This window comes from Mannheimia massilioguelmaensis (assembly GCF_000940515.1).
Lineage (GTDB): Bacteria > Pseudomonadota > Gammaproteobacteria > Enterobacterales > Pasteurellaceae > Basfia > Basfia bettyae.
In genome coordinates this window covers 230,686-458,359 of record NZ_CDQL01000008.1, presented here as the reverse complement: position 1 = coordinate 458,359, position 227,674 = coordinate 230,686, and the positions used below count along the sequence as shown (strand labels likewise).

General features: G+C 34.7%; 201 protein-coding genes, 2 other RNA genes, 2 pseudogenes, 1 CRISPR repeat array and 2 riboswitches. Of the genes and pseudogenes, 114 read left to right on the top strand and 91 right to left on the bottom strand.

The window, feature by feature from the left end:
* Positions 1-576 precede the first annotated feature (576 nt).
* Positions 577-1,536, top strand: a complete 960-nt coding sequence (locus tag BN1226_RS10425) for an AEC family transporter (RefSeq protein WP_044471147.1) — start codon at positions 577-579, stop codon at positions 1,534-1,536.
* A gap of 102 nt (positions 1,537-1,638) precedes the next feature.
* Here BN1226_RS10425 and BN1226_RS10420 read toward each other — a convergent pair whose 3' ends face one another.
* A complete protein-coding gene (locus BN1226_RS10420) occupies positions 1,639-2,001 on the bottom strand; it encodes a helix-turn-helix domain-containing protein (protein ID WP_044471146.1) in 363 nt (120 codons plus the stop codon).
* Between the two features lie 150 nt (positions 2,002-2,151).
* On the opposite strand from BN1226_RS10420, the gene BN1226_RS10810 reads away from it, so the two are divergent.
* A complete protein-coding gene (locus BN1226_RS10810; protein ID WP_162183153.1) occupies positions 2,152-2,325 on the top strand; it encodes a hypothetical protein in 174 nt (57 codons plus the stop codon).
* Entirely contained in the window at positions 2,282-3,004 is a 723-nt protein-coding gene (locus tag BN1226_RS10415) for a surface lipoprotein assembly modifier (RefSeq protein ID WP_239384698.1), read from the top strand. Before BN1226_RS10810 ends, BN1226_RS10415 begins: the two co-directional genes overlap by 44 nt.
* Here BN1226_RS10415 and BN1226_RS10410 read toward each other — a convergent pair.
* Positions 3,001-3,828 carry a D-hexose-6-phosphate mutarotase gene (locus tag BN1226_RS10410; RefSeq protein WP_044471145.1) on the bottom strand — a complete coding sequence of 276 codons (828 nt, stop codon included), beginning with the start codon at positions 3,826-3,828 and terminating at the stop codon, positions 3,001-3,003. The genes BN1226_RS10415 and BN1226_RS10410 overlap by 4 nt on opposite strands.
* 75 nt (positions 3,829-3,903) lie before the next feature.
* Between BN1226_RS10410 and BN1226_RS10405 the strand changes: the two genes are divergently transcribed.
* The 5 genes from BN1226_RS10405 (at position 3,904) to rnd (ending at position 10,086) form a co-directional block, all read left to right on the top strand.
* Entirely contained in the window at positions 3,904-5,832 is a 1,929-nt protein-coding gene (locus BN1226_RS10405; RefSeq protein WP_044471144.1) for a DNA repair helicase YoaA, read from the top strand.
* Between the two features lie 14 nt (positions 5,833-5,846).
* Positions 5,847-6,569 (top strand): tRNA (adenosine(37)-N6)-threonylcarbamoyltransferase complex dimerization subunit type 1 TsaB, encoded by a 723-nt coding sequence (gene tsaB / locus BN1226_RS10400; protein ID WP_044471143.1) that lies wholly within the window; start codon positions 5,847-5,849, stop codon positions 6,567-6,569.
* A gap of 44 nt (positions 6,570-6,613) precedes the next feature.
* A complete protein-coding gene (locus BN1226_RS10395; RefSeq protein WP_005758969.1) occupies positions 6,614-7,162 on the top strand; it encodes a Slp family lipoprotein in 549 nt (182 codons plus the stop codon).
* Between the two features lie 29 nt (positions 7,163-7,191).
* Complete coding sequence (gene fadD, locus BN1226_RS10390) at positions 7,192-8,880, top strand: long-chain-fatty-acid--CoA ligase FadD (RefSeq protein ID WP_044471142.1); 1,689 nt, start codon at positions 7,192-7,194, stop codon at positions 8,878-8,880.
* Positions 8,881-8,943: 63 nt separating this feature from the next.
* Positions 8,944-10,086 carry a ribonuclease D gene (gene rnd / locus BN1226_RS10385; protein WP_044471141.1) on the top strand — a complete coding sequence of 381 codons (1,143 nt, stop codon included), beginning with the start codon at positions 8,944-8,946 and terminating at the stop codon, positions 10,084-10,086.
* Between the two features lie 161 nt (positions 10,087-10,247).
* Here rnd and argS read toward each other — a convergent pair whose 3' ends face one another.
* Positions 10,248-11,978, bottom strand: a complete 1,731-nt coding sequence (gene argS, locus BN1226_RS10380; RefSeq protein ID WP_044471140.1) for an arginine--tRNA ligase — start codon at positions 11,976-11,978, stop codon at positions 10,248-10,250.
* A gap of 96 nt (positions 11,979-12,074) precedes the next feature.
* On the opposite strand from argS, the gene BN1226_RS10375 reads away from it, so the two are divergent.
* The 10 genes from BN1226_RS10375 (at position 12,075) to cra (ending at position 23,396) form a co-directional block, all read left to right on the top strand.
* Positions 12,075-12,662, top strand: a complete 588-nt coding sequence (locus tag BN1226_RS10375) for a VOC family protein (protein WP_005758817.1) — start codon at positions 12,075-12,077, stop codon at positions 12,660-12,662.
* Positions 12,663-12,667: 5 nt separating this feature from the next.
* Positions 12,668-12,997, top strand: a complete 330-nt coding sequence (locus BN1226_RS10370; protein ID WP_044471139.1) for a hypothetical protein — start codon at positions 12,668-12,670, stop codon at positions 12,995-12,997.
* A 21-nt stretch (positions 12,998-13,018) separates the two neighbouring features.
* A complete protein-coding gene (locus BN1226_RS10365; RefSeq protein WP_044471138.1) occupies positions 13,019-13,480 on the top strand; it encodes an outer membrane lipoprotein in 462 nt (153 codons plus the stop codon).
* 76 nt (positions 13,481-13,556) lie between these two features.
* A complete protein-coding gene (locus tag BN1226_RS10360) occupies positions 13,557-15,176 on the top strand; it encodes a peptide ABC transporter substrate-binding protein (RefSeq protein ID WP_044471137.1) in 1,620 nt (539 codons plus the stop codon).
* A 22-nt stretch (positions 15,177-15,198) separates the two neighbouring features.
* Positions 15,199-16,368, top strand: a complete 1,170-nt coding sequence (locus BN1226_RS10355; RefSeq protein WP_044471136.1) for a multidrug effflux MFS transporter — start codon at positions 15,199-15,201, stop codon at positions 16,366-16,368.
* A 145-nt stretch (positions 16,369-16,513) separates the two neighbouring features.
* Entirely contained in the window at positions 16,514-17,836 is a 1,323-nt protein-coding gene (gene hemA / locus BN1226_RS10350; RefSeq protein ID WP_044471135.1) for a glutamyl-tRNA reductase, read from the top strand.
* Between the two features lie 131 nt (positions 17,837-17,967).
* A riboswitch (Lysine riboswitch) is annotated at positions 17,968-18,144 on the top strand.
* Positions 18,145-18,240: 96 nt separating this feature from the next.
* Complete coding sequence (locus BN1226_RS10345) at positions 18,241-19,779, top strand: Na+/H+ antiporter NhaC family protein (RefSeq protein WP_044471134.1); 1,539 nt, start codon at positions 18,241-18,243, stop codon at positions 19,777-19,779.
* Between the two features lie 248 nt (positions 19,780-20,027).
* On the top strand, positions 20,028-21,746 hold the full coding sequence (locus BN1226_RS10340; protein WP_044471133.1) for an acetolactate synthase 3 large subunit: 1,719 nt from the start codon (positions 20,028-20,030) through the stop codon (positions 21,744-21,746).
* A 1-nt stretch (position 21,747) separates the two neighbouring features.
* Complete coding sequence (gene ilvN / locus BN1226_RS10335; RefSeq protein WP_005758939.1) at positions 21,748-22,239, top strand: acetolactate synthase small subunit; 492 nt, start codon at positions 21,748-21,750, stop codon at positions 22,237-22,239.
* 173 nt (positions 22,240-22,412) lie between these two features.
* A complete protein-coding gene (gene cra, locus BN1226_RS10330; RefSeq protein ID WP_044471132.1) occupies positions 22,413-23,396 on the top strand; it encodes a catabolite repressor/activator in 984 nt (327 codons plus the stop codon).
* 51 nt (positions 23,397-23,447) lie between these two features.
* Here cra and BN1226_RS10325 read toward each other — a convergent pair whose 3' ends face one another.
* Positions 23,448-24,467 carry a branched-chain amino acid aminotransferase gene (locus tag BN1226_RS10325; protein ID WP_044471131.1) on the bottom strand — a complete coding sequence of 340 codons (1,020 nt, stop codon included), beginning with the start codon at positions 24,465-24,467 and terminating at the stop codon, positions 23,448-23,450.
* A 495-nt stretch (positions 24,468-24,962) separates the two neighbouring features.
* Between BN1226_RS10325 and BN1226_RS10320 the strand changes: the two genes are divergently transcribed.
* A complete protein-coding gene (locus BN1226_RS10320; protein WP_044471130.1) occupies positions 24,963-25,850 on the top strand; it encodes a transcriptional regulator GcvA in 888 nt (295 codons plus the stop codon).
* Positions 25,851-25,864: 14 nt separating this feature from the next.
* Positions 25,865-26,959, top strand: coding sequence for a 23S rRNA (cytidine(2498)-2'-O)-methyltransferase RlmM (gene rlmM, locus BN1226_RS10315; RefSeq protein WP_044471129.1), 1,095 nt, complete (start codon positions 25,865-25,867; stop codon positions 26,957-26,959).
* Positions 26,960-27,040: 81 nt separating this feature from the next.
* Here the strand turns inward: rlmM and tesB are convergent, their stop codons facing one another.
* A complete protein-coding gene (tesB, locus tag BN1226_RS10310) occupies positions 27,041-27,901 on the bottom strand; it encodes an acyl-CoA thioesterase II (protein WP_044471128.1) in 861 nt (286 codons plus the stop codon).
* Between the two features lie 135 nt (positions 27,902-28,036).
* Here tesB and ffs point away from each other — a divergent pair.
* Positions 28,037-28,133: signal recognition particle sRNA small type (gene ffs / locus BN1226_RS10655), an RNA gene on the top strand.
* A 26-nt stretch (positions 28,134-28,159) separates the two neighbouring features.
* Here ffs and cydC read toward each other — a convergent pair.
* From cydC to BN1226_RS10290, 4 genes are all read right to left on the bottom strand, one after another.
* Complete coding sequence (gene cydC, locus BN1226_RS10305; RefSeq protein WP_044471127.1) at positions 28,160-29,890, bottom strand: heme ABC transporter ATP-binding protein/permease CydC; 1,731 nt, start codon at positions 29,888-29,890, stop codon at positions 28,160-28,162.
* A gap of 64 nt (positions 29,891-29,954) precedes the next feature.
* On the bottom strand, positions 29,955-31,718 hold the full coding sequence (cydD, locus tag BN1226_RS10300) for a heme ABC transporter permease/ATP-binding protein CydD (RefSeq protein ID WP_044471126.1): 1,764 nt from the start codon (positions 31,716-31,718) through the stop codon (positions 29,955-29,957).
* A gap of 81 nt (positions 31,719-31,799) precedes the next feature.
* Positions 31,800-32,756, bottom strand: a complete 957-nt coding sequence (gene trxB, locus BN1226_RS10295) for a thioredoxin-disulfide reductase (protein ID WP_044471125.1) — start codon at positions 32,754-32,756, stop codon at positions 31,800-31,802.
* A gap of 72 nt (positions 32,757-32,828) precedes the next feature.
* Positions 32,829-33,689 (bottom strand): co-chaperone YbbN, encoded by an 861-nt coding sequence (locus BN1226_RS10290; RefSeq protein ID WP_044471124.1) that lies wholly within the window; start codon positions 33,687-33,689, stop codon positions 32,829-32,831.
* A gap of 259 nt (positions 33,690-33,948) precedes the next feature.
* Here BN1226_RS10290 and BN1226_RS10285 point away from each other — a divergent pair, with 259 nt between their 5' ends.
* Entirely contained in the window at positions 33,949-35,100 is a 1,152-nt protein-coding gene (locus BN1226_RS10285; protein ID WP_044471123.1) for an MFS transporter, read from the top strand.
* Between the two features lie 86 nt (positions 35,101-35,186).
* Here the strand turns inward: BN1226_RS10285 and BN1226_RS10280 are convergent, their stop codons facing one another.
* From BN1226_RS10280 to idnD, 3 genes are read right to left on the bottom strand one after another with little or no spacing between them, the layout of a single operon-like run.
* Positions 35,187-36,536, bottom strand: a complete 1,350-nt coding sequence (locus BN1226_RS10280) for a GntP family permease (RefSeq protein ID WP_005759173.1) — start codon at positions 36,534-36,536, stop codon at positions 35,187-35,189.
* A 26-nt stretch (positions 36,537-36,562) separates the two neighbouring features.
* A complete protein-coding gene (gene idnO / locus BN1226_RS10275) occupies positions 36,563-37,327 on the bottom strand; it encodes a gluconate 5-dehydrogenase (RefSeq protein ID WP_044471122.1) in 765 nt (254 codons plus the stop codon).
* Between the two features lie 10 nt (positions 37,328-37,337).
* Complete coding sequence (idnD, locus tag BN1226_RS10270; protein WP_044471121.1) at positions 37,338-38,381, bottom strand: L-idonate 5-dehydrogenase; 1,044 nt, start codon at positions 38,379-38,381, stop codon at positions 37,338-37,340.
* A gap of 223 nt (positions 38,382-38,604) precedes the next feature.
* Between idnD and BN1226_RS10265 the strand changes: the two genes are divergently transcribed.
* Positions 38,605-39,120, top strand: coding sequence for a gluconokinase (locus tag BN1226_RS10265; protein WP_044471120.1), 516 nt, complete (start codon positions 38,605-38,607; stop codon positions 39,118-39,120).
* 65 nt (positions 39,121-39,185) lie between these two features.
* Here BN1226_RS10265 and BN1226_RS10260 read toward each other — a convergent pair whose 3' ends face one another.
* A complete protein-coding gene (locus BN1226_RS10260) occupies positions 39,186-40,184 on the bottom strand; it encodes a substrate-binding domain-containing protein (RefSeq protein WP_044471119.1) in 999 nt (332 codons plus the stop codon).
* 162 nt (positions 40,185-40,346) lie between these two features.
* Here BN1226_RS10260 and selD point away from each other — a divergent pair, with 162 nt between their 5' ends.
* From selD to BN1226_RS10215, 9 genes are all read left to right on the top strand, one after another.
* The gene (gene selD / locus BN1226_RS10255) at positions 40,347-41,444 is read left to right on the top strand and encodes a selenide, water dikinase SelD (RefSeq protein ID WP_082041930.1); all 1,098 of its coding nucleotides are present in this window, start codon (positions 40,347-40,349) and stop codon (positions 41,442-41,444) included.
* Between the two features lie 210 nt (positions 41,445-41,654).
* Entirely contained in the window at positions 41,655-42,125 is a 471-nt protein-coding gene (gene ribH / locus BN1226_RS10250) for a 6,7-dimethyl-8-ribityllumazine synthase (RefSeq protein WP_005759080.1), read from the top strand.
* Between the two features lie 11 nt (positions 42,126-42,136).
* Entirely contained in the window at positions 42,137-42,568 is a 432-nt protein-coding gene (nusB, locus tag BN1226_RS10245) for a transcription antitermination factor NusB (protein WP_005758926.1), read from the top strand.
* A 24-nt stretch (positions 42,569-42,592) separates the two neighbouring features.
* A complete protein-coding gene (gene thiL, locus BN1226_RS10240; protein WP_044471117.1) occupies positions 42,593-43,588 on the top strand; it encodes a thiamine-phosphate kinase in 996 nt (331 codons plus the stop codon).
* A 9-nt stretch (positions 43,589-43,597) separates the two neighbouring features.
* Positions 43,598-44,095, top strand: a complete 498-nt coding sequence (locus BN1226_RS10235) for a phosphatidylglycerophosphatase A family protein (protein ID WP_044471116.1) — start codon at positions 43,598-43,600, stop codon at positions 44,093-44,095.
* Positions 44,096-44,103: 8 nt separating this feature from the next.
* Positions 44,104-44,733, top strand: coding sequence for a homoserine/threonine efflux transporter (locus tag BN1226_RS10230; RefSeq protein ID WP_044471115.1), 630 nt, complete (start codon positions 44,104-44,106; stop codon positions 44,731-44,733).
* Between the two features lie 30 nt (positions 44,734-44,763).
* Positions 44,764-45,576 (top strand): 4-hydroxy-tetrahydrodipicolinate reductase, encoded by an 813-nt coding sequence (gene dapB, locus BN1226_RS10225; RefSeq protein WP_044471114.1) that lies wholly within the window; start codon positions 44,764-44,766, stop codon positions 45,574-45,576.
* 305 nt (positions 45,577-45,881) lie between these two features.
* Positions 45,882-47,339, top strand: coding sequence for a DASS family sodium-coupled anion symporter (locus BN1226_RS10220; RefSeq protein ID WP_044471113.1), 1,458 nt, complete (start codon positions 45,882-45,884; stop codon positions 47,337-47,339).
* Between the two features lie 158 nt (positions 47,340-47,497).
* Positions 47,498-48,370, top strand: coding sequence for a MurR/RpiR family transcriptional regulator (locus tag BN1226_RS10215; protein ID WP_044471112.1), 873 nt, complete (start codon positions 47,498-47,500; stop codon positions 48,368-48,370).
* Positions 48,371-48,432: 62 nt separating this feature from the next.
* Here the strand turns inward: BN1226_RS10215 and BN1226_RS10210 are convergent, their stop codons facing one another.
* The 11 genes and pseudogenes from BN1226_RS10210 to BN1226_RS10160 all read right to left on the bottom strand — a co-directional run bounded on the left by BN1226_RS10210 (position 48,433) and on the right by BN1226_RS10160 (position 62,382).
* A complete protein-coding gene (locus BN1226_RS10210) occupies positions 48,433-49,857 on the bottom strand; it encodes an aspartate ammonia-lyase (protein ID WP_044471111.1) in 1,425 nt (474 codons plus the stop codon).
* 51 nt (positions 49,858-49,908) lie between these two features.
* A complete protein-coding gene (locus BN1226_RS10205) occupies positions 49,909-51,231 on the bottom strand; it encodes an anaerobic C4-dicarboxylate transporter family protein (protein WP_044471110.1) in 1,323 nt (440 codons plus the stop codon).
* Positions 51,232-51,451: 220 nt separating this feature from the next.
* Positions 51,452-51,709 (bottom strand): class I ribonucleotide reductase maintenance protein YfaE, encoded by a 258-nt coding sequence (gene yfaE / locus BN1226_RS10200; protein ID WP_044471109.1) that lies wholly within the window; start codon positions 51,707-51,709, stop codon positions 51,452-51,454.
* A gap of 85 nt (positions 51,710-51,794) precedes the next feature.
* A complete protein-coding gene (gene nrdB, locus BN1226_RS10195) occupies positions 51,795-52,925 on the bottom strand; it encodes a class Ia ribonucleoside-diphosphate reductase subunit beta (protein WP_044471108.1) in 1,131 nt (376 codons plus the stop codon).
* 287 nt (positions 52,926-53,212) lie between these two features.
* Positions 53,213-54,106: direct repeats of the CRISPR family, unit length 32 nt; unit sequence GTTTCAATCCACGCTCCCGTGTGGGAGCGGAG.
* Positions 54,107-54,287: 181 nt separating this feature from the next.
* Positions 54,288-54,581, bottom strand: a complete 294-nt coding sequence (cas2, locus tag BN1226_RS10190; RefSeq protein ID WP_044471107.1) for a CRISPR-associated endonuclease Cas2 — start codon at positions 54,579-54,581, stop codon at positions 54,288-54,290.
* Positions 54,582-54,646: 65 nt separating this feature from the next.
* Complete coding sequence (gene cas1c, locus BN1226_RS10185; RefSeq protein WP_044471106.1) at positions 54,647-55,666, bottom strand: type I-C CRISPR-associated endonuclease Cas1c; 1,020 nt, start codon at positions 55,664-55,666, stop codon at positions 54,647-54,649.
* The gene (gene cas4 / locus BN1226_RS10180) at positions 55,659-56,273 is read right to left on the bottom strand and encodes a CRISPR-associated protein Cas4 (RefSeq protein WP_044471105.1); all 615 of its coding nucleotides are present in this window, start codon (positions 56,271-56,273) and stop codon (positions 55,659-55,661) included. Before cas4 ends, cas1c begins: the two co-directional genes overlap by 8 nt.
* A gap of 1 nt (position 56,274) precedes the next feature.
* On the bottom strand, positions 56,275-57,111 hold the full coding sequence (cas7c, locus tag BN1226_RS10175) for a type I-C CRISPR-associated protein Cas7/Csd2 (protein ID WP_044471104.1): 837 nt from the start codon (positions 57,109-57,111) through the stop codon (positions 56,275-56,277).
* Positions 57,112-57,137: 26 nt separating this feature from the next.
* On the bottom strand, positions 57,138-59,198 hold the full coding sequence (cas8c, locus tag BN1226_RS10170; protein WP_044471103.1) for a type I-C CRISPR-associated protein Cas8c/Csd1: 2,061 nt from the start codon (positions 59,196-59,198) through the stop codon (positions 57,138-57,140).
* A pseudogene (cas5c, locus tag BN1226_RS10165) lies at positions 59,195-59,929 on the bottom strand (type I-C CRISPR-associated protein Cas5c). Before cas5c ends, cas8c begins: the two are co-directional and overlap by 4 nt.
* An 11-nt stretch (positions 59,930-59,940) precedes the next feature.
* Positions 59,941-62,382, bottom strand: a complete 2,442-nt coding sequence (locus tag BN1226_RS10160) for a CRISPR-associated helicase/endonuclease Cas3 (protein WP_044471102.1) — start codon at positions 62,380-62,382, stop codon at positions 59,941-59,943.
* 281 nt (positions 62,383-62,663) lie between these two features.
* Between BN1226_RS10160 and ssrA the strand changes: the two genes are divergently transcribed.
* Positions 62,664-63,030: a transfer-messenger RNA gene (ssrA, locus tag BN1226_RS10650) on the top strand.
* Positions 63,031-63,072: 42 nt separating this feature from the next.
* Here ssrA and BN1226_RS10155 read toward each other — a convergent pair.
* Positions 63,073-63,978 carry a LysO family transporter gene (locus tag BN1226_RS10155; RefSeq protein WP_044471101.1) on the bottom strand — a complete coding sequence of 302 codons (906 nt, stop codon included), beginning with the start codon at positions 63,976-63,978 and terminating at the stop codon, positions 63,073-63,075.
* 90 nt (positions 63,979-64,068) lie between these two features.
* Between BN1226_RS10155 and BN1226_RS10150 the strand changes: the two genes are divergently transcribed.
* From BN1226_RS10150 to BN1226_RS10135, 4 genes are all read left to right on the top strand, one after another.
* On the top strand, positions 64,069-65,640 hold the full coding sequence (locus BN1226_RS10150) for a DUF2813 domain-containing protein (RefSeq protein ID WP_044471100.1): 1,572 nt from the start codon (positions 64,069-64,071) through the stop codon (positions 65,638-65,640).
* Positions 65,641-65,716: 76 nt separating this feature from the next.
* Positions 65,717-66,784: a DNA polymerase IV gene (dinB, locus tag BN1226_RS10145; protein ID WP_044471099.1), complete on the top strand. Its 1,068-nt coding sequence runs from the start codon at positions 65,717-65,719 to the stop codon at positions 66,782-66,784.
* 120 nt (positions 66,785-66,904) lie between these two features.
* Complete coding sequence (gene htpX, locus BN1226_RS10140; protein ID WP_044471098.1) at positions 66,905-67,768, top strand: protease HtpX; 864 nt, start codon at positions 66,905-66,907, stop codon at positions 67,766-67,768.
* 189 nt (positions 67,769-67,957) lie between these two features.
* The gene (locus BN1226_RS10135; protein WP_005759180.1) at positions 67,958-68,518 is read left to right on the top strand and encodes an elongation factor P hydroxylase; all 561 of its coding nucleotides are present in this window, start codon (positions 67,958-67,960) and stop codon (positions 68,516-68,518) included.
* Positions 68,519-68,593: 75 nt separating this feature from the next.
* Here the strand turns inward: BN1226_RS10135 and trpA are convergent, their stop codons facing one another.
* From trpA to trpE, 7 genes are all read right to left on the bottom strand, one after another.
* Positions 68,594-69,400: a tryptophan synthase subunit alpha gene (trpA, locus tag BN1226_RS10130; protein WP_044471097.1), complete on the bottom strand. Its 807-nt coding sequence runs from the start codon at positions 69,398-69,400 to the stop codon at positions 68,594-68,596.
* Positions 69,400-70,596, bottom strand: a complete 1,197-nt coding sequence (gene trpB, locus BN1226_RS10125) for a tryptophan synthase subunit beta (protein ID WP_044471096.1) — start codon at positions 70,594-70,596, stop codon at positions 69,400-69,402. The genes trpA and trpB overlap by 1 nt, the downstream gene beginning before the upstream one ends.
* 148 nt (positions 70,597-70,744) lie before the next feature.
* Positions 70,745-72,169 (bottom strand): bifunctional indole-3-glycerol-phosphate synthase TrpC/phosphoribosylanthranilate isomerase TrpF, encoded by a 1,425-nt coding sequence (trpCF, locus tag BN1226_RS10120; protein ID WP_044471095.1) that lies wholly within the window; start codon positions 72,167-72,169, stop codon positions 70,745-70,747.
* 100 nt (positions 72,170-72,269) lie between these two features.
* Positions 72,270-73,271, bottom strand: a complete 1,002-nt coding sequence (trpD, locus tag BN1226_RS10115; protein ID WP_044471094.1) for an anthranilate phosphoribosyltransferase — start codon at positions 73,269-73,271, stop codon at positions 72,270-72,272.
* A 61-nt stretch (positions 73,272-73,332) separates the two neighbouring features.
* The gene (locus BN1226_RS10110; protein WP_044471093.1) at positions 73,333-73,719 is read right to left on the bottom strand and encodes a tautomerase family protein; all 387 of its coding nucleotides are present in this window, start codon (positions 73,717-73,719) and stop codon (positions 73,333-73,335) included.
* Positions 73,716-74,309, bottom strand: a complete 594-nt coding sequence (locus tag BN1226_RS10105) for an aminodeoxychorismate/anthranilate synthase component II (RefSeq protein ID WP_044471092.1) — start codon at positions 74,307-74,309, stop codon at positions 73,716-73,718. Before BN1226_RS10105 ends, BN1226_RS10110 begins: the two co-directional genes overlap by 4 nt.
* A gap of 11 nt (positions 74,310-74,320) precedes the next feature.
* On the bottom strand, positions 74,321-75,865 hold the full coding sequence (trpE, locus tag BN1226_RS10100) for an anthranilate synthase component I (protein ID WP_044471091.1): 1,545 nt from the start codon (positions 75,863-75,865) through the stop codon (positions 74,321-74,323).
* A 199-nt stretch (positions 75,866-76,064) separates the two neighbouring features.
* Between trpE and sohB the strand changes: the two genes are divergently transcribed.
* Together sohB and BN1226_RS10090 are read left to right on the top strand one after the other, a co-directional pair.
* Positions 76,065-77,123 carry a protease SohB gene (gene sohB, locus BN1226_RS10095; RefSeq protein ID WP_044471090.1) on the top strand — a complete coding sequence of 353 codons (1,059 nt, stop codon included), beginning with the start codon at positions 76,065-76,067 and terminating at the stop codon, positions 77,121-77,123.
* A gap of 224 nt (positions 77,124-77,347) precedes the next feature.
* Positions 77,348-78,169 (top strand): OmpA family protein, encoded by an 822-nt coding sequence (locus BN1226_RS10090; protein ID WP_044471089.1) that lies wholly within the window; start codon positions 77,348-77,350, stop codon positions 78,167-78,169.
* Positions 78,170-78,276: 107 nt separating this feature from the next.
* Here the strand turns inward: BN1226_RS10090 and hxpB are convergent, their stop codons facing one another.
* Together hxpB and BN1226_RS10080 are read right to left on the bottom strand one after the other, a co-directional pair.
* Positions 78,277-78,939, bottom strand: coding sequence for a hexitol phosphatase HxpB (gene hxpB, locus BN1226_RS10085; RefSeq protein WP_044471088.1), 663 nt, complete (start codon positions 78,937-78,939; stop codon positions 78,277-78,279).
* Positions 78,939-79,811: a fructosamine kinase family protein gene (locus BN1226_RS10080; RefSeq protein ID WP_044471087.1), complete on the bottom strand. Its 873-nt coding sequence runs from the start codon at positions 79,809-79,811 to the stop codon at positions 78,939-78,941. The genes hxpB and BN1226_RS10080 overlap by 1 nt, the downstream gene beginning before the upstream one ends.
* Positions 79,812-80,157: 346 nt before the next feature.
* On the opposite strand from BN1226_RS10080, the gene thrS reads away from it, so the two are divergent.
* On the top strand, positions 80,158-82,089 hold the full coding sequence (thrS, locus tag BN1226_RS10075; RefSeq protein ID WP_044471086.1) for a threonine--tRNA ligase: 1,932 nt from the start codon (positions 80,158-80,160) through the stop codon (positions 82,087-82,089).
* A gap of 178 nt (positions 82,090-82,267) precedes the next feature.
* Here the strand turns inward: thrS and BN1226_RS10070 are convergent, their stop codons facing one another.
* From BN1226_RS10070 to BN1226_RS10055, 4 genes are all read right to left on the bottom strand, one after another.
* Complete coding sequence (locus tag BN1226_RS10070) at positions 82,268-82,504, bottom strand: GlsB/YeaQ/YmgE family stress response membrane protein (RefSeq protein WP_005759252.1); 237 nt, start codon at positions 82,502-82,504, stop codon at positions 82,268-82,270.
* Positions 82,505-82,736: 232 nt separating this feature from the next.
* On the bottom strand, positions 82,737-83,768 hold the full coding sequence (locus BN1226_RS10065) for an ABC transporter substrate-binding protein (protein ID WP_052506699.1): 1,032 nt from the start codon (positions 83,766-83,768) through the stop codon (positions 82,737-82,739).
* Between the two features lie 12 nt (positions 83,769-83,780).
* Positions 83,781-84,569 carry an ABC transporter ATP-binding protein gene (locus BN1226_RS10060; protein ID WP_044471085.1) on the bottom strand — a complete coding sequence of 263 codons (789 nt, stop codon included), beginning with the start codon at positions 84,567-84,569 and terminating at the stop codon, positions 83,781-83,783.
* A 9-nt stretch (positions 84,570-84,578) separates the two neighbouring features.
* On the bottom strand, positions 84,579-85,565 hold the full coding sequence (locus BN1226_RS10055; RefSeq protein WP_044471084.1) for a FecCD family ABC transporter permease: 987 nt from the start codon (positions 85,563-85,565) through the stop codon (positions 84,579-84,581).
* Positions 85,566-85,942: 377 nt separating this feature from the next.
* On the opposite strand from BN1226_RS10055, the gene infC reads away from it, so the two are divergent.
* The 3 genes from infC to rplT all read left to right on the top strand — a co-directional run bounded on the left by infC (position 85,943) and on the right by rplT (position 87,393).
* On the top strand, positions 85,943-86,491 hold the full coding sequence (gene infC / locus BN1226_RS10050; RefSeq protein ID WP_430017817.1) for a translation initiation factor IF-3: 549 nt from the start codon (positions 85,943-85,945) through the stop codon (positions 86,489-86,491).
* A gap of 297 nt (positions 86,492-86,788) precedes the next feature.
* Positions 86,789-86,986, top strand: coding sequence for a 50S ribosomal protein L35 (rpmI, locus tag BN1226_RS10045; protein WP_005759171.1), 198 nt, complete (start codon positions 86,789-86,791; stop codon positions 86,984-86,986).
* 53 nt (positions 86,987-87,039) lie between these two features.
* Positions 87,040-87,393 carry a 50S ribosomal protein L20 gene (rplT, locus tag BN1226_RS10040; RefSeq protein WP_005596075.1) on the top strand — a complete coding sequence of 118 codons (354 nt, stop codon included), beginning with the start codon at positions 87,040-87,042 and terminating at the stop codon, positions 87,391-87,393.
* Between the two features lie 211 nt (positions 87,394-87,604).
* Here the strand turns inward: rplT and dxs are convergent, their stop codons facing one another.
* The 4 genes from dxs to BN1226_RS10020 form a co-directional block, all read right to left on the bottom strand.
* Positions 87,605-89,458 (bottom strand): 1-deoxy-D-xylulose-5-phosphate synthase, encoded by a 1,854-nt coding sequence (gene dxs, locus BN1226_RS10035; RefSeq protein WP_044471083.1) that lies wholly within the window; start codon positions 89,456-89,458, stop codon positions 87,605-87,607.
* 20 nt (positions 89,459-89,478) lie between these two features.
* Complete coding sequence (gene ispA, locus BN1226_RS10030) at positions 89,479-90,369, bottom strand: (2E,6E)-farnesyl diphosphate synthase (protein ID WP_044471082.1); 891 nt, start codon at positions 90,367-90,369, stop codon at positions 89,479-89,481.
* Between the two features lie 11 nt (positions 90,370-90,380).
* The gene (gene xseB, locus BN1226_RS10025) at positions 90,381-90,629 is read right to left on the bottom strand and encodes an exodeoxyribonuclease VII small subunit (protein WP_044471081.1); all 249 of its coding nucleotides are present in this window, start codon (positions 90,627-90,629) and stop codon (positions 90,381-90,383) included.
* Between the two features lie 118 nt (positions 90,630-90,747).
* The gene (locus BN1226_RS10020) at positions 90,748-91,554 is read right to left on the bottom strand and encodes a hypothetical protein (protein WP_044471080.1); all 807 of its coding nucleotides are present in this window, start codon (positions 91,552-91,554) and stop codon (positions 90,748-90,750) included.
* Between the two features lie 208 nt (positions 91,555-91,762).
* On the opposite strand from BN1226_RS10020, the gene thiI reads away from it, so the two are divergent.
* Positions 91,763-93,217, top strand: a complete 1,455-nt coding sequence (gene thiI, locus BN1226_RS10015) for a tRNA uracil 4-sulfurtransferase ThiI (protein WP_044471079.1) — start codon at positions 91,763-91,765, stop codon at positions 93,215-93,217.
* Between the two features lie 216 nt (positions 93,218-93,433).
* Positions 93,434-94,816 (top strand): Na+/H+ antiporter NhaC, encoded by a 1,383-nt coding sequence (gene nhaC / locus BN1226_RS10010; protein ID WP_044471078.1) that lies wholly within the window; start codon positions 93,434-93,436, stop codon positions 94,814-94,816.
* A 98-nt stretch (positions 94,817-94,914) separates the two neighbouring features.
* On the opposite strand, the gene BN1226_RS10005 is transcribed toward nhaC, so the two are convergent.
* Positions 94,915-95,571, bottom strand: coding sequence for an aspartate/glutamate racemase family protein (locus BN1226_RS10005; protein ID WP_044471077.1), 657 nt, complete (start codon positions 95,569-95,571; stop codon positions 94,915-94,917).
* A gap of 16 nt (positions 95,572-95,587) precedes the next feature.
* Entirely contained in the window at positions 95,588-96,514 is a 927-nt protein-coding gene (locus BN1226_RS10000) for a gluconeogenesis factor YvcK family protein (RefSeq protein WP_044471076.1), read from the bottom strand.
* 278 nt (positions 96,515-96,792) lie between these two features.
* Positions 96,793-96,938: riboswitch (molybdenum cofactor riboswitch) on the top strand.
* On the opposite strand from BN1226_RS10000, the gene moaA reads away from it, so the two are divergent.
* The 4 genes from moaA to moaE all read left to right on the top strand — a co-directional run bounded on the left by moaA (position 96,927) and on the right by moaE (position 99,182).
* Positions 96,927-97,940 carry a GTP 3',8-cyclase MoaA gene (gene moaA / locus BN1226_RS09995; protein WP_044471075.1) on the top strand — a complete coding sequence of 338 codons (1,014 nt, stop codon included), beginning with the start codon at positions 96,927-96,929 and terminating at the stop codon, positions 97,938-97,940. (Overlaps the previous riboswitch by 12 nt.)
* Positions 97,941-97,991: 51 nt before the next feature.
* The gene (gene moaC, locus BN1226_RS09990; RefSeq protein WP_044471074.1) at positions 97,992-98,489 is read left to right on the top strand and encodes a cyclic pyranopterin monophosphate synthase MoaC; all 498 of its coding nucleotides are present in this window, start codon (positions 97,992-97,994) and stop codon (positions 98,487-98,489) included.
* Positions 98,483-98,728 carry a molybdopterin synthase sulfur carrier subunit gene (moaD, locus tag BN1226_RS09985; RefSeq protein ID WP_044471073.1) on the top strand — a complete coding sequence of 82 codons (246 nt, stop codon included), beginning with the start codon at positions 98,483-98,485 and terminating at the stop codon, positions 98,726-98,728. Before moaC ends, moaD begins: the two co-directional genes overlap by 7 nt.
* 1 nt (position 98,729) lies before the next feature.
* On the top strand, positions 98,730-99,182 hold the full coding sequence (gene moaE, locus BN1226_RS09980) for a molybdopterin synthase catalytic subunit MoaE (RefSeq protein WP_044471072.1): 453 nt from the start codon (positions 98,730-98,732) through the stop codon (positions 99,180-99,182).
* A gap of 78 nt (positions 99,183-99,260) precedes the next feature.
* On the opposite strand, the gene BN1226_RS09975 is transcribed toward moaE, so the two are convergent.
* The 3 genes from BN1226_RS09975 to purE all read right to left on the bottom strand — a co-directional run bounded on the left by BN1226_RS09975 (position 99,261) and on the right by purE (position 102,219).
* Positions 99,261-100,451 carry an amino acid aminotransferase gene (locus BN1226_RS09975; protein WP_044471159.1) on the bottom strand — a complete coding sequence of 397 codons (1,191 nt, stop codon included), beginning with the start codon at positions 100,449-100,451 and terminating at the stop codon, positions 99,261-99,263.
* Positions 100,452-100,606: 155 nt separating this feature from the next.
* The gene (gene purK, locus BN1226_RS09970) at positions 100,607-101,695 is read right to left on the bottom strand and encodes a 5-(carboxyamino)imidazole ribonucleotide synthase (RefSeq protein WP_044471071.1); all 1,089 of its coding nucleotides are present in this window, start codon (positions 101,693-101,695) and stop codon (positions 100,607-100,609) included.
* Positions 101,696-101,721: 26 nt separating this feature from the next.
* The gene (gene purE, locus BN1226_RS09965) at positions 101,722-102,219 is read right to left on the bottom strand and encodes a 5-(carboxyamino)imidazole ribonucleotide mutase (RefSeq protein WP_044471070.1); all 498 of its coding nucleotides are present in this window, start codon (positions 102,217-102,219) and stop codon (positions 101,722-101,724) included.
* 208 nt (positions 102,220-102,427) lie between these two features.
* Between purE and pepN the strand changes: the two genes are divergently transcribed.
* The 8 genes from pepN (at position 102,428) to BN1226_RS09925 (ending at position 112,505) form a co-directional block, all read left to right on the top strand.
* A complete protein-coding gene (pepN, locus tag BN1226_RS09960) occupies positions 102,428-105,037 on the top strand; it encodes an aminopeptidase N (RefSeq protein WP_044471069.1) in 2,610 nt (869 codons plus the stop codon).
* Positions 105,038-105,107: 70 nt separating this feature from the next.
* Positions 105,108-106,130 carry a quinone-dependent dihydroorotate dehydrogenase gene (pyrD, locus tag BN1226_RS09955; RefSeq protein ID WP_044471068.1) on the top strand — a complete coding sequence of 341 codons (1,023 nt, stop codon included), beginning with the start codon at positions 105,108-105,110 and terminating at the stop codon, positions 106,128-106,130.
* Between the two features lie 53 nt (positions 106,131-106,183).
* Complete coding sequence (gene rnm, locus BN1226_RS09950) at positions 106,184-107,020, top strand: RNase RNM (RefSeq protein WP_044471067.1); 837 nt, start codon at positions 106,184-106,186, stop codon at positions 107,018-107,020.
* Positions 107,021-107,170: 150 nt separating this feature from the next.
* Positions 107,171-107,794 (top strand): L-threonylcarbamoyladenylate synthase, encoded by a 624-nt coding sequence (locus BN1226_RS09945; protein ID WP_044471066.1) that lies wholly within the window; start codon positions 107,171-107,173, stop codon positions 107,792-107,794.
* Positions 107,795-108,142: 348 nt separating this feature from the next.
* Complete coding sequence (gene rluB, locus BN1226_RS09940; RefSeq protein WP_040596181.1) at positions 108,143-109,066, top strand: 23S rRNA pseudouridine(2605) synthase RluB; 924 nt, start codon at positions 108,143-108,145, stop codon at positions 109,064-109,066.
* Between the two features lie 142 nt (positions 109,067-109,208).
* Positions 109,209-110,180 (top strand): HTH-type transcriptional regulator CysB, encoded by a 972-nt coding sequence (cysB, locus tag BN1226_RS09935; RefSeq protein WP_044471065.1) that lies wholly within the window; start codon positions 109,209-109,211, stop codon positions 110,178-110,180.
* A gap of 84 nt (positions 110,181-110,264) precedes the next feature.
* Entirely contained in the window at positions 110,265-110,681 is a 417-nt protein-coding gene (locus tag BN1226_RS09930) for a hypothetical protein (RefSeq protein WP_044471064.1), read from the top strand.
* Between the two features lie 231 nt (positions 110,682-110,912).
* Complete coding sequence (locus BN1226_RS09925; RefSeq protein WP_044471063.1) at positions 110,913-112,505, top strand: glycerol-3-phosphate dehydrogenase/oxidase; 1,593 nt, start codon at positions 110,913-110,915, stop codon at positions 112,503-112,505.
* Positions 112,506-112,635: 130 nt separating this feature from the next.
* On the opposite strand, the gene asnS is transcribed toward BN1226_RS09925, so the two are convergent.
* Entirely contained in the window at positions 112,636-114,039 is a 1,404-nt protein-coding gene (gene asnS, locus BN1226_RS09920) for an asparagine--tRNA ligase (protein WP_044471062.1), read from the bottom strand.
* 224 nt (positions 114,040-114,263) lie between these two features.
* On the opposite strand from asnS, the gene folE reads away from it, so the two are divergent.
* From folE to folC, 5 genes are all read left to right on the top strand, one after another.
* Positions 114,264-114,920 carry a GTP cyclohydrolase I FolE gene (folE, locus tag BN1226_RS09915; protein ID WP_044471061.1) on the top strand — a complete coding sequence of 219 codons (657 nt, stop codon included), beginning with the start codon at positions 114,264-114,266 and terminating at the stop codon, positions 114,918-114,920.
* 42 nt (positions 114,921-114,962) lie between these two features.
* Positions 114,963-115,415, top strand: coding sequence for an AAA family ATPase (locus tag BN1226_RS09910; RefSeq protein ID WP_044471060.1), 453 nt, complete (start codon positions 114,963-114,965; stop codon positions 115,413-115,415).
* Between the two features lie 52 nt (positions 115,416-115,467).
* The gene (truA, locus tag BN1226_RS09905) at positions 115,468-116,262 is read left to right on the top strand and encodes a tRNA pseudouridine(38-40) synthase TruA (protein WP_044471059.1); all 795 of its coding nucleotides are present in this window, start codon (positions 115,468-115,470) and stop codon (positions 116,260-116,262) included.
* 135 nt (positions 116,263-116,397) lie between these two features.
* The gene (accD, locus tag BN1226_RS09900; RefSeq protein WP_044471058.1) at positions 116,398-117,285 is read left to right on the top strand and encodes an acetyl-CoA carboxylase, carboxyltransferase subunit beta; all 888 of its coding nucleotides are present in this window, start codon (positions 116,398-116,400) and stop codon (positions 117,283-117,285) included.
* Between the two features lie 37 nt (positions 117,286-117,322).
* Complete coding sequence (gene folC / locus BN1226_RS09895) at positions 117,323-118,648, top strand: bifunctional tetrahydrofolate synthase/dihydrofolate synthase (protein WP_044471057.1); 1,326 nt, start codon at positions 117,323-117,325, stop codon at positions 118,646-118,648.
* Between the two features lie 58 nt (positions 118,649-118,706).
* Here folC and BN1226_RS09890 read toward each other — a convergent pair whose 3' ends face one another.
* Positions 118,707-119,351, bottom strand: a complete 645-nt coding sequence (locus tag BN1226_RS09890; RefSeq protein ID WP_005759023.1) for a histidine phosphatase family protein — start codon at positions 119,349-119,351, stop codon at positions 118,707-118,709.
* A gap of 38 nt (positions 119,352-119,389) precedes the next feature.
* Positions 119,390-120,850 carry a cardiolipin synthase gene (gene cls / locus BN1226_RS09885; RefSeq protein ID WP_044471157.1) on the bottom strand — a complete coding sequence of 487 codons (1,461 nt, stop codon included), beginning with the start codon at positions 120,848-120,850 and terminating at the stop codon, positions 119,390-119,392.
* Between the two features lie 30 nt (positions 120,851-120,880).
* On the opposite strand from cls, the gene BN1226_RS09880 reads away from it, so the two are divergent.
* Complete coding sequence (locus tag BN1226_RS09880; protein WP_044471056.1) at positions 120,881-121,549, top strand: TIGR01621 family pseudouridine synthase; 669 nt, start codon at positions 120,881-120,883, stop codon at positions 121,547-121,549.
* Between the two features lie 22 nt (positions 121,550-121,571).
* On the opposite strand, the gene BN1226_RS09875 is transcribed toward BN1226_RS09880, so the two are convergent.
* Entirely contained in the window at positions 121,572-121,874 is a 303-nt protein-coding gene (locus BN1226_RS09875; RefSeq protein WP_044471055.1) for a HigA family addiction module antitoxin, read from the bottom strand.
* Positions 121,858-122,160, bottom strand: a complete 303-nt coding sequence (locus BN1226_RS09870) for a type II toxin-antitoxin system RelE/ParE family toxin (protein ID WP_044471054.1) — start codon at positions 122,158-122,160, stop codon at positions 121,858-121,860. The genes BN1226_RS09875 and BN1226_RS09870 overlap by 17 nt, the downstream gene beginning before the upstream one ends.
* Before the next feature lie 270 nt (positions 122,161-122,430).
* On the opposite strand from BN1226_RS09870, the gene BN1226_RS09865 reads away from it, so the two are divergent.
* The 5 genes from BN1226_RS09865 to BN1226_RS09845 all read left to right on the top strand — a co-directional run bounded on the left by BN1226_RS09865 (position 122,431) and on the right by BN1226_RS09845 (position 127,301).
* Complete coding sequence (locus tag BN1226_RS09865; protein WP_044471053.1) at positions 122,431-122,772, top strand: YegP family protein; 342 nt, start codon at positions 122,431-122,433, stop codon at positions 122,770-122,772.
* Between the two features lie 225 nt (positions 122,773-122,997).
* Positions 122,998-123,987, top strand: a complete 990-nt coding sequence (gene pheS / locus BN1226_RS09860) for a phenylalanine--tRNA ligase subunit alpha (protein WP_044471052.1) — start codon at positions 122,998-123,000, stop codon at positions 123,985-123,987.
* 71 nt (positions 123,988-124,058) lie between these two features.
* Positions 124,059-126,446: a phenylalanine--tRNA ligase subunit beta gene (pheT, locus tag BN1226_RS09855; protein ID WP_044471051.1), complete on the top strand. Its 2,388-nt coding sequence runs from the start codon at positions 124,059-124,061 to the stop codon at positions 126,444-126,446.
* A 4-nt stretch (positions 126,447-126,450) separates the two neighbouring features.
* Positions 126,451-126,747: an integration host factor subunit alpha gene (locus BN1226_RS09850; protein WP_005759135.1), complete on the top strand. Its 297-nt coding sequence runs from the start codon at positions 126,451-126,453 to the stop codon at positions 126,745-126,747.
* A 74-nt stretch (positions 126,748-126,821) separates the two neighbouring features.
* Complete coding sequence (locus BN1226_RS09845; RefSeq protein WP_005758978.1) at positions 126,822-127,301, top strand: C40 family peptidase; 480 nt, start codon at positions 126,822-126,824, stop codon at positions 127,299-127,301.
* Between the two features lie 39 nt (positions 127,302-127,340).
* Here the strand turns inward: BN1226_RS09845 and ttcA are convergent, their stop codons facing one another.
* Positions 127,341-128,276: a tRNA 2-thiocytidine(32) synthetase TtcA gene (ttcA, locus tag BN1226_RS09840; RefSeq protein ID WP_044471050.1), complete on the bottom strand. Its 936-nt coding sequence runs from the start codon at positions 128,274-128,276 to the stop codon at positions 127,341-127,343.
* A 195-nt stretch (positions 128,277-128,471) separates the two neighbouring features.
* On the opposite strand from ttcA, the gene mukF reads away from it, so the two are divergent.
* The 9 genes from mukF to uspE all read left to right on the top strand — a co-directional run bounded on the left by mukF (position 128,472) and on the right by uspE (position 141,857).
* Positions 128,472-129,809: a chromosome partition protein MukF gene (gene mukF / locus BN1226_RS09835; RefSeq protein ID WP_005758814.1), complete on the top strand. Its 1,338-nt coding sequence runs from the start codon at positions 128,472-128,474 to the stop codon at positions 129,807-129,809.
* 103 nt (positions 129,810-129,912) lie between these two features.
* Positions 129,913-130,641, top strand: a complete 729-nt coding sequence (mukE, locus tag BN1226_RS09830; protein ID WP_044471049.1) for a chromosome partition protein MukE — start codon at positions 129,913-129,915, stop codon at positions 130,639-130,641.
* Positions 130,641-135,137 carry a chromosome partition protein MukB gene (gene mukB / locus BN1226_RS09825; protein ID WP_044471048.1) on the top strand — a complete coding sequence of 1,499 codons (4,497 nt, stop codon included), beginning with the start codon at positions 130,641-130,643 and terminating at the stop codon, positions 135,135-135,137. The genes mukE and mukB overlap by 1 nt, the downstream gene beginning before the upstream one ends.
* A gap of 91 nt (positions 135,138-135,228) precedes the next feature.
* The gene (locus BN1226_RS09820; protein ID WP_044471047.1) at positions 135,229-136,095 is read left to right on the top strand and encodes an EamA family transporter; all 867 of its coding nucleotides are present in this window, start codon (positions 135,229-135,231) and stop codon (positions 136,093-136,095) included.
* Positions 136,096-136,197: 102 nt separating this feature from the next.
* On the top strand, positions 136,198-137,622 hold the full coding sequence (sbcB, locus tag BN1226_RS09815; protein WP_044471046.1) for an exodeoxyribonuclease I: 1,425 nt from the start codon (positions 136,198-136,200) through the stop codon (positions 137,620-137,622).
* A gap of 963 nt (positions 137,623-138,585) precedes the next feature.
* Positions 138,586-139,080, top strand: a complete 495-nt coding sequence (ftnA, locus tag BN1226_RS09810; protein ID WP_044471045.1) for a non-heme ferritin — start codon at positions 138,586-138,588, stop codon at positions 139,078-139,080.
* Positions 139,081-139,098: 18 nt separating this feature from the next.
* Positions 139,099-139,599 (top strand): non-heme ferritin, encoded by a 501-nt coding sequence (ftnA, locus tag BN1226_RS09805; RefSeq protein ID WP_005759084.1) that lies wholly within the window; start codon positions 139,099-139,101, stop codon positions 139,597-139,599.
* Positions 139,600-139,989: 390 nt separating this feature from the next.
* Positions 139,990-140,766 carry an FNR family transcription factor gene (locus BN1226_RS09800; RefSeq protein ID WP_044471044.1) on the top strand — a complete coding sequence of 259 codons (777 nt, stop codon included), beginning with the start codon at positions 139,990-139,992 and terminating at the stop codon, positions 140,764-140,766.
* Positions 140,767-140,924: 158 nt separating this feature from the next.
* Entirely contained in the window at positions 140,925-141,857 is a 933-nt protein-coding gene (uspE, locus tag BN1226_RS09795; RefSeq protein ID WP_044471043.1) for a universal stress protein UspE, read from the top strand.
* 33 nt (positions 141,858-141,890) lie between these two features.
* Here the strand turns inward: uspE and BN1226_RS10645 are convergent, their stop codons facing one another.
* Genes BN1226_RS10645 through BN1226_RS09785 form a run of 3 tightly spaced genes read right to left on the bottom strand, consistent with a single transcriptional unit; the run spans position 141,891 to position 143,135 of the window.
* Positions 141,891-142,061, bottom strand: coding sequence for a YoaH family protein (locus tag BN1226_RS10645; protein ID WP_082041929.1), 171 nt, complete (start codon positions 142,059-142,061; stop codon positions 141,891-141,893).
* Between the two features lie 40 nt (positions 142,062-142,101).
* Positions 142,102-142,812, bottom strand: coding sequence for a tRNA pseudouridine(65) synthase TruC (gene truC / locus BN1226_RS09790; RefSeq protein ID WP_204204336.1), 711 nt, complete (start codon positions 142,810-142,812; stop codon positions 142,102-142,104).
* A gap of 2 nt (positions 142,813-142,814) precedes the next feature.
* Positions 142,815-143,135, bottom strand: coding sequence for a YqcC family protein (locus tag BN1226_RS09785; protein WP_044471041.1), 321 nt, complete (start codon positions 143,133-143,135; stop codon positions 142,815-142,817).
* A 76-nt stretch (positions 143,136-143,211) separates the two neighbouring features.
* Here BN1226_RS09785 and BN1226_RS09780 point away from each other — a divergent pair, with 76 nt between their 5' ends.
* The 5 genes from BN1226_RS09780 to purR all read left to right on the top strand — a co-directional run bounded on the left by BN1226_RS09780 (position 143,212) and on the right by purR (position 148,405).
* A complete protein-coding gene (locus BN1226_RS09780; RefSeq protein WP_044471040.1) occupies positions 143,212-143,994 on the top strand; it encodes a Zn-ribbon-containing protein in 783 nt (260 codons plus the stop codon).
* A gap of 16 nt (positions 143,995-144,010) precedes the next feature.
* Entirely contained in the window at positions 144,011-144,850 is an 840-nt protein-coding gene (queF, locus tag BN1226_RS09775) for an NADPH-dependent 7-cyano-7-deazaguanine reductase QueF (protein WP_044471039.1), read from the top strand.
* Positions 144,851-144,863: 13 nt separating this feature from the next.
* A complete protein-coding gene (ppnN, locus tag BN1226_RS09770) occupies positions 144,864-146,228 on the top strand; it encodes a nucleotide 5'-monophosphate nucleosidase PpnN (protein WP_044471038.1) in 1,365 nt (454 codons plus the stop codon).
* Between the two features lie 150 nt (positions 146,229-146,378).
* Positions 146,379-147,080 (top strand): carbonate dehydratase, encoded by a 702-nt coding sequence (gene can, locus BN1226_RS09765; protein WP_044471037.1) that lies wholly within the window; start codon positions 146,379-146,381, stop codon positions 147,078-147,080.
* A gap of 320 nt (positions 147,081-147,400) precedes the next feature.
* Positions 147,401-148,405, top strand: coding sequence for an HTH-type transcriptional repressor PurR (gene purR / locus BN1226_RS09760; RefSeq protein ID WP_044471036.1), 1,005 nt, complete (start codon positions 147,401-147,403; stop codon positions 148,403-148,405).
* 49 nt (positions 148,406-148,454) lie between these two features.
* On the opposite strand, the gene BN1226_RS09755 is transcribed toward purR, so the two are convergent.
* From BN1226_RS09755 to sppA, 4 genes are all read right to left on the bottom strand, one after another.
* The gene (locus tag BN1226_RS09755; RefSeq protein WP_044471035.1) at positions 148,455-149,426 is read right to left on the bottom strand and encodes an oxidoreductase; all 972 of its coding nucleotides are present in this window, start codon (positions 149,424-149,426) and stop codon (positions 148,455-148,457) included.
* Between the two features lie 135 nt (positions 149,427-149,561).
* A complete protein-coding gene (gene tyrA, locus BN1226_RS09750; RefSeq protein ID WP_044471034.1) occupies positions 149,562-150,689 on the bottom strand; it encodes a bifunctional chorismate mutase/prephenate dehydrogenase in 1,128 nt (375 codons plus the stop codon).
* Positions 150,690-150,766: 77 nt separating this feature from the next.
* Positions 150,767-151,816 carry a 3-deoxy-7-phosphoheptulonate synthase gene (locus BN1226_RS09745; RefSeq protein WP_044471033.1) on the bottom strand — a complete coding sequence of 350 codons (1,050 nt, stop codon included), beginning with the start codon at positions 151,814-151,816 and terminating at the stop codon, positions 150,767-150,769.
* 220 nt (positions 151,817-152,036) lie between these two features.
* Complete coding sequence (gene sppA / locus BN1226_RS09740) at positions 152,037-153,917, bottom strand: signal peptide peptidase SppA (RefSeq protein ID WP_044471156.1); 1,881 nt, start codon at positions 153,915-153,917, stop codon at positions 152,037-152,039.
* Positions 153,918-154,115: 198 nt separating this feature from the next.
* Here sppA and BN1226_RS09735 point away from each other — a divergent pair, with 198 nt between their 5' ends.
* Positions 154,116-154,670 carry a nitroreductase family protein gene (locus BN1226_RS09735; protein WP_044471032.1) on the top strand — a complete coding sequence of 185 codons (555 nt, stop codon included), beginning with the start codon at positions 154,116-154,118 and terminating at the stop codon, positions 154,668-154,670.
* Between the two features lie 109 nt (positions 154,671-154,779).
* On the opposite strand, the gene rplY is transcribed toward BN1226_RS09735, so the two are convergent.
* Positions 154,780-155,067 carry a 50S ribosomal protein L25 gene (rplY, locus tag BN1226_RS09730; protein ID WP_005759123.1) on the bottom strand — a complete coding sequence of 96 codons (288 nt, stop codon included), beginning with the start codon at positions 155,065-155,067 and terminating at the stop codon, positions 154,780-154,782.
* 244 nt (positions 155,068-155,311) lie between these two features.
* On the opposite strand from rplY, the gene BN1226_RS09725 reads away from it, so the two are divergent.
* On the top strand, positions 155,312-155,935 hold the full coding sequence (locus tag BN1226_RS09725) for a DedA family protein (protein WP_044471031.1): 624 nt from the start codon (positions 155,312-155,314) through the stop codon (positions 155,933-155,935).
* A 29-nt stretch (positions 155,936-155,964) separates the two neighbouring features.
* On the opposite strand, the gene BN1226_RS09720 is transcribed toward BN1226_RS09725, so the two are convergent.
* The 3 genes from BN1226_RS09720 to glnS form a co-directional block, all read right to left on the bottom strand.
* Positions 155,965-156,405 (bottom strand): YcgN family cysteine cluster protein, encoded by a 441-nt coding sequence (locus BN1226_RS09720; RefSeq protein ID WP_005758889.1) that lies wholly within the window; start codon positions 156,403-156,405, stop codon positions 155,965-155,967.
* A 161-nt stretch (positions 156,406-156,566) separates the two neighbouring features.
* A complete protein-coding gene (locus BN1226_RS10855; RefSeq protein ID WP_005758857.1) occupies positions 156,567-156,713 on the bottom strand; it encodes a hypothetical protein in 147 nt (48 codons plus the stop codon).
* A complete protein-coding gene (glnS, locus tag BN1226_RS09715; protein ID WP_044471030.1) occupies positions 156,713-158,377 on the bottom strand; it encodes a glutamine--tRNA ligase in 1,665 nt (554 codons plus the stop codon). Before glnS ends, BN1226_RS10855 begins: the two co-directional genes overlap by 1 nt.
* A 356-nt stretch (positions 158,378-158,733) precedes the next feature.
* Between glnS and BN1226_RS09710 the strand changes: the two genes are divergently transcribed.
* The 3 genes from BN1226_RS09710 (at position 158,734) to tdeA (ending at position 163,407) form a co-directional block, all read left to right on the top strand.
* A complete protein-coding gene (locus tag BN1226_RS09710; RefSeq protein ID WP_044471029.1) occupies positions 158,734-159,918 on the top strand; it encodes an efflux RND transporter periplasmic adaptor subunit in 1,185 nt (394 codons plus the stop codon).
* 18 nt (positions 159,919-159,936) lie between these two features.
* Positions 159,937-161,868, top strand: a complete 1,932-nt coding sequence (locus BN1226_RS09705; RefSeq protein WP_044471028.1) for a MacB family efflux pump subunit — start codon at positions 159,937-159,939, stop codon at positions 161,866-161,868.
* Between the two features lie 147 nt (positions 161,869-162,015).
* A complete protein-coding gene (tdeA, locus tag BN1226_RS09700) occupies positions 162,016-163,407 on the top strand; it encodes a toxin/drug exporter TdeA (RefSeq protein ID WP_044471027.1) in 1,392 nt (463 codons plus the stop codon).
* 140 nt (positions 163,408-163,547) lie between these two features.
* Here the strand turns inward: tdeA and cspD are convergent, their stop codons facing one another.
* Together cspD and topA are read right to left on the bottom strand one after the other, a co-directional pair.
* Positions 163,548-163,757, bottom strand: a complete 210-nt coding sequence (gene cspD / locus BN1226_RS09695; protein ID WP_044471026.1) for a cold shock domain-containing protein CspD — start codon at positions 163,755-163,757, stop codon at positions 163,548-163,550.
* 236 nt (positions 163,758-163,993) lie between these two features.
* Complete coding sequence (gene topA / locus BN1226_RS09690) at positions 163,994-166,600, bottom strand: type I DNA topoisomerase (protein ID WP_044471025.1); 2,607 nt, start codon at positions 166,598-166,600, stop codon at positions 163,994-163,996.
* A 209-nt stretch (positions 166,601-166,809) separates the two neighbouring features.
* On the opposite strand from topA, the gene BN1226_RS09685 reads away from it, so the two are divergent.
* Positions 166,810-167,703, top strand: a complete 894-nt coding sequence (locus tag BN1226_RS09685; protein ID WP_044471024.1) for a LysR family transcriptional regulator — start codon at positions 166,810-166,812, stop codon at positions 167,701-167,703.
* Between the two features lie 28 nt (positions 167,704-167,731).
* Here BN1226_RS09685 and recD read toward each other — a convergent pair whose 3' ends face one another.
* The 6 genes from recD to BN1226_RS09655 form a co-directional block, all read right to left on the bottom strand.
* On the bottom strand, positions 167,732-169,618 hold the full coding sequence (gene recD / locus BN1226_RS09680; RefSeq protein ID WP_044471023.1) for an exodeoxyribonuclease V subunit alpha: 1,887 nt from the start codon (positions 169,616-169,618) through the stop codon (positions 167,732-167,734).
* A 9-nt stretch (positions 169,619-169,627) separates the two neighbouring features.
* The gene (gene recB / locus BN1226_RS09675) at positions 169,628-173,272 is read right to left on the bottom strand and encodes an exodeoxyribonuclease V subunit beta (protein WP_044471022.1); all 3,645 of its coding nucleotides are present in this window, start codon (positions 173,270-173,272) and stop codon (positions 169,628-169,630) included.
* 170 nt (positions 173,273-173,442) lie between these two features.
* Positions 173,443-174,597, bottom strand: coding sequence for a hypothetical protein (locus tag BN1226_RS09670; protein WP_044471021.1), 1,155 nt, complete (start codon positions 174,595-174,597; stop codon positions 173,443-173,445).
* Positions 174,594-175,718 (bottom strand): nucleoid-associated protein, encoded by a 1,125-nt coding sequence (locus tag BN1226_RS09665; protein WP_044471020.1) that lies wholly within the window; start codon positions 175,716-175,718, stop codon positions 174,594-174,596. Before BN1226_RS09665 ends, BN1226_RS09670 begins: the two co-directional genes overlap by 4 nt.
* Before the next feature lie 582 nt (positions 175,719-176,300).
* Entirely contained in the window at positions 176,301-176,657 is a 357-nt protein-coding gene (locus BN1226_RS09660; protein ID WP_044471019.1) for a DsrE/DsrF/TusD sulfur relay family protein, read from the bottom strand.
* A gap of 15 nt (positions 176,658-176,672) precedes the next feature.
* Positions 176,673-177,983 carry an NCS2 family permease gene (locus BN1226_RS09655; RefSeq protein WP_044471018.1) on the bottom strand — a complete coding sequence of 437 codons (1,311 nt, stop codon included), beginning with the start codon at positions 177,981-177,983 and terminating at the stop codon, positions 176,673-176,675.
* Positions 177,984-178,286: 303 nt separating this feature from the next.
* On the opposite strand from BN1226_RS09655, the gene BN1226_RS09650 reads away from it, so the two are divergent.
* Positions 178,287-178,610, top strand: a complete 324-nt coding sequence (locus tag BN1226_RS09650; protein ID WP_044471017.1) for an HI1450 family dsDNA-mimic protein — start codon at positions 178,287-178,289, stop codon at positions 178,608-178,610.
* 43 nt (positions 178,611-178,653) lie between these two features.
* On the opposite strand, the gene bioD is transcribed toward BN1226_RS09650, so the two are convergent.
* Positions 178,654-179,382 carry a dethiobiotin synthase gene (gene bioD, locus BN1226_RS09645; RefSeq protein ID WP_044471016.1) on the bottom strand — a complete coding sequence of 243 codons (729 nt, stop codon included), beginning with the start codon at positions 179,380-179,382 and terminating at the stop codon, positions 178,654-178,656.
* Positions 179,383-179,526: 144 nt separating this feature from the next.
* On the opposite strand from bioD, the gene moeA reads away from it, so the two are divergent.
* The 4 genes from moeA to yedF all read left to right on the top strand — a co-directional run bounded on the left by moeA (position 179,527) and on the right by yedF (position 183,215).
* Entirely contained in the window at positions 179,527-180,756 is a 1,230-nt protein-coding gene (gene moeA / locus BN1226_RS09640; RefSeq protein WP_044471015.1) for a molybdopterin molybdotransferase MoeA, read from the top strand.
* A 5-nt stretch (positions 180,757-180,761) separates the two neighbouring features.
* Positions 180,762-181,487: a molybdopterin-synthase adenylyltransferase MoeB gene (moeB, locus tag BN1226_RS09635; protein ID WP_044471014.1), complete on the top strand. Its 726-nt coding sequence runs from the start codon at positions 180,762-180,764 to the stop codon at positions 181,485-181,487.
* A gap of 207 nt (positions 181,488-181,694) precedes the next feature.
* Entirely contained in the window at positions 181,695-182,909 is a 1,215-nt protein-coding gene (yedE, locus tag BN1226_RS09630; protein ID WP_044471013.1) for a selenium metabolism membrane protein YedE/FdhT, read from the top strand.
* 36 nt (positions 182,910-182,945) lie between these two features.
* A complete protein-coding gene (gene yedF / locus BN1226_RS09625; RefSeq protein WP_044471012.1) occupies positions 182,946-183,215 on the top strand; it encodes a sulfurtransferase-like selenium metabolism protein YedF in 270 nt (89 codons plus the stop codon).
* Between the two features lie 119 nt (positions 183,216-183,334).
* Here the strand turns inward: yedF and purF are convergent, their stop codons facing one another.
* The 3 genes from purF to yfbV all read right to left on the bottom strand — a co-directional run bounded on the left by purF (position 183,335) and on the right by yfbV (position 185,983).
* Positions 183,335-184,852 (bottom strand): amidophosphoribosyltransferase, encoded by a 1,518-nt coding sequence (gene purF, locus BN1226_RS09620; protein WP_044471011.1) that lies wholly within the window; start codon positions 184,850-184,852, stop codon positions 183,335-183,337.
* Between the two features lie 13 nt (positions 184,853-184,865).
* Positions 184,866-185,357 (bottom strand): CvpA family protein, encoded by a 492-nt coding sequence (locus BN1226_RS09615; RefSeq protein ID WP_044471010.1) that lies wholly within the window; start codon positions 185,355-185,357, stop codon positions 184,866-184,868.
* Between the two features lie 185 nt (positions 185,358-185,542).
* A complete protein-coding gene (yfbV, locus tag BN1226_RS09610; RefSeq protein WP_044471009.1) occupies positions 185,543-185,983 on the bottom strand; it encodes a terminus macrodomain insulation protein YfbV in 441 nt (146 codons plus the stop codon).
* Between the two features lie 223 nt (positions 185,984-186,206).
* On the opposite strand from yfbV, the gene BN1226_RS09605 reads away from it, so the two are divergent.
* The 10 genes from BN1226_RS09605 to BN1226_RS09560 all read left to right on the top strand — a co-directional run bounded on the left by BN1226_RS09605 (position 186,207) and on the right by BN1226_RS09560 (position 198,130).
* Complete coding sequence (locus tag BN1226_RS09605) at positions 186,207-187,427, top strand: acetate kinase (RefSeq protein ID WP_005758809.1); 1,221 nt, start codon at positions 186,207-186,209, stop codon at positions 187,425-187,427.
* Between the two features lie 67 nt (positions 187,428-187,494).
* Positions 187,495-189,633, top strand: a complete 2,139-nt coding sequence (gene pta / locus BN1226_RS09600; protein WP_044471008.1) for a phosphate acetyltransferase — start codon at positions 187,495-187,497, stop codon at positions 189,631-189,633.
* Positions 189,634-190,044: 411 nt separating this feature from the next.
* Positions 190,045-191,946: an FTR1 family iron permease gene (locus BN1226_RS09595; RefSeq protein ID WP_044471007.1), complete on the top strand. Its 1,902-nt coding sequence runs from the start codon at positions 190,045-190,047 to the stop codon at positions 191,944-191,946.
* Between the two features lie 163 nt (positions 191,947-192,109).
* Complete coding sequence (locus BN1226_RS09590; protein ID WP_040596188.1) at positions 192,110-192,634, top strand: iron transporter; 525 nt, start codon at positions 192,110-192,112, stop codon at positions 192,632-192,634.
* Positions 192,635-192,822: 188 nt separating this feature from the next.
* Positions 192,823-194,214, top strand: a complete 1,392-nt coding sequence (locus tag BN1226_RS09585) for a Fe-S-containing protein (RefSeq protein WP_044471006.1) — start codon at positions 192,823-192,825, stop codon at positions 194,212-194,214.
* Positions 194,214-195,521, top strand: coding sequence for an ABC transporter permease (locus BN1226_RS09580; protein ID WP_044471005.1), 1,308 nt, complete (start codon positions 194,214-194,216; stop codon positions 195,519-195,521). The genes BN1226_RS09585 and BN1226_RS09580 overlap by 1 nt, the downstream gene beginning before the upstream one ends.
* Complete coding sequence (locus tag BN1226_RS09575; RefSeq protein ID WP_005758873.1) at positions 195,508-196,665, top strand: ABC transporter permease; 1,158 nt, start codon at positions 195,508-195,510, stop codon at positions 196,663-196,665. The genes BN1226_RS09580 and BN1226_RS09575 overlap by 14 nt, the downstream gene beginning before the upstream one ends.
* A gap of 1 nt (position 196,666) precedes the next feature.
* Positions 196,667-197,338, top strand: a complete 672-nt coding sequence (locus tag BN1226_RS09570) for an ABC transporter ATP-binding protein (protein WP_005758951.1) — start codon at positions 196,667-196,669, stop codon at positions 197,336-197,338.
* Complete coding sequence (locus BN1226_RS09565; protein ID WP_044471004.1) at positions 197,328-197,816, top strand: TlpA family protein disulfide reductase; 489 nt, start codon at positions 197,328-197,330, stop codon at positions 197,814-197,816. Before BN1226_RS09570 ends, BN1226_RS09565 begins: the two co-directional genes overlap by 11 nt.
* A 5-nt stretch (positions 197,817-197,821) precedes the next feature.
* Complete coding sequence (locus tag BN1226_RS09560; RefSeq protein ID WP_005759158.1) at positions 197,822-198,130, top strand: c-type cytochrome; 309 nt, start codon at positions 197,822-197,824, stop codon at positions 198,128-198,130.
* Between the two features lie 107 nt (positions 198,131-198,237).
* Here the strand turns inward: BN1226_RS09560 and BN1226_RS09555 are convergent, their stop codons facing one another.
* From BN1226_RS09555 to BN1226_RS09530, 6 genes are read right to left on the bottom strand one after another with little or no spacing between them, the layout of a single operon-like run.
* Positions 198,238-199,347 carry a lytic murein transglycosylase gene (locus BN1226_RS09555; protein ID WP_044471003.1) on the bottom strand — a complete coding sequence of 370 codons (1,110 nt, stop codon included), beginning with the start codon at positions 199,345-199,347 and terminating at the stop codon, positions 198,238-198,240.
* 21 nt (positions 199,348-199,368) lie between these two features.
* Complete coding sequence (locus BN1226_RS09550) at positions 199,369-200,178, bottom strand: glycosyltransferase family 2 protein (RefSeq protein WP_044471002.1); 810 nt, start codon at positions 200,176-200,178, stop codon at positions 199,369-199,371.
* A 2-nt stretch (positions 200,179-200,180) separates the two neighbouring features.
* Entirely contained in the window at positions 200,181-201,065 is an 885-nt protein-coding gene (locus tag BN1226_RS09545) for a glycosyltransferase family 2 protein (protein ID WP_044471001.1), read from the bottom strand.
* Positions 201,065-202,252 carry a hypothetical protein gene (locus BN1226_RS09540; RefSeq protein WP_044471000.1) on the bottom strand — a complete coding sequence of 396 codons (1,188 nt, stop codon included), beginning with the start codon at positions 202,250-202,252 and terminating at the stop codon, positions 201,065-201,067. The genes BN1226_RS09545 and BN1226_RS09540 overlap by 1 nt, the downstream gene beginning before the upstream one ends.
* Positions 202,252-203,025, bottom strand: coding sequence for a glycosyltransferase family 25 protein (locus BN1226_RS09535; protein ID WP_044470999.1), 774 nt, complete (start codon positions 203,023-203,025; stop codon positions 202,252-202,254). The genes BN1226_RS09540 and BN1226_RS09535 overlap by 1 nt, the downstream gene beginning before the upstream one ends.
* 1 nt (position 203,026) lies before the next feature.
* Positions 203,027-204,241, bottom strand: coding sequence for a lipopolysaccharide biosynthesis protein (locus BN1226_RS09530; protein WP_156149918.1), 1,215 nt, complete (start codon positions 204,239-204,241; stop codon positions 203,027-203,029).
* Positions 204,242-204,531: 290 nt separating this feature from the next.
* Between BN1226_RS09530 and BN1226_RS09525 the strand changes: the two genes are divergently transcribed.
* Together BN1226_RS09525 and BN1226_RS09520 are read left to right on the top strand one after the other, a co-directional pair.
* The gene (locus BN1226_RS09525) at positions 204,532-205,281 is read left to right on the top strand and encodes a YdcF family protein (protein ID WP_044470997.1); all 750 of its coding nucleotides are present in this window, start codon (positions 204,532-204,534) and stop codon (positions 205,279-205,281) included.
* A gap of 224 nt (positions 205,282-205,505) precedes the next feature.
* Positions 205,506-206,309 (top strand): class I SAM-dependent methyltransferase, encoded by an 804-nt coding sequence (locus BN1226_RS09520; protein ID WP_044470996.1) that lies wholly within the window; start codon positions 205,506-205,508, stop codon positions 206,307-206,309.
* Between the two features lie 127 nt (positions 206,310-206,436).
* Here the strand turns inward: BN1226_RS09520 and BN1226_RS10640 are convergent.
* Positions 206,437-206,856 (bottom strand): annotated as a pseudogene (locus BN1226_RS10640) (transposase family protein); the annotation flags it as partial.
* A gap of 558 nt (positions 206,857-207,414) precedes the next feature.
* Here BN1226_RS10640 and BN1226_RS09515 point away from each other — a divergent pair.
* The 3 genes from BN1226_RS09515 (at position 207,415) to BN1226_RS09505 (ending at position 214,167) form a co-directional block, all read left to right on the top strand.
* Positions 207,415-209,532, top strand: coding sequence for a TonB-dependent hemoglobin/transferrin/lactoferrin family receptor (locus tag BN1226_RS09515; protein ID WP_044470995.1), 2,118 nt, complete (start codon positions 207,415-207,417; stop codon positions 209,530-209,532).
* Between the two features lie 111 nt (positions 209,533-209,643).
* Positions 209,644-211,332 carry a ShlB/FhaC/HecB family hemolysin secretion/activation protein gene (locus BN1226_RS09510; RefSeq protein WP_044470994.1) on the top strand — a complete coding sequence of 563 codons (1,689 nt, stop codon included), beginning with the start codon at positions 209,644-209,646 and terminating at the stop codon, positions 211,330-211,332.
* 12 nt (positions 211,333-211,344) lie between these two features.
* Positions 211,345-214,167, top strand: a complete 2,823-nt coding sequence (locus tag BN1226_RS09505; RefSeq protein WP_044470993.1) for a filamentous hemagglutinin N-terminal domain-containing protein — start codon at positions 211,345-211,347, stop codon at positions 214,165-214,167.
* 421 nt (positions 214,168-214,588) lie between these two features.
* On the opposite strand, the gene BN1226_RS09500 is transcribed toward BN1226_RS09505, so the two are convergent.
* From BN1226_RS09500 to msrB, 3 genes are read right to left on the bottom strand one after another with little or no spacing between them, the layout of a single operon-like run.
* Positions 214,589-215,065 carry a redoxin family protein gene (locus tag BN1226_RS09500; RefSeq protein WP_044470992.1) on the bottom strand — a complete coding sequence of 159 codons (477 nt, stop codon included), beginning with the start codon at positions 215,063-215,065 and terminating at the stop codon, positions 214,589-214,591.
* 17 nt (positions 215,066-215,082) lie between these two features.
* Positions 215,083-215,733, bottom strand: a complete 651-nt coding sequence (locus tag BN1226_RS09495; protein ID WP_044470991.1) for a cytochrome c biogenesis protein CcdA — start codon at positions 215,731-215,733, stop codon at positions 215,083-215,085.
* 1 nt (position 215,734) lies between these two features.
* The gene (gene msrB, locus BN1226_RS09490) at positions 215,735-216,712 is read right to left on the bottom strand and encodes a peptide-methionine (R)-S-oxide reductase MsrB (RefSeq protein ID WP_420835363.1); all 978 of its coding nucleotides are present in this window, start codon (positions 216,710-216,712) and stop codon (positions 215,735-215,737) included.
* Between the two features lie 249 nt (positions 216,713-216,961).
* On the opposite strand from msrB, the gene BN1226_RS09485 reads away from it, so the two are divergent.
* Both BN1226_RS09485 and BN1226_RS09480 read left to right on the top strand, forming a co-directional pair.
* Positions 216,962-217,531 (top strand): sigma-70 family RNA polymerase sigma factor, encoded by a 570-nt coding sequence (locus BN1226_RS09485; protein WP_044470990.1) that lies wholly within the window; start codon positions 216,962-216,964, stop codon positions 217,529-217,531.
* Positions 217,531-217,719, top strand: a complete 189-nt coding sequence (locus BN1226_RS09480; protein ID WP_005759036.1) for a zf-HC2 domain-containing protein — start codon at positions 217,531-217,533, stop codon at positions 217,717-217,719. The genes BN1226_RS09485 and BN1226_RS09480 overlap by 1 nt, the downstream gene beginning before the upstream one ends.
* A 128-nt stretch (positions 217,720-217,847) precedes the next feature.
* Here the strand turns inward: BN1226_RS09480 and BN1226_RS09475 are convergent, their stop codons facing one another.
* The gene (locus BN1226_RS09475; RefSeq protein ID WP_044470989.1) at positions 217,848-219,317 is read right to left on the bottom strand and encodes a YdgA family protein; all 1,470 of its coding nucleotides are present in this window, start codon (positions 219,315-219,317) and stop codon (positions 217,848-217,850) included.
* 300 nt (positions 219,318-219,617) lie between these two features.
* On the opposite strand from BN1226_RS09475, the gene dnaK reads away from it, so the two are divergent.
* On the top strand, positions 219,618-221,528 hold the full coding sequence (gene dnaK, locus BN1226_RS09470) for a molecular chaperone DnaK (RefSeq protein WP_044470988.1): 1,911 nt from the start codon (positions 219,618-219,620) through the stop codon (positions 221,526-221,528).
* Between the two features lie 58 nt (positions 221,529-221,586).
* Entirely contained in the window at positions 221,587-222,711 is a 1,125-nt protein-coding gene (gene dnaJ, locus BN1226_RS09465) for a molecular chaperone DnaJ (protein ID WP_005758777.1), read from the top strand.
* Positions 222,712-222,831: 120 nt separating this feature from the next.
* Here dnaJ and BN1226_RS09460 read toward each other — a convergent pair whose 3' ends face one another.
* The 4 genes from BN1226_RS09460 to rplM all read right to left on the bottom strand — a co-directional run bounded on the left by BN1226_RS09460 (position 222,832) and on the right by rplM (position 225,023).
* Positions 222,832-223,308 (bottom strand): ClpXP protease specificity-enhancing factor, encoded by a 477-nt coding sequence (locus BN1226_RS09460; protein ID WP_044470987.1) that lies wholly within the window; start codon positions 223,306-223,308, stop codon positions 222,832-222,834.
* Position 223,309: 1 nt separating this feature from the next.
* Complete coding sequence (gene sspA, locus BN1226_RS09455) at positions 223,310-223,948, bottom strand: stringent starvation protein SspA (RefSeq protein WP_044470986.1); 639 nt, start codon at positions 223,946-223,948, stop codon at positions 223,310-223,312.
* A gap of 235 nt (positions 223,949-224,183) precedes the next feature.
* On the bottom strand, positions 224,184-224,579 hold the full coding sequence (rpsI, locus tag BN1226_RS09450; protein ID WP_005758956.1) for a 30S ribosomal protein S9: 396 nt from the start codon (positions 224,577-224,579) through the stop codon (positions 224,184-224,186).
* 15 nt (positions 224,580-224,594) lie between these two features.
* A complete protein-coding gene (gene rplM, locus BN1226_RS09445; protein WP_005759216.1) occupies positions 224,595-225,023 on the bottom strand; it encodes a 50S ribosomal protein L13 in 429 nt (142 codons plus the stop codon).
* A 267-nt stretch (positions 225,024-225,290) separates the two neighbouring features.
* Between rplM and BN1226_RS09440 the strand changes: the two genes are divergently transcribed.
* The gene (locus BN1226_RS09440; protein WP_044470985.1) at positions 225,291-225,707 is read left to right on the top strand and encodes a Z-ring associated ZapG family protein; all 417 of its coding nucleotides are present in this window, start codon (positions 225,291-225,293) and stop codon (positions 225,705-225,707) included.
* A 236-nt stretch (positions 225,708-225,943) separates the two neighbouring features.
* On the top strand, positions 225,944-227,419 hold the full coding sequence (locus BN1226_RS09435; protein WP_044470984.1) for a Do family serine endopeptidase: 1,476 nt from the start codon (positions 225,944-225,946) through the stop codon (positions 227,417-227,419).
* Positions 227,420-227,674 lie beyond the last annotated feature (255 nt).

Here is a 227,674-nt window from a genome sequence, read left to right as displayed (position 1 = left end):
GGGGATCCCCATGTGAGAGTAGGTCACCGCCAGGTCATAATTAGGCAAATAGCCGAAGGAAACCGTTAATCGAGGGATTAACGGTTTTTTTGTTTTTTGGGCTGGTGAGCACAAATCAAGGTTGAAGTGAAAGTGAAAAGCAAGTAAAAAGAAAAAAATAAGAGAGTAAAAAGCAAAAATCAAGAAAAGTAAGAAAGCAAAAAAAGAAAGTAAGTAACCATAAAACCAAGTGAGTAAAAAAGAAAAATAAGAAAGTAAGAAATAAAAAAATAGTAAAATTAAGAGAATAAAAGCAATAAAAATAAGCAAGTAAAATAACAACTAAAAAATAAAAGCCATAAAGCCAAAATAAAAAGAAGATAAAAATAGAGCCAAGCTAGCGTAACAAAGTTGCAAGATGATAGAGACCTGTAAATAGGTAAAGTGCGGTAAGAATTTAAAAATTTTTTCTATATTCTTATATAATCCTTTTAAGATATCTATCTTAATAAATTCTATAATTTATTGATTTAGTTTTATGCTATTTAAGTTTAAAGCAGTATAATTAAACTAGTCTATATTTATTTAATTAATAATATGAAAACTGATTTTTTATCATCACTTTTATTTTCTATTAGTGTTACTTTGCCAACAATATTATTGCTTGCTTTAGGCATTTATTTACGTAATAAGAAAATGATTGATGATAAATTTTGTGAGCAAGCAACTAAAGTTGTTTTTAATGTAACTCTTCCAGTTTTGCTTTTTTTTAGCGTGTATGGAAAAAACATAGATTATCATTCACAACTTAAAATCTTATCTGTTGGTATTATTGGTACCACATTACTTTTCATTTTAGCTGAAATATTTGCGGCTAAATTTATTATAGAAAAACGAGAACGAGGCATTTTTGTTCAAGCAATTTATCGTGGTAATAATGGGATTTTAGGTTTAGCATTTTGTATAGCGGCATTTGGTGAAAGTGCTACTGCACCAGCATCAATTTATTCTGCTGCGGTTATCTTTTTGTATAATATTTTAGCAGTTATCACGCTGACTCGTTCTCTTGCAACAGGAAAAGTAAGTATTCCTTTAATTTTAAAAGGAATTATTAAGAATCCTCTGATTATTGGAATTGTACTAGCCCTTATTGCTAATAGTATGTCTTTAGAGCTACCTAAACCATTATTATCAACAGGGCACTATCTTGCTAATGTTACCTTGCCATTAGCTTTAATCTGTGCAGGAGCAACAATTAATTTTTCAGTATTCTCAAATAAAACCTCACAAGTTGTATTATTAGGAAGTTTCGGTCGTCTATTTATCACTCCTATATTTATGGTTATTGTTGCAAAATGCTTTGGATTAGATGGCATGTTATTAGGTGTAGTTGCATTAATGAATACAACGCCTGTTGCTTCAGCAATGTATGCTATGGTGAGAGGTATGGGAGGTAACGCTACTATTGCAGCGAATATTATTGGTATTACTACTGTTGGTTCTATGATAACGACATCGTTAATTATTTTAGTATTATCACAAATTGGCTGGATTTAAAAACTGCGGTCATTTTTTGGCAATTTTATTCAAGTTGAGCATAAAGCAAATAATCAAATATAGTATAAAGTGATGATGGGTATATCTCTTTAAAAAGTCAATTTAATCTTGATAGTGTTGGTTATTTGTGAGCGTTTCTAATAAATTCATTATTGCTTCTTTTTGTAGTTGTGGAAGCACGTTCCATTTTTGATCTAATTCACTTATTTTTACTTCACTTAAAATCATATCATTTGACATACAATCTTGGAAAAACCAACTAATCGGTGTTTTTAAGAAGATTGCAATATCAACTAAATGAGCAACATTAATTTTGCTTACACCTCGCTCATATCTTGATAGTTGTTGCTGTGATAAATTGATGTATTCTGCTAGTTTTTCAGCTGAATATCCTAATTTTTTACGTTTTTCTTGTATGCGTTTCCCTATCAATTTATCTACTTCAGTTGCTAGTAATTGTGCCATTTCATACCTTTACATTATTTTACTTATTTATAGATATTTTGTTTATTTTTTCACTTGATAAAAGAGTAATAAATGAGTAATATCGATATCAAATACTCATTAATTGAGTGTTTGTTGTTTTTATTACTTATTTGAATTAGGGAATTAACTATGAAAAAACTATTTCTTTGCTCAATTGTGAGTTTATCCATCCTGTTGACTGCTTGTAGTGGTGGTGGTAGCGGTAGTGCACAAACTCCAGATGCTAGCAAAATAGATTTAACTAACAGTCCAAAAGGTGATGTGGCAGTTAATACGACAGCCGGAACCTTATATTCAAAATGAAACTTATGGTAAGAATTACTGGGATAATCATAACTTTGATGACCTTTCAACTCGAATATTATTAGGGTATGCTTATAAAAAAATGAATAATACTTTTCGTATTCAGCCTTTTTATGATAAGCGTTGGTATGGAAATCATTCTTTTCATTGGTCTAATGGTATTCAATTCACTTATGATTTTTATTTTTCTAAACAATGGAAAAATCAGACAATAATGTCTTTCGAAAATCGATCGTTTTTTAATGAAGATTTGCAATCAGGTTATATCAAAACATTGTCTGATACTATAATTTGGTATACCAATCCTCAACAGCTTTTTTATTTAGGTGGTGCTATTTCACAGGAAAAAACAAACGATAGACAGTATGGCTCAACGAGTAAAAATATTCGTTTAGGGTGGCTCCAAGAATATCAATGGGGCATTTCTAGCCAACTCAGTTTTTCATTTACTTATCGAAAATTTCACGATGAAGCTATATTAGCGGGGATTTTACCTCTTAATAAAACTAGACGAGACTTTATTTATATTCTGAATACTAAAATTTGGAAAAGAGATTGGTATTTTTGGGGCGTTACCCCAAAACTGAATTTGGTTTGGAAGAAACAGAAAAGTAATTTAGACACTTTATATTCTTATAAAGATAAGCAAATAACAATTCTGTTTGAAAAAACCTTTTAGTTATTTTCTTTATTAATAACACTAATTTTTACCGAAACTTCTTCTCCTAAGGCTAAACGTTTATCAATTCTTGCTGTTTCTACACATACCATAGTTTTATAACTTTCCTTGTTCATTCCGCTTGTTGCTTTATGCCAAGGGTTCCATACTACGATATTACTCGCATTTATATGTTCTACGTTGATTTGGCGTTGTAAGGCTTTATCTTGGATTATTGTGGTAGTGAATTTAGCTGAATAGATGCAATCAGTTAATTGATTAATTATTCTCGGAGAAGGAACAGTTTCTTGTTGTTTGTTTAAGGAATTAAAAACGTTGGTCGGTAAGCCATGTAGTTCAACTTGTTCAATATTAGCGATATTAAAATAACTATGTAAGGCAATTTGAGCATTTTCTTCAGCATAGTTAGTAAATTTAATTTCACATTCATTTGTAAATGTCATTGAGGTTTTTGCAATAATTAAATTTTCTTTAGAAAATAATGAAAATTCTAACCGCACTTTTTGTTCTGAAATATAGTAATCGCTAAGTTGCCATAAACTTATTCTAGCATAACCATGAGATGGCAGACCATCAGCATTACCAAACCAAGGATAACAAAGTGGAATACCACCACGAATTGCTAAACCTAATTTAAAGGGTTCAATTTTACTTATCCATAACACACTTTTTGTCGTATGTTGTGGTTTCCAATAAAATAAGTGTGCACCTTGTAGAGCAATTTCAGCTTGTCCCACGTTATGTTCTAACTTAATCACAGGAATTTCATTATATTGATATAAATTCAAGCCTGGTGCGATTCTTTTGATGAATTTAGTTTCCATAAAATTTCCTTTTTGTTCATTGGGTTTGATACAATATATCGCAAAATTTACTCGGATTAATAATTGAATTTTAGAATGACTAATATAGATCAAATTGAACAAGTTTTCTCAACAAATGGAAAGTTAAGCCAAAATATTAAGGGCTTTCGTCCACGAGCTGAACAACTTGAAATGGCGATTTCAGTAGAAAAAGCGATTACAAATAAAACTACATTAGTTGTTGAAGCTGGTACAGGAACAGGTAAAACCTTTGCTTATTTGACGCCTGCATTGTTAGCTAAAAAGAAAACTATAGTTTCAACGGGGTCTAAAAATTTACAAGATCAATTATTTAATCGAGATCTCCCTACGATTAAAAAAGCCTTAAATTATTCAGGCAAGATCGCCTTATTAAAAGGGCGGGCAAATTATCTTTGTTTAGAACGTTTAGATCAAGTGATTGCACAAGGTGTTCTTGGCGATAAATCAGTACTAGCAGACTTATCAAAAGTACGTAAGTGGAATAATGCAACTCAAACAGGAGATCTCACAGAATGTATTGAGCTTTCTGAAGATAGTCCTATTTTGCCACAGTTAACCAGTACTACCGAAAGTTGTTTGGGATCAGATTGTCCTAATTATAATGATTGTTATGTGGTTGCAGCACGAAAAAGAGCGTTAGCGGCAGATTTAGTGGTAGTAAATCATCATTTATTTTGTGCGGATATGGCAGTCAAAGAATGTGGTTTTGGTGAATTGATTCCAAATGCAGAAGTTATTATTTTTGATGAAGCTCATCAGTTACCAGACATTGCGAGTCAATATTTCGGACAATCTATTACTTCTCGTCAACTATTTGACTTATGTAAAGATATTAATATTGTGTATCGCACTGAAGTTAAAGATATGCAACAATTAGGTACAGGAGCAGATCATCTATTAAAAATGGTACAGGATTTTCGTTTATTATTAGGTGAAGGAAATAATCGAGGTAACTGGCGTGAATGGTTAGCTAGAGCAGATGTAAAAAAAGGATTCAAAGTATTACAAGAAAAGCTTGAGTTTATGTCTGAAGTGGTAAAATTGGCTTTAGGTCGTTCACAAACTTTAGATAGTATTTTTGAACGTATAGAAACAATTAAAAAGCAATTAGTGCGTTTAACGGATACTTCAATTACTGGATATTGTTATTGGTTTGAAACTTTTAATCGCCAGTTTGGTTTACACATCACACCATTAACTGTATCAGATAAATTTAGCGAACAAATGAATAATCACGGAAGTGCTTGGATTTTTACCTCCGCAACGCTTGAAGTTGGTGGTACATTTGATCATTTTTGTCAGCGTTTAGGTATTCAGAGTGCCGATGAGAAGATTTTGCAAAGTCCATTTAATTACTCAGAACAGGCGTTATTGTGTGTACCACGTTATTTACCAAGTAGCAACCAGACTCATACAATGAATAAGCTGGCTGAGATGTTGTTGCCTGTGATTGAGGCAAATAAAGGTCGTTGTTTTATGCTTTGTACCTCAAATTTTATGATGCGGGGATTTGCAGAATATTTCCGTGAACATAGTGAATTATCTATTTTATTACAAGGCGAAACATCTAAGTCTAAACTACTTGAACAATTTGTGCATGAACCTCATAGTGTATTAGTTGCTACTTCGAGTTTTTGGGAAGGCATTGATGTGCGAGGCGATGCTTTATCTCTTGTAATTATTGATAAGTTGCCTTTTACTTCTCCTGATGAACCATTACTAAAGGCTCGTGTAGAAGATTGTCAGTTACAGGGTGGAAACCCATTTAATGATATTCAAATTCCAGAGGCTGTCATTGCTTTAAAACAAGGGGTTGGACGTCTGATTCGTGATGTAACGGATAGTGGAGTCGTGATTATTTGTGACAGTCGTTTAGTGACTCGTTCTTATGGTGAAACCTTTTTAAAGAGTTTACCTGATGCAAAACGTACAAGAGATTTGAATAAAGTGGTAGAATTTCTAAAACAAATTCAAAACAATTAAGAAAAGAGAATTTAATGAGTTTAACATTATTAGCCTTAGACACTTCAACTGAAGCTTGTTCTGTGGCGTTATTATATAATGGGGAAAAGACCCATCTAGATGAGGTCGCACAGCGTTCTCATACAAAACGTATTTTACCTATGATTGATGAAATTTTAAGTCAATCTGGCGTGAGTTTACATCAAGTGGATGCATTAGTATTTGGGCGAGGACCAGGTAGTTTTACAGGAGTGCGTGTAGGTACAGGCATAACTCAAGGCTTAGCCTTAGGGGCAGATTTACCAGTGATTCCCGTTTCTAATCTAGCGGTAATGGCACAAGCAGCTTATGAACTTTATCAAATTGAACAAGTGAATGCTGCCATTGATGCTCGTATGAATGAAGTGTATTTTGCACAGTTTAAAGCTGAAAAAGTGCGGTCAGATTTTGGAGAATTTTTGCAATGGCGAGAATTAATTTCTGAACAAGTTTGTGCACCTGAACGAGTGTTGGAACAATTATCTCAGGTTCAAAATTTAGGTGAATGGCTAAATGTAGGAACGGGTTGGGCGGCTTATGAAGTATTAGCTCAAAGCCAGTTCGGAAAAATGTCAGATATTCAATTACCTTCAGCATTATATATGTTATCACTTGCTTTACCTGCTTGGTATAATAAGCAATATGTGAATGCCGTAGAGGTTGAACCTGTCTATTTACGCAATGAAGTGACATGGAAAAAACTTCCAGGTCGAGAATAATCTTTAACTAATAGTTCATTTACATATGAATAAGTGAGGATAAAATGAAGAAATTACTCATTTTGCCAATGATTGTTTTATTATCAGCTTGTGTTTCAGCCCCTCCAGGACTGGAACGTGATGAATTTACTATTCAAAGCCTTAAAAAAATTGAGGCAGATGATTATGCCTGCAAATGTAAGAAGGTACGCTTAGCTGGACAAGTTATTAATGCAGAGGCATTAAAAGGTAAAACAAAAGTTGAAGTGCTATCTCTTCCTGTATCAACTTATTCTGCAAAACCCGTAATTGATAGTATTTCCGATGGAAGATTTATTGCCTATATAAATGGTTTTATTGATCCTAAAGCATTAAAAGATCAATATATTACCGTATTAGGCGTGCTTAATACTAAACATATTGGTAAAATTGATGAAGTTGATTATCACTATCCTGTTGTAGAGGTATCTGCATATAAACAATGGCGTTTAGCTGAAGAATATTATTATGACTATGATGACTCTTGGGATGATTATTTTGATCATCGTTGGAGATGGGGACCATTTTGGCAGCATCGTTATCCAGAATTAAGAGTTCGTTACAATTTGTATTAAAAACCTATCAAAATTATTAAGGGAATAGAATGGAAAAGGGTTGGTTTAAAAACTATCCAGAAGGAAGTTTACAGGAAATTGATACGTCAGAGTATCGTAGTATTTTGGATATGTTTGATAAGGCAGTACGTGAGCATCCTGATCGTCCAGCTTATATTAACATGGGGAAAGTGCTCACTTTCCGTAAATTAGAAGAGCGTAGTAGAGCATTTGCAGCTTATTTGCAAAATGAATTGAAATTGAAAATGGGTGATCGTGTTGCATTAATGATGCCAAATTTATTGCAATATCCTATTTCATTATTTGGTGTATTAAGAGCAGGATTGGTCGTGGTTAATGTCAATCCACTTTATACCCCTAGAGAGCTTGAACATCAATTACAAGATAGTGGCGCAAAAGCGATTGTTGTGGTGTCTAATTTTGCTTCAACGGTTGAAAAAGTGGTGTTTAATACTGATGTAAAACATGTTATTTTGACTCGAATGGGAGATCAACTTGCATTTGGTAAACGTACTTTAGTGAATTTTGTCGTGAAGTATGTTAAGAAACTAGTGCCTAAATATAAGCTACCTCATGCCGTTACTTTTCGTGAAGTGTTAAGTATTGGCAAACAACGCCAGTTTGTTCGTCCTGATTTAGGTCGTCATAATTTAGCCTTTTTGCAATATACCGGCGGAACTACTGGCGTTGCCAAAGGTGCAATGTTATCTCATGGCAATATTATAACTAATATTTTCCAAGCTAAATGGATTGCAGAGCCTTTCGTCGGAGATTCAAGTCGTCAGCGTAACGGATTAATTCCTTTGCCGCTTTATCATGTTTTCTCACTTACTATGAACTGTTTGTTGTTTATAGAATTAGGGATAACTGGATTATTAATTACTAATCCACGTGATATTGACGGATTAGTAAAAGAATTAAAGAAATATCCAGTTGCAGCTATAACAGGTGTAAATACTTTATTTAATGCTTTATTGAATAATGAGAATTTTAAAGAAGTAGATTTTTCACAATTAAAGCTTGCAGTAGGTGGTGGAATGGCTATTCAGCAATCTGTCGCTCAACGTTGGCATGATTTAACTGGTGTGAATTTGATTGAAGGTTATGGTATGACTGAATGCTCGCCTTTAATTGCGGCCTCTACAATTTTAAGCAATAAACATGATGGTTCTATTGGTGTACCTGTGCCAAATACTGATATTCGTATTATGAAAGATGATGGTTCAGAATGTGCTTTAGGTGAGCCTGGTGAACTTTGGGTAAAAGGCGATCAAGTGATGCAAGGTTACTGGCAACGTCTTGAAGCAACAGGTGAAGTGTTAAAAGATGGTTGGATGGCAACTGGTGACATTGTCATAATGGATGAAAATTATATTATGCGTATTGTAGATCGCAAAAAAGATATGATTTTGGTTTCAGGTTTTAATGTTTATCCAAATGAAATTGAAGATGCGATCATGCTAAATCCTAAAGTATTAGAAGTGGTGGCTATTGGTGTTCCTCATGAAGTTTCAGGTGAAACGGTAAAAGTATTCGTGGTGAAAAAGGATGATAGCTTAACACGTGATGAGTTGCGAACCCATTGTCGCCAATATTTAACAGGTTATAAAGTCCCTAAAGAAGTTGAATTTAGAGAAGAATTGCCTAAGAGTAATGTTGGAAAAATTCTTCGTCGTGTACTTCGAGATGAAGAGCTTGCTAAACGCAAGAATAGCTAACTTATCATATTTTATAAATGGCACGCTGAACAACGTGCCTTTATTTTCAAACTATTGAAGAAAATGCCTGAGATAATAAAAGAAATTAAAAGCCTACCGCAGTTTTCCTTAGTAACCACTGATGATGCTTTAGCGGAAGTTTGTATGAAAGCAGCATCAAAATCTGCTATTGCTTTAGATACTGAATTTGTCCGTGTTCGTAGCTATTATCCTAAATTAGGATTAATTCAATTATATGATGGCGAACAGGTAAGTTTAATTGATCCAACAAATATTCAAGATTTTACAGCTTTTCAGTCCTTATTAGCCAATCAAAATGTCTTGAAAGTGCTGCATGCATGTTATGAAGATCTAGAAGTCTTTCAGCATTACTATCAACAATTACCTATGCCGATGATGGATACTCAAATAATGGCTAATTTTTTAGGATTTCAAAATTCTATGGGGCTTGCGGCATTGATTAAACATTATTTTGATTTAGAAATTGATAAAGGAGCATCTCGTACGGATTGGTTAGCTCGTCCATTAACGGATAAGCAATTGACTTATGCAGCGGCAGATGTTTGGTATCTATTACCCTTATATGAAAAAATGTTATCGGTTTTAGCGTCTACAGAGTGGCAAAGTGCGGTTCATTTTGAGTGCAATTTATTGATTGAAAAACATACTAAATCAAAGCCATCAGAGAAAGCTTATTTAAATATTCCTTCTGCATGGCAATTAAATCCACAAGAGTTAATGCGTCTAAAACTTCTTGCCAAATGGAGACAAGAAGAAGCCATAAAAAGGGATTTAGCTTTGAATTTTGTTGTGAAAGCTGAACATCTTTGGCTTGTCGCTAAATATAATCCAAAGCATACTTCTGAATTATTAGACTTAGGCTTGGCGCCTAATGAAGTTCGTATTCATGGCAAGAAAATGTTACAAATACTTGAACAAATGAAACGGATTGATGAATCAGAGTATCCTTCTGAAATTATTAAATTATCAGATGATCCTCGATATAAACAAACATTAAAGGCTTTACAGAAAAAACTGAAAGAGATTACGCCTATGGGAATAACTCCAGAGCTGATTGCAAGTAAACGGAGTTTGGAGAGTCTGATGAAATGGGCTTGGTTAAGAAATCAAGATCCTAATAATCTTCCTGATCTTATGCGTAATTGGCGTGCTGAATTTGGAGATGCTTTGTTAAAATTGCTGTAGTGATAAGCTAAACTGCATAAATTAAATGAAAGTGCGGTATTTTTTTATAAAATTTTTATCATAAGGTTATTAAGATATAAAAAATTTGCACTTTAGCTAGTGGTTATTATGCCAATAGTTGAAGTGCAAATTATTATTTATTTAGAATAAACTTAATCAAGTTACATTTTTTCTACTGTTTTGATACCTAATAAATCTAAGCCTTGTTTTAAGGTTCTCTCTGTTAATTGAGCTAATTTCAAACGGCTTAATTTTAGAGTCTCTTCTGCATTAAGAATTGGGCAATGTTCATAAAAACTGGAGAATGTGCCAGCTAATTCATATAAGTAAGTACATAATACGTGAGGTGTACCTTCTTTAGCGACAATTTGTACGGCTTCTTCAAATTGTAATAACTTGATAGCTAAGGCTCGTTCTTTATCATCAGTCATTTGAATTTTGGCTTTACTAAGTGCAACGGCATCCACATCAGTTTTGCTAAAAATTGAGCGGATACGGGTATAGGCATATTGCATATATGGTGCCGTATTTCCTTCAAAACTGAGCATATTATCCCAATCGAAAACATAGTCAGTTGTGCGGTTTTTAGAAAGGTCAGCATATTTTACAGAACCAATAGCTACAGCTTCAATGACTTCCGCCTTTTCTTGTTCAGAAAGTGCGGTATTTTTTTCATTAATTAATAGGGTTGCACGTTCTACAGCTTCATCTAATAAATCTGCTAATTTCACTGTACCACCTGAACGAGTTTTAAATGGCTTACCATCTTTACCTAGCATCATACCGAAGTTTTGATGTTCAAGACTGAAAGAGTCTGGCACATAACCTGCTTTACGAGTAATCAACCAAGCTTGTTGCATATGTTGACTTTGACGAGTATCTGAAAATACTAATGCACGATCTGCGTGTAATGTATGGTAGCGATATTTCGCAGCAGCAATATCAGTTGTGGTATAAAGAAAACCGCCATCTTTTTTCTGCACGATGACGCCCATAGGATCCCCATCTTTATTTTTGAATTCATCTAAATAAACAACGAGAGCTCCGTCATCTTCAACCGCTAAGCCTTGTTTTTTTAGATCTTCAACAATACCTGGCAACATTGGGTTATATAAGCTTTCACCCATAACGTCTTTTTCGGTTAAAGTGACATTGAGACGATCATAGTTACGCTGATTTTGTTGCATCGTCATATCAACTAATTTTTTCCACATCGTGCGACAATATGTGTCACCACTTTGTAGTTTTACCACATAACTACGTGCTTTAACGGCAAATGCTTCATCTGAATCATAATGTTCTTTAGCTGCACGATAGAATGCTTCTAAATCGCTCAATTCCATGGCATCTGCATGCTCATTTTCCATTTTTTCTAAATAGGCAATAAGCATTCCAAATTGCGTTCCCCAGTCTCCTACATGGTTAGCACGAATAACTTTATTTCCCATGAATTCTAATGCACGAGCAACTGCATCACCAATGATTGTTGAACGTAAGTGACCCACATGCATTTCTTTTGCTACATTGGGGGAAGAATAGTCAATTACGACAGTTTGAGGATGAGCTACTTTGATACCAAAGTTTGGTACAGCTAGAGCAATATCTACATTTTTAGCCACCCAATCTTTATTTAAAAATATATTAATGAAACCAGGCCCAGCAATTTCAGTTTTTTCTGCTATTTCACTCAAATCAACGTTATTTAATACATTTTGAGCAAATTCACGAGGGTTTTGACCTAGCTTTTTAGCGGCTCCCATAATGCCATTAGCTTGATAATCACCAAATTGGGGTTTGCTTGACTGACGTACTAAGGGCTCGACATTTTGTTCAGCGCCAGCTGAAATCATAGCTTGTTTAATTTTATCCGATAAAATTGATTGAATATTCACTGTGAGATATACCTATATTATCATCTTATTGATTTCAAAAAATAATTCGTTATGATACCTTGCTTTGGGCAGTTATTAAAGATAAAGCGAGAAAAAATGCAAAATTTGAGTCAACAACATGAATTATTTAAAGCTCCGCCAGCTATTTATCATGATTTTCTGGCGTTTGAAGAAAAAATTAGTCAATTAGCTCAAACTATGAAAATTAATTTAGCTGATTTTCAAATAGACCATATGTCAATTAGAGTAAATACTGATGATATGGCAAAAAGTTGGCTGACAAGTTTATTAAAGTGCGGTAAAATTTTGAGCGATAATACTGTAAATGGTCGAGTTATCTATTTAATTCAATTAGATAATCCAATACTATTTATGGGGCAATTTATTGATGTTGTTGAATTGCCATTCCCTAAAAATAAATGTTATCCAATCGAATCTTGGGAACATATTGAAATCGTAATGCCTTTTTTGTTTAAAGAATCAACAGTTGAATGGGTAGAACGAATCCAAAACCAATTTTTATGGAACCAATCAAATAAATTATCCGTCAAAGTGGATGAACCTAAAGTTGATGGTGAACAGTTACCTAATCCATCAATTGCAGTGAGTTTTGCTAATAACTTGCAAAACCACACTTGTATTAAAGTTCATCCATTTCATATTAGAGATATTATTAAGGTTTAGTGAATATGAAAAAAGTTACTTTAGTATTAAGTGGTCTGTTAAGTTTAAGTTTGACAGCTTGTTCGACGAATCAGCAGACAGATAATTCTTCTTATAATGGTGAAATCGTTTTTAGCCAATTTGAAGGGCAAAATCTAAAATTAACCGTTCGTAATAATAATTGCAAACAACAAGAAGGTTCCGCTGAGAATATCGTTGTTTCCCAAGCTTATGACTCAGATCTACCTGTTGGAGCCTGTGTCAAAGTATCTAAAGATGAAAATGGTAATACTGTTGTTGATAATATTTCAAGATCTCCATCAAGATCTTGGTTATCAAGAACAGCGATACATTAATATTTTTAAGGATTACTAATAATGAAAAAAATTACATTAGTATTAGCGTTAGCACTAAGTTTAGGGTTAACAGGCTGTGCCAACACAGATGTTTATAGTGGTGATGTTTACACTGGTGCTCAATCCAAAGAAGCTCGTTCAATTAGCTATGGAACAATTGTCTCTGCTCGACCAGTACGAATCCAAGCTGATAACCAAGGTGTCATTGGTACCGTTGGTGGTGGTGCATTAGGTGGTATCGCTGGTTCAGCAATTGGTGGTGGTCGCGGACAAGCAATAGCAACTGTAGTAGGTGCTGTGGCTGGTGCGGTTGTTGGTAGTAAAGTGGAAGAAAAAGCAAGCCAAGTGGATGCATTAGAACTTGTAATTAAGAAAGATAATGGCAAAGAAATTGTCGTTGTTCAAAAAGCCCATGCATCATTAAAGCCAGGTGCTCGAGTTCGTATCGTTGGTGGTTCTACACTTAATGTTTCTGCAATCTAATTGTTGACTTGAGTATTTTAAGGCTTTTGGTATTAGATCAAAAGCCTTTATTATTTTCATTATCATAAGTAATAATATGGCATTTTCAGTACTCTCATCCTATGTGACATTTCCTATTAAAAGTGCGGTAATTCTTTCTTGTTTTCTAAGCATGACAGCTTGTGATCAAGTAAATTCATTTTGGACTAAAACGGCTATTGAGTTATCACCAAGTTCGCCGAATATTAGTAATTCGGCGGTAAATTTGTCAAAACAGATCCGAGCCCAGATTGAACAAGAAAAGGTTTTATTAGTTCGTGGTGTATATTCTGATCTTGTTTCTAAAGTGACAGATATCCATTCTGCTGATCAAGCTGATTTTCTTCGTGATATTTTAGAAGGATTAGTAATTTTTGATACTGCAGGAAATATTCAACCTGCAGTGGCAGAAAGTTGGACGACTAAAGATAGCAAGATTTGGACATTCACTTTACGTAAAGAGGCTAAATGGTCAAATGGTGAAGATGTAACTGCTCAAGATTTTGTTGCCTCTTGGCAGCAATTAGCATTATCAAAAAATCCACTTAAACAGTATTTAGCATTTATGCATATTAAAAATGCACAAGCTTTTTTTGAAGGAAAAATAGCGGTTGAACAATTAGGAATAAAAGCACTAGATGATAAACATCTACAAATAACTTTGGATAAAAGCCTTCCTTATTTTCCTAAAATGCTAGCACATATTTCATTATTACCTATATATTCAAAAGCTCAAGATAATGGTAATCATTTTTTTAGTAATGCCGCATACCAATTTGCTAAGCAAGAAAATGATATAATTAGTTTGATAAAAAATGATAAATATTGGAATGCTTCAACAGTTAAATTTGAATCAGTTAATTATAAAAAGATAACAGCTCAATCGGATCTAAATGGAATTGATTTAATCGTTGATAGCAAATTAAATGATATTCATGTTAAATATTTTCCTAAACTTTGCACGTATTTTTATGAGTTCAATTTGAAAGATCCTGTATTAAAAAATAAGGCAATTAGGGATGCTTTAAGTTCAATGGTTTCAGCGCATACAATAGTTCAAAATGAAAATTTAAATGTAAAGAATATTAGTCATTTTGTGCCAGAAAGTATGGACTTTGAACAAGATAGTGGATGGAATCCAACTGTCGTTGAACAAATTTTACAACAAGCTCAGTTTTCAGAAAGTAATCCATTGCATTTAAGAATCACCTATGAGCAGGATGGACTTCATAGCAATATTGCTACACGCATGATTAGAGCATGGTCACAATCAGATTTGATTACTGTTCAGGCAGAACCTGTCAGTTGGCAAGAATTACAAAATAAGCGAGCAGCAGGGGATTTCCAACTTATTCGTTCAGGCTGGTGTGCTGACTATAATGATCCTTCTGCCTTTTTAAATTTATTACAATCAAAAAATCCTGATAATAAAACAGGATTTAATAATCAAAATGTAGATAATTTACTTGAAAGATTGAATCAACATAATATGTCAGAAACTGACAGAAATGGCCTTTATCAACAAATTTTATCTATTGCCCAACAAGAGAAAGTTTTTTTACCTATTTTTCAATATATGCTCCCAGTATATTTAGCTCCTTCTTTACAAGGATATGATATAAATAATGTGACTGAAGTTATTTATTCAAAAGATCTTTCTCGTAAGAGTTTTAAATAGAGGTATTATTTTCGGGTTTTTTATGAGTAAGAAAACAAATTCTAAAATTTTTTTAGTGTTATTATTAGGAACATTGTCTGCATTTGGACCATTTATTACCGATCTTTATTTGCCTGCATTGCCTCAAATTGGCACATTTTTTAATACAACAGCTTCCATGACTCAGCTGAGTTTAACTACTAGTGTAGTAGGGCTATCTGTCGGACAATTATTTATTGGACCAATTAGTGATAAATTTGGTCGTAAGTTACCATTAATTATTTCATTAGTGGTATATATCATAAGCACAATAATGATTATTTTTGCAAAAGACATCAATCAGTTAATTTTTTTACGAGCTATTCAAGGTTTGGCATCATCAGGTAGCGTCGTGATTTCTCGAGCTATTGCGACAGATTTATATCGTGGTCGAGAAATGACTCGTTTTTTTGGTTTGCTGATGGCTGTAAATGGTATAGCACCAGTGGTTTCTCCTGTGATTGGTAGTTTATTATTAGAGATCACGGATTGGCGAGGTATTTTTATCGTATTAGCCTTAATTGGTATTCTATTATTGATGGTCTGCTTAGGTTTAAAAGAGAGTCTTTGCACGTATAATCGCTTGCAGGGTTCAATTTTAACTAGCTTCAGACCATTTATTCATATTATCAAAAATAAAGTTTTTATGACTTTTGTTGGAATGCAATCATTTTTAGTTGCCTCTTTCTTCGGCTATTTAGCTTCTTCAGCCTTTATTTTTCAAGATTTTTATAAGATAACAGCACTGAACTATAGTTTAATTTTTGCATTAAATGGTATAGCAATTGTCATTGGCGTGAATATTGCAGCTAAAATGGCTACTCGTAAAGCATTAAGTATTGGTATTTGGGGATTTTTAGCAGCAACTGTTTTTATTTCTTGTATTTTAATAAGTAAAGAGAATGTTCTATTATTAGAAATTGGCTTTTTTATTATGATGTTATGTTTTGGGCTAGTTGTACCTGGTTCTTCTTCGCTGGCTATGGATACTGAACGACAATATGCAGGCAGCGCCTCCGCAATACTAGGATTTTGTCCATTCTTTTTAGGTGGTATTGTTTCACCCTTAGTTGGATTAGGAAATTTATTTTATTCAACTTCATTTATTTTAGTATTTTTTTCTATATTAGGTGTGATCGCTTATAGAAAAGTTTTTTATTTAATAGATAACTAAATAGGTGTATTCGATATAAAAAAGGTGAGTTACATTTGCCCCTTTGTAGGTAATTGATTAAAATAACGGAGTTTTATAATTTTTTATGTGGGCATTAATTGGGGTGATTTTATTTTGCACCAGTAAATGTTGAAGTGATTTTCAAATGACAATTTTAGTTCTTGGTATTAACCATAAAACAGCGAGCGTTGCATTGCGTGAAAAAGTCGCTTTTTCTCCTGAAAAGCGAGTATTAGCTTTGCAACAAATTCAGCAATCTGAGTTAGCCCAAAGTGAAGTGATTTTATCTACCTGTAATAGAACAGAAATTTATTTGCATAATAAAAATATTTCTCCTGAAGCTGATTTAGAAAATAAAAAATGGCTTGAACAATGTGTTGATTGGTTTGCTGGTATTCATCAGCTTGATAAGAATGATATTAGAGATAGCTTATATATCAAGCAAAACCAAGCTGCTGTAAATCATCTAATGCGAGTATCTTCTGGTTTAGACTCATTAATTCTTGGCGAACCTCAAATTCTGGGTCAAGTAAAACAAGCTTATCAATATACAGAAGAATATTTTCAACAACAACATTTGCCCATCTCAAGTGAATTATCTCGTTTATTTCAAAAAAACTTTTCTGTTGCAAAACGTGTTCGAACAGAAACCAATATTGGCAATAGTGCGGTATCAGTAGCTTATGCAGCTTGTAGCTTAGCTCGGCAGATCTTTGAAGGGTTGAGAGATCTAAATATTTTGCTCGTGGGAGCGGGAGAAACTATAGAACTCGTCGCACGTCATTTATTACGTCATGGTGTAAAAAAATTAATTATTTCGAACCGCACTTTAGCTCGTGCAGAGCTATTAATTGAAAAATTAGAATCGAGTAATCCAATTCAAGTCTTATCTTTAGAACAATTGCAAGAAGGTTTAGATCAAGCAGATATTGTCATTAGCTCAACAGGAAGTCCTACCGTGTTAATTACTCAGGAAATGGTAAAACTGGCACAAAAAGTTCGTTGTGATAAGCCTATGCTTATTGTCGATATTGCCGTTCCTAGAGATGTTGCAGAGAGCGTGAATGAATTAGATAGTGTTTATCATTATACAGTAGATGATTTACATAATATTATTCAGCAAAATATGTCTGAGCGTGAGAAAGCTTCTAAAGAAGCAGAAAATATTATTGATCAGGAAGCTAATGATTTTTTTGAATGGATGAAAGTTCATCAATTTTCTAATTTAATCCGTACGTATCGTGAAACTGCCGAACAAACAAGACAAGAGCTATTAGAGAAAGCAATACAAGCGCTTCAACAACATGAAGATCCTGAAAAAGTATTGCAAGAGTTAAGTTATAAATTAATGAATAAATTAATTCACTCACCTACACAAGCGATGCAAACCATGATGAAATTAGGAAGTATTCAGGGATTACGTAGTTTTTCTAGTGCATTAGGTGTAGAGAAGACCGATATAAAATGAGAATTTATTTGTTTTTAGCGTTTTTGAAAGCTTTTATATTGTTCCCCTTATTTTTTGTCATCATTTATTCTATTTACTCAAGTATATTTTACTTGGCAATTTATTAAATTTATTGTACTCTTTAATCTCCCTATACGGGTAGAGGTGCGGATATTATTAGTATTTTTCCTGAGTGGATAACGTTGAAGGAAAATGAAAGGAATATTTGCCGAAATCAGTTAGGCGTCATCTTAACTGGTTGGGAGCGTTTTCGAAAGGAACGTTACTGCCATAGTATTTTTGATTAACTATGGAGCGCTACTAGTTTAGTGAGAGGATCGTTTCTTTGGTTTTTTCCTGCCTTATTAATCTCTCGATTACTTAATCTCAGTAGCTGTTCCTAATTTTTATATTTAGGTAAACCAATGCAACTTGCAGATTTTTCGACTTCTATTTGGTCTATATTGCCTCCTCTTCTGGCACTTGGCTTAGCAATTATTACTCGTAAAGTTTTACTTTCATTAAGTGTCGGAATTATTGTCGGTGCATTAATGCTATCTTCGGGTAATATTTTTGAAGGACTCAATTATTTATTTGATCGTGTTTCCTCATTAATGTTTAGTTTTAATGAAAATAATCAATTTGTATTAAATGATAATAATGTGAATATTATTATTTTCCTCTTATTGTTAGGAATATTAACTTCACTTCTTAGTGTATCTGGCAGCAATCAGGCATTCGCTGAATGGGCTCAAAAGCATATAAAAGGCAGACGTGGTGCTAAAATTATGGCAGCATGTTTAGTCTTTGTAACATTTATTGATGATTATTTTCATAGTTTGGCGGTAGGTGCCATTGCTCGTCCAGTCACTGATAGATTTAAAGTTTCTCGTCCCAAACTAGCCTATATCCTAGACTCCACAGCTGCGCCGATGTGTGTATTGATGCCTGTTTCTAGTTGGGGCGCATATATTATTACCCTAGTCGCGGGAGTATTAGCTGAACATTCAATTAGTGGTTATACGCCTATTGGCGCATTTATGTCCATGAGCGCGATGAATTTTTATGCTATTTTCTCCATTATTTTTGTTTTTATTGTGGCATATTTTTCTTTTGATATTGGACCAATGGCTCGTCATGAAAAATTAGCATTAGAACAGCATGATTTAAATGAAATTGAGCAAAATGTGGTGAAAGGTCAGGTACGTAATTTGATTTTACCTATAGTCGTATTAATCATTGCGACAATTGGTATGATGATGTATACAGGAAATCAGGTCTTATCAGCAGACGGAAAGCCATTTTCGGTGTTAGGCGCATTTGAAAATACTACTGTAGGTATTTCGCTCGTGACAGGTGGAATAAGTGCGGTATTAATTTCAACAATTTTAATTTTATTGGCTGGTAAACTAAATTTTTCAGATTATATCAAAGCATGGATGGCGGGTATGAAATCAATGTTAGGTGCTATTTTGATTTTATTTTTCGCTTGGACAATTAATAAAGTTGTTGGCGATATGCAAACAGGAACCTATTTATCTGGGCTAATTTCAGGTAATTTATCTCCGGCTTTATTACCTACTTTATTATTTATACTTGCTACAGTTATGGCATTTTCCACTGGCACAAGTTGGGGAACCTTTGGAATTATGTTACCAATTGCAGCAGCTATTGCTGTTAATGCTGCACCAGAACTCTTATTGCCTTGTCTATCAGCTGTAATGGCTGGCGCCGTATGTGGTGATCATTGCTCACCAGTGTCGGATACTACGATATTATCTTCTACTGGTGCTCAATGTAACCATATGGACCATGTAACAACACAGTTGCCTTATGCAATAATCTTAGCCGCTGCAACAATTTGCGGTTATTTGATGATAGGCTTTACAGAATCTCCATTATTAGGGTTTATTACTACGGCTGCTGTATTATTTGCTTTAATTTTTATCGTAAAAAAACGTTAAAACTGGTTATTAAAAATAAAATTTTTATTTTAGCTATTTTATAAAGTGCAACATTATGTTGCACTTTTTTATTATATGTATTTTATTTTATCCCGATAATTTGATTTTTTTAGTTTTTTATCCTGTTAAAAAATGTTTTCTGCAAAGAAAAATAATAGACAACTTCATCGCTATGAGTAAAACTGTAGTCATTAGATAGTATTTTTTGATAACAATAACAATGATTTTCTGAATGTTGGGAGGTGGCAATGAAAAAATTATCTGGTGCAGAAATGGTTGTACAATCCTTGAGAGATCAAGGCGTGAAGTATGTATTTGGTTATCCAGGTGGCTCTGTTTTGGATATTTATGATGCAATTCATACCTTAGGTGGTATTGAACATGTGTTAGTTCGCCATGAGCAAGCAGCTGTGCATATGGCTGATGGTTATGCTCGCTCTACAGGAGAAGTTGGTTGTGTGTTAGTAACCTCAGGCCCAGGTGCGACGAATGCAGTCACTGGAATCTTAACGGCTTATACCGATTCAGTCCCTTTAGTGATTATTACAGGACAAGTACGTAGCAATCTTATTGGAACAGATGCATTTCAAGAATGCGATACAATTGGTTTAACACGTCCTGTAGTTAAACATAGCTTTATGGTGAAACATACAGAAGACATTCCCTCAATTATTAAAAAAGCATTTTATATTGCCTCAACAGGACGTCCAGGTCCTGTTGTAGTGGATATACCAAAAGATATTATGAATCCTATGAATAAATATCTATATGAATATCCCAAAGAGGTTAGCCTACGTTCTTATAACCCTAATATTCAAGGTCATAAAGGTCAAATTAATAGAGCATTGAAGGCCTTGTTGGTGGCTAAGAAACCAATATTATTTATTGGCGGTGGTGTTATTATTGGTAACAGTAGTGAAAAAGTAACACAATTTGCTAAACAATTAAATTTACCTGTTACTTCATCATTGATGGGATTAGGTGGTTTCCCGGGGACGGATAGACAGTTTCTTGGCATGTTAGGTATGCATGGGACTTATCAGGCAAATTGTGCAATGCATCATGCTGATCTCATTTTAGGTATTGGGGTTCGTTTTGATGATCGAACAACAAATAATGTAGAAAAATATTGCCCAACAGCAAAAATAATTCATATTGATATTGATCCAGCATCAATTTCTAAAAATATTACCGCAGATATTCCTATCGTTGGCAGCGTGGATAATGTATTAACTGAATTTTTATCCTTATTACAAGATACCGATTTACTTAAATCACAATCAGATTTAAGTGATTGGTGGAAGGAAATTGATGCATGGAAAGCAAAAAATTGTTTGGAATTTGACCGCACTTCTCAACATATTAAACCACAAGCAGTCATTGAAATGATCTATCGTTTAACTAAAGGTGATGCTTATATTGCATCAGATGTTGGTCAGCACCAAATGTTTGTTGCATTGCATCACCCATTTGATAAACCTCGACATTGGATTAATTCTGGAGGAGCAGGAACTATGGGATTTGGTTTACCTGCTGCAATTGGTACTAAATTTGCGCACCCAGAAAGTACAGTGGTTTGTGTGACTGGTGATGGTAGTATTCAGATGAATATACAAGAACTATCAACGGCTAAACAATATACAACACCAATTGTCATCGTGAGTTTAAATAACCGTTTCTTAGGTATGGTTAAACAATGGCAAGATTTAATTTATTCAGGTCGACATTCTCAAGTTTATATGAACTCATTACCAGATTTTGCAAAACTTGCGGAGGCTTATGGTCATGTAGGTATTCAAATTAATGCGGTGGATGAATTAGAAGAAAAATTAACTCAAGCCTTTGCTATAAAGGATAAATTAGTCTTTGTCGATGTACTAGTAGATGCCACAGAAAATGTATACCCGATGCAAATCAGTGGCGGTGCAATGGATGAAATGCTCTTAGGTAAACCAGTGGAGAATTAATATGCGTAGAATTTTATCAGTTTTGTTAGAAAATGAATCAGGTGCGTTATCTCGTGTGGTTGCGTTATTTTCACAACGTGCATTTAATATTGAGAGTTTAACAGTTGCACCAACAGATGATCCAACCTTGTCTCGCATGACTATTGAAGCTTTTGGAGAGGCTCAAGTACTAGAACAAATAGAGAAACAATTGCATAAATTGGTGGATGTTTTTAAAGTCGTAAGTTTAAGTGATTGTGAACATGTAGAGCGAGAAGTGATGTTATTGAAGGTACGTGCTACAGGTGCATCAAGAGATGAAATTAAGCGATTAACAGATATATTTCGAGGACAAATATTAGATGTGACAACAAAATCTTATAGTATTCAATTAACAGGAACAAAAGAAAAATTAAATGCATTTATCAGTGCAATTAAAGAGGAAACATCCATAATTGAAATAGTTCGCTCTGGTTTAATCAGTTTATCTCGAGGTGAGAAAAACTGCTTATAGATTTTTTTCATAGTTTGCTGTTAAATTAGCTATAATTTCAGCAAACTAGTTAAATATTACAAATTAATCTCACTATTTTGAGAGGTAGATCATATATTTAGAAAGTTAGGCTAAAAAATTTTTTTAACTAAGGCTATAATCGTTTCAGCTATTCCACATTTTAAGGATAAAATATGAAATTAGATGAATTAGCCAAACTTGCTGGTGTATCTCGAACAACTGCCAGCTATGTTGTTAATGGCAAAGCTAAACAATATCGTGTAAGCGATAAAACGATTGAAAAAGTTCAAGCCTTAATAAAAGAATATGATTTTAAACCAAATGCTATGGCGGCTGGGTTACGGGCAGGGAAGAGTAATACCATCGGTTTAATTATTCCTGATTTTGAAAACTCCAGCTATGCAAAAATAGCTAATCAGCTTGAACAGCTATGTCGTGAAAATGGATATCAACTTTTAATCACGTGTTCTAATGACAGTGTAAATAATGAGTTAGAATGTGCTAAGCATCTATTTCAACGTCAAGTCGATGCGTTGTTTGTTTCTACAGTATTGCCAGCAGATAATCATTATTATCAGCAACACAATTTACCTATTATTGGTTTTGATCGTCATATTAGCTCAGATGGTATTGAAAATGTTCTTACCGATGATATTTATGATGCTTATGAACTGGCGACTCAATTAGTGAATCAGCAAAATTATAATTCTATCCTTTTTCTAGGTGCATTACCCGAACTCGCTATGAGTAAAGCAAGAGAAGAGGGCTTTAAAAAAGCCTTATCAGGGAAAAATATTAATGTAAATTATCTCTATGCCAATAAATTTAGAAAAGAAAATGCTGAACAGTTAGTGACAGAATGGATTAAACAAAATGGCGTTCCTGATGCTATTTTTTCAACTTCTTTAACTTTGTTACGGGGGTTATTAATTTCCTTTATAAAAGAATTTAAAGGAGTGCCAAAAGAACTTGTGATTGCGACTTTCGGTACTCATGAAATGCTTGAGTTACTTGAAAATAAAGTTATTTGTAGTATTCAAGATCATACTAAAATAGTTGAGTCTTTATTGGGTATTGCGTTACACAAAATGCGAATTAAAAAGTTAAATCAACCTCGTACAGTCATTCAAAGACAGCTGACTTATCATAATTGTTAATTAAAATGCCGAGTTATTTTACTCGGCATTTTTTCAGTAAGATTGAGAGGATTATTTTACTTTAACAATCCATCCCTCAGGTGCTTCTATATCACCAAATTGAATACCTACTAGCTCATCATATAGACGTTTAGTTACAGGGCCAATTTCTGTTTCTGAATAAAATATATGAAAGTGATCGTTTAATTGTACACCACTAATAGGAGTAATGACCGCAGCAGTACCACAAGCACCAGCTTCAGCAAATTTATCTAATTCAGCCACATAAACATCGCCTTCTTCTACTTCCATATTTAAACGCTCTTTTGCTAGATAAAGAAGAGAGTATTTAGTAATACTTGGTAAGATTGATGGAGAAATAGGTGTAATAAATTTATTATCTTTAGTAATACCAAAGAAGTTAGCTGAACCAACTTCTTCAATTTTGGTATGAGTCGCTGGATCTAAATAGATACAGTCTGCAAATCCATTTTCCTTAGCATATTTACCAGGATATAAACTTGCCGCATAGTTTCCACCTACTTTAGCTGCACCAGTACCATGTGGTGCTGCTCGATCAAAGTGAGTTGAAATTAAAAATTTACTTGGTGCAAGTCCGCCTTTGAAATAAGCTCCAACAGGGCAAACAAAAATAGAGAAAATATATTCAGTAGCGGGGTGTACACCAATATTATCACCTACCCCAATTAAGAACGGGCGTAAATATAAAGTGGCACCAGAGCCATAAGGACCTACCCATTCTTCATTCGCTTTGACTACTTGTTTACAGGCATCAATAAACATTTCTACTGGAACCCGAGGCATTAATAAACGATCGCAACTTTGTTGCATACGAAGCGCATTTTGATCTGGTCTGAATAATTGAATAGAATCGTCTTTGGTGCGGTAGGCTTTTAAACCTTCAAAGCATTGTTGACCATAATGTAGGGCTGGCGAACCTTCACTAATATGCAGAACATTATCCTTTGTTAATTCACCTTTCTGCCACTCACCATTTTTCCAATGAGCAATATAGCGATAGTCTGTTTTTATATATCCAAAACCTAAGTTTTTCCAATCAAGATCTTTCATTTTTTATCCTTATGCTGTGTATTACATATTTTATCGAATGTACACCATTATAGTTTGAAATAAAACAATTATTTAGGAAATATTATAAATTATCTGTGGTTACGAAAAGAGTTATGGTAATATATACATATTATTTTTCATTCTGGAACATAAAGCTAAAGATTGTGTCTTAGATAGGGATGAAAGAAAAAAACACCGCTCCAAAGAGCGGTGCATTACGAACCCAAATTTAGGTTTAAAATATACAGGAAGTTAAAATAAGTAACTAAAATTAAGTTACTTGAGTTCGGTTTCCCGAACAATATGCAAACACAACATAATACTTAATAAGAATAAATTCTTACAAAAAGGAATTCCTAATCATTAAGTACGGGCGCATTATAGGGAGGTCTGATGAGATGAACAAACGACTTTTTTTTATTTGAAACATTAAAAAAACTAATCCGAACAGTTTTAATTTAGTATAAACCAAAAATGATTAATTGGAAAGATAAAATGTTTAAACGATTGCCCCCCTTGAATTCACTAAAGGCATTCGAGAGTGCAGCTAGATTTTTAAGTTTTACAAAAGCTGCAGATGAACTTTTTGTGACTCAAGCAGCAGTAAGCCACCAGATTAAATTATTAGAAGATTTTTTAGGCATTAAGTTATTTATTCGAAAAAATAGAGCATTAGAATTAACTGAACAAGGAAAAAATTACTTTTTAGATATTTCTCCCATTTTGCAAAAATTAGCAGATGTAACAGGAAAACTCATGACTGAGGAAAATCAGCATTTAACAATTAGTGTACCGCAAAGTTTTGGTATTCATTGGCTTGTTCCTCGGTTATCTGATTTTAATCAACGCTATCCTGGTTTAGAAGTCAGAATTAAAAGTACTGAACAAGATGAAGGTTTATTGACCAATGATACTGATGTTGCGATTTATTATGGACATGGGAATTGGGATAATTTACAAGCAGAACGTCTTTCTACGGATAATTTGCTTATTTTAGCTTCGCCTCGATTACTAGCGGAGAAGCCAGTAAATAAAAAAGAGGATTTATTAAATCACACCTTGATTCATGTGTATACTCGAGATAACTGGCAAATGATGGCGATAGCTTTAGGCGTAGATAATTTAAATATTCAGCATGGCCCGTTATTTAGTCATACTTTTATGGCATTACAAGCTGCTGTGCATGGGCAAGGTATCGTATTAGCTAATAGTATTCTGGCCCAACAAGAGATGGATAAAGGTAATTTGCAAGTAGTGTTACCAATGGAATTACATGATCCTAAGTCTTTTTATGTGGTCAGTGATGCAAATCGTATTAAAGATCCGAATATCATTGCCTTCCGTGAATGGATTATGCAAGAAATGCAAATTAGCAAAAATTAACAAAAGAGAAAAACTTGAATAAATTAGTATTATATTGCCGTATTGGCTTTGAAAAAGAAGTCGCAGCTGAAATAACAGATAAAGCTGCAGATAAAGGGATTTTTGGTTTTGCACGAGTTATTGATAACAGTGGTTATGTTATTTTCGAATGTTATCAAGAAGGAGAAGCCGATCAGCTAGCTCGAGAGATACCATTTAATCAATTAATTTTTGCACGTCAAATGATAGTTATCTCGGATTTATTGAGAAATTTAGATCCAGCAGATCGTATTACTCCAATTGTACAAGAATATGAGAAAGTTGCAGAACAGGTGAATTTTCGTCAGACAACCGAGCTTTTTGTTGAAACGGCAGATACTAATGAAGCGAAAGAGCTCTCTACATTTTGTCGTAAATTTACCGTGCCATTACGCCAAGCCTTACGTAAAAAAGGTTGGCTAGGTTTTAAAGAAATTAAAAAAAGTGGGTTAACTTTTCATGTTTTCTTTATTGAGCCTAATTGTTGTTATGTAGGTTATTCATACAATAACAATCATTCTCCAAATTTTATGGGAATTTTACGCTTAAAATTCCCATCTCAAGCACCAAGTCGTTCAACCTTAAAATTACATGAAGCGATTCTCACTTTTTTATCTAGAGAAGAAGAACAAGCTAGAATGAATGAGAATATGTATGGCGTAGATTTAGGTGCTTGCCCAGGAGGTTGGACTTATCAGTTAGTAAAACGAGGTTTATTTGTCTATGCGGTTGATCATGGAAAAATGGCAGCAAGTTTACATGATACAGGGCGAATCGATCACTGTCCTGAAGATGGATTTAAATTTCAGCCACCGAAACGTAGCAAAATTGATTGGTTGGTTTGCGATATGGTAGAACAACCTATTCGAGTTGCTGCTTTGATTGCTAAATGGTTAGTCAATGAATGGTGTCGTGAAACTATTTTTAATCTTAAATTACCGATGAAAAAACGTTATTTAGAAGTACAAAACTGTTTGCAATTAATTACAGATGCGCTAGATAAAGTAGAGCTCAAATATAAAATTCAAGCTAAACATCTTTATCATGATCGTGAAGAAATTACAGTTCATATTTCCGTCAGAAAAGCATAAATAGAACGCCATCATAAGATGGCGTTCTAATTTAAAAAGTGCGGTTGAATTATGAAAAATTTTTATTTATTGACCGCACTTTTATTCGGAGTAACGAATTAATCCTTCTTGTTGAGTGGTTGCAATAAGGCGACCGGATTTATCAAAAATTTGACCTCGGGCTAAACCACGAGCGGCATAAGCATTATTGCTTTCAATGGCGTAAAGCAACCAATCATTTAAATCAAATGAGCGATGGAACCAAATACTGTGGTCAATAGTGGCAACTTTCATACCTTGTTGTAAAAAACCTTTCGCATGAGGGTGGAGTGCAGTCAAAATACAATGAAAATCAGAGAAGTAGGCTAACAAACATTTTTGAATATTTTGATTGTGTGCTACTTTTCCATTTGCTTTCACCCATGCATATTGTTCTGGGGGTAATTCCTTTCCATGAAAAGGGTTATTAATATATTTTGCTCGAATATCAAAAGGACGCTCAGCAGTAAATTTATCACGCACCGCCTCAGGGATATATTTTGCAGCAGCTTGTAAAGCCTCTGATTCAGAAATAAAGTCTTCAGGTGCACCAACATTGGGCATTTTTGTTTGATGCTCGAAACCTTGCTCTTCTATTTGGAATGAGGCGGTTACATGGCAAATAGGGTGACCATGCTGAATTGCTTTTACTCGTAATGCAGTAAAGTTACGGCCTTCACGTAAGGTTTCTACATCATAAATAATTGGGTGTTGGCTATCTCCAGGTGCAAGGAAATATGCATGACAAGAATGAAGTAAGCGATTTTGTGATGCAACTTGCATTGCCGCAGAGAGCGCTTGAGCTACCACTTGTCCACCAAATACTTGGCGGAAACCTAAATCTTGGCTATGACCTCTGAAGAGAGCATCATCAATTTGTTCTAATTTTAGTAATTCAATTAGGTTATTTAAAACTTCTGACATAATTTTCCCTTGGTAATTTATGATGTGCATAATTTTTCGCCTGACAAGTATAAACCTTAGAGAAAGATTTGCAATCCTAGGGGAGTTATAGCATAATGAGCGCCACTAACCACTCGGTTAGCTCAATGGAGACTCTTTCGGTTCCTCGCAATGATGTCTGGTTTACCCGGTCAGGTTCGGAAGAAAGCAGCCAAGGTCAGAATTTTCGTGTGCCGAGATCAAGCTGGGAGGGTTTCCGCCCAACTTTCTCTTTTCTTATTAAATTCTCTCTACTAATCCTTTAAAGAAACCTTGTTGTTTATTGATTAAATCTTTATATGAACCTTGTTCTACCAAATTACTATCATCGATCACACAAATTTGATCAAATTGTTCGAGAGCCGTTAAACGGTGGGTGACCATCACTAAGGTTTTATTTTCACAGTGTTTTAGAATCATTGCTAAAATTTTACGCTCAGTTTCTCGATCTAAGCCTTCAGTTGGTTCATCTAATAATAAAATAGGCGCATCATTTAAGAGTACTCGTGCTAAACCCAAACGGCGTTGTTCACCGCCAGATAATGGGCGTCCACCATCACCAAGCCATAAATTTAAATCTTGTTCTTGATCCAATAATTTATCTAAGCCTACTTGACATAATACTTCACGCATTTTTTCATCAGTTATTTGGGTTTTATTGGCAATTTGTAAGTTATTACGTAAGGTATCACTAAAGGTATGAACTCGTTGTGTCAAGAAACAAATTTGCTCACGTAGACAACTTTCTGTATAAACGGAAAGCTGTTGTCCAGCTAATAAAATTTCGCCTTGAGTTGGGGTATAGTTTCTTACTAAAAGTTGTAATAAGGTAGATTTACCACTACCAGTTTTACCGAGAATTGCGAGTTTTTGACCTTTTGAAATAGTCAGATTGATTTCCTTGAGTGCAATAGTTTCACGTTCAGGATAAGTGAAAGAGAGATCTGTTATTTCAATTAAGTGTTCTGTGGGAAAAAGTGCGGTTTGATTTCCAGAAAATTTTACTAATGCAGGTTGTTCAATAATTTCAGTAACACGCTCCGCAGAGGCAATAACTTGACCAATATGCAAGAAAGCTGCACCTAATGGCATTAGAATTTCAAAGGAAGCGAGAGCTGCAAAAGCAAGTAAAGCTAACAGCGCGGCTTTATATATTCCTGCACCTAAATCGGCATAAGCGGCAAAATATAGGGTGAAGGATAAAATTAAGCCATTGGCGAATAGCAGAATAGCACTGGATAATCCAGAAAGATTAGCTTCTTGCTGTTGGTAAGATTGCCATTCAGCTTCAGTTTTGCTCAAACCTTGTTTTACTTTATCTTCAGCATTGAATAACAATAATTCTGCTTGTGCTTGAATAAATTCTACAAATTGAGAACGATAGGTTGCACGAGAACGGGTAAGTTGCTGACCAAATTTTGTTCCTAATTTATAAAAGACTGTGGGAATGATCAATAGCAAAATAAATAAGCTAATCCCGATAAATAAAGCAATGGGTAGATTAATAAAACTTAAGCCAATTGTCATACCTGTGATGACAATAATTGCACTAATAAATGGAGCAATAAGGCGAAGATAAAGGTTATCTAAGGTATCAACATCCGCCACTAGACGATTCAATAAATCAGAATTACGGTAGCGATTTAATACCGCTGGGCTTAAGGGAATAATCTTACTAAACACTTGTATGCGCAATTTAGATAAGATTCTAAAGGTGGCATCATGAGTTACGACTTTTTCGAAATAACGTGCGACTGTCCGTCCAATGGCTAATCCACGAACGCTCGAAGACGGGTAGAAAAAGTTAAATAATGTGCCTGCACCAGCAATAGCCGTAGCAGCAAGAAACCAGCCAGATAAAGTAAGTAATCCAATACTAGCTGAAAGCCCAACAATCATTAGGATTATACCTAAGATTAATGGGAATTTAGCATGTTTAAATAAACCTAAAAAGGGAAGCAGTGAACGCATTTTTATCCTTTAAAATTTTCTAAAATTTGACCGCACTTTGATAAATGCTAGAGTTAAAACTGTTCTATGAAATATCTTGATTTCGTTGAGCTAATAGTTCAGCAAAATAGCCTTGTTGTTCCAATTGTTCAAACTGCCCTTGTTGAACAATTTCACCTTTTTGCATAACCAAAATTTGATCACACTGTTTTAAATCTTCAATACGGTGCGTGATCATTAATGTAGTTTGACCTTGGCTAATTTGATTAAGTGCTTGTAATACCTGATTTTCAGATTGAGCATCTAAGCTTGCTGTAGGTTCATCTAATAACAATAATGATCCTTTGCGTAATAAAGCTCGAGCAATAGCTAAACGTTGTGCTTGACCTACAGAAATCCCAAAGCCACCATCTTTAATTTCACTGGCTAAACCTAATTTATCGGTAAATTCTTTCGCTTTTGCTTGTGATAAGGCTTGCTCTATTTCTTGCTCATTTGCTTGAATATTACCGAGTAATAAATTTTCAAGAATACTGCCTTGTAGTAATAATGGGTTTTGCCCTACCCAGGCAATATGTTGTCTCCACTCAGTTAGGCTGAGTTCATTTAATTCTATACCATTAATTTTTAAACTGCCTTGATAAGGTAGAAAGCCTAAGATCGCATTCATTAATGAGGTTTTTCCCGCACCGCTTTGTCCTACTAATGCGGTATGGCTTAATGGTGCTAAACGGAAATTTAATGGTTTTGTTAAGGCTTGTTTTTGCGGAGAAAGTACTACTAAATTTTCAGCTTCAATTTCTACTGCCGTTTGCATAGGCAATGTTCGAGTTTGTGTAGATTGAGTATTTAAATTATCTTGTTCTAAAAATTCAACAATGGCATCAGCCGCACCTATCGCAGCAGCACGATCATGATAATATGTACCGAGATCACGCAATGGTTGATAAAATTCTGGTGCAAGAATTAAGCAAAAAAATCCTGCAAATAATGTTAAACCTGTACCATAAGAACCAAAATTAATTTGACCTAAATAGCTAAAACCAAAATATACCGCCATAATCGCAATAGAAATAGATGTGAAAAATTCTAGAACTGCAGAAGATAAAAAGGCAAGTTTAAGTACATCCATTGTTGTTTTTCGATAAGATTCTGTGGCCATTTCAATATGGTTTGTTTGCTCATTTGCACGATCAAATAAACGTAAAGTTTCTAAACCACGCAGGCGATCCAAAAATTGTGCACTTAAGCGGGCGAGTGTAGACATGTTTTTCTGACTGCTATCAGCGGCTGCGATTCCCACAATAATCATAAATACAGGGACTAATGGGGCAGTTGCCATTAAGATTATCCCTGCTGCCCAGTTAATTGGGAAAACAGCAATCAAAATGATCATTGGGGCAATGACTGATAACATTTGTTGAGGAAAATAACGAGCGTAGAAGTTATGTAAATTTTCTACCTGTTCTAACATAATGCTAGCCCAAGCACCAGCAGGTTTATTATTGATCGTTGCAGGCCCTACTTGGTGAATTTTATTCAGAATTTTCTGACGGATAATATTTCGCAATTGTTGACCGCACTTAAAGCCAATTCGTTCACGAACCCATAAAATTAATGCACGTAAAGCAAAACCAATAATTAAACTGATAAAGAGAGGCATTAATTCTCGAGGTGAACTATTTAGCATAATTAAATGATCTAATAGTGTAGCTAATAGCCAAGTTTGTCCGACTAAAATAACCGAAGATATGCTAGCTAAGAGAATATTTAGGCTAAGTAATTTTTTTACAGGTTTTTGCTGAGCACCTAGCCATTTAAAAAGGTAGCGTTGACGCGACTTTTCCATAAGTTTTTGAGTATATAAGTAAATAGTAAAAGTGCGGTAAATTTTACCGCACTTTTTTGTTTTTAAGAAAGATTAAATTAATTAAGATTCCAATGCATCTAAATAGCGTTCTGCATCTAGGGCTGCCATGCATCCTGTACCAGCAGAGGTAATGGCCTGACGATAGTTGTGATCCATGACATCACCTGCGGCAAATATACCTTCAATAGAGGTTGCTGTGGCGTTACCATCTAGACCAGATTTTACAACCACATAACCATTATTTAATGCTAGTTGATTTTGAAAGATTTCGGTATTTGGTGCATGACCAATGGCAATAAAGACACCTTCTAAATAAAAGTCTTCAGTATTACCTGTTTGCACATCTTTTAAACGAACACCAGTTACTCCCATGTTATCACCTAAAACTTCTTCTAAAGTGCGGTGAGTGTGAAGTATAATTTTTCCTTCTTCAACTTTTTTATTTAAACGATCTACTAAGATCTTTTCAGCTCGAAAACTATCTCTACGATGAATTAAATGAACTTCGCTTGCGATATTAGCTAGATAGAGTGCTTCTTCAACTGCGGTATTGCCACCGCCGACAACAGCCACAGGCTTGTTACGATAAAAGAAACCATCACAAGTCGCACAAGCAGAAACACCACGACCTTTATATGCGGCTTCTGATTCCAAACCAAGATAACAGGCTGATGCTCCAGTCGCAATAATTAAAGCATCACAACTGAAAGTATTTACATCTCCATATAATTTGAATGGTCGAGTAGAGAAATCTACACGATTAATATGATCAAAAACAATTTCAGTATCAAATTTTTCTGCGTGTTGTAACATCCGTTGCATCAGCTGCGGGCCTGTAGTATCACCAAAGTCTCCAGGCCAGTTTTCAATTTCAGTCGTTGTAGTTAATTGACCACCTTGTTCTAAACCTGTGACTAACACTGGTTTTAAATTAGCACGTGCAGCATAAATTGCAGCAGTATATCCCGCTGGGCCTGATCCTAAAATAAGTAATTTGCTATGTTTAATCTCTGACATAAATTTCTTTTCCTGATGACTATTATTATCGACAAGTTTATGCATTATAGAGGCTTATTGCGCTAAGATCTATTAGTACAATAGCGAATAGAGTAATCGGCGATACTTATTAGTAATAGGATCATTATTACCAATAGCGGATAAAATGGATAAGAATTGCTGTTTGACTTCACCATTTTCCGCATTTAGATTTTGTTTGAGAATATCAAATAATAAGCCTAGTGCCTCTTCATTACGATTGGCTTGATGCAATTGTATTGCTAATTTTAGAGCAATTTCGGCATTTGGATTTTTAGCGAAGTCAGCTTGTAATTGTTGAATTTCTGGTGTGTCAGAGGCTTTAATAAGCAATTCAATTTGAGCTTGTAAACCTTGCCAACGGCTATCACGATCTTGTAATGGAATTTTATTTAAGATTTCTGTGGCGGGTTCAGTTTTCTTCATTGCAATATAGGTTTCTGCATAGAGTAGCGCAATGTCACTATTTTTATGATCTGAGAGTTCCCAAGCATCTTTCAATAAAGGTAATGCATGCTCATAATCTTCCATTTGCAAGAAATCTAAAGCTTGATTGAATTTAATTTCCTCTTCTTTTGGTAAGATCAATGATAAACGTTGTTTAAGCTCTTCTTCTGAAATGACATTCTGAAATGCATCAATGGCTTGTGCTTCTTTAAATAAATAGACAGTTGGAAGATTGCGAATTTGGAATTGCATCACAATAGCTTGTTGAGTTTCACAATTAACTTTTGCTAGGGTAAATTGACCTTGATATTGCTCTGCATAACGCTCTAATAATGTAGTAAATTCAACAGATGGTTGATGACTAGGGGCATAGAATGCCAGTACTAAAGGATGTTCTTGAGAAAGTTGCAAGGTTTCAGTGAGATTTTGTTCAGTAATATCAATGATATATTTTTTTAATTCTGCCATATATTCTCTCGTTTTATTTGAAAATAATGGCTTGATTGTAACATAGAAATGAGAGAATTAAAGAAAATTAATCTATGGAAAATATTCATTAGAATAAAATATTTTTTAGAAAATGTTTTATATAAATGAAAACTTATTTATGTTTGTTCAATATAGGAATATAGTATCTGAATTAAATATTATTTGATGCCTTGAATAAATTTTTTTAATTTAACCCGCACTTTAATAGTACCATTATGCTTCATTAGAAGGAGGAACCATGCAGAATAAATTTGCTATTTATTTAGCTGCGATAGGACATTTAGTCACGGATATGGCACAAGGTGCTTTGCCAGCGTTGCTTCCTCTGTTTATTAAAACTTATGGTCTAACTTATCAAGAGGCGGGAGGGCTTATTTTTGCTAATACCGCATTAGCTTCTCTTGCTCAGCCTTTTTTCGGTTATTTAGCTGATAAACGCTCAATGCCTTGGTTAATTCCATCAGGAATGTTACTTTCTGGTCTCTGTATTGCGGGCATGGGATTTGTACATTCTTACTGGAGCCTATTTGGATTAGCCATGATTGCGGGTATAGGTTCTGCTTTATTTCACCCTGAAGGTGCTCGTTTGATTAACCGCATGTCAGGTGATAAAAAAGGCAAAGCGATGGGTATTTTTGCTGTTGGCGGAAATGGTGGTTTTGCCGTAGGCCCAATACTTGCTGGCGCTGCCTATATTTGGGGAGCAGAAGCTTTAGCTATATTTGCCTTTATTAATGGTATTATTGCACTGATTATTTATCTTCAATTACCGAAAATATCAGGCAAACAAACGATTGTTGCTAAAAAACAATTCGATCTTTCTCAACAACAAAATGATTGGAAGAGTTTTGCTAAGCTATCGGTGATTATCTTTGTTAGAGCGACTAATTTCACCGTATTAAATGCCTTTATTCCAATCTATTGGATTGCTATTTTGGCTCAGAAAGAGACTGATGCTAACTTTGCTTTGACGTTGTTTTCATCAATGGGTGTGATGATTACTTTTATCGGAGGATTATTAGCCGATCGTTGGGGTTATATAAAAGTAATTCGTTATGCTTATTTATGTCTTGTTCCTAGCTTATTGATATTTACACGTAGTGAGAATTTATGGCTTTCTTTTATATTATTAATTCCTCTAGGTTTTGGTGTTTTTAGTCAATATAGTCCAATTGTCGTATTGGGACAAAGCTATTTAGCCAGAAGTGTTGGTTTCGCGGCTGGGGTTACTCTTGGTTTAGGCATTACTATGGGCGGGATATTTTCACCCATTGTGGGCTGGTTAGCAGATCATTATGGGATTCAAATGGCATTACAAACACTTTGTGTACTGAGTGTTTGTGCTTTAGTTTTCTCCTTTCTTTTAAAAAATCCAAGTTTGAAAAAATAATATTATTGAGAAATATAACTAAGCGTTTTCGAATTATAAAAAAAGTGCGGTAAATTTACCGCACTTTTTATGTAGATGATTCAGAATTAAAGAATTAGGCTACCGATAAAGGCAATGATGAAACCAATAATACCAATAAGTGTTTCTTGAACCGTCCAAGTTTTTAAGGTGGTTTTAGTGTCCATTTCTAAGAAACGGCTGACTAACCAGAACCCTGAGTCGTTTACGTGAGAGAATGCAGTTGAACCTGCGGCAATTGCAATCACGATAAAACATAAGTCAAATTGAGTTAATGTAGGATCTGCTGATACTAATGGTGAAATCAACGCTGCAGTTGTTGTTAATGCTACAGTTGCAGAACCTTGGGCAATACGTAATGCCGTTGAGATAATGAACGCTGCAACGATAACAGGCATGCCTGTGTCTGAAAGCATTGATGCTAATACATCACCAATACCACTTGCTCGCAATACTCCCCCGAACATACCACCTGCACCAGTAACTAAAACAATTGCACAAATAGGGCCTAATGAGCTGTCACAAATTTTTTCAATTTGTTCATAGCTTCGTTGATCTTTTAATAAGAGTATCGCAACGATTAGTGTAATCAATAATGCAATAGGCGTTTTACCGAGTAAACGTAGTGATTCAACCCACATTTGTGAACCATCAATAACTTTTGAGATAGCAAGTGTATTCAACACGGTATCTAACATGATGAGTAGTAATGGCAATAATAGAATAGTGATGACTTTCTTGAAGCTAGGTGGATTTAATACTGCTGTATCATTTATAGGCATTGCATTTAAGAAAGCTTTAGGTAAATCTAAATGATATTTTTTACTTAAACGTAAACCAAATAAATAGGTAGCAAAATACCAAGTTGGAATTGCACAGCATAAGCCGACGATAGTTAATAAACCTATGTTGGCCCCGAGAAGATCGCCTGCTGCAACAGGGCCAGGATGAGGAACTGAAAATGCATGCATAACTGCAAATGCACCAGCAGCAGGGAAGGCATAACGAATCACTGAACCACCAAATTGTTTTGCTACACTAAATATGATTGGTAACATCACAACTAAGCCCGCATCAAAGAAGATTGGAAACCCAAACATTAATGATGCTATACCTAAAGCAAAAGGCGCTTTTTGTTCTCCAAATTTATTAATCAATGTATCTGCGAGGACTTTTGCACCGCCTGTTATTTCAAGCAACCGACCAATCATGGCACCTAAACCAACCAGTAATGCAACACTCGCTAATGTACCACCAAAACCATTAAGTAGAGTTGGTAAAATTTTTTCAATCGGCATGCCTGTAGCAAATGCAGTTAATAGGCTGACAATAATTAAAGCAACAAATGCATGAACTTTAAACTTCATAATTAATATGAGAAGCAATGCAATAGAGGCTAACATAATAAAAATTAACATAATATTCCTTATAAAATAGTTCTATTTTAAACTGCGGCTAACATACCACCGTCAACAAATAATAAATGACCATTAACAAAATTTGAGGCAGATGATGATAAAAATACAGCTGCACCAATTAATTCTCGAGGATCACCCCAACGACCAGCAGGTGTACGTTTACATAACCAAGAACTAAATTCTTGATTTTCAACTAATGGCTTAGTTAATTCTGTTGCAAAATAACCAGGAGCAATGCCATTGACTTGGATATTGTAACGAGCTAACTCAACACACATTCCTCGAGTTAACATTTTCACAGCACCTTTAGATGCTGCATAAGGTGTGATGGTGTCACGACCTAATTCACTCTGCATGGAACCAATATTGATGATTTTACCGCTTTTGCGTTTCACCATATAACGAGCCACTGATTGAGAAATAATAAATACTGATTTTTGATTGACATTGATTACATCGTCGTAATCTTTTTCTGGAAACTCACAGAAAGGGTGACGGCGCTGAATACCTGCATTGTTAACAAGCACATCAATAGGACCAATTTCTTTTTCGATATAGTCGATAGTTTCTTGCGCAGCTTTTGAATTAGTCACATCAAATGCTACTGCATGAGCTTTGAACCCTTTTGTTGTAAATTCAGAGGCGACTTTTTTGGCATTTTCAAGTTTTGTGCCATGAATAATCACTTCTGCACCATGTTCAGCTAAACCTGTGGCTAATAAATTACCAATACCTCGAGTAGAACCGGTGATTAAAATACGCTTGTTTTTTAAAGAAAATAATTCACTCATTTTATTCTCCTTATGCAAATGAAAGCTGAACCTTGGAAACATGGGTTTTATCACCCGCTTTAATTAATGCTTGTTCTAGATTATGGTATGGAACAACTGCGGATAAGAGTGGTAACGGATTGATTTTACCTGAACTCAACCATTCAACTGAGGTATTAAATTCTTCAATGAAACGGAATGAGCCGACTAAATTAATTTCTTTGGCAATTAATGTCATAATAGGAAAGTCTGGAACATTACCTCCCATGCCAATTTGTACGATATGACCTCTTGCACGAGTTACGCTTAAGCAACGTTCAAGAGAAGAAGGGTGACCTGAAGCTTCAAAGGATACATCGAATGCACCTTTATGTGCGCTATATTCAGAGAAGTCATCGGTTGCTGCATTTAAGGCTTTGGTGGCTCCCATTTGCAGAGCAATATCTAAACAGCGTTGACTTAAGTCTGCAACCACAATTTCTCTTGCACCCAATACTTTTGCCGCGGCGACAGTTAAGCAACCGATTGGCCCTACACCTGAAATAAAAACACGTTTATCGATTAAATCGCCAGGTTGTTTTGCAGCATGAATTGCGACCGCTAAAGGTTCTGCAAATGTCATCACATCGTCAGATGCTTCTTGTGAATAGGTAATACATTGTGCATTATCAACAACTTTAAATTGAGTGTAACCTCCATCTATATGTGGGTTATACATTGCACTACCAAAGAAACGCATCGTTTCACATTGATTAGATTCATTAGATAAACAGTATTTACAATGGCCACAAGGTTTACTTGGATTAATTGCTACTTTCTGACCCACATATAATTTCGGATCATTCGTTTTAACCACTTCGGCAATCATTTCATGGCCTAATACCATTGGATGCTTAACTTCAAAATTACCTACTTTACCATGTTGATAATAATGTAAGTCTGAACCGCAGATTCCTCCCCGTATCATTTTCACCAAGGTATGCGTTTGATCTGATTCATCATAATTTACCGTTTGTTCAATAATATCGACATCTTTAGGGCCTTTAACTACACAGGAATGTGTTTTAATTTCCATAAGATTTTCCTTTTTGTGTACCTTTGATTGTTATCGGTAACATATCTTAATTTGGCAAAATCGTAAACAAAACTCTATTTAAATTGTGATCAACTTCAAATAAATGATAATTATTTATAAATAATGTTAAAAAATAATAGTGTTAAATAAAAAAATATTGTTATCGGTAACTATTTGAATGTATGCTATTATTTAATAATAGATATGAGGGTAGGAGTTATATATGTCTCAAGGTAAAAGTTTTATTTTGATGGGGGTTTCCAGTACAGGGAAAACCTCGATCGGTACAGAGGTCGCCCATCGCCTAGGAATTAAATTAATTGATGGTGATGATCTTCATCCTAGAGCGAATATTATCAAAATGGGGCAAGGCTTTCCTTTAAATGATGAGGATCGAGCCCCTTGGCTAGAACGAATTAGCGATGCAGCCTTTAGTTTAGAGCAAAAAAGTGAAGTTGGTATTATTATTTGTTCAGCATTGAAGAAAAAATACCGAGATCAAATTCGTGAAGGTAATCAACATATGAAGTTTATTTTTCTTCATGGTAGCTTCGACTTAATTCTTGAACGCATGCGTCAACGTAAAGGTCATTATATGAAAGAAGAAATGTTGAAGAGTCAATTTGCAACATTAGAAGTGCCCGGTCCAGATGAAACGGATGTGATTCCAATTGATATCAATGGCAGTTTTGAAGAGGTGGTTGAACGCTGTTCTATTGCCTTGAAACCTTATTTATAATGATATAATTATTTTATTAAAAGTGCGGTAAAATTTTTGAAAATTTCCACCGCACTTTTTATTGTTTAAATGCTCTCGCCTAAATGAATTTGATAACCTAAATTAATCATTGTGCTTTGTGCTGGAATATCTTGTAAACGATGAATTAATTCTCGGGCAGCAACTCGCCCAATTTCTAAACGAGGAGTGATCACTGTCGCTAATTGAGGGGTAATTGATTGTCCAACATTGTGTCCATGAAAACCCGCAATAGCAATTTGTGTTGGCACCTTAATACCTAACCGCTGACATTCAAAGATCGCACCAATGGCAATGTCATCATTCGTACAGAAAATGCCATCTAACTCAGGCTGCTCTTGTAATGCTTGATGTAATAATTTACCTCCTAATGTAAAGGAAGAATGTTCTTTCGTATTAATGACAATGCTTGAAAGATTATGTTTTTTTAATGCCATTTCATAACCTTGCTGACGTAATTTAGTCCGTTTATCTTGACGTACAGAAAAGTAAGCAATATGTCGATGATTGCGCTTAATCATGGTTTCAACCATAGCTTGTGCTGCTGCAATATTGTCATAACCAATTACTTGGTGGCTTCCTATTTCCGTAGTATCCATAATTTGAATAACGGGAATATTCGCGACTTGTAGCATTTTATTAGTACGTTCTGAATGATGACTTTCAGAAAGAATTAATCCATCAATATTATAGGATAATAAACTTTCAATACGTTGTTCTTCTTTTTTTTCACTATAACCATAATGAGCAAGCATAGTTTGATAACCTGCTTTATCCGTGATTTCTTCAATGCCTTTAATGACATCAGCAAAAACATGGTTGGTGAGTGAGGGAACTAATACCCCAATAGAATGGCTTTTGGCATTTGACAGAATATCTGGTGCTCGGTTAGGAAAATAACCAAATTCTTCAATAGCCAGTGCAATTTTTTTTCCTGTGGCCTCTGCAACAGATGATGGATTACGCAAATAACGACTGACAGTCATTTTGGTAATACCTAAATGGCTTGCAATATCTTGCAGGGTAGGACGCTTATTTTTAATCATAATCCACATTATCATTTAAATTATTATGTTTCTTATTCTACTGTATGATGGCGCTGGAAAAAACTAATCTAAATCATAAATAATTAAAATAAGCTAAGATTTTGCCTAAATCATAAAAAGAGTATAATAAATTTATGATATTTCATGAACAAGGAGCTTAGCATGCAAAATGATGCGAATACTGTTCCGTCAGACCTAGATAAAAAAATTGAACAATCCAATATTCGACTGACGCAGTATAGCCATGGTGCAGGTTGAGGCTGTAAGATCTCGCCTAAGGTGTTAGGGAAAATTTTACACAGTCAATTAGAACCATTTGTTGATCCGCATTTGTTAGTGGGTAACGAAACTGCTGATGATGCGGCAGTATATGATCTTGGAAATGGTACCAGTATTATTAGCACCACGGATTTTTTCATGCCAATCGTGGACGATGCTTTTGATTTCGGACGTATTGCGGCTACTAATGCTATTAGTGATATTTTTGCGATGGGAGGAAAGCCTATTATGGCAATTGCTATTTTGGGTTTTCCAATTAATGTATTACCTGCAGAAATTGCTCAAAAAATTGTAGATGGTGGGCGTTATGCTTGTCGTCAAGCCGGTATTGCTCTTGCTGGTGGGCATTCTATTGATGCACCAGAACCTATTTTTGGTTTAGCAGTAACAGGGATTGTGGCAACAGAGAAAATAAAACGTAATGCTTCAGCTGAAGCAGGTTGTAAGCTATATCTCACTAAACCACTTGGTATTGGCATTTTAGCTACGGCAGAAAAACGTGGTCAGTTAAAGCCTGAACACGTAGGCTTAGCTACACAAGCTATGTGTAGTATGAATTTAGTCGGTAGCCAATTTTCAGAATTAGAATCTGTTACTGCCATGACAGATGTGACAGGGTTTGGACTATTAGGACATTTACTAGAAGTTTGTGAATCAGCTAATTTAGTTGCAAATGTTCACTTTAATAAAATCAAGACATTAGCTGGTACAAGTTATTATATTGAACAAGGTTGTCTTGCAGGTGGAGTGAATCGTAATTATGAAAGTTATGGTCACAAGATTAGTCAAATGACAGATTTACAAAAAGTGGTCATGTGTGATCCGCAAACTTCAGGAGGTTTATTGATTGCCGTTCGCCCTGAAGGTGAACAGGAAGTGCTTGAAATTGCAAAAAAAGCGGGAGTTGAGCTCAGTGAAGTGGGCGAATTAAGTGCTAGAGAAAATGAGCAAGATCCTGTGATTATTCATATTCAAGATTAATCCCAGATTATAATCTAAAGTGCGGTTAAAATTTTTGAAATTCTAACCGCACTTTTTTATGGTTCAGTGACAGAACAATACTTATTAGGCAAAGTTCAGATAAAATCCCAACACCTCTAAAACATTATCGGAATAATACTGAAAAATTAGATTTTTTATGATAGAATTTCGAACCAAATTTATTCCATTCAATTTTAATTAGGATATATCATGAAAGTATTAGAAGGTGGCTTAGCAGCGCCAAAAGCACGTGTTGCTGTAGTTGTAGCTCGTTTTAACAGTTTTATTAATGACAGCTTAGTTGAAGGTGCTGTAGATGCATTAAAACGTATTGGTCAAGTAAAAGATGAAAATATTACGTTAGTACGTGTACCTGGTGCATATGAATTGCCTTTAACTGTACGTCGTTTAGCTGATAGCAAACAATATGATGCAATTGTTGCATTAGGTACTGTAATTCGTGGTGGTACAGCACACTTTGAATATGTTGCTGGTGGCGCAAGCAATGGTATTGCACATGTTTCTGTTGAAGCGAATATTCCAGTTGCATTTGGTGTATTGACTACTGAAAATATTGAGCAAGCCATTGACCGAGCTGGTACAAAATCTGGTAATAAAGGTGCAGAAGCAGCCTTAGTTGCCTTAGAAATGGTTAACTTATTAGATCAAATCAAAGCATAATTGGTACGCTCATGACTGAACAAAATAAAAAACGTCCATCACCCCGTCGTCGAGCAAGAGAATGTGCGGTACAAGCATTATATTCTTGGTATATTTCTCAAAATCCAGTAGAAACTGTAGAACTATCATTTGTGACAGATCAAGATATGAAAGGTGTTGATATGCCTTATTTCCGTAAATTGTTTCGCCAAACCGTAGAAAATATACCAAGCGTAGATAGCACTATGGCACCTTGTTTAGATCGTTGCTCAGATGAATTAGATCCCATTGAGAAATCTATTTTACGCTTAGCTGTTTATGAACTTAAATATGAATTAGATGTGCCTTACAAAGTCGTTATCAATGAAGCGATTGAATTAGCGAAAACATTTGGTGCAGAAGAAAGCCACAAATATATCAATGGTGTTCTTGATAAAGTAGCACCCGCATTAAATCGAAAATAACTAAATAATCTGAGTGAGGATTTTATGGCTGAAGGTGAATTTGACTTAATCAATCACTATTTTGCTACGTCTAAACAACCATCTCGCTCAGATGTTATTCTTTCCATCGGTGATGATTGTGCTATCACACAATTGAAACCTAATCAGCGTTTAGCCATCACCACTGATACGATGGTTGAAAACTCGCATTTCTATCCAGACATTCCACCTCGAGCTTTAGGTTATAAAGCGATAGCAACAAATCTCAGTGATCTTGCTGCAATGGGGGCAATGCCTGCTTGGGTGTCATTAGCCTTAACTTTACCCAAAATAGATACATATTGGCTTTCAGAATTTAGTCAAGGGATGTTTGATATATTAAATCAATATAATGTGACATTAATTGGTGGAGATACCACAAAAGGACCCATCCCAACCATTACTATTACTGCGCAAGGTATTCTAGGCGATTATGCACTGCGCCGTGATCAGGCTAAAGTGGGAGATTGGATCTATGTGACAGGGCAGTTAGGTGATGCACTGGCAGGCTTTTATATCAGTAGAGATCGGCAACAAGGGCGAAAAAGTGCGGTTGAAAATCAAGAAAATTTTTTCATTCAACGTAATCTTTACCCCGTTCCTCGCATTGAATTTGGTCAAATGCTAGCACAGCATTATTTAGCCAATGCAGCAATGGATATTTCTGATGGATTAATGGGAGATTTGATGCATATTCTTGAGCGTAGCCATAAAAGTGCGGTATTGAATTTAGAAAATTTACCCATTTCTCCACAATTGGAAGCTTATTATGGACGAGAAGAAGCTGAACGTATGGCATTGCAAGGTGGAGAAGATTATGAGCTATGTTTTACCGTTTCAGATGAACAACAAGCCAAACTCGAACAATATTTAACCCCATTAAATGTCCCTTATACTTGTATTGGACGTATTATTCAGCAAAATTCACTGCAACCAATTCAACTACAACGATATAACCAAAAGGTTGAATTGGATATTCAGAGTTTTGATCATTTTAAATAGGATAACTTAATGAAATCTTTTAATTCATCAAGTGAAGCATTATCACGAGTAACATTACGTAATCCTATTCATTTTTTTGCCTTAGGATTAGGGAGTGGGTTGCTTCGTCCCGCACCTGGTACATGGGGAAGTTTTGTCGCAGTCATTATTGGTGCATTCTTGCTTTCACTCATAGGCAATACTGCTTTTCTGATTTTTACTATAACTAGTTTCTTTATCGGTATTTATTTTTGTCAAAAAACATCTGATGATATGGGCGTGCATGATCATGGCGCTATTGTTTGGGATGAGTTTGTAGCCGTTTGGTTAGTGCTATTAACTGTGCCTGCAATCAATTGGCAATGGTGCTTAATAGCTTTTGTCATTTTTCGTTTATTTGATATTTTAAAACCTTTCCCTATTCGCTATTTTGACAATAAATTAGAAAGTGGTTTTGGCATTATGATTGATGATGTATTAGCTGCAATTTATTCGATAATGGTGATTTGGTTCATTCATCAGTATTAAGTGTAAATATGTTAAATTTAATTATTGTGCATTTTTTCGGACTCATTACCCCCGGCCCTGATTTCTTTTATGTAAGCCGTATGGCAGCCAGTAATTCTCGACGTAATGTCATCTGTGGAATTATTGGTATTACCTTGGGTGTAGCATTTTGGGCAGCTGCCGCAATGTTAGGCTTAGCCATTGTCTTTACCACGATGCCTGTGTTGCATGGCATTGTTATGTTACTTGGCGGTAGCTATCTTGCTTATTTAGGCATGTTGATGGTGAAAAGCCGTACTAATGTGACCTTTGATTCGCTTTCTATTGCAGAACTAAATCAATCGACAACGATTAAAAAAGAGATATTAAAAGGTTTATTTGTTAATCTTTCGAATGCTAAGGCGATTATTTATTTTGCCAGTGTGATGTCATTAATTTTAGTCAATATTACAGAAACTTGGCAGATGTTTTTAGCTTTTGGCATTATCGTGGTAGAAACTTTTGTTTATTTTTATTTAATTTCCTTATTTTTCTCACGACCATTTGCAAAAAATTTTTATAGTAAATATAGTCGTTACATTGATAATACCGCAGGCGTAATCTTTTTGTTATTCGGCATTATTCTTGCCTATACTGGCATTGTGGAAATGCTGAATTAATTTATTTCATAAAAAAGAAAAGGACAAAACATGACATTAAAAATTGCAATCGTTGGTGCGGGCGGACGTATGGGGCGCCAACTCATTCAAGCCGTACAAAATGCACAAGGCGTAGAACTTGGTGCCGCATTTGGACGCAAAGGTTCATCTCTAGTAGGTTCAGATGCAGGTGAATTAGCTGGCATTGGTGTAGTAGGTATAAAAGTGGCAGAAGACCTTGCCAGCCAAAAAGATAACTTCGATCTCATTATCGACTTCACTCGCCCTGAAGGCTCCCTTGAACACATTAAATTCTGCGTAGAAAATAATAAAAAATTAATTTTGGGCACCACAGGGTTTGATGAGGCGGGTAAAGCCACAATTCAAGCAGCAGCAGAAAAAATCGCAATTGTATTTGCTTCCAATTACAGCGTAGGCGTGAATCTCGTCTTCAAACTATTAGAAAAAGCGGCAAAAGTGATGGGGGATTCTTGTGATATTGAAATTATCGAAGCTCATCACCGCCATAAAGTTGATGCACCATCAGGCACCGCACTTTCTATGGGTGAACATATTGCAAAAACCTTGGGACGTGATTTAAAAACTAACGGGGTTTTTGCTCGAGAAGGTATTACTGGTGAGCGTAAACATGAGGATATTGGTTTTTCAACTATTCGCGCAGCTGATGTTGTTGGTGAACATACAGTTTGGTTTGCGGATATTGGTGAAAGAGTGGAAATTTCTCACAAAGCTTCAAGCCGTATGACCTTTGCAAATGGTGCTGTTCGAGCCGCTAAATGGATTGCTAATAAAGATAAAGGCTTATTTGATATGACAGATGTATTAGATTTAAATAATCTGTAATTTAAAATGAATTTTGAAGAAGCACAGTATTGAACTGTGCTTTTTTATTGGAAAACTGCGGTCAATTTTTTGAAAATTTTAATTAGCTTAATAAATTAGTTTAATTTTTCATAAAAAACTTTTTTGGTAAAGTTAAATCATTCTTAATCAATAAATAATAAAGATGTGTAAGAAGTTTATTTATTACTCTTTAGAACCATGGTATTTTATAGAAGTTACTAAGGATGGTAGAGTTAAATAATTAAGGGAATATGGCATATATTCCCTTTTTTATTTTTGTAAAATCTTTTTAAGAGAACCAAGATATGAATCTTCAAACAACTCCAATTGTCGAGGTCAAACTCGGCTTTAAATGGCAAGGATTACTCATTGCTATTTTGGTGGGGCTAGCAATTTGGATTATTCCTACGCCAGAGGGCTTAAGCTCAAAAGCATGGGGAATGCTAGCTCTTTTCGTTGCAACTATTGTTGCGATTATTGCAAAAGCTATGCCAATGGGCGCCGCAACATTAGTTGCTTTAGTGATCAGTGGTATTACTGGTTTAACACCGATTCAAGCCGGTAAAAATGAAGTTGCAATGTTATCGGGTTTTGCTAATAGCACAATTTGGCTCATTGCAATTGCTATGTTCTTATCTCGAGCAGTAATTAAAACAGGTTTAGGCAAACGTATTGCCTTATACTTCGTTTCTCGCTTTGGTAAAAAAATGATGGGTGTGGCTTATGCAATGGCATTAGCTGATATTGTTGTTGGTCCAGGTATTCCATCAGCATCAGCGCGTGGAGGCGGAATTATGTATCCAATTATGCGCTCGATCGCTGAAACCTATGATTCAAAACCAGGTCCTACAGCTCGCCGTGCAGGTGCATTCTTAGCTATTGCTGTATCACAAATTGATACTATCGTTTGTACCATGTTTTTAACGGCAATGGCAGGTAACCCATTAATTGCTGAATTAGCTAAAGGCCAAGGTGTAGAAATTACTTGGATGAGCTGGTTCTTAGGTGCCATTGTTCCAGGTATTGTAAGTTTAATTGTTTTACCTTATTTTGTGTATCTCATTTATCCACCAGAGCTAAAAGATACCCCTAAGATGGCTCAAATGGCAAAAGATGAATTAACTGCAATGGGGCCAATGAGTAAAGCCGAATGGATACTTGCATTAGATTTTATCTTATTACTTTTCCTTTGGACGGTTGGTGATTTAGTATTCCATATTCCTGCAACCGTATCGGCATTCGTAGGTTTAGTGATTTTATTATTAACTAATATAATGAGCTGGAAAAACATCATTGAAGAAAGCACAGCATGGGATACGATGTTTTGGTTTGCTGTGTTAGTTATGATGGCAAATGCATTAAATAAATATGGAACGATCGCATGGATTTCTAACCATATTTCCTCTTCTGTTGGTGTATTTGATTGGCCGATTGCTTTTACAATTTTAGTATTAGTCTATTTCTATACTCGTTACTTCTTTGCATCAGCAATGGCACATATTTCAGCAATGTATTTAGCTTTCGTCGCTGCGGCAATCGCTTGTGGCACACCACCAATTATTGCTGCATTAGGCTTAGGTTATACATCAACATTATCAATGAGTTTAACTCAATATGCTGGTGGCCCAGGTCCCGCATTATTTGGCTCGGGTTATAACTCTACAGGTCAATGGTGGGGGGTGAGCTTCGTAGTTTCACTTCTTTCTCTTGCTATCTGGTTCGGTGTTGGCGGTGTTTGGATGAAAATATTAGGTTGGTGGTAAAATGAATTATCCCAAGGTCATTTGAGCTGTAAGTTCAATTAAATGAATAAAGTGCGGTAAAATTTTTCAAAAATTTACCGCACTTTTTATATAACGCTGTGAGTTTTTGATATATGGTGTATTATATGGCTCAAATGCTTAAGGTATAGGTAGAGGTTATGGAAAATAAAGATACGATTTTTCAACGTATTGAACAGCATAAAGAAATATTTTCGGCTAAACAGAGAAAGCTTTCAGATTATATTATTGCTAATTATCAAACTGCGGCATTTCTTAATTCAACGGATTTAGCTCATACGGCTGGAGTCAGCGGCTCTACAGTTATTCGTTTTGCTGAAACTTTAGGATATGATGGTTTTCCTAAAATGAAAGAGGCATTGCATCAAATTATTCAGCAAGATATTAATACAGTTGATGCTTTTATGGATAGTGAACAGCAACTAGGCAGTTATAGAGCATTAACTGATAAGAGTATTTTTCAACCTTGTATTCAAACTTTTCATACTATAGAACGTTCATTATCACCAGAGTTATTAGATCAATCTGCAGAGTTATTAGCCAAAGCGGATAATATTTTTATTATTGGTTTTCAAGGTGCTGCCTTTTTATCTGAATATATGGCATATTTTTTATCTAAAGTTAGAAAAAATGTGAAAAGAGTTAATTCTTTAGATAGTGTATTATTTGAAAATATTTTATCAACCGATTTAAAGCATGATGCCGTGCTTATTTATGCTTTCCCTAGATTTCCGACATTAACATTACAATTGGCACAATACTTTCACAACAATAATGTTCCAATTGTTTGTATGAGTTCTACTACAGAAAATCCAATTTCAGAGTTAGCCAATATTGTTATTCCTATTGATATTGAATATAGAGCTTATATTGATCACCTTGCACCAGTGGTGTATTTATCTGAAGTATTAGGTAAAAAGATTGCCAAATTAAATCAAATGGAATCAATGAAACAATTGGCTGCATTTGAACAATATGCAGAAGCCGCTCATATATTCTGTTCAAATAAATAAAATTAATAAAAAAAGCCGAGTTTAATGTTTTATACTCGGCTTTTAAAATTAAAATACATTAATTATTTTGCTTTGATTTCTTCTTGAGAAATTACTTTGCTACTTTCTTTCCAATCAGTCATCATTAATGGATCAAATAATTTATCGACTTCTTGCTCAGAAAATAATCCCATTTCTTTGATAACTTGTTTCACGGTTTTATCTTCTGCAACAGCTTTTTTGGCAATTTCAGTACCTTTAGGATAACCAAGTAAAGCTGAGGCTACAGTTGCATTTGCCATTGTACCTTCAGCGAAGCTTTCACAACGCTCTCTATTCGCTTGAATGCCATCAATACAAAGTTCTGTGAATTTTTTCATTCCACCAGTTAATAAGGTGAATTCTTCAGCTAAGTTTTTGATAATCACAGGCTCCCATACGTTAAGATCTAATTCACCACCTTCAACAGACATAGTAATTGCCATATCGTTACCACATACTTGATAACATACTTGGTTCATTAATTCAGGTATTACAGGATTAATTTTTCCTGGCATAATAGAAGAACCAGGTTGTACAGAAGGAAGAATAATTTCTTGAAAACCACAACGAGGACCTGAAGACATCATGCGTAAGTCAGTTGCAATTTTTCCTAAACCTGTTGCTAAACCTTTTAGGTAACCAGATAAGCGAACATATTCATCACCCTGTTGCAAACCATCGAAAAGATTTTCTTTTTGTTTGACATTGATACCAGTGACTTTTTTGAGTTCAACAAAAACTGCTTCCATATAACCTTCAAATGTTCCAAGACCTGTGCCTGATGCAGTGGCACCTAATGGTAATTCTAATGGCTCTGCAAGCATACTATCTAATAATGCTAAATTACGTTTAGCAAAAGTATAATAGCCACTAAATTCTTGTCCGAGTGTTATAGGTACTGCATCTTGGATACAGGTTCTTGAAGCTTTCACTACATCTTTAAATTCTTCTGCTTTTTGTGCTAAAGATTTGGTAAGTTGTGCTAAAGATGGACGAAGTTTTTCAGCATAACGATAGCAAGCAATACCAATCGCAGTTGGAATAACATCATTAGTTGATTGGGCACGGTTAACATGTGTGTTCGGATGAACTTTGTCATAACCTTTATGACCAGTTAACATTTCATTTGCACGTTTAGCGATAACTTCATTAACATTCATATTTGTTGAAGTGGAGCCGCCTCCTTGTAGTACATCTAATGGAAACATGTTAGCCATTTCCCCCGCTATGATTTCATCTGCTGCATTAGCAATAGCATTTGCAACATCTTGATCTAATTTACCTATTTTAGCATTAGCTATAGCTGCTGCTTTTTTTATTTCGGCAATAGCTCGGATAAACTCAGGCATTTGTCCTATAGTAGTGCCTGAAATATCAAAGTTATTTCTAGCGCGTTCAGTTTGAATACCATAATACACGTCTTCTGAAATTTCCATTTCTCCGATGCAATCTACTTCTTTAATCATTTTATTTTCCTCCAAGAGCGAAAGTGTTTTATTTGTGAATGAATAGTTAAGTTATAGAATCATATTTGCTAATGTCATGCCAATAGCTACACTTACAATAGTTGTAATTAATCCAGGTATCATGAAACTATGGTTAAATACGTATTTACCAATATGTGTTGTTCCTGTGCGATCAAAAGCAATACCAGCGAGAACTGTTGCATAAATAGGAATAAAGAAATAACCGTTTACAGCTGGGAACATCCCAATCATATCTGGTGCTTGAACACCTAATGTCATACCAAGAACAGCCAATGCACCTAATGTGCCTGCTTGGCTTAGAATAATCGTGGACATAAAAAATAGTAGTAAAGCAAATAGCCAAGGATTAGTGGCGATGGCATCTTGGGCACCATTTTTCAAAAATTCTAGATTATTCTTAAGTAAGGTATCACCAGCCCAAGATAAACCGAAGATTGCATAAACGCCCATTAAGCCTTGTTTAAAAACTGATTGTTCAATAATTTCAGGTACATTGACTTTACATACCATAACAATTACACCAGCCATAAGCATCATGACAATTTCAATTGTCATGGTCATAGATAACGTAACAGTTTTATCCCCAAGGATAAAATCAGGACGAAGATTAGGGAACAAGCCAAAAGATATCACAATAATTGCAGCTAATAGATACAAACCAACAGAAAGCTTTTCCTTTTTACCGAAAGAATTTTGATTATTCACTACAGATCTTTCATTAATTGCTGTTGATTTACCTTCAGCAACACGTTTCAAATACTCACTATCTTTTTCTAAATCTTTTCCCATTCGTGATGCATATAATGCACCAACTAAGACGCCAAGTAATGTGGCTGGAATACAAACTATTAGAATATTAATAAGTGTAATACCTGATGGAGCTAAGAAACCCAATAAAGCAACTGTAGCGGCAGATATTGGGCAAGCGGTAATCGCTTGTTGTGAAGCAACGACAGAAATGGAGATTGGTCGTTCAGGTCGAATACCCGCTTCACGAGAAACTTCGGCAATAACAGGTAAAATACTAAAGACGATGTTACCTGTACCACACATAAAAGTGAATAAGTAGCTAATTAATGGTCCATAGAACGTAATTCTAGATGGTTTTTTCTTTAAGAGTCGAATAGCGAGTTGAACAAGATAATTCATACCACCAGAGGCTTGAAGAACTGAGGCAATAACAACAGTCATAATGATCATCATAACATCAATGGCAGGTGTACCAGGTACACAACCAAAAACAAAGATTAAGATCCCTACAGCGAGACCGCTAGACATCCCTAAAAATATGCCACCATATCTAGCTCCCACAAGGATCATCCCTAATACAATAATAAGCTCCAACCAAAACATTTTTCTATCCTCCTTATATTTTTTATGGATGTTTGGTGAAAAATATTCTTCATATAATTGTATTGTATTCCTTGTTAAATTATTTTTGAATAAAAATATTCAAAAAATGCACTAAAATTACATTTGTTGAATAATTTTATTCATAAATGTGATTCGGATCACAGTGAGAAATTAAAATATTTAGAATAAGATAATGTTTATTGGAGTAAAAATGAGGAGGTTATAAATCAATTTCTAAATCATCTTCCACTTGGCAACAACAAAGTAGAATTTCATTAGGATTAAGAAAGGCAAGTGGACGTTCTTTATAAGAAACTTTTCCTTTTTTAAGTTTTGTACGACAGGAGCCACAATAACCAGAACGACATTGGTATTCAGGGCTTAAACCATTTCTTTCTAAAGTCGCAAGAAGAGATGTCTCATTGCTATGCGTGAGTGTTTTATCTTGTTGAGAAAGATGGATCTGATAGACTTTCATAATTGCAGTGAAGTGTGTGAAATTATATAAAGTGCGGTGAGTTTTCAAAAATTTTTATAAAACTTACCGCACTTTTTATGATTAATTATAAATCAAAGTCACCAAAGTCATTAGTATCCACTTTAGAATCAATTTGACCAATTAAGTATGAACTGATTTCTACCTCTTGAGGTGCCACTTGAACATTGTCTGATACTAACCAAGCATTAATCCAAGGAATCGGGTTTGATCTAGCTTCAAATGGTAAAGGTAGACCTACAGCTTGCATTCGAATATTAGTAATATATTCAACATATTGAACTAATATATCTTTATTAAGACCAATCATTGAGCCATCTTTGAATAAATAATCTGCCCAAGCTTTTTCTTGTTCTGCTGCCGCTAAGAATAAATCATAAGCCTCTTGTTTACATTCTTCTGCAATTTCGGCCATTTCAGGATCATCTTGCCCCGCAGCCATAATGTTCAAAATGTGCTGTGTACCTGTTAAATGTAATGCTTCATCACGAGCGATAAATTTAATAATTTTTGCATTACCTTCCATCAATTGACGTTCAGCAAAAGCAAATGAACAAGCAAATGATACATAGAAACGAATAGCTTCTAATGCATTGACACTCATTAAACAAAGATAAAGTTGTCTTTTAAGATTACGTAAAGTGACAGTATAGTTTTTACCATCCACTTCGTAACTACCTTCGCCATATAAACCATAAAGCTGGCTATCACGGATTAGATCATCATAGTAAGCAGAAATATCTTTTGCTCGTTTGATAATTTCTTCATTGGTTACAATATCATCAAACACTATTGAAGGATCATTAACGATATTGCGAATAATATGGGTGTATGAACGACTGTGAATAGTTTCACTGAAAGTCCAAGTTTCAATCCAGGTTTCTAATTCTGGAATAGAAACTAAAGGTAATAATGCCACATTTGGACTACGACCTTGAATAGAATCTAACAAGGTTTGGTATTTTAAGTTACTAATGAAAATATGTTTTTCATGCTCTGGTAATGCGGCATAGTCGATGCGATCTTGTGCCACATCGACTTCCTCAGGACGCCAGAAGAATGAAAGTTGTTTTTCAATAAGCTTTTCAAAAGTTTCGTATTTTTGTTGATCGTAACGTGAAACGTTAACGTTTTGACCAAAGAACATCGGTTCTTTTAATTGGTCATTTTTATTTTGGGAAAAAGTAGTGTATGCCATAAAGTTCTCAGTGTAATAAAAAGATTAGAATATTTTACCTTAACATCCAAGCTAACGAAAGTTTAACTTAACGTATTCCTATTTTTAATAACACAGTAAATTATTGCTTAATGATATAGAGGTTGATATTAACATCTGTTGCATTTTGAGCAGTTGTTTTAAATTATGCTTAATTATCGCAACAAAAATTAGTTACATAGGCATGGAGTGATAGTGCATAGTTTCAATTCTTATGCCTATGTAAAATGAGGGACACCGAACACTATAGCAGGGCGGTTCATTCCGTTGTTTCAATTCACGCTCCCGTGTGGGAGCGGAGAAGCCGTATGTGGTGGAAATTAAACCGCTTACTCGTTTCAATCCACGCTCCCGTGTGGGAGCGGAGGCAAGCAAATCCTTAAAGCATGGACTAACATGCCAGTTTCAATCCACGCTCCCGTGTGGGAGCGGAGTCAGCTACTCAACATGGGGATAAACGTTGATGCAGTTTCAATCCACGCTCCCGTGTGGGAGCGGAGATGCAAGTTTAGGAGTGATTGAGGTAGATGGGCAAGTTTCAATCCACGCTCCCGTGTGGGAGCGGAGCATTGCCATAATTTAGCCCTATTATTAAATTGTTTGTTTCAATCCACGCTCCCGTGTGGGAGCGGAGGACAAAATATATTCCTGATATTCAATTTACATCAGTTTCAATCCACGCTCCCGTGTGGGAGCGGAGATTTATAAATCAACTGCTACAGGTCCTATTTAAAGTTTCAATCCACGCTCCCGTGTGGGAGCGGAGAGCTGTGCAATATCGCCGTCAATTCTCGCAACGAGTTTCAATCCACGCTCCCGTGTGGGAGCGGAGGCCACACTTTCCCATGGCGAGCCAAACCCGAAATGGTTTCAATCCACGCTCCCGTGTGGGAGCGGAGTCAAAAACTTTACCAACTTTGGTTTAACTGGGATGTTTCAATCCACGCTCCCGTGTGGGAGCGGAGGCTGTTACAATTAACAAATTTAATATTATTAGATGGTTTCAATCCACGCTCCCGTGTGGGAGCGGAGTTCAATTATTACCACAATAAAATCAAAAAATTAGTTTCAATCCACGCTCCCGTGTGGGAGCGGAGCCGCCAAGCAATCATCTCTTGCTCAACAGCATCAGTTTCAATCCACGCTCCCGTGTGGGAGCGGAGTGCCATATTGATGATGGCACGTTATATCTGGTTTGAAAAGCGAGGTTTCGCTAATCAGGTCAGATATAATAGGGTTCAGTATATCAACAAATCATAATGAAATCTAACTCATTACTTTTATTATAAAAATAAATTCGCTAATCGATGACAGATTTGATGAGAACTGAGGGTTAGCGATGGACTAAATGATTAACACATCGCGGAAAATATCTATCGCAGCTTTAGCACCATGATGTTCGACACGGTGTTTCCAGTTTGCACCGAGTTGATAAAAGCGCAAGCTATCAGTTTCACTGTCGTAGGTGTTGAGGAGTTTATCTTTGAGTGCAACCCATTGAGCAGGAGTTACTTCGCATTCAAAGACAGAATATTGTACGCGGATTCCGTAATCAAGGCAATGTTTGGCAATATGTCGAAGACGACGTTGTCCACCTTCTGTTTCAAGCGATACATCATAGGTAATTAAAATCATCATAGAGCATTCCTTAAAAGTATGTACAGACTGATCGTTTTTTAAAACCGAATTGTTAAAGAGCAGGGTTAACGCATTAAAAATGGTGGATATTCAGCTAAATCACCGCGTAAATGACGAGCTAGAAGCATTGCTTGAATATAAGGCAGTAAGCCGATTTCCACCGTTTCACCTAAAAATGGGTGTTCAATTTTTTCCTGTTTTTTCTGTTGTAAAGTTTGTAATAAGAGTTTGCGTGTGTCGTCTTTCATTTGTACTGCACCACTGGCATCAATACTGAAATCGTTGGATTTAACTTGCAGACGATTGACTAAACTTAGCACCATTCTGTCAATCCACCAAGCGCGAAATTCTTCTAACAGATCTTGTGCAAGGCTATCTCGTCCAGGGCGATCAGCATGTAGAAAACCAACTTGTGGATCTAGCCCAACACTTTGTAATGCGCCACTAATCTGATTGCCTAATACACTGTAAAGGAATGATAACATTGCATTAATTGGGTCACGAGGAGGGCGGCGATTGCGTCCATCAAATTGAAAATGAGGCTGTGCTTGTAGAGTAAGAAGATGAGAAAAAACAGAAAAATAGCGGGCTGCTGCTTCACCTTCAATACCACGAATTAGTTCTAAATCGACTGCACTTTTAAGCCGAGTGACACTGTTGCCTAGTAAGGCAATAACTCGTTCCATTTCAGGAGCGTTACCGTGATTGCGAATATGTCGTTGTAATACTTTTCGGCTTGCTTGAATTTTGGCAGCGATAATATTGCGAGCAATTGGAACGGGATTTGTTTCTGCCATACGATATTGAGCTTTACGTAATAAAATATTGCCGCTTTGTTTGCCTTGGAATCGTCCAAGATAACGTCCGTATTCAGAAAAATAAGCTAAATTTACGTTATTTTCACCACAGAAACCGATGAGAAATGGTGATACCAACACATTGCCAAAACAGAAAATGTGTTCAATAGAATGAATAGGCAGTTGAAAGACTTTTTCCCGCTCATGTTCAATTACTAGAGTTTCGCGTTCTTTGTGCAAGTAACTACCTTGTTTGGTGATATAAAGAGAATTTTGTAGTTTACGCATCGTCATTCTCCGTAAACAATTGCTCAATATAAGCTTTGGATCGATCTTTCTGTAACAGTTGTGGTTGGCAAAGATCCATTAAAGAGCAGGCTTTGCAACGCTTATCATAAACGGGCTGAGGGGTTACGCCTGAGGTAAGCAACGCTTGCACAGCTTCAATAGCTTGCAAGGTTTCAGCACGAAGTGCGGTCGAAAACGGGACGATTTCTCGGTGTCGTGTTTGTCCATACCAAAGGGCACCTTCAGTGATTTCAATGCCTTTCATTTCTTCCAAACATAAGGCTTGCGAACACAGCTGAATCTTGTCCCAATTTGTAGGTTTCGGCTTGCCCCGTTTATATTCCACGGGACGCAGCTGCCCCGTGCTGAGCTCCATTTCTAATAAATCCAATTTACCTGCAAGATCCAATTTCTCTGACGACACCAACACGGCTCGTTCAAATCGCACCCCTTTGCGTGTTTCAGGTTCACCGCTATCTACGCGCTCGTGCAGAATATTGCCTTGCGCCGTCAAAAAGTTCTCCGCCCACAACTGCTCATTGTGAATCAACGCACATTGCCGCGGACAAAAGGCATAATGCTGAAGGGCAGAGAGGGAGATTGGCATGTTAGAATCCTTCAATTTCTTCTGGTGTTAAACCATCTAAATTTGCCAATGAGTAACTGCCATCAGTATTAACGGTTAAACTTTGATGAACCTTAGCTGAAGAATGTTGCCCTGATTTACAATTATGTTCCCACCAAATTAATTTTAGCACTTGCATTGAGCCTTCAGGGCGAGCAGAAGAGGCATCACCCTCGAATAGTTTTGTTAAAACGTTTTTGATTTTGTTTGCATCCTCATCTGAAAAGCCAGTCCGTTCAGCAAGTTGAGGAGTCATCGCACCATAAGCCACATAAATCCCGTTATCTACGCGGTGTTTCATACCCATGGTATCAGATCCTTTTTTCGTGCCATCACCTTCTCCACTAACACTTTTGGTAATTTGTGTGCTAATGATATTAATTGGTTCGATACTTAATGCAGATTGGATTGTAACTGGGCCACGGATTGCAATAGATACACCCGAACCCTCATCTGATTTACCAAATGCGAAAACTTGCCCAAATGCTCGAACATCAAGCCATTTAGCACAGGCTTTTTTAGCTGTTTCATCTTTGCTTTTAGCTTTAAATGCTTCTTTTCCTAATCCAAATTCATTTGATTCTGCACGATTTTTTAAACTAGTCATACTATCAATTTTTCTGTCATCGGACTGCACAAAAATACTTTCTTTATTATCTTGTAAACGATCACGAATTTTACGTTTTAAGCAGACATCTGTAATTTCTCCAATACCTGAAAAATCGGTACGAGGGCGGTTACCGTTGAGAGGGTCACCATTTGGATTTGCATTGGTTACTTTTAAGATTAAAGCAAAGTCGATTTTTTTAGTTAAGCTCATTTTGAATTCCTTTGTGATAATAATTATTAATCAGTTTTTTCATTTTTTTCAGTTTTAGTTTTGCTATATTCGGAAATTTTGCTAGTAATTTCCATTTTTTGGCTATGATAACCTAGTAGAAATTCACCCGTTAATTTGTCATCACAAGTGAAATCCGCAGGGTTAAATAATTCCATAATTTTACTAATTGCTTGAGACCCTGTATCTTTATCATTATTACGTAATCTTTCTTGATAAGGCCGTAAAGCTAGTTCAATATTGCGCCAAGTTGAAAATGGTCGTTCGGCGAATCGTTGCATATAGCGTTCAGCAGTGGTCGAACGTTTCTCTCCAGCGAGGTAAAGTGCGTATGATTCAATGTTTTCCGCGGTGGCAAGGAGCCTGCCGTATAAATAATCTCTTGATTTTATTGTTTTATCTAAAGCCATAGTATAAGTTCTCCGTTGTGATGAAATATGATGACGAGCGCGCCAGCCTTTGTATAAGGCACAAGCAATACCGATATTACGTTCCCATTCCCAATGTTCTGAACCATCTGGATTACAAGCTATTTGGAAACTTTTTTGTACTAAATCGTAAGGAATTTGAATACTCTTACCACCCGAAATAACGGGTAATAGGCGAGCATAAAGTTGTTTTTTTAATGTGTCACTTAATGCTTTTCCATAAACTGCCTGCCCAATCGCAAATGGTGAGGGTGGAATGCCTACCCAAATTGTTTTTTTATTACCTGATTTTTTTGATAGTTTTTCATTTTGCTTTTCTATTGTATGGCGTTGATACCAAGAAAAGTCATCAATCCAAGCATCTAAATTAGCAAAATAGGTTTCGGGCAAATATTCTTGATAATAGGTAAGTGCCATTCTGCCTTTTCCTGGTGTTGTTCCGTCTACAATAAGTAGCGTAATTTGGTCATATTGTTCTAATTTTGCTTGATAACCACGTAGTTTCTTTTTCAGTATTTCAGCTGCTTTTGCCCCTAAATTAACTGACCAATCTTTAGTTGAAATTGGTGTTGCGGATACAATATCCTCTTCATTCGAAGCTGAAATATCTATATCATCATCCAAATAAAAATGGGAGTCTTCCATTGGAGATGGAATTTCTTTCCCACTTAATGCCCATGCGACAGTGACCTGGTTTTCATTGCGAATGCCTTGTCCTCTCTCAATAAGCCAGCGTAGTGCTGCATGTGCTTTATGAGATACTTCAGCAGATATAGATGCTGCTTGGTTTGCATTTTCAAATCGACCTAAGTAAGTAAATCCAGATGTATCATTAGATGAAATTAATTTAGCTTTATCCCCTGAGTAAATTAGTTTAGCTGGGTGGCTATCACGAGTTTGTTGTTCTTCACCTAGAACAGAGCAAAACTGACTCGTTAAAGTAGTTTGATAATATTCTCCCCAGCTTTTTTGTACATTTTTATCTTTCCAGGTCTGGGGGCATAAGTCATTGGGAATTGTTACTGACCATACAACTAGGGCTTTACGAATTTCAGCATTTTGACCTAAGACTTCAAGTAATGCTGGTTTGCATTGTGTTATATTATCGCTTTTGTTCCATTTTTCTAAAATATTCCCGTTGTTATCAACAGGAACCACTTGGGATTTGATTAGGTCTGACAAAACGGTCCCTTTATGTACGTATTTTTGTATAGCTAAAATTTTAGGGTTATCTGTACAAGCACACCATTCATCTAATTGTTTTGCATATAGATTGAAAATAAGTTCTTCTTTTTTCTCTTTAACTATTTTCTTTTTGCCATTTTTATCTTCAAGTTCTTTGGTTATTTCGGCGATATGGGTAAGTCCAAGATCTTTAGCAATATACTGTAAGCTATCTGCTAACGCATGAGGAGCAAGTCCACTTGTTCGTCCTTCTGAAGTTTCAGTAACAGGTAGCATAATAATAGGTTTATCTCTGAGAACCTGCGCTGAAATAAAATTACCATTTTGATCCAATATAATTTCAATGTGTGCAGTTTGTGGACTATGCCATAATGGAGCCAATTTATCTAAATCGGATAAGTTAGAATTTTTCTCGGCCTCATTATAGGTTCTATATAACTTTTGTATCCAACTCATAATCCTAACTCCTTAGTTTCGTTTTCTACAGAATTTATATTTTGTTCTTGGTTGAATACTTTTTCTGGTTTCATATTACGAATAAACCGCGTTTTTAGTTTTTCATTATCCGTTGTGCTTGGGAACGTAATAATACCTCGATGCATATTAGCGTTCCAAAATCGGGTTAGTAATTTATTTTCACCTATTTCATCAGGATAACCAAAACTATGAAACATTAAGCCAAAATCAAGGTTGTTAATATCATCATAAAAACCTTTATTACCATCACGGCTTAAATCATCAAATTCACAAGGCTCAACATATCCTTGGCAATCTCTTGTGCCAAGGAAAATATCTTGTCTTCCCCCGCGCTCAAGCATACGTCTTGCTATTGCCATGTGCTTGCCTAAATTACGATCAGCTTTTAATTCTTCTCGATATTCATTCCAGGTAAAGTGGGCTTCTACCTGATATTCAACATCTTGCAGAAATGTGTAAATTGCCAAAGTATTGCCACCATTCCATTCTAATGGCTTAGTTGATTTGCTCTGAGTCTGAATTGGTTTCATAATTCTAACCCTATCTATGTGTCAGATCAGGGTCGGTTTCCAATAAATGCTTTTTAAAATGCCTTTTAATGCTTCATAAGTTGGTACTTGGTAGCTGAACTTTTCGCCACCAATTTTAGTGATGGGATCGGTGAATAAAGCTTGTCGTCCCCACACACGGAAAGTAAATTTGCTATTCATATTTCTCCTTATCATATTCCATAAAAGGGCATTTCCCCAGTTTCATCAAAGGACAATCCATATTCGTCAAGATAATTTTTTTCTTCTAAATAATAGATTTCTGAATCTGGAAAAATTTTATGGATTACATTTTCATTCTGTAATTTTTCCCATACATTAGGAAATACATTCACACTATATCGTTGTGCTTGGGCTAAAGTGCGGTGTTTTTCCTGAGAGTTTTGCTCACCACATAAGTCAGTAATTAATTGTTTACCTTTTACATAAGGAACAATTATCGCCCGAGTTGGTGCATCAATGGATTGAAATACTCGACCAGCACTTTGAAAAGATTGCATTAGTAATGGAATTTTCCCAGCTCGATTCTTATTTTTATTACCATAAACATTCAATGCATTATCTGAAAGCCAATCTAATAAGGAGCCTGATGTGCTGTTACTAATGTCATAAGACATTTCATCGCTACGTTCATAAAAATAATAGTTAAAATATTGTTGCATTGCCTTCGGTTGTAAAATATCTTGTTCTCCAAATTCACGGAATATTCGATCGGCATTGCGTTGCCCTTGGTAAATATCTGGTAGAACTTTAGCAAAATTAGGTTCTTGCAAATTTAATACATAAACTTGTCCTTTGCCTTGCTTTTCGCCATGGCGATTACAACGCCCAGCTGCTTGAGCAATGCTATCTAATCCGCCAAGAGCACGAATGACGCACGACATTGATATATCTACACCAGCTTCAATCAACTGCGTGCTAATGCAAATGACAGGTTCATTATTCTTTAAACGATATTTAATTTTATCGAATAAATCTTTACGGTGTGCAGAACATTGATTCGTGCTTAAATGAAATAGTGCGTTAGCAGGTACCTTTTCCTTACAATATTTGTAAAGCTCTTGAGCCCATTTTTTAGTATTTACAATAAATAAGCAGCTTGAAGAATATTCAAATTTTTCTAATAAAAAATCACCAGCTTCATCAACTGTCCAACCACCAATTTTAGATTTATAATGAATTTCAACACGGGATAAATCACTAAACAGTTTATTTTTAGCTACACTATCTCCGATAATTTCAGCATTATTAGCTAATTTTAATGAACCTAATTCAGGATTGTATAATTTATCTAGTAAAGGTTGTGTTGCTGTACATAAAATAGCACTACTTTTACCAAAAGTTGTGAGCCAATTTAATACATTGCAAAACAAATGGACACACTTAATAGGAAGAGTTTGAATTTCATCGAAAATTAATACTGCATTGGTCATTGGGTGAATATGGCGTGCACCACGTGTTCCACCACCAAACCACGCATCTAAAAATTGCACCATTGTGGTAAAAATAATAGGCTTATCCCAATTTTCTGCCAGTAATTTATCTTGCCAAGTTTGTTTTTCGGGTTCAATATTTGAGTGATGCTCTAATATCCAATCTTCACCTAAAATATCCCGAACTGTAGTAGCATTTTGCTCAATAATAGAAGTGTAAGGAATAATATAAATAATGCGGTCAAGATTATGCTTTTGTGCGTGGTGGAGTGCATAACGTAAACTGGCTAAGGTTTTTCCGCCCCCTGTTGGCACGGTTAAAGTATAGATTCCTTGTTCATCAGAAGATCGTTGTAAGCAAGTATCCGAAATATCTCGACGAATCTTGTCTATTTCATAGCGTATGGCAAAATTTGCTAAGTGATTTTCTAAATGATTAATTGCAATGTGCCAATCAGGTTTTGATGTTAGACTACGAATATCTTTTTGTGCCTCATTTTCAAAATCAGAACTATTAATTCGGTCAGCATCAATCAGACAACTAAATAGGAAGCGGGTGAGACAACCAAGGTGAAACTCTTTAAGTTTATCGTGAGTTTCTTGCTGTTTTAATATTGCTTTAATAGGACTTAATAAAGATTTTATTAAATTTTCGCTGGCTAAAGATTCTGCTCGTTGCAAGATGGAGAGATCTGCATTTTTTTCAGCTTCAGATAAATGAGAGAGGGAATCGTCTTTAGAAAAACGGTCAAAACATTTTGGAGTGCCATCAAGTGTTAAACAATCAATAAGCCCTTCACCATGATGAGACGCAATACAGAGTCCTAAAATTTGTCCAATAAGTTCTCCAATGCCATTTTTAACACCAAACTTTCTCAAATGTCGATAAATCCATTGTGCGCCAGCTGTAGAATGATCTGGTTTATTTGGCAAATTGGATTCAGGTTCGTCAATATCAAAATCGATATAATTCAAATTATTCTTTCGATGTATTCGTTTTTGAAATGGAATAGAGTACTTACCGAAATCATGCATTAAACCCAATAATTCACCTACATCTGCTAAATCTAATTTATTCGCAAATTTTTGCGTAATTTCGGCAGTTTGGGTTAAATGTTCATAAACGGTTTGCTTTTTTTGATCGGACTGTCGGATGTGGGCAATGGGTGTAATATGCTCCATTCTTATCCTCCTGGCTTATTTATTAGCAAATTTATTTTAACGAAGATTAAAAGTAAGTTATATATATTTTTCTAATATATATTTAATTTAAATCAAATTTTTATTAATAAATATTATTTTAGAGAGTTTGATACATCAATATAAACTATTTAATAGTTTGGTAGAATATATAAGATTTATAGTAGCTTTCGGCTTTATTCAGAATTCTATTTAACCAATAATATTCACTAAATTCTTTTCTTTCACATTCATAAAATTTTTGCTAAACTGACCGCAGTTTTGGGGCTGATTCTGGATTCGACGGGATTGGCAAAGCCCAAGGTGCACGTCGAGGTGCGGTAGGCCTCGTAAATAAACCGCAAAAAAATAGTCGCAAACGACGAACAATACGCTTTAGCAGCTTAATAACCTGCATTTAGCCTTCGCTCCCTAGCTTCCGCTCGTAAGACGGGGATCAAGCGGAGTCAAAATAAAACGAGATCGTGTGGATGCTTCGGCTTGGAGATCGAAACATTAAATTGAATCAAGCTAGTTTATTCTTCGCGTGTCTGTCCGCAGGGGATAAATGAAATTAAAGATTAGACTAAACGTGTAGTACTGAAGGTAGAGTAATTTCGGACGCGGGTTCAACTCCCGCCAGCTCCACCAATATATTAAAAAGCCTTAACTTTATGAGTTAAGGCTTTTTTTCTAAATCGGAATAGATGAAAAAAACACTAATAAAATCGGTGGAGCTATATTGGTTATAAATCCAAAGCTAATGGCTAAAGGGACGACTTCTATGCCGCCTGAACGTTGGATAATTGGTAACGTACAGTCTAATGCTGTTGCACCTGCTAAACCTACGGCCGTAGAGCGGTAATGAAATATAAAAAAGGGAATGATGAATAAACTAAAAACTTCACGAGATAAATCGTTAAAGAAAGCGATACTTCCGAATACAGGGCCCCAAGCATCATTAATTACTACACTTGAAAGCGAATACCAGCCTAATCCTGAAGCAATCGCTAAGCCTTGAGAAATAGGTAGATTGAGCCATAAACTAGCAAGTATTCCGCCGATAAGGGAAGTGCTGATCATAATCAAGCCTGTATAAATCCCTCGTTTATTAAAGAGTACTTCTCTTAATGAAATACCATTATTACGTAGTTGAACGCCTACAAAGAATATTAATACAATTAGAACATAAGTGCTGGCGTGGAGTGGTAATTCAAAATTGCCTTTGGTTATTAATCCAAAGATAAAACCGATGATAACCATAGAACAGAGTTTGAAACTGTCTAATAATAGTTTCCAACGTGGTGGAATATCCTTACCCAGATGTTTAAGTGGCTGAGGATAGAATTTGTCGTAAGTGATTAATCCCACTATATTACAACTGAGAATGCAAATGATAAAAATGAGTGCAGAAATTCCAATCATCGGTAATTTTCTTGCCAAATCATCTAATTGTCCGAGAGAAATCCCCATCACAAATAAAATAATAAGTAATAATATCATTATGACATTATTAATTCGTTTCAATATTTGTTGATTGGTTGTTTTGATAAGATAGCCCAATAACATAGGCACGAGAACAATTAGTAAGCCTTCCATAAAATCCATTCTTTTAAATTAATTGATATATAAGTATATCAACTGTTGGTAATTTGCGGTAGGCTATCAAAAATTATAGAGGATATTTCTATGTATTTACGTCAATTAGATATTTCAGGTTTTAGAGGGATTAAGCGTCTTTCCATCACGTTACGTGCCAACATGGTATTGATTGGTGAAAATTCTTGGGGTAAATCCAGTTTATTATCGGCATTAAGCCTGATTTTAAATGCAGAAAATGGTTTATACTATTTTACAGAAGCTGATTTTCACCGTTCAGAGGATATGAAAAGTATTACCTTATTATTTACTTTCAGCGAGGGATATGTGAATGAAGAGCATGATCAGTTTGATGCACAAGTGCAACGATTGTTCGTTCCTCATGAAGATGGTTATAAACGGATTTATTTACGTGTGACTGGAGAATTAAATTCGCAAAATGAGGTTATTACACAATATTCATTTTTAGATCAGCTCGGTCGTTGTATTAAACTTGATAATATAGAAGATATTGTGCAAAAAATGATTCGATATCATCCTATTTATCGTTTTCGAGATGCTCGTCTTAATCATCATAAGGCTAATTCACAGCCACTTAAATATGCTGAATGTGCAGATCAGACGATTAAAGAAATTTATGCGGTGATGGAATTAGTAAAATATTATTTTGTGGAAGAACAACCATCACAGATGATCATGTCAACTGATCCCGGTAAATTATGGGATATGGCTCAGTCACTTTGTTATCGTCTAGAACAGGATGCTGATCATTCATTGCAAAAACGGCTTATTGATACTATTTTCCCGCTTTTTGAGTATCATCAAAAGTCTAATGAAAAGATAATTCATTCAGAACGTATTCGCCCCATTCTCTTGCTAGAAGATCTCGCCACTAGACTGCATCCTCGTATGGTTGCTATTGTTTGGAAACTTACTTCTTATTTGCCTATTCAGCGTATTACTACGACGAATTCTGTCGATTTAATTTCATTGGTTGAGTTAAAAAGTATTTGTAAACTTGTGCGTTATGCGGATCGTACAATAGCTTATCAATTAAAACGTCATGACTTGGGCAAAGAAGATTTACGTCGGTTAACTTTCCATATCCATCATAATCGTAGCTTAGCTTTATTTGCTCGAACATGGATTTTAGTGGAAGGAGAAACTGAGGTTTGGATTTTATCTGAATTAGCTAAGTTATTAGGGATTGATTTAGATATTGAGGGAATTCGTATTGTAGAGTTTGCCCAATCGGGAATTCGTCCATTAATAAAATATGCTAAGGCAATGGGAATAGAGTGGTATGCTTTAACAGATGGTGATGAGGCAGGTCGTAAATACACAGAAACCGTGAAAGATATGTTGTCTGAGGACGAATCTGTAAACCAAAGAGTCATGACTTTACCGAAACAAGATATTGAACATTTCTTTTATACAGAAGGTTTTGAAGAGGTATTTATTCGCTTATCTCATTGGCAACCGCAAGGTGAGCATTATCCTATGCATAAAATTATTCAGCGAGCAATTCAACGTACTTCCAAACCAGATCTCGCTATTGCCATTTCAAATGAAATAGAAAAACGAGGAAAAGAGTCAATTCCATTCTTATTTAAACGACTATTTTCTAAAGTTGTCAATTTAACTAAAACACAAGAATCATAAAACTGTTTTTATATACAGTATTTTATGTTAAAGTGCGGTAAAAATTTTGAAAATTTTACCGCACTTTTAATTAATTATGTTTAAACCCCGTAAAATCATTCATATTGATATGGATTGTTTCTATGCTGCAATAGAAATGCGAGAAAATCCATCACTTAAAGATAAACCTATTGCTGTTGGTGGAAACGTGCAGCAACGAGGGGTTTTGACAACTTGTAATTATCCTGCTCGTAAATTTGGTTTACATAGCGCTATGCCAACCGCTCAGGCTTTAAAGCTTTGTCCTAAATTGATTTTATTACCTGTGAATATGCCTTTATATAAACAAGTATCAAAACAAATCCATGAAATTTTTCACCGCTATACTGATAATATTGAGCCACTTTCTCTTGATGAAGCGTATCTTGATGTGACTGATTGTGAGCAGTGCTCTGGCTCAGCAACTTGGATTGCGGAAGAAATTCGCCAAACAATTTTTAATGAGTTGAATTTAACAGCTTCAGCAGGTGTTGCACCTTTAAAATTTTTAGCGAAGATTGCCTCTGATCAAAATAAACCAAATGGTATTTTTGTTATTAAACCTGAAGACGTTGATGACTTTATTAAAAACTTGCCGCTAAATAAAATCCCTGGCGTGGGAAAAGTGACAACGCAACGTTTACTAAATATGAACTTAGAAACCTGTGCAGACGTGCAAAAATTGGATTTAAGCATTTTATTGAATCAATTTGGTAAATTTGGTCAACGGTTGTGGCAGTTTTGTCATGGAATTGATGAACGTGAAGTTCAAACAGATTGGAAACGTAAATCTATCGGTGTAGAAGATACTTTATTAAAAAATATATATTCTGTAGAAGAGGGTATTGATGAAGTGAATCGGTTATATCCAACACTTGAAGAACGTATTAGACGAGCTTGTCCAGATATTCCATTAAATTCATTTAAAAAAATTGGTATAAAATTAAAATTTGAAGATTTTCAAACTACTACTTTAGAAAAAACGGGCATGGAATTAACTAAGGATAATTTTGTTCAATTGATGCATCAAATTTGGTATAGATGCAAAGGGCGTTCAGTTCGATTAGTTGGGTTGCATGTTAATATTCCTGATAATTCAAAGGAGCAGCAGATGAGTTTATGGTAATAATTATAGATTAGCCTCTTGAAATTACTAAAATTAACACCATTTTATGGTAAGCCTTGAATGGTAACTATACTGAATATCTAACGATTTTATTGACGACTTTATGAAGGATGATTTTCTATGATGAGAATTCTTTTATTTTTAGCAACGAATATGGCGGTATTGGTTGTTTTTAATATTATTTTAAGCTTAACAGGAATACAAAGCCAAGATGCCATGGGATTACTCATTATGGCTGGTTTATTTGGTTTTACAGGATCAATTATTTCATTGTTAATGTCAAAACGTTCAGCACTTGCTGCAACAGGAGCTGAAATTATTACTACTCCACAAAATGATGTAGAGCGTTGGTTAGTGCAAACTGTTCATTCACAAGCACAACAAGCAGGTTTGCCTAACCCAGATGTTGCAATTTATCATTCAAATGATGTGAATGCTTTTGCTACAGGTCCAAGTAAAACGAATGCTTTAGTGGCGGTGAGTACAGCGCTATTAAACAATATGACTCGCGATGAAGCTGAAGGGGTATTAGCCCATGAGGTGAGTCATATAAAAAATGGTGATATGGTCACCATGACCTTATTACAAGGTGTATTAAATACCTTTGTTATTTTTGCAGCACGTATGATCGCCAAAGTGGCATCAAGTAGCCGTGATGGAGAAAGCAATGCTGGGATGTACTATACCGTATCAATGGTACTTGAATTAGTATTTGGTTTCTTAGCAAGCATGATTGCAATGTGGTTCTCAAGATTTCGTGAATTCCGTGCGGATGCAGGTTCTGCACAATTAGTCGGTAAACAAAAAATGATTGCAGCATTAAAACGTTTACAAACTATTCATGAGCCTCAAGAAACTGAAGGGCAATTGGCCGCATTTGCGATTAATGGTAAACATGGTGGTTTAGCCTCATTATTCTTAAGCCATCCTCCATTAGAAAAACGTATTGAAGCATTGGAAAATGCAAGTGATTTAATGAAATAAATTACATTACATTACATTACATAGGAAAGGTACTGTAAAGTACCTTTTTATTTTTTATCATATGATATTCATCATCTATCATTTCCTTGATCTATCACTAATTAAATTCATTTAATTTGATTTGTTAGTTTATTTTATTAATAAAAACCTTTACTCTTTACCTCTAAAAAAGCGCAATTGGAATAGACCATGGAACATACATTAGAAGATATTATTCGTATTTTTAATCAATGTTTTGAACAAGAATATAATACAAAATTGGAAAAAGGGGGCGAGTACCCAATTTATTTACCTGCATTCTTAGATGAAAATGGGACTAAAAGTGAACGATCATACAATGTAATTTATTTTGCTCGTGAATTTTATAGTAGTGCATTGCACGAAATTTCTCATTGGTTAGTCGCAGGCACTGAGCGTCGTAAATTAGAAGACTTTGGTTATTGGTATGAACCTGATGGTCGTTCTACAGAACGACAACGAGAATTTGAACAAGTAGAAGTCAAACCACAGGCTATAGAATGGGTATTAGCCACCGCAGCAGGCTTTCGTTATTTTGCCAGCTCAGATAATTTAAATGGCAATCCAGGTGATACGCAGCCTTTTAAACATGCGGTATATGAACAAGTCAAAGTTTATGCACAACGTGGTTATTTGCCAAAACGAGCAGAAAAATTGCGTAAAGCACTTACTCATTTCTATGGTACAGAAGATAAAATTGATTTAGAGAAGTTTGATGTGACAAAAATTTAATTAGGTTAATTTTTTGCGTTAATGATAAAGTGCGGTAAATTTTTTGAAATTTAACCGCACTTTATTTTTATAATGTTATTTCGTCGCCATTTTCATACGATGGACAAAGTCTGCTAATTCGACTAAGCATCGCTGATGGTTTGCTAAATTTTGTTCTATAATTTTGACAATTGCAGAACCAGAAATAGCACCAGCAGCGCCTAGTGCAATGGCTTCTTTTACTTGTTCAGGCGTTGCAATACCAAAACCTTGTAATATAGGCGGTGCATTATGTTGTTTCAGTTGGTCAACAAGAGTATCTAAGTTTGTTGCATGAGCTTGGTTGTCTGCACTGGTTACGCCAGCTCGAGAAACTAAATAAGTATAGCCTTGGCTATTTTCAGCAACACCTTGCACTATTTTAGCACTTGCGTTTGGTGGACAAATAAATACGGGTTGAATGCCATGTTTTTTAGCTGATTCACAATATTTCTCTTTTGCAAGTAATGGGATATCTGCCACTAAAACTGCATCTACATCTATATCTTTACAACGTTGATAGAAATTATCTAATCCTTTGGCAAAAATTAAGTTGGCACAAAGTAACAAACTAATCGGAATATCAGGATATTTATTTCTGATTTTTTCTAATAGTTTGAAGCTGTCTTCAGTGCTATGACCGGCACTTAAGGCTCGATTATTAGCGGCTTGAATCACTGGTCCATCTAATAAAGGATCTGAAAAAGGAAAGCCAAGTTCTAGAGCATCTGCACCGTTATCTACTAATGTGCAGATAATTTCAAAAGAACGTTCAAAAGTAGGATCACATAATGTTACAAAAGGAACAAAGGCACCTTCTTTCTTGTTTGCAAGTGCGGCAAATTTAGTATCAAAACGACTCATTATTGCATTCCCTTTTCTGTTAAAATTTTATCTACGGTGAAAATATCTTTATCTCCACGACCAGATAAGTTCACCACAAGAATTTGTTCTTTATTTGGATCTTGCTTAATCATTTTTAATGCATAAGCAAGAGCATGAGAGCTTTCTAATGCAGGAATAATGCCTTCATGTTTGGCTAATTGCTGGAATGCATCTAATGCTTCATCATCTGTAATGGATGGATATTCTGCACGTCCAATACTTTGTAAATAAGCATGTTGTGGACCAACAGAAGGGAAGTCAAGGCCTGCGGAGATACTATAAGATTCCTCTACTTGCCCATCTTTGGTTTGCATAAGTGGGGAAACCATACCAAGATAGATACCAACTTTTGCATTGCCTAAAGGCGCACCATGTTCTCCTGTTTCAATCCCTTTACCCGCAGGTTCAACACCAATTAAACGTACTGAAGGTTCTTCAATAAAATCTGTAAACATACCAATAGCATTTGAACCGCCACCTACAGCTGCAATGACAGCATCAGGTAAACGTCCTTCTCTTTCTTTTAATTGACGCTTGGTTTCTTCACCAATCATTTTTTGGAATTCACGGACAATAGTTGGAAATGGATGAGGGCCTGCTGCAGTACCTAGTAGATAATGCGTATTTTCGTAGTTTGCAGACCAGTCACGCATTGCCTCACAACAGGCATCTTTTAATGAACAAGATCCTTTTTGTACGGAAATGACTTCAGCTCCCATTAAACGCATACGGAATACATTTGGTGATTGACGTTCAACATCTTTGGCGCCCATATAGACACGGCAAGGCATATCAAGCATGGCACAAGCAAGAGCTGTAGCAACACCATGTTGACCTGCACCAGTTTCAGCAATAATACGGGTTTTTCCCATACGTTTTGCCAATAGAATTTGACCTAATACTTGGTTAGTTTTATGTGCACCACCATGTAATAAATCTTCACGTTTCAGATAAAGTTTAGTTTTTGTATTTTTGGTAAGATTACGACAAAGAGTGAGTGCTGTAGGGCGACCTGCGTAGTTTTTGAGTAAATCTTGAAATTCTTTTTGAAATTCAGGATCATCTTTAGCTTCAACAAAAGCTTTTTCTAATTGTTGGAGTACAGGAACGAGAATTTCGGGTACGTACATCCCACCAAATTCGCCAAAGTAGGGGTTCAAAATTGTATCTGTCATGTAAAACTTCCTCAAAGTAATATGAATATTTTATAATATATACTATTACACTAGTACAATGCATGTAAAGTTATTTTTGTAGAATTTATGATTAAATAAAAATATTTTTGACAATAAAAAAGGGTATAAATACGACCTGATAAAAGATTTAGAAATCAATAATATCTTTAAACACGGCAACGAGTTTTTGATGATCTTTAATGCCTGCTGTTATTTCTATACCTGAGTTTAGATCAACACCACTACAATGTTGTTCCAGTGCTTGTTTTATATTACTTGGATTGATACCACCCGCTAATAAAATGTGTTGTTTAAATTCGCTTGGAATTTTAGACCAATCAAAACTTACCCCCGTGCCGCCTTGTTGTGAACCTTGTTTGCTGTCTAGGAGATAGCGATCCACGGCAGAAATTTTTGAAATTTTCACCGCACTTTTATCATGAATATCTACTGAAATAGCTTTCCAGATTTGAATTTGTTTAGGTAATTGAGTGCGAAGTAGGCGAATAAATTCAGCATTTTCTGAACCATGTAACTGCACTGCATGTAAGTTTAATTGAGTAGCAATTTTTACAATAAAGTCAATTTTTTGATTCTGGAAAACACCGACAAAACGTAGTGGTGCCGTGGTTACTAGTTCTTGTGCTTGGCGTAAAGATACACAACGTTTTGAATTCTCAACAAAAATCAAACCACCATATAGAGAACCATTGTCATATGCTGCTTGAACATCTTGAACACGGGTTAAACCGCAGACTTTATTTTCACCAAAAATAATAGAACGAATAGCATTATTTAAATCATCGCTACTCATTAAGCTACTACCAATGAGAAATGCATGTACATAAGGCTTAAGTTGTTGGACTTCTTTATGAGAATAAATACCTGATTCACTGATAATAATACGATCAGTTGGAATTTGTGTCGCTAGTGGTGGAGTGCGGTTAAGATCGACAGTTAAATCATGAAGATTACGATTGTTTATTCCTATGACTTTTGCGCCAAGTGCGATAGCACGCTCAAGTTCAGCTTGATTTGAAGTTTCTGTTAACACCCCCATGCCTAATTCATGAGCAAGTTTTGCAAGGGTCAGGTAAGATTCATCATTAAGCACTGAAAGCATTAATAAAATGGCATCAGCTTGATAATAACGAGCTAAATAGACTTGATATTCACTAATCATAAAGTCTTTACATAAAACAGGTTGAGAAACAATATCACGCACTTGTTTAATATAATTAAAGTCACCTTGGAAGTATTTTTCATCGGTGAGTACTGAAATTGCCGTAGCATAATTTTTATAGACGTGGGCGATTTCAGATAAGTTAAATTGTTCACGAATTAAACCTTTTGAAGGAGAAGCTTTTTTACACTCTAAAATAAATGCGGGGCGTTGATGAGTTCCTTTACTTAAAGCATCATAAAAACTGCGGTCAGATTTGGTGATTTTATGGCTAAATTCGCTGAGAGGAAACTCCGCCTTTTTTTCTTTGATCCAAAGTGCTTTATCTAACACAATATTTTGTAGAACGGTTGCACCTTCAATTGGTTTACTAAAATCTTGTTTAATCATTGTTCTATCTTCTTATTGTCGAGATCGGCTGTTGTCTGCCTGCATAAATCTAAGATAATTTTTAGACAGTCACTAAATTAGCCCAATAAATTATTATTAATTAATAGGTTGTTAATTTCTGCAAGGTTGCAAAGGCTTTGCCACTTGCTAATTGATTTAGCACGTCTTGAACATTTTGTTTTAAATTATCATGACCAAATAAACGCAATAATAAAGCCGTATTTGCCGCAATAGCATTATTGTGTGCAGGTTTGCCTCTGCCTTGTAAAATCTCCGTCAGAATATGTGCATTTTCAGCAGGCTCACCACCACAGAGATCTTCAATTTTTTGTGTAGGCAAGCCAAAATCTTGAGGTGTGAGTGTATAGTACTCAATTTTTCCCTCTTTGATTTCTGCAACTTGAGTGTTTCCATGTAAAGCCACTTCATCTAAACCTGCTCCATGTACTACAAAACTATGTTTTTGACCCAGTGAAAGCGCAAGTTGAGCATAAAGAGGAATTAATTCAGATGAATATACGCCAAGCACTTGATGTGAAGGGCGAGCAGGATTAATTAATGGCCCTAATATATTAAATAAGGTACGTGTTTTTAACGCACTTCGCACAGTACCAACAAAGCGAAAACCAGGGTGATATTGTTGAGCAAAGATAAAACAAATACCAGTTTCATCTAACGCTTGACGAGCCATTTCACTAGGCATATTAATATTCACTCCGAGAGCGGTTAAGACATCACTGGCTCCTGTTTTACTAGACACACTACGGTTACCATGTTTTGCGACTTTAACTCCCATAGACGCAGCAACAATGGCACTTGCTGTAGAGATATTAATAGTATGATGACCATCACCACCAGTTCCAACAATATCTGCAAAGGGATAATTTGGACGAGGAAAAGCTTGTGCATTATTTAATGCTGCATTGACAGCTCCTTGAACTTCTTCAGGCGTTTCACCACGAATTTTCAAAGCGATTAATAATGCGCTAATTTGCTCATTACTAAACTGACCTTGCATAATTTGATTAAATAAAAATTCACTTTCGCCAACAGAAAGAGGTTGTGATTGATAAAGTTTTTCGAGTAATCCAGCTGTTTGCATAATATATTCCTTTGTATTTTTTATTAGCGACACGAAAAGTGCAGTTATATTTTTAAAAATTTTATCGATGAATATCGTAATCTAAGTCTTTCGCTTCATCGCCAGTCATGCCACGGAATCCCCAACAATGAGCAGGTTGTTCTTTAATCGTGATTTCTATATCTAATGCATTTAATTTTGCTTTATATTCCAATTCACTAAATAACATTTTAATTAAACGTTTTTGGGTTTCTTCAGTACGCCCTTGCATTAAATTAATTTCAATCGCAATAAAACGTTCAGTTCGGTTAATCGGTAAATAGAAATCCTCTTTTTCTAAGCCTACAAATCTTAAAGTGTGTTTTCTAGGAGGAATACCTAAGCCAATATATAAGCAATGAAAAATAGCATCTGCAATCTGTTTTCGGTAAGGTGCAAGTGATTCTTTTAAACCATAAACAGTAATCATAATGTCTCCTTACGAGCTAATAGCCATTCAATGGATTGTTGAAGTAGTTTTGAACCTTGTACGGTTAAAATACTTTCGGGGTGAAATTGAAAAGCACAAATTGGTAAAGTTTGATGGCGAATTGCCATGACAATACCGTTATAATTGGCATTCACAATTAACTCCTGTGGTAATTCTGTCCCCATTAATGAATGATAACGAGCCACGGGCATTGGATTTTGTAATCCTTCAAACATGGCTTGGTTATCATGAGCAATTTTTGAAATTTTGCCATGCAACACTTCACCCGCATGAATCACTTTCCCGCCGAAAGCTTGAATTAATGCTTGATGACCTAAACAAATACCGATAATCGGACATTTATTTTTTAAACGCTCAATTAATGGTAATAAAATACCCGCTTCTTCAGGTGTTCCAGGGCCTGGAGATAAAGCAAGAATAGTCTCAGGCAGTTCTAATGCTGTTTTGACTAATTGCTCTAAATTACAGTCATTTCGATAAACTTTGACCTCATGACCTAATATGCGGAATTGATCCACAAGGTTATAGGTGAAAGAGTCAAAGTTATCTAAAAATAAAATGTTAGCCATACTCTTTCTCCTTATTTAGCTTGTGTATTAATTTGAGATATTGCGGTAAGCACTGCCGCTGCTTTATGACGAGTTTCATCAGCTTCCATTTGTGGATCAGAATCTAATACTTCACCACAACCAGCTTGAATATAGGCAATACCATTTTGAACAAAGGCTGAACGGATAACGATACAAGTATCAAAACTCCCATCAGACGTGATATAACCCACCGCACCACCATAACTATGGCGTTTTTGTTGTTCAAACTGATAGATTAATTGCATCGCTTTAATTTTAGGGGCACCAGTTAATGTACCCATATTCATACAAGCTTGGTAAGCATGTAATGCATCAAATTCTGGACGTAATTTACCTACTACACGAGACACTAAATGCATAATGTGAGAATAGCGATCTACTTGCATTAATTGGGCAACTTTTCGAGTGCCCGTTTCACAAACCCTTGCGATATCATTACGAGCTAAATCTACTAACATCAAATGTTCTGCTTGTTCTTTTTGATCTAAGCGTAATTCTAATTCTAGGCGTACATCTAGCTCTGGATCAATATTACCATGAGCATCAAAGCCTCGAGGACGAGAACCCGCAATAGGATAAATTTCTAATTGTCTTGTTTTAGCTTCGTATTTCAATGCACTTTCAGGTGATGCACCAAATAAAGTGAATTCATCATCTTGCATATAAAACATATAAGGGCTGGGATTGTTATGTTTAAGTTTATCGTAGCTAGCAAGAGGGTTTGGACAAGCTAAAGAAAAACGACGGGAAGGCACAATTTGGAATACATCACCCGCATTAATATGATGTTTTAATGCTTTTATAATATCAATAAATTGTGGATCTTCTGCGTTTGTCGAAATTTCATTACTTGCAGGTTTAATGGGAAGTACAGTATCAATATTTTTTAATTTTTGGCTAATTGAAAGTGCTATCTTAGCAACTTCTACCTGTTCCTCTTGAGCAAAACAGAAACTTTTTAATGTGGCTTGTTGCGTTTGGTGATTGATGCTAATTAAGTGTTCGGCTAGATAGAAACTATAGTCAGGGCAGTTAATACCATCTGATTTTAGTTCAATATCTTGCATTGGAATAAAATTAGCTATTAAATCATAAGTAAATAAACCGCCTAAAAAGATAGGTGAAGTGCTTAATTGATAGGTATTATTAATTACACGCAATCCATCGAAAATGGTGGCAGATTGTAATTTGCTATCTTCATCTAATTGGTTATTTAAAGGTGCAAAATCTGCAAAAATTTCTCTAGAATTGACCGCACTTGTAGAGCTGATTTCTTGTAATTTGGGTAAAATTGCTTGGAGAACTTGCTCACCGTTTTTATTTAATGCGGTAAAGCAAACACGATTGGAAAAACAAGTGATTTTTACCGCAGTATTGACAAGTAAGAGGCTTTGTAAACTATTTTTACTACCAATTTCGGCTGAGTCTAATAATAATGTATTGTTATGTGGACATAAGGTGTTAAAAATAGCGGTAGTGTCTGCATAATAAGTCACAGGTTGTGTGGTGACTGAAATAAAAGGGGTATTTATCATAATAAATCCTTTGAAAACTTTTGAACTATTAAACTAGTGCAAGTATGTTTTGTCAAGCAGTTATTTTAGATAAATAATATTTTTTAGTAGTTTGCTTAAGGTTCATATTTAAATAAATGCGGTAGGTTTTTGATAGATTTTTTAAAAGCCTGTATGATAATGCTTATCACAGTCTTAATTGATAACAAGGAGATAAAAAGTGTGGTCTGAAATTTTTGTTGGTTATGGTATTTTCATATTAGAAATTCTTACTATTTTATTGATAACCGCAGGTATTATTGTGGCAATCGTTACTTTTAAACAAAATAAAAATGCTCAGTCAGGTGAGTTACAATTAACAGATTTAACTAAGACTTATCAAGATAACTCGAAAAAATTACGTCATTTTCGTTTAACTGAAGACGAATTGAAAGAAGTTGAAAAAGCACAGAAAAAGGCAGATAAAGTGCAAGCTAAAGAAGAAAAAGCAAAACGCAAAAAAGGTGAAGTCGCAAAAGAAATCAAGCCATGCCTCTATGTATTAGATTTTAAAGGTGATATTCATGCTTCTGAAACGAATGCATTAAGAGAAGAAATTAGTGCTATTTTAGAAGTAGCTAAGCCTGAGCAAGATGAGGTGTTATTGCGTTTAGAAAGCCCTGGTGGTGTAGTGCATGGTTATGGGCTTGCTGCATCACAATTAGCACGCTTAAAACAACAGGGTATTAAATTAACAGTAGCGGTAGATAAAGTAGCTGCCAGTGGTGGTTATATGATGGCTTGTGTGGCAGATAAAATTATTTCAGCTCCCTTTGCAATTATTGGTTCTGTTGGGGTAGTGGCTCAAGTGCCCAATCTTCATCGCTTATTAAAGAAACATGATGTGGATGTGGATGTGATGACCGCTGGTGAATATAAACGTACAGTAACACTATTGGGTGAAAACACTGAGAAAGGAAAACAAAAATTCCAACAAGAATTGGAAGAAACTCATGGTTTATTTAAACAATTTGTCGCTAAAAATCGTCCTCAATTAGATGTAGAAAAAATTGCTACTGGTGAACATTGGTTTGGTCAACAAGCATTAGAATTAAAATTAGTAGATGAAATTGCTACAAGCGATGATTTGATTTTAGAATCAATTAAGCAAAAAGATGTTATCTCAGTAAAATATCAAATTAAGAAATCATTGATGCAAAAATTTGGTAAACAGGCAGAAGAGAGTACTCATAATATGTTGTTAAATTGGCTAAAAAAAGATAAAAAAATGTTTATTTAATGTTCTTTGCATTAATTTACATTAATTGACTTTTATAGATAAAAATAAAAATTAATTTAATCTTAAGAACTATTTTTCCATTTACTTTCAAGGTATTTACATTTAGTATAGCCAATGGAATTTATAGATGATTTTATAATATATATGGGGTTATTTAGAATCGTATATAATATGTATAGTTTAGCAATAATCTTATAAGATTATTAATTAAAAAGGTAAACCTAATGAAATTATCACGTCTTTTATTATCTGCTGTAGCAGCCGCAACTTTAGCCGCTTGTGGCAACTTAAGTGATGTTACAGATGAAGGTACATCTGACAATTTAGTATGGCCAAAAGTTGATCAATCAACTTTTAATCATGATGGTAGCCAATTTGGTTCATGGCCAAACTGGGATAACGTTCGTATGATCGAACGTGGTATGAATAAAGATCAAATTCGTCATTTAATTGGTAATCCGCAATTTTCTGAAGGCCTATATGGCGTTAGAGAATTTGACTACGTATTTAACTATCGTGAAAACGGTGTTCATAAAATTTGTCAATATAAAGTATTATTTGATAAAAATATGAATGCTCAGAGCTTCTTCTGGTATCCAAATGGCTGTAATGGAAACTCATCATTTAATTTAAGTGGCGATTTCTTATTTGATTTTGATAAAGATACTTTAACTGCTAAGGGTAAAGGCGTTGTTGATAATGTGGCTAGTCAATTAAAATCAACTGGTGCTAAAAATGTTAAAGTTGCAGGTTTTACAGATCGCCTTGGTTCTGATAAATATAATTTAGATTTGTCACAACGCCGTGCGGATCGTGTTAAAGCTAGATTAATTGAACAAGGTGTTGTATCACAAATTGATGCCGTTGGTTATGGTAAAGCTCAACAAGTTAAAGCTTGTAATGACGTCCCAGCAGGTAAAGAATTACAAGATTGTTTACGTCCTAATCGTCGTGTAGAAATTAGTGCTTCAGGTACAGTTTTAAAACAAGCTGAAAGTGGTGCAAAAGCAGGTACAACAGGTCCAGCTCCTCTTTATCAAAAATAGTAATTAACTAAAAGTTTAAAAGGCTAGAGTTTGATCTAGCCTTTTTTATTGTTTGAAAAATGGAAATAGGGAAGTATAAATAATAGAATTTTATTTTAATCAGTTGGTTAGTCTTCTAATTGTTTAATTATCTGTTGATTTATTTCTAATAAGGAACTTAGTTTTTTATCTGCTAATGACCAACGAGGATCATTGGGTCCTATAATACCAGGCACAACAATACATTTCATTGATGCCGCCTTTACTGAGATCATGCCAACGATAGAATCTTCAATACCAATACATTCATAGCAATCAACACCTAAAACTTTAGCTGCATTCAACCAAACCTCTGGATGTGGTTTATTGTAGGATAGTTCTGTTGCTGAAGATAAATAAGTAAAATATTGATCTATTCCACAGCTTTTAGTAATTCCCTCTAATAAACTTCTCGGAGATGCAGAGGCAATTGCCATCTTATAGCCCAGTGCGGTTAACTTTTCTAAAGTTTCTTTGACACCTGAGATAAGAGGTTTTTTCTCTAAAATTAAATTAATTGCACGTTGATTGAATCTATTAGCCATTTCATCAATGGGTAATGGAGATAAATGGTATTTTTCATACAATAATGTGGTGACACCTTTAGCAGGAATCCCCGTTAAAGCCATCATATCTTCCCATGTTACGGGAATTCCATAAGTGTTAAAAGTCTCTATCCCCGCTTGTTTCCATAATGGTTCAGAATCAATTAACACGCCATCCATATCAAATATGATTGCTTTTATTGTCATTATTTTTCCTCTGACATTAAAAAATTAAGTAATTTTTGCGTTAAAGTAATGTAATGTCCTTTAAATCTATGGCTAAAGTTAATTAAATAATAGAGTTGATAGAGTGGTTTACGCTCTCTATATCCCTCCATATCTAAAGGGTAGGTTTCATTATATTTATCATAGAAGGTCTGAGGGAATGGTTCGAATATTTCAGTAAAGGCTAAGTCACATTCACGGTCTCCCCAATAGCAAGCAGGATCATAAATATAAATTTCTCCGTTTACCTCGCCGCAGTTTTCAATCCATAAGTTACCATGTAACAAGGATGGCTGTGGTTTATGCTTAGCAAGACGGTTAGCCGCCATTTTTACAATGCTAGGAATATCACCGAATTCAATCCCTTTTTCTTTACAGATCTGCAATTGCCAGCCAATACGTTGATCAGAAAAAAAAGTTGCCCAATTAGTTTTCCAGTCATTTGGTTGATATAAAGGACCTAACCAAGTATCAAAATCTAAGCCAAAGCTTTCACTGGTGTGTTGAGCATGAAGTTTAGCTAATTTAACGCCGAATTCGCCCATACCTGCATCCGTAATAGGTGCTAAGGGTAATGCTTCTAGTAAGATAAAACTATGGTTTTGCGAACATCCTATTCCATAAACTTGAGGCACAGGAACCGTTTTTGTACGAGCAAGTAATTGAAGTTGATCAGCTTCACTACGGAACATAGAGCGATAAGATTTTTCATCCATTTTGACAAAGACTGGTTGAACGCCATCGCTAATAAGCCAGGCTTCATGTACTTCACCAGTATGAATTTTTTCTTTATCTTTGATGTTATAATAAGCACCAAATTGTTCTGCTAGCGTTTGAGAAATGGATTTCCACATACTTTCCCCCTAAATTCAACGACATTTAAGATTGTACTAATCATAGACAAAAATTCTCAGATAATCTGTGATAAAGTTCAAGTTTTTTAAAGTTATTGAATTAAAAAATAATAATGATAGAAAATGATGTTCTTTCTTATATTTTTAGATTTGTTTCATCCTTGCATCGATTGATTTTTATTCTATAAAGCAGCATTACAAGTAGTAAAATTCGTGATAAAATAACCGCACTTTTACTGTACATGGTAGGTACAAAGCAAAAGTGCGGTGCGTTTTGCGCCTTTTTTATTTACTCATTAAGCACACGTCATCTTTCGTATGGATGACCACTGTATAAGGATTCAACATGCCAATTATTACTTTACCTGACGGTTCACAACGTCAATTCGATAATCCCATTTCTGTTTTTGAAGTCGCTCAATCTATAGGTTCAGGACTTGCCAAAGCGACAATTGCTGGTCGTGTTAATGGCGAACGCCACGATGCTAGCGATATTATCACCGAAGACAGTACACTTGAAATCATCACCGCAAAAGATGAAGACGGTTTAGAGATTATCCGCCATTCCTGCGCGCACTTGCTTGGTCACGCAATCAAACAATTATTCCCAGATGTGAAAATGGCGATCGGTCCAACCATCGAAAACGGTTTCTATTATGATGTGGATTTAGATCGTTCTTTGACGCAAGAAGACATTGACGCATTAGAAAAACGCATGCTGGAACTGGCAAAAACGAATTATGACGTAGTGAAAAAACGTGTAACTTGGCAACAAGCACGTGATACCTTTGAAAAACGCGGTGAGCCGTACAAAATGGCGATCTTAGATGAAAATATTTCAAAAGATGATCACCCAGCGTTATATCATCACCAAGAATATATTGATATGTGCCGCGGTCCGCATGTACCAAATATGCGTTTCTGCCACCATTTCAAACTAATGAAAATTGCAGGCGCATACTGGCGTGGTAATAGTGATAATAAAATGTTACAACGTATTTATGGTACGGCTTGGGCAGACAAAAAACAATTAAGCGAATATTTAACTCGTTTAGAAGAAGCCGCAAAACGCGATCATCGTAAAATTGGTAAAGCCTTAGATTTATATCATATGCAAGAAGAAGCACCTGGAATGGTGTTCTGGCACAATGATGGTTGGACTATTTTCCGCGAATTAGAAACGTTCGTACGTACCAAATTAAAACAATATGATTACCAAGAAGTGAAGGGTCCGTTTATGATGGATCGCGTACTTTGGGAGCGTACTGGACACTGGCAAAATTACGGTGATTTAATGTTCACCACTCAATCAGAAAATCGTGAATATGCGATTAAACCTATGAACTGTCCTGGTCACGTACAAATCTTTAACCAAGGTTTGAAATCTTACCGTGACTTGCCAATTCGTATGGCGGAATTTGGTTCGTGCCACCGTAACGAACCATCAGGCTCATTACATGGCTTAATGCGTGTGCGTGGTTTTACTCAAGATGATGCGCATATTTTCTGTACTGAAGACCAAATTGAAAGTGAAGTGACTTCATGTATTAAAATGGTTTACGATATGTATACTACATTTGGTTTCACTAAAATCGCAGTGAAATTATCTACTCGCCCAGAAAAACGTATTGGTGCAGAAGAAATGTGGGATCGTGCTGAACAAGGTTTAGCTAATGCATTGGCGCATAATGGCTTAGAATATGAAATTCAAGAAGGTGAAGGCGCATTCTATGGTCCGAAAATTGAATTCGCATTACGTGATTGTTTAGATCGTGAATGGCAATGTGGTACGATTCAATTAGACTTTGCACTACCAGGACGTTTAAACGCCTCTTATGTGGCAGAAGATAATGATCGTCGTACACCAGTTATGATTCACCGTGCAATTCTTGGTTCAATTGAACGTTTCATCGGTATTATTACTGAAGAATATGCAGGTTTCTTCCCTGCATGGTTAGCACCAGTGCAGGCTGTGGTCATGAATATAACTGATAGCCAAGCGGATTATGTGAAACAAGTGACTAAAGCATTATCAGATGCTGGATTACGTGTGAAATCAGATTTACGTAATGAAAAAGTAGGCTTCAAAATTCGTGAACATACCTTACGCCGTGTGCCATACATGCTAGTTTGCGGTGATAAAGAAATTGAGGCTGGAAAAGTAGCAGTACGTACTCGTAAAGGCACGGATTTAGGCACTTATAAAGTGGAAGAATTTGTGGAAATTCTTAAAAAACAAGTAATAGCAAGAGAATTAGCATTGCTTGGAGATGCGTAATTTATAGTAAAAGCATGGTTAAAAGAAAAGACGAACATTATGTTCGTCTTTTTTATATGAATGACATTTGCAACTATACAATTAAATAGTTAATAAACAAGTTTGATGATATGTAGATTGTTGTTTAACAAAAGCTAGATAAAAATAGCTTTTATCATAATCATTCAATTCAAATGAATTATCGACCTCGTAAAAAGAAAGAAACAACAGCAATTACGATTACGGCACCTAATATAGAGGGAATTAATGCCATACCAGCAAGAGAAGGCCCCCAACTTCCAAATAAAGATTGACCTACACTTGAACCGATTAAACCAGCAAATATATTTGCAATCCAGCCCATTGAGCCACCTTTATTAGTTAACATTCCTGCAATTACACCAATTAATGCACCAACAATGATTGACCATAACATATGAATACCTCTCTTTTTGTGAATAAAAATAATAAAGATTCGTCTATCTTATATATTGTTATAGTACATATTTAGATCAAATTGCAAGTATTTGTTAAAAAAATGTTACGGTAGAATTTACTTATTAAGCATCTTTTGTTGGTAAAATAGATTATACAAATCGGCATTATTTGAAACTATTAAGCTTTAATGCACAGAAATTTAATCAGAAATCTACCGCACTTTTTCCTTTTTATCTTTGTAATGGAGGTAATCCATTTAGAATCTGATTAGCATTTTCTGCACTTAATTCATAGTGGTAATATTTTTTATAGAATTGCTGCGTTTTTTTCACCATATCTACATCTTCAAATTTTTCTGGATAAAAAGTTTTTGCAGCCCATAATACTTGTAGTGCCTCTTCTGCAGAGTAGCGATCCCAAGGAAATGTGCCTAATGGGTTAATTAACACTTTGCCATTTTTAACCGCATTAATATTTTGCCATGTTGGATCGGATTTAATGGTTTCCACGGCTTTATCTGCATTAATACTTCCAATGATGATAATGTCTGGATTCGCTTTTAAAATATCTTCTAAAGTGATATCAATAAGGTTAGCCTGCTCCTCAAAGGCATTTTTAGCACCAGCTAAATGAATCCACTCACCCACAATAGACATACCACCATCAATTTTAGTGAGGTTGGTTCCATTAGAAATATGTAATACTTTAGGACGTTGTTCATCTCTAATATTTTTTAAACGATTTCTTACCAATTGAATATTACCTTCGAGTTCTTTAATATATTCATCGGCAATTTTATGCGCATTACCACCAATCACATCGGCGGTGACTTTCACTGTGTTTTTAAGCCCTTCAAAATCTTGAAACATCACTAATATACCCGTCATACCAGCTTGTTTTACTTGGTTTAATAAACTTTTATTAGAAACTAAAACTACATCAGGTTTTTGTGCTAATAATGATTCTGCATTGCTATCATTACCTAAGGCTAGAGTAGGTACATTTTTAATATTTGGATAGATTTCAGCAAACCAGGCATTAGTTTTAATCGGTTTCACTGTGCCGACTAATTTATCTGCACCACCAAGTAATAAAACTACTTGGTTATTAGCAGGCCATAGATCAATAATGCGATTAACTTGTTCTGCCACTTCTACAGGATTATTTTCGATATCTTGTACTGTACGAGCTTGTGCTAAAGGGATAATAAAATTCGAAAATAATAATATACTTAGTATGTGTTTAAATGTTTTGTGAATCATGGTTATTCCTTATTAAAGTTTTGCAATTGTACAAACGTTACGTTGTAATTCTTTTACGGGGAATAAACGTAAATTTGCTTGATCATAAAGTTGAGTGAGATTCGATTGAGTAATGATTTCTGGGGTTTCTCCAACTAGTAATTTGCCCTCATGGGTTAAAAGTGCGGTCAAACTTTGATTAATTTCTTTTTGTAGCAGAATAGGATGTTCGGGATTATGAGTTGTCATAATTACGGAGAATGATTGTTCCACTAATTCTTTTATGAGTTTTAATACTCGAAATACATTTCCGTAGTCTAGTGCAGAAGTGGGTTCGTCAAATAGAATTAATTGTGGTTGTTGAACGAGCACTTTGGCAATGTTTACCATTTGTTTTTGTCCACCACTAAGTTGCATATAAATCTTATCGCAGAGATGAGAAATATCTAATATTGCTAAAGCTTTTTCTACATAGTAATAATCTTCTTCCTTCGGCTTATCAAACATATTTAAATGGCTTGCTCGCCCTAGAACTACGTAATCCTTTACTGTATATTGATAAGTTTGTGGTGACTGTTGTGAAATATAAGCAACTTGCTGTGCAATTTGTTTTGAACTGAGCTGTTTAATGTCTTTTTCTTTGAGGAATACTTTACCTTGATGAGGCGTAATTAATCCTGAAATACAATTTAATAAGGTTGATTTACCTGCACCGTTTGCACCTAATAAAGTGAGTAGTTGTCCTTGTTTTAAGGTTAAATTTACATCATTAAGAATGATCCGTTCACCTCGTCGAAAAGTAAGATTTTCAATTTTTAACATAGTCATTTCTTAATCCACCACTTTTTGACGAATCAGTATCCACGCAAAGAAAGGCGCACCAATCAGACCTGTGAGAATACCTAAGGGAATTTCTTGCACGTAGAGATTACGAGCAAGGGTATCAATAACTAATAAGAAGATTGAACCGATTAATGCAGCTATTGGTAATGTTTGCAAATTGTTGTCACCGATAAACATTCGAGCTAAATGAGGGATAATCAAACCAATCCAGCCAATTGTTCCACTTAAACAAACCGATGATGCCGTTAATAATGTGGAACATGCAATCATTACATTACGTTCTAATTTAATATTGACACCAATCAGTTTCGCTTCTTGTTCTCCTAAGGAGAGCAAATTGATACGCCAACGCATCGCAAAAAGTGCAACCCCAGAAATAATAATGATAGGGGAAAGATAAAGAAGGTTGGTATAGTTAGATTTTGTTAAGCTTCCTAATTGCCAATAAACAATATCAGCCAGTTGAGTTTCAGGATCTGCCATATAGGTAATCAATCCCATGCAGGCTCCCATAAAGCCTGAAACAATGACACCAGCTAAAACTAAAATGATGGCAGAATCTTTTTTCATAATTTGTGGAACCGCTAATGTTAGAATGACTGCAATAATTCCACCAATGAAGGCGGCTACCTGAATTCCCCAAATATTCCAACTCCAAATTATTGCTAATGCTGCGCCAATACAAGCACCGCTGGAAACACCTAACATTCCAGGTGAAACTAAAGGATTACGAAAAACACCTTGAAATGTTGTACCAGCAATTGCCATGGAGGCACCAATCAAAATAGCTGCAATAACACGGGGTAAACGCAAGTTAAAAATAACGTTTTGTTGAATTTCATCGCCACCTTGTAAGGTGAGAATTTTCCAAACTTGCTCGATTGGAATTGCAAAACGTCCAAAAGAAAGGGATAAAAGTGCGGTAAAAATTAATAAAATTATAAAACTGATAACAGTGATTGAATAATTTTTCATAAGTTCGTTGGATATTCAAAATATATTTTATTATATGACGAAATTTTCTCCTTTCAATAATATTTTATATAAATAACTATATAGCGTTATACGAAAAGCTTTTTTCTAAATTATAATTTTTAGGCATAACTACTGTATATTTTTATTGACGAGTTTGTGGTTTACTTAATGCTATACTTGTAATCATAAAACTCACTATTTTTATCCAACAGTTGAAAAATACAGAATATTGGAAAAAATATCACTATATATAAATAATAACTATATGAATTACTTTTGGTTATTGCATAACATTATGGTATAGAGTAAAATCTCGACGTTTATGTTTAATTTACTCATGTAGTAAAGACAAATGTTAGTTTAATCAATAGAGGAATATCGCTATTAAAACCGTAAAAAAAGCACCAGCAATCGCTCGTCCTCATCGTATTAATGATGAGATTAAAGTGAAAGAAGTTCGTTTAACTGATCAAGAAGGCGAACAAGTAGGTATCGTATCAATTCAGCAAGCATTAGAATTAGCTGAACAGGCTAATTTAGATTTAGTTGAAATTAGTCCAAATGCAGAACCACCAGTGTGTCGCATTATGAACTATGGTAAATTCCTTTATGAAAAAGCGAAAACTGCAAAAGAGCAGAAGAAAAAGCAAAAAGTAGTACAAGTGAAGGAAATTAAATTCCGTCCAGGTACTGATGAAGGAGACTATCAAGTTAAACTTCGTAGCATTGTTCGATTCTTGGAAGATGGCGATAAAGTAAAAATTACAGTCCGTTTCCGTGGTCGTGAGATGGCTCATCAAGATATCGGTTTTGACGTATTAGAACGAGTTAAACAAGACACAGATGAGTTAGCAATGGTAGAATCAGCACCAGGTAAACTTGAAGGGCGCCAAGCTGTTATGGTTATTGCACCTAAGAAAAAGTAATTTTATTTAATCAGTTTATCTAATTTATTAGGGTGTGTTATATACGCCCTTTTTATATTATTAAAAGGCGTATTTTACTTGCATAACAATCAAAACATGGGTAAAATTGTCCAGTTTTCTTATGCGATCCTTCAAATAAGAAAGAAAAACCAATTTCAGGCACACTACGCAGCCTGAATGGTTTAAATAGCGATACACATCGCTTAAGTGTAGAGAGTCGGTGCTTTTCCAAGTAATTCAGCAATGAATTCGCCTGACAATCAGTGTTTAACAAAACAATGCGGAGTTATTTCAACAATGCCTAAAATTAAAACAGTACGTGGTGCTGCTAAGCGTTTCAAAAAAACAGCTTCTGGCGGTTTCAAACGTAAACAATCTCACTTACGTCATATTTTGACTAAGAAAACCACTAAACGTAAACGTCATCTACGTCATAAATCAATGGTTGCGAAAGCAGACAATGTTTTAGTAGTAGCATGCTTACCATACGTATAAGCAAAGCGTACTTTAGTGAATTTTAGTTAATTATATACATAGGAGATTAAATAATGGCTCGTGTAAAACGTGGTGTTATTGCAAGAGCACGCCATAAGAAAGTTCTTAAGGCTGCTAAAGGTTATTATGGTGCGCGTTCACGTGTTTATCGCGTTGCGTTCCAAGCAGTGATTAAAGCTGGTCAATATGCTTACCGTGACCGTCGTCAACGTAAACGTCAATTCCGTCAATTATGGATTGCTCGTATCAATGCGGCAGCTCGTCAAAACGGTTTATCTTACAGTAAATTCATCAACGGCTTGAAAAAAGCTTCAGTTGAAATCGATCGTAAGATTCTTGCTGACATCGCTGTATTCGACAAAGTTGCTTTTGCGGCTTTAGTTGAAAAAGCAAAATCTGCTCTTTAATTTAAAGAATAGAGATTAGGACGCCAAATGGCGTCCTTTTTTCGTTTAATTAAAATAGAAAAATAATTAATTTTGCATAAAAAAACCGCTATCAATTTGATAGCGGTGAATCTCAAAATTATAAAGATTTTAAAAAAGACGACTGCATTGCAGTGCACTAGCATTTAATAAGACTTAAAGAATTTGAAAAAGTTCATTAAATATTAAAAAACTAAATAAAATTTAAGAAATTTTTAATTTGTTTTTCTATACCATCAGAATTTAATTCTAATTCTGCTAAAACCTCTTGTTGGGTGCCTTGAGAAATAAATTGATCTGGCAAACCTAAATGCAATACATTGACTTTATGTTGCTGAATATTCAAAATTTCAGATACCGCACTACCAGCCCCTCCTTGAATTGCATTTTCTTCTAAAGTTACTAATGTATCATGGGTCTGAGCAAGCTCGCTAATTCTCGTGGTATCTAATGGTTTTACAAAGCGCATGTCAACAACCGTAGCGTTCAATTTTTCTGCCACAGCTAAAGCATCTGGTAATAATGTACCAAAATTAAGAATAGCGATCTTTTTACCTTCACGAATAGTCTTAGATTTACCAATTTCTAATTCATGTAATGGTTCTAATTCAACACCAATAGCATTGCCTCGTGGATAACGCACTGCAGCAGGTTTACCACAATGATAACCAGTATGAAGCATTAAGCGACATTCATTTTCATCACTTGGTGTCATAATAACTAAATTAGGGATGCAACGCATGAAACTGATATCAAATGCACCTTGGTGTGTTGGACCATCAGCACCAACTATTCCAGCACGATCAATAGCAAACAACACTGGTAGATTTTGAATAGCTACATCATGAATGACTTGGTCATAGGCTCGTTGTAAGAATGTAGAATAAATAGCAACGACAGGTTTATAACCGCCGATGGCTAAACCTGCGGCTAATGTCACAGCATGCTGTTCAGCAATAGCAACATCAAAATATTGTTCAGGAAAACGATTTGAGAATTCTACCATACCAGAGCCTTCTCTCATCGCAGGGGTGATTGCCATTAATTTAGGATCATGTTCTGCGGTTTCACATAACCATTGACCAAACACTTGTGAATAGGTTGGTTTTGTATTAGATTTGGGTAGTTCACCTGTATGATAGTCAAACTTAGGAACGCCATGAAAACCAATAGGATCCTGTTCTGCGGGTTGGTATCCCTTACCTTTTTTAGTACGAATATGTAAGAATTGTGGGCCTTTTAAAGTTCTCATATTGCCTAATGTAGCAATAAGTTCTTCAATATTATGCCCATCAATTGGACCAATATAATTAAAGCCTAATTCTTCAAATAATGTACTAACAGGTGAAATAACTCCTTTTACGTGTTCTTCAGTTTTTTTCATGAAATTCTTAATTGGGGGAATATTATCAAGAATTTTTTTACTTCCATCACGTAAGCTAGAATAAAGCGTACCAGAAAAAATACGAGCAAGATGATTATTTAAGGCACCTACATTTTCAGAAATAGACATTTCATTATCATTTAAGATAACTAACATATCTGTATGCAATGCGCCAGCATGATTCATTGCCTCAAAGGCCATACCTGCTGTAATTGCACCATCGCCAATCACACACACAGTTTTTCGACCTGCATTTTCTTTTTCTGCAGCAATTGCAATACCTAATCCAGCACTGATTGATGTAGAAGAGTGACCTACACTTAATACATCAAATTCACTTTCCTCACGCCATGGGAAGGGATGAATCCCATTTTTTTGTCGAATTGTTGACATACGATCTCGACGACCTGTGAGGATTTTATGCGGATAAGCTTGGTGTCCTACATCCCATATCAGTTGATCAAAGGGTGTTTTAAAAACGTAATGTAAGGCAACAGTAAGTTCCACTGTTCCTAAACCAGAGGCCAAATGACCACTTGTTTGACTAACGCTTTCTAATAAATATTCACGTAACTCATTACAGACTTGAGGCAGTTGCTCTTTATTTAAAAGACGCAAATCATCTGGAGAATTAATTAAGGATAAAAGTGGATAATTTTGCATTTGTTAGTCAGTCCCACAAATTAACTTTGTCTATTAATAATAAATTCGGCTAGTGCTCGAAGTGCGGTTGTATCAAAAGGTAAATTTTCTAAAGTTCCCACCGCTGTTTGATAAAGCTCTTGAGCTTTTTGTTTTGCTCCTGCTAAGCCTAATAATTTTGGATAAGTACTTTTATCTGATTCTAGATCGGAACCTACATTTTTACCAATAGTAAGTTGATCGCCTTCAATATCTAAAATATCGTCTTGTACTTGAAAAGCTAAACCTATTGCGGCTGCATAACGCATTAACTGTTGTTCCAATGCTTTATTTTCAAAATGTGGCGAACAAATAAATCCCATAATTAATGCAGCAGAAAGTAAAGCACCTGTTTTATTTTGATGAATCAATTCTAATTCAGCTAATTGGATTTGTTTATGTTCTGAGATTAGATCTAGGCTTTGACCTAAACACATGCCAAAAACGCCTGAATGATGGCTCAACACTTGTACTAAACGTAATCGTTGTTCAGTGGAAAGTGCGGTAGCATTTGTGATAATTTCAAAAGCAAGAGCTTGTAACGCATCGCCAGCTAAAATAGCCGTCGCATGATCAAAAGCAATATGACAAGTTGGCTGGCCCCGACGCAATGTATCGTTATCCATTGCAGGTAAATCATCATGAATCAATGAATATGCATGAATAGCTTCAATAGCCGCCGCTGCATAATCAAGTTGGGCCATATCCGCACCAAGCATACGTCCTGTTGCATAGACTAAAAAAGGACGAATACGTTTTCCTCCTAACAATAATCCATATTTCATGGCATCAGCGAGAGGAGATGAATGACTATCAATATGTTGAAATTGATTAGTTAAAAATTGATTAACTCGATGTTGTGTTTGTTGTAAATCATCAGCAAATTGATACATTATAGACTCACTTATTCATCGCTAGCTTGATATTCCTCTAATTTAGCAGAGGTATTTTTTTCTAGCAAAATTTGAATACGTTGTTCGGCTTGCTGCAAACGTTGTTGCCCTAATTTAGCTAGATTGATGCCACTTTCAAATTGCTGTAAGGCTTCTTCAAGGGGTAAATCGCCACCTTCTAAACGAGTAACAATGGTTTCTAATTGTGTTAGTACTGTTTCAAAGTCTAAACTTGAATCTTGTTTGGGCTTACGAGCCATAATATTATCCTTTGGGTGATAATTTTGATTTTGTATTGTACTGCATTTTTAATCAGATGTTAAAAAAATAAAATCCCTAAAATCAATTCTTTAGGGATTTCAATAAGAGTCTGTATAATTAGAAACGGTATTCTATTTTAAATCCAACCTCATGTGTATAGTTTTTCGGTTCAGAAAGTGCGAATTGTTCTCCTGTATCTTCATCAATTTCAGTGACAGAATCAGATTTAAAGACTTTCCAACCACGATAGAATGGACCCACAGCTAACGTAGTATTATTAGCAAATTTTTTTGCAAGTAATAATTCTACCTCAATACCTTTACCATTATGTTGATGATTAAGAATTGTAGAATCAATGTAGGAATATTGTTTGCCTTGTAATAATTGATGATAGCTGATTTTAGGTGAGAACATATAGTTTTCGGAAAATGGAATATTTAACCCTAAGCCTAAATGAGCATATACAATTTCATTTTTACGATCGTAATCGTCAGTAGCCACTTTACTACTTAAATCACGTAATACACGATATCCAATACCAGGCTCAACAAACATTTCTGTCGCTGAATTAAATGGATTCCAACGATATTGATATAAGGCTCTGATATCATATACTTTACGAGGAAGATTTTTATTAACTACAGAACCATAATTTCCTTCTTGTTCTGCACCTGTATAAGTAATTTTCCCTTTAGAAAAACGCCCCTCTACTTTAACTGCATGATGTTCATTGAATAGATAGGCAGCTGAACCAGTGAGAGACCAAAGATTTCCACGTTGTTGCATAAAACGTTGACCATCTTGATATTCACGATAGGTTTCTTTATAGAACTCACTTCCTATAGCAAATTCCACTGGCATTGCTATAACATTTTGTGTACATAAAAAGGATGAAATGGCGAGAGTCATAACATATTTTTTCATTTTTTTTCCTTACAAATTTATGAGAAATTTCTGCTTCAGCAGATGAATAAAGTCTAAATACCCTTATTCACAGTGTTAGTATAAAATATTATTTTTCTTAGAAAAATAGGAAATATACAGATCTGAGCAGTACAGTTGATGATGATTGGGTATCCTTAAAAAATTTGTTATAATAATACGTTTCCTATAACTGATATAACTGATAACTATGAAATTTGTAATTAAACTATTTCCTGAAATTATGATTAAAAGCGAAAGTGTACGTAAACGCTTCGTGAAAATTTTAACGGGTAATATTCGTAATGTATTAAATAAGTATGATGATAGCGTTGCGGTGGTCCGCCATTGGGATTACATCGAAGTGCGGTCAAAAAATGAAGAAAATCGTGAGATGTTGATTGACTTGCTAGGTCGTATTCCTGGTATTCATCATTTTTTAGAAGTAGAAGAGAAACCTTTTACTACAATGCATGATATTTTTGAACAAACTTTAGCAGATGTGGGATCTTCCTTAGTAAATAAAACTTTCTGTGTTCGTGTACGTCGTAAGGGTAAACATGAATTTAGCTCATTGGATGTGGAACGTTATGTAGGTGGTGGTTTAAATCAACATATTGAATCAGCTAAAGTTAAATTAAGCCATCCTGACGTCACCGTGCGTATTGATATTGAGAACGATCACATGATGCTTGTTAAAGCACGTCATGATGGCATAGGTGGTTATCCGATTGGTACCCAAGAAGATGTTTTATCACTTATTTCAGGTGGTTTCGACTCGGGGGTTTCAAGCTATATGTTTATTCGCCGTGGTTCTCGAGTACATTACTGTTTCTTTAATCTTGGTGGTGCTGCTCACGAAATTGGTGTGAAGCAAATGGCTTATCATATTTGGAATCGTTATAGTGGATCACATAAAGTTCGTTTTATTGCAATTAACTTTGAAGACGTCGTAGGCGAAATTCTAGAGAAAGTGGATAATGGTCAAATGGGCGTTGTGCTAAAACGTATGATGGTGCGTGCAGCAAGCCGTGTAGCAGAACGTTTTGGTATTCAAGCCATTGTGACAGGGGAGGCTTTAGGACAAGTTTCAAGCCAAACATTGACCAATTTACGCTTAATTGATGAAGCCGCTAGTGCATTGGTGTTACGTCCATTAATTACCCATGACAAAGAGACAATTATCGCCATGGCGAAACAAATTGGTACAGAAGATATTGCTAAATCGATGCCTGAATTCTGTGGTGTCATTTCAAAAAATCCTACCGTAAAAGCAATTAAAGAAAAAATTGAAAAAGAAGAAATAAACTTCAATTTTCATGTATTAGATAGTGCGGTAGACAATGCGCAATATTTAGATATTCGTCAGATTGCTGAACAAACAGAAAAAGAGATTGTTGAAATAGATACAGTTTCCGTACTTACGCTAAATGATATTATTCTTGATATTCGTAGCCCTGAAGAACATGATGAACGTCCATTTAGCTTAGAAGGATATGAGGTTAAACATTTACCATTCTATAAATTGTCCTCTCAATTTAGTACATTACCACAAGATAAAACTTATGCGTTATATTGTGAAAGAGGCGTGATGAGCAAGTTACAAGCACTTTATCTCAAAGAAAATGGTTTTACTAATGTAAAAGTGTTTGCTCATAAAAAATAACCCAAAGCATAGTAGAAGTGCGGTTTATTTGTAATAATTTTATGCAAACCAACCGCACTTTTTGTTTGTGCGATCAACAAATTTGATGAGCCTTCGTACAATTTAAATTTTTCTATAAAAAATATTTGATCTGATAAATAAAAATTGCATCTAATCAATGCAATTGCTGAAATTTTTTGTTATTGTTAATCTCGGTTTAATTTAGAAGGAATAATAATGAATACTGTTTTATTAAAACTTAAACCTATTACAGCTGTTTTTTTGGCGCTTATTGCAGTTGCTATTCTTGGTTTTACGATGATTTTTCTTGGCTGGGTACCACAAATTTCTATTCTTTTAGTGGTTATTACATTATTAATGTTTGGACTTGTGAATAAAGTTCCTTTTGTCAAAATGCAAGAAGGTATGGCGAAAGGGCTGATGTCTGGTATTGGTGCGATTTATCTATTATTTTTTATTGGATTATTAGTTTCAGCTTTAATGTTGTCAGGTGCTATCCCAACTTTAATGTATTATGGTTTAAGCGGTATTTCTCCTAATCTTTTCTATATTTCAGCCTTTGTATTATCTTCTATTTTTGGTGTGTCATTAGGAAGTAGCTTAACGACCAGTGCGACAGTCGGGGTTGCATTTATGGGCATGGCTTCTGCGTTTGGTGCTAATCCTGCGATTGTAGCCGGGGCAGTAGTTTCAGGGGCATTCTTTGCGGATAAAACTTCTCCGCTTTCAGATACCACCACTATTGCGGCATCTATTGTGGGTATTGATATGTTTTCACATATTCGTAATATGATGTATACCACAGTGCCAGCCTGGATTCTCACTGTAATCTTATTATGGTTCTTTACTGAACCGGCAACAGCAAACGACTTTGCAAATATTGAAGAATTGAAAACAAAATTAGTTTCTACAGGTTTAGTACACTGGTATGCATTATTGCCTTTTATGGCACTCATTGTAATGGCAATTAAACGTGTCAATGCGATTTATATCATTGTGACTACAATCGTTTTATCACTTATTGTGACCTATATTCATAGCTCACCTACATTAGAAGAATTAGGTGGATATTTCTTCTCAGGTTATAAACCTGCTGAAAGCCTTAATTTAGGCGAAGTGGCATCACTTATTTCACGTGGTGGAATTAATAGTATGTTCTTTACTATTAGTATTGTGGTATTAGCTTTAAGCTTAGGTGGGTTGTTACAAGTATTAGGTATCTTGCCTGCATTACTTGCGGGGATAAATCGCTTCTTAACTACAACTGGGCGTGTAACTTTTGTAGTGGCAAGTACTGCGGTTGGAGTCAATTTTTTAGTTGGGGAACAATATCTCAGTCTATTATTATCTGGTAATGCATTCAAACCTGTTTATGATCGTTTAGGTTTAGCGCCTAAAAATCTATCTCGTACATTAGAAGATGCGGGTACTGTGATTAATCCATTAGTTCCTTGGAGTGTCTGTGGTGTATTTGTTAGCAGTGTATTGGGTATTCCAGTATTAGATTATGTACCTTATGCGTTTTTCTGTTATCTTTGCTTAATTCTTACATTACTGTTTGGGTTTACAGGGGTTACGATCAGTAAAGCTAAAAAATAAGCTAATAAAAAACCGCTTTAAATAAGCGGTTTTTTTACTAAAACTGAATATATAGTGAGAGTAGAATTTTACAGAAAACTACCGCACTTTAAAGATTACTATAAATTAAGAAGCGTTTTTGCCTTTTCAACGCCTAAACGAGGGCTGGTTAAAACAGACTTTCTAATTAGCGTTAATTGAGGTTCTAAAACAGCCATGCTCCCCTGAGCTAACACTATCACATCGACTTGTTCTTGAATTTGTTCTAGTTTTTCTAAAATATATTGATTATGTTCTTCAGGACCTTTTTTCATCAAAATATCCAATACACCATCAATTAAACAAGGAATAATTTCTACTTGCTTTTGTTGTTTATGTGCCTCTTTTTCAATAAGTTGGCAACTTGGCTCCATTGTTGATGCCACAGTACCAACAACGGCAATGCGTTGACCTAAGCCAATTGCTTTTTCTGCCATAGCTTGATCTATACGCAGAACTGGAACATTAACAGATTTTGCTGCAATTTCAGCGGCTTCTCCAACAGAAGAACATTGATTAAAAATTAAATTTGCACCGCACTTTTCTGCATTTTTAAAATATTCAACCATACGGCTGACAATATTAGGAGTAATATGACCAACAGTTTTTACTTCTTCCAATAAACTATCATCAACAATATTATGCACTTTAACATCAGGCATAATCTCATGGAAAAGTGCATTTAAATCTTTATGGCTCACAAGACTGGTATGCACAATAAATACTTTTTTAGTCATAAATTCTCCTTAGATCTTATGAGGTTAATTCCCCAATTAGCTCATCAATTGCTTGGCATAGCAAAATTCGATCATGGCGATATGATACATCATCTGCATTTAATCGTCTTGCCATTATTGTGATGCCTAAGTTATCGCAATTGTGAGAAAATTTAGGATCCGTAATAACACCATGAATAATTTTTTTACCAACAGTTTTATTTATCCAACGAATTCGTTCATCTAAACTAAGATTTGCGGCTGCACTTTTTTCATGTCCAAGATTATCAATAAAAATAATTTTAGCTTTTGTTGTTCGAAGAGTAGCCTTTATTTCCTTAAGTAATAATGCTGGCATAATACTTGTTAAAAAGCTACCTGGACCTAATAAAATAATATCTGCTTTTTCTAGAGCCAATACTGATTCAGGTGTCGCAATCACATTAGGTTCTAAATAAAGTGATACTGGTGGTTCAGGTAATCTATCAATTTCAACTTCCCCAATAATACGCTCACCATTTTTTAACACTGCGGCTAAATCTACAGGAATATCAGACATTGGAATAATTGAAGATTTAACTCGTAAGAAGTTTTTAATTAGATTAACGGCTTCCGTTGGTCTAATTTCCATATTGGCGAGAGCAGTCAAAATCAAGTTACCTAAATTGTGACCAGCTAAATCTCCAGTTCCTGTGAAACGATATTCAAATACAGCAGATGCAGTGGTGGGTTTGGCAATAATTTGGCTTAAACAATTGCGTAAATCTCCCCAAGCAATGCCTCCTTGTTGTAAGCGAATACGTCCAGTTGACCCTCCATTATCAGTTGTAGTCACAATGCCAGATAAGTTTTCTTTCATAAAACTTAAAGAAGACATGACACGTCCAAGTCCATGGCCACCACCAATTGCCACAATATGCTTTGATTCATTCAAATATTGATGTGTATAAGTTGGCTCCATCATTGTAAATATTCCTTATTATTTCTTATCTATACAATAATATTCATTTTTTTGATTATGGCAACGTAAAAAATAGACATGCAAAATGATTGTAAGTGACTATTATAATAAATAATTCTTTTGTTTTACATTTGTCATATGAATAAGTTTGAAATTTACACATGCGCTATATAATATATTATATAATTGATTTTAAACAATTTTTTGTTTTTTATATCTAGATCAAAGTATCTTAATGTATTACACTTGTATCCATCTTGTGAGTCATTTTAAAATGATTCAAATTTTGATTATACCGAGCTTGTTTACCTACGTTTTTTAGAAAATAGGGTAGCAATGCCAGCAATAGCAGTTCATGTTGCTCAGGGATAAGATTGGAAACGATTTATCCTCTCATTTTTAGTAAAGGTATTAAATGAACACAATTCCTATCAAAAATGTTGGAAGCGAACGCTTAGTCGATGCATTCCAACGTGAATACTATTATTTGCGATTGTCGATAACAGACGTTTGCAATTTCCGTTGTACTTACTGTTTGCCTAATGGCTATCATCCTCCTGCTCATAGAGAAAGTTTCTTGACTGTTGATGAAATTCGCCGAATCACCACTGCTTTTGCTGCAATGGGAACTGAAAAAGTTCGTATTACAGGAGGAGAACCCACTTTACGTAAAGATTTTCTAGCCATAGCTGAAACTATTAGCCAGATAGAGAATATTAAAAAAGTAGCGTTAACCACTAATGGCTATCGCATGGCTAAAGAGGTAGATGACTGGCAAAAAGCAGGTATTACTTCAATTAATGTGAGTGTGGATAGCCTTGATCCAAGGATGTTTCATAGTATTACGGGCGAAAATAAATTTCATGATGTGATGCAGGGTATTGATCGTGCTTTTGAAATTGGTTATTCAAAAGTAAAAGTCAATTCGGTATTAATGCGTGATTTAAATGATAAAGAATTTTCTCAATTTGTTGCTTGGGTAAAAGATAAACCAATTCAAATGCGTTTTATTGAATTAATGCAAACGGGTGAAATGGATAGTTTCTTTGATAAATATCATTTATCAGGCCAAGTGTTAGCCGATAAATTAATTAGAGATGGTTGGCAATTGCAACAAAAAGAACGTTCAGATGGGCCAGCAAAGGTTTTTAGCCATCCTGATTATATCGGAGAGATTGGTCTGATCATGCCTTATGAAAAGAATTTCTGTGCGAGTTGTAATCGGTTAAGAGTTTCTGCAAAAGGTAAGCTTCACTTATGCTTGTTTGGTGAGGAAGGTATTGAACTGAGAGATTTATTATCCTCAGATGAGCAGCAAGTGATTCTACAATCACGCTTATATGCCGCTTTACAAAGCAAGCGAGAACATCATTTCCTACACGAAGGAAATGCAGGTATTCGTACAAATTTAGCAACAATTGGTGGTTAAAAATTTTTTAAATTTTTACCGCACTTAGAGTAATTAAAATAAAAAAATCTTATGACAACATTTACCCATATCAATAGTAATGGCGAAGCCAATATGGTGGACGTTTCTGCTAAACAAGAAACTGTTCGAGAAGCAAGAGCCGAGGTTTATGTGACAATGTCACCTAAGACTTTAGAGATGATTCTTTCAGGCCAACATCATAAAGGCGATGTTTTTGCGACGGCTCGGATTGCTGGTATTCAAGCTGCAAAACGCACATGGGAGCTTATTCCTTTATGTCATCCATTGCTACTTTCTAAGGTGGAAGTTTCATTACAAGCTTTGCCAGAAACCAATCAAGTCCGTATTGAAAGTTTATGCAAATTAACTGGCAAAACGGGAGTAGAAATGGAAGCTTTAACCGCTGCAAGTGTGGCTGCTTTAACTATTTATGATATGTGTAAAGCAGTACAAAAGGATATGCTAATTTCTAATCTTAGATTATTAGAAAAGAGTGGTGGTAAATCGGGGCATTTCATTGCTAATAAAGTAGAGATAGAACTATGTTAAGAGTATTATTTTTTGCTCAGACTAGAGAATTAGTGGGTGTTGATGAATTAAATATTTCAGCAGAATTTCCAACTGCTGAAGCATTACGTGTACACTTAGCCAATCAAGGGGGGAAATGGCCCCTTGCTTTAGAGTCCGATAAATTATTAGTTGCCATTAATCAAACGTTATCTCCATTAGATTCTGCGATTAAAGCAGGCGATGAAATTGCATTTTTCCCGCCTGTAACAGGTGGTTAAGATGACTGATGTAAAAATTGCTGTTCATGAAGCTGAATTTGATCAAAATGCAGAATATCGTTGGTTATCTGAGCCTAATTCTGTAGGTGCTGCAGTCGTTTTTGTAGGTAAAGTGCGTGATTTAAATTTAGGTGATGAAGTATCAAGTCTTTATCTAGAACATTATCCTGTAATGACAGAAAAAGCATTGAGAGAAATTGTAGATGAGGCAACACAGCGTTGGCAGCTTCAACGTGTTTCAGTGATTCATCGTGTTGGCTTATTGCATATGGGGGATGAAATTGTTTTGGTTGGCGTCAGTTCTGCACATCGTGGTGATGCTTATCATGCTAATGAATTTATTATGGATTATTTAAAATCTAAAGCACCTTTTTGGAAAAAAGAACAGACAGATAAAGGTGAACGTTGGATTGAGGCAAGACATTCAGATAAAGAAGCATTAGAAAAATGGTAGATGCTGTTTTATGTGATAAATATAAAAAAGTGCGGTATTTTTACCGCACTTTTTGTTTCTATTGCGCTATCCTAGTTATTAAAGCACTTTCACAATGCTTTCTGCTAAATAGCGAATGTTATGTTCTGTAATTCCTGCAACGTTGATTCGTCCAGAACGAACAGCATAAATTGCAAATTCTTCTTTTAAACGATCAACTTGTTCTGCAGTTAATCCACTAAATGAAAACATTCCTTTTTGATCAATGATATAACTAAAATCTTCTTGTGCACCAAATTCTTTTAATAAGGAGACTAATTGTTCACGCATCGTTTTAATGCGTTCACGCATTTCAGTTAATTCATTATCCCATTCTTGACGTAAAGTTGGATCAGCCAATACTGTTGCAACTGTTTTAGCACCATGTGCAGGTGGATTAGAATAAATTGTACGAATAATAGATTTCACTTGCGTTAATACTTTATTGGCTGTTTCTGCATCATCTGCAATAATCGTTAAAGCACCTACACGTTCATTATATAATCCAAAATTTTTAGAGAACGAGCTTGCAACCAGTAATTCACGGTGGGTTTCAGCAAAAATACGTAAACCTGTTGCATCTTCATCTAAACCATTAGCCAAACCTTGATATGCAAAATCAAATAGTGGTAACCAGCCATTTTTTACTGATAATTCAGCTAATGTTTTCCATTGTTCAGGTGTTGGGTCAATACCTGTAGGATTATGACAACAACCATGAAGTAATACCACATCGCCAGGATTTGCTGCTTCTAGATCCGAAATTAAATTGTCCCAATCTAATCCCTTCGTTTCTGGGTTATACCAACGATATTCTTGAATGGTCACACCAGCTGCATTGAAAATTGCATGATGATTTGGCCAGGTTGGTTTACTAATCCATACGTTTTGTGCTTTTGTTTGACGACGTATAAATTCCGCCGCCACACGTAATGCACCTGTACCACCAAGGCTTTGGGCTGTAATTGCACGATTTTCTTTAATTATTTTAGAGTCTTTACCTAGAAGTAATTCTCGTACATAGGTACCATATTCTGGAATACCATGAATAGCTAAATAATTTTTAGTGGTTTCAGCTTCTAATAACCGTGTTTCTGCTTTTTTTACAGCACTCATAATAGGTGTTACACCATTACCATCCATGTAAACACCAATACCCAAATTTACCTTTGGGCTACGTGGATCTTTTTTATATGAATCAGCTAAACCTAAAATAGGATCATCGGGGGCAGCAGTAATATTTTTAAACATCATAATAAAATTTCCTTCTGTTCTGAATGTTGTGTTTTAAATTGCATGTTATTTTTATACTACAACAACTACAATTTGCAACCTTTGATTTAAAAAAATTTTATGATTTCTACTATTATTTAGATGAATCACAAAAAGTGCGGTTAAAAAATGATTTATTTTAATTTTTCAGCCACCCAGTCTAAACCAGAATGATAATCCTCTGGTAATTCATAGCGTAATTTTTTAAGTTGTTCAATAATCTGTGCTTTATTAGGATGTGCAATATTAATATGACCAACCTTACGACCAGCACGAACTTCTTTGCCATACCAATGAATTTGACTAAAAGGAGTATTTAACCATTGAGGATTATGTGCCGTGCCAATTAAATTAATCATAACACTCGGTGCAAAAGGAATTAAGGTAGGGGTTGGTAAATCTAATAATGCTCTTAAATGTAATTCAAATTGGCTTATAGAACAGCCTAATTGTGACCAGTGACCGCTATTATGAACACGTGGAGCCAGTTCATTAATTAATAATTTTTCACCTACCACAAAACATTCCATTGCCATCACACCGACATAATTTAAGTTTTCCATAATTTTGCTAAGCATGCTTTCTGCTTGTTTTTGTTGGTGTGATTGTTGTGGAAAACTTATATCGGTTACGCTATAACGCAAAATACCATTTTGTTGTAGATTATGTGTCACAGGATAAAAAAGTGTTTCACCATTTCTAAATCTAGCACCTACTAAAGAAATTTCATAATCGAAGGGAATAAATTTCTCTGCAATCACTTCACCGAATAAATCTTCGCTAATTAGCTCTTTATTATCCTTCGTTATAATCCATTGACCACGGCCATCGTATCCGCCCATACGGCGTTTAACGACAACTTTTTCACCTATATTAGTGAAAATTTCAGGCCATTGATTAGGATTTTTTACTACACACCAAGGTGAAGTAGGCAAATTTAATTCATCTAATAAAGATTTTTGTGTCAAACGATCCGCAGTTTTTCCAAATACATCTCGATTGATAAACTTATCATGCTGAGCAAGCATGGTTGTTAATGGTGTTTCTTCCCAACGTTCAATTTCTGCCGTAATAATAGCATCTGAGGGTAAATCAAATACTGGAGCATTAAACGCTAAAGGTTCTACATTAATATCTAGTGGGGCTCCTGCATAGCGAAGCATACGACCTAATTGACCATTACCTAATACATAAACTGTAGGGTAGAGCGCACTTTTTTGCATATTAAATCTCTTATATTTAGGACTTGTTAAACTCTTGGATCTGGATTTTCTAATACGGACTGGGTTTGTTCAGTTCTGAATTTTTGTAAACGTGCTGATAATTCAGTATCCCAGCAACCAAGGATTTGTGCCGCAAGTAGCCCCGCATTGGCAGCTCCAGCAGGCCCAATAGCTAAAGTCCCCACTGGAATTCCTTTAGGCATTTGCACGATAGAGTAAAGGCTATCAACACCACTTAGCATTGAGCTTTTTACAGGAACACCTAATACAGGCACTAGTGTTTTGGCTGCAATCATACCTGGTAAATGTGCAGCGCCTCCCGCTCCAGCAATAATAACTTTATATCCGTTTTCAACCGCACTTTCTGCAAAACTAAATAATTTATCAGGCGTACGATGAGCGGAAACAATTTCAACATGATATGCTACATTTAGTTGGTCAAGAACAGCAGTTGCTTCTTGCATAGTTGCCCAGTCACTTTTCGAGCCCATGACAATCGCAATTTGAGGTTTTACATTTGACATAATAATTTGTTATCCATTAAAAAATGATAAGTATAAGCTGGATTAGAATAGCACACCGGGCAAACGATTGCGATAGCTTTTTAGAGCAACTTTTAAATTCATTATTATGCTATAATATAACTTGAAAAACTGAAAAAAACTTTGCAAGTTTGCCTAGAAAATCATATCCTACATATTGATTTTTAGCCCCAAATAAATGGATTACTTTATGCATGCTAAAGCAAAATATAGAAAAGACTATAAAAATCCGGACTTTACTGTTACAGATATTTATCTTGATTTCCAACTTGACCCACATAAGACAGTTGTTACTGCAAAAACTCAATTTACACGTTTGAATGCTGAATCAACGACATTGTGTTTAGATGGCCATAGTTTTCAATTTGTATCAATCAAGTTAAATGGAGAAGATTTTACATCTTATAAACAAGATGGTGAAAGCTTAACCCTCGATTTATCTAATACTAATCCAGATCAATTTGAATTAGAAATTGTGACCAATTTAGTGCCAGCAGAAAACACCTCTCTACAAGGGTTATATCAATCTGGAGATGGCATTTGTACACAATGTGAAGCGGAAGGCTTTCGTCAAATCACATATATGTTAGACCGCCCTGATGTATTGGCTCGTTACACCACAAAAATTACGGCAGATAAAACGAAATATCCATTCCTACTTTCAAATGGTAATCGTATTGCCAGTGGTGATTTAGACGATAAGCGTCATTGGGTCGAGTGGCAGGATCCATTCCCGAAACCAAGTTATTTATTTGCTTTAGTGGCAGGTGATTTTGATTTATTAGAAGATCATTTCATAACTAAAAGTGGTCGCAATGTAAAACTTGAGCTTTATGTTGACAGAGGAAATCTTAATCGTGCCACTTGGGCAATGCAAAGCCTTAAAACTGCAATGAAATGGGATGAAGAACGTTTCGATTTAGAATATGACCTCGATATTTATATGATTGTTGCTGTGGATTTCTTCAACATGGGAGCAATGGAAAATAAAGGTCTAAACGTCTTTAATAGTAAATATGTTTTAGCTAATCCAGAAACAGCGACAGATGCTGATTATTTAGCTATTGAATCGGTGATCGGGCATGAATATTTCCATAACTGGACGGGTAATCGTGTAACTTGTCGTGACTGGTTCCAGTTAAGTTTAAAAGAAGGCTTAACGGTTTTCCGTGATCAAGAGTTTTCATCAGATGTCGGTTCTCGTGCAATCAATCGCATTAAAAATGTGAAGTTATTACGTACTGCACAATTTGCAGAAGATGCGAGTCCAATGTCTCACCCAATTCGTCCTGAAAAAGTATTAGAAATGAATAACTTCTATACTATGACCGTATATGAAAAAGGTGCGGAAGTGATTCGCATGATTCATACGTTATTAGGTGAGAAACGTTTCCAACAGGGCATGAAATTGTATATTGAACGTAATGATGGTAAAGCAGCAACTTGTGATGATTTTGTGCAAGCAATGCAAGATGCATCTGGCGTTGATTTGAAATTATTCAGTCGTTGGTATAGTCAATCAGGCACTCCTGAATTAACGATCACTGATAGCTATGACGACAAAAAACATATTTATAAATTATTTGTATCACAAATGACACCACAAACCGCAGATCAAATGGATAAAGCAAATTTACATATTCCATTGAAAATTGCGTTATATGATATCAAAGGCATGCCATTTACTTTATTAAATGGTGGGCAAGCAGTGAGTGATGTTTTAGATGTGGTGCTTAAAGATCAAGTGTTTGAGTTCCATGGTGTGACTAGCAAACCAGTACCTGCTTTATTATGTGATTTTTCTGCACCTGTAAAATTAGACTATGATTACAGCAGAGAACAATTAATTACATTATTAAAATTTGCTCATAATGAATTTGTTCGTTGGGATGCAATGCAAATGTTATTTGCACAAGAGTTACGACGTAACTTAACTGCCTATCAACAAAATATGGAATTGACATTCTCACCAGAACTTCTCAATGCATTGAAGCAAGTTTTAGAAAATTATCAAAGCAACATTGAATTAACTACATTAATTCTAACATTACCAAAAGAAACAGAATTTGCTGAGCTATTTAAAATCATTGATCCTGAAGGTATTGCCGTGGTATGTGATTTTATGCAACGTTCAATTGCAGAAGGTTTACAGGAGTTATGGTTAAAAACTTACCATGAAATTCATTTAGATGAATATCAAATTAATATGCAAGATATTGCATTACGTGGTATGCGTAATCTTTGCTTACAATATTTAGCCTTTACGGATTATGGTAATACATTAGTCCATAAACATTATACATATGCTAATAATATGACGGATACTTTATCAGCCTTAAATGCTGCCACAAGGGCACAACTGACTTGCCGTGATAACATCATGAAAGATTTTGAAGAAAAATGGCAACATGATGGTTTAGTGATGGATAAATGGTTTAACTTGCAAGCCACTCGTCCAGATGAAAATGTCCTATTATTAGTGCAACAATTAATGGAACACCCAAGTTTTAACTTTAATAATCCGAATCGCTTACGTGCATTGGTAAGCAGTTTTGTCAATCAAAATGTTAGAGCATTCCATGCTAATGATGGCTCTGGATATCGTTTTTTGACGGATATCTTGATTAGATTAAATGAAAGTAATCCTCAAGTTGCGGCACGTTTAATTGAACCATTAATTCGTTTTGCTCGCTATGATAGCCAACGCCAAACCTTAATGAAACGTGCATTAGAACGGTTGAATGAAGTCGAAAATCTATCTAAAGATTTGTTCGAAAAAATAGAAAAAGCGCTTCAATAATTTAATAAAAGTGCGGTAAAATTTACCGCACTTTTTATTTTGTATTAAAATAATCCAGTGAGATGAAAATATGTTATATCCATTAATTCGCAAGGGAATCTTTTCATTAGAGCCTGAAAATGCGCATGATTTAGCCATTAAAGCACTTCATTTAGCAAATAATCCATTTCTTAATCAGTTAATGCACATAATTTTTGCTTGTCCTCAAGGTTGTGAAAAAACGGTCATGGGCATTAAATTTAAAAATCCCATTGGTTTGGCAGCGGGAGCCGATAAAAATGGTGATGCGATTGATGGATTTGGTGCAATGGGTTTCGGTTTTGTGGAAGTTGGAACTGTAACGCCCTTACCTCAAGATGGTAATGAAAAACCACGTCAATTTCGTATTATTGAGGCCGAAGGGATTATTAATCGCAATGGTTTTAATAATTACGGTATAGATTATCTTATTGAAAATGTGAAAAAAGCAAAATTCGATGGGGTGATTGGTATCAATATTGGTAAAAATAAAGTTACTCCTGTTGAGCATGGTAAAGATGATTATATTTTCTGTTTAAATAAAGCCTATAACTATGCAGATTATATTACTATTAATATTTCATCTCCGAATACACCAGGATTGCGTCAGTTACAATATGGTGATGCTTTAGATGATTTATTGAAATCCATTAAAGAACGCCAAGCTTATTTAGCTAATGTTTATAATAAATACGTGCCAATTACAGTAAAAATTGCACCTGATCAGACGGAAGAAGAATTAGTACAAATTGCAGATACATTACGTCGCCATAAAATGGATGGTGTGATTGCAACAAATACTACAATTTCACGTGATACGGTTGTTGGCATGGAAAATTCAGAACAGATAGGTGGATTAAGTGGTAAACCATTGCAAAATAAAAGCACTGAAATTATTCGTCGTTTATATCAAGAATTAAAGGGTGAAATTCCTATTATTGGTAGTGGTGGTATTGATGGCGTGCCAAATGCAAAAGAAAAAATTGCCGCTGGTGCAGAATTATTACAGGTTTATTCAGGTTTAATTTATCACGGACCCGCTTTAGTTAGAACGCTAGTTGAAGCTATCAACTAGCGTAGTTAAAGTGCGGTAGAATTTACCGCATTTTTTATTTATAAGAGAAAACAATGTTAACTAAAATTTATGACTTGCATTGTCATAGCACGGCTTCTGATGGAGTGTTATCTCCAAGTGAAGTGGTACAACGAGCCTATGAGCATGGAGTTCAAGTATTAGCAATTACCGATCATGATACGATTTCTGGTTTATCAGAGGCTAAAACTCAAGCTAAAAAGTTAGGTATGCAATTTATTAATGGGGTAGAAATTTCTACATCATGGGAAAACAAAGGTATTCATATCGTCGGATTAGGATTTGATGAAAATTCTACAGAATTGACCGCACTTTTGACACGTCAGGCTGAGTTACGTTATCAACGAGCATTAACTATTAGCGAAAAACTGGCGAAAGTCGGTGTACCTAATGCTTTTGAAGGCGCAAAAACTTTTGCGTCTGGTGAAGTCACTCGAGCGCATTATGCCAGATATCTCGTACAAATTGGCAAAGTTGCCAATGAAAGCCAAGCTTTCAAACGTTATTTGGGGCAAGGTAAATCTTGTTTTGTAAAATCAGAATGGACAGATATTCCTAGTGCAATTAATGTGATTAAACAAGCAGGTGGAGTATCAATTATTGCCCATCCATTACGCTATACGATGACCAGTCGTTGGGTCAAACGCTTAATTGCTGACTTTAAATCTTGGGGCGGACAAGGTATGGAAATTTCAAATTGTGGGCAAACACCAGATCAACGCCAATTATTAGCGAAGTGGGCAAATGAGCATCAGTTATTCGGATCTGTGGGTTCAGACTTTCATTTTCCTTGTAGTTGGGTAGAGTTAGGAAAATCGCTATGGTTACCAGAAAATGTCATGCCAGTTTGGTCTATATTAAATATTGATTAATTTTGGTATGCAATTTAGGTAATTTAGTGTTGGCAAGGTTTATTATTTTTATATAACTAAACAAGAACTAATCGCTTAGTACAAAATGTTATAACATATCTTAAAATTGCGTTATAATTAGCCGTATTTTATTTGATGTGGGGCAGTATTATGAGCCAATTCTTTTATATTCATCCAGATAATCCACAAGTACGATTAATTAATCAAGCCGTTGAAATTTTACGCAATGGTGGTGTGATTGTATATCCAACGGATTCAGGTTATGCATTAGGTTGCATGATTGGAGATAAACATGCGATGGATAGAATTGTGCAGATTCGTCATCTACCTGAAGGCCATAATTTTACTTTAGTTTGTAGCGATTTATCCGAGCTTTCAAATTATGCTCATGTGAGTAATACGGCTTATCGCCTTATCAAAAATAATACACCAGGTCGTTATACCTTTATTTTAACAGCGACAAAAGAATTACCTCGTCGCTTAATGACATCCAAGCGTAAAACGATCGGTATTCGTGTCCCAGATAATCAAATTGCCTTAGATTTATTAAAAGCTCTTGGCGAACCAATTTTATCTTGTTCACTTATGTTGCCAAATGAAGAGCATATTGCACAATCTGATCCAGAAGAAATTAGGGAAAGATTAGAGCATCACATTGATTTAATTATTCACGGTGGCTATTTAGGACAAGAACCCACAACAGTGGTTGATTTAACAGAAGATACGCCTGTTATATTGCGTAAAGGAAGTGGCTCAATCGAACCATTTAATTAATTTAACTTACTAGCAAAATTTGCAAGTAATAAGACGCTTGTGAAAGCGACAAGGAAACTTATGAAATTTCAAACAGGAAAATTCCACAATAAAAACGCTCAGCAAAAAAATCTAGCAAACAGACCGCACTTTGAGCGTGGTGAACGTTCAGAAAGAGGAGAAAAACCTTCATTTGAACGTAAAGGTCGCTCTGATGAACGCCGTTCTTTTAATAGAAATGAAAGAAATGATAATCGTCGTAGTTCATCATTTGATAGAAAAGAATCTTCTGATAATCGCCGAACAGATTCTAATGGGAATACCTTTAGCCGCAATATTCATTCAGAGCGACGTAATGAAAGAAAAGCTATTGAACGCAAGCCATTACCAATGCGTAAACCTAAACCTGATCAACCTGTAGAACGAACAGCTACAGTAGAGGGAGAAAAATTACAAAAAGTATTGGCTCGTGCCGGGCAAGGTTCTCGCCGAGAGCTAGAAACTATTATTGCTGAAGGACGTGTCAGCGTTGATGGTAAAATTGCCTCATTAGGCGATCGTGTGACGGTTCACCCTGGTCTAAAAATTCGTATTGATGGACATTTAATTAATTTAACCGTAGCACAAAAAGAAGTTTGTCGTGTATTAATGTATTACAAACCAGAAGGCGAGTTGTGTACACGCCATGACCCTGAAGGTCGCGCAACTGTTTTTGACCGTTTGCCTCGCTTAACTGGCTCTCGCTGGATTGCGGTAGGACGTCTTGATATTAATACATCTGGATTATTGCTATTTACCACAGATGGCGAACTTGCCAATCGTTTAATGCATCCAAGCCAAGAAGTTGAACGTGAATATTCTGTGCGAGTATTTGGTCAAGTCGATGACTCAATGCTCCAACGTTTAAGAAAAGGCGTTCAATTAGAAGATGGACCTGCAAATTTCAAAACAATTAAAGCTGTAGGCGGCGTTGGATTAAATCAATGGTTTGATGTGACCTTAATGGAAGGTCGTAATCGTGAAGTTCGCCGTTTATGGGAAAGCCAAGGCATACAAGTAAGCCGCTTAATCCGTATTCGCTATGGTAATATCCAATTAATGAAAAGCTTACCTCGTGGCGGTTGGGAAGAAATGAGCTTAGAAAAAGTCAATTATCTTCGTGAGTTAGTCGGATTACCAGCTGAAACAGAAACTAAACTCGACGTAACGAACCCTAAACGTCGAGCAAAAACAGGACAAATTCGTAAAGCAGTAAAACGTTATTCAGAAATGACTAAACGTTATAAAAAGTAGCCTATAAAATTTTTAAAAATCAGACCGCACTTTGATCTTTCCAAAAGTGGTATAGGTTAATAAATTTAATACTTAGCTCTGTATTCTAACATTTAAGACAGTTCACTTATATCATAATAGGGTGCATCAAAAGGAATATTTTATGAAAATTCAACAACTTCGCTATATTGTAGAAATTGTAAATCAAAATCTAAATGTAACTGAAGCTGCGAATGCGCTTTATACTTCACAACCAGGAATTAGTAAACAAGTACGGTTACTTGAAGATGAACTAGGTTTGGAAATTTTCGAACGTAATGGTAAGCATATTAAGGCGATCACTCCAGCTGGCAATAAAATAGTTGCTATTGCTCGTGAATTGTTAGTCAAAACGCAGGCAATTAAATCTGTTGCAAATGAATATACCCAGCCGAATCACGGGGTTTTGCGCATTGCAACAACAAATACACAAGCTCGTTATATGTTACCAGGCGTGATTGAACGTTTTTCTAAACAATATCCTGATGTCAGTTTGCATGTTCACCAGGGCTCGCCAAATCAGTTGTATGATGCATTATTATCAGGTGAAGTGGATTTAGCTATTACTACAGAAGCTCAATATTTATTTGATGATGTAGTGTTATTACCTTGTTATATGTGGAATCGTTCTATCGTTGTGAATCCCTGTCACCCATTAGCTAAATGTAAAAATCTTACTATTGAAGAATTAGGCAAATATCCATTAGTAACTTATACCTTTGGTTTTACTGGGGTTTCAGATTTAGATTATGCTTTTAGTAGCGCTGGTATTTTGCCAAATATTGTTTTTACGGCAACAGATGCTGATGTGATTAAAACTTATGTGCGTTTAGGGCTAGGCGTTGGCATTATTGCTTCTATGGCACATACTCCAGAAGATACTGATTTAGTAAAGATTGATGCAAGTCATTTATTTAAATCGAGCATGACGCAGATTGCCTTTAAACATAGTACTTTTTTACGTAATTATATGTATGATTTTATTAATTATTTTTCACCACACCTGACTCGTACATTGGTAGAAAAAGCCGAGAAGTTAAGGGATAAAACAGCAGTACAAAAATTATTTGATGGTCTTGAATTAGAGCAAAAATAATTCGATAGATTAAATTTTGTAGATAATTGAACCGCACTTTTTTGATAAAGTGCGGTAATTTTTTAGAAAAAATTAGGGAATGCTATGAAAAAGATAGTGAAATATTTTGTCATTTTAATTGTTTTTTCATTCTTTGCATTTTGGTTTTATACCATTTATATGACTAAACTTACTGGTTGTTCGGTAAAATCTGGCGATGCTGTATTTCAAGATAGATTAGTTTGTGACAAACAAGAAATTGTGCCTACGGGGTATTTAAGTTCAATGTTGCAAGAGCCTAATTTAATAGCAAGAGCGGTTTCGACCTATAAAGAGGGAGATAAACTTTGTTATACGGATGAGCAGAAATTTTATATTTACAATATCAAAGAGAAAACGACACAAGTACTTAACCTTGAAGAATTTATTAAAGTCAATCACAGTCAGTTTAAGCTATCTTCAGATTTTTATACATTACCTGATGACTATTTAAAAGAATTTGCCAATAATTGTAAAAAATAAGAACAGACTAAAAGGCCGCAGATAAAATGCGGTCTTTTTGTCATTTTTTGCTCTTGATAAGATTTACCGTGAAGCAGATCACATTTTTAAGAAAATTCCTCTAATCTTCCCACTTAATAAATATAAATAATAATTATTCTCTTTTATTAAAATAAATAATAATGTACTATTTCGAATGTTAAATGTTCGAAAACGAATATTTTATTTGAAGCTTATTTAGGAGAACCTAATATGAAAAGAAATGAACAATTAGAAAAAATCAGTTCAGTTGAAAAATGGGACTTCATTGTTATTGGTGGTGGTGCTAGTGGATTAGGCATCGCATTAGATGCCAGTTCAAGAGGATATAAAACTTTATTGTTAGAAGCTTATGATTTCGCTAAAGGGACTTCAAGCCGTAGTACTAAATTAGTGCACGGTGGCGTACGTTATCTCGCTAATGGTGATGTGGCTTTAGTTAAAGAAGCATTACGTGAGCGAGGACGCTTAGCTAAAAATGCGGGTCATTTATTTAAAAATCAAAATTTTATTATTCCTAATTACACATTGAAAGATAGTGTGATGTATCGAATCGGTTTGGGTATATATGATTATTTAGCTGGAAAATTAAGCCTCGGCAAAACAATTGCGATTAGCAAGCAAGAAGCTAAAAATCGCTTACCGACCTTAAATGATAAAGATCTTAAAAATGGGGTCGTTTATAAAGATGGACAGTTTGATGACGCACGCTTAGCCATTAACCTCGCTCAAACAATTGTAGAACAAGGCGGAACGGTTTTAAATTATGCCAAAGTCACCGAGCTACATAAAAATAGCCAAGGTAAAATCGATGGTGTGACCTTTATTGATGGATTAAGCCAGCAAGAACATAAAATATTGGGAACGGCCATTATTAATGCTACTGGCGTATTTATGAACGATATTCTTTCTATGGATCATGGCATAAATAAAAAATTTGTTGTGCCAAGCCAAGGGATTCATTTAATTTTAGATAAATCATTCTTACCAAGTGATGATGCTTTGATGATTCCAAAAACCTCTGATGGACGAGTATTATTTGCTGTGCCTTGGCATGATCGTATTGTAGTTGGAACAACAGATACGTTAATTGAAGAACCTTCTTACGAGCCTATTCCACTAGAGCAAGAGATTACTTTTATTTTGGATACCGCAGGGCAGTATCTTACTAAACAACCAACACGAGATGATGTGTTGTCTATTTTTGCAGGATTACGACCACTAGCAGCGCCTGAAAAAGCAGGACAAAGCACAAAAGAAGTTTCTCGTAGCCATAAAGTAATTACTGATCCAACAAGTGGCTTAGTGACAATTACAGGTGGTAAATGGACAACCTATCGTCAAATGTCAGAAGATACTGTTGATGAGGCATTAAAAGTTCATTCAGAATTAGTTGCTAAACCTTGTGTTACCGTAAATCTATCTATTCACGGAAATATTCCACGTGAACAAGTGAATCTAAACGATCATCTTTATGTGTATGGAGCGGATATTCCAGCGTTAAAAGAGTTAATGAATAGCCATGCTGAAATGGCGGAAAAACTTCATCCCAACCAACCTTATACGGTAGCAGAAGTGATATGGGCTGTACGTGAAGAGATGGCTCAAACAGTCGAAGATGTATTATCACGTCGTGTCAGAATGCTATTTTTAGATTCTCGAGCAGCTATTGATAGTGCGGCTAAAGTAGCCCATATTATGGCACAAGAGTTAGGTAAAGATGAGCAATGGCAACAGCAACAAGTGGCTAAATTCTTAGAAGTGGCTCGCCATTATTTGCTTGTAGATTATCAGCCTCAAGCTTAAAAAGTGCGGTTAAATTTTAACAATTTTTATAAACTAAAAAGCCCTGAAATGATGGGGCTTTAAAAGTTAGATTTTTAATTCAAGGACTGGGTTCTGTACTCCACAGCACTCAGTCCTTTTTATTAGTTAATTAGAAACTCGCATTACGTGGTGTACGAGGGAATGGAATAACTTCACGAATGTTTTGTAAACCTGTTACATATACGATTAAACGTTCAAAACCTAGACCAAAACCAGAATGTGGAACAGTACCATATTTACGTAAATCACGATACCACCAGTAATCTTCTGGATTTAATCCCATTTCAGCCATTCGGGCATCTAATACGTCTAAACGCTCTTCACGTTGTGAGCCACCAATAATTTCACCAATTCCAGGCGCTAAAACATCCATTGCCGCAACAGTTTTACCATCTTCATTGAGACGCATATAGAATGCTTTAATATCTTTTGGATAGTTTTTAACAACTACTGGTGATTTGAAGTGTTCTTCTGCTAAATAGCGTTCATGTTCAGAAGAAAGGTCAATGCCCCAAGATACTGGGAATTCGAATTTTTTGCCTGATTTCAATAATACGTCAATGGCATCTGTATAGTCGATTTGAGCAAAATCAGAAGCAACAAATCTTTCTAAACGAGAAATAACATCTTTATCAATGTGTTTCTCAAAGAATTTTAAATCGTCCATACGCTCTTTTAATACTGCATTGAATACGTATTTCAACATATCTTCTGCTAATTTTGCGTTATCTGCTAAAGTGGCGAATGCAACTTCAGGTTCAACCATCCAGAATTCTGCAAGGTGACGTGTTGTATTTGAGTTTTCTGCACGGAAAGTAGGTCCAAAGGTATAGATTTTACTTAATGCACAAGCATAAGTTTCACCATTTAACTGACCAGATACGGTTAAGAATGATTCCTTGCCAAAGAAGTCTTGGCTGAAATCAACTTTACCACTTTCAGTACGAGGTAGATTTTCTAAATCTAAAGTAGAAACGCGGAACATTTCCCCAGCACCTTCGGTATCTGAAGCAGTAATTAATGGCGTGGCAACCCAGTAAAAACCTTGTTCATTAAAGAAGCGGTGAATTGCTTGTGCCAAACAATGGCGAACACGAGCAACAGCGCCGATAATATTAGTACGTGGGCGTAAATGAGCTACTTCTCGTAAATATTCGATACTATGACGTTTTGCTGCCATTGGATAAGTATCAGGATCTTCAACCCAACCAGTAACTTCTACAGAAATTGTTTGTAATTCAAGTGATTGACCTGCCGCTGGAGATTCAGTAACAGTACCTGTCACAATAACAGAACACCCTGTAGTTAAACGTAAAACTTCCGATTCATAATTTTCGATATCATTATTGACGATGGCTTGAATAGGATCAAAGCAAGAACCATCATAAACGGCTAAAAAAGAAAGCCCAGCTTTAGAGTCACGACGAGTACGTACCCAACCACGCACGGTTACAGTATCACCAACTGCAATTTTACCTTGTAGCACTTCAGCCACAGATGCGATTTTTGACATTTTAAACCTCAAACTTTGTTTTAAATTTTTTTAAAATAGAAACGCAGAGTAGTTTACCTTAAGTTGTCTGATTTACCAAAATTAAATGTAATATTAAGTATAGTTTAGCCTAGCTTTAACTTATTCGAATGTCATGAAAATTTCATTACTGAAAGTGAATATGTTGGTTTTTTATTGTCTCATAATTTGCTAGAATAGCGCGACGAATTTATCGGAGAGAGTTAATGACAATAATTTCAGCAGAGGCGGAGAAAGTCCGTAATGCATTAATCGAAAAAGGAATTGAAACTCCGATGATTGCACTTACTCAAACTAAAGACGAACGTCGTACGCATATTGAAAAACATATGCGAGAGGTTATGCAATTAATCGGGTTAGATTTAACAGATGATAGCTTAGAAGAAACACCTGTTCGTTTAGCTAAAATGTTTGTAGATGAAATTTTTAGTGGCTTGGATTATGTTAATTTTCCTAAAATTACTAATATTGAAAATCGCATGAAAGTTAGCGAGATGGTATTGGTCAATGATATCACTTTGACCAGTACTTGTGAGCATCATTTTGTGACTATTGATGGCTTAGTTTCTGTTGCGTATTATCCGAAAAAATGGGTAATTGGCTTATCTAAAATCAATCGTGTCGTCAAATTTTTTGCACAGCGTCCGCAGGTTCAAGAACGGTTAACAGAACAAATTTTATTAGCATTTCAAACGATTTTAGAAACGGAAGATGTTGCTGTATATATAAAAGCTACCCACTTCTGTGTAAAATGTCGAGGTGTAGAAGATACCAATAGTTATACGGTAACATCCGCATTTGGTGGTGTATTCTTACAAGATAGAGAAACTCGAAAAGAATTTTTAACTTTAATCAATAAATAATCCTCAACGCAGAATCAATATTCTGCGTTTTTGTTTTTAATTATGCAAAAACTGATTATTGTTCGTGGGCATTCTGGTTCTGGTAAAACGACTTTCGCTCAACAACAAATTGCCCAATTTGAATTATCGTATCCACAAAGTAAATATTTTCATATTGAAAATGATCTATTTTTGATGGAAGGCAACAACTATGTTTGGAGCGAATTACGTTTTCAAGAAGCAAAACTAAAAGCGCGTAATGCTCTTAAGTCTGCCTTTAAATTTTGTCAAAAACATACCGCACTTGATTGTTTAATCATCGTGAGTAATGTGGGGATTAATCGCAATGAAATCTATCGTATGATTAAGCAAGCTGAAAAACAGCATATGCAAGTGCAGATTTATCGTTTAAAAACTTTCTATAAAAATATTCATCAAGTTTCAGATGAGGTTGTTAAAAGTATGTTTAATCGTTTGAACGAATTGCCAATTGAAGGTGAGATGATCATTGAGTAAAAGTGCGGTAAACTTTATAAAAATTTTTAGATATTAATGGATTTAATCAACAATGAAAATTGCACTTGGGATTGAATATAGCGGGCAGAATTATTTTGGCTGGCAACGCCAAGAAAAAGTCCATTCTGTGCAAGAAGAATTAGAAAAAGCCATTTCTTTTGTGGCAAATGAAAAGATTGAAGTTTTTTGTGCGGGGCGTACTGATTCTGGCGTTCATGGGACAGGTCAAGTAGTACATTTTGAAACTCATGCTATTCGTCCAGAAAAAGCTTGGGCTTTCGGAACCAATGCTAATTTACCTGATGACATTGCAGTGAAATGGGCAAAACAAGTACCAGATGATTTTCATGCTCGTTTTAGTGCCACGGCAAGACGTTATCGTTATATTTTATATTGTAATAAATTACGGTCAGCTATTTTGCCTTATGGCGTCACGCATACCCATCTTGAACTTGATCATCATTTGATGCAACAAGCTGGACAATTTTTATTAGGGGAAAATGATTTTTCTTCATTCCGAGCCGCACAATGTCAATCTAAAACACCTTGGCGTAATATTCATCATTTACACGTGATTAGAAAAGGTGACTTTATTATTGTCGATATTAAAGCTAATGCCTTTGTGCATCACATGGTACGCAATATTGTTGGCAGTTTAATGGAAGTAGGTTGTGGTCATCAGCCTGTAGAATGGATGAAATGGTTATTAGAACAAAAAAATCGTTCTCTCGCAGCACCCACAGCTAAACCTGAGGGTTTATATCTAGTGCATGTTACCTATCCTGAAAACTATAATTTGCCAACGAGCCCATTAGGACCATTATTTTTAGCAAATGATTTATGGTAGGTCAGAGCAGTTGTAAAATAAAATAGTGTAAAATAAGTTAAATTTGTGGTTAAATAAACACAATTTTACTGTTTTATAAAAAAATGCGATATATCGTATTTTTGCTAATTAAATTAATCATAAATAAGGTTAAAAATGAGCTGGATTGATAAGATTTTTAGTAAAAACCCCATTTCTAATTCTCATAAAGCAAACGTACCAGAAGGGGTTTGGACAAAATGTACATCTTGCGAACAAGTTTTATATCGTGATGAACTTACTCGTCACTTAGAAGTGTGTCCTAAATGTGGGCACCATATGCGAATTGATGCTCGCAAACGTTTATTAGCACTACTTGATAGTGAAGGTGTACAAGAATTAGTGGCGGAGTTAGAGCCTAAAGATATTCTTAAGTTTCGTGATTTAAAAAAATATAAAGATCGTTTAACTACTGCTCAAAAAGAGACTGGTGAAAAAGATGCTCTTATCGTTTTGACGGGAACATTACATGGATTACCTGTTGTTGCGGCAGCATCTAACTTTGCATTTATGGGGGGGTCTATGGGTTCTGTCGTTGGTGCTAAGTTTGTGGCAGCTGCGGAAGAAGCAATAGCAAAAAATTGCCCATTTATTTGTTTCTCTGCTAGTGGTGGGGCTCGTATGCAGGAAGCACTTTTCTCATTGATGCAAATGGCAAAAACCAGTGCCGTTTTAGCTAAAATGCGTGAGCAAGGAGTGCCGTTTATTTCAGTGTTAACGGATCCAACATTAGGTGGTGTATCTGCAAGTTTTGCTATGTTAGGTGATATCAATATTGCTGAACCAAAAGCATTAATTGGTTTTGCTGGTCCTCGTGTTATTGAGCAAACCGTTCGTGAAAAATTACCAGAAGGTTTCCAACGTGCTGAGTTCTTATTAGAACATGGTGCAATTGATATGATCGTAAAACGTGCAGAGATGCGTGATACATTAGCAAGCTTATTAAGCAAATTAATGAATAAACCATCACCATTTGTTTCTGAAGCTGAATTAGTATCAGAATAAAACATTAACGAATCAAAACATAGTTAGGCATTAGCTAATGCAAAATAATCATAATTTACAAGCCACTTCATCACTCGATGAGTGGCTTTCTTATTTAGAAAATAGTCATTTTAAATCTATTGATTTAGGTTTAGAACGTATCACTGCTGTTGCAAAAGAATTGGATATTCTTAATCCCGCCCCTTTTGTGATTACCGTAGGTGGAACAAATGGTAAAGGTACCACTTGTCGCTTATTAGAAACCCTTCTTCTTAATGCTGGCTTACGTGTTGGTGTTTATTCTTCACCACATTTATTACGCTATAACGAACGTGTTCGTATTCAAAATCAAGATTTGCCTGATGAGTCTCACACGCAATCATTTGCCTATATTGAACAACATAAAAAAGAATCTTTAACTTATTTTGAATTTAGCACTTTATCCGCATTGTATTTATTTAAACAAGCTAATTTAGATGTAGTCATTCTAGAAGTTGGATTAGGTGGTCGTTTAGATGCCACTAATATTGTAGATAGTGATATCGCAGTTATCACCAGTATTGATATTGATCATGTGGATTTTTTAGGCTCAACAAGAGAACAAATTGGGTTTGAAAAAGCTGGTATTTTTCGGAAAAATAAGCCAGTAATTATTGGTGAGCCTGATATTCCCCATTCTATGTTAGCGCATGCTGAAAAGTTACATTGCCAATTATCTTGTCGAGATAGAGACTGGTTTTATTCCGCTGAAAATAATAGTTGGTATTGGCATAATCAAAATAGACATTTCGAAAATTTACCGATTTGTTCTATTCCAATACAAAATGCAGCGACAGCTCTTGCTGTAGTACAATATCTACCTTTCGTAATATCAGAAGAAATGATTCGAAAATCATTGCAAGAAGTAGAGTTAACAGGTCGTTTTCAAACTATTAAAGTAGAACATTTACAACCTATTGCAAGTTTAATAAATCGTCCAATAGAAGAGTTACCGAGAATTATTATTGATGTTGGGCATAACCCTCATGCTGCACGTTATCTTGCTAGTAAATTAATTGAAATAAAATCAAAAAATTCTCAAAAGATTACCGCAGTTTGTGGTGTGTTAAAAGATAAAGATGCCGATGGGGTATTATTACCTTTATTATCTATTATTGATCGATGGCATTGTGTTACCTTAGAAGGACCTCGAGGGCAATCAGGTCAAGATTTATTTGCTAAATTACAACAACTAGCAGATAAAAATCAGCTTGTTATTGATGGAAAAGGCAATAGTTCTATTAAATCAGGTATTAAAGAGGCAATTTCAGAAACTAATAAAAATGACATTGTATTAATCTTTGGTTCTTTTGTTACAGTCACAGGCTTTTTAGAATTGCTCTAATTTTTATATAAAAAGTGCGGTTAAATTTTCTGAAATTTTTAACCGCACTTTTTTAGTACTATTTTAGATGTTCGTCATCATTAATTTTTTCAATAATAAATTGTCCTTCAGATTCATTATCTTGTTGAACATATCTGACAATATTAATTGCGGTATTTAACATAGAAACACTACGACCTTCCTCTCGGTGATTTTGCCAAGTTGAACCCGCAAATAATGCCATCAATAAACGAACTGTATGTCCATGAGATACAATTAATATATTGCCTTCGTTGTGAATTTTAATAATATCTTGGATAGCTTTAATTACACGGTTTGTAAAAACTTCCCAAGTTTCACCACCATTAGTACGAGCCATATAATTCACAGGATCATGGAGCATTTGCTGAAATTCTTCTGTGTGTCGAATGGTTTCTGTACTTACACCTTCCCAAGAACCAAAAAAATGTTCATTTAAACCTTGATGTTGAAATAATGGCACATCTCGATGGCTCAAAATATGATTGGCAGTATCAATTGTGCGTTGTAAACAGCTTGAATAGGCGGCAATAAAAGGCACATTTGCTAATGCTTTGCCCGTAAGTTTTGCTCCACGAATACCTTGTTCTGTTAGAGCAGAATTACCCCAACCTTGCATCAGCCCTTGATCATTCCAAAGGGTTCGTCCATGGCGAATAAGATAGAGACGAAGTTCTTTTTTCATTAGATATCCTTTTTACTTCTTTAGATTAATTTTTCTTATTATAACAAGGGGCTAAATAAGAAAAATAATTTTTCAATAATTCTAGTAATAACTGATCGATTGAACCATATATTTTCATCTATAAGTTCTGATTCATTCATATAATTTTCGTGGAGTAGTGAGATTTCATTTGCAAAGACCTGATCTTCTATTAGAAGAGTAACTTCAAAATTTAAATGAAAACTTCGCATATCCATATTTACTGTGCCTACCAGAACAAGCTGGTTATCAATAAGGATACTTTTTGTATGTAGGAGTCCTTGTGTAAATGTATAAATTTTAACGCCAGCTTTTAATAATGTATCAAAATAATTTCGACTTGCCCATTTAACCATTAAAGAATCATTTTCCATTGGTAAAATGAGTGATACATTAACCCCTCGTAGTGCTGCAATTTCTAAAGCATCAATAATATTTTGTGAGGGTACAAAATATGGTGTTGTAATAGTGATACTTTGGTTTGCTGAAAAAATTGCAGTCACAAGAGATTGCACCATTAAATCATCAGGTAGTCCAGGACCTGTAGCTAAAACCTGAACTGCATGGATATTGTTATTTTCCATAGGCAATCTTTGTTGAGACGGTAGGGGAACTTCTAATTCTTGCTGAGTTTCCATTTCCCAATCCCATGCATGTAAGCCATTTAGAACAGGTGAAACAGGCCCATCGATACGCACCATAATATCGACCCATTTACCAACATTACTGCCTTGTTTAAAGTAATCAGGATCAACCATATTCATACTTCCTGTATAAGAAATTTGGTTATCGATCACAATAATTTTTCGATGCTGGCGTAAATCAATTCTGCGTAAAAATATTCGCCATAGATTCACATGAAGAGCTTCTTCAATCTCAATGCCTTGCTCAATTAATTGCTTACAATGCGCACTTTTTAAAAAATCACGGCTTCCTACTGAATCTAATAAAATATGCACATTTACACCGCGCTGTTTGGCTTCAATAAGTGCGGTTTCGACAAAATCAATCAGCCCACCATTAGACCAAATATAGAACACCATATTAATGGATTGTTTGGCTTGTTGAATATCCTTGATGATATTTTTGATAATGCTTTCTGGCGTATCTAAGATATGTAATTCATTCCCTTGAATACAAGGAATACCTAAACGTCGTTGGGCTAATTCGAATAATGGGTAGGCGATAGATGATTGGCTTGAGTCAATAAGTAATTTTTTTTGTTTATTTAAATTTGCAAACCATAGCATATATTTGGGGAGTAACTGCTTAGAAATATTGCTACGACGTTTACCTAAATTAATTTCGCCGAATATCAAATAAGCTAAAATGCCTACTATAGGAACAAGATAAATAAGCATTAACCAAGAAAGCATAGCCGCTGATGATTGTTTTTTGACAAGTTGTCTGATGGTAATAGAGACAATTAAAGCCCACATTATTACTGGCACAATATATGCTATAATCTGTTCCAAATTAATATTCATATTAACTATACTTCCGAGAATTTTATGCAAGAATTTAAAATTATACATAAACATCCTGACTTTATCATTATTGATAAACCAAATGAAGTATCAGTTCATAAGGATAATGAAGAAGTCGGATTAGTTCAAAAGCTTGTAAAACAATTGAATGTTCCTAAATTGTGGTTAGTTCATCGTTTAGATAAGGTGACCTCAGGATTACTAATATTGGCTTTGAATGAATATGCTGCATCAGAATTATCACAACTATTTGCCAAACACCAAATTCGTAAAACTTATTTAGCACTATCTACACAGAAACCTAAAAAGAAACAAGGATTGATTATTGGTGATCTTGAGAAGGCGAGAAGAGGCGCTTGGAAACTTTGTCAGAGTAAAAATAATCCAGCCATTACAAGATTTGAATCTGTTAGTTGTGAAGCTAATTTGAGATTATTCATTTTAAAACCACAAACAGGTAAAACGCACCAGTTACGTGTTGCGATGAAAAGCTTGGGAAGTCCCATTTTGGGAGACGAGTTATATGGTGGAAATTTGCTAAAAACTGACCGCACTTATTTACATGCTTTCCAATTAGAATTCACTTATCATGGCGAATTATTCGAAATAGAATCTTTTCCTAATACGGGTGTTTATTTTCTAAAAGAATCCGTTATTGAAAAAATAGAATCCCTTAAACTCCCCCTCAAATAACGAGGGGGAATAGACATGATTTCTACTGAAAGTCTAAAATATATTGAAGATCAGCTTCAATGAGTTGCTTAGTTTTCTGCATATCGTAATGGCTTTGCAAATTTAGCCAACTTTCTGCATCAGTACCAAAAAATGCACCTAAACGTAAGGCTATATTAGCAGTAATAGGACATTTTCCCGTAGATATCTCACTGATCTTTCTGGGAGAAAGTAAAATTGCTTTGGATAATTCAAATTGAGTAATGCCTAAAGGTTTCAGCCATTCCTCATAAAGAATTTCTCCTGGATGAGCAAAAAGAACAGGTGAATTATAAGCGTTGCTCATTCCCACCTCCATGACGTTCTAACAATTTTACATTTACAGCAGCATTATGTTTCCATGTAAAATTTAAAACCCATTCATCATTAATATTGATGGAGTATTGCCCATCCTCATCATTTTCGAGAATATCTAGTTTATTATTAGGTAATTTATTTAAGAACTTAATTGATGCAGCAGCATTTAGTTGTTGCAACTTACGCATCGCTTGCTTTTCACAAGATATAAAACGAACGATACGAGCACCTTGAAATAACTCCTGTGTATCCTTACACGCAAAATGAATTATCATTAAGTAAACCTCATATTTTAAAGGAATTGTAAACAACGAGAATGAATTCATGGCTATTCTGTGTGTTTTATTGAATTAAACTGAATGCAAATGCTTCAGTTTAGACCATAATTTGTGATTCCTATCACAAATTATGGCATATATATACACAAAAATATCTATTAGATCAAAAAATATATTGAATTTATTTAATAAGAGATTATGCTTAGTTTCTGAGAGTTTTTCTCAAATTAATATTTAATTATTTGATTTTTCAATAGGAGAAAGAAAATGGCATTGGGTTGGTATGAATTAAAATTAGCTAAAGATGGACAATTTATGTTCAATTTAAAAGCGGCAAATAGCCAAGTTATTCTAACTAGTGAGCTTTATAAATCTCGTGCGGCAGTAGAAAATGGTATTGCTTCTGTACAAAAAAATGGCGTAACTGAAAAAAACTTTGAGTTAAAAGAAAATAAAAAAGGTGAACCTTATTTTATTTTAAAAGCTCAGAATCACCAAGAAATTGGTCGTAGTGAATACTATTCATCTAAGGCAGCTGCTGAAAATGGAATTAAATCAGTAATGAATAATGCAGCCACTACAGTAATTAAAGATAAAACTCAGGCATAGATAGTATATTGTCGAGTTTTTGACATAGAATTTTTAATAAGGGCAATCGATAGAGATTGCCTTTTTATCTTTATAGAATGGCTGAATTCTTTTAGCAATAGAAGAAAGTGCGGTTGTTTCCAGTAAAATTTTCTCTATTTACATAATAATAACGTGATTTTTTAATAAGTTAGTATTATTATAAAGAGTATTTTATCAAATTAGACAAGTAGATAGAGGATGGGTATGCAAAACCTAAAAGAAATTACTGAACAAGCTCGTTCAGCACTAGAAATGTTACATGATAAAGGGCTAGATGCTCTGGAAGCATTTCGTGTTGAATATTTTGGAAAAAAAGGGCATTTTACTCAGTTAATGCAAGGCTTGCGAGATGTTGCTGCCGAAGAACGTCCAGCACTAGGTGCAAAAATTAATGAAGCTAAACAAACAGTATTAGAAATTTTAAATGCTAAAAAAGAAGAATTTGAAAAAGCAGCATTAAATGCACAATTAGAAAAAGAACGTATTGATGTAAGTTTGCCTGGACATAAAGTTGAATTGGGTGGCTTACATCCTGTCAGTTTAACCATTGAGCGGGTAACAAAATTCTTTTCAGAATTAGGTTTTTCTGTTGAATCTGGCCCTGAAATCGAAAGTGATTACTATAATTTTGATGCATTAAATATTCCTAAACATCATCCAGCACGTGCTGATCATGATACATTCTGGTTTAATCCTGAATTATTGCTTCGCACACAAACATCTGGCGTACAAATTCGTTCTATGGAAAAACAAAAACCACCTATTCGAATTATTGTGCCTGGTAAAGTTTATCGTAATGACTATGACCAAACTCATACGCCGATGTTCCATCAAATTGAATTGTTGTATGTGGATAAAAAAGTCAATTTCACCGAATTAAAAGGTGTGCTTTATGATTTCTTACGTGCATTCTTTGAAGAAGATTTACAAGTACGTTTTCGCCCATCTTACTTCCCATTTACAGAGCCTTCTGCTGAAGTTGATATTATGGGTAAAAATGGTAAATGGTTAGAAGTATTAGGTTGCGGAATGGTTCATCCTAATGTATTACGTAATGTAGGTATTGACCCAAATGAATATTCAGGATTTGCGGTAGGTATGGGAGTTGAACGTTTAACTATGTTACGCTACAACGTAACAGATTTACGTTCATTTTTTGAAAATGACCTACGATTCTTAAAACAATTCAGATAAATAATGTGTAATAGCGTATTGTTTACGTTAACTGAGCAGAATAAAAGAATATAAAATAAAGGATAGAATTAATGAAATTCAGTGAACAATGGGTTCGTGAGTGGGTAAATCCCGCTGTCAATACAGAGCAATTATGTGAGCAAATCACTATGCTTGGGTTAGAAGTAGATGGAGTGGAAGCTGTCGCTGGCGATTTTACTGGCGTTGTTGTAGGCGAAGTGGTTGAATGTGCTCCACATCCAGATGCAGATAAATTACGTGTAACAAAAATTAATGTTGGTAGTGAACGACTATTAGATATAGTTTGTGGTGCACCAAACTGTCGCCAAGGTCTAAAAGTCGCCTGTGCAACTGATGGAGCAGTATTACCTGGTAATTTTAAAATTAAGAAAACTAAATTACGCGGACAACCTTCAGAAGGAATGCTTTGCTCATATAGCGAATTAGGCATTTCAGAAGATCATAGCGGCATTATTGAACTACCAACAGATGCACCTGTCGGTATGAACCTCCGTGAATATCTTAGTTTAGATGATAAAGAAATTGAAATTAGCTTAACACCAAACCGTGCAGACTGTTTAAGTATTGCGGGTATCGCTCGTGAAATTGGTGTGGTAAATCAATTGCCAATAACTGAGCCTGAAATCGACACTGTATCAGTAACAACAAATGAGAAAGTGGCTATTGAACTTGTTGCTCCAGATGCTTGTCCTCGTTATTTGTTGCGCTCAGTAAAAAATGTCAATGTAAAAGCACCAACACCGCTATGGATGAAAGAGAAATTACGTCGTTGTGGTATTCGTTCTATTGATCCAATCGTCGATATTACCAATTACGTGTTGCTTGAATTAGGTCAACCGATGCATGCTTTCGATGCGGACAAAGTGGTTCAGCCTATTCAGGTTCGTTTAGCTAAAGATGATGAAGAATTAGTGTTACTAGATGGTTCAGTGGCTAAATTACAAAGCAATACCTTAGTTATTGCAGATCAAAAAGGTCCAATTGCTATGGCTGGTATTTTTGGTGGTCAAGCAAGTGGTGTTAACACAGAAACAAAAGATGTTATTTTAGAAGCGGCATTTTTTGCACCATTAGCCATTACAGGCCGTGCTCGTCAATATGGTTTACATACAGATGCGTCTCACCGCTTTGAGCGAGGTGTAGATTTTGCATTACAACATAAAGCAATGGAGAGAGCTACCGCACTTTTAGTTGAAATTTGCGGTGGTGAAGTAGGTGAAATTTGTGAGGCAGTAAGTGAACCACATTTACCTAAATTAAATCAAGTAATATTACGCCGTAGCAAATTAGATTCACTTTTAGGGCATCATATTGAAACTGAAACAGTGACAGAAATTTTCCATCGCTTAGGTTTGCCAGTTCATTATGAAAATGATATGTGGACTGTCACTTCGGCAAGTTGGCGTTTTGATATTGAAATTGAAGAAGACTTAATTGAAGAAATTGCTCGTATTTATGGTTATAACAGCATTCCAAATAATGCACCTTTAGCACATTTAACTATGCGTGAACATCGTGAGTCTGATCTTGAGTTATCACGTATTAAATCAACATTAGTAGATAATGATTTCCATGAAGCAATTACATATAGCTTTGTTGATCCAAAATTACAATCCATTCTACATCCAGACCAAGAAGCTTGGATTTTACCTAATCCAATTTCAAGTGAAATGTCAGCAATGCGAGTTTCATTATTGACGGGTTTATTAAGTGCGGTAGTATATAATCAAAATCGTCAGCAAAACCGTGTTCGTTTATTTGAAACTGGGTTACGTTTTATTCCTGATGCAAAATCAGAATTCGGTATTCGTCAAGAATTAATGTTTGCAGCCGTGATGACAGGTTCCCGTTTAAATGAACATTGGGCAACTAAAACAGCACCAGCCGATTTCTTTGATTTAAAAGGTAACATTGAGAACCTTTTAGCATTAACAAAAGCTGGCAGTCGTGTTAAATTTGTAGCAAAAGAATTTCCTGCATTTCATCCAGGTCAGTCAGCTGCAATGGTATTAGATGGTGAAGAAATTGGTTATATCGGTCAAATTCACCCAATAGTTGCACAAAAATTAGGAATCAATGGTAAAGCATTTGCTTGTGAATTATTGGTATCTAAAGTTGCTGAACGCAATGTTGCTAGTGCAAAAGAAATTTCTAAATTTCCTTCAAATAAACGTGACTTAGCATTAGTTGTTGAGGAAAATGTAGCTGCAAGCGATATTATTGATGCATGTCGTGAAGCAGCAGGTAATAAATTAATTCAAGTTAATTTATTTGATGTGTACCAAGGTCAAGGTGTTCCTGAAGGCTATAAAAGCCTTGCAATTAGTTTAACTATTCAAGATACTGAGAAAACTTTGGAAGAAGATGATATTAATGCGGTAATTTCTGTTGTATTATCCGAGTTAAAAGAACGTTTTAATGCTTACTTAAGAGATTAAACTTATGACTTTAACTAAAATAGAACTTGCAGACAATCTAATTGAAAAACATGGTTTAAATAAATCAGATGCTAAAGCTTTAGTAGAGGATTTTTTTGAAGAAATTCGCATTGCCTTAGAGCAAGGTCAAGATGTAAAGCTCTCTGGCTTTGGTAATTTCGAATTACGAAATAAATCATCTCGTCCAGGACGCAACCCTAAAACAGGCGAAAGTGTTCCTGTTTCAGCACGTCGTGTTGTGGTATTTAAGCCAGGTCAAAAATTACGTACTCGTGTAGAAAAAACCAAACCGAAAAGTTAATTTTTTCTAATATGAATATAAAAGCTATCTATAAGAGGATTATAGATAGCTTTATTTGTATACAGGAGAGTTTTATGAGCTTTTCATTTAGAAAATTTTGTTTAATACTTTCTATTGCTACATTAACAGCTTGTTCAAGTAATTTCTCATCTATTAATTATAAAGGACAATTAAATGATCCTATCATGGTAATTACATTATTAAGTGAGCAACAAAGAGAATGGGCTGGAGCGCCTTATGTTTTAGGTGGAACATCAAGAAATGGCGTAGATTGTTCAGGATTTGTGCAAACTACTTTCATGGATCGATTTAATATCGCATTACCCAGAACAACCACAGCACAAGCTAAATATGGTAGAGAAGTAGATTTAGATAATATTCAAACTGGTGATCTTGTATTCTTTAAAACTGGACGTGGACCTAATGGATACCATGTAGGAATTTATGTAAAAGATAATAAATTTTTGCACGCCTCAACTAAAGGTGGTGTGATTTATTCTTCAATGAATAATCCCTATTGGAAGGATGCCTACTGGCAAACTAGAAGAATTTAGTATAAAGCCACAATTATGTGGCTTTTATTTTATAGTCAATTAACAGACCTCTTTAAATTGAATAAGTTGTTCTTCTTCAATTTCTATTTCATTATCATCAAGTAAAGGTGAAATTGGCAGTTCTTCTTTATCAAAAGCAATATCACCCTCAACACCATCTAAAACTTGTCCCTGTTTAATACCTTTAAAATCAAAGAGTTTTGGATCACACATATGTGACAACGTAATATTTTGCATCGCACTAAACATCGTTTCTAGGCGACCAGGATATTGTCTATCCCAAGTATTTAACATTTCCTTAACCACTTGACGTTGTAAATTGGGCTGTGAACCACATAAATTACAAGGAATAATAGGGAATTGTTTAGCGATAGCATATTTTTCAATATCTTTTTCTTTGCAATAAGCCAATGGACGAATCACCACTTGTTTACCATCATCTGAGATCAATTTAGGTGGCATCGATTTTAATTTACCGCCATAAAACATATTTAAAAATAATGTTGCCAACATATCATCACGGTGATGACCTAAGGCAATTTTAGTTGCCCCGAGTTCTGTTGCTGTACGATATAAAATACCACGGCGTAAACGCGAACAAAGTGAGCAAGTTGTTTTACCTTCAGGGATTTTTTCTTTAACAATTCCGTATGTGTTTTCTTCAACAATTTTGTAATCTACACCAATACTTTTTAAATATTGAGGAAGAATATGTTCAGGAAAACCAGGTTGTTTTTGGTCTAAATTTACTGCCACAATATCAAAGTGAACAGGGGCGTTATGGCGTAAATTCAATAAAATATCAAGCAAAGTATAGCTGTCTTTGCCACCAGATAAACATACCATCACTTTATCACCATCTTCAATCATACCAAAATCAGCGATAGCATTTCCTACATTGCGTCTTAAACGCTTCTGTAATTTATTGAAGTTATAAGTTTGTTTTTTTTCTTGTTTAGTTGTCAATTCAGTCATTTTTTATCTTAAAATTCATGTTAAATATCAAAAAACCTGCGTATAGTAAGGCTTTATAACGAATTTTCCAATAAAAATTATTTATTTACGATAAATGACTCAGTTTTTGTCATAATTTCAAGCTGTAAGAATGGTTAAAATACTGTATACTTTAAAAAATTTTTATGTATTTTAAACTGGTTGTGAGAAACCTTAATGCTTGAAACATCACAAACAATTCCTGAATTAGTTTCTTGGGCAAAAGAGCGAGAGTTTTCTTTAAGTTTGTCCACTGATCGCTTAGCGTTTCTATTAGCTATTGCTATTTATAATAATGAACGCTTTGATGGCGAAATGATTGAATCTGATTTAGTAGATATTTTCCGTCATGTATCGAATGAGTTCGAACAGTCTCAGGATACCATTTCAACACGTGCAAACAATGCGATTAATGAATTGGTGAAACAACGTTTTCTTAATCGTTTTAGTAGCGAATTTACCGAAGGATTATCAATTTACCGCTTAACTCCATTAGGTGTTGGTGTATCTGATTATTATATCCGTCAACGTGAATTTTCTGCCTTACGTCTTTCTGTGCAATTAGCCATTGTAGCTGATGAAATTCAACGTGCATCAGAAGCGGCAGAAGAAGGAGTAGAATCAAATAGTGATGAGTTCTATTGGCGTCGTAATGTTTTTGCGCCCCTTAAATATTCTGTTGCAGAAATTTTCGATAGTATCGATTTATCACAACGTGTAATGGATGAAAATCAACAAAACATCAAAGATGAAATTGCTGAACTATTAACCAAAGACTGGCAAGCGGCTATTGCTAGTTGTGAACGTTTATTAGATGAAACCTCAGGTAATCTACGTGAGTTGCAAGATACATTAAATGCGGCAGGTGATAAGCTACAAGAGCAATTATTACGTATTCAAGACTGTGTAATTGGTCATGATGAATTATATTTCATTGAACAACTCATTACTGATTTACAAGCAAAATTAGATCGTATTATTAGCTGGGGACAACAAGCTATTGACTTATGGATTGGTTATGACCGCCATGTTCATAAGTTTATTCGTACCGCTATTGATATGGATAAAAATCGTGTATTCTCACAACGCCTACGTAATTCAATTCGTAACTACTTTGATATGCCTTGGTATTTATGGATAGCACAAGCTGAACGCTTAGTGGATTTACGTGATGAAGAATTAGCATTACGTGCAGAAGATGCCTTAGGTGAATTACCAGCAGAATTAGAATTCGAACAACTTTCAGATTTACATGATCAAATAGTAGATTACATGCAAAACTTACTCATTGAGTATCGTGAACATAATCGTCCGATTAATTTAAGCAAAATATTACATGATCAATTAGCCGGTTATCCATTAGCTCGTCAATTTGATGTAGCAAGAATCATTGTTGACCAAGCCGTACGCCTTGGTATGGCAAGTGATGATTTATCGGGTAAGTATCCTGAATGGCAAGAGATTAATCATCGTGGTGCGGAAGTCCAAGCGAATACTATTGATGAATACCGTTAAAAGTGCGGTTAATTTTTGCAAAATTTCTAGAATAAATTCGATGGTGTAAAACATCATTGATAAAGTTTAGCAGGTGTTACCACCTAAACACAGAGAAGAAAAAATGACAGACAATCTTCAAGAACTTATTTCACCTAAGCTCGCAGCTGCAATTGCCAATCCATTATTCCCTGATGTGGATAGTCAATTACGCTCAGGCAGACATATTAGCCAAGAACATTTAGATAATTATTCATTTTTAGCTGATTTTCAAAATGAATTAGATAGTTTTTATCGTCGTTATAATGTAGAACTTATTCGTGCCCCAGAAGGTTTTTTCTATTTACGTCCTAAAGCAACTACATTGATTTCACGTTCAGTACTGAGTGAACTTGAAATGCTAGTAGGTAAAGTGTTGTGTTATTTATATCTAAGCCCAGAACGTTTAGCACAGCAAGGTATTTTCACGGTACAAGAAGTTTATGATGAATTATTAAATCTTGCAGATGAAAGTAAATTACTCAAAGCTGTCAATCAACGTTCCAGTGGTTCTGATTTAGATAAGCAAAAACTGGCAGAGAAAGTAAGAGCCGCAATTAGCCGTTTACGTCGTTTAGGTATGATTTATACTGTTGGTGAACAAAATAGTGGCAAGTTCACTATTTCTGAATCAGTATTTCGTTTTGGTGCTGAGGTTCGTGCAGGAGATGATGCTCGTGAAGCACAATTACGTTTAATTCGTGATGGAGAAGCAGCAACACCAGAATCATTACAACAAACAGAACAAAGTGCGGTTAAATCTGACGAAAATTTTGAAGATGAATTAAATGATGAGTTAGGAGACGAAGAATAATGTCCGAAGAATTAGAACTAGAAAATGAATTTCTGGAAGAAAAAATCGAAGAAACTTCAGCTCCCACTACGGTATTAGCTCAATCAACTGTCGAACGTGGCAAGTTCCGTTCATTAACTTTAATTAACTGGAATGGTTTTTTCGCACGTACGTTTGATTTAGATGAATTAGTGACAACTTTATCTGGTGGTAATGGTGCTGGTAAATCAACCACGATGGCTGGTTTTGTTACTGCATTAATTCCTGACTTAACATTATTACATTTTCGTAATACCACAGAAGCAGGAGCCACGAGTGGTTCTCGTGATCGTGGTTTACATGGTAAATTACGTCCAGGGGTTTGTTATGCTGTACTTGATACAGTAAATTCTCGCCATCAACGAGTGTTAGTCGGTGTGCGTCTACAACAAATTGCTGGCCGTGATAAAAAAGTTGATATCAAAACTTTCTCTATTCAAGGATTAGAACTGTCATTTCATCCAACGAATATTTTGACCGAAGCTTTAGGTGAACGCCAAGCTCGTGTACTGAATTTAACTGAGCTAAAAGATAAAATGGATGAAATAGGGGCACAATTTAAACAATATCATTCTGTTGCTGATTATCACAGCATGATGTTTGAATTGGGAATTATCCCTAGACGTCTACGTTCATCATCAGATCGAAGCAAATTCTATAAATTAATTGAAGCCTCATTATATGGTGGTATTTCAAGTGCAATTACTAAGTCATTACGTGAATATTTATTGCCTGAAAACTTAGGCGTACGTAAGGCTTTCCAAGACATGGAAAGTGCTTTACGTGAAAACCGCATGACTCTTGAAGCCATTAAAATGACACAATCTGATCGTGATTTATTCAAACATTTAATCACTGAGACAACTAATTATGTTGCTTCAGATTATATGCGTAATGCTAATGAAAGACAGGGTAATATTGAGTCTGCCTTAAATTTCCGTAAAGAATGGTATTCTGCAAAATCTGAACAAGATTTATCACAACATAAATTAATAGATTTAAGTCGTGAAGCTGCTGAATTAAGTGAAAATGAAAAAACATTAGAAGTCGATCACCAAAGTGCATCAGACCACTTAAATTTAGTTCTTAATGCATTACGTCATCAAGAGCGTATTGAGCGTTATCAAGAAGATGTTTCTGAATTAACAGAACGTCTAGAAGAACAAAAAGTCGTAGTGGAAAATGCGAATGAACAGCTAGAAGAAAGCCAAGCTCAATTTGAAAATTTAGAAAATGAAGTTGACCAAATTCGTTCACAATTGGCGGACTATCAACAAGCACTAGATGCCCAACAAACTCGAGCCTTACAATATCAACAAGCTATCCAAGCTTTAGAAAAAGCGAAAGCTTTATGTGGTTTAGCAGAGCTATCAGTGAAAAATATTGATGCTTATCATGATGAATTTAAAGCACAAACCGAGACATTAACAGATAAAGTGCTTGAATTAGAACATAAAATGTCTATTTCTGAAGCCGCCAAAACCCAATTTGATAAAGCTTATCAATTAGTATGTAAAATTGCAGGAGAAGTACCACGTTCAGCTGCTTGGGAGAGTGCAAAAGAATTATTACGTGAATATCCAACACAAAAAATTCACGCTCAACAAACACCTCAATTACGTGCAAAATTATATGAATTAGAACAACGTTATGCTCAACAACAAAATGCAGAACGCTTATTAAAAGAGTTTAATCAACGTGCAGAATTAAATTTAACCTCTGCAGAAGCGCTAGAAGAATTTCATGCAGAGCAAGAGGTTCTTGTTGAAGATCTAACCGTTGAATTATCAGAACAAGTTGAAACACGCTCAACCTTACGTCAAAAACGTGAACAATTGACCGCACTTTATAATGAAAATGCTGATAAAGCACCAGCTTGGTTAACAGCTCAAGCCGCTTTAGAACGTTTACAAGATCAAAGTGGTGAACAATTTGAGAATAGCCAAGATGTTATGCAATTCATGCAATCTCAACTAGAGAAAGAACGTGAATTGACTATGCAACGTGATCAGTTAGAACAAAGACGTCAACAACTAGATGAACAAATTTCTCGTTTGAGCCAACCAGATGGTTCTGAAGATGCTCGTTTAAATGTATTAGCTGAACGTTTTGGCGGTGTATTATTATCAGAACTTTATGATGATGTTGCAATTGAAGATGCTCCATATTTCTCAGCATTATATGGTCCAGCTCGTCATGCTATTGTTGTTCGTGATTTATCTGTAGTCAAAGAACAATTAACACAATTAGATGATTGCCCTGATGATTTATATTTAATTGAAGGAGATCCCTCTGCATTTGATGATAATGTATTTTCAGCTCAAGAACTTGAGCATGGTGTAGTCGTTCAAGTATCTGAGCGTGAACTACGTTTTTCTAAATTCCCTGAAGTGCCATTATTTGGTCGTGCAGCACGTGAAAAACATTTAGAAGAACTAGAAACACAACGTGATGAAGTGGTTGAAGATTATGCACAACGTGCTTTTGATGTACAAAAATGCCAACGATTACATCAACAATTTAGTCAATTTGTTGGTTTACATCTAGCATTAGCATTCCAAACCAATCCTGAAGAGGTTATGCGTGAGATTAATCAAGAACGTAATGATATTGACCGTCAATTAACAAACTTCAGCACAGGGGAACAACAGATTCGCATTCGCTTAGATAAAGCAAAAGAGAGAATGCAATTATTGAATAAATTGATTCCGCAATTAGCTTTATTAGCAGATGATAGTCTATTAGATCGTATCCAAGAATGTCGTGAACAATTGGATGTTGCAGAGCAGGATGAACAATTTATTCGTCAAAATGGCACTATGTTATCGCAATTAGAGCCTATTGCTAATACATTACAAAGTGATCCAGAAAATTATAACCGATTAAAAGACGATTTATATCAAGCTATAACATCACAAAAACAGGCACAACAAAAAATGTTTGCTTTAGCAGATGTTGTTCATCGTAAAACACATTTTAATTATGAAAATGCGGTTCAAGTAGAAACTAATGATTTAAATGAACAATTACGTGCACGTTTAGAACAGTTACAAGCGCAACGCGAACAACAACGTGAGCAATTACGTCAAAAACAAGCGCAATTTGCACAATTTAATCAACTTTATATTCAATTACAAAGCTCGTTTGAAACTAAAAATCAGATGCTTAAAGAGTTAACGCAAGAAGTTGTAGACTTAGGTGTAAGAGCTGATGAAGGTTCAGAAGAGCGAGCTCGTAATCGTAAGGAGCAATTATATCAACAATTATCAATTGCTCGCCAACGTCGTAGCTATATTGAAAAACAATTAACTTTAATTGAAAGTGAGGCAGAAAACTTATCTCGTCGTATTCGTAAAGCAGAACGAGATTATAAAACTCAACGCCAATTAGTCGTTGCTGCCAAAGTAAGTTGGTGTGTGGTATTACGTTTATCTCGTAATAGCGATGTAGAAAAACGCTTAAATCGTCGTGAATTTGCTTATTTATCTGCAGATGAATTACGTTCAATGTCAGATAAAGCTTTAGGTTCATTAAGAACAGCTGTGGCTGATAATGAATATTTACGTGATACCTTGCGTGTTTCAGAAGATAGCCGTAAACCAGAAAATAAAGTCCGATTCTTTATTGCCGTTTATCAACATTTACGTGAGCGTATTCGTCAAGACATCATTAAAACAGATGATCCAATTGATGCAATTGAACAAATGGAAATTGAGCTTTCTCGCTTAACTGATGAGTTAACTAATCGTGAACAAAAATTGGCAATTAGTTCCGAAAGTGTTGCTAATATTATGCGTAAGACAATTCAACGTGAACAAAATCGTATTCGTATGTTGAATCAAGGCCTCCAAAATATTTCATTTGGTCAAGTTAAATCTGTACGATTAATGGTAAATATTCGTGATACTCATGCCATGTTATTAGATGCATTATCTGGTAATCAGGAAGAATATCAAGATTTATTCAGCGATAATCGCATGACCTTCTCTGAAGCTATTGCAAAACTCTACCAACGTTTAAATCCACATATTGATATGGGGCAACGTACAGCACAAACAATTGGTGAAGAATTATTAGATTATCGTAATTACCTAGAGCTTGAAGTAGAGGTATATCGTGGCGCTGATGGTTGGTTACGTGCTGAAAGTGGTGCATTATCAACTGGTGAAGCGATTGGTACAGGGATGTCAATCTTATTAATGGTTGTACAAAGTTGGGAAGAAGAAAGCCGTCGTATTCGTGCTAAAGATATTGTGCCTTGTCGTTTGTTATTCTTAGATGAGGCTGCTCGTTTAGATGGTAAATCTATTTCAACCCTATTTGAATTATGTGGTCGTTTAGACATGCAATTAATTATTGCAGCTCCTGAAAATATCAGTCCTGAAAAAGGTACAACTTATAAACTAGTGCGTAAAATCTCTGGTAACCAAGAGCATGTTCATGTTGTTGGTTTGCGTGGATTTGGTGCAACAGAGTAGTTCTCTATCATGTTACAAAGTGCGGTTAAAAAATGGGAATTTTTGACCGCACTTTTATTATTCTCAACTAAGAAAACATAAAAGGAAGCTTATGCATAATCTTATTTTTGCTATTCTTTGTAGTGTCTCTGTATCCATTTTATTAAAAGTTGCTCGTAAAAAAAATATTGTCATTGAGCAAGCTATCGCTTTTAACTATATAGCTGCGATTAGCCTTTGTTATTTTTTGCTAAAACCTGACTTTAAAGAACTTGGTTTTACGGAGTTTTTTGTAGAAAGTGAAGCTAAACCTATATTTTTAACTTTAGGTATTTTATTGCCAACTGTTTTTATTTTTATGTCTAAAGCCGTAGAATATGCGGGCATTGTTCGAGCAGATGCTGCGCAGCGCTTAGCGTTATTTCTGCAAATTGTCGCTGCTGTATTTTTATTTAATGAAAATTTAAGTCAGTTAAGAATTATCGGGGTTATTGTCGCATTCATTGCATTATTCTGCCTGTTATCGAAACCTAATAATATTGAAAATTCAGGAAAAGGAATACTGTTTTTATTGCTAGTTTGGGTAGGTTATGGCACTAGCGGAATTTTATTTAAAATGATTGCAAAAATGGGCGGTGCATTCCCAACAACATTGTTTATTTCCTTTGTGTTAGCTTGTGTAATTATGTTTGTTTATCTCATGATAAAACGAACTAAATGGACAGTACCAAGTTTCATCGGTGGAATAATATTAGGTTGCTTAAACTTCTTTAACATTCTGTTTTATATCAAAGCACATCAATATTTTAGTGATGCACCTACCATTGTTTTTGCAGGTATGGATTTAGGTGTTATTTGCTTAGGTGCATTAACTGGCGCTTTAATATTTAAAGAGAAAATCAGTAAAATTAATGGGGTAGGGATATTGTTAGGATTGGGCGCAATTATCTTACTTTATGCAGAAAAATTATTTAGTTAATGAATAAATATAAAAGCAAAGGTGGGCAAATGTCCACCTTTTTTATATAATTAAATCAACAAATTACTTACGGAGTCAATACAGATACAGAAAGGCAAAATTATGGCAAATAATGACTTTAGCTTTTTTATTTATGATTATGAAAGTTTTGGCGTAAATCCAGCTTCAGATCGTCCTGCTCAATTTGCAGGTATCAGAACAGATGCTGATTTTAACATAATTAGTGACCCTGTCATGTTTTATTGTAAACAAACTAATGATTACCTACCATCTCCTGAAGCCGTTATGGTGACGGGTATTACACCTCAAGAATGTAACGAAAAGGGGATTAGTGAACCTGAATTTGCGGCTAAAATTCTTGCTGAATTTAGCAAGCCTAATACTTGCATCATGGGATATAACAATATTCGTTACGATGATGAAATGACTAGGTATACCTTTTATCGTAACTTTATTGATCCATATGAATATAGTTGGAAAAATGGCAATTCTCGCTGGGATTTATTAGATCTAGTGAGAGCCACTTATGCATTACGCCCAGAGGGCATTAATTGGCCCGTAGATGAAGAGGGAATTCCAAATTTTAGATTAGAAAACCTAACCAAAGAAAATGATATTGCCCATGAAAATGCTCATGATGCAATGGCTGATGTATATGCCACAATAGCAATGGCAAAATTGATTAAGCAAAAACAACCTAAATTATTTCAATTTTTCTTTGAAAACAGAGGTAAAAAAGAAGTAGAGAAGCTTATTAATACAGGGGAGATGACTCCTATTGTTCATGTATCTGGAATGCTTGGCAACTATCGAGGAAATACAGCTTGGATGGCACCTATTGCATGGCATCCAACTAACCAAAATGCGGTTATAGCCTGTGATTTATCAGCTAATATTGATGATTTACTTAGTAAAAGTGCGGTAGAATTACAGAAAAATTTATATACAAAGAAAGCTGAATTGGAAGAAAATGGGGTATTACCAGTTCCATTAAAACTTATTCATATCAATAAATGTCCCATCGTTGCACCTGCCAAAACTTTATTACCTGAAAATGCACAACGCTTAGGTATTGACCGAGCATATTGTCTAGAAAACCTTACAAAATTACGCAATTCACTAGATATACGCGAAAAAGTGCTAGAAATCTTTACTGAAGAACGTCAATTTGAAATATCAGACAATGTAGAAACAGAATTATATAATGGTTTTTTCAATACCGCTGATAAAAACAATATGGCAATATTGCGAGATCTCCCATCTGAAAAATTAGCCGATTCAGGATTATCATTTGAGGATAAAAGAATTGCAGAATTGTTATTCCATTATAGAGCACGTCATTTTTATAAAACATTAACTCGTGCCGAACAAATAAAATGGCAAAAATATCGTCAACGTAAATTAGAAAAGTCAGCCACGCAATTCACTGAAAGCTTGCAAAGATTAGCTGAAGAATATTCCGAAAATCCTCAAAAATTAGCATTGCTACAAAACATATATGAATATGGAATGAAACTGCTAAGCTAAATCACGAGATAAATATAGAATCATTTAAATTCATTTTACTGATAATTATAGGTTTTAAATCTCAGATTTTGCGTAGCGTTATCAAATAATAATGTAAAAAGCCTCAACTAAAATAGTTTGAGGCTTATTTTTTATTTATAAATCAGTACAAAATAATCACTAGAACATCTTGAAAATTTCTTTACAAATAATTTTTGCCTGTTGAAAAAGCATTTTAAATAGATACTAAAACATTCAAATAGCCAGTCATGTATTGAATAAATAGTATTTTAATGCTGTGTATAACTATGTGATTTATTTATTACGTAGTATTTCCTAACTTTGTAACTAACTTCGCATAATGTATATTATGTTAAATAAATAAATTATAATGTCACAAACAAACGCTCTAATCTTCACACTACTCTGTAAATAATAATGATCTAAATTTTCAAGGATTGTTTTTTAAAGGATGGAAATTTATTGAATGAGATTTTATGACTTAATGTTGTACTTTTTGATATGGTTATTGGTTAATTGTGATAACGCTACGTAAAAAATAAAACTGTATGAAGCCTATTGGGAATTAGATTTAAAAAAATATTGGCCTATTATAATGACTAATACATCCATATTCTTATGGATTCTGAATTTGCAAATAACCAATAAAAGCATCTCTATTTACACTATATTGTTTTATTTTATCTTCCCTATTCATTATATTTTTTATTCATATACTATAAAATACAAATGACAACGTCACATAATTAAAAAATCGACTCATTATAAATGCGACTACTTATCAATCAATTATAGTGCTGATAATCATTCTTATGGATATTTTTAATAATAATGATTGTCATTAAAAATATCATAAAAATTAATAACTTAAGTTAAAATATTAATTGCAAGTATAAAAAAAATGTATAGAATGTATTTTAAATTTATGGTTAATTTTTAATCCATTTTAAAAAGGAAATATCTATGTTAAAAAAAGCTATTACTGATAAGTTAAATGAACAAATTAATTTAGAATTTTATTCATCAAACATCTACTTACAAATGAGTGCATGGTGTTCAAAACATGGTTATGAAGGTTCTGCAGCATTTTTATTACGTCATGCAGATGAAGAAATGGCACATATGCAGAAATTATTCACATATGTGAGTGAGACTGGTGGGCTACCTTTATTAGGTAAAATTGAAGCACCTAAGCATGAATTTAATTCTTTACGTGAAATATTTGAAATTACATTAAAACATGAAAAGTTAGTGACTTCAAAAATCAATGAATTAGTCGAAGTGACTTCTGAACATAAGGACTACTCTACATTCAACTTTTTACAGTGGTATGTAGCAGAGCAACATGAAGAAGAAAAATTATTCAATGGCATAATTGATAAATTTAATATTCTTGGTGAAGAAGGTCGGTCACTTTATTTAATTGATAAAGAATTGGCTAATTTAGATTTAGAATAAATAGCAGGAGGAATAAAAATGTTATCTGCAAATGTAGTTAAATTATTAAATGATCAAATGAATTTAGAATTCTACTCTTCTAATCTTTATTTACAAATGAGTGCTTGGTGTGATCAAAAAGGTTATGTGGGTGCTGCTGCTTTTTTATCAGATCATGCAGCTGAAGAGATGGAACATATGCGTAAATTATTCACTTACTTAAATGAAACAGGTGCCTTAGCTATTATTGATACAATTGATGCGCCTCCCCATGAATTTACATCATTAAAAGCAGTAATGGAAGCAACTTATCAACATGAGTTATTTATTACAAGTAAAATTAATGAATTAGTTTCTGCAACATTTGAAGAAAAAGATTACTCTGCTTTCAATTTCTTACAATGGTATGTAGCAGAACAACATGAGGAAGAAAAATTATTTAATAGCATTCTTGATAAATTTAAAATTCTTGGTGAAGAAGGTCGTTCTTTATTCTTTATTGATCAGGAATTAGCAAAATTAGCCACTGCAACTAAATAAATCTAAACGAAAAACCGACAGCAAATTTGTACTCTAAAAGTTGAAGTAACTCGTAAAGAATTAAAGTATAAATTTTGTCGGTTTTTTATTGTCAAAATAAACTAGTACTACCCTCATAAATGTGGTATTTTGTAGCGCTATTCTACTTCTGAATAATCTGGACATTAGAATCATTTTTGGAATATGTACAAGTCTTATATGTAAAAGCGACAATTAAGATACATAACATAATAAGTATCTGTATGAGGCGTTTTCGAGTAAGTTTTTCAGCTGGCATTAAATGTCCTTTACTTTAAGTATTCTTAATTTGAATAAATAATGGTATCATTTATTGAGTTAGATCAATTTTACATGATTGTATATATTATATAGATATTTATCGAGAAACACATGAAACTTTTATCCGCAGAAGCTTCAAAGGCTGGTCGTCGCATTCAATCTGGTGGCTGTGCTATTCACTGCCAAGATTGTAGTATTAGTCAACTTTGTATTCCTTTCACATTAAATGAGCATGAATTAGATCAGCTCGATAATATTATCGAACGTAAGAAGCCAATTCAAAAATCTCAAATATTATTTAAAGCTGGTGATGAACTTACTTCTCTTTATGCAATTCGTTCTGGTACGATTAAAACTTATACGATTAGCGAAACGGGAGAAGAACAAATTACTTCATTCCATTTACCTGGTGATTTGGTGGGGTTTGATGCTATTACCAGTATGAGTCATCCGAGTTTTGCACAAGCACTTGAAACGGCTATGGTATGTGAAATCCCCTTTGATATCTTAGAAGATTTAACAGGTAAAATGCCAAAGCTTCGTCAGCAAATGATGCGTTTGATGAGTAGTGAAATTAAATCTGATCAAGAAATGATTTTATTACTTTCTAAGATGAATGCGGAAGAACGCTTAGCTGCTTTTATTTATAATCTTTCTAAACGTTATGCTGCCAGAGGTTTTTCAGCGAGAGAATTCCGTTTAACGATGACTCGTAGCGATATTGGTAACTATTTAGGTTTGACCGTTGAAACTATCAGTCGATTATTAGGGCGTTTTCAAAAACTTGGTATCGTTTCTGTGCAAGGTAAATATATAACTATTAATGATATGACTCAACTTATTGAATTATCAGGCACAAATAGAACAAAAATTAAATTAACTAGTTAATTTTGAAATCCAGTTTAGACCAAATCTGAACTGGATTTTTATTTTTTGCAATCACCTTTACAAAGTTGTTTTACTCATATTTTTAAAATCAACTGCTTGTTATTGGTGAGAAACTGAACTATTCTTATAGAAGAAATCAGAAAACAATGGAGATAATTATGAAGTTCAATAATGTACTCGTTATTCTAAATCCAGAAAATGAAAAACAATATGCACTTGCTCGTGCTGTGCGTTTAGTAAAAGAACAACATAGTGAGAACCCCGTAAAAATTACAGTCTTCTTACCTGTTTATGATTTATCTTACGAAATGTCTGCTTTGCTGTCCTCAGAGGAACGTGAAGAAATGCATAAAGGCGTGATTACTCAACGTTTGCAGCAAGATGTGCTTCCATATATTAATAAATATGCAGATCCAATGATTGAATTTCAACCTAAAGTTGTTTGGAATAGCAATGAAGCCGAGGCATTAGTACAAGAATTAGAAGAAAACACTTACGATTTAGTCGTTAAATATACTAAAGAAGAAGCAAGTTTAGCCTCTATTCTATTTACACCTATTGATTGGCAATTGTTACGCAAATGCTCTACACCTATTTTAATGGTACGTGATGGCGATTGGAAACATCAACGTCGCATTTTGGTTGCGGTGAATGTATCTGGAGATGAAGAGTATCACGATGATTTCAATCAACAACTCGTCTCTCTAAGTATCGACTTAGCTGATAATTTAGAGCGTGGTAATATTCATTTAGTCAGTGCATATCCTCCGACACCAATTAATATGGCCATTGATTTACCAGAATTTCATTCGAATGAGTACACAAATAGTATTCGTGGGCAACATCTTATCAATATGAAAGCATTGCGACAACAATATGGTATTGATGAAGATCATACGCATGTATTAGAAGGCTTTCCAGAAGAAGTGATCCCAGAGGTTGCAGATAAAATTGGTGCAGAATTAGTAGTTTTAGGCACTGTAGGTCGTACAGGATTGTCAGCAGCCTTGCTTGGAAATACTGCTGAACATGTTATTAGTAAATTAAAATGTAATTTATTAGCTATCAAACCGAATAAAGAGAATGAATAATTTCTAATATTCTCGTTAACGAAAAAAGTGCGGTTATTTTTCCGCACTTTTTGTTTGTTCTGCATGAGCTTGTCTTAATTCTCTTGCTACCGTAGTAATTGCTTCTCCACTGCTCATACCTTGTTGCATCAGCGTTTGGATTTTTTCTACTGCTTGTTGCTGTTGTTCATGAGTTAAACTCAGTAATGAATTCTCAATTTCCATTATCTATCCTTTTAAAATTTTTGATTTTTTAACCGCACTTTTACCAACCGAATTGCTCGAATAACTTAATCCATTGTTCATCTAAGTCAGCTTTCACACAGATAGATTGCTGTGTTTTCGGATGTATAAATTTTAAGGTTTCTGCATGTAACATTAAACGTTTAACGCCAATATGTTCACTTAATGCCCTATTTTGATGTAAATCGCCATATTGTGTATCTCCTAAAATAGGATGAAAAATATGTTTCATGTGACGACGTAACTGATGTTTTCTTCCTGTATGAGGGATTAGCCGTACTAAAGAATAACGTGAAGTTGGATATCGTCCTACTGAATAAGGCATTTCAACGGTTTTTAAGCTTGCATAATCAGTTATAGCTTCTTGTGGCTCTTTATCTTCTTGAGCAAATTTATCAGCAATTTTATCCAACTGAATTTTCAATGGATAGTTAATTTGTTCTACACCAGTTAAATACCCTCTCACCACCGCTAAATAACTTTTTTCTACTTGCTTATTTTCAAATTGTAAACATAAGGAATTGGCAATTTCACTACTTAAAGCAAATAGTAAAACCCCCGATGTAGGGCGATCTAAGCGATGAATGGGATACACTAATTTACCGATTTGATCTCGCAAAGTTTGCATTACAAATTGCGTTTCATGTTTATCTAACCAACTACGGTGAACTAACATGCCCGCAGGTTTATTCACTGCGACAATCACATCATCTTGATATAAAATTTCTAACATCATTATTGATTTTGTAATAATTGTTCCATTTCAATCAACGGACTTAAAAGCAAACTTAAATTATCTGTTTCTTTTAGAGCTTCTTCCACATAAGGGGAAATAGATATTTGGCTTGGTAATTCTGTCTGATTTTCAATTAAAGCATACATTCTTGGAATAAAAATCCACTGTAACCATTCATTTGCAGTCATGGTATCAATAGCAAATGGTTGAGTACTCATAAATGCTTTTTCATCTGGAGGAGTTACTTGCCATAAATCCAATGTTTGCAATGCAAATTGAAGTTGTTGTAGATGTTTTTTCGCTTGAATATGAACTGTCAAAATAGACCTCTAATTAGTTATAGGTTATGATGTTTATTTTATACAAAAAAGCGATTAATTACTAAAAATAAATAAAATGTATCTTATTGAAGTTTTTTTCAGAAACACACAATCTGAAAATCTATCTATACAAATATCATTAATCAATCAAATTATTGACCAATGGCGTTACAACGGACAAATTATTGGTCGTGAAATTCCAGTATTCCTCGCTAATCAAGAAGATGAAACAGGATTAGCTACCAGAGTCATTTGTCCTGAACAACAAAGCTTGCTACCTGAATATAATAATTGCGAAGTTAATCGTTGTATGGAGCAAGCGGAAAACCGCGGTCTAATTTTTGATAATTTTCAAATTGTCGGTGAGGATTTAAACTCAGATATGACTTTTGAGGGAAATAAACCCGATTGGCAAATATTATATACGACTTATTTGCAAGTCTGCTCACCATTGCATAGCGGTGATGGTTTAGCACCTATTCCACTTTATAAACAGCTAAAAGATGTCCCTCATTTGAGTATGGATGTGATTAAATGGCAGGAAAATTGGCAAGCTTGCGATCAGCTACAAATGAATGGTGCAAGCTTAGAGCAACAATCTTTATATGAAATTTCAGATGTCCATAGTAATGTATTTAAGCATGGTTATTATCTAACCAAAGAAATTGAAAAACATACGGGTATTCCTACTTATTACTATTTATATCGTGTAGGTGGTGAAACCTTAAAATCCGAGCAACAACGTAAATGCCCTATTTGTCACCATGATTGGGCATTAGAAAAACCTCTTTTTGAGCAATTCCATTTTAAATGTGATCATTGCCGCTTAATCTCCAATATTTCATGGAATTTTTTATAATTAATTAGGAAAAACAATGGATTATCAAGATAGCAGTTTAAAGAAACTAAAATTAGGCCAAAAAACTGAATATTTTTCAAATTATGACCGCAGTTTATTGCAACCTGTACCAAGAGCACTAAATCGTGATGGATTAGGAATTACAGCACATCAACCTTTTACCATTGGTGCCGATATTTGGACCGCTTATGAAATCTCATGGCTCAATCCTAAAGGGTTACCTCAAGTAGCGATTGCTGATGTGAAAATTGACTATCGCTCAATTAATTTGATTGAATCTAAAAGTTTTAAACTCTACTTAAATAGCTTTAATCAAACAAAATTTGAATCTTTTGAACAGCTCCAATCAATCATGCAAAAAGACTTAACTGATTGTGCACAAGGGGAAGTAACAGTTCAATTAAATAAACTTAGTGATTACAATAAACAACATATCCAGCACCTTGATGGTGAATATATTGATGAGCAAGATATTGAAATTAATAGCTATGATTTCAATGCTAACCTACTTGAAAATTGCACTAAAAATATTTCAGTAGAAGAAACCTTAGTGAGTCAATTATTAAAATCGAATTGTTTAATTACCAATCAACCAGATTGGGGAACAATACAAATTCATTATATTGGTAACCAAATTGATCGTGAGAAACTACTCCGTTATTTAGTTTCTTTCCGTCAACATAATGAATTCCATGAACAATGCGTAGAACGCATTTTCTGCGATATTATGAAATTTGCGCATCCTGAAAAATTGACAGTGTATGCACGTTATACAAGACGTGGTGGGTTAGATATTAATCCATTTCGCTCAAATTTTGAATCTGTACCCAATAACCAACGCTTAGCCCGTCAGTAACTTAGGGGGAAAAATGTCAACAATACATTATATTAATCCTCGTGGAAGTATGGATCAGCTTTCGCATATGGAAGTAGAACTCTTAACCAATAATGCACGAAGTGATCTATACCAAATTTTTCGTAACAGTGCATTAGCAGTACTCAATTCAGGCGCAGTTACAGATGATAGCCGTGCTTTATTAAATCATTACCCTGATTTTGAAATAAGCTTAGTGAAAAAAGAACGTGGTGTTGCCCTAAAACTAATCAATTCACCAGATAATGCTTTTGTTGATGATAAGATTATTCGTAATATTCAACATAACCTATTTGCTGTGTTACGAGATATTTTATTTGTAAATAGCCTTATGCAAAAATTAGGTCTAGGTGAAAGCCAACACAGCGATATGATTACAAATCAAGTTTTTTCTATTTTACGTAATGCAAAAGCGTTAACTATTGGAGAAGATCCTAATATTGTGGTTTGCTGGGGCGGTCATTCTGTGAATCAAACAGAATATCACTATTGTCGTGCAGTGGGCTTAGAATTAGGATTACGAGAGCTCAATATTATGACAGGATGCGGGCCTGGTGTAATGGAAGCACCGATGAAAGGTGCTGCAATTGGGCACGCCAATCAACGCTATAAAAATAGCCGTTTTATTGGGGTCACGGAGCCATCTATTATTGCTTCTGAACCACCTAATCCGATCGTCAACGAATTGATTATTATGCCTGATATTGAAAAACGATTGGAAGCTTTTGTTCGCATGGGCCATGGCATTATCATTTTTCCTGGTGGACCTGGTACTTTTGAAGAGTTTATGTTTATTTTAGGAATTAAACTTAACCCTGAAAATAAAGCCCAACCACTTCCCTTAATTCTGACTGGTCCGAAAGAAAGTGCGGAATATTTTGCAACCATTGATCGTTTTGTACATGATACATTAGGTGAAGAAGCACAATCACTCTACTCTATTATTATTGATGATCCTGTTGCTGTTGCTCGTCATATGAAATCTGCGATGGGTGAAATTAAAGATTTTCGCTGTAAACATTCTGATAGTTTTAGTTTTAACTGGTTACTTAAAATTAATAGTAATTTCCAACATCCTTTCATTCCAACCCATGAAAATATGGCAAATCTAAATTTACATTTAGAACAACCATCAGTTGATTTAGCTGCTAATTTACGGCGAGCATTTTCAGGTATTGTTGCTGGTAATATTAAACCTGAAACCCAAGATAAAATTCAATCTGATGGTAAATTTCAATTAAAAGGAAATCATCAATTAATGGAAAATATTGACCTATTGTTGCAAGATTTTATTCTTCAGCATCGTATGAAATTACCGACAGGTGAGGCATATGTGCCTTGCTATGAAATTCACCGATAATGATTCAATATAAAGTGCGGTAAGTTTTCCAAAAATTTTTCGCACTTTTCTTCTATCATTAATCTAAATTAAATATTGAAGATATAGCTAACTCCGCTATACTAATTCCTTTTTAAAGGAAAGATTAGAGAACTTTAGGAGTATCATTAGATGAATAGAATTGAACAACTTTTTGCCAACAATCATAGTTGGGCAATACGAATGAAAGAAGAAAATTCATCTTATTTCAAAGAATTAGCAGAACACCAAACTCCACATTATTTATGGATTGGTTGCTCAGATAGTCGAGTTCCAGCAGAAAAACTGACAAATTTAGAACCCGGAGAATTATTTGTACATCGAAATGTTGCCAATCAAGTTATTCATACTGACTTAAACTGCTTGTCTGTTGTCCAATATGCTGTAGATGTCTTGGATATTGAGCATATTATTATTTGTGGGCACACTAACTGTGGCGGCATCAAAGCAGCTATGGCGAAACAAGACCTTGGGTTAATTAATAACTGGTTATTACATATTAGAGATATTTATTTTAAACATAGCCACTTATTAGGTAATCTATCTCCTGAAAAACGGGCGGATATGCTGACAAAACTAAATGTGGCGGAACAAGTGTATAATTTAGGACGAGCCTCGATTGTCCAAGATGCTTGGAAACGAGGTAAGAAATTAGCGCTGCATGGCTGGATTTATGATGTTAATGATGGATATTTAGTGGATCAAGGTGTATTAGCAACAAGTCGAGAAACCCTGGAAATTTCTTATCGTAATGCAATTGCTCGTTTAAAAACCCTTAGTGAAGATGATATTTTACGCAAAAATATCCCGTTGCCTGAAGATAATTCAAAATAAAATTTTTCATAAAAAAACCGCACTTTAATAGTGCGGTTTTATATTTTATAGTTAATTAAAAAATAGCTACAGATAAGCCCACAACAATAGCTAATGAAAGTACAACCATTACCATTGCATAACCGAAGTCGCTCATTTCTCACTCCTAGATCAATTATTGTCTAGTTAATTCTAACAAGAAACTTGATATAAATCTATTTATATACTTCTATAATTAAAAATATGTGACAAACCGCAAACTTTTGTAATTATTAGCTATAAAAGATTAACCTAATGCCATTCTATCTTTATAATAGATAAAATTTTTAGGAGATAAATATATGGCAACAATCAAAGATGTCGCAAAAATGGCTGGGGTTTCCACTACAACCGTTTCCCATGTGATTAATAAAACTCGTCATGTCGCAGATGAAACCACACAAGCTGTAATAGATGCAATAAAAGCCCTTAATTACTCTCCTAGTGCGGTTGCTAGGAGTCTAAAAGTAAATACGACAAAATCTATTGGTATGGTTGTAACAACAAGTGAAGCACCTTATTTTGCAGAAATTATTCATGCCGTTGAGGAACAATGTTATCGCCAAGGCTATTCTCTATTTTTATGTAATACACAAAATGATCCAGATAAAGTGAAAAATCATTTAGAAATGCTAGCGAAAAAACGTGTTGATGGTGTTTTAGTAATGTGTTCTGAATACTTAGATGATAGTCGCCATGCATTAAAAGATTTTAGTTATATGCCAATGGTGGTTATGGACTGGGGCCCTGTAAACCCAGATACAGATTTAATTCTAGATAATAGTTTTGAAGGTGGTTATTTAGCGGGTAAGCATTTAGTAGAAAATGGACATAAAAAAATTGGCTATTTAAGTGCAGAATTGAAAAAAGTAACGGCTAAACAGCGTTATCAAGGTTTTATGAAAGCTCTGTCTGAAGCGAATGTAACAATGAATCCAGATTGGTTATTTGAAGGCTCTTTTGAACCTGAAGATGGCTATGAATGCATGAATAAATTACTTACTATGGAAAATAAACCAACGGCAGTTTTCTGTTGTAATGATATTATGGCATTAGGTGCGATTTCAGCGATTGCAGATAAAGGTTTGCGAGTGCCTGATGATATTTCTGTGATCGGTTATGATAATGTTCATTCATCAAGATTTTTTGCCCCACCACTTACGACAATTCACCAGTCCAAAGCACGTTTAGGTGAAAGAGCATTAAAATTACTTTTTGAACGAATTAGTAATAAAGAAGCAAAACGTGAAACTATTGAAATTCACCCTGAATTAGTGGTTCGTAAATCAGTAAAAAAAATCCTATAACTAAACGAAAAGGCTCAATAATATGAGCCTTCTCTTTTTCTAGAATAGATTAATAGCCTTGTTCATAGATTAATTCAACGAGTTTCACCGCTAAAAACGCCAAGGTAAAACGCTGTTCATCTGCCACTAACCAAAATTGTACGCCATTATCAATACTTTCAGCATTACTGATATGTAATTGAATAATCTGCTCGTTACTTTCCATTTCACCATTAATCACTGGTGTAATCATTTTTTCATTATGATATTGAATAAAATCATGAGAATTCCATTGGTTAAGTAAATTATCAATATTCAATTCATATTCTGATTTTATACTTACCATTTGTGCTAAGCCATAAAATACAGGCACTTGGATTTGGTGAAATACCACATTATCTAATTGAGAAAAAACTTTTTGTAATTGTGCAGTTAAATTTACAGGAGCCGCAGGAAATACATCAAAGGCTAAACGTTGTTGCTCATCATTTAATGGAATACCATTGAGCAATTGTGCAGTTTGCCCAACTAAACTACTAACCGTTTCTGCATTAACATATGACGCTGGCTGCAAAGAGCTTACCATTAATTGATGAATAGTTGATTCATTAGTAATATCTCGTAAAGCTAGAGCTAGCTGACTCACTTGAGGATCTGGCAATGAAACAATATTACGTTGACGTAGCTCCACCAACTGCTCATTATTCACTGTAGGAACTACAACAGGGACATCAGATAAAGGTGAACAAATGCCTTTCATATCAATTACAACACATCCTGTCTCTGCTGCTTGAGCTAATAATGACGCATGGTTGAAATCACCCGCAAAAAATAAATAATTAAAGTCAGACCATTCCACTTTATCTGTCGTTAATTGTGCTACAGCTTTATTATTGAAACGTACGCCTTGTTCTTCTGAAAATGGATAAATTTCTACAATGGAAAGTTTTTCAATATTCAGTGAGCTTTGTTCTAAAAACTCAGCCACTTTTTCACATAAATCAAACTCTGCGGCAATTGCAACATTTAAACTTGAACCCATATACTCTCCTTAGAAAATAAAAGGATATATTCTACTTATTTTTTTAATGAAAACAAAATAACTCATCTTTAATTATGCAATATAAGATAAAAGTGCGGTATATTTTTGGAAAATTTACGCTATGCAATCAGTTATCTAATCATGCTGTCTATGGTCATTTGCTTGTTGTAATAATTGTCGGCTTTCTCTCATAAATTGCTCTGAGTAATCTCCAAACCATTGTTTTATTTCATTAAATGTTTTGATAAAACCATCTTTATCAGCATTTTCAAAAAATGCCAGACTATCCGTATAACTTTTCTGTAAACTTTTTATTACAGCAAGATTTTCAGGTTTATCCATGATAATATCTGCATATAATTCACCATCTTGCGCAAATAAACGCCCGATCATAGCCAGTTCTAAACGATAAATAGGTGATGACAATGCTAATAAACTCGCTAATTTTACTGGTTGACGAGATAAATGTAGCCCGCTAGTAAAGGTCACAAAGTGACGTAACGCTTGAATATATGTCATACTATGATCATGTTCAACCGCATCTACTTGATAGACTTTTGCTCCCCATATTTGAATTTGTTCTAACAGCCATTCATAACGTTCAGGAAAACGTCCATCACAACGAACTACAACTTGTTTTGCCAGACTTGCTACATCTGGACCAAACATAGGATGTAACCCTACTACTGCTCCTTGATGTACTTCTAACATTTTTTCTAAGGGCTGACGTTTAACAGAGGTTAAATCAGTTAATAACATATTATCCTTCAAATAAGGTTTTAGACGTTCAATTGTATCTAAGGTTTTTGCAATAGGTACACAAACAATCACGACATCAGCATCTGCAAAAATGGCTTCTGCACGATCCCAATCTTGACTCCCTAATGCTTCTACATGATAACCTGAAGCAATAAGAAATCTGCCCCAAAGTCCACCTAATTTCCCTTTACCACCCACAATAACAATCTTTTTGATATCAGGATTAACTGTTTTAAAGCCATAATTATTTTCGTTAACGTAAGATTCACGCATTAAACGACGTAATACATCTTCTATTAAATCTGCAGGCACACCTATTTTTTCCGCTTCTATACGACGTGCTCTCAACATATCTGTTTCACGCTCAGGTACATAAATTGGTAAACCATGTTGATGTTTAATTTCACCCACTTTTTTTACTAATGCTAAGCGTTTGGCAAAAATATTTAAGAGTTCTCGATCTAATGCATCAATCTCATTTCTAATTTCTTTTAAGGCTTCCACACTGATATCCTCTAATCATAAAATTTTCATCATTATATTAAAAATGGCTAATATTCACACAATTGATATTAGAAAGATTATTTATTTTTTAAATCTTGAGCAATTTGACGTAATAATCTATCGGTAGTTTCCCAATTAATACAAGCATCGGTAATTGATACTCCATATTTCATTTCAGAAATGGGTTGTTCAGAACTTTGATTACCCGCATTAATATGGCTTTCAATCATTAGTCCGATAATAGAACTATTGCCATGTACAATTTGATGAATGGCATTCTCTGCTACCATTGGTTGACGCTTATAATCTTTATTAGAGTTACCATGGCTACAATCAATCATAATTGAAGCTTTCAAGCCTGCTTTTAATAGCTCCTGTTCGCATTGCTCAACAAATTCTTGATAATAATTTGGTGTTTTACCACCCCGTAAAATCACATGTCCATCAGGATTACCTTCAGTATGTAATAAGTTTACTTGACCATGTTGGTTGATTCCTATAAAGCTATGTCCCATTGAGGCTGCTTTTAACGCATTAATAGCGGTAGATAAACTACCATCGGTGCCATTCTTAAAGCCAACTGCCATAGATAAACCCGAAGCTAACTCGCGGTGAGTTTGAGATTCTGTAGTCCGTGCACCAATTGCAGACCAACTAAATAAATCTGCCATATATTGAGGCGTCATAGGATCTAAAGCTTCTGTCGCCAATGGCAAACCTAAGTTAGCCAAATCTAATAGCAGTTGACGAGCAATATGCAGCCCTTCTTCTACATGGAAAGATCCATCAATACGAGGATCATTTATTAGCCCTTTCCATCCTACCGTTGTACGAGGTTTTTCAAAATAAACACGCATCACAATATAAAGTTGATCTTTTAACTCATCTGATAATGCTTTTAATCTTTTGGCATAATCAATAGCGGCAATAGGATCATGAATTGAACAAGGCCCAATCACGACTAATAAACGTCTATCTTTTTTATGTACAATATCAGCAATTTCACGGCGATGCGTTTCGATTTGTGTACGTAATTTATTGGTTAAAGGTAATTTTTGTTTTAATTCTGCGGGGGTAATCAATATTTTCTCATCAACGATATGAATATTGTGAATGCTATCTTTCATATTTTCTTCCTAGTCTAAATATTTTATTACATTTAATTGTAATAAATAAATTACACTATACATAAAAACATTTCAAGACTTAAGAATAAATAATTCAAAAAATACGATTAGAGAAAAATTCTTGCTATTGAATCATAAAAAAATCTGCACCTTAATAAGTCGGTTGTTTATCCCAACTTTTAGGGTGCAGATCAAATGATTTGCTTTTACAATTCCAGGATTATTTAACTTGACTACAATTTAAACAATAAAGATATTGTCCTTTAGGATCATTAAATTGAGTCCATATACTAAGTTGATTTTGAAGCTGATTCAGTTGCTTTGGTAATCCTAGCATAGAATAGAATGAAGAACTAAAGAATGATTCTGCTCCTCGTTTAAAATCTCTCATTAAGCTACCAAATAAACCACGATCATCACTTAACCATTCAATACTGTAATCCGCGCCTTTCTTATCCTCTGGCAATTTATCATTTAGTAGTTTCTCTACTTGAGCAACAGCTGTATCAAAGTCTCCTATTTCATCAACTAACTTATTATTATAAGCATCTTGACCTAACCAAACACGACCTTGTGCAATTTTGTCTACTTCTTCTTTTGACAAATGACGGCCTTGGCTAACCACAGAAAGGAATCGATCATAACCATGTTCAATTTGCAATTGTAAACTTTCATTTAACTCGGAAGTTAATGCTGTAAAGCCACTAGGAGATACTAGCTCAGAAGTGGCTAATCCGTCAGCTGATATACCCGCTTTCTTTATAGTTTTTTCTAATGTAGGAAACATTGCAAAAATGCCAATCGAGCCAGTCAAAGTATTCTTATCTGCAACAATGTAATCTGCCGTACTTGAAATCCAATATCCACCTGAAGCTGCCATATTTCCCATTGATACAACAACTGGTTTTCCTATAGCTTGCAGATTTTCAGTTTCTTGTCGAATAATTTCGGAAGCAAATGCACTCCCGCCAGGGCTATTGACACGTAATACTACAGCTTTTATTGATTCATCATCATAAGCTTGGCGTAATAATTTTGCGATAGTATCACCACCCACACCTTGTTCTGTTGAATCTCCATCGATAATAGTCCCTTCAACATTAACGACTGCAATTTTATTTTCTGAGGATATCAATCCCTCACTTTCACCATTCATACGGTCTGGTAATGATGCAAGATAAGTCTCAAATTCAACCATTTTAGGTTGTTTTTCTTTATTTTCGCCAAAAAGTGCAATTAATTTTTTAGATAAATCTAAACGAGTCACGGTTTCTGTTATTAATTTACGTTGTTTGGCATAATCTGTATTATTTCCATTGAGTTTCTTTAACTCAGTGAGGTATTGTGATGCTTTAGGCAATACCATTCCTTTATCAATTTGACGATTTTGTGCAATGATATCTTGATAATTTGACCACATTGGGTAAAGCCATTGCTTTAGGTTATCTCTTGCTTCTTCTGACATATTGTCACGTAAAAACGGTTCTACAGCAGACTTATAGGTACCGACACGAAAAATATGTGGCGTAACCTCTAATTTTTCTAACATAGATTTAAAATAAAGATTTTGTGCTGATAATCCTTCAATACCGACTTCACCTATCTTATTTAAATAAATTTCATCCGCATAACTGGCCAATAAATATTGGGCTTGAGTATAATTATCTGCATATGCAATCACTGATTTGCCTGTAGATTGAAAATCCTGAATAGCTTTTCCAAGATAAGTTAAAGCAGGAATATCTGCACCCTCAAGATGATTTAAATCTAACACTAAACCTTTAATTCGCTCATCTTGTGCCGCACTTTCAATAGCATAAAATACATCAAAGGTAGAATATTGGTGAGGAACTTTTTCACCATTAATTTCTTGATATGCACTTTGCCAATTTAAATGATCACCACGTTCATCAGCCAGATAACCATATAAATTGATCAATAATGCGCCTTGTTCACCTTCTAATACGGGTTTTTCTTTTAATGCACTGGTGAGACTAATTATTGACATGAATAAAAAGATAAAAAAAAGGAAAAACAAATTCATAACACAGTCACGAATAAAAGTTAAGCCTTTCCAACACCATTTAAAAAGTTTACAAATACTTTGCATAAATCTCCTTACGCCTCTTTATTTGGACAAAATTTATCACCAATCGTGCCATTAGTTTACCGTTGAATAAAGTCGGCATAAAGTATTATTGCGAACTCCATATAAATTTATTTAAGTTTATGACTATTCTAAGCAAAGATTTGCGGTAGAATACTAAAAAATACTACAATTTAAATACAAGGATTATATATGGATGCCTTAACTTTATTAACAACTCGCCGTTCAGATAAAAAATTATCAAACCCAGTTCCCAATAAACAACAATTAGAAATAATTTTTCAAGCAGCAACTCATGTGCCAGACCATGGTAAATTACAACCTTATCGTTTTATTGTGATTGAAAAACCAAAACTAGCTAAATTAGCAGAGTTATTAAAAGCGGCCGTAGTTGAGTTAAAGCTAGATGAAAAACGCTTACAAAAAGCAGAAAAAATTGCCTCTATTGCTCCAATGATGATTGCCGTTGTGGCTAAAATTGATAAAAATATTGATAAAGTGCCTGGTTGGGAGCAAATGTTAACGGCTGGATGTTCAGCTTATGCCATACAACTTGCTGCAAATGCACAAGGTTTTGATAATGTTTGGCTAACGGGACCTTGGGTTGATGGAACAGAATTACGCCAAGCTTTAAATTGTCAAAAAGATGATAAAATTGTATCACTACTTATGATCGGAACCGCTGGCGAAAAAGAAGCTCGTGAGCCTAAAATCGTCAATACCGCAGATTTTGTATCTTACTTATAGTTTTTCTTCAAGTGCGGTCGGTTTTGATAAAATTTTATTTGAAGACAGCATTAAGCATAAAAAAACACCAATAATTTAGATTATTGGTGTTTTTCTATAAACAAACTAATTAAACACGTTTAAAGTCAATGTGAACTAGTTTTGGTTTGAATGGGTGGCGTTGCATCGCTTGCACTTTTACTGCCACTTCTTTACCATCAATAACTAGTGTAATGACGTCAGAATAGAATTCATCTTGTGCTTGAGCATTGTTTACTTCATCGTGATTTAATACGATTGAAACAGGTGCTTCTTTACCACCATAAACGATCGCAGGAAATTGACCATTATTACGAAGGCGGCGGCTCGCACCCTTACCTTGCGTAGAACGAACTTCAGCGTTAAATTTAAATGCCATTTTAATGTTCTCTTAAATTAAAAATTAATCTTTCAAAAATTGCAGGCGACCCAGCAATTTTCATAATTTGGCTCAAAGACTTTTTTGAGCCTGTGGATTATAAGTAATCCAATTTAAAAAATCAAATAAAATCACAATATTAGTATAAATAAATTACTAAATTAGACTGGCTATTTTTATCTAAAAAAGGCACAATAATAGCAATTTTCAGTGAAGAAATAACATACTTAGAGAATAATACCATATGGATATACTAATAGATTTTTTTATTAATTATGGTTATTTAGCCGTACTGCTCGTTTTAATCATTTGCGGATTTGGTGTCCCAATTCCAGAAGACATCACTTTAGTATCTGGGGGGATTATTGCTGGTTTAGGTTATGCAGATCCACATATTATGGTCGTAGTAAGCATGATCGGCGTCCTTGCTGGTGATAGTGTAATGTATTGGCTAGGTCGTATTTATGGTGTAAAAATTTTGCGTTTTCGCCCTATTCGAAAAATTATGACACTACAACGCCTCAAAATGGTACGTGAAAAATTTGATAAATATGGTAGTCGTGTATTATTTATCGCTCGATTCTTACCAGGCTTACGAGCACCTATTTATACTGTATCAGGTATTACTCGTCGTGTCAGCTATCCTCGTTTTGCACTTCTTGATTTTTCCGCAGCGATTATTTCTGTGCCGATTTGGGTTTATTTAGGGTTTCATGGTGGTAATAACCATGAGTGGATTGAAGCACAAATCAAAAAAGGCCAAATGGGTATCTATAGTATTCTTGCCTTAGTGCTTTTATTTGTGGGTTGGAAAATTTATAAAAGTAAAAAACAACAAAAACAAGATCACGACAATATTCAAGATTAAATAAAAAGTGCGGTTAAATACCGCACTTTTTATTGCTCATCAATAATAAATTCAAACCAATCGATAACATTATCTTCATTAATCCCATTCTGAATTAACACTTTCGCCTTAATAACAGAATCATAACTCCCTGAAATTAAAGGATGCCAAGCATTTAAAGGTTTATTTTCATAAAGTAAACGATAAGCACAGGTTTTAGGTAACCAACCAAAATCAGGTAAATTATCTTTTGTTAATTTAGTACAGTCTTCTTCTATCTCAAAACGATGTTGATAATCTCGGCACTTTCCTGTTTCACAGTTTAATAAATTGCAAGCAATACGGGTAAAATAAAGTCTTTCGCGCTTTCCCTGGCCTTCAATAAATTTACGATAACAACATTTACCACAGCCATCACATAATGCTTCCCATTCAGCATCATTCATCTCTAACAGCGTTTTATGTTTCCAAAATTCAGGCTCTAATTGCATGATTGTTTCTTTTTATTCAAGGTAATGAATGTCTAAGCTATCAGCTATCTAACAAGCTCAATAAAATTTTTAATCAATATCATGATATCTTTATTGTAAATAAGAAAGTGCAGTCAAAATTTTATAAATTCCAACCGCACTTTCAATATTGATATTGTCAATTATTGATTATTTACTGATACTTTATCTGTGTGATGATCATATTTAAGACCAGAATGTGAACCTTCTGAGCCATTAAAATAAATATCTTTATTTGCACAAGCTGTCATTAATGTTGCTGCTAATATCACTAAAATAAATGCTTTCATTAGAAACCTTCTTTTAAGCTTACGGTTAAATTAAATACCAAATTACCTAGTTTGCTATCTTTATTATCTGCACAGTAGTAACCTTCTCGTTCAAATTGGTAAGCTTTTTCAGGTTCTGCATTGGCTAAACTTGTTTCCACTACACCATGTTTTACAACAAGTGACTCTGGGTTAATTGCCGCAATAATATCTTCCTCAGCACCTGGATTAGGGAGATTAAAGAGGCGATTATAAACACGGAATTCTGCTGGCACATTTTCAGTTGCTGACACCCAATGAATAACCCCTTTTACTTTACGCCCATCCGCTGGGTTTTTACCTAATGTTTCAGGATCATAAGTACAATATACGGTAGTGATATTGCCATTATCATCTTTATCACAACGTTCAGCTTTTATTACATAAGCATGACGTAAACGAACTTCTTTGCCTAATACTAAACGTTTATATTGTTTATTAGCTTCTTCACGGAAATCTGCTTGATCAATATAAATTTCTTTTGTAAATGGCATTTCATGTGTTCCTAATTCAGGATAATTAGGATGATTTGGTGCAGTTAATATTTCTTTGTCACCAAAGTTTTCAATTACAATACGTAATGGATTTAAAACTGCCATTGCACGTGGAGCATTAGTATTCAAATCATCACGAATACAGCTTTCTAAAGCCGAATACTCTACTACATTATCCTGTTTTGTTACCCCAATACGACGACAGAATTCACGTAATGATGCTGGTGTATAACCACGACGACGTAAACCCGAAATAGTTGGCATACGAGGATCATTCCAACCATCAACCACACCATCTGTGACTAATTTCAATAATTTACGTTTTGAAGTTAAGGTACCTTCTAAATTTAAACGTGAAAATTCATATTGATGTGGCAATGGACGTTCAATTGAAATATGTTCTAACACCCAATCATATAAACGGCGATTATCTTGAAATTCTAATGTACATAATGAATGAGTAATTCGTTCGATCGCATCTGAAATACAGTGCGTAAAATCATACATTGGATAAATGTACCATTTATCTCCAGTTTGGTGATGAGTAGCAAATTTAATGCGATAAATGACAGGGTCACGCATTACCATAAATGGCGATGCCATATCAATTTTCGCACGTAATGCTGCTTTACCCTCTTCGAATTCACCATTTTTCATTTTTTCAAATAAAGCTAAATTTTCTTCTACACTACGATCACGATATGGGCTATTTTTACCAGGTTCAGTTAAAGTTCCACGATATTCACGCATTTGTTCTGGCGAGAGCTCATCTACATATGCTAAACCTTTTTCAATTAACTCAATGGCATAACCATAGAGTTGATCAAAATAATCTGATGCATAATGCGGTTCGCCTTCCCATTTAAAACCTAACCATTCTACGTCTTGTTTGATTGAATCAACATATTCAACATCTTCTTTTACTGGGTTTGTATCATCAAAACGTAAGTTACATTTACCTTGGTAATCTTTTGCAATACCAAAATTTAAACAAATTGATTTAGCATGTCCAATGTGCAAATAGCCATTAGGTTCTGGAGGAAAACGTGTATAGACATTATTATGTTTACCTGAAGCAAGATCTTCATCAATAATTTGACGGATGAAGTTTGTCGGGCGAGTTTCATCTGTAAGAATTTCGTTATTATCCATTTATCTTTCACTCATCTTGTTTTAATTAAAAAATTCTGATTATTTTACACTGTTTAATAAGATAACAAAAGCTCTCAGGGTTAGTATCATAAGTTTTACTTATATAAAATGAACTTCTCATTTTTCTATTTCATTAGGTTATAATGAACTTAATTAGTAAAATTATTTCTAATAGAAGTCATCTCATTTTGATTTTCACATTGGTAATTTCGCATTTGATGATAAAATATTCAACACCATTAAGAATTTTAATGATGAAACCCAATGTAGACTATTCAGTTTGATAATGTTGATATTCATCAAGACTCAATAAACATGTATTACACTTTCTCTTTGATTTATGGGCATTGGAAGTTATGAACAAAAAATATTTAGCAATTAGCTTATTGGCGATAATGGTAGCAAGTGGGAGCTACTATTTTATAAATACTGGCAAAAAAGCCCCTACCTATTTAACGGAAAATGTTCAGCGCAGTAATATTGAAAAAACTGTTGTTGCCTCTGGATCAATTGAAAGTTCAAATAAAGTCGATGTTGGTGCCCAAGTTTCAGGAAAAATCACAAAACTTTATGTCACTTTAGGTCAAGATGTAAAAAAAGGTGACTTAATTGCTAACATTGATTCAACGACTCAAACCAATAATCTGAATACTAAAAAAGCAGCATTAGCAAGTTATCAAGCTCAATTAAAAGCAAAAAAAACCACCTTTGAAGTTGCCTTATCCAGTTATAACCGTTTATCTAAATTATATAAACAACAAGCTACTTCTCTTGATACTTTAAATACAGCAAAAAGTACTTTAGATATTGCCAAAGCGGAAATGGATGCTTTAGAAGAATCAATCAAACAAGCTGAAATTGAAGTTAATACAGCGGAAACTAATGTTGGTTATACTAAAATTACTTCACCGATTGATGGAACCGTAATTTCAACTCCAATCTCTGAAGGCCAAACTGTTAATGCGAATCAAACCACTCCAACGATTGTCACTGTTGCAAACTTGAATAAAATGTTAATAAAACCCGAAATTTCAGAGGGCGATATTACTCAGGTTAAATCAGGACAAGAAGTATCCTTTACTATTCTTTCAGATCGCTCAACAGTTTATAACGCCATAATAGCCTCTGTAGATCCTGCGACCACTACAAATACAGATGCTAAATCAACCAGTAGTACAACAACCTCTTCCTCATCTTCTAGTTCCACTGCGGCTATTTATTACTATGCTAATATGGAAGTTGACAATCCTAATCGTATCTTGCGAATTGGTATGACTACGGAAAATAAAATTAAGATTGCCAGTGTTAAAAATGTATTAACCGTCTCTAATATGGCATTGAAAAAACGAGAAGAAAAATATTTCGTGACACGCTTAACCGCACAAAATCAACCTGAAGAATGCGAAGTTATAATTGGCATACAGGATGATTATCATACTGAAATCAAGTCAGGGCTAAATGAAGGTGATAAAGTGATCTTGTCACAAGTCGCTGAAGGTGAAAAAGTTGGAAACAGTAACCGTGGACCTCGTTTATTTTAAAAGTGCGGTGTAAATTTAATGAATATTATTGAAATAAATAAGCTTAATCGTTATTTTGGTGAAGGCAAAAACCAAGTCCATGTTCTGAAAAATATTTCTATCAATATTGAAAAAGGTGACTTCGTAGCAATTATCGGTCAATCAGGTTCAGGAAAATCAACTTTAATGAATATTATAGGTTGCCTGGATACCGCAAGTAACGGCTCATACAAAATTGATGGAAAAGAAACCAATGAATTAAGCTCAGATCAACTCGCTGATTTACGGAGCCAGAAATTTGGTTTCATCTTTCAGCGCTATAACCTACTAGCCTCTTTAACCGCAGCTGAAAATGTAGCATTACCGGCAATTTATGCAGGAAAACCTCAATCAGAGCGTCTCGCTTATGCACAACAACTGTTGAACAAATTAGGCTTAAGTGACAAAGCATACAATAAACCGAGTGAATTGTCTGGAGGACAACAACAACGGGTCAGTATTGCTCGTGCACTTATGAATGGCGGAGAAATTATTCTTGCCGATGAACCTACAGGAGCATTAGATTCTCAAAGTGGTCAAAATGTGATGACAATTCTTCGTCAATTACATAGTGAAGGTCATACCATCATTATGGTTACTCACGACCGTGAAATCGCAGCTACTGCTAATCGCATTATTGAAATCAAAGATGGTGAAATTATTAGCGATACACAAAAAGCATCTGTAGTTGAATCTGATTCCAAACCAATTATTCCCTCTCCTCGCTTTACCTTTAGTAAAGACCAATTAATTGAAGCATTTAAAATGTCAGTTAGTGCAATTATTGCTCATAAATTACGTTCTTTATTAACTATGCTAGGGATTATTATCGGGATTACTTCCGTAGTTTCTGTGGTGGCATTAGGGAATGGATCACAACAAAAAATTCTTTCTAATATTAATGGATTAGGCACAAATACCATGACCATTTTTAATGGAACTGGATTTGGCGATCGCCGTGCAGAACAGATGCAAAACCTAACAGTTAATGATGCTAACGCCCTTGCTAAACAAAGTTATGTGCAAAGTGTTACACCTAATAGTGCTGCAAGTGGCTTATTAATTTATGGAAATCAAGCCTTTACTTCAACTAACTTACGTGGCATTGGTGAACAATATTTTAATGTAGAAGGAATGAAACTATTACAAGGACGAACAATTCAGACAAAAGACATTATCGAAAGCGCACAAGTCGCACTATTAGATCAAAGTGCTAAAAAAGCACTTTTTCCAAATGATGACCCTATTGATAAAATTGTGATATTTTCAAAACGTCCATTTCGCATCATTGGTGTAGTTTCAGATCGTCAAATGGGTGCAGCAAGTAGCTCATTAACGCTTTATGCGCCTTATACAACAGTGATGAATAAAGTTACAGGAGGGGTTAAGATCGGCTCAATTACCGTAAAAGTCGCAGATAATGTGAATACAACAGTAGCTGAAAAAAGTTTAACGGAATATTTGTTAGTACGCCATGGCAAAAAAGACTTTTTTATAATGAATAATGACACCATCAAGCAAACCATTGAAAGCACAACAGGCACAATGAAATTGTTGATCTCCTCAATTGCGTTTATTTCATTGATTGTAGGAGGAATTGGAGTAATGAATATCATGCTTGTTTCTGTTACAGAACGGACGAAAGAAATTGGAATACGTATGGCAATTGGCGCACGAAAAAACAATATACTTCAACAATTTCTAATTGAAGCTGTGCTTATTTGTATGATTGGCGGGCTTTCAGGGATTTTACTTTCGCTCATTATTGGTGAAGTTTTTAATGTATTTATGCATGACTTTACTATGTCCTTCTCTACATTCTCCATTGTAGCGGCAGTACTCTGTTCAACCTTAATTGGCGTTATATTCGGTTATATGCCAGCTAAAAACGCAGCAGAACTAAATCCAATTACCGCTTTAACTCGTGAATAGATCGTAGAAAAAATTAGAAAAAATAAATTTTTCTGTTACAATATCGCCACATACTGAACGAACGTTCATTCACATAAATAATAGCAAGCATGCAGTGAAATTTTTTCAAAATATCTACCGCACTTTTTCCAATAAAAGGAAATATTAATGTTAAAACTTACTCAATTAGCCTTAACAGTTTTGTTCTCCACAACTCTAGTCAGTTGTGCAAACATTGATGATTCATACAAAGCATCGCAAGATGATTTTAAACAATATGAAGAAGTTACAAAACAATTCAATATCAAAGATAATTGGTGGACGTTGTATAATGATACACAACTCAACCGACTCGTTGAACAAGCCTTATTAAATAATAAAGATTTAGCTAAAGCAGCGATTTCTGTTAATGCTGCACTTTATAAAGCAAATTTATTAGGTGCAAATTTAGTTCCAACATTTAGTGGTTCTACAAGCTCTTCAGCAAGTCGTGCAACACATCACTCCACACAAACTGTAGCAAATAATGCATCAACAATCAGCCACGGTGCCTCATTAAGTGTAAATTACACTCTAGATTTATGGCGTCGTTTAGCTGATGCAGCATCAGCTGGGGAATGGGCATATCAAGCAACTCAACAAGATATGGAAGCTACTCGCCTTTCATTAATCAATGCTGTGGTTGTCACTTATTACCAGCTTGCTTACCTAAATGATGCTATTGCGGCAACAAATGACACCATTAAATATTATTCGCAAATCAACACTATTATGCAAAACCGTTTAACTCAAGGTGTTGAAGATCGTGCGAGTACCGATCAATCTCAACAAGCATTACTTACAGCTCGTAACAATTTAATTAATTATCAAACAACACAAAAGACCGCAGAACAAACGCTGCGTAATTTACTAAACATAAAACCAAATGAAGCATTAAATCTGAATTTACCCCATATTCTTAATGTGAAACTCGCTGGGGTAAACTTAAATGTACCTATTTCAACTATTGGTAACCGACCTGATGTACGAGGCTATTTATATCGTTTAAATAGTGCATTTAAAGATGCTAAATCGACACAAAAAAGTTGGTTCCCTGAAATTACTTTAGGTGCAGGCCTTTCTTCAAGTGGTAATAAAATTAGTAATGCATTAGATAATCCAATTGCTGTAGGAACGGTAGGTATTAGCCTCCCATTCTTAGATTGGAATCGTGTAAAATGGAATGTCAAAATCTCTGAAGCGGCTTATGAGACAGCTCGTATTAACTATGAACAAAGTATTACTACTGCATTGAATGAAATTGACACTCACTACTTTGCTTATACTCAATCACAACAAAATTTCAGCAATTTACAAAAACGTTATGACTATGATAAACGTATTGCTCAATATTATAAAAATCGTTATGACGCAGGCGTTTCAGATTTAAAAGATTGGCTATCTGCAATCAATACTGAACGTTCTTCTCAAGTTTCCATCTTGAATGCAAAATATAGTGTTATTCAAAATGAAAATGCGATTTACAGTTCAATGGCGGGTTATTACACACCTAAATATTAATATAGGTCTTGTAGAAATAAAAAGTGCGGTTAGAATTTTTAAAATTTTAACCGCACTTTTTTCTGATCAATAAGATAAAAAGGCTGGTGATTAGCCCAGCCTTTTCAAATAAAATGACAAATAAAGAGTGTTTAGTGAAATTATTCTACAATAGGAATAATTTTGGTAGCGTGTGAACCTTTTTCGCCGTGAATAACCTCAAAATTAACTTTTTGACCTGCTTTTAACGAACGATAACCATCCATCTCAATTACTGAATAATGCGCAAAAATATCGACATCACTACCTTCTGCGTTAATAAAACCAAATCCTTTTGCATTATTAAACCATTTTACAACACCGACTTCCATAAATTACCTCTAATGTGGCTTTTAGTCTTTTCAGACAACGTTACTACTCAATAAGACTTAGTATGCCTTATTTCCTAAACGGCTCTTATTGTTGATAAAATGTAATTGATTATCAACAATCAAATATTGAAAATCCAACGGAGATCACAAAATTAATGGGAAAATAAAAAGAGTAACTTAAATAATCGCATATTAAGTTACTCTTTAGTAAGAAAAGTATTGTCATTAAAAATGAATTATTTGTTGCGTGGTATCCATTTCCCATCTAAATAATCTACAATCCATTTTGTTGCTTTACCAGCTTTTTCAGAGGTGACATATTGACGTTTTTCTTTACGACTGAAACGAATAATTGTCTCATTACCTTCTGGATCTTTTTGTGGTGCTTCAGCTAAATAACGCAACTTCTCAGGTAAACGTTCTTTAAATTTCACTAATTCAGCCACTTTAGGCGCTCTTGTTTCTCGAGATTTAGGGAAGTTATGAGCTGACATAAATACACCGCTCGCACCATCTCGTAATACAAAATAAGCATCTGATTTTTCACATTTTAATTCTGGGAAATGTGTTGGCTCTTCTTTTGGCGGGGCAACTTCACCATTTTTCAAGATTTTTCTGGTATTATCACAATTTGTACAAGCCATATATTTACCAAAACGACCAAGTTTTAAGTGCATATCCGCACCGCATTTGTCACATTCAACAATTGGACCATCATAACCTTTAATTTTGAATGAACCTTGTTCAATGACATAACCATCACAATTTGGATTGTTACCACAAATATGAATTTTACGAGCAGGATCAATTATATAACTATCCATAGCTGTACCACATTTAGGGCAACGCTTACGTTCCATTAATGCTTTAGTTTCTGACGCTTCATCTAATACATTTAATAATTCAGCTTCAGGAATTAAATTAATTGTGGTTTTACAACGCTCTTTAGGTGGCAATGCATAACCTGAACAACCTAAAAATACACCAGTGCTTGCTGTACGAATTGCCATCGGACGATTACAAGTTGGACATTTAATATCTGTCATCACCAAACTATTAGGTTTCATTCCTCCTTCAAGCTCATCTAATTCTGCGGTAGTTAATTGACTAGAAAAATCTTTAAAGAATTGGTTTAATTCTGTTTTCCAATTTTTTTGACCATTAGCGATTTGGTCTAACATATCTTCTAAACTTGCAGTGAAATCATAACTCATTAATTCACTGAATGATTGATTTAGACGATCTGTAACAATTTCCCCCATTTTTTCAGCATAGAAACGACGATTTTCGGTATAAACATAACCGCGATCTTGAATCGTTGAAATAATGGTTGCATAAGTTGAAGGACGACCAATACCACGTTTTTCTAACTCTTTTACTAATGCTGCTTCGGTAAAACGTGATGGTGGTTTAGTAAAATGTTGAGAAGGTTGCACTTCTTTTAACGTTAATTTGTGGTGTAATTCAACCGCTGGTAATTCTTGGTCTTCAGGTGATTTAGTGGTTTGTGGTAATACTTTTGTCCAACCATCAAAACGTAAAATACGACCTTTTGCTTTAAGCGTATAATCGCCAGCCGTGACTGTTAATGTAGAGCTATCATATTGTGCCGCTGTCATTTGACAAGCCAGTAATTGACGCCAAATCAAATCATATAAACGTACAGCATCTTTTTCCATTCCATGTAAATGATCTGCATGCACATTCACATCCGATGGACGAATAGCTTCATGAGCTTCTTGGGCATTATCTTTACTTGAATAAAAATTAGGCTTTACAGGAAGATATTTAGAACCAAATTTTTCCTCGATGTACGCTCGAGTCATATTTAATGCATCTTGGCTTAAATTAGTTGAATCCGTACGCATATAAGTAATATAGCCTGCCTCATACAAACGTTGAGCTAACATCATTGTTTTCTTCACACTAAAGCCTAAACGGGTACTGGCTGTTTGTTGTAATGTTGATGTGATAAAAGGCGCTCTTGGTTTTGATGTAGTCGGCTTAGTTTCTAAATCTGAAACTAAATAGTCCGATTTTTCTAAAAAATCTACCGCACTTTTAGCATCTTTCTCATTCTTAGGTGCAAATTTCTTGCCTTTATAATCAGTAACATCTAAACGAATCTGTGCTTTATCAGCCGTTTTAGTAACTACTGCCACTTCCCAATATTCTTCTGGTTGGAAAGCTTTGATTTCACGTTCACGTTCAACAATGAGTTTTACTGCAACAGACTGTACTCGACCTGCGGATAAACCTCGAGCTACTTTTTTCCATAGCAATGGGGATACCATAAAACCCACAACGCGGTCTAAGAAACGACGTGTTTGTTGAGCATTAACACGATCCAAATTTAAATGTTCAGGTTTTTCAAAGGCTTGTTTAATGGCATTTTTAGTAATCTCATTAAACACTACTCGACTAAAACGATCATCATCACCACCTATTACTTCACGTAAATGCCAAGCAATTGCTTCTCCTTCTCTATCCAAGTCGGTTGCAAGATAAATATGATCCGCTTTTTTAGCTAACGATTTGAGTTCAGCAACAACTTTTTCCTTTCCTGGTAAAATTTGATAATTTGCTTTCCAACCATGGTAAGGGTCAATCCCCATACGTTTTACCAAGGCTTTTTGTTCTTTTTCCGCTTTAATCGCTTGTTTTTGTTCTGTGCTTAATCCTTTGGTTGAAACTGGCTTATTTTTTTCACCTGTAGCCGTACCAGCAGTGGGTAAATCACGGATATGTCCCACGCTAGATTTCACTACATAATTGTTACCTAAATATTTATTAATGGTTTTCGCTTTGGCTGGCGATTCCACAATAACCAAGGATTTTGTCATTTCTCTTACCTGATTTTTTTGTTTGGTGTAAAATTCTGTTTAATTTTGTAAATTAGCTTTATATTTGAAATCTATCCAGTATGATACCCGCTTTTAAAATTGGTATGGCTGAGATTTATCAGTTTTACTGGACATATTTCAAATATCGCCGCTATATTGCCCAACTCTCTATAGCTAGGTCAACAACTTTTTTATAAAAGGTGAAATAAATGGATAAACTCAATGCAATTTCTGTCTTCTGTCGAGTCATTGAAACACAAAGTTTTACTCAAGCAGCCGCATTAGAAAATATTTCAGTAGCCATGGCAAGTAAATTGGTTGCCCAATTAGAAGAACAGTTAAAAACCCGCCTATTACAACGGACTACCCGAAAGATTGCACCTACTGAAGCAGGTTTAGTTTATTATCAACGCTGCCATCCTATTTTAATTGAGTTAGAAGAGGCTGATTCAAGTATCAGTGATCTTTCTTCCTCTTTACAAGGAAATATTGTTGTTTCTATTCCAATGGATTTTGGACTTCGTTTTATCGCACCAGTTTTACCTAGTTTTATTAAAGCAAACCCAAATTTACATGTTGAAGTAGAATTCAGTGATCGCCGTGTCGATTTAATGTCAGAAGGATATGATATTGCATTACGCATAGGTGCACTACAGGATAGCACATTAGTAGCCAAAAAGCTTGCCACAACCACTATGCATTTTGTTGCCTCCCCTAAATATCTTGCGGAATATGGTATTCCCAAACAGCCAGAAGATTTAGAACATCATCATTGCTTACTTTACAAAGCCATAGGAAACCAAATTTATTGGGAATTTGCTCACAATGGCAAAGTTCAACGTATCAAAATGCGTTCAAGAATGATTTGTAATAATGGATTAACTTTAGTCCAAATGGCAAAAGATGATTTAGGCATCATCAATTCTCCTCGTTTCTTAGTTGAAAAAGAACTTAAATCAGGCGAATTAATTGAAGTATTGCCAGAATATAAACAACAACGATTAGATTTACATGCAGTTTATCCTCATCGTCGTCATTTAGCGGCAAAAGTTAAAGCCTTTATTAAATTCTTAAGCCAATTAAATTTGGAAGAAATGGCTTAATCATTTCAATCAACAAAGCGTTTTTTTGTTATTTAGCGAGTAAATAACTTAATCCGCTTTGTCTTTTTACTTGATTTTTTACTGCTATTTGCCAAATATTTTTACTAGCAAATACAGTAAACTGCTCCTTGGCTCGTGTAATAGCCGTATAAATTAATTCTTTTGTTAGTACTGGGTTAAATTCCATAGGTAAAATAAGATAGGTATGAGCAAATTCAGACCCTTGAGATTTATGTACAGTCATTACATAAGCAGGTTCATGGCTAGGTACACGGCTTGGCAATATGTGTTTGTATTTCCCCTCACCTAATTCAAACCAAACTTTACCATGAATAAATAAGCCAATATCTCCATTATATAACCCGACATTCGCATCATTTTGTACAATCATTACTGGTTTACCTTGATACCACTCACGGCTATATTTAAAGTTTACTAAGCCTTTCCGACGCAATTGTTCAGCAATCATTTCGTTTAATGATTCAATGCCTAAATCCCCCATACGTAAAGCCGCTAAGAAACGTACTTTTCTGAACTGTGCAAAAATTTTTTCTATATCAGCTTCTGTCAATTCTGTTAATTTTGCTGATCGAGTTTCAATTTCCCGTAAATACAAAGCATATTCTTCTATAGCTTTATTCATAACATTGAAAACCGATAGTTTACGTTTATGTTCTGAATCATGTTCTAAATTGATAAATTCAATTTGTTCGTACTGTTCAAACAATGTGAGACTTTCTGCTGCTTTACGTTGATTGACTGAATTCGCTAAAATCCCAATAGCAGATTTATTGGTGAAACGACGACTCTCCGTTAAATAACATAAATAATCCCTAATCTCATTGCCCTCAGTATGGTTATCGACTAATTGAGCATCTGTCACAGCATTTAAATATTGAATATGCTCTGAGCTATAACCTTGATTTATAAATTGACCTAATTCCCCCAAAATTGCTCCCGCCTCTACAGAAGCTAATTGATCTTTATCACCTAATAAAATCAGTCTGCCTTGTTTAGGTAACGCTTGCAATAAACTAGACATCAAGGAGAGATCCACCATCGATGCTTCATCCACAATTAATAAATCTACAGGTAAGGGATTTTGTGCATGGTATTTAAAATGACGTCCACCTAATAAACGATGAATAGTCATCGCCTCTGTGGGAATACTATTTCGTAATTGTTCGGGGAGCGCCATACTTCCTAAGGCATTTTCAATACTTTCTGTTAAACGAGCAGCCGCCTTTCCTGTAGGTGCAGCCAATTTAATTAATAATGTTCCTTGGTTTAAAGATTGAAGTGCCACCAGCAAACGTGCCACAGTATAAGTTTTCCCTGTGCCTGGACCACCTGAAATCAAACAGAATTGCTGACGAAGAGCGGTCGCGATAGCAATTTTTTGCCCTTGATTAGAATCAGCATTTTCTTGAATAATCGACCTAACTTCATTATTTGCCAATTTATTCGATAAAATTTTGCTATTTATGACCGCACTTTTGAGATACTCTGCAACTCGATATTCATCTTGCCAAACTCGATAGAAATATAATGCATTGAATTGAAAGACTAAAGGTGCAATAGAGGTTAATGGCTCTGAAGTGAAAGCATTGTGACGTTGTAATTTAGTTTGCCATTCAGATACAGATAAATGCTCAATCTTATCATCAATTTGATGTAAAATATCCTTAAATTCTGATTGATGTAAATTAAATAAATTCTGTTTTAGAGTCTCATCTAAAAATAAACAAGTATTTCCTTGTTGATGACTATAATTACAAAGTGCCGCTAATAATATCGCAAGATTTTTTTCTACCTCGGAGCTTGCATTTTGTTTATCTGCAATCATCTTGGCAAAGTAATAATCTCCTTGGCTAATAATCTTGTTCTGTTTTAATTGAAATAAAATATCTAACATAGAATAACCTTAAAATAGCTTATCTAAGCCTTCAATCAGTGCACGCAGAGGTTTATCAAAATACACTCCATAATCTACATTTTTGCCATTCATGCCACGAACAAAACAATACAATACACCACCAAAATCTCGATCATAATTATAGTTTGGCAAACGTTGTTTTAAATAACGATGCATTGCCACACTGTACAATAAATACTGCAAATCATAATGTTCTTGTTTTATCGCATGAGATAAATGTTCTTTTGCGTAACAATTCAAATGATTACCCAAAAAATTGGATTTATAGTCAAGCACATAATATTGGCCATTATGGCGAAATGCTAAATCGATAAATCCTTTTAACATTCCTTTAATTTGCTCAAACTCATAATATTCTGATTGAATGGAATGATATTGTGCAATTAGCTGATTAAACGCTTTTACATCTAAAGTATTTTCAATTTTTAAATAAAATTGCATTTCTTTTACACAATCCTTTAGATTGAGATTAGATAAACTAAAACTTTTAGCCTCTAATAATGGCGTGGTTAACAGTTGATTCATCCATTGCATAAGAGGTTCTTTCCAGGATTTCTCTAATTGCACCATTTCTAATAATCTATCAATTAAAACATCATCTAGTAGTTTGCTAAAATCTTGCTTTTCGAAGAAATAATGCAGCGCCGTTCCCACCGCCATACCACGTGGAAAATCAAAGGGTGAATAGCCTACAGGATAATCTGTGACGTTGTCATTTAACTCCACTCTATTTTCGATAAAATCCATAGAGAGTTCTGAATCGACATCTTTTGCACTATCTAAAATTTCTGAAAATCCTACCGCACTTTCAAGAGTTAATAATTCAGCAGGTTTATTTTTGGCATGAGATAAGTCATTCATACGTTTTAATGAGCTGAAACTATTTACTCCCCAATCTCGTTCAATATTGCCATGGAAAATTTTAGCTTGATATTGTTTGCTTGACTTCTCTGGTGAATACATTTCGCCTTGCACTTCATCTATGTTATAGCGTGCAATATTTTCTTGATTCACTTTTTCTACTAAATGATCTAATAAGTCAGTTGCACGATATTTTTGTTTAGGCGCTTCTAAACCAATTTCGCCTTCTGATAAGGCATATAACAATGCATTCCACTGAGCAGAAAACTCGTTAGCTAAACCTATCGATAAATGATATTTTGCTCTCGTTAATGCTACATAGAGTAAGCGCATTTCTTCAGCATAACTTTCTTTAATAACCGCATCATTGTGTTGTTTTTCCATATCCCATAGTACGGCTTGCTTTTCTTCATTATAATAAGTCACAATGCTGCTATTATTCCCTTTTGCTTTAGCGCCAATAAAAGGTAACCATACTATAGAATATTCAAGCCCCTTTGATTTATGGATAGTGACAATTTTTACTAAATCTTGCTCACTTTCTAAACGAAGCGCCTGTTCATCTTGACAATTTTCACCACGAATCTGACGTTCAAACCAACGTAATAATGCTGAGTCACTTTCATTTAATGCTGTAGCCTCTTGTAATAATTCAGCTAAATGAAGCAAATCGGTTACACGACGTTCACCATTAGCCATATTAATCAATTTTTGTGGAATTTGCTCAGCTAAGAATAATTGGTGCAACATTGCTAAAACACCTTGATAACGCCATGTTCGTTGATAATTCAAAAAACGATTAATCCATTGTTCCCAATCATTTTCATTTTGTTTTAAATGCTGAATTTCTGCACTTGTTAAACAAAATACCGAGGTGGCAATAGCATTTAATACGTTGCGTTCACTAAACGGATTTAAACAAGCTTCTAAAATCAATAGCAATTCTTTTGCTTCATCACAATCAAATACATTACTTCGATCAGATAAATATACCGAGGAAATATTAAATGCTTGCAGTGCATTTTTGACTAATCCAGCTTCATAACCGTTACGGACTAAAACTGCAATATCTTTAGGTCTAAGAGCTTCTAGTCCCTTATCTGTACGAAACCCCGTTTTATTTTGTAACGCGCCCATGAGCCATTGAGAAATAGTTTTTGCACAAACCTCTGCAAGTTGTTCATTAGAAGGATTATCACCTAAATAAAAACCTAACGGAGCTTCTGTATTTCCATTTACTTCAAAACGCCCTTGTGGTTTACCTGCACCTACAGGTAAGAAATCAATATTTTGATATAAGAAAGGTTGTGTATTAGTAAAATCAAAAATTTGATTAACTGAATGAAGAAGATTTTCTTCTGAACGATAATTTTTATTTAAAGTAAAACGTTGTTTAGCTTGTTCTGCGGCTTTAAGATAAGTGAAAATATCCGCACCACGAAATTGATAAATCGCCTGTTTAGGATCGCCAATCATCACAAAACCCGTATTAGCATTTTGAGGCGTAATATAAATTGTTGAGAAAATTTTATATTGCTGGCTATCCGTATCCTGAAATTCATCGATCATAGCAAAAGGATATTGCTGTCTAATAAGTTGAGCTAATTTTTCTCCATGAGTTGAAGTCAATGCTTCTTTTAATAAACGCAATAAATCGTCAAAACTCTTCTCTTGATGATTAAGTTTATAATCTTTAAGTTGGGTTTTAATCCATTGAATATAATGATAATAAAACACCTGAACATATAATGGATGATTTTGATATTTAATAACCACATTATCTGCTAATTCAAACACAGCATGTGAAACAGGTTGATCTTTAGTAAGATAACTATCCATAGCTGATTGAGTAAAATATTTAGACAGTGCTTCGGGTATAGATAGATCCGTAGGATTATTTGCCCATTCTCGAATAGTTTGAAAACGCCCAGGTAAATGATTAGATTTAAAAGAAGCACCTTTAATCAATTTTTTATCTTTTGCTTCATCAATTAATCGAATAATTTCTTCTTCATGTGCTAACCAAGTGGCTTTTAATGCATTTAATTCATGAATATCCTTTTCAATATATTGATGAATAAAATCCTCAAAATTTAAAGCTAATAACTTAGGATCGACTACATCAATACCTATTTCATCATTAGTGACAAATTTCTGAATTTTCTTTAATAGTTCTGCTGGCGTCCCTAAATGATGATAAATGTAATTAGTTGCTTCAAAAGATAAAGGATAAAAATGCTCTCTCCACAGTTCATTAGTAAGACGAATTAACAACTCTGATTCATCAGTGACTAATTCAAGGTTAAAGTGAATACCAGAATTAAACGCATATTGCATTAACATTCGACGGCAAAAACCATGAATAGTATAAATTGCAGCTAAATCCATATTTTGCTCGGCAATCTTTAAACGCTGAATTGTTGCTTTTAAATCTAACTGTTCAACAACATCTACAATAAATTCATTATCAGTTTTAATAAATATAGCTTTGTCTTGATTCTCTGAATATTGTTCAAACTGTTGTTTAGCTAAATGAATTCGATTACGAATACGTTCACGCAACTCTTGCGTTGCAGCTTCTGTAAAGGTGACAACTAAAATTTCATCCACCGATAAAGGCTTATTAAAACAATTTTCCCCTATTTGCAGTAACAAACGCAGATATAGCGAAACCATCGTAAAGGTTTTACCCGTACCCGCAGAAGCCTCAATTAAAACAATAGAGTTTAAAGGTGTTGAAATAGGATTGAGTGGAAAAAATTCTTTCGTCATATGAATAAATATTTTAGCTAAATATAATATTCATTTTAGCAAAAATCCTATTAATTTGAAAAATTCTTAAAAATCTAACCGCACTTTTACACATAAAAAACTCCTATTAACTTTTGATAAATTGGTTTAAAAGTTAATAAGAGTTTATATGTGATAGGGATTTTTGCCGTTTAAACTGATTTAAGAAAAATCCAATCTGTTTGGGCGATTAGACAACCGATCAAGAACGAAGTGTACCAAAATGCACAGAGAATAATTAACCATAAAAATATCGTTAACTTTTTTTGATTCTCGAGTTGGGATGATATGGTCTCTTTATTTGTTTCCCAAACATTGTTTTTTAGCTGTGGTGGCAATTCTTTTTCAAATACTTTAAATTCTTTTTCAATATGTAAAAGATTAGAATGTTGAGTACAAAGTACTACAGCACATAGCAATGTATAAACCATTAAAGAAATCGCACTTCCCCAATGCAAATCTATTTTTGTCAAATTAAAAACAGCCGTTGCAACAGGGATCCCCAAGACTTGCGTTACTGATTTCCCTAGTGCATCATTAATTCTAGCTGTAAATTTAGACGTATTTTCTTCAATTTTTTTGACAAATTTACCAAACGAAAAATCTGCTAAATACAGATCGTGTTGTGCTATGGCATTATCTTTAATTTTTACGATATCCAATAATAGGTCGCAGATATCGTGTTGAATACGCCCTTCTTTGTCAATAAGAAAAGCTGTCAATGCTGTTGAAAACGCACTTTTCTTTGAATGAAAATGTTCACTATCTTTGTCATTCCCAAACCAATAACACAGTTCATTAATCGCATCACGTTGTTCTTGGCTAAATGAGAACAATAACTCAATAAATTTATCTATTTTATGCGGAGCCAAGGATAATTCAGATGAGTTCTTACTAAAAAATACAACTACATTTTGATGAGAATAAAAAATATCCTTTAGCTTTAATGCTAAACGCACCGTCGTTAAAATATTATTTTCATCAATGTGATTGATTTTATTATTTTGACTTTTTGCCCATTGATGCCACAAAATTTTATCCAATTTAGGTTCAGCTGTAATCCAATTACTATTGGTAAAAAAATCGTCATAACTGGCATATCCTTCAGTAGTTGAAGGCGAGTAGGTAAAACGTCGTTCGCCCTCTTGTAACCCATCTTCAAACACAATTTCGTAATTAGCATCTAGTAGAGCCTGACACTGAGCAAGATCAGCTTGATTTTTTATTACACACACACCGACGAGTGTCGATGGCTCTCGACACTCTAGCGACGTCACTAGTGTGAAAAAATCAGTTAATATGTTCATTGCTCAGATTCTTCTGCGTTAGGATATTGTTCTTTAAAACGATGGTAATCGCTTTCATCAAGTTCTATTTTAATATATTTTTTATTACTTTCGCTAACCAATTTAACTCTTCTACCTAAATCTTTGCTACGACCACGGATAGATAGTTCGCTTGTTTTGCTAGAAAATTTAAACGTTTTTGAATTGTTTACGACATCTTTATTTGGCGAAAAGCTAGAGTCCAGCTGAATTTGTGCTGTGGTTCGATAATCACTAAATGTTGGCTTATCTTCTAATCCTTTCGCTTTCATTTCAGCTTCAATGATTGGATCTATATCATCTTCAATATGAACTGACTTACCTTGTTTATGACACTCATCTAGATAATCATAGACTTTTTTCTGAATTTCAAAACGAACATCTTCGTTCTCAAAAGTTTGTTTACTAAAGCTGTTAAATGCATCAATAAACTGAGTTGTGGCTACTTTATCGTTGATTCTTTCACTTACGGGAATAAAGTTTTGAATGTAGTCTGGTAACTTATTTTTCTTCCGTTCAATCCATTGAATATAAGGTTCAGTTATAGCCTCCGTTTGATGCTCAAAATGGTATTTCATCGCTTTTAAATCAACACGAACACCCACTTTTAGTGCATCTTTATCAATGTTCGTCGTATCAACAAACTCTCCCTTATCAATATTAATCGATTGATTTAAGCTAATTAAAGACAGAAGCAAATATTCTTTGTCTTTGCTGTCATCACGATAAAAGATCATTGGAATATGCTCACCTGTTGCCGATGAAGTATTCTGAATAATATTATATAGACTCGTGACAATATCTTGACTTAAAGCTACATAGTCTATTGCGGATTGTAATGCAAATTGATGCCCAACTAGGTCTTTTGACAACGTGTCTTTTGTAGTAAAGCCTCCGCTTACCGAACGATTACTTCCATACCGATTTAACACATCTTCTGCATATTCTACAAAGTGCTTTAGAGGAACGTTGTTAGTATGTAATTGTGAACGTTTAATTAGCTGCCCATTCTTTTTATGTTGAGTTTTTTGAATTTCATGAATAATACCAGCGTGAATAGTAAATGCGGGTATTACAGGTTGTGTTGCTTGTGTTGTTACCATTTTATTTCTCTTCCTTATTTCTATCACATCTTATGTCGTTCTACGCTACTTCACGAGTCGCAAGTGACTGCGTGAAGCCAACGCTTTTGCGGTTTTCTCAATTGTCTCTTTACCTTGGTTGTTACTTTCACGGTAATCGTCTAATAGGGTTTATTTGGCCGGGGGTAAAACACTTTCGGGCTTGCACAAATAACCAATATCTCCCCCTAATGAAGCGAATGAGAACAAGGCTTCACATCTTGATAATGCCATACCACGCTCATATTTACCCCACATTTCACGAGAGATACCGCATTTACTAGCAATTTCAGCCTGTGTAAAGCCTAATTTAATTCACTTATTTTTTAAACAAGCAGAAAAAGAGAATTTAAATTCATATTTCACCCTTGAACGTGAGAATTTTAATTCCCACAACCTGCCACATCAACAACAAAAAAACCATAACGCAACAGAAACAGGAGAACTTATGTTTAGTCGGTTATCGATTTATTTTTTGAAGAAGCCACAGGCGGCAGAGATTGTGAGAGAAATAACACAATCCCCCGCGACTACTCCTGAACATGGCTTAATCAAAACACAGACTTAAAAATTAATCACTTTATCTGCCCATAAGGTCCATTCAGATACATCATCTAAAGTCCCTAATACCACACCTTTTACTAATGGCAAATGAGTGATACCTCGTGCTTTTGTACAACTTGTGCAAAGCTTCACTTCCGTACCTAAACCTGTTAACACTTCTAAAGTTTGTTGCACATTTGGCCCATCATTTGGAGCTTGTCCTGCCAAACCTGATAATACAGAATCAGAGAAACAGAACACTTTCACTTCGACTTCTTTCGGGTGTTCTTCAATCAAATTGATTGCAAAACGTAATGCGTTAAATGCTTTTTCTGTACCATAAGGTGATTCATTTAAAATAAATAAAAGTTTTTGCATATTAAAGCCTTAGGATTATCCAATCCAAATAAATTTCAGTAAGAATAAAAGTGAAACCACCCATACTGGTGCATTCACATCTTTCCACCGTCCCGTACCAATTTTCATCACACAATAACTAATGAAACCAAATGCAATACCTTCCGTAATAGAATAAGTAAATGGCATCATCGCAGCAGTAATAAATGCGGGTGCAGCTTCAGTTAGATCTTGCCATTGGACTTTAATCAAACTTGATGCCATTAAAATACCAACATATACTAATGCTCCCGCCGTTGCATAAGCTGGAACGAGCCCTGCTAATGGTGAAAGAAAAATGGTTAATAAAAATAATACACCAACGACTACCGCAGTTAAACCTGTCCGTCCACCAACTGAAACCCCTGAGCCACTTTCCACATAAGTACTAATGGCAGATGTACCTATTGATGAACCAATAACAGCACTGACACTATCCACATATAAGGCTTGTTTCATTTTAGGAAAGCGTCCTTTTTCATCAGTAATGCCTGCTTTTTCTGTTACCCCAAGCATAGTGCCTGATGAGTCAAAAAGATTCACTAATAAAAATGAAAAAATAATCCCTAATAACGCAGTATCTAACGCACCAACAATATCTACTTTTCCTACTACAGCATCTAAGCTTGGTGGCATAGAAACTAAACCACGATATACTACATTTTCATCAAACTGTAATGCCAAAGCAGTAATCACAACAATAGAGACCAATACACCAGAGAAAATATTACGAGCGGCTAATACCACAATAATAAAGAAACCTAAAATTCCCATAAGTACTTTAGGATCATGTAAATTACCTAACGCAACGAGCGTTGCAGGATTGGCTACCACTAATCCCATATTTTTAAAACCAATTAACGCAATAAAAAAGCCAATTCCTGCACCTATACCAACACGTAATGCAAGAGGGATAGAAGAAATTAGCCAATAGCGAATTTGAAATAAGGTTAAGACAAATAAGCCAATTGAACCCAAAAAAATGGCGCCCATCCCGACTTCCCAAGAATAGCCTAATTTACCTACGACAACATAAGCGAAAAAAGCATTCAATCCCATCGCTGGAGCTAAAGCAATAGGTAAATTACTAAATATCCCCATTGCAATGGTACCAAAGGCAGCAATTAAACATGTGGTCACAAATACAACTTGTTTATCCATACCAGCATCACCAAGCACTGAAGGATTAACAAATACGATATAAACCATTGTGAAAAAAGTAGTAATTCCTGCAATGATTTCTGTTTTTGTGGTAGTTTTATGTTGATTTAATTTAAAAAAACGTTGAAGAAATGATTGATTTTCCATTAGATGTTTCCAAAAAAATTGAAAAAAGGGTTAATGAAAAACAAGAATAATAAGATTGGTGTTTTTCCTTTGGATTCTATCAAAATATTTTTCATTCTGCTATGAATATTTACAGCTTCTTAACAACACATTTGTGACAATGTGCGGTCAGTTTTTGAAAAATTATTTCCTATCAATAAGTATCAGAAGTCATTAAAATTCCAGGTCAGTGGCTTTTATATGCAGAATATGAATGCTTTTTATTTGACTAAAATTAAGCTATGATGTGCCAATTAAAGACTAGCGTTTAATTGGAAAAGGATAATGACAAAACAAATTTCGAAATTACAGCCAGATGCTGCTATTGATATAGCTTATGATATTTTTCTTGAAATGGCACCTGAGAATTTAGATCCTGCTGATATCATGTTATTTAATTTACAATTTGAAGAGCGAGGAGCTGTAGAATTTGTTGAAACTGCGGACAACTGGGATGAAGAAATTGGTGTTTTAATTGATCCTGATGAATACGCTGAAGTATGGATCGGCTTAGTGAATGAACAAGATGAAATGGATGATATTTTTGCAAAATTTCTCATTTCTCATCGAGAGCAAGATCGGGAATTTCATGTGATTTGGAAAGCATAGCAAAAGAAAGGCTTAAGTATTATTTTTTACTTAAGCCTTTTATTTATTTCAATAATTCCGTTTTCATATACGTCAATCTTTCAATATCTGTAATATAATGTCCTAATTCTTGAGTTTCAGGTTTATGAAGATAAGGAATTTTACCTAATAATGGTGCATTAATCCGATGACTTAAGTCATCAATAATCTCCGCATAATGACCCAACATTGGGTTAATTCGATTCGCAACCCAACCTAACAACGGCAAACCCATTGCCTCAATAGATTGCACTGTCAGTAAAGCATGATTAATACAACCCTCTTTAATCCCGACAACTAATACTACTGGCATATTTTGTTTTACTGCCCAATCTGCAAAAGTATAGTGTTTATTGATCGGTGTAAGCCAACCAAAAGTACCCTCTACTAAAATTGATTGATATTGTGAAGATAAGCGTGTTAGATCAGCATTAATTTTCTCAATATTAATACGTTTCGTATCTTCTGTTAACATTGGCATAGTATGCTCAAATGTGTAGCTATTAATATCTTCATAACTCACTTTTTCATGAGTAGAATTCATTAATACTAAAACATCATGATTATCTCGTTTACCATAATCATCTTGTGGCTCATCCTGAGCATCAATATACACAGGTTCATCTTGCCCACATGCAAGGGGTTTATATCCAACGGTTTGAATGCCCACATTTTGCATAGCCTGAATAATTGCACGGCTTACTGTTGTTTTCCCAACATTTGTATCCGTTCCTGTTACAAAAAAAGCACTCATAAGATCCTTCCCCTTCTATTTATGTTTTAAAATATTAAAATATTTTTTAGGAATAAACATTGAGCTATCACAAGTTTTTAGCAATTTTTTAAATATTTCTATATACTTATCAATAATTTTTTTGAAAAAAAGGATTTAACCCAAATGAATGCTTTAATTTCGCTTGAACAAGCTTTAGATAAATTAATGACTACAATTCCATCACCATCCCTTGAAAATACTGAAACACTATCTTTAGCACAAGCTCAAAATCGGATTTGTGCTCAACAGATAATTTCTCCTATCAATGTCCCTTCATTTGATAATTCAGCAATGGATGGCTATGCAGTACGTTTAGCCGATTTAGAAAAATCACTTACCCTCAGCATATCAGGCAAGTCATTTGCAGGTATTCCATTCGAAGGTGAATGGACAGCTCAAAGTGCCATTCGAATTATGACGGGCGCAATGATTCCAGCGGGTGCAGATGCAGTGATTATGCAAGAAGAAGTCATTGTTAACGAAGATGGTTCAATCACGGTTTCTCAATTACCTAAATTAGGACAAAATATTCGCCGTATAGGCGAGGATGTAAAAAAAGGAGATGTGGTTTTAAATATCGGTGCGGTGTTAAATACGGTTTCATTACCATTATTAGCCTCCCTTGGTATTCCAGAAGTCAAAGTATTCCCTCGTTTAAAAGTTGCTGTACTTTCTACGGGTGATGAATTAGTTCCCGTTGGCAAACCACTTGGCGAAGGTCAAATCTATGATACCAATCGTTTTGCAGTAAAACTTATGCTCGAGCAATTAAATTGCGAAATTTTAGACTTTGGCATTCTGCCTGACAATGAAGAACAATTTGAAAAAGCCTTTATTGAAGCACAACAACAAGCGGATCTTGTCATCACTAGTGGTGGGGTTTCAGTTGGGGAAGCTGATTTTACTAAAACCGTTTTAGAAAAAGTAGGACAAATTAACTTTTGGAAATTAGCGATTAAACCTGGAAAACCTTTTGCTTTTGGTAAATTGCCTCATGCTTGGTTTTGCGGTTTACCTGGTAACCCAGTTTCTGCATTAGTCACTTTTTATCAATTGGTGCAACCTGTTATTGCCAAATTGAGCGGAATTCAAAACTATAAACGGCCTCAACAGTTTATGGCAATCTCAGTGAACAAACTGAAAAAATCACCTGGTCGTTTAGATTTTCAACGTGGCTTCTATCATGTTAATACTCAAGGGCAAATTGAAGTACAAGCGATCGGATTACAAGGTTCACATGTTTTTGGTTCATTTGTAAAAAGTAATTGTTTTATTGTGCTTGAACGTGAACGTGGCAATGTTGAAGCAGGTGAAACAGTGACTATTGAACCTTTCAATCATTTATTAGGTTAATTATTATGACTGAACTTACTCACGCTGAAGAGCTTCGTTACAATCGACAACTGGTATTAAAATCCATTGATTTTGATGGGCAAGAACGCTTAAAAGATAGCAATATGCTAATTGTAGGTTTAGGAGGATTAGGTTGTTCCGCCAGCCAATATCTTACTGCTGCGGGTGTTGGCCATTTGACCTTATTAGATTTTGATACCGTGTCACTTTCTAATTTGCAACGCCAGGTGCTTCATACGGATGAACGTATTGATATGCCTAAGGTAGAATCAGCGAAGATCGCTTTACAATCAATTAATCCTCATGTAGAAATTAGCACTATTAATGGATTATTATCTGAAGAAAAATTATCTGAAATCATACCGCACTTTGATGTGGTTTTAGACTGTACCGATAATGTAGATACGAGAAATCAACTAGACACTTGTTGCCAGCAAGCTAAAGTTCCCTTAGTTTCAGGTGCGGCAATTCGCATGGAAGGGCAGATTTCAGTATTTACTTATGAGCCGAATACTCCAACTTATCATTCATTGAGTCAATTATTTGGAGCCAATGCCCTCAGCTGTGTAGAAGCTGGCGTACTCTCTCCTATTGTTGGTGTTGTAGGCTCACTACAAGCATTGGAAGCCATAAAAGTGCGGTTAAAAATCGGAAAAAATTTATGTGGGCGACTTCTCATGATTGATGGACTTAATATGGCGATTCGAGAAATTAAATTACCGGCTGCTTAAAAATAATGTCTGGCTATCAGGCATTATTTTTATCTTATTTTAAGTCTTTTCTTTCTGCTAAGTATTACGTAAAATACACCTCGTCAATTTTCGACATTCATTTAGTTATATCGCAAGTTTTGTGTATAGGAAAATGAGTGAATCACTGTCCCATGACATCTTCCCATTTTATACCATTCTTGCAATTTCTTCTTATTGGATATTTTTATGAAAGAGATTTTGCAACAATTCAAACAAAATTATTTAATCAAATATTGGAATCCTATCGTTGCGGTTACCGCTGCGGGATTAATTTCTGCCTATTATTTTGGTATTACTGGTACTTATTGGGCAGTTACAGGTGAATTTACACGTTGGGGAGGTCATCTTTTACAATTACTTGGAGTCAATGTTTCTGAATGGAGCTACTATAAAATCATTGGTATGCAAGGAACGGTGTTTACTCGTGTCGATGGGGTTATGATACTCGGCATGTTTGCTGGTTGTATTTCTGCTGCACTTTGGGCAAATAATATAAAATGGCGTAACCAACCTCATAAGCGACGTATTATACAAGCATTAATTGGCGGCGCATTAGCTGGCTTTGGCGCTCGTTTAGCAATGGGATGTAACCTTGCATCATTATTTACAGGAATTCCTCAATTTTCCGTTCATGCCTGGTTCTTCACTCTTGCTACCGCAGTTGGTACTTATTTGGGTGTAAAAGTGACATTATTACCAATGTTTCGTGTCAAGCTTATCCTAAAAAAAGGAGCCGCAGAGTTAAAGGAGAAAGATCCTAAACAGGCGACACGGCGTTTCTGGATTGGAATGCTAATCTTTTTTGCCTATTTACTTATTTCACTGTATGTCATGCAATCTTCTATAAAACTCGGTTTTGCAATGCTTTGTGGACTCGCTTTCGGCTTGTTAATTGAGCGAGCACAAATTTGTTTTACCTCCGCATTCCGTGATTTATGGGTCACTGGTCGTTCTTATATGGCAAAAGCCATTATCTTTGGCATTCTTGCTGGAACTATTGGGGTATTTAGTTATATTCAGCTCGGCGTACCTGCCAAAATTATGTGGGCTGGACCCAATGCAATCATTGGCGGTTTATTGTTCGGTTTTGGTATTGTATTAGCAGGAGGATGTGAAACTGGCTGGATGTATCGTTCAATGGAGGGGCAAGTTCACTTTATGTGGGTTGGCGTGGGAAATGTGGCAGGTTCTACCCTGCTTGCCTACCTTTGGGATAATCTCGCACCTGTACTCGTATTAAATTATGAAAAACTCAATTTATTAAAAACTTTTGGCTCAATAGGTGGGTTATTGATTAATTATGGACTATTAATAATTTGCCTTATTGCTGTAGTGTGGTGGGAAAAATATTTTTTAGCCAAAGCAAAGGCTAAAATTATCACTAAAACAAACTTAGCTTAAATCAGCTGTTAAATTTAAATAAATAAGGAAAACACAATGGCATTCACTATCATTCAAAAATTAGATAAAGATCCGAAAGATATCACACCAGATTATACATTGGATACCTTAGGCGAACCTTGCCCCTATCCTGCAATTGCCATGTTAGAAACGATGCCTGAATTAAAACAAGGTGAAATTCTAGAACTACTCAGCGATTGTGCTCAATCTATTAATAATATCCCTGTTGACAGTAAAAATCATGGCTATACATTATTAAGCGTTGAACAAGATGGCACAACATTGCGTTATTTAATTCAACGTTAGGTGATTCTATCTTATCAAACAGAAGCTATAATGAGATTTTAACAAAAATTCATTTTATAAAAAAAACGATCATATCTAATCATATGATCGCTTTCGAAAATGCATTTAATAGATAAAATTTAATTTTCGTTATGAATCTCTAAGTATGCGGCATTAGTTTCACGTTTTTTCTTTGCTTTATCATTACGTTGTTTATCAATATTATCAAGGTATTCATCATTAATATCCCCTGTAATATATTGTCCTGTAAAGACAGAACAATCAAAAGCTTTAATATTAGGATTTTCTTGTTGAACTGATTTCACTAAATCATCTAAATTTTGGAAAACAAGCTTATCCACATTGATGAGTTTTGCTACTTCCTCAACAGAACGACCATAAGCAATCAACTCGTGCTTGCTTGGCATATCAATACCATACACATTTGGATAACGAATTTCTGGTGCTGCAGAAGCAAAATAGATTTTTTTCGCACCTGCTGCACGTGCCATATTAACAATTTGTTCAGAGGTTGTTCCCCGAACTATAGAATCATCTACTAATAAAACATTTTTACCTTTAAATTCGGAAGCAATCGTATTTAACTTACGACGAACAGAGCTTATTCGCTGTGCTTGTCCAGGCATAATAAAAGTACGGCCGACATAACGGTTTTTCACAAATCCCTGACGATAAGGTTTATTCAATACATTAGCAATTTGTAGAGCAATGTCTGTTGATGTTTCAGGAATAGGAATAACTACATCAATATTATCCACCTCATCCTTCCATTCACGAGCAATCTTATGACCTAAACGCTCTCCCATATGTACACGAGCCGCATAAACAGAAACGCCATCTATTATTGAGTCTGGACGTGCAAAATAAACATATTCAAAAATACATGGATTTAATTTGGCATGTTCAGCACATTGTTCCGAATAAAGTTTACCATCAAAGGTTACATAAATTGCTTCACCAGGTTTTACATCTCTTACAAATTCAAATCCTGCTACATCCAAGGCTACTGTTTCAGATGCAAACATATATTCTGTTACGCCATTTTCCTCATGTTTTCCTAACACTAAAGGACGAATACCATTAGGGTCACGAAAAGCAACCATACCATGATCAATAATCATCGCAATACAAGCATAAGCACCTCGAATATCATGATTAGTTGCTCGTATTGCATTAAAAATATCTTGAGGTTCTAGTTGATACTTTTTGGTATCATCAAGGTGATTAGCTAAGATGTTTAATAGTAGTTCAGAATCAGAATTAGTATTCACATGACGACGAGCAATATGAAAAAGCTTTTCTTTTAATTCCGAAGCATTTGTCAGATTGCCATTATGGACAAGCGTTAAACCATAAGGAGAATTCACGTAAAATGGTTGCGCTTCCGAAACACTTGAGCCTCCTGCTGTAGGATAACGAACATGACCAATTCCTGCATGACCTTGCAAACGTAACATATGGACTTGTTGAAATACATCGCTGACCAAACCATTTGATTTGCGTAAACGAAAACGATTTTCATCATCTACAGTAACAATCCCCGCTGCATCTTGTCCTCTATGCTGCAATAAGATCAATGCAGCATAAATTTTTTCATTAACAGGGGTTTGACTTACTATTCCAACAATACCACACATTAGTGCTATCCTCTTATTTACCTAGGGTTGAGTTTAAGAAACTTGAGTTTGCTTGCAACTGTTCGAAGAACCACTCAACAATAAAGCCAAAATGTGGAATCATTTTCGATTCTTTCCATAACTCACTTTGATCAAAATTGGTGAAGGTATCAACGAAAAATAACAATGCTGCGACAATTAATACGCCACGTAAAAAACCAAAACACGCACCTAATACGCGATCTGTGCCACTTAATCCTGTTTTATCAACAAGTTGCCCTACCACATAATTGACAACGGCTCCCACAATTAAGCTCAGAATAAACAAAATACCAATGGCCGCTCCATTACGGATATATTCTGATTCAATTTGAGTTAATAAATTTGCCAAATAAGGATAAAACTGACTTGCGATAATAAATGCAACTACCCAGCTGGCAAGTGACATTACTTCTCGGACAAAGCCACGTAATAGGCTCACGACGATCGAAAAAAGGATAATACCGATGATAATATAATCAATCATTAATAATTCTCTAAAAAACAATACGTCTATTTTTTCTGTGTTATTCTACCGAATTTTACAAAAAAGAAAACGTTTGCGTAAGTTAAATTTTATCTACCCAGTCATAAAATGACCACCAAATGTATACTATACCATTGTTCTATCTTAAGCTAAACAGCCATTTATGGTTAAAGCATCTATCAATGCTAAAGTGTATCCCAAAATGCTGTATTTTTGGATTTATCAATTTTAGCTAATAAATTGGCTAAATCTTGATAAGTTGGAGAGGTTATTTGTGACGTTGTCATATTTTCTTTATTAAATTGATTAGAAATTTCAAAAAATTTGACCGCACTTTGTGAAGGAAGCTTAGTTACAGCACGTTTACCTAGCCAATATAAGCCTTGTATAGGAATACACAAAGCCACGATTGCAGATATTACAGCTATCGCTAATGAAAAATGATCATGTTTTGCATAAAACTGTTGCCAAACAATAGAGAACACGGCAACGAATGGCATCACCTTTTGTGCAAATTGAGTGGCTTTAATAATCCGATTTTCAGGAAAAATAATTGATAATTTAGGCACTAATGGCCAAGTTTTCAAATAAGTCTGTCCTTTAGATAACGTAGAAAAAAAGCCCATATCATATTTATCCTTAACAAAATAACTCGTTCGTCTATTGTATAATAATTAATTAAAAATTGAATTATTTTGACTTAAATCGTTTTTTTAGGCGCTTCATAATTTATTTTATGCTTCAAAAAGTGTATCCTACTCACTATTATCATTTAAGATATATGAGTGTTCGTTCTTCTATGAGTGAATATCCTTTTAAATCTGAAACCCACAATATGATAGGTTATTTATGTCTCAAAAATTAGTTCTTATCCTTAACTGCGGTAGTTCTTCATTAAAATTCTCTGTGTTAGATCCTAAAACTGGTGAAGAAAAATTGTCTGGTCTTGCTGAAGCATTTTTCCTAGATGATGCTCGTATAAAATGGAAACTCCATGGTGAAAAAGGCAATGCTGACTTAGGTAAAGGTGCTGCTCATAGTGAAGCATTAAACTTCATCGTAAATCATATTTTCCCATTAGACCCGACTTTAAAAGAAGGTATCGTTGCAATCGGTCACCGTATTGTACACGGCGGTGAAAAATTCACTTCTTCTGTTGTTGTAACAGATGAAGTAGTGAAAGGTATTGAAGATGCTATTCAATTTGCTCCACTTCATAACCCAGCTCACTTAATTGGTATTAAAGAAGCATTCAAAATTTTCCCTCATTTAAAAGATAAAAATGTAGTGGTTTTTGATACAGCATTCCACCAAACTATGCCTGAAGAAGCCTATTTATATGCTATTCCTTATAGCTTATATAAAGAACACGGCATTCGTCGTTATGGTGCACATGGTACAAGTCATCTATTTATCACCTCAGAAGTTGCTAAACGTGTTAACAAACCAGTAGACCAAGTCAATGCTATTATTTGTCACTTAGGTAACGGTGGTTCTGTCTCTGTTGTTCGTCATGGAAAATGTATTGATACATCAATGGGTTTAACTCCATTAGAAGGCTTAGTAATGGGTACTCGTTCTGGTGATATCGATCCAGCAGTAGTGTTCTTCCTATGCAAAAACTTAGGTATGACAATTGAGCAAGCCGAAGAAGTCCTCGTGAAAAAATCAGGGCTTTTAGGCTTAACTGAAGTAACCAGTGACTGTCGTTATGCTGAAGATAATTATGATGATGCTTCTAAACCTGAAGCAAAACGTGCATTAGAAGTTTATAGCTATCGTTTAGCAAAATATATTGGTGCTTATATGGCTGTTTTAGGTGATGATCACTTAGATGCTATTGCATTCACTGGTGGTATTGGTGAAAATTCTGCTCATGTGCGTGAATTAGCTTTAGCACACTTAAAATTATTTGGTATCAAACTTGATAATGAACGTAACTTAGCCGCTCGTTTCGGTCATGAAGGCATAATCACAACAGATGATTCTGCATTCCAAGCCATGGTAATCCCAACAAACGAAGAATTGGTTATCGCTCAAGATACCGCACGTCTTTGTATTAAAGATTAATTAAATAATAAACTGCCGAATAAATCGGCAGTTTCTTTTTTCAACAATTAACATTCTAAGGTTTATTATGTCACGTACTATTATTCTTGTTCCAATCAGTGCAGGCGTAGGACTAACTAGCGTTAGCCTTGGTCTTATTCGTTCTTTAGAACAAAAAGGAACAAAAATTGGTTTTATGAAACCTATTTCACAACCTCGCTCTGGTGAAGATACTCTTGACCGTACAACTTCAATCGTTCGTAACAGTGCGACCATTGAAACAAGTGAACCGGTCATGCTTAGTGAAGCTGAAATTTTAATTGGTCAAAACCAGACTGATGTTCTATTGGAAAAAATTGTCGCTCAATATCAAAAAGTTAATAAAAACAATGATATTGTTATTGTTGAAGGTTTAGTGCCAACTCGTAAAAATACTTATGCCAATACGGTAAATTACGAAATTGCTCAAGCATTAGATGCTGAAATTATTTTAGTTGCTTCACCTGGTGCAACCACCCCAACACAATTAAAAGAGCGTATTGAAACAGCAACTGCTGCGTTCGGCGGTAAAAACAACCCTAACTTATTAGGTGTTGTGATTAACAAATTTAATGCTCCTGTTGATGAAACTGGTCGCACTCGCCCTGATTTAACTGAAATTTTTGATTCATTCCAACACAGCCAAAATAAAGTGAAGGAAGTCTATAATTTATTTGAAAATAGTCCAATTAAAATTCTAGCAATAATCCCATGGGCGCCAGAACTCATTGCTAGTCGTGCAATTGACTTAGTGAAACACTTAGGCGCATCCATTCTTAACGAAGGAGATATGAACCGCCGTATTCGTTCAATTACTTTCTGTGCAAGAACATTGCCTAATATGTTAGAACACTTTAAGGCAGGTAGTCTCTTAGTTGTTTCTGCGGATCGTCCGGAAGTATTAACTGCGGCAGCGCTCGCTGCAACCTCAGGTATCGAACTAGGCGGTATCTTATTAACGGGTGGTTATAAACTAGATTCTCAAGTCAAAAAATTATGTAATCCAGTATTTGAAAATACTAAGTTACCAGTATTCCGTATTGAAGGTAACACATGGCAAACTGCATTAAGCTTACAAAATTTTGATCTTGAAGTACCTGTTGATGATAAGGAACGTATTGAGAATATCCAACAATATACAAGTGAACATTTTGATGGAGATTTTATCCATTCATTAGCTTCAGCTTCAGCACGTGCTCATCGTCTATCGCCACCAGCCTTCCGTTATCAATTAACAGAATTAGCCCGAGCAGCTAAGAAACGTATTGTTCTCCCTGAAGGAGATGAGCCTCGCACCATTAAAGCTGCTGTACTTTGTGCTGAACGTGGTATTGCTGAATGTGTACTTTTAGCCGATCCAGCTTCAGTGCGTCGCGTTGCTGAATCGCAAGGAGTACAATTAGGTAAAGGAATCACTGTTATCAATCCTAACGAAGTACGTGAAAACTACGTAGCTCGTCTAGTTGAATTGCGTAAAGCCAAAGGAATGACTGAAGAAGCAGCTCGTGAGCAATTAGAAGATACCGTCGTTTTAGGCACAATGATGTTAGAAGCAAATGAAGTTGATGGCTTGGTCTCTGGTGCAGTACATACTACTGCAAATACAATTCGCCCACCAATGCAAATCATTAAAACAGCTCCTGGTAGTTCAATTATCTCTTCTATTTTCTTTATGTTGCTACCTGATCAAGTCTTAGTTTATGGTGACTGTGCAGTAAATCCAGATCCAAATGCAGAACAATTAGCAGAAATTGCTATTCAATCTGCCGAATCTGCTAAATCATTTGGTATTGAACCTCGTGTAGCAATGATTTCTTATTCTACTGGTACATCTGGCTCAGGTGCAGACGTAGAAAAAGTCAAAGAAGCAACTCGTATAGCACAAGAAAAACGACCAGATCTATTGATAGATGGTCCATTACAATACGATGCAGCTGTTATGGAAGATGTAGCACGTTCTAAAGCACCAAACTCCAAAGTTGCAGGAAAAGCGACAGTGTTTGTATTCCCAGACTTAAATACAGGTAATACGACATATAAAGCTGTTCAGCGTTCAGCTGATTTGGTTTCAATTGGTCCAATGTTGCAAGGTATGCGTAAGCCTGTTAATGACCTTTCTCGTGGTGCATTAGTTGACGACATCGTATATACCATCGCACTAACAGCGATTCAAGCCACTCAATGCTAATGGCTTAATAAAATTTTCTAAAATAAAACCGCACTTTTTAAGTGCGGTTTTTTATTGTTTAATAAATTCATCCTATTTTAGACAAAAAAAAGTGCCTTAGGAAAGGCACTACTCGGAAAGCAAAATATTAGGCTATTGCTATAGCACTTATTTTTATTGCTGGTTAGCATAATCAATATTTATTACCCCTTCAATTATCAGTTTCTTATTTTGTGATCTAGCCCACATAATTATGCTAAATATCTAATTTAATTCATTTAATTATTTATATTCTAATCAATAAAATAATATTTTTTAGCTATTTTTTGTTTTATATCACATTAATAGAAACTCTATCTTGATTTATACAATAATAGGTGCATAATGCACAGAGATGATAATCAATCTTATTCAATTTAAGGTATATGGTATATGAATTTCTACCGTTCTTTAATTCTTCTACTATTTTCTTTCTTTATCAATACAGCCTTTGCTGACAATTTCAACAGTTTTGTTGATGATATTAAAGGGCGTCTAGATAAAACAGCCAATTTATATCAGCAACAAAATATTGATGAAGCCAGAACTGAGGTTCAAATGGCTTATTTTGAAGTTTTTGAAAATCTAGAAGGTCCAATTCGCATCAATTTCTCTGCACAAAAAAGTTATCAAATGGAAGCGACTTTCGGAGAAATTCGGAAAATGATTGGTGAAGGTAAATCACTAGATGAGGTTCAGACAAAAATAAATGGTTTGAAAGCTGATCTTGATGAAGTATTACCCGCTTTGAATGCTGGTCATCAATTAAATGCTGAAGGTCAACATGGTGCTTATGATAATCAAGAAATTGCTCCTTATTGGCAACAAAGTTTTAAAACTATTGATGATCTGATTGCTGATGCAATTAGCAGTTATCAAAAAAATGATCTGGCTACGGCTAAAACACTTTTCCAAAAAGCGCAATATGATGGCTTTAAAAATTCTGAAATGGAAATGTCTATTAGACAAAATAGATCAGCCAGTATTTCTGCGGATATTAATCAACAATTTTATGATCTTATTCGTTTAAGTGAACAGCCTAATCAATTAGAGACAATCGCCTATCAAGCAACCACATTGCTTCAGTCTATAGAAGAACAACTCCCTCAATTACCAACAACTCGTGACAGCCAAATAGTACAGTCATCAGATGCTAAAAATGTTCAAGATACAACATCTGAGCAAGATTGGGCCGCTGTGAGCAATGAAATTAATCAACGTATCCAACAAGCGATCAAAACTTATAGTAGTGGTGCGGCTAAAAAAGCCATATTAGATATCCAAGATACTTATTTTGATATCTTTGAGAGCACAGGTATGGAGAACAAAGTGGGTTCTCGTGACTCTAATTTTAAAACACAATTAGAGGGTTACTTTACTCGTTTAGTAGGACTAATGAAAGCCAATGCAAGTACTGAACAATTACAAGAACAAGCTTCTGGTTTAAGCAATGATCTAAGCAAAGCAGTCACTATGTTACAGGGCAATAACCAAAGTGATTGGGGAATGTTCCTCTATAGTTTATTGATTATTGTACGGGAAGGCCTAGAAGCTTTATTAATTGTTGCTGCAATTGTCGCCTATTTAGTAAAAAATAATCATCAAGATAAATTACCGACTATTCGCCAATCTGTCTATGTCGCCTTAGCAGCCAGTTTAATTACTGCTTGGTTATTCCAGATGATTTTTGAAAATTCTGGTGCAAATCGAGAATTACTAGAAGGCTTTACAATGATTATTGCGGTATTTATGCTTTTCGGTATGAGTTATTGGCTATTATCTAAAGTAGAAGCCCAAAACTGGAAACGCTATCTAGAAGGCAAATTATCTACCGCTTTAACAACAGGCTCTGTCATTGGTCTATGGTTCACCAGTTTCTTGGCTGTATATCGAGAAGGTGCTGAAACAGTACTATTCTATTATGCACTGATTGGTGATGCTTCAAGTTCAAGTAGTTATTTTTACTTATTAGCAGGTTTCTTAGTTGGTGTCATTATCCTTGCCATCTGTTACTTTATTATGCGTTATACTGTTGTTAAATTACCATTAAAACCATTCTTCCTATTTACAGGTGGTTTTATGTATCTGATGGCATTTGTTTTTGCTGGTAAAAGTATTCTTGAATTAATTGAAGGAAAATTATTTGAACCGACACTAATATCAGGATTACCTGAGATTTCTTGGTTAGGTATCTATCCTTATGTAGAAACCTTAACACCACAGATTATTTTAGTGATTGCTGCCCTCTTTGCATTATTCTATATGAAATATCAAAGTAAAAAGCAATCATCATAATTAAGCCTTAATCGCTCGGTCATTCGGCTCCCCAACTGAACCGCCCGAGCGACTTACATATATTGTAAGAAAGCTGAAACCGCGGTTAAGCTGGGGGGATTTGTACTTATTTTTAGCACTAAAAGTAAGAAAAATTCAATCAATAGAAAGGAAAAATCCTATGATGAAAAAAACATTTTTAGCCACTGCGCTATTAGCAGGTGTTTTCGCGTCTACATCAGCATTAGCTTTCCAAGAATATCCAATTGGTGAAGCTCAAACCATGAATGAAATGGAAATTGCTGCAGTATATTTACAACCTGTGGATATGGAACCTCGTGGTATGGGATTATCAGCTAAAGATTCTGATATTCACTTAGAAGCTGATATTCATGCAGTGAAAGGCAATAAAAATGGCTTTGGTGAAGGTGAATGGATGCCTTACCTAACGATTAACTATACTTTAGTCAATACAGATACAAACCAAAAACAAGAAGGTACTTTCATGCCAATGGTGGCTGGTGATGGTCCTCACTATGGTGCTAATGTTAAAATGATGGGGGCAGGTAACTATAAATTAACTTATCACATTGATCCGCCACCAAAAGCAGGTATGCACCGTCATACAGATAGCGAAACTGGTGTTGGTCGTTGGTGGAAACCATTCGATGTAAGCTATGAATTTAAATTCACTGGCATTGCTAAATAAAATACATTGATTAGATTATTTATCTAATTAATATTAACTCACGCAAGTATGGAATTTTGCCATACTTGCGTTTCCAATTTTAGAAAGTCATTTTCATTTAAAAAATTTTCTAAAATAATACCGCACATTAGGTGCCAGAATTTAAATTCTACATTTAAAATTACTATGCTATTGATGTGGAACGGCTTATGACGTACTTCTTTACTTTTTTACTACAAACACTGTTACCAACAGCTTTACTGCTTAGTTGTAGTTGGTCTATATTTCCCACTCTTAAAATAAAAAAACTTATTAATTTAAGTTTAATTGCCATATTTTTAGGAATTATATTAGCGACTATTTTACCGAATAATCAAACGATAACATTAACTATTAACATTATAGTGCTAATTTCAGTTCTACTCTTTTGTATATGCCAATTATTTAAATCCCAACAACTCAATAGCCTTTGGCATTGCATTTTACTCATTCTAGCAAGTTATATTTGGGCAAAGGATCCCAGTATCAAAGGCATCACTAATACAGATGTGATTAATACGGACTTTATCCTTCACCTCAGTTCAATTATTCTTGGTGCTATATTTTGCTTTTTTCTCGCATGCTGGTTTTATATTTTAATTCAACAATGCAAAAAAGATAAAAAACTAACCGCACTTTCAAGTGTATTCCTCATTGCTTCAGCAATAATTATCTTAATACCTGTAATTGGAAACCTCATTTTAGGTTTAATGAAATTACAAGTTATTGAACTGACAAAATTGCGCTTAAGCTTTGTAGCCAAATCAGGCAATTTATATCACTTTTTTAATTATATTTATGCATTACTGCTCTTTATTGTTCTCATTTTATTTGGTTGGAAAGTACATCATCAACGTCGTTTGAGAATGAATAATGAAATGCAGCCGATTGAAAAACGTAAAAAAATGGCTTCATTCCAACATACTAAAAAGACCTTGCTATGGGGAATCGTGAGTATTCTAATTATGGTGAGTACTCAACTTTATTGGGATAATATAGCCTCTCGTCCCCCACAACTTTCAGAAGCTATTAAAGTTAGCTTAGACTCAGAAAAAAATGTGCATATTCCCATTGAACAGGTAAAAGATGGACGTTTGCATCGATTTGTATGGATTGCTGATGATGGTAAAGCTATACGCTTTTTATTAATAAATCGTCAACCAGATAAACTTAGTTTTGCTCCTGTATTTGATGCTTGTTTATTATGTGGTGATCAAGGCTATGTTATGCAAGATAATCAAGTTGTTTGTGTTGGTTGTGGTGTTCGCATTTTTACCCCCTCAATAGGTAAAGAAGGCGGTTGTAACCCTGTGCCAATTGCTGATTGGCATCAAACTGATACAGATATTGTGATTAGCAAAGCGGGGCTACTTGAAGGCATTAATCTATTTACAACTATTGTGGAAATTCCCGTTGTTGACCCTGTGGATGGTTCTAAATTAACTAATAAAAAAACTGAATTTAAATACAGCTATGAAGATAAAACCTATTTCTTTTCTACAGAAGAAAATTTAGAACGTTTTAGAAATACCCCTGAAAAATATATGCAAGAGGATAAATAATGCTAATAAGAATGTTATTTCAATCTTGGAAACACAACCTCAAACGAAAATTATTAGCCATTATTACTATCTTCTTGGCGTCTGGATTAGTTTCTGCATTACTTGCAGTGTCAATTGATATTGGCGATAAAATGGCTAAAGAATTAAAATCTTATGGTGCCAATATTCTGATTGAACCCACAAGTAGTGCTATTCTCCCTGAAATGTCAAATGGTAATACTTCACTTTCTAGCCAAGATTTTATTGATGAAAAAGAATTACCTAATGTGAAAGATATTTTCTGGCGTAATAATATTGTCGGTTTTGCACCGCAGATTAATGCCGATGTGATGGCAAATGGAAAAGATAAAATTAGTATTTTAGGCACTTTCTTTGATCATTACATTGCCATTCCTGATGAAGAAGATTATCACACAGGGCAAAAAATTATTAGCCCCTATTGGTCAATCAAAGGTGAATGGGTAGATGATAGCCATAACCAATTTGCTGAGTTTATACCCGCTCTAGTAGGCACACAATTAGCAAAAACTCAAAATTGGAAAATTGGTGATCGTGTGTCATTAAATTACCAAGGTGAACAAAAAGAAAATACTTTACAAGTGGAAATCAAAGGCATTCTTTCTACTGGAGGTAATGAAGAGCAACAGTTAGTTCTTCCACTTAGTGCGGTACAACAATTAGTCGATTTACCTGGAAAAGTGCAATCAATTAAAGTTTCCGCATTAACTGTTCCTGAAAACGATCTTTCACGTAAAGCGCGTACTAATGTAGATGCATTAGATGCTGCTGAATATGATCGCTGGTATTGTACAGCTTATGTTTCTTCTATTTCACATCAATTAGAAGAGGCTATCTCAGGCGTGGTTGTTCATCCTATTTGGCAAGTCGCCGCTTCTGAAGGTGTCGTTATTGGAAAAATTCAATTATTACTGGCTGTAGTAACTGTTGCAGCACTAATAGCTGCCGCAATGGGAATTGCCTCATTAATGACAACAACGATTATTGAACGCAGTAAAGAAATAGGTTTAATGAAAGCTTTAGGTGCTTACCAATGGCAAATCGTACTTCTTTTTTACTGTGAAGCAATTTTAAGTGGCTTAATTGGCGGAATATTGGGTTGTATTGCAGGCTGGGGATTAGCTCGATTTATTGGTGATGCCTTATTTGGTGTGCCACTTAGCTTTGCTTGGATTGTCATCCCTTGTGTTCTGGTGTTGGCTATTCTTATTGCCTTAATTGGTACTTGGTTCCCTGCTCATCGTATTGCCCGTTTATATCCTGTCGAGGTACTTTATGGCAGACAATAAACAAAAATTTATAAAAAATAACCGCAGTATGTTTTGGCATTTAATCTTTAAAGCTTTACGTTTACGCTTACAGCGAGTTTTAATTATCTTTGCAGCACTGACTGTAGGTGCTAGCATCGTTACTGCTATGGCAGCCGTATATTTTGATATCAATACTAAAATGAGCCAAGAGCTACGTACTTTCGGTGCCAATTTTTATGTTGGTCCTAATGCCAGTGGAGTGATTAAAGAATCTCAAATCAAAGCTATTCTCCACCATGCTCCTGAAGGTTTGATTAATGCAGCGAGTCCTTATCTTTATGGCGTTGTCCGTAGTGATTTAGAGAAAATTGTTATGATGGGAGTATGGTTTGAAGATATGCAAAAACTTGCTCCATACTGGCAAATTACAGGGCAAGCAATTAATGTTAACTTCGATGATCGAAATGCAATGATTGGTAAAACATTAGCTGAACGATTAAATATTAAAGTTGGCGATAATATTACGCTCAGTAAAAATTCAGTAGAAAAAAAACAATTCAAAATCAAGGGCATTGTTGAATCAGGCGATATCACTGACAATATGTTGATTGTCAGTTTAGAATTTGCACAGGACTGGTTAGAAAAAGATGGAATGGCAAGCAATGCACTATTTATTGTCAAAAATGACCAAGGACAAGTAGCTCAATTTGCACAAAATCTACAGCAAAAATATCCTGATTTAGATATCCGCCCTATTTTAAAAGTATCCGCATCTGAAGGACAAATTCTTAATAAAATTAAAGGGTTAATGGGGTTAATTTCATTAGTAATCTTAGTATTAGCAACATTATGTGTAAATACGACTCTCATCGCTATTGTGGGTGAACGGGCTAAAGAATTCGCGCTACAAAAAGCTCTCGGAGCCAAAGGTAAAGATATCACTAAACAAATTGCTACAGAAATATTGATTATCGCTATTGCAGCTATTGTGACAGGGTTAGTTATTGGTTATATTCTCGCACAAATCTTAGGCATAACTGTATTTAAGGCCCATATTGATATGCGCCTCCCTGTGATCCCAATTACCATTGCCCTCTCACTTTTAGTCGCGTTTATTGCCGTCATCATACCGACACATCGTGCATTAAATGTTGAAATGGCTAATGTTTTAAAAGGTGAATAATATGACAAATAATGTAATTGAAACGCAACATTTATATAAAAAATTTGGTCAAGTGACCGCTCTAGAAGATATTAATATTCAAATTGCTGAAGGTGAATTTATCTCAATTATGGGCGCATCAGGTTCTGGCAAAACAACGTTAATGAATATTTTAACTGGTTTAGATACAGCTTCTGAAGGTAAAGTAATTTTAGATGGTATAGATGCAGCACAACTGGATGAAGTTGGACGCCAACGATTCCGAGCTGAAAAAATTGGACTAATTTTCCAACAATTTCACTTAATTCCTTATTTAACCGCATTAGAAAATGTGATGCTAGCTCAGCATTATCATAGTGTTGTAGATGAAGATGCGGCTAAAGAAGTATTGGCACAAGTAGGCTTAGAACATCGAATTCATCACTTGCCTAGTCAATTATCAGGTGGTGAGCAACAACGTGTATGTATTGCACGAGCTTTAGTAAATCAACCTCCGGTAATTTTTGCTGATGAGCCGACAGGTAACTTAGATGAAAAAAATGAGCAAATTGTATTAGAATTACTACAATCACTCAATAAACAAGGCCGCACCATAGTTATGGTGACTCATAACCCCGATTTAGGAAAACTCACTCACCGAGTGATTTATTTACAACATGGTAAATTTTTAAGAGAAGAAAAAAATGATATTTAAAGCCCGACTCTCTCATTGCTTATTTACTGCAATGATTTTAGCTTGCACCGCATGTAATGAACAACATGCCCAAATTGGCTCTACTGCACCTGATATTGCCACTTATGATATGCAAGGTAAAGAGACCAAGTTATCTGCTTTACAAGGCAATAAATTGATTATGGTGTTTTGGTCGAGTACTTGTGGTGTATGTGTAAATGAATTAAAGGAAATGGAAGCATTACTCCATGACAATCCTCATCATATCCAACTTTTAGCTATTAATGTGGATGGAGAAAAAATAGATCTCACGAAAGTGATTGAAAAACGTAATCTCAACATTCCAATTGTTCGAGATCAGATGAAAATCACCGCGGAACGCTATGCTGTTAAAGGCACTCCTACTTCCTTTATTATTGATGAAAATGGAAAATTACTTTCAAAATATGAAGGATTAGTGCCTAAAGACGAATTACAAAAGCTCTTTAATCAAGGTTAAAAATCATGAAAAACTCTACCAAAATTTTCCTATTTTCAACCGCACTTTTCACCTTAGCTTTTAATGCCTATGCTGATATCGACAAAGGTAAACGGCTTTATAAAATGAATTGTGCAACATGTCATGGTTCCAATGCCGAAAAATCTGCATTTGATCAATCTAAAGTGATTAAGCAACTCAGTGCTGAAGAAATCATAGTTGCATTGCAAGATCGTAAAGCTGGTAAAATCGAAGGTGCAGGAAATAATATCAAAAGCCGTTTGAATGAAGCACAAATGCAAGATCTTGCAGAATTTATTCAAACCTTAAAATAATAAAGTGCGGTTAAAATATTAAAAATTTTGACCGCACTTTATAGCTTTCATTTTTCTTTTATCACTCACTAACGGAGCTTAAAACGCTTATTTTATGCTTGAAAAAACTAAAAACCAACATTCTGCTTAATACGATCTGCAAACATTCCAACACTTAAAGCGTAGTAATTTGAACGGTTCCAATTTAAAATAGTACGAAAATTATTCGATACTAAAAATGCTCTTCCGACCTCTTTATCTGGGCGAACAAGCCATAAATCAGTAGATGTTAGTGCATTCCATTTATTCGCTTCATAACCATTCTTTAAACTTATTCCTAAGGCTTGCCACTCATCCAATGAACGAGCTTTATTCTTTTCTGTGCCAGCAACAGAAAGGTCAATATATTGAGCTAAATCGACTTCAACACCCCAAGGCAATTTATCATTCCAACCTACGGTATGAAGATAATTGGCAATAGAAGCAAACACATCATTTTCATTTGACCAAATATCTGCTTTGCCATCATTATCACCATCAGCAGCATAATTTAAATAAGAAGTCGGCATAAATTGTGTTTGTCCCATGGCGCCTGCCCAAGAACCTAACATTTGATAACGAGTGAGATGCCCACGATCAAGCATTTTCATCGCATTAATAAATTCTTTACTGAATAAATCTTCACGACGTCCATCAAAAGCTAAAGTTGCTAAAACAGATAACACATCAAAGCTACCTTGATAATAGCCAAAACTACTCTCCATTCCCCACAAGGCTAAAATAAATTCTTGTTGTACACCAAAGCGTTGGCTCGCTTGCTGTAATGGATTTCGAATATCCCAATAATTCTCTTCCGCTTTATCCACTTTAGCTTGTGTTAGATGTTTAGTGATATACTCTGTCACCCCATTCGGATTCGGCGGTAAGGGAGGTTGATTTTTGCGTCTAGCAGCGTTACCTGCTTGTTTTTTGTCTAAATCTACCGCACTTTGAATATAATGAATATTTTTCTGTGCACTTAATGTAGCTATAGAAACACCTTGACCTGCTGCTTTACGCTTTAAGAAATTCACATAATCAGTAAAATTAGTCAAACTTCTTGGATTATGATAAGTAGCAGACGCTGATAATGGACTCAAATCTTCGGAAGAATTGAATACACTTTTATTTGAATTGGAAGAACAGCCTGCCAATAATAGACAGGCAACTAAAGCTGTTAATTTAACTGTTAATTTCATTCATAAACCCTAATATTAATTTTATTTTCTCATCAATTTATAGATTATTTTTAATAACCCAACAGGCATTAATCTTGGCAATGTTCGCATTAAGAAGGTTATAAACCCAGGCACGGTACTTTGAATTTTTAATGACCGTTTAAGCTTATATAATTTCCATTCACTTTTTGCATAAATTAGTCCACGACGACGACCAATCATCGCGTCGCCATTGGTACGTGCATAAAGTAAAACCTCAGGTAAATTACCTACCCTTTTCCCCGTAGCAATAATGCGATTCCATAAATTATAGTCTTCTAAGAATAAATGGTGCTGATAGCCTCCAACTTCTTCCAGTAAAGATTTACGATAAGCGACCGTCATATGATTAAATGGGGAACGAACTTTATTAAATTCAACAATTTCTTCATAAGAAGTTGGAACATTACGCACACTGATAATCTGTGTCGGATCTTGATCAAATTCTGCAATTTGAGTACTGAACATCACCACATCAGGATGTTGTTCAATATAAGCCACCTGTTTTGCAAAACGTTCAGGATAACAGATATCATCAGTATCCATGCGAAATATCCATTCATTACGACAATGTTTGATACCTTCATTAAGTGCTTTACCTAAACCTAAATTTTGCGGTAATGGCACAATATTTAATGGAAGTTTATCTTTGAATCGATTCACTTCTGATTCCAATTCTGGCGTAATTGGACCATCAAATACTAAAACTATTTCATCAGCAGGATAAGTTTGGGCAACCAGACTTTCTAAACATTCTGATAAAAATCTAGGATTTTCTTTGATATACAAAGACATTAACACTGAAAATTTCATTTCTAAATAAACCGTTTTAAGTTAATTGCTAATTTCGGAGATAATAAGGAAACAATGGCAACCGCCAGTTGTTTAATATTTAACGTTTCTAAGAAGATTTTAAAATAATAGACTGCTGCTTTACGTGATAATGACATCAAATATGGGAAAGCAAGCATATTGAATCCATTGATTTTAAAGTTCTTTTGTTGTTGTGATGTTGTCACATATCGTTGTTCAATGCTTTCAATTGCCGATTCAGTATTATTTACATTTTTAGATACACTTGCCACTTTACTATAGAAAAAACAACAAGTAAGAGGACGTTCAACATACAAAGGACTGAAATTATCATGTTGCACTAATTTCAATAGGAATTCATAGTCTTCTAAAGCTAATAAATCTGTAGAAAGCCCATTCACTTGCTCATAAAGTGATTTTTGAATTGCCATCATTGGCATTCCACCCACTTTATTCGCTCTCAATAGATTATCTAAAGTAATTAACGATGTATCTGAGAAAGGTTTTGTGAAATAAGTGAAATTTTCATTCACCATTACGCATTCTGCAGGGTGATACACAAAATTAGCATCAGGATTTTGCGTAATACGTTCAGCTAATATTTCACATTTTTCTGCTGCAAAGCGGTCATCATCATCTAAAAATAATAACCAATCATAATGAGCTCGTGCAGCACCATAATTACGGCTTTGTGATGGACCTGAATTTTTTACATTACGCAACACCATTATAGGAAATGAATAAGAATTATCTACTTTGACCACTTCTGGTGAACAGTCGTCTACGATAATTACTTCAAAATTATGCATAGTCTGCAATTCTAAGCTTTCTAATAAGCTCGGAATCTGTGCATTACGGTTATAAGATGGAACAACAATACTAAACATTATTTTCTCTCAACTATGATATTTTTTCCTTTACTACCAAATAAAGAAATAAACATTAAAAATACAAACATAATCCCTGGATAGGCATAAGTATCTGCTTTTACATTTAAAATACTTAATACAAATAAAGTAGATAAAATAAATTTCCAACTACCTGCAAACCAGTTATCAGCAATACGTTTGATAAAATAGGCAGTAAATAAGAAACAGATCAGAATATAACCTACTCCACCATATAGAGCTTGACGAACAAAGCCTGAATCAGAACCACCATAATAGCTACGTGTAGTATTTTCTTGGACATAATATAATCCATCACCCATAATTAATTGTTTAATTTCGGGCATGAATAGATGCTTATGCAATAAAGTATCAGAAGATGAACTTAATTGACTTCCACCATTGATAATATTGATTACGATCTCCAAGGCATGGGCCACATAAGGATGATTAGGATAGAAATAAGCGAAAGCTAAAACTAATATCGCAAATAATAAAATAGCAGGGATATATCGCACTTTAAAATATGCAACTAAACTAATCACTGAAAAAATAAAGAAAGTACGACCTGAAATTAAGCCAATAAATAAGATGAGGAATATATAAATAGTATTTAAATTTTGTTGTTTTTCATTATAGGCTAATAAAAAATGCAAGAGCATTAAGTAAAATGCACTTAATTGGAAAAATGCAGATGAGGTAAAGTTATATAATCTATATTCTTGTTCTGAGCCAATAAAACGAGATAGCTCTCCTCCCATATCTGAATTAGTTCCCAAACTCACAGCAATAAACAAAGGAATTCCTGCTAATGCGCCAAAGCCTAAAATTGATTGCAAACTAATACCAAATTTCAAATCACGGATAAGCTGGCTATCCGCATTTTGATGAGCATAAAGCACATTATAAATAATGATACCTAACACAAAAATAATGGCTAGCTTGACATACATACTAATTACACCAAATTCAGTTGTACCATTAATTAAAATAGGAATGAAGGATAATATAATTAAAGCTGCACACACCATTAGACTATCTATTGGAATAATCAATTGCTTAATTTCTTTTTTGAACCATTTATAAGCGAACCAAAGTAACATTAAAAATCCAGTTAACAGGCTCATACGAAGTACATGCTGTAACCAAGGATCATAAATATAAAATAGATTAACTAACGCAGACATTATAGATTTCTCTTAATTGCTAATAGTTTTTTAAGTGGATATTTGAGCACTTTTTTAAATAAATTATTATTTAATGAGCCTCTTAATCCTTGTAAATTACTGGTTAAATTTGGATTTTCAATCACTAATAATGGACGAATCACTAAACTATCAATATTGAATTTATCTTTGAATAAAATAAAGTCATCCGCTAGCCAAAATGGCAAATGCCCATTAGTCATTTGATTTAAGAATTTACGGGCTGCCGCTTTAGTAATTAAATAAGACACTGTACCCGCAAAGTAATTTTTATAAGGGTAAGAATAAGTGTAATCAGTGCCATGCACTTTTTTCCGTAAGACACTTAAAGTCACTGGATAATTAATTTCTAAATCCGCATCATTAAAAGATAAAATCTTTGATTGACCAGTTAAGATAATATCTGCACCAATATTCTGTTGAATAATGGCATCAATATTTTTCTGAAAATCTGTAGCAAATAAAGCATCATCTTCACAAATTAAGGTATATTCTTGTTCACCAATAGTTTCATCATTAATGATTTTTTCATAAATGGTTAAATGGCTTAATGTACAGCCAATTTCACCTTTGGTAACATTACGACCATAATATTGACCAAATTTAATAATATCGAAAATATTACCAAGGCTAACAAGATCTTTTCCCATGGTATTTATTGCATTAAATACTTCAAAATCTGCTGTATCAGGTTGTGAGAAAAATAATTCACGTCGTTGCACATCTTTTTCTAAAGAAATTAAAAATTTTTTCATTTTATACCGCACTTTTTTCAGGAGTTAGCTCAGTAACTGGATATTTAAAATAGTAAATAATTGAAATGACTAATCTTGTAAGGCTTGAACCAATAAAAGCATAAGCTACGCCATATAATTGATAATCTTTTAATAGATAAAACAAAATCACAAATACCGCTATTGCAATAATTTGTCGTGTAAATAATAAGACTTGCTTGCCAAGCAATAGCATATTTTGTGACAGCACCCAAGATAATCCTGCAATAATGGAATTGATAATAAACCAGATTAAGACTGGTGCGACTTCTACATATTTAGCACTAAAGAAGAACGTAATCACGGGTTCTGCAAGTAATGGAACTAACACTATTGCACCAGCACTCATTAAAGCAATCAACATTAATACCGACTTAATTCTATTCATATTATTCAATAGTCCTGCATAGAAATAATCAGCTAACATATTAATAAACTTTGTTAATAATGAATCAAAAGCAATACAAACAGTATAAAGCCCCAATGTATAGTTGCCTAAAAAAAACATAATCATAAATTTATCTAAACTTGAAGTTGTTGCGCCAAAAATCTGTAACAGGTTTTGCTTGAACCAAGTTTTTAGAAAAAAATTACGATTAATTGGTTTGATTTCGTTACCCACTTTAAAATTTTTATTAATATGAGCAAGAAAATAAATACAAGCAATTGCTTGAATAAGACTAAATAAAGTTAATAGATAAATGACAATATCTAAGGGTTGTTCTCCAAAAATAAAATAACAAAGCCCATAAATAGAAACTAATAAAATAGGTTGTTGTAATGTTAATTTTCGATAAATACGCAAATTGGCATCGATTTTACTTTTTTCTAACGTCATTGTAAGAATCGCTGTAAGCACAACATTCAAAATAAACAAAAGATGAAAATCCGTAAAATCAAAGCAAATTAATCCAAAAGTGGCAATAATACTCGCAAACACTAAAAAAGCGATAAAATAAGTCTGCCAACCTTCATATTGTTTTTTACGCATTGATAACGCCAAAGCAAACCCAGAACCGCCCGTAGCAACAGTTACTGCATAAGAAACAGAAGTAATAAATAATTGATGTAAACCTCGATCTTGCACAGATAATAATCGTGCCAAAACAAAGGAACTAACCATTGTTAGTACTAAACTTAAAATGGTAACAAATACTAAACGTACTAAATTATTATTGATACTCATACTTTTGGGTATAGACTACATTATCCATTGGTTATATCGCTATTCTCACCATAAGTACAATTTAACTGTCTAATTATTCTAATTGACAAAAATATGGCAAAATATTAGCTAAAGTTTGTATTAAAGCAATGCTTTACGAAGTAGATAATACCTAGCAAAAAGCTATTGTCTAAAATATAGTTAAGTTGCTTATGATAGCATTTAGTCCATTAAACTTAAATAAGTGTGAACGCTTTAGACATTGCATTTAAAAAATAATTTATGAATAATACAAATAACCTCAAAAATACTTAGGAAATATTATGTTTGAATTAACCAAATTAATCACAAGTATCCTACTTCTACCTTTTAATGTGATTATTCTTTTAATTTTTGCTTTTCTTTTTATTATTATCGGATTAAAAAAACTTGCCATTCTATGTGCGCTTTTAGGTTTAGGTATTCTCTATATATTTAGTATTCCCTATACCACACAATTACTAAGTGATAGTTTGGTACAAGAAGATAATTTATCTATTGAAGATTACCGAAAAGCCCAAGCTATTGTGGTCTTAGGTGCAGGATTAAGAGATAGTAAAGAACTTTATAATAATATTACTGTTCCTGGCGTTGCATTAGAACGTATGCGTTATGCAGCTTATCTACATAAAGAAACAGAATTACCAATTCTTATTAGCGGTGCCAGTCCAAATGGCAACTCAGAAGCCAAAGTAATGGGACAAGAATTTTTTACCTTCTTCGGAATACAACCCAAATGGCTAGAAGAAAAATCGACAAATACTAAACAAAATGCAGAATATACGAAAAATCTATTTGTATTAGAACATATTAATAAAATTATTCTTGTCACTAACCAATGGCACATGCAACGAGCCAAATTGCTTTTTGAACAGCAAGGCTTTGAAGTTTTACCTGCAAGTGTGGGATATGGAAAAACCCCTAACAGCTATACGTTAAACTATATGCATTTTATCCCACAAGGCGGCGCCATAGCCGATAATATGCAGCTATTAAAAGAATGGTTAGGATACTTAAAAGAAAAACTATTCTAAAACCAAACTGCGGTAATTTTTGGGAAAATATTATTTTTGATAACAAATTGAATTGCAATAAATCATGCGCCTAGTGAAGGGGCTTCCTAGTTTTTTTGCATTATAAAAAACCTGAAATCATATTAAATGTCTTACTTAATATGAATAATTAGATTCGTTTAATATTCATAAAAAAGAGATATGTCATTATTGAGTTTAGTCTAATTTTTTATCGGAGGAATAAAATGAAGCTGACGTTGAACTCGGTTGGTGAAACTGCTTTAATAACCTTATACGCTAAGGCGATGGATTATAAATCAAAGAATTCTGTTCTAAAAGATCAAATCTCATGGGAGCTTTATTGTAAAATTGATTATGATTTTTCCAAGTTAAAAAATAAGTGGCTCTCCTATTATGGCATATTAGGAAGGGCGAAGACTTTTGATCAAGAAATTAGGAAATTTATAGAAGCTTCCCCAAATTGTATTATTGTTTCCTTGGGTGCAGGATTAGATACTGAATTTTATAGAGTTGATAATGGACAAATTGATTGGTACAACATTGATTTTCCTGAAACTATTATAGCGAGAGAAAGTCTATTTGATGAACATCCTAGAGTTCATAATATTAGTAAATCTATACTGGATCCGAGTTGGGTTAATGATATAAAAACAGAAGGACGAGATGTTTTATTTATTAGCGAAGGAGTTTTGATGTATTTGACAGAACAAGAGGTGAAGTTTTTGTTGACTACTTTAACGGATTCCTTTGATTACTTTACAGCCTATTTTGATTTACTTTATAAAGGCATGGTAAAGAAAGGTAAGCATCATGATGTGGTAAAAAAAATGAATGTAGACTTTCTTTGGGGGAGCACTGATGGTAGCGAAGTAGTAAAATTAAATCCTAAAATTAAGCAAATAGGCTTTATTAATTTTACTCACAATATGATGTCTTTAGTGAGTGGCTGGAAAAAACTATTTTACCCTTTTATTTATATTTTTAATAATCGTATGGGTTTATATGAATATAAAAATAGTAGTAAGTGATAATATAAAACGTATTTGTATAAAAAGAGAATGTTCAAAAGTTAAATAAACGAAAAAATAGAAGCTTTATATACAAAAGCTAAAGGCTAATCTGGCAGCCATGTTTAAAATCACCGTGACTGTCAGATTAATCTTGGACTAAATTCTTTTCCACCCAAATCCGTTTCCCATCAAGTAAGGTTACTATCGGTATTCTTTCGCAACACATTTTTCCTTGATGCGTTCGAGGGTGGTTATAATTCATCTAAATCAGCTTGTAATGTCGCTAAATCTGTATAAATTTTCTTCCTAAATGCCACTTGGTAAAATTCTTGCAAGATAGTTTTATGGAAGCATTCGCAAATGCCGTTAGTCTGCGAATGTTTTCTTTGGTTTTACTGTGTTCTATGTTGTTTATCGCTAAATAAAGCTCATAATCGTGATTCTCCACCTTCCCTCAATACTCACTTCCTCGGTCAGTTAATATGTGTAACATCGGTAAACCTTGGCTTTCAAAGTATGGCAACACCTTATCATTCAATATATCCGCTGTGGTGATAGCGGTCTTGTGTTTAATGAGAGGATTGTTAGAGCAAAACATGAGCATTCTTTTTTGTTTAGATTGAATTTTGACACTCATATTCTAAACGAGAAACTCTCACTTTTTAGAGTGCATTGTCAGAGCAAGTCTGATCTTCTACATCTCACTCTAAGGTGCAAATTGTTATCATCTTTTCATTTCATTATCACACCTTCAATATTCTTTAATATTCTTTAATATCCTTTTGTCTCTACATAATTGATGGATAAGTTTTAAATCAAATATTATTTTCCCCCTCTCCTCTGAAACTCATCTTTCTTACAGCCCCGCCTTTCACATTTTTTAATTCATTATTACTGACTATAAATCTCCTATTCACCAATTTTTTGATCACTATAACATTTATCTAAAAGCATCTTTTTAATGTTCTAGAAATTGAAGTATTGCTTAATTTTTAACTGTTTTAAAAGCTTATAAGTTATTTGCATAAAAAATAGCTTAAAACTCCACTTTATGAAATTGATAATTGTTATCGTTTTAATTATAATCATTTTTTTTTATAAATATTGAACCTAAGGAGGAATAATGAAATTATCTAAAATTTACCTTGCACTTATTTCAAGTGCGATTATTACTGGATATGCTGATGCTAATCCATCACCTGATCAAATTGAATTAGATGCGATTAACGTCACTGCAACTCGAGATCCAAGCAAATTTGCTGATACACCGCAGAAACAAAACAAAGACGAACTTCTCACCAAACAAGCTACGAGCGTTGCCGCTGCATTAAAAGATATTCCAAATGTTGATATTCAAGGTGGTGCTCGTGCGATCGCTCAAAAACCAAGTATTCGTGGTTTGAGCGATAACCGTGTAGTGCAAGTGATCGATGGCGTACGCCAAAACTTTGACTTAGCTCACCGTGGTTCTTATTTCATTCCAATGTCTTTAATACAAGAAGTTGAAGTGATTAAAGGTCCAAGTAGCTCACTATGGGGAAGCGGTGCATTAGGTGGTGTCGTTGCAATTAGAACGCCTTCAGCACTCGATTTACTCAAAAACAACCAAAAATTTGGAGCAAAAATTCGTCAAGGTTATCAAACTGCGAATAATTTATCCGAAAGCGAAGTATCCGTCTTTGCGGCTAACGATAAGTTTGATGCGTTAATTACAGGATTCCACAATGATGCAGACAATTTGCGTACTGGCGAAGGACGTGAATTAAATAACACAGCTTACAAACAAACTGGCGGTTTAGCGAAATTTGGTTGGCAAATCAATGATAATAATCGTCTGGAATTATCGCATCGTCAAAGTCAATTTAAACAAACTGCACCAAGCAATAATGAAGCAGAGAATGAGTTTACCAATGCACAGATTATGCAAAAAATTGCAGCATTCCATGCGACACACCCTACTCCACAGCAAATGATTGCATTTTATAGTCAAATTAATTCGCTTTTAGGTAGTGTGAGTTATTTATCCGATCAAAAAATTAACGATAAAAACACCGCACTTAACTATTATTTCAATCCTAACAGTCCTTATGTGAATGCTCAATTTACTTTATATAGCAACAGTACAGAAGAAAAAGAACAACGCAAATTAAGTGGTGTTCAGGATAAAACTAAACTGACTACTCAAGGATTTAATTTACGTAATCATTCCGATTTTTCTTGGCTATCTCTCGTCTATGGTATGGATTATATGCGTGATAAAGTGAATACCAAACGTGGCACAAACAGTTCTGATGCACAATATCGAGCTAATCCTTATGATGCAAAATCCAATACTACAGGGATATATTTAATTGCGCACATTCCATTATTTAGTGAAAGTCTAGTTCTTTCTCCAAGTTTACGTTATGACCATTTCAAAACCTCAAGTGAGAGTACGCAATATACTGTTCATCATTGGTCACCTGCGGTGAAATTAACCGTAAAACCAACTCAATGGTTAGATTTAACCGCAAAATATAATGAGGCTTTCCGAGCCCCATCAATGCAGGAACGCTTTGTAAGTGGATCGCATTTTGGGACAAATATGCCACCGATTAATAATATTTTTCTGACTAACCCAAATTTACGTCCAGAAACAGCAAAAAATAAAGAAATTACGGCAAACTTCCACTTTAATAATCTCATTAAACAAGGGGATAAAGTCAATTTTGAAGCAACATATTTCCGTAATGACATAAAAGATTTAATTAATTTGCAAGTGTTTAAAATGACTCCAGCATCATTGTCGGCAGATCGTTCTCAATATCAAAATATTAAAAATGCTCGCTTAAGCGGTATTGAATTACAAACCCAATACCAAACCGATCGTTTAGCGGTATTTGCGAACTATGGTAGTACCAAAGGTAAAGATAAAGACACTGGCGAAGCTTTGTCTAATATCGCTGCAACTAAAATTGGCTTTGGAATGAATTATGCTTTAGTAAAAGACAAATTTACTGTTGGGGCGAAAATCACACGTTATAACGCACAAAACCGTGTTCCAACTAATCATGGCATAACTTATGAAGGTTATACCCTAACTGACTTACAAGCTACCTATGCTCCACTTAAAGGCGAATGGGAAAACTTGCGTTTAGATGTAGCGGTGGAAAATTTGTTTGATAAAAAATATCAACCAGCATTTAGCCTAATGGAAGGCACAGGACGCAATGTAAAAATGAGTGTGACTTATACCTTTTAATGAATTATTACCCAATTAACGTATAACAAAATTTTACTAAGTTTGTTAGAAACTAATCGTAGTATAAGTCTATGATTAACCTCATTTTTAATGTATTAAAAAGGAATTTATATGCAATTAACCAAATTATTTCATTATTCACTTATTACTAGCGCAATATTCTTTGCAACTCAAAGCTTGGCTAATGTCCCTGATGCAGGTTCATTAAACCGAGAGTTAGAACAATCAGAAAATCAAAATAAAATAAAACCAAGCGGTGAATTGTTCAATCAATCGGTCAAAATGCAACATACCTCTCAAGATGAAAAGGGTTTAGAGTTTCAACTAAATAAAATCATTTTTATTAATTATAACAATCAACAAAGTGAAGAATCTGAAGTGGATTCTATTGTATCCCACTATGTTGGAAAAATGGTTTCATTATCAGATTTAAATAAATTAACTAATGAGATCAGTGAATATTATCGAGCAAATAATTATTTAGTCGCCAAAGCAATTTTACCACCTCAAGAAGTGAAAGGTGGGATCGTTAAAATTTTGCTATTGAAAGGGAATATTGGCGAAATAAGCTTACAAAATAACAGTGCTTTAAAACCAAGTTTAGCTGCTCGAATTGCAAATACAACAATTCAAAGCTCCGAATTTATTCTTAAAGATCAGTTAGAGAAATTTGCTTTAACAATGAATGATATTCCTGGGTTAGATAGCCATTTAGCACTTTCAGCGGGAAACAAAACTGGAGAAGCCAATTTACAGATCAGCCTCAATGATGCAAATCGTTTCTCCGGTTATATTTCAGCAGATAATCAAGGTAATAAAACTACAGGGCGCTATCGTCTTGCCACTGGAATAAAAGCTAATAACTTAGCGGGTTTAGGGGATGAATTTAAGTTGGATTTGCTTAGTTCAAATAATGCAAATTTGAAAAATGCCCGCTTAGAATATTCTGCCTTAATTGATGGATATGCTACTCGCTTAGGTGTAACAGGCAGTTATCTTAATTATAAATTAGGCGGTAATTTCAAAGATCTACAATCCAAAGGCCATTCTAATAGCTTAGGAGCGTATATTTTGCATCCCACTATTCGTATGCCTGATTTCAGATTAAATACAAAAATAAGTTTCAATCATCAGAACTTATCAGATAAACAGCAAGCTGTTGCTGTACTGCAAAAACGTAAATTGAATACGGTAACAGCTGCAATCAATGGTTCTTGGAACAGTGTAAGCAATGGGACTACCTATTTTTCACTTTCAGCATTATTTGGTAATTTGGCTAACCAAACTAATGAAAAATCCCATTATGTATCGGAAGATTTCAAACCAAAGTCTCATTTTACAGTTTACAACTATAGCCTTTCTCATGAACAAATGTTACCTAAATCCTTTGCTTTTAACTTAGGTATTAGCGGACAACTTGCCGATAGAACATTAGATAGTTCACAAAAAATGCTACTTGGTGGTTTATATGGTGTGCGTGGCTATCAAGCAGGTATTGCTTCAGTGGATCAAGGTCATTTAGTTCAGACAGAAATTAGACACTATTTACCAGTATTCCAAGAAAGTGTGTTAACTAGTTCCATTTTCTATGATTATGGCTGGGGAAAATACTATAAAAATACCGCATTTTTAGCAAAAGACTTTGATAATAAAGTGAAATTACAAAGCATAGGGATCGGTTTCTCACTTTCAGCCGCAGGCAATTATTCAATTAATGTTGTTGCAGCAAAACCATTAGGTAAAAAAGTTGAAAATGCTGATAAAGATCAATTCTGGCTTTCTGTAATCAAAACTTTTTAGAGGAGACAAATCATGTTCAAATTAAACACAATTTCCTTGCTAGTTATCACTGCCTGCTATGGTATTGTTTACGCCACCCCCGCAGATTTACCACAAAATCACAAAATTATTGTAGGAAACGCTAAAGTAAGTAACACAGTAGATAAAATGACCGTTGATCAAACGTCTAATAAAGTACAGATTAACTGGGATAGTTTTGATATTGGTAAGAATAAAGAAGTTAAATTTAACCAACCAACTACAAATTCGGTAGCTTATAACCGAGTAATAGGAGGAAATGCAAGCCAAATTCAAGGTAAATTAACGTCTAACGGGAAAGTTTATTTAGCAAATCCGAACGGAATTATTATTACTAAAAATAGTGAAATCAATGTAGGTGGATTATTAGCGACCACTAAAGATTTAGAAAAAATCAGTGACAAAGAGGGTTCCGAGGATAAATTTACTCGGAAAAAAGCTAAAGAAGGTCAAATTCTGAATCAAGGAAAAATTAAAGCTACAGGTGAACGAGCTTTTGTTGTTTTAGCTGGTGATAATATTAAAAATGAAGGTAAGATTGAAGCAGACAACTATTATTTTAAAGAAACAAAAACAGTTCGTGAATGTTATGATGATCCTTGGAGTTATCCAAGTCATTATTGCTATGATTGGCCTGTTGAAACTGTAAAAAGTTCTATTGGTGAAGTTTATTTAGCTTCTGGAGAAAATGTTGCAATCACCTTTACTGATCGTCTTCTTGATATCGCTTTGGATGAGAATACTGTAAAAGGTATTGTTCAAAATGACGGAGCTATTATCTCTAAAGGTGATATTACCTTGAACGCTAGAGGTAAAAGTGCTGCGTTAGACAGTTTGGTCGTTAATAATGGTACATTGCAAGCAAACACAGCAAATAGAAAAGGGGGAACTATCATTCTTTCTGCAGGTGATATTACTTTAGATAAAAACAGTAATATTAAAGCAGAAGAAAAAGTAGAGTTTGGTCATCAAGCATCTATTTATGATCCAAAGCCAAATATTAAAGTCACCTCAAAAGAAGGTTCGAAAATTACAACACCAGCGTTAAATATTAGAGGTAAAACTGTTGATCTTAGAGGAAAAGTTGGGCGTGACGAAAGTGATGAACATTATAATGATGAGTTCAAAACGCTGAATACTGCAATCAATATTGAAATAGAAGGTGCTATTCATACTGGTAACGAAAGAACTAATACCAAAGATTCCTTTATTCAAGCTGAAACTTTAGCGAGTTTGCTAGGAAGTAATGGACGTGTGAATATGCGAGCAAAAGGTTTCAAACTATCTGGTGATATCAATGTGGAATCCTTTAAAAATACGGATTCTATATTGAAATTAAGTACACCAAATAATATTGATATGGAAAATCTAAATATTAATTCTAAGAATCGCCTATTCATTATTGGAGCATTAGATAATGAATCTTGGAATAATAATCAGTTTTCTAATCTCTCGATTAAAAATGCCAATATTAACTTAGGCAACGGTGCTATGGGATTAGGTCGTGGTAGTGGTAGCTCTAATATCATGAGCGACTATAAACTTAACCCATTTAGTTTGGCAATGAATAATGTTAAATTCACCAACGTTGATGATTTTGTCGTGACGGGTGGTTTTACCAAAGTAGATATTAATAATCTCACTGGTGATGGGCAAACTAACTATTATATTAATGCAGGAAATACGCGCCCCAATCCATACACTAAGGTATTGAAATATGAATATGGAGTGAGAAATCTTGATGAAAGAACATTAAGAAGTTCTTTGAATCAAAATGTGAGACGTTGGAAATATTCTTCAGATTTATATGATGATATTGATTACGAATACAACCACTACTTTGAGTTATATTCAGCACGTACCAATAAACGTGATTTTATTCCCAATACGGAAATCAACATAAACAACACTGATTTGAATCTGACTAATGGTTTCGTGCATTTAATGGCAGAAAAAATTAATTTAGATAAAACCAACATTAATATTGCGTTTGATAAAAATACAACGTCAGATCCAAGTGTGCAAATGAACCGTGTCGGTATAAATGGTAATACCACAATGAAAGATTCACATATCAAGGTGATTGGAGCTGAACTTCAAGGTGTTTCACCTGCTAGACGTTATGCAGGATTTTATATTCTTGGTGGTATTGAAGGTGAGAACAGTAGTATTTTTGTCAAAACACATCAAGGAAATACTTTTAGAAGTGATAATGCAACACTAGCTGGTAAAAATAATAAAGATGACCTAAAAATCACTGTCATCAATACAGGAGGCAGAGCTGCTGGTGAAATTAGAGGTCCTGATGGTATGCTGATGTCAGCAGACAATGACGCTAATGCAGGTAATGTAGCATTTGACTCTGGCGATTCTGCATACACTAGAACCAATATTAAAAATGCGACCGTCGTTGCTTTGTCTCCAAACGGTGCTGTGGCTTATGCAAGTATGTCTGATAGAACTGGGACGGGGATTGATGTAGATCCAAGTGCAAGTTTTACTTTCTTTGAATTACCTCGTAATACAAAATTCCTAGAAATGGATATTAAAGGAGATACTACCAAGTTAAATTATCGTGATTTTGCTCGTTTATATGACAATATGAAAGGTATCAAGGCTAGTACCTTATCACAGCAGCAACTTGGCATTATTGATTCAGATAAGAAAACACTAAAAGATGATAAAGTAAATGAGCTTTATATTGAGAAAACTGTTGCAATGACGATTTGTGATGAGAATAATCAATGCGAAGAACGTTTACTTGGTAGTAAAAATACCAATGCGACTGTTAGTGTTGGAGATGTTAAATCGGAATAAGATAAAAAGTGCGGTTAAGTTTCTAGTAATAAATTTAGCTTATTATTTAGAAATGAAAAATTAATCATAACCTAAATCTTAAAGGCTAATCTGGCAGCCATGTTTAAAATCACCATGACTGTCAGATTAATTTCAGCGTAAATTCCTTTCTACTCCAAGTTGCATAAAGTCACTTATCGAAAACAACTTGATAAATACTCCCATCGGCTTAACAAATTGTTGATATTACCTACAAAGTCAAGAAATATACCTTATTTTCACGCTCACTAAATTTACTCTATCCTATACTCATAAGATGGTTGTAATGAATAAAATATGAGAGTTTCCTTTTGAATTTAGATTTAATTTGCTACCTATATTTCAAACAAGAAACTCTCAATCTTTATAATAAATTATCAGTTTAATTCTATAATTAGGCACATCACATTATAAAATATCCCGCAATTTTTTTACTTTCCAAATGCCCTGGAATCGTTTTCTTTAGGTTAAGAGCATCATCCAATATCAGATTAAATGGGTAGCCTTTAACTTTGGCTTGTTTGATAAGTTCACCCTTTTCATCTAATAATACAGTAATATTTTTATAATCTAGTCCTCTATACCATTCAATAAATTTTTCTGTTGATTTTTCTCCTTTTTGATTTGGTGAAACAATAGTAATAACTTCAAAAGTTTTATTGGGTTCTGCACTAAGCTCATCAATTTCCGCTAAACCTGCTAAACAAATTGGACACCATGATGCCCACATTTTGATATAAAGATTTTTTCCTTTATATTTATCTAAAGTAACTATGTTGTTATTAAGATCTTTTAATTGAATGCCACTCATATTTTTTTCTGTATCTGCAAAAGTATTAAGGCTAAATAAGATAGTGATTAATCCAAGTAATTTTTTCATTTTGATTTTCTCCTATACTACATAAAAATATGCAAATTATTAGTTATCAATAAAACGCCCATTAAAATAATGAGTAGCCCGCCGAAAATTTTAAATTTGTTTAAATGTTTATTTAATAACTTTACTCTTTTTAATAATTCATCTGAAAAGAATGAAAAAATGATAAACGGTAAAGATAATCCTAATACATAGACAAACATCATTGCACCACCATAAAGTGCCGAGCCTTCATCTCCAGATAAAGCTAATACAGATGCTAAAATAGGTCCTATGCAAGGCGTCCATCCTAAACTAAAAGTTAATCCTAATACAAAGGCTTCAAATGAAGAACTTTTTCCATTGGTTTTAATTTCAACTAATTTAGTTTTTTCTAAAAAATTTATTTTGATAAGACCTAACTGGTGAATACCTAAAATTATTACGATAACTCCCGCAATAATTCGAGTTATATCATTCAATAATAAATCACCTAAAAAACCGAAACTAAAGCCTAAACTGACAAATGTAAGTGATAATCCCATAATAAATAGGAAGGTATTTAATACTTTCTTACCACCTTTACTAAGTATTCCAAAATAAATTGGTATAATTGGGAAAATACAAGGTGATAAAAAAGAAGCCAATCCCGCTAAGAAAACACTACTGATAAGTAAATTTTGCTCTAACATCTTATTTACCCTTTACTAGATTAATTAAATAACCATAATTTTCTTTTTCCATCTGGGATAATGGGATAAATTTGATAGATGCACTGTTAATACAATAACGTAAACCGCCTTTATCTTTTGGACCATCATCAAAAACATGCCCTAAATGAGCTTGACCACTACGACTTAATACTTCTGTTCTTAGCATATTAAAGCTGGTATCTTGCGCATAAGTAACCACATTTTTATCGATAGGTTGGGTGAAACTTGGCCAGCCGCATCCAGAGTCATATTTATCTGCTGAAGAAAATAACGGTTCTCCCGTAGTAATATCAACATAAATTCCGGGTTCTTTATTATCCCAATATTCATTACTGAAAGAATGCTCAGTATTTTTCTTTTGTGTAACGCTATATTGTAGTGGCGTTAATTTCTCTTTTAATTCTGCATCACTAGGTTTTGGATAATCTTTCGGATCAATAATAATATTATTTGCTTGTTCTAAATCTATATGGCAGTAACCATTCGGATTTTTTTTCAAATAATCCTGATGATATTCTTCTGCAAGAACGTAATTTTTAAGTGGTTCAACTTCAACCTGAATTTTGTCTTTATATTTTTTTTGTTGAGCCTCAATCTCTTTCAAAATAATTTCCTTATCTCGCTCATTTTGATAATAAATTCCTGTACGATATTGTCTCCCACGATCATTACCTTGTTTATTAACACTTGTTGGATCAATAACTTGAAAATAATATTTAAGTAATTTTGATAATGAAACCTTGTTAGCATCATAAGTAATTTTTACAGTCTCAGCATGATCTGTTGCTTTTATGAGATGATAATTTGTCTTATCTGTTCTACCATTGGCATATCCTGAGGTAGCATCTTTTACGCCATATATTTTTTCCATATAGGCCTCAATTCCCCAAAAACATCCTCCCGCGAGGTAAATGTCACGAATATCTTCAGATTGTGATTGATACATTTTATTCTCCATCGTATTTTTCTTAACATCACTTGCTATAACTGGAAAAGTCAACATACTCATTGTTGATACTAATGTCAGTAAGAATGTAGAGTACTTCATTTTTTTCTCTATCAAAAAGCTCATAGTATTTTCCTTTTTTTGCTAAAATGAATGAAATCTATTAATAAATGAAAGAAAATTCCTCTTTCATTTTATTAGTCGTCATAACAACAAAATTCTGACAAAAATTTTTATTTTTTTGAAAAAATTTATAACCATATGTTAATAAAAGAAATTTCATCCAAATTTTCTGACAAACAAATCTCAGAAATTCGATCGCAAATGCTAAAATTTGCTCAATTACAATTAAATGACCGTATTTCAGCAGAAGATATGGTACAAGAAGCTCTACTAAGTGCGGTTAAAAATATTGATAATTTTCGTCATCAAGCCGCATTAAAAACTTGGATTTTCGCTATACTAAAAAATAAGATTATTGACTATTTACGCCAAAAAGATCGCTTTATTAACGAAAGTGAACTAATTACTGATGAAAATACTAACTCATTTTTTGATGATAATGGGCATTGGCGTAATGAATACTCTCCTACTCGGTGGCAAGAAGATATTGTTTATTCAAAAGAATTCTGGATTTTATTTGAAATTTGTTTAACCAAACTCCCTGCAAAACAAGCGAGAGTATTTATGATGCGTGAATATTTAGATGCATCTTCAGATGAAATTTGCCAGACGATTAATATTACACAAGATAATTTATATACATTAATATATCGTGCAAGATTACAATTGCAGCAGTGTTTATCTAAAAGACTCAAAGAAGGTGAATAATGAACTGCCAACAAGCTACTAAACTGATTTCAGATTCAAAAGAACGAGAACTTAATTGGCAAGAAAAAATAGGAGTTAAATCACATTTAGTTATTTGTCCTCATTGCCGTAACTTTAAGCAACATTGTGATAATCTCAGTAAACTAATGAAAGATTTTGCAGACGGGAAGATAGATAAGTCATTGTAAATAATATGTAGGAGCTCAGACTTGAGCTGACACTTCACCATAAAAATAAGAGTGACTTGTTTTGATTAAGTTTAAATAAATCATATCAACAAGTTACTCTCACTTTTATCATAATCTATCTTATCAGATTAATGGTATTGTAGCATAAGTGCAAAAATCATCATTGAAATATATTCTTCTGGGATCTCATGATCATTTAATTTCAATTTACCATTTTCTAAACGTAAATCTAATTTAACGGATTTCTCATCTTCCACAATAACATTTTGCTGATGTAAATCTTTTATTAATTGATCAATCTCTTGTTGAACTTGTTTATCAGACTTTTCGTTTGTCTTCTCGGATAGACTATCAATATAATGATACAAGTTAGCTAAAGCAGATTTATCTACATAAGTACTCCATGATAATTGCTTAAATAAAGATAAAAACTTACCTGATTTCAAAGTCCTATTGAAGTCAACATTAGCCAACTCAATATTTATATCATGGCTCATTAAACCTTTATCATTTCTAATGGAGAACGGCAAAATTTGCAAGTGCGGTTGATTTTTTAAAATTTCCATCAACAAACTATCAACAGCCTTATTATCCTCTAAGAGCGCAGCATCAGATAATTTATTTAGTGCCGAAGCTAGTAAATGTTCAGCCTTTACATTAATTACTACTTCACCTAAATTTTTCTGATTAAATGTAACCGCAGATAATTTATTTTTTGAATCATAATTTAAAAAACCATCATTCTCAGTAGCTTGATAGGAAAAATTCCAATGGTCAAACTCCATCATTGATAAGCCATTAACCTCTGGCTTTTCATAATGATAACTATATTTTAAATTACCCAATATCCCATCATAATTACCTAAATATAATTTTTGACTATCAGTAATCTCTGCTTGCCCTTTTAAATCTTTCATGGCGATATCCAAAGATTGCAATTTATTTTTAGTTTCATCGCCATATTCAAAGCTTTTTAGTTGTTCTCCTGATAAGGTTATCTTAGCATCTTGCAAACTATAATCGTATTTACCCTCCCCCTCTTTATTCACATCAAACTTTATGGATGCATCTGACCAGCTTGCTTTTATATCATCTGAAAACTCAAATTCACCTGCTGCAATAAATAAAGCACCTTTTAATTGTTGCGCATAAGTTAATGTCAACTCGGTATTAAGTGGGATTTTATCTTTTACTGTATCAAACAAAATTTGTGTTTGTTCATTTTTAACCAATTGACTTGTTTCTGAAAAAATTGCAGGTGTAAAATTAAGTTGACGAACCAAATTTAATGGCAATGGCCCATGATATAATTTACTTTCGAAAGGCAATTTTCCTTTTTGGTTTTGATCTTTTAGAGAAGCATATTCAATTGCATAATGAATATCTGATGAAAATAAACCGCGTTCAAAGCTTACATCAGTAATTTTTAACTCATAATTTAACTCTTTAACTATATCCAATTGAGATAATTGTTGATTAACTCGATCAAGTTGATATTGATACTCTGTTTCTGCTGTTTTTCCTGTAAACCATGCACCACCTGTCCAAACCGCCCCCAACGCAATAATCACAGCTGCTGCTAATTTAGATTTATTCATAAAGTTAATTTCCTATTTTTATCCTGTAAGTGATGTTTAAACTATCATAGTTTAAGATTTTTTTCGAGTTATTCATTTATCATGATTTTTATAATATAGAGTCATATTTAATAAAAAATATAAAAAATTTAGTAATTACCCTTGAACTTTATCTGAATGTCCTTATTTATGGTAACAAGAATAAATGGAAACGTTTCTTCAAAAAAAATTTATCAAAATTGCTCTTGAAATATCGAAACGCATCCACATCTTAGGAATACGTAAATAAATTACGAAACGAATTTAATCAGGAGACTCAAAATGGGAAAAATTATTGGTATTGACTTAGGTACAACAAACTCTTGTGTAGCTGTAATGGATGGTGACAAACCACGCGTTATTGAAAATGCAGAAGGTGATCGCACAACACCATCAATTATTGCTTATACTGCTGACAACGAAACCTTAGTTGGCCAACCAGCAAAACGCCAAGCAGTGACTAATCCACAAAATACATTATTTGCAATTAAACGTTTAATTGGTCGTCGTTTTAGCGATGCAGAAGTGCAACGTGATGTAAACATTATGCCATTCAAAATCACTGAAGCAGACAATGGTGATGCGTGGGTGAATGTAAAAGGTGAAAAATTAGCACCGCCACAAATCTCTGCTGAAGTATTGAAAAAAATGAAAAAAACTGCAGAAGATTTCTTGGGTGAAACAGTAACTGAAGCAGTTATCACTGTGCCAGCATACTTTAATGATGCTCAACGTCAAGCAACAAAAGATGCGGGTCGTATCGCAGGTCTTGATGTTAAACGTATTATCAACGAACCAACAGCAGCAGCTCTAGCATATGGCTTAGACAAAGGCACGGGTAATAAAACTATCGCAGTTTATGACTTAGGTGGTGGTACATTCGACTTATCAATCATTGAAATTGATGAAGTGGGTGGTGAAAAAACTTTTGAAGTATTAGCAACTAACGGTGATACTCATTTAGGTGGTGAAGACTTCGATAATCGTGTAATCAACTACTTAGTAGATGAATTCAAAAAAGAACAAGGTGTTGATTTACGTAACGATCCATTAGCAATGCAACGTTTAAAAGAAGCAGGTGAAAAAGCTAAAATTGAACTTTCATCAGCTCAACAAACTGATGTGAATTTACCATATATCACTGCAGATGCTACTGGTCCAAAACACTTAAATATTAAATTAACTCGTGCAAAATTAGAAGCATTAGTGGAAGACTTAGTGACTCGCTCATTGGATCCTGTAAAAGTTGCCTTAAACGATGCTGGTTTAAGTGTAGGTCAAATTGATGATGTTATATTAGTTGGTGGTCAAACTCGTATGCCATTAGTACAACAAAAGGTAGCTGATTTCTTTGGCAAAGAACCTCGTAAAGATGTCAACCCTGATGAAGCGGTTGCTGTAGGTGCGGCTGTTCAAGGTGGCGTGTTATCTGGTAATGTGACAGATGTGTTATTATTAGACGTTACACCATTATCATTAGGTATCGAAACTATGGGCGGTGTGATGACAACTCTTATTGAGAAAAACACAACTATCCCAACTAAGAAATCACAAGTATTCTCTACAGCAGAAGATAACCAAAGTGCGGTAACAATTCACGTACTTCAAGGTGAACGTAAACAAGCGTCAGCAAATAAATCTTTAGGTCAATTTAACCTAGAAGGTATTAATCCTGCTCCACGTGGTATGCCTCAAATTGAAGTAACCTTTGATATTGATGCGGATGGTATTATCCACGTATCAGCTAAAGATAAAGGTACAGGTAAAGAACAAAAAATTACTATCAAAGCTTCTTCTGGTTTAAGTGATGAAGAAATTCAACAAATGGTACGCGATGCTGAAGCTAATGCAGAAGCTGACCGCAAATTTGAAGAATTAGTACAAACACGTAACCAAGCTGATGCATTAGTTCATGCAACTCGTAAACAATTAACTGAAGCGGGTGATAAATTATCTGCTGAAGATAAAGCTCCAATTGAAACTGCAGTAAATGAACTTGAAGCAGCAACTAAAGGTGAAGATAAAGATGCTATCGAAGCAAAAATTCAAGCATTAATTCAAGTTTCTGAAAAATTAATGCAAGCAGCTCAACAGCAAGCACAAGCTGATGCAAATGCACAACAATCTCAAGATGGTAAAGCTGGCGATGATGTTGTAGATGCTGAATTTGAAGAAGTTAAAGATAATAAATAATTCATCTTCAATTAACTCATTAAGGGCGTAGTAATACGCCCTTTTGGTATATAAGAAAATGGCAAAGAAAGATTATTATGAAACGCTGGGTATTAATAAAGGTGCGGATGAAAAAGAAATCAAACGTGCTTATAAACGCCTAGCAATGAAATATCACCCAGATAGAACCAATGGTGATAAAGACGCTGAAGAAAAATTCAAAGAAGTCAACGAAGCTTACGAAATCCTTATGGATAAAGAAAAACGTGCAGCTTACGATCAGTATGGACACTCTGCTTTTGAACAAGGTGGATTTGGTGGTGCTGGTGGCTTTAGCGGTGGATTCGGCGGTTTTGGTGGTTTTGAAGATATCTTCAGTGAAATGTTTGGTGGTGGTAGCCGTCAACGTGTAGTACGTGGCGAAGATTTACGTTATGACATTGAAATTAGTTTAGAAGAAGCCGTTCGAGGTACCACAAAAGATATTAAAATTGATACTTTAGTTGCTTGTGATCATTGTAATGGCTCTGGTGCAGAAAATGGCTCTAAAGTAGAAACCTGCCCAACTTGTCACGGCTCAGGTCGTATTCGTCGACAACAAGGTTTCTTTATGACAGAAACCGCATGCCCAACATGTCATGGTACAGGTAAAAAAATTGAAAAAGCTTGTAAGCATTGCCATGGTGACGGAAGACTCCATAAGAAAAAGAATCTTTCCGTCAAAATTCCTGCTGGCGTAGATACAGGTAATCAATTACGTCTCTCAGGTGAAGGAGCGGCTGGTGAAAATGGTGCTCCAGCAGGTGACTTATATGTTGTGATTCATGTAAAAAATCACCATATATTTGAACGTGATGGAAGTAACTTATATTGTGAAGTACCAATTAGTTTTACAATGGCAGCTCTAGGCGGTGAAATTGAAGTACCAACATTAGATGGCCGTGTAAAATTAAAGATTCCAGAAGAAACACAAACGGGTAAGCTTTTCCGTATGCGTGGTAAAGGGGTAATGTCCACAAGATCAGGCTATGCTGGGGATTTAATCTGTAAAATCACCGTAGAAACCCCTGTAAAATTAAATGAAGAACAAAAAGAGCTATTAAGAAAACTTGAAGATAGTTTAGAGGGGCAATCAAAGCAACGCCCTAAATCATCAAGCTTTTTAGATGGTGTAAAAAAATTCTTCGATAACCTAGGTAAATAGGTTTAGCCTAAAATAAAAGTGCGGTAGAAATTTTAAAAATTCTTACCGCACTTTTTCAATCTAAAGGCTGCATTAGTTAGATATAAAGAGATGTATTAACTCTTTTTATTTTTGCCTTTGTCATTTTACAATACGTAAATGTGAAGATGACTTTTTATCTATAGTTTTCTTCGTTTTTGCTTTAGTTTCTTGTTTTGAATCATCCACTACATTGATAAAATCATTAGGTTGATCAGTTGTCGCTAGACTAGGAGCCTTATCTAACTCATCATAAATAGCTTCAGGCTCAAACATTACTCCATCACCATTTTCACGTGCATAAATAGCTAATGCAGCGCCCATAGGAATATAAATCTCACGAGGAATACCTTGGAAACGAGCATTAAAAGTAATTGCCTCATTGGTTAATTGTAAATTTGCTACCGCACTTGTGGAAAGATTCAATACAATTTGACCATCTTTCACATATTCTTGTGGTACATCTACTCCATAATAAGTAGCATCAACGACTAAGTATGGTGTAAATATATTATCAATTAACCAATCATAATAGGCTCTTAATAAATAAGGGCGCTTTGGTGATGAGTTATTTTCCATCTTATTTTTCATCCATTAAATTTTTAGGCGCATTTGCACCCAAAGATTGCACGAATGAATCGCGTTCAAATATACGAGTCATATAGCTTTTAATTGCTTTTGCACCAGCACCAGTAAATTCAACGCCTAATTCTTGCATTCTCCATAATAATGGTGCCATATAGCAATCCACTAAACTAAACTCTTCACTCATAAAATATGGCATTTGTGTAAAAATAGGAGCAATAGACAAGATTTCTTCTTTTAGCTGTCTCAAAGCATTGGCACGTTCATCCTCAGTCCCTTTTTCAGCTTTTTCTAATGTTGGATACCAATCTTGTTCAATACGTAACATTAACAAACGTGTTTTTCCACGAGCAACTGGATAAACGGGCATTAATGGGGGATGAGGAAAACGTTCATCGAGGTATTCCATAATAATACGTGAATTAAATAATACTAAATCACGATCAACTAAAGTTGGTAATGTACCGTAAGGATTTAACTCCATTAAATCTTCTGAGAGTGCTTGCGGATCCACAATTTCCGTTTCATAAGCAACACCTTTTTCGGCTAAAACAATACGTACCTGATGGCAGTATATGTCTGATTTATCTGAAAAAAGAGTCATTATTGAACGTTTATTTGCAGCGCTTGTCATCTATTCCTCCGACGACTTAAAATAAATTTTTAAAAACTTTTATTAACTTATTTATATTAATAAATAAGAATTAGAAATGGTCGTTCATTTTACCATAAATCCACAAATGATTTCCAAGTTTCTATCTTTTTTTTATAAAAATACTTCTTTTTAATCATATTTCAGCAATAAAAGATAAAAAAAATTGCAAGCCCCGAAAGACTTGCAATCTCTGAATATAAACGAAAATATAAAATTAACGTTTTGAGAATTGTGGACGACGACGCGCTTTGCGAAGACCCACTTTTTTACGTTCAACACGACGTGCATCACGAGTAACAAAGCCCGCTGCGCGTAATACTGGACGTAAAGACTCATCATATTCGATTAATGCACGAGTGATACCGTGACGGATTGCACCCGCTTGACCTGAAATACCCCCACCTTTAACTGTAATGTAAAGATCTAGTTTTTCAGTCATCTCAACCAATTCTAATGGTTGACGTACGATCATACGTGAAGTTTCACGGCCGAAATATACGTCTAATTCGCGTTGGTTGATAGTGATTTTACCACTGCCCGGTTTGATGAAAACACGAGCTGAAGAGCTTTTGCGGCGACCTGTGCCGTAGTTTTGATTTGCTGCTGTCATTTTCGTGCTCCGTGATTAGATATCTAAAACTTGTGGTTGTTGTGCTGCATGTTCGTGTTGTGAACCCGCATACACTTTTAATTTACGGAACATTGCTCGGCCTAAAGGACCTTTTGGCAACATACCTTTAACCGCAATCTCAATCACTGCTTCAGGACGGCGTTCGATCATTTCACGGAAAGTCGCTTGTTTGATACCACCTACATAACCAGTGTGCCAATAGTAAAGTTTATCAGTTTCTTTACGACCTGTTACTGCCACTTTATCTGCATTGATAACGATGATGTAATCACCAGTATCTACGTGTGGAGTATATTCTGCTTTATGTTTACCACGTAAACGACGTGCTAATTCGGTAGCTAAACGACCTAAAGTTTTACCTGTCGCATCAACTACATACCAGTCACGTTTAACTGTTTCTGGTTTTGCTACAAAAGTTTTCATTAATTTAAATTACCAATATTAAATATTAATACCCAGTGTTCGTTTGAACACAACCATTGATCTTAATCTAACACCCCTTCGAGTGCGATGTCGATAAAATAATGTGTGGTGGGAATCCAACACATCAACAGGGTTTGCGGATTATACATAAAATATACAATAAAATCTAGTCACAAATAAATTTACACAAATAAATCTATCTAGAGATACAAGACAAAAAAGAAAAATAGCGATATGATAATCATATTTACTATAGGAGTACTAATTATGCAAACTGAAATGTTATTCCCTGCCCTCGTTGGTTTTATTATTGGTGTAATCTTAACCTATTTATTACTTCGCCTAACTAAAGGTTCAATCAAAGCTGACCAAGAATTAAAGCAGGTCAAGGCTGAATTAAATGAAAAACAAAAACAACTTGAAAAACATTTTGCTGAAAGTGCCAATCTGCTAAAAACTTTATCTGAGGACTATAAAAACTTATATCATCATTTAGCAAATGCCTCTAATCAATTATTACCTGAATCAAAAGAATTATTTACAATCAATACATTAGAGGATAAAACTCGTATTGAACCAACGATTTCTGATTATGAACCAAAAACTTTTATTAATGATAAAGAAGATCAACCACGTGATTACTCCTCTGAAGGAGCTTCTGGTATTCTACGTGCAGAACGTTAATTGTGATTATTTTAAAAAGTGCGGTAAAATTATCGCACTTTTTCTCTCTCTCAGATCTTCCCTAAAACATTTAAATCCATTAAGTTAAATTTAAAATTTCTTACTAAAAATAGCTATTTACATCCAATAAACTTGAATTTTTCGAACATTTTCCCATTTTATTTGTCATAAGAGACATATCTCTTTGATATTATTTTACTTATCATTTATTTAAGTATTTAAAGGAAATAAAGCAAATGAAAAAAACAAGTTTTACGCTGACAGCAATTGCATTGGGATTATCTGTTATTATGACTCCAGCAGTGACTATGGCTGATTTTAGTTCATTTTTTGGTGATAAAAAAACAGAATCCGCCCCTTCTGCTACCGATGAAACAAAAGTTCCACCAATGGCAACTCAAGTGTCAGCAACTTCTGTATTATCAGCTACACCAAGTTTAGCGCCAATGTTAGAAAAAGTATTACCCGCAGTAGTCTCCATTGCTGTAGAGGGTAATGAAAAAGTTGCTAATCGTTCATTTGATATTCCAGAAGAATTTAAATTCTTTTTCGGTGAAGATTTCTTTGGTAATGATTCATCTAAATCCTCTCCAAGAAAATTTAGAGGTTTAGGATCTGGAGTGATCATTAATGCAGAAAAAGGTTATGTCTTAACTAACAATCATGTCATTGATAAGGCAGATAAAATTACTGTTCAATTACAAGATGGTCGAGAATTTAAAGCCAAAGTATTAGGAAAAGACAGTCAATCTGATATTGCTGTTATCCAATTAGAAAATCCTAAAAATTTAACCGCACTTAAATTCGCTGACAGTGATAAATTACGAGTTGGTGATTTCACTGTTGCTATTGGAAATCCATTTGGCTTAGGCCAAACAGTAACATCAGGAATTGTTTCGGCATTAGGTCGTTCTACAGGATCTGATAGCGGTGCTTATGAAAACTATATTCAAACAGATGCAGCCGTTAACCAAGGTAATTCTGGCGGTCCATTAATTAATTTAAATGGCGAATTAATTGGTATCAATACGGCGATTCTTTCACCAAGTGGTGCTAATGCAGGTATTGCATTCGCAATCCCATCCAATATGGCCAATAATCTTGCACAACAAATTAGTGAATTTGGTGAGGTTCGCCGTGGTATGCTAGGTATTAAAGGCGGCGAATTAAATGCTGAATTAGCTAAAGCATTTAATGTCGATGCGCAACAAGGTGCTTTTGTCAGTGAAGTTATTCCTGGCTCAGCCGCAGATAAAGCAGGAATCAAAGCTGGTGATGTTATTACCGCAATGAATAGTCAAAAAGTTTCAAGTTTTGCTGAAATGCGTGCAAAAATTGCAACCGCAGGTGCAGGTAAAGAAATTAATTTAACCTATTTACGAGATGGTAAAACTAACGACGTAAAAGTTACCTTACAATCTGATGAAGAAGCGAAAAAATTAGCTGATGCACAGGAAATAAATCCTGCATTAGATGGTGCGGAACTCTCTAATATTGATGAGAATGGAAGAAAAGGGATTAAAGTAACTAAAGTTCATGAAAATTCGCCAGCTGCGAGACGTGGTTTAAAATCTGGTGATATTATTGTTGGTATTAATCGCACTAGAACAGAAAATTTAACTCAATTGCGTAAAGCATTAGATGAAAAACCTTCTGTTATTGCGCTAAATATTGAACGAGGCAATAATAACTTTTATTTACTTATTCAATAAATAACTATCTTTTAGCCAACATAAAAAGTGCGGTTTTTATACCGCACTTTTTCATTTTACCGACTATCTGTCCAAGAGTTGAAACTAATCTCATCAATCTCTTCAATAATTTAATTTATCAAATAAAATTTTTTTCTTATATATAAATAAGTTATTTTATGTCAACATTTAACAACAAAAATTTAAGGCTTGAAATATTCTTGTTAACCCTCTATCTTGTAGCTTAATTGATTATCTCCCCCATATATAGTGTTT

What these genes read in the sequence shown, in the direction of transcription:
- uspE (WP_044471043.1), top strand. Translation starts at nt 140,925, where the DNA reads ATGAAGTTCAATAATGTACTCGTTATTCTAAATCCAGAAAATGAAAAA.
- BN1226_RS09850 (WP_005759135.1), top strand. Translation starts at nt 126,451, where the DNA reads ATGACTTTAACTAAAATAGAACTTGCAGACAATCTAATTGAAAAACAT.
- BN1226_RS09560 (WP_005759158.1), top strand. Translation starts at nt 197,822, where the DNA reads ATGAAAAACTCTACCAAAATTTTCCTATTTTCAACCGCACTTTTCACC.
- BN1226_RS10395 (WP_005758969.1), top strand. Translation starts at nt 6,614, where the DNA reads ATGAAGAAATTACTCATTTTGCCAATGATTGTTTTATTATCAGCTTGT.
- BN1226_RS09580 (WP_044471005.1), top strand. Translation starts at nt 194,214, where the DNA reads ATGCTAATAAGAATGTTATTTCAATCTTGGAAACACAACCTCAAACGA.
- rpsI (WP_005758956.1), bottom strand. Translation starts at nt 224,579, where the DNA reads ATGACAGCAGCAAATCAAAACTACGGCACAGGTCGCCGCAAAAGCTCT.
- BN1226_RS10285 (WP_044471123.1), top strand. Translation starts at nt 33,949, where the DNA reads ATGCAGAATAAATTTGCTATTTATTTAGCTGCGATAGGACATTTAGTC.
- BN1226_RS09735 (WP_044471032.1), top strand. Translation starts at nt 154,116, where the DNA reads ATGGATGCCTTAACTTTATTAACAACTCGCCGTTCAGATAAAAAATTA.
- BN1226_RS10110 (WP_044471093.1), bottom strand. Translation starts at nt 73,719, where the DNA reads ATGATTACTGTTTATGGTTTAAAAGAATCACTTGCACCTTACCGAAAA.
- pta (WP_044471008.1), top strand. Translation starts at nt 187,495, where the DNA reads ATGTCACGTACTATTATTCTTGTTCCAATCAGTGCAGGCGTAGGACTA.
- BN1226_RS10340 (WP_044471133.1), top strand. Translation starts at nt 20,028, where the DNA reads ATGAAAAAATTATCTGGTGCAGAAATGGTTGTACAATCCTTGAGAGAT.
- mukB (WP_044471048.1), top strand. Translation starts at nt 130,641, where the DNA reads ATGTCCGAAGAATTAGAACTAGAAAATGAATTTCTGGAAGAAAAAATC.
- pepN (WP_044471069.1), top strand. Translation starts at nt 102,428, where the DNA reads ATGCATGCTAAAGCAAAATATAGAAAAGACTATAAAAATCCGGACTTT.
- BN1226_RS10290 (WP_044471124.1), bottom strand. Translation starts at nt 33,689, where the DNA reads ATGGCAGAATTAAAAAAATATATCATTGATATTACTGAACAAAATCTC.
- BN1226_RS09475 (WP_044470989.1), bottom strand. Translation starts at nt 219,317, where the DNA reads ATGAATAAATCTAAATTAGCAGCAGCTGTGATTATTGCGTTGGGGGCG.
- yedF (WP_044471012.1), top strand. Translation starts at nt 182,946, where the DNA reads ATGGCATTCACTATCATTCAAAAATTAGATAAAGATCCGAAAGATATC.
- BN1226_RS10055 (WP_044471084.1), bottom strand. Translation starts at nt 85,565, where the DNA reads ATGAAAAATTATTCAATCACTGTTATCAGTTTTATAATTTTATTAATT.
- BN1226_RS09485 (WP_044470990.1), top strand. Translation starts at nt 216,962, where the DNA reads ATGTTAATAAAAGAAATTTCATCCAAATTTTCTGACAAACAAATCTCA.
- truC (WP_204204336.1), bottom strand. Translation starts at nt 142,812, where the DNA reads ATGTTAGAAATTTTATATCAAGATGATGTGATTGTCGCAGTGAATAAA.
- BN1226_RS09930 (WP_044471064.1), top strand. Translation starts at nt 110,265, where the DNA reads ATGAAAAAGATAGTGAAATATTTTGTCATTTTAATTGTTTTTTCATTC.
- cas1c (WP_044471106.1), bottom strand. Translation starts at nt 55,666, where the DNA reads ATGCGTAAACTACAAAATTCTCTTTATATCACCAAACAAGGTAGTTAC.
- dnaJ (WP_005758777.1), top strand. Translation starts at nt 221,587, where the DNA reads ATGGCAAAGAAAGATTATTATGAAACGCTGGGTATTAATAAAGGTGCG.
- purE (WP_044471070.1), bottom strand. Translation starts at nt 102,219, where the DNA reads ATGTCAAATGTAAAACCTCAAATTGCGATTGTCATGGGCTCGAAAAGT.
- BN1226_RS10405 (WP_044471144.1), top strand. Translation starts at nt 3,904, where the DNA reads ATGACTAATATAGATCAAATTGAACAAGTTTTCTCAACAAATGGAAAG.
- BN1226_RS09570 (WP_005758951.1), top strand. Translation starts at nt 196,667, where the DNA reads ATGACAAATAATGTAATTGAAACGCAACATTTATATAAAAAATTTGGT.
- yfaE (WP_044471109.1), bottom strand. Translation starts at nt 51,709, where the DNA reads ATGAAAGTCTATCAGATCCATCTTTCTCAACAAGATAAAACACTCACG.
- BN1226_RS10210 (WP_044471111.1), bottom strand. Translation starts at nt 49,857, where the DNA reads ATGATTAAAGAAGTAGATTGCATCGGAGAAATGGAAATTTCAGAAGAC.
- ftnA (WP_044471045.1), top strand. Translation starts at nt 138,586, where the DNA reads ATGTTAAAAAAAGCTATTACTGATAAGTTAAATGAACAAATTAATTTA.
- recB (WP_044471022.1), bottom strand. Translation starts at nt 173,272, where the DNA reads ATGACGAAAGAATTTTTTCCACTCAATCCTATTTCAACACCTTTAAAC.
- BN1226_RS10265 (WP_044471120.1), top strand. Translation starts at nt 38,605, where the DNA reads ATGTCTCAAGGTAAAAGTTTTATTTTGATGGGGGTTTCCAGTACAGGG.
- BN1226_RS09590 (WP_040596188.1), top strand. Translation starts at nt 192,110, where the DNA reads ATGAAAAAAACATTTTTAGCCACTGCGCTATTAGCAGGTGTTTTCGCG.
- BN1226_RS09555 (WP_044471003.1), bottom strand. Translation starts at nt 199,347, where the DNA reads ATGAAATTAACAGTTAAATTAACAGCTTTAGTTGCCTGTCTATTATTG.
- BN1226_RS09460 (WP_044470987.1), bottom strand. Translation starts at nt 223,308, where the DNA reads ATGGAAAATAACTCATCACCAAAGCGCCCTTATTTATTAAGAGCCTAT.
- BN1226_RS09545 (WP_044471001.1), bottom strand. Translation starts at nt 201,065, where the DNA reads ATGTTTAGTATTGTTGTTCCATCTTATAACCGTAATGCACAGATTCCG.
- BN1226_RS09510 (WP_044470994.1), top strand. Translation starts at nt 209,644, where the DNA reads ATGCAATTAACCAAATTATTTCATTATTCACTTATTACTAGCGCAATA.
- BN1226_RS09500 (WP_044470992.1), bottom strand. Translation starts at nt 215,065, where the DNA reads ATGAAAAAATTACTTGGATTAATCACTATCTTATTTAGCCTTAATACT.
- BN1226_RS09440 (WP_044470985.1), top strand. Translation starts at nt 225,291, where the DNA reads ATGCAAACTGAAATGTTATTCCCTGCCCTCGTTGGTTTTATTATTGGT.
- BN1226_RS10220 (WP_044471113.1), top strand. Translation starts at nt 45,882, where the DNA reads ATGAATCTTCAAACAACTCCAATTGTCGAGGTCAAACTCGGCTTTAAA.
- purF (WP_044471011.1), bottom strand. Translation starts at nt 184,852, where the DNA reads ATGTGTGGTATTGTTGGAATAGTAAGTCAAACCCCTGTTAATGAAAAA.
- rpmI (WP_005759171.1), top strand. Translation starts at nt 86,789, where the DNA reads ATGCCTAAAATTAAAACAGTACGTGGTGCTGCTAAGCGTTTCAAAAAA.
- BN1226_RS09820 (WP_044471047.1), top strand. Translation starts at nt 135,229, where the DNA reads ATGCATAATCTTATTTTTGCTATTCTTTGTAGTGTCTCTGTATCCATT.
- nrdB (WP_044471108.1), bottom strand. Translation starts at nt 52,925, where the DNA reads ATGGCATACACTACTTTTTCCCAAAATAAAAATGACCAATTAAAAGAA.
- trxB (WP_044471125.1), bottom strand. Translation starts at nt 32,756, where the DNA reads ATGTCAGAGATTAAACATAGCAAATTACTTATTTTAGGATCAGGCCCA.
- recD (WP_044471023.1), bottom strand. Translation starts at nt 169,618, where the DNA reads ATGTTAGATATTTTATTTCAATTAAAACAGAACAAGATTATTAGCCAA.
- BN1226_RS09780 (WP_044471040.1), top strand. Translation starts at nt 143,212, where the DNA reads ATGTATCTTATTGAAGTTTTTTTCAGAAACACACAATCTGAAAATCTA.
- moaD (WP_044471073.1), top strand. Translation starts at nt 98,483, where the DNA reads ATGTTAAGAGTATTATTTTTTGCTCAGACTAGAGAATTAGTGGGTGTT.
- sbcB (WP_044471046.1), top strand. Translation starts at nt 136,198, where the DNA reads ATGGCAAATAATGACTTTAGCTTTTTTATTTATGATTATGAAAGTTTT.
- hxpB (WP_044471088.1), bottom strand. Translation starts at nt 78,939, where the DNA reads ATGACAATAAAAGCAATCATATTTGATATGGATGGCGTGTTAATTGAT.
- truA (WP_044471059.1), top strand. Translation starts at nt 115,468, where the DNA reads ATGAAAATTGCACTTGGGATTGAATATAGCGGGCAGAATTATTTTGGC.
- BN1226_RS09615 (WP_044471010.1), bottom strand. Translation starts at nt 185,357, where the DNA reads ATGATTGATTATATTATCATCGGTATTATCCTTTTTTCGATCGTCGTG.
- BN1226_RS09575 (WP_005758873.1), top strand. Translation starts at nt 195,508, where the DNA reads ATGGCAGACAATAAACAAAAATTTATAAAAAATAACCGCAGTATGTTT.
- rnm (WP_044471067.1), top strand. Translation starts at nt 106,184, where the DNA reads ATGTTAACTAAAATTTATGACTTGCATTGTCATAGCACGGCTTCTGAT.
- BN1226_RS10325 (WP_044471131.1), bottom strand. Translation starts at nt 24,467, where the DNA reads ATGAAAGATCTTGATTGGAAAAACTTAGGTTTTGGATATATAAAAACA.
- ftnA (WP_005759084.1), top strand. Translation starts at nt 139,099, where the DNA reads ATGTTATCTGCAAATGTAGTTAAATTATTAAATGATCAAATGAATTTA.
- BN1226_RS10370 (WP_044471139.1), top strand. Translation starts at nt 12,668, where the DNA reads ATGAAAAAAGTTACTTTAGTATTAAGTGGTCTGTTAAGTTTAAGTTTG.
- ppnN (WP_044471038.1), top strand. Translation starts at nt 144,864, where the DNA reads ATGTCAACAATACATTATATTAATCCTCGTGGAAGTATGGATCAGCTT.
- BN1226_RS09535 (WP_044470999.1), bottom strand. Translation starts at nt 203,025, where the DNA reads ATGAAAAAATTTTTAATTTCTTTAGAAAAAGATGTGCAACGACGTGAA.
- pyrD (WP_044471068.1), top strand. Translation starts at nt 105,108, where the DNA reads ATGTTATATCCATTAATTCGCAAGGGAATCTTTTCATTAGAGCCTGAA.
- BN1226_RS09720 (WP_005758889.1), bottom strand. Translation starts at nt 156,405, where the DNA reads ATGCAATTAGAGCCTGAATTTTGGAAACATAAAACGCTGTTAGAGATG.
- folC (WP_044471057.1), top strand. Translation starts at nt 117,323, where the DNA reads ATGCAAAATAATCATAATTTACAAGCCACTTCATCACTCGATGAGTGG.
- htpX (WP_044471098.1), top strand. Translation starts at nt 66,905, where the DNA reads ATGATGAGAATTCTTTTATTTTTAGCAACGAATATGGCGGTATTGGTT.
- ttcA (WP_044471050.1), bottom strand. Translation starts at nt 128,276, where the DNA reads ATGACTGAATTGACAACTAAACAAGAAAAAAAACAAACTTATAACTTC.
- BN1226_RS10135 (WP_005759180.1), top strand. Translation starts at nt 67,958, where the DNA reads ATGGAACATACATTAGAAGATATTATTCGTATTTTTAATCAATGTTTT.
- BN1226_RS09565 (WP_044471004.1), top strand. Translation starts at nt 197,328, where the DNA reads ATGATATTTAAAGCCCGACTCTCTCATTGCTTATTTACTGCAATGATT.
- BN1226_RS10375 (WP_005758817.1), top strand. Translation starts at nt 12,075, where the DNA reads ATGCAAAATTTGAGTCAACAACATGAATTATTTAAAGCTCCGCCAGCT.
- dapB (WP_044471114.1), top strand. Translation starts at nt 44,764, where the DNA reads ATGACATTAAAAATTGCAATCGTTGGTGCGGGCGGACGTATGGGGCGC.
- BN1226_RS10415 (WP_239384698.1), top strand. Translation starts at nt 2,282, where the DNA reads ATGTGGCAGTTAATACGACAGCCGGAACCTTATATTCAAAATGAAACT.
- BN1226_RS09520 (WP_044470996.1), top strand. Translation starts at nt 205,506, where the DNA reads ATGAAGCTGACGTTGAACTCGGTTGGTGAAACTGCTTTAATAACCTTA.
- BN1226_RS10105 (WP_044471092.1), bottom strand. Translation starts at nt 74,309, where the DNA reads ATGGCTAACATTTTATTTTTAGATAACTTTGACTCTTTCACCTATAAC.
- BN1226_RS10345 (WP_044471134.1), top strand. Translation starts at nt 18,241, where the DNA reads ATGCAACTTGCAGATTTTTCGACTTCTATTTGGTCTATATTGCCTCCT.
- BN1226_RS10425 (WP_044471147.1), top strand. Translation starts at nt 577, where the DNA reads ATGAAAACTGATTTTTTATCATCACTTTTATTTTCTATTAGTGTTACT.
- pheS (WP_044471052.1), top strand. Translation starts at nt 122,998, where the DNA reads ATGCAAAACCTAAAAGAAATTACTGAACAAGCTCGTTCAGCACTAGAA.
- queF (WP_044471039.1), top strand. Translation starts at nt 144,011, where the DNA reads ATGGATTATCAAGATAGCAGTTTAAAGAAACTAAAATTAGGCCAAAAA.
- dxs (WP_044471083.1), bottom strand. Translation starts at nt 89,458, where the DNA reads ATGCAAAATTATCCACTTTTATCCTTAATTAATTCTCCAGATGATTTG.
- tsaB (WP_044471143.1), top strand. Translation starts at nt 5,847, where the DNA reads ATGAGTTTAACATTATTAGCCTTAGACACTTCAACTGAAGCTTGTTCT.
- cas2 (WP_044471107.1), bottom strand. Translation starts at nt 54,581, where the DNA reads ATGATGATTTTAATTACCTATGATGTATCGCTTGAAACAGAAGGTGGA.
- tesB (WP_044471128.1), bottom strand. Translation starts at nt 27,901, where the DNA reads ATGTCAGAAGTTTTAAATAACCTAATTGAATTACTAAAATTAGAACAA.
- cysB (WP_044471065.1), top strand. Translation starts at nt 109,209, where the DNA reads ATGAAAATTCAACAACTTCGCTATATTGTAGAAATTGTAAATCAAAAT.
- BN1226_RS09945 (WP_044471066.1), top strand. Translation starts at nt 107,171, where the DNA reads ATGAGCCAATTCTTTTATATTCATCCAGATAATCCACAAGTACGATTA.
- trpE (WP_044471091.1), bottom strand. Translation starts at nt 75,865, where the DNA reads ATGATAAATACCCCTTTTATTTCAGTCACCACACAACCTGTGACTTAT.
- thiI (WP_044471079.1), top strand. Translation starts at nt 91,763, where the DNA reads ATGAAATTTGTAATTAAACTATTTCCTGAAATTATGATTAAAAGCGAA.
- BN1226_RS09710 (WP_044471029.1), top strand. Translation starts at nt 158,734, where the DNA reads ATGAACAAAAAATATTTAGCAATTAGCTTATTGGCGATAATGGTAGCA.
- BN1226_RS09685 (WP_044471024.1), top strand. Translation starts at nt 166,810, where the DNA reads ATGGATAAACTCAATGCAATTTCTGTCTTCTGTCGAGTCATTGAAACA.
- BN1226_RS10645 (WP_082041929.1), bottom strand. Translation starts at nt 142,061, where the DNA reads ATGGAAATTGAGAATTCATTACTGAGTTTAACTCATGAACAACAGCAA.
- BN1226_RS10060 (WP_044471085.1), bottom strand. Translation starts at nt 84,569, where the DNA reads ATGTTAAAAATTGAAAATCTTACTTTTCGACGAGGTGAACGGATCATT.
- cas8c (WP_044471103.1), bottom strand. Translation starts at nt 59,198, where the DNA reads ATGAGTTGGATACAAAAGTTATATAGAACCTATAATGAGGCCGAGAAA.
- trpCF (WP_044471095.1), bottom strand. Translation starts at nt 72,169, where the DNA reads ATGATTAAACAAGATTTTAGTAAACCAATTGAAGGTGCAACCGTTCTA.
- BN1226_RS09505 (WP_044470993.1), top strand. Translation starts at nt 211,345, where the DNA reads ATGTTCAAATTAAACACAATTTCCTTGCTAGTTATCACTGCCTGCTAT.
- BN1226_RS10070 (WP_005759252.1), bottom strand. Translation starts at nt 82,504, where the DNA reads ATGTTATGGTCAATCATTGTTGGTGCATTAATTGGTGTAATTGCAGGA.
- BN1226_RS09890 (WP_005759023.1), bottom strand. Translation starts at nt 119,351, where the DNA reads ATGAAAAAAGAACTTCGTCTCTATCTTATTCGCCATGGACGAACCCTT.
- cydD (WP_044471126.1), bottom strand. Translation starts at nt 31,718, where the DNA reads ATGGAAAAGTCGCGTCAACGCTACCTTTTTAAATGGCTAGGTGCTCAG.
- BN1226_RS09880 (WP_044471056.1), top strand. Translation starts at nt 120,881, where the DNA reads ATGCAAGAATTTAAAATTATACATAAACATCCTGACTTTATCATTATT.
- BN1226_RS09480 (WP_005759036.1), top strand. Translation starts at nt 217,531, where the DNA reads ATGAACTGCCAACAAGCTACTAAACTGATTTCAGATTCAAAAGAACGA.
- BN1226_RS10215 (WP_044471112.1), top strand. Translation starts at nt 47,498, where the DNA reads ATGGAAAATAAAGATACGATTTTTCAACGTATTGAACAGCATAAAGAA.
- BN1226_RS10150 (WP_044471100.1), top strand. Translation starts at nt 64,069, where the DNA reads ATGTATTTACGTCAATTAGATATTTCAGGTTTTAGAGGGATTAAGCGT.
- hemA (WP_044471135.1), top strand. Translation starts at nt 16,514, where the DNA reads ATGACAATTTTAGTTCTTGGTATTAACCATAAAACAGCGAGCGTTGCA.
- msrB (WP_420835363.1), bottom strand. Translation starts at nt 216,712, where the DNA reads ATGGAGAATAAAATGTATCAATCACAATCTGAAGATATTCGTGACATT.
- BN1226_RS10155 (WP_044471101.1), bottom strand. Translation starts at nt 63,978, where the DNA reads ATGGAAGGCTTACTAATTGTTCTCGTGCCTATGTTATTGGGCTATCTT.
- BN1226_RS09865 (WP_044471053.1), top strand. Translation starts at nt 122,431, where the DNA reads ATGGCATTGGGTTGGTATGAATTAAAATTAGCTAAAGATGGACAATTT.
- BN1226_RS09800 (WP_044471044.1), top strand. Translation starts at nt 139,990, where the DNA reads ATGAAACTTTTATCCGCAGAAGCTTCAAAGGCTGGTCGTCGCATTCAA.
- purK (WP_044471071.1), bottom strand. Translation starts at nt 101,695, where the DNA reads ATGCAAAAAAGTGCGCTCTACCCTACAGTTTATGTATTAGGTAATGGT.
- BN1226_RS09495 (WP_044470991.1), bottom strand. Translation starts at nt 215,733, where the DNA reads ATGTTAGAGCAAAATTTACTTATCAGTAGTGTTTTCTTAGCGGGATTG.
- fadD (WP_044471142.1), top strand. Translation starts at nt 7,192, where the DNA reads ATGGAAAAGGGTTGGTTTAAAAACTATCCAGAAGGAAGTTTACAGGAA.
- BN1226_RS09660 (WP_044471019.1), bottom strand. Translation starts at nt 176,657, where the DNA reads ATGCAAAAACTTTTATTTATTTTAAATGAATCACCTTATGGTACAGAA.
- idnD (WP_044471121.1), bottom strand. Translation starts at nt 38,381, where the DNA reads ATGGAAATTAAAACACATTCCTGTGTAGTTAAAGGCCCTAAAGATGTC.
- moeA (WP_044471015.1), top strand. Translation starts at nt 179,527, where the DNA reads ATGAATGCTTTAATTTCGCTTGAACAAGCTTTAGATAAATTAATGACT.
- BN1226_RS10260 (WP_044471119.1), bottom strand. Translation starts at nt 40,184, where the DNA reads ATGATTAAAAATAAGCGTCCTACCCTGCAAGATATTGCAAGCCATTTA.
- BN1226_RS09595 (WP_044471007.1), top strand. Translation starts at nt 190,045, where the DNA reads ATGAATTTCTACCGTTCTTTAATTCTTCTACTATTTTCTTTCTTTATC.
- BN1226_RS09925 (WP_044471063.1), top strand. Translation starts at nt 110,913, where the DNA reads ATGAAAAGAAATGAACAATTAGAAAAAATCAGTTCAGTTGAAAAATGG.
- accD (WP_044471058.1), top strand. Translation starts at nt 116,398, where the DNA reads ATGAGCTGGATTGATAAGATTTTTAGTAAAAACCCCATTTCTAATTCT.
- asnS (WP_044471062.1), bottom strand. Translation starts at nt 114,039, where the DNA reads ATGTCAAAAATCGCATCTGTGGCTGAAGTGCTACAAGGTAAAATTGCA.
- BN1226_RS09435 (WP_044470984.1), top strand. Translation starts at nt 225,944, where the DNA reads ATGAAAAAAACAAGTTTTACGCTGACAGCAATTGCATTGGGATTATCT.
- BN1226_RS09585 (WP_044471006.1), top strand. Translation starts at nt 192,823, where the DNA reads ATGACGTACTTCTTTACTTTTTTACTACAAACACTGTTACCAACAGCT.
- yfbV (WP_044471009.1), bottom strand. Translation starts at nt 185,983, where the DNA reads ATGGGCTTTTTTTCTACGTTATCTAAAGGACAGACTTATTTGAAAACT.
- BN1226_RS10355 (WP_044471136.1), top strand. Translation starts at nt 15,199, where the DNA reads ATGAGTAAGAAAACAAATTCTAAAATTTTTTTAGTGTTATTATTAGGA.
- BN1226_RS10420 (WP_044471146.1), bottom strand. Translation starts at nt 2,001, where the DNA reads ATGGCACAATTACTAGCAACTGAAGTAGATAAATTGATAGGGAAACGC.
- pheT (WP_044471051.1), top strand. Translation starts at nt 124,059, where the DNA reads ATGAAATTCAGTGAACAATGGGTTCGTGAGTGGGTAAATCCCGCTGTC.
- bioD (WP_044471016.1), bottom strand. Translation starts at nt 179,382, where the DNA reads ATGAGTGCTTTTTTTGTAACAGGAACGGATACAAATGTTGGGAAAACA.
- nusB (WP_005758926.1), top strand. Translation starts at nt 42,137, where the DNA reads ATGACTGAACAAAATAAAAAACGTCCATCACCCCGTCGTCGAGCAAGA.
- BN1226_RS10090 (WP_044471089.1), top strand. Translation starts at nt 77,348, where the DNA reads ATGAAATTATCACGTCTTTTATTATCTGCTGTAGCAGCCGCAACTTTA.
- BN1226_RS09705 (WP_044471028.1), top strand. Translation starts at nt 159,937, where the DNA reads ATGAATATTATTGAAATAAATAAGCTTAATCGTTATTTTGGTGAAGGC.
- rplY (WP_005759123.1), bottom strand. Translation starts at nt 155,067, where the DNA reads ATGGCATTTAAATTTAACGCTGAAGTTCGTTCTACGCAAGGTAAGGGT.
- ispA (WP_044471082.1), bottom strand. Translation starts at nt 90,369, where the DNA reads ATGTATCAATTTGCTGATGATTTACAACAAACACAACATCGAGTTAAT.
- trpB (WP_044471096.1), bottom strand. Translation starts at nt 70,596, where the DNA reads ATGACAGATACAATTTTGAACCCCTACTTTGGCGAATTTGGTGGGATG.
- BN1226_RS10020 (WP_044471080.1), bottom strand. Translation starts at nt 91,554, where the DNA reads ATGAAAAAATATGTTATGACTCTCGCCATTTCATCCTTTTTATGTACA.
- glnS (WP_044471030.1), bottom strand. Translation starts at nt 158,377, where the DNA reads ATGGATAATAACGAAATTCTTACAGATGAAACTCGCCCGACAAACTTC.
- trpA (WP_044471097.1), bottom strand. Translation starts at nt 69,400, where the DNA reads ATGAGTCGTTTTGATACTAAATTTGCCGCACTTGCAAACAAGAAAGAA.
- rplT (WP_005596075.1), top strand. Translation starts at nt 87,040, where the DNA reads ATGGCTCGTGTAAAACGTGGTGTTATTGCAAGAGCACGCCATAAGAAA.
- rnd (WP_044471141.1), top strand. Translation starts at nt 8,944, where the DNA reads ATGCCTGAGATAATAAAAGAAATTAAAAGCCTACCGCAGTTTTCCTTA.
- BN1226_RS09870 (WP_044471054.1), bottom strand. Translation starts at nt 122,160, where the DNA reads ATGATAATTCATTTTGCGTGTAAGGATACACAGGAGTTATTTCAAGGT.
- ilvN (WP_005758939.1), top strand. Translation starts at nt 21,748, where the DNA reads ATGCGTAGAATTTTATCAGTTTTGTTAGAAAATGAATCAGGTGCGTTA.
- mukF (WP_005758814.1), top strand. Translation starts at nt 128,472, where the DNA reads ATGCTTGAAACATCACAAACAATTCCTGAATTAGTTTCTTGGGCAAAA.
- BN1226_RS10080 (WP_044471087.1), bottom strand. Translation starts at nt 79,811, where the DNA reads ATGTGGAAATCCATTTCTCAAACGCTAGCAGAACAATTTGGTGCTTAT.
- cydC (WP_044471127.1), bottom strand. Translation starts at nt 29,890, where the DNA reads ATGCGTTCACTGCTTCCCTTTTTAGGTTTATTTAAACATGCTAAATTC.
- BN1226_RS10280 (WP_005759173.1), bottom strand. Translation starts at nt 36,536, where the DNA reads ATGTTAATTTTTATTATGTTAGCCTCTATTGCATTGCTTCTCATATTA.
- tdeA (WP_044471027.1), top strand. Translation starts at nt 162,016, where the DNA reads ATGTTAAAACTTACTCAATTAGCCTTAACAGTTTTGTTCTCCACAACT.
- BN1226_RS10810 (WP_162183153.1), top strand. Translation starts at nt 2,152, where the DNA reads ATGAAAAAACTATTTCTTTGCTCAATTGTGAGTTTATCCATCCTGTTG.
- rplM (WP_005759216.1), bottom strand. Translation starts at nt 225,023, where the DNA reads ATGAAAACTTTTGTAGCAAAACCAGAAACAGTTAAACGTGACTGGTAT.
- BN1226_RS10065 (WP_052506699.1), bottom strand. Translation starts at nt 83,768, where the DNA reads ATGATTCACAAAACATTTAAACACATACTAAGTATATTATTATTTTCG.
- yedE (WP_044471013.1), top strand. Translation starts at nt 181,695, where the DNA reads ATGAAAGAGATTTTGCAACAATTCAAACAAAATTATTTAATCAAATAT.
- BN1226_RS09845 (WP_005758978.1), top strand. Translation starts at nt 126,822, where the DNA reads ATGAGCTTTTCATTTAGAAAATTTTGTTTAATACTTTCTATTGCTACA.
- moaE (WP_044471072.1), top strand. Translation starts at nt 98,730, where the DNA reads ATGACTGATGTAAAAATTGCTGTTCATGAAGCTGAATTTGATCAAAAT.
- thiL (WP_044471117.1), top strand. Translation starts at nt 42,593, where the DNA reads ATGGCTGAAGGTGAATTTGACTTAATCAATCACTATTTTGCTACGTCT.
- BN1226_RS10205 (WP_044471110.1), bottom strand. Translation starts at nt 51,231, where the DNA reads ATGTTTTGGTTGGAGCTTATTATTGTATTAGGGATGATCCTTGTGGGA.
- BN1226_RS10230 (WP_044471115.1), top strand. Translation starts at nt 44,104, where the DNA reads ATGTTAAATTTAATTATTGTGCATTTTTTCGGACTCATTACCCCCGGC.
- ribH (WP_005759080.1), top strand. Translation starts at nt 41,655, where the DNA reads ATGAAAGTATTAGAAGGTGGCTTAGCAGCGCCAAAAGCACGTGTTGCT.
- BN1226_RS09515 (WP_044470995.1), top strand. Translation starts at nt 207,415, where the DNA reads ATGAAATTATCTAAAATTTACCTTGCACTTATTTCAAGTGCGATTATT.
- folE (WP_044471061.1), top strand. Translation starts at nt 114,264, where the DNA reads ATGACAATAATTTCAGCAGAGGCGGAGAAAGTCCGTAATGCATTAATC.
- BN1226_RS09540 (WP_044471000.1), bottom strand. Translation starts at nt 202,252, where the DNA reads ATGTCTGCGTTAGTTAATCTATTTTATATTTATGATCCTTGGTTACAG.
- BN1226_RS09670 (WP_044471021.1), bottom strand. Translation starts at nt 174,597, where the DNA reads ATGAACATATTAACTGATTTTTTCACACTAGTGACGTCGCTAGAGTGT.
- BN1226_RS09650 (WP_044471017.1), top strand. Translation starts at nt 178,287, where the DNA reads ATGACAAAACAAATTTCGAAATTACAGCCAGATGCTGCTATTGATATA.
- topA (WP_044471025.1), bottom strand. Translation starts at nt 166,600, where the DNA reads ATGACAAAATCCTTGGTTATTGTGGAATCGCCAGCCAAAGCGAAAACC.
- BN1226_RS09755 (WP_044471035.1), bottom strand. Translation starts at nt 149,426, where the DNA reads ATGGGTTCAAGTTTAAATGTTGCAATTGCCGCAGAGTTTGATTTATGT.
- dnaK (WP_044470988.1), top strand. Translation starts at nt 219,618, where the DNA reads ATGGGAAAAATTATTGGTATTGACTTAGGTACAACAAACTCTTGTGTA.
- sspA (WP_044470986.1), bottom strand. Translation starts at nt 223,948, where the DNA reads ATGACAAGCGCTGCAAATAAACGTTCAATAATGACTCTTTTTTCAGAT.
- BN1226_RS09550 (WP_044471002.1), bottom strand. Translation starts at nt 200,178, where the DNA reads ATGAAATTTTCAGTGTTAATGTCTTTGTATATCAAAGAAAATCCTAGA.
- cspD (WP_044471026.1), bottom strand. Translation starts at nt 163,757, where the DNA reads ATGGAAGTCGGTGTTGTAAAATGGTTTAATAATGCAAAAGGATTTGGT.
- BN1226_RS10000 (WP_044471076.1), bottom strand. Translation starts at nt 96,514, where the DNA reads ATGATGGAGCCAACTTATACACATCAATATTTGAATGAATCAAAGCAT.
- moeB (WP_044471014.1), top strand. Translation starts at nt 180,762, where the DNA reads ATGACTGAACTTACTCACGCTGAAGAGCTTCGTTACAATCGACAACTG.
- BN1226_RS09875 (WP_044471055.1), bottom strand. Translation starts at nt 121,874, where the DNA reads ATGAGCAACGCTTATAATTCACCTGTTCTTTTTGCTCATCCAGGAGAA.
- thrS (WP_044471086.1), top strand. Translation starts at nt 80,158, where the DNA reads ATGCCAATTATTACTTTACCTGACGGTTCACAACGTCAATTCGATAAT.
- BN1226_RS10320 (WP_044471130.1), top strand. Translation starts at nt 24,963, where the DNA reads ATGTTTAAACGATTGCCCCCCTTGAATTCACTAAAGGCATTCGAGAGT.
- BN1226_RS10855 (WP_005758857.1), bottom strand. Translation starts at nt 156,713, where the DNA reads ATGAAAGCATTTATTTTAGTGATATTAGCAGCAACATTAATGACAGCT.
- xseB (WP_044471081.1), bottom strand. Translation starts at nt 90,629, where the DNA reads ATGGCTCGTAAGCCCAAACAAGATTCAAGTTTAGACTTTGAAACAGTA.
- mukE (WP_044471049.1), top strand. Translation starts at nt 129,913, where the DNA reads ATGACAGACAATCTTCAAGAACTTATTTCACCTAAGCTCGCAGCTGCA.
- idnO (WP_044471122.1), bottom strand. Translation starts at nt 37,327, where the DNA reads ATGAGTGAATTATTTTCTTTAAAAAACAAGCGTATTTTAATCACCGGT.
- BN1226_RS10160 (WP_044471102.1), bottom strand. Translation starts at nt 62,382, where the DNA reads ATGGAGCATATTACACCCATTGCCCACATCCGACAGTCCGATCAAAAA.
- BN1226_RS09655 (WP_044471018.1), bottom strand. Translation starts at nt 177,983, where the DNA reads ATGGAAAATCAATCATTTCTTCAACGTTTTTTTAAATTAAATCAACAT.
- BN1226_RS10365 (WP_044471138.1), top strand. Translation starts at nt 13,019, where the DNA reads ATGAAAAAAATTACATTAGTATTAGCGTTAGCACTAAGTTTAGGGTTA.
- can (WP_044471037.1), top strand. Translation starts at nt 146,379, where the DNA reads ATGAATAGAATTGAACAACTTTTTGCCAACAATCATAGTTGGGCAATA.
- BN1226_RS09665 (WP_044471020.1), bottom strand. Translation starts at nt 175,718, where the DNA reads ATGGTAACAACACAAGCAACACAACCTGTAATACCCGCATTTACTATT.
- BN1226_RS09745 (WP_044471033.1), bottom strand. Translation starts at nt 151,816, where the DNA reads ATGAAAGATAGCATTCACAATATTCATATCGTTGATGAGAAAATATTG.
- BN1226_RS09975 (WP_044471159.1), bottom strand. Translation starts at nt 100,451, where the DNA reads ATGTTTAAAAATATTACTGCTGCCCCCGATGATCCTATTTTAGGTTTA.
- BN1226_RS10005 (WP_044471077.1), bottom strand. Translation starts at nt 95,571, where the DNA reads ATGACTAAAAAAGTATTTATTGTGCATACCAGTCTTGTGAGCCATAAA.
- BN1226_RS10235 (WP_044471116.1), top strand. Translation starts at nt 43,598, where the DNA reads ATGAAATCTTTTAATTCATCAAGTGAAGCATTATCACGAGTAACATTA.
- trpD (WP_044471094.1), bottom strand. Translation starts at nt 73,271, where the DNA reads ATGCAAACAGCTGGATTACTCGAAAAACTTTATCAATCACAACCTCTT.
- BN1226_RS09725 (WP_044471031.1), top strand. Translation starts at nt 155,312, where the DNA reads ATGGATATACTAATAGATTTTTTTATTAATTATGGTTATTTAGCCGTA.
- cra (WP_044471132.1), top strand. Translation starts at nt 22,413, where the DNA reads ATGAAATTAGATGAATTAGCCAAACTTGCTGGTGTATCTCGAACAACT.
- BN1226_RS10410 (WP_044471145.1), bottom strand. Translation starts at nt 3,828, where the DNA reads ATGGAAACTAAATTCATCAAAAGAATCGCACCAGGCTTGAATTTATAT.
- BN1226_RS09910 (WP_044471060.1), top strand. Translation starts at nt 114,963, where the DNA reads ATGCAAAAACTGATTATTGTTCGTGGGCATTCTGGTTCTGGTAAAACG.
- BN1226_RS09605 (WP_005758809.1), top strand. Translation starts at nt 186,207, where the DNA reads ATGTCTCAAAAATTAGTTCTTATCCTTAACTGCGGTAGTTCTTCATTA.
- BN1226_RS10360 (WP_044471137.1), top strand. Translation starts at nt 13,557, where the DNA reads ATGGCATTTTCAGTACTCTCATCCTATGTGACATTTCCTATTAAAAGT.
- moaC (WP_044471074.1), top strand. Translation starts at nt 97,992, where the DNA reads ATGACAACATTTACCCATATCAATAGTAATGGCGAAGCCAATATGGTG.
- purR (WP_044471036.1), top strand. Translation starts at nt 147,401, where the DNA reads ATGGCAACAATCAAAGATGTCGCAAAAATGGCTGGGGTTTCCACTACA.
- cas4 (WP_044471105.1), bottom strand. Translation starts at nt 56,273, where the DNA reads ATGCCAATCTCCCTCTCTGCCCTTCAGCATTATGCCTTTTGTCCGCGG.
- cas7c (WP_044471104.1), bottom strand. Translation starts at nt 57,111, where the DNA reads ATGAGCTTAACTAAAAAAATCGACTTTGCTTTAATCTTAAAAGTAACC.
- dinB (WP_044471099.1), top strand. Translation starts at nt 65,717, where the DNA reads ATGTTTAAACCCCGTAAAATCATTCATATTGATATGGATTGTTTCTAT.
- BN1226_RS09525 (WP_044470997.1), top strand. Translation starts at nt 204,532, where the DNA reads ATGTTTGAATTAACCAAATTAATCACAAGTATCCTACTTCTACCTTTT.
- nhaC (WP_044471078.1), top strand. Translation starts at nt 93,434, where the DNA reads ATGAATACTGTTTTATTAAAACTTAAACCTATTACAGCTGTTTTTTTG.
- moaA (WP_044471075.1), top strand. Translation starts at nt 96,927, where the DNA reads ATGAACACAATTCCTATCAAAAATGTTGGAAGCGAACGCTTAGTCGAT.